172 protein-coding genes, 1 other RNA gene and 3 pseudogenes are annotated in these 170,706 nt (G+C 68.9%); 68 read left to right on the forward strand and 108 right to left on the reverse strand.

From position 1 onward, the window contains the following. Positions 1-126: 126 nt before the first annotated feature. From ACFWXQ_RS34410 to ACFWXQ_RS34425, 4 genes are all read right to left on the reverse strand, one after another. Positions 127-759 carry a response regulator gene (locus ACFWXQ_RS34410; protein ID WP_383952011.1) on the reverse strand — a complete coding sequence of 211 codons (633 nt, stop codon included), beginning with the start codon at positions 757-759 and terminating at the stop codon, positions 127-129. Positions 760-991: 232 nt separating this feature from the next. After that, entirely contained in the window at positions 992-2,287 is a 1,296-nt protein-coding gene (locus ACFWXQ_RS34415; protein ID WP_383951985.1) for a sensor histidine kinase, read from the reverse strand. 15 nt (positions 2,288-2,302) lie between these two features. Continuing rightward, positions 2,303-3,022 carry an ABC transporter permease gene (locus ACFWXQ_RS34420; protein WP_383951987.1) on the reverse strand — a complete coding sequence of 240 codons (720 nt, stop codon included), beginning with the start codon at positions 3,020-3,022 and terminating at the stop codon, positions 2,303-2,305. Next, on the reverse strand, positions 3,022-4,026 hold the full coding sequence (locus ACFWXQ_RS34425; protein ID WP_383951989.1) for an ABC transporter ATP-binding protein: 1,005 nt from the start codon (positions 4,024-4,026) through the stop codon (positions 3,022-3,024). The genes ACFWXQ_RS34420 and ACFWXQ_RS34425 overlap by 1 nt, the downstream gene beginning before the upstream one ends. A gap of 267 nt (positions 4,027-4,293) precedes the next feature. On the opposite strand from ACFWXQ_RS34425, the gene ACFWXQ_RS34430 reads away from it, so the two are divergent. The 3 genes from ACFWXQ_RS34430 (at position 4,294) to ACFWXQ_RS34440 (ending at position 7,320) form a co-directional block, all read left to right on the forward strand. Next, a complete protein-coding gene (locus ACFWXQ_RS34430) occupies positions 4,294-5,169 on the forward strand; it encodes a MaoC/PaaZ C-terminal domain-containing protein (protein ID WP_383951991.1) in 876 nt (291 codons plus the stop codon). Between the two features lie 48 nt (positions 5,170-5,217). Beyond that, positions 5,218-6,294, forward strand: a complete 1,077-nt coding sequence (locus tag ACFWXQ_RS34435; protein WP_383951993.1) for a Zn-dependent alcohol dehydrogenase — start codon at positions 5,218-5,220, stop codon at positions 6,292-6,294. A gap of 72 nt (positions 6,295-6,366) precedes the next feature. Next, positions 6,367-7,320 carry a 3-oxoacyl-ACP reductase gene (locus ACFWXQ_RS34440; protein WP_383951995.1) on the forward strand — a complete coding sequence of 318 codons (954 nt, stop codon included), beginning with the start codon at positions 6,367-6,369 and terminating at the stop codon, positions 7,318-7,320. A gap of 87 nt (positions 7,321-7,407) precedes the next feature. Here the strand turns inward: ACFWXQ_RS34440 and ACFWXQ_RS34445 are convergent, their stop codons facing one another. After that, complete coding sequence (locus ACFWXQ_RS34445; RefSeq protein WP_383951997.1) at positions 7,408-7,584, reverse strand: hypothetical protein; 177 nt, start codon at positions 7,582-7,584, stop codon at positions 7,408-7,410. A 732-nt stretch (positions 7,585-8,316) separates the two neighbouring features. Then, positions 8,317-9,522: pseudogene (locus ACFWXQ_RS34450) on the reverse strand (hypothetical protein); the annotation flags it as partial. 310 nt (positions 9,523-9,832) lie between these two features. On the opposite strand from ACFWXQ_RS34450, the gene ACFWXQ_RS34455 reads away from it, so the two are divergent. The 4 genes from ACFWXQ_RS34455 to ACFWXQ_RS34470 all read left to right on the forward strand — a co-directional run bounded on the left by ACFWXQ_RS34455 (position 9,833) and on the right by ACFWXQ_RS34470 (position 14,011). Beyond that, on the forward strand, positions 9,833-10,885 hold the full coding sequence (locus tag ACFWXQ_RS34455; protein ID WP_383951999.1) for an ABC transporter substrate-binding protein: 1,053 nt from the start codon (positions 9,833-9,835) through the stop codon (positions 10,883-10,885). 148 nt (positions 10,886-11,033) lie between these two features. Then, a complete protein-coding gene (locus ACFWXQ_RS34460; RefSeq protein WP_383952001.1) occupies positions 11,034-11,882 on the forward strand; it encodes a Nif3-like dinuclear metal center hexameric protein in 849 nt (282 codons plus the stop codon). Then, positions 11,879-12,622 (forward strand): zinc ribbon domain-containing protein, encoded by a 744-nt coding sequence (locus ACFWXQ_RS34465; protein WP_383952013.1) that lies wholly within the window; start codon positions 11,879-11,881, stop codon positions 12,620-12,622. The genes ACFWXQ_RS34460 and ACFWXQ_RS34465 overlap by 4 nt, the downstream gene beginning before the upstream one ends. Before the next feature lie 51 nt (positions 12,623-12,673). Continuing rightward, positions 12,674-14,011 carry a bifunctional RNase H/acid phosphatase gene (locus ACFWXQ_RS34470; protein ID WP_383952003.1) on the forward strand — a complete coding sequence of 446 codons (1,338 nt, stop codon included), beginning with the start codon at positions 12,674-12,676 and terminating at the stop codon, positions 14,009-14,011. A 93-nt stretch (positions 14,012-14,104) separates the two neighbouring features. On the opposite strand, the gene eda is transcribed toward ACFWXQ_RS34470, so the two are convergent. Then, positions 14,105-14,791 carry a bifunctional 4-hydroxy-2-oxoglutarate aldolase/2-dehydro-3-deoxy-phosphogluconate aldolase gene (gene eda / locus ACFWXQ_RS34475; RefSeq protein ID WP_383952005.1) on the reverse strand — a complete coding sequence of 229 codons (687 nt, stop codon included), beginning with the start codon at positions 14,789-14,791 and terminating at the stop codon, positions 14,105-14,107. A gap of 114 nt (positions 14,792-14,905) precedes the next feature. Next, positions 14,906-15,688, reverse strand: a complete 783-nt coding sequence (gene yaaA / locus ACFWXQ_RS34480) for a peroxide stress protein YaaA (protein WP_383952007.1) — start codon at positions 15,686-15,688, stop codon at positions 14,906-14,908. 90 nt (positions 15,689-15,778) lie between these two features. Between yaaA and ACFWXQ_RS34485 the strand changes: the two genes are divergently transcribed. Then, positions 15,779-17,224 carry an RNB domain-containing ribonuclease gene (locus ACFWXQ_RS34485; RefSeq protein ID WP_383952009.1) on the forward strand — a complete coding sequence of 482 codons (1,446 nt, stop codon included), beginning with the start codon at positions 15,779-15,781 and terminating at the stop codon, positions 17,222-17,224. Here ACFWXQ_RS34485 and ACFWXQ_RS34490 read toward each other — a convergent pair. Then, complete coding sequence (locus ACFWXQ_RS34490) at positions 17,175-17,828, reverse strand: hypothetical protein (RefSeq protein ID WP_386270001.1); 654 nt, start codon at positions 17,826-17,828, stop codon at positions 17,175-17,177. The two genes, ACFWXQ_RS34485 and ACFWXQ_RS34490, sit on opposite strands and share 50 nt — an antisense overlap. Positions 17,829-17,896: 68 nt before the next feature. Next, positions 17,897-18,685: a MerR family transcriptional regulator gene (locus ACFWXQ_RS34495; RefSeq protein ID WP_383950652.1), complete on the reverse strand. Its 789-nt coding sequence runs from the start codon at positions 18,683-18,685 to the stop codon at positions 17,897-17,899. Positions 18,686-18,861: 176 nt separating this feature from the next. Here ACFWXQ_RS34495 and ACFWXQ_RS34500 point away from each other — a divergent pair, with 176 nt between their 5' ends. From ACFWXQ_RS34500 to rnpB, 5 genes and pseudogenes are all read left to right on the forward strand, one after another. Continuing rightward, the gene (locus ACFWXQ_RS34500; protein ID WP_383950655.1) at positions 18,862-19,338 is read left to right on the forward strand and encodes a DUF4260 family protein; all 477 of its coding nucleotides are present in this window, start codon (positions 18,862-18,864) and stop codon (positions 19,336-19,338) included. Positions 19,339-19,438: 100 nt separating this feature from the next. Continuing rightward, on the forward strand, positions 19,439-19,948 hold the full coding sequence (locus tag ACFWXQ_RS34505; protein WP_383950698.1) for a TetR/AcrR family transcriptional regulator: 510 nt from the start codon (positions 19,439-19,441) through the stop codon (positions 19,946-19,948). 413 nt (positions 19,949-20,361) lie between these two features. Further along, positions 20,362-21,189 carry an AraC family transcriptional regulator gene (locus ACFWXQ_RS34510; RefSeq protein ID WP_383950701.1) on the forward strand — a complete coding sequence of 276 codons (828 nt, stop codon included), beginning with the start codon at positions 20,362-20,364 and terminating at the stop codon, positions 21,187-21,189. A gap of 19 nt (positions 21,190-21,208) precedes the next feature. Then, positions 21,209-21,991 (forward strand): annotated as a pseudogene (locus ACFWXQ_RS34515) (DMT family transporter); the annotation flags it as partial. Positions 21,992-22,133: 142 nt separating this feature from the next. Beyond that, an RNA gene (gene rnpB / locus ACFWXQ_RS34520) (RNase P RNA component class A) lies at positions 22,134-22,540 on the forward strand. 298 nt (positions 22,541-22,838) lie between these two features. On the opposite strand, the gene ACFWXQ_RS34525 is transcribed toward rnpB, so the two are convergent. Further along, positions 22,839-23,894: a tyrosine-type recombinase/integrase gene (locus ACFWXQ_RS34525; protein WP_383950658.1), complete on the reverse strand. Its 1,056-nt coding sequence runs from the start codon at positions 23,892-23,894 to the stop codon at positions 22,839-22,841. Between the two features lie 351 nt (positions 23,895-24,245). Next, positions 24,246-24,377 carry a hypothetical protein gene (locus ACFWXQ_RS34530; RefSeq protein ID WP_359841369.1) on the reverse strand — a complete coding sequence of 44 codons (132 nt, stop codon included), beginning with the start codon at positions 24,375-24,377 and terminating at the stop codon, positions 24,246-24,248. A 651-nt stretch (positions 24,378-25,028) separates the two neighbouring features. Here ACFWXQ_RS34530 and ACFWXQ_RS34535 point away from each other — a divergent pair. Genes ACFWXQ_RS34535 through ACFWXQ_RS34545 form a run of 3 tightly spaced genes read left to right on the forward strand, consistent with a single transcriptional unit; the run spans position 25,029 to position 27,727 of the window. Beyond that, positions 25,029-25,697 carry an RNA polymerase sigma factor gene (locus ACFWXQ_RS34535; protein ID WP_383950661.1) on the forward strand — a complete coding sequence of 223 codons (669 nt, stop codon included), beginning with the start codon at positions 25,029-25,031 and terminating at the stop codon, positions 25,695-25,697. Beyond that, positions 25,681-26,067: a hypothetical protein gene (locus tag ACFWXQ_RS34540; protein ID WP_383950664.1), complete on the forward strand. Its 387-nt coding sequence runs from the start codon at positions 25,681-25,683 to the stop codon at positions 26,065-26,067. Before ACFWXQ_RS34535 ends, ACFWXQ_RS34540 begins: the two co-directional genes overlap by 17 nt. Before the next feature lie 40 nt (positions 26,068-26,107). Next, positions 26,108-27,727: a hypothetical protein gene (locus tag ACFWXQ_RS34545; RefSeq protein WP_383950667.1), complete on the forward strand. Its 1,620-nt coding sequence runs from the start codon at positions 26,108-26,110 to the stop codon at positions 27,725-27,727. 140 nt (positions 27,728-27,867) lie between these two features. On the opposite strand, the pseudogene ACFWXQ_RS34550 reads toward ACFWXQ_RS34545, so the two are convergent. The 4 genes and pseudogenes from ACFWXQ_RS34550 to ACFWXQ_RS34565 all read right to left on the reverse strand — a co-directional run. Then, positions 27,868-28,233 (reverse strand): annotated as a pseudogene (locus ACFWXQ_RS34550) (single-stranded DNA-binding protein); the annotation flags it as partial. 57 nt (positions 28,234-28,290) lie between these two features. Beyond that, the gene (locus ACFWXQ_RS34555; RefSeq protein WP_383950670.1) at positions 28,291-29,346 is read right to left on the reverse strand and encodes a peptidoglycan-binding protein; all 1,056 of its coding nucleotides are present in this window, start codon (positions 29,344-29,346) and stop codon (positions 28,291-28,293) included. Between the two features lie 157 nt (positions 29,347-29,503). Then, entirely contained in the window at positions 29,504-30,148 is a 645-nt protein-coding gene (locus tag ACFWXQ_RS34560) for a hypothetical protein (protein ID WP_383950673.1), read from the reverse strand. A 21-nt stretch (positions 30,149-30,169) separates the two neighbouring features. After that, complete coding sequence (locus ACFWXQ_RS34565) at positions 30,170-30,805, reverse strand: ParB N-terminal domain-containing protein (RefSeq protein WP_383950676.1); 636 nt, start codon at positions 30,803-30,805, stop codon at positions 30,170-30,172. Positions 30,806-31,234: 429 nt separating this feature from the next. On the opposite strand from ACFWXQ_RS34565, the gene ACFWXQ_RS34570 reads away from it, so the two are divergent. The 7 genes from ACFWXQ_RS34570 to ACFWXQ_RS34600 all read left to right on the forward strand — a co-directional run bounded on the left by ACFWXQ_RS34570 (position 31,235) and on the right by ACFWXQ_RS34600 (position 37,743). After that, on the forward strand, positions 31,235-31,837 hold the full coding sequence (locus ACFWXQ_RS34570) for a hypothetical protein (protein ID WP_383950679.1): 603 nt from the start codon (positions 31,235-31,237) through the stop codon (positions 31,835-31,837). A gap of 59 nt (positions 31,838-31,896) precedes the next feature. Next, entirely contained in the window at positions 31,897-32,163 is a 267-nt protein-coding gene (locus tag ACFWXQ_RS34575; RefSeq protein WP_383950682.1) for a hypothetical protein, read from the forward strand. Further along, positions 32,160-33,197, forward strand: a complete 1,038-nt coding sequence (locus ACFWXQ_RS34580) for a hypothetical protein (RefSeq protein WP_383950685.1) — start codon at positions 32,160-32,162, stop codon at positions 33,195-33,197. Before ACFWXQ_RS34575 ends, ACFWXQ_RS34580 begins: the two co-directional genes overlap by 4 nt. Before the next feature lie 11 nt (positions 33,198-33,208). Continuing rightward, on the forward strand, positions 33,209-34,027 hold the full coding sequence (locus ACFWXQ_RS34585) for a hypothetical protein (protein ID WP_383950687.1): 819 nt from the start codon (positions 33,209-33,211) through the stop codon (positions 34,025-34,027). Positions 34,028-34,182: 155 nt separating this feature from the next. Next, entirely contained in the window at positions 34,183-35,400 is a 1,218-nt protein-coding gene (locus ACFWXQ_RS34590; RefSeq protein WP_383950690.1) for a DUF2637 domain-containing protein, read from the forward strand. An 81-nt stretch (positions 35,401-35,481) separates the two neighbouring features. Further along, complete coding sequence (locus tag ACFWXQ_RS34595; protein ID WP_383950693.1) at positions 35,482-35,895, forward strand: hypothetical protein; 414 nt, start codon at positions 35,482-35,484, stop codon at positions 35,893-35,895. 120 nt (positions 35,896-36,015) lie between these two features. Continuing rightward, positions 36,016-37,743, forward strand: coding sequence for a hypothetical protein (locus tag ACFWXQ_RS34600; protein WP_383950695.1), 1,728 nt, complete (start codon positions 36,016-36,018; stop codon positions 37,741-37,743). Positions 37,744-38,282: 539 nt separating this feature from the next. On the opposite strand, the gene ACFWXQ_RS34605 is transcribed toward ACFWXQ_RS34600, so the two are convergent. The 13 genes from ACFWXQ_RS34605 to ACFWXQ_RS34665 all read right to left on the reverse strand — a co-directional run bounded on the left by ACFWXQ_RS34605 (position 38,283) and on the right by ACFWXQ_RS34665 (position 53,472). Continuing rightward, on the reverse strand, positions 38,283-39,092 hold the full coding sequence (locus tag ACFWXQ_RS34605; protein WP_383943421.1) for a hypothetical protein: 810 nt from the start codon (positions 39,090-39,092) through the stop codon (positions 38,283-38,285). Between the two features lie 352 nt (positions 39,093-39,444). Beyond that, positions 39,445-39,768 carry a hypothetical protein gene (locus ACFWXQ_RS34610; RefSeq protein ID WP_359843182.1) on the reverse strand — a complete coding sequence of 108 codons (324 nt, stop codon included), beginning with the start codon at positions 39,766-39,768 and terminating at the stop codon, positions 39,445-39,447. 72 nt (positions 39,769-39,840) lie between these two features. Then, on the reverse strand, positions 39,841-40,251 hold the full coding sequence (locus ACFWXQ_RS34615; protein ID WP_383943418.1) for a hypothetical protein: 411 nt from the start codon (positions 40,249-40,251) through the stop codon (positions 39,841-39,843). 117 nt (positions 40,252-40,368) lie between these two features. Beyond that, positions 40,369-40,554 (reverse strand): hypothetical protein, encoded by a 186-nt coding sequence (locus tag ACFWXQ_RS34620; RefSeq protein WP_383943415.1) that lies wholly within the window; start codon positions 40,552-40,554, stop codon positions 40,369-40,371. 1 nt (position 40,555) lies between these two features. Then, on the reverse strand, positions 40,556-43,480 hold the full coding sequence (locus tag ACFWXQ_RS34625; protein ID WP_383943412.1) for a hypothetical protein: 2,925 nt from the start codon (positions 43,478-43,480) through the stop codon (positions 40,556-40,558). 86 nt (positions 43,481-43,566) lie between these two features. Further along, the gene (locus ACFWXQ_RS34630) at positions 43,567-44,766 is read right to left on the reverse strand and encodes a hypothetical protein (RefSeq protein WP_383943410.1); all 1,200 of its coding nucleotides are present in this window, start codon (positions 44,764-44,766) and stop codon (positions 43,567-43,569) included. After that, positions 44,766-45,734, reverse strand: a complete 969-nt coding sequence (locus tag ACFWXQ_RS34635) for a hypothetical protein (RefSeq protein ID WP_383943407.1) — start codon at positions 45,732-45,734, stop codon at positions 44,766-44,768. Before ACFWXQ_RS34635 ends, ACFWXQ_RS34630 begins: the two co-directional genes overlap by 1 nt. A gap of 64 nt (positions 45,735-45,798) precedes the next feature. Continuing rightward, positions 45,799-46,845: a hypothetical protein gene (locus ACFWXQ_RS34640; protein ID WP_383943404.1), complete on the reverse strand. Its 1,047-nt coding sequence runs from the start codon at positions 46,843-46,845 to the stop codon at positions 45,799-45,801. After that, a complete protein-coding gene (locus ACFWXQ_RS34645; RefSeq protein WP_383943401.1) occupies positions 46,842-50,855 on the reverse strand; it encodes a hypothetical protein in 4,014 nt (1,337 codons plus the stop codon). Before ACFWXQ_RS34645 ends, ACFWXQ_RS34640 begins: the two co-directional genes overlap by 4 nt. Before the next feature lie 339 nt (positions 50,856-51,194). Continuing rightward, entirely contained in the window at positions 51,195-51,722 is a 528-nt protein-coding gene (locus tag ACFWXQ_RS34650) for a hypothetical protein (RefSeq protein WP_383943398.1), read from the reverse strand. A 136-nt stretch (positions 51,723-51,858) separates the two neighbouring features. Continuing rightward, positions 51,859-52,692: an IPT/TIG domain-containing protein gene (locus ACFWXQ_RS34655; protein WP_383943395.1), complete on the reverse strand. Its 834-nt coding sequence runs from the start codon at positions 52,690-52,692 to the stop codon at positions 51,859-51,861. 73 nt (positions 52,693-52,765) lie between these two features. Next, positions 52,766-53,191, reverse strand: a complete 426-nt coding sequence (locus tag ACFWXQ_RS34660) for a hypothetical protein (RefSeq protein WP_383943393.1) — start codon at positions 53,189-53,191, stop codon at positions 52,766-52,768. After that, entirely contained in the window at positions 53,191-53,472 is a 282-nt protein-coding gene (locus ACFWXQ_RS34665; RefSeq protein ID WP_383943390.1) for a hypothetical protein, read from the reverse strand. The genes ACFWXQ_RS34660 and ACFWXQ_RS34665 overlap by 1 nt, the downstream gene beginning before the upstream one ends. Positions 53,473-53,538: 66 nt before the next feature. Between ACFWXQ_RS34665 and ACFWXQ_RS34670 the strand changes: the two genes are divergently transcribed. Then, positions 53,539-54,387, forward strand: a complete 849-nt coding sequence (locus ACFWXQ_RS34670; RefSeq protein WP_383943387.1) for a hypothetical protein — start codon at positions 53,539-53,541, stop codon at positions 54,385-54,387. On the opposite strand, the gene ACFWXQ_RS34675 is transcribed toward ACFWXQ_RS34670, so the two are convergent. The 18 genes from ACFWXQ_RS34675 to ACFWXQ_RS34760 form a co-directional block, all read right to left on the reverse strand. After that, on the reverse strand, positions 54,384-54,920 hold the full coding sequence (locus ACFWXQ_RS34675; protein ID WP_383943384.1) for a hypothetical protein: 537 nt from the start codon (positions 54,918-54,920) through the stop codon (positions 54,384-54,386). The two genes, ACFWXQ_RS34670 and ACFWXQ_RS34675, sit on opposite strands and share 4 nt — an antisense overlap. Further along, complete coding sequence (locus ACFWXQ_RS34680) at positions 54,920-55,252, reverse strand: hypothetical protein (RefSeq protein ID WP_383943381.1); 333 nt, start codon at positions 55,250-55,252, stop codon at positions 54,920-54,922. Before ACFWXQ_RS34680 ends, ACFWXQ_RS34675 begins: the two co-directional genes overlap by 1 nt. A gap of 17 nt (positions 55,253-55,269) precedes the next feature. Beyond that, positions 55,270-56,127, reverse strand: coding sequence for a hypothetical protein (locus ACFWXQ_RS34685; protein WP_383943378.1), 858 nt, complete (start codon positions 56,125-56,127; stop codon positions 55,270-55,272). An 8-nt stretch (positions 56,128-56,135) separates the two neighbouring features. Beyond that, positions 56,136-56,717, reverse strand: a complete 582-nt coding sequence (locus ACFWXQ_RS34690) for a hypothetical protein (protein ID WP_383943374.1) — start codon at positions 56,715-56,717, stop codon at positions 56,136-56,138. Positions 56,718-56,855: 138 nt separating this feature from the next. Beyond that, positions 56,856-57,317: an IPT/TIG domain-containing protein gene (locus ACFWXQ_RS34695; RefSeq protein WP_383943372.1), complete on the reverse strand. Its 462-nt coding sequence runs from the start codon at positions 57,315-57,317 to the stop codon at positions 56,856-56,858. Positions 57,318-57,449: 132 nt separating this feature from the next. After that, entirely contained in the window at positions 57,450-58,190 is a 741-nt protein-coding gene (locus ACFWXQ_RS34700) for a hypothetical protein (protein WP_383943369.1), read from the reverse strand. A gap of 39 nt (positions 58,191-58,229) precedes the next feature. Then, the gene (locus ACFWXQ_RS34705; RefSeq protein WP_383943366.1) at positions 58,230-59,483 is read right to left on the reverse strand and encodes a hypothetical protein; all 1,254 of its coding nucleotides are present in this window, start codon (positions 59,481-59,483) and stop codon (positions 58,230-58,232) included. Continuing rightward, on the reverse strand, positions 59,480-59,755 hold the full coding sequence (locus tag ACFWXQ_RS34710; RefSeq protein WP_383943363.1) for a hypothetical protein: 276 nt from the start codon (positions 59,753-59,755) through the stop codon (positions 59,480-59,482). Before ACFWXQ_RS34710 ends, ACFWXQ_RS34705 begins: the two co-directional genes overlap by 4 nt. A gap of 80 nt (positions 59,756-59,835) precedes the next feature. Then, positions 59,836-61,131 (reverse strand): phage major capsid protein, encoded by a 1,296-nt coding sequence (locus ACFWXQ_RS34715; RefSeq protein WP_383943360.1) that lies wholly within the window; start codon positions 61,129-61,131, stop codon positions 59,836-59,838. 229 nt (positions 61,132-61,360) lie between these two features. After that, positions 61,361-63,346, reverse strand: a complete 1,986-nt coding sequence (locus ACFWXQ_RS34720) for an NUDIX domain-containing protein (protein WP_383943357.1) — start codon at positions 63,344-63,346, stop codon at positions 61,361-61,363. A 59-nt stretch (positions 63,347-63,405) separates the two neighbouring features. Beyond that, on the reverse strand, positions 63,406-63,615 hold the full coding sequence (locus tag ACFWXQ_RS34725; protein ID WP_359843143.1) for a hypothetical protein: 210 nt from the start codon (positions 63,613-63,615) through the stop codon (positions 63,406-63,408). Positions 63,616-63,629: 14 nt separating this feature from the next. Further along, positions 63,630-64,292 carry a hypothetical protein gene (locus ACFWXQ_RS34730; protein WP_383943354.1) on the reverse strand — a complete coding sequence of 221 codons (663 nt, stop codon included), beginning with the start codon at positions 64,290-64,292 and terminating at the stop codon, positions 63,630-63,632. A gap of 96 nt (positions 64,293-64,388) precedes the next feature. Beyond that, positions 64,389-64,658 (reverse strand): hypothetical protein, encoded by a 270-nt coding sequence (locus ACFWXQ_RS34735; protein ID WP_383943351.1) that lies wholly within the window; start codon positions 64,656-64,658, stop codon positions 64,389-64,391. 8 nt (positions 64,659-64,666) lie between these two features. Beyond that, on the reverse strand, positions 64,667-76,864 hold the full coding sequence (locus tag ACFWXQ_RS34740; RefSeq protein WP_386269959.1) for a hypothetical protein: 12,198 nt from the start codon (positions 76,862-76,864) through the stop codon (positions 64,667-64,669). Between the two features lie 116 nt (positions 76,865-76,980). Continuing rightward, a complete protein-coding gene (locus ACFWXQ_RS34745; protein WP_383944914.1) occupies positions 76,981-77,226 on the reverse strand; it encodes a hypothetical protein in 246 nt (81 codons plus the stop codon). Between the two features lie 41 nt (positions 77,227-77,267). Beyond that, positions 77,268-79,727, reverse strand: a complete 2,460-nt coding sequence (locus tag ACFWXQ_RS34750; RefSeq protein WP_383944916.1) for a phage portal protein — start codon at positions 79,725-79,727, stop codon at positions 77,268-77,270. Further along, positions 79,727-80,077 (reverse strand): hypothetical protein, encoded by a 351-nt coding sequence (locus ACFWXQ_RS34755; RefSeq protein WP_383944919.1) that lies wholly within the window; start codon positions 80,075-80,077, stop codon positions 79,727-79,729. The genes ACFWXQ_RS34750 and ACFWXQ_RS34755 overlap by 1 nt, the downstream gene beginning before the upstream one ends. 41 nt (positions 80,078-80,118) lie before the next feature. Continuing rightward, a complete protein-coding gene (locus ACFWXQ_RS34760) occupies positions 80,119-80,523 on the reverse strand; it encodes a hypothetical protein (RefSeq protein WP_383944922.1) in 405 nt (134 codons plus the stop codon). A gap of 371 nt (positions 80,524-80,894) precedes the next feature. Between ACFWXQ_RS34760 and ACFWXQ_RS34765 the strand changes: the two genes are divergently transcribed. Then, positions 80,895-81,410, forward strand: a complete 516-nt coding sequence (locus tag ACFWXQ_RS34765; RefSeq protein ID WP_383944925.1) for an NUDIX domain-containing protein — start codon at positions 80,895-80,897, stop codon at positions 81,408-81,410. Here the strand turns inward: ACFWXQ_RS34765 and ACFWXQ_RS34770 are convergent. From ACFWXQ_RS34770 to ACFWXQ_RS34835, 14 genes are all read right to left on the reverse strand, one after another. Then, entirely contained in the window at positions 81,407-82,576 is a 1,170-nt protein-coding gene (locus ACFWXQ_RS34770; RefSeq protein ID WP_383944928.1) for a glycosyltransferase, read from the reverse strand. The two genes, ACFWXQ_RS34765 and ACFWXQ_RS34770, sit on opposite strands and share 4 nt — an antisense overlap. Positions 82,577-82,644: 68 nt before the next feature. Then, positions 82,645-83,367, reverse strand: a complete 723-nt coding sequence (locus ACFWXQ_RS34775) for an NTP transferase domain-containing protein (RefSeq protein WP_383944931.1) — start codon at positions 83,365-83,367, stop codon at positions 82,645-82,647. Next, positions 83,364-84,488, reverse strand: coding sequence for a DegT/DnrJ/EryC1/StrS family aminotransferase (locus ACFWXQ_RS34780; RefSeq protein ID WP_383944934.1), 1,125 nt, complete (start codon positions 84,486-84,488; stop codon positions 83,364-83,366). The genes ACFWXQ_RS34775 and ACFWXQ_RS34780 overlap by 4 nt, the downstream gene beginning before the upstream one ends. Then, entirely contained in the window at positions 84,485-85,195 is a 711-nt protein-coding gene (locus ACFWXQ_RS34785; protein WP_383944936.1) for a WbqC family protein, read from the reverse strand. Before ACFWXQ_RS34785 ends, ACFWXQ_RS34780 begins: the two co-directional genes overlap by 4 nt. 31 nt (positions 85,196-85,226) lie before the next feature. Then, on the reverse strand, positions 85,227-86,375 hold the full coding sequence (locus tag ACFWXQ_RS34790; protein ID WP_383944939.1) for a UDP-galactopyranose mutase: 1,149 nt from the start codon (positions 86,373-86,375) through the stop codon (positions 85,227-85,229). After that, positions 86,363-87,544 (reverse strand): SPASM domain-containing protein, encoded by a 1,182-nt coding sequence (locus ACFWXQ_RS34795; protein WP_383944942.1) that lies wholly within the window; start codon positions 87,542-87,544, stop codon positions 86,363-86,365. The genes ACFWXQ_RS34790 and ACFWXQ_RS34795 overlap by 13 nt, the downstream gene beginning before the upstream one ends. 28 nt (positions 87,545-87,572) lie before the next feature. Then, on the reverse strand, positions 87,573-88,748 hold the full coding sequence (locus ACFWXQ_RS34800) for a radical SAM protein (RefSeq protein ID WP_383944945.1): 1,176 nt from the start codon (positions 88,746-88,748) through the stop codon (positions 87,573-87,575). A gap of 343 nt (positions 88,749-89,091) precedes the next feature. Next, complete coding sequence (locus ACFWXQ_RS34805; protein WP_383944948.1) at positions 89,092-90,204, reverse strand: CPBP family intramembrane glutamic endopeptidase; 1,113 nt, start codon at positions 90,202-90,204, stop codon at positions 89,092-89,094. Then, positions 90,197-90,901, reverse strand: a complete 705-nt coding sequence (locus tag ACFWXQ_RS34810) for a GntR family transcriptional regulator (RefSeq protein WP_383944950.1) — start codon at positions 90,899-90,901, stop codon at positions 90,197-90,199. The genes ACFWXQ_RS34805 and ACFWXQ_RS34810 overlap by 8 nt, the downstream gene beginning before the upstream one ends. 22 nt (positions 90,902-90,923) lie before the next feature. Beyond that, positions 90,924-92,318: a glutamine synthetase family protein gene (locus ACFWXQ_RS34815; RefSeq protein ID WP_383944953.1), complete on the reverse strand. Its 1,395-nt coding sequence runs from the start codon at positions 92,316-92,318 to the stop codon at positions 90,924-90,926. Next, positions 92,318-93,802 carry an amino acid permease gene (locus tag ACFWXQ_RS34820; RefSeq protein WP_383944955.1) on the reverse strand — a complete coding sequence of 495 codons (1,485 nt, stop codon included), beginning with the start codon at positions 93,800-93,802 and terminating at the stop codon, positions 92,318-92,320. Before ACFWXQ_RS34820 ends, ACFWXQ_RS34815 begins: the two co-directional genes overlap by 1 nt. Positions 93,803-94,094: 292 nt before the next feature. Continuing rightward, positions 94,095-95,102 (reverse strand): hypothetical protein, encoded by a 1,008-nt coding sequence (locus ACFWXQ_RS34825; protein ID WP_383944958.1) that lies wholly within the window; start codon positions 95,100-95,102, stop codon positions 94,095-94,097. Between the two features lie 169 nt (positions 95,103-95,271). Further along, positions 95,272-95,760, reverse strand: a complete 489-nt coding sequence (locus ACFWXQ_RS34830; RefSeq protein ID WP_384094670.1) for an ATP-binding protein — start codon at positions 95,758-95,760, stop codon at positions 95,272-95,274. Then, complete coding sequence (locus ACFWXQ_RS34835; RefSeq protein WP_383944963.1) at positions 95,757-96,233, reverse strand: ATP-binding protein; 477 nt, start codon at positions 96,231-96,233, stop codon at positions 95,757-95,759. Before ACFWXQ_RS34835 ends, ACFWXQ_RS34830 begins: the two co-directional genes overlap by 4 nt. 391 nt (positions 96,234-96,624) lie before the next feature. On the opposite strand from ACFWXQ_RS34835, the gene ACFWXQ_RS34840 reads away from it, so the two are divergent. The 7 genes from ACFWXQ_RS34840 (at position 96,625) to ACFWXQ_RS34870 (ending at position 101,409) form a co-directional block, all read left to right on the forward strand. After that, complete coding sequence (locus ACFWXQ_RS34840) at positions 96,625-98,013, forward strand: Tat pathway signal protein (RefSeq protein ID WP_383944966.1); 1,389 nt, start codon at positions 96,625-96,627, stop codon at positions 98,011-98,013. A 31-nt stretch (positions 98,014-98,044) separates the two neighbouring features. Beyond that, positions 98,045-98,518, forward strand: coding sequence for an SAM-dependent methyltransferase (locus ACFWXQ_RS34845; RefSeq protein WP_383944968.1), 474 nt, complete (start codon positions 98,045-98,047; stop codon positions 98,516-98,518). A gap of 970 nt (positions 98,519-99,488) precedes the next feature. Continuing rightward, positions 99,489-99,746: a hypothetical protein gene (locus ACFWXQ_RS34850; protein WP_383944971.1), complete on the forward strand. Its 258-nt coding sequence runs from the start codon at positions 99,489-99,491 to the stop codon at positions 99,744-99,746. Next, complete coding sequence (locus ACFWXQ_RS34855) at positions 99,743-100,324, forward strand: hypothetical protein (protein ID WP_383944974.1); 582 nt, start codon at positions 99,743-99,745, stop codon at positions 100,322-100,324. Before ACFWXQ_RS34850 ends, ACFWXQ_RS34855 begins: the two co-directional genes overlap by 4 nt. A gap of 76 nt (positions 100,325-100,400) precedes the next feature. Continuing rightward, positions 100,401-100,676: a hypothetical protein gene (locus tag ACFWXQ_RS34860; protein ID WP_383944978.1), complete on the forward strand. Its 276-nt coding sequence runs from the start codon at positions 100,401-100,403 to the stop codon at positions 100,674-100,676. Then, a complete protein-coding gene (locus ACFWXQ_RS34865) occupies positions 100,673-101,128 on the forward strand; it encodes a hypothetical protein (protein ID WP_383944981.1) in 456 nt (151 codons plus the stop codon). The genes ACFWXQ_RS34860 and ACFWXQ_RS34865 overlap by 4 nt, the downstream gene beginning before the upstream one ends. Then, entirely contained in the window at positions 101,125-101,409 is a 285-nt protein-coding gene (locus ACFWXQ_RS34870; RefSeq protein ID WP_383944983.1) for a hypothetical protein, read from the forward strand. The genes ACFWXQ_RS34865 and ACFWXQ_RS34870 overlap by 4 nt, the downstream gene beginning before the upstream one ends. 59 nt (positions 101,410-101,468) lie before the next feature. Here ACFWXQ_RS34870 and ACFWXQ_RS34875 read toward each other — a convergent pair whose 3' ends face one another. Further along, entirely contained in the window at positions 101,469-101,726 is a 258-nt protein-coding gene (locus tag ACFWXQ_RS34875; protein ID WP_383944986.1) for a hypothetical protein, read from the reverse strand. Positions 101,727-102,224: 498 nt separating this feature from the next. Between ACFWXQ_RS34875 and ACFWXQ_RS34880 the strand changes: the two genes are divergently transcribed. The 3 genes from ACFWXQ_RS34880 (at position 102,225) to ACFWXQ_RS34890 (ending at position 105,299) form a co-directional block, all read left to right on the forward strand. Beyond that, the gene (locus ACFWXQ_RS34880; RefSeq protein ID WP_383944989.1) at positions 102,225-102,689 is read left to right on the forward strand and encodes a hypothetical protein; all 465 of its coding nucleotides are present in this window, start codon (positions 102,225-102,227) and stop codon (positions 102,687-102,689) included. 201 nt (positions 102,690-102,890) lie between these two features. Then, positions 102,891-103,310, forward strand: a complete 420-nt coding sequence (locus tag ACFWXQ_RS34885; RefSeq protein ID WP_383944992.1) for a hypothetical protein — start codon at positions 102,891-102,893, stop codon at positions 103,308-103,310. A gap of 420 nt (positions 103,311-103,730) precedes the next feature. Continuing rightward, on the forward strand, positions 103,731-105,299 hold the full coding sequence (locus ACFWXQ_RS34890) for a PIN domain-containing protein (RefSeq protein WP_383944995.1): 1,569 nt from the start codon (positions 103,731-103,733) through the stop codon (positions 105,297-105,299). Between the two features lie 370 nt (positions 105,300-105,669). On the opposite strand, the gene ACFWXQ_RS34895 is transcribed toward ACFWXQ_RS34890, so the two are convergent. From ACFWXQ_RS34895 to ACFWXQ_RS34955, 13 genes are all read right to left on the reverse strand, one after another. Continuing rightward, positions 105,670-107,463 (reverse strand): hypothetical protein, encoded by a 1,794-nt coding sequence (locus tag ACFWXQ_RS34895; protein WP_383944998.1) that lies wholly within the window; start codon positions 107,461-107,463, stop codon positions 105,670-105,672. Positions 107,464-107,754: 291 nt separating this feature from the next. Continuing rightward, a complete protein-coding gene (locus ACFWXQ_RS34900; RefSeq protein WP_383945001.1) occupies positions 107,755-108,408 on the reverse strand; it encodes a hypothetical protein in 654 nt (217 codons plus the stop codon). A gap of 166 nt (positions 108,409-108,574) precedes the next feature. After that, entirely contained in the window at positions 108,575-109,255 is a 681-nt protein-coding gene (locus tag ACFWXQ_RS34905) for a hypothetical protein (protein WP_383945004.1), read from the reverse strand. A gap of 450 nt (positions 109,256-109,705) precedes the next feature. Then, positions 109,706-110,326, reverse strand: coding sequence for a hypothetical protein (locus tag ACFWXQ_RS34910; protein WP_383953044.1), 621 nt, complete (start codon positions 110,324-110,326; stop codon positions 109,706-109,708). Between the two features lie 109 nt (positions 110,327-110,435). Then, positions 110,436-110,693, reverse strand: coding sequence for a hypothetical protein (locus tag ACFWXQ_RS34915; RefSeq protein WP_383953042.1), 258 nt, complete (start codon positions 110,691-110,693; stop codon positions 110,436-110,438). Continuing rightward, entirely contained in the window at positions 110,690-111,115 is a 426-nt protein-coding gene (locus tag ACFWXQ_RS34920; RefSeq protein WP_383953040.1) for a hypothetical protein, read from the reverse strand. The genes ACFWXQ_RS34915 and ACFWXQ_RS34920 overlap by 4 nt, the downstream gene beginning before the upstream one ends. Positions 111,116-111,267: 152 nt before the next feature. After that, entirely contained in the window at positions 111,268-111,624 is a 357-nt protein-coding gene (locus ACFWXQ_RS34925; protein WP_383953038.1) for an HNH endonuclease, read from the reverse strand. 128 nt (positions 111,625-111,752) lie between these two features. Then, positions 111,753-112,355, reverse strand: coding sequence for a hypothetical protein (locus tag ACFWXQ_RS34930; protein ID WP_383953035.1), 603 nt, complete (start codon positions 112,353-112,355; stop codon positions 111,753-111,755). 134 nt (positions 112,356-112,489) lie between these two features. Continuing rightward, entirely contained in the window at positions 112,490-112,864 is a 375-nt protein-coding gene (locus ACFWXQ_RS34935; RefSeq protein WP_383953033.1) for a hypothetical protein, read from the reverse strand. Between the two features lie 155 nt (positions 112,865-113,019). Further along, a complete protein-coding gene (locus tag ACFWXQ_RS34940; protein WP_383953031.1) occupies positions 113,020-113,493 on the reverse strand; it encodes a hypothetical protein in 474 nt (157 codons plus the stop codon). A gap of 204 nt (positions 113,494-113,697) precedes the next feature. Beyond that, positions 113,698-114,015 carry a hypothetical protein gene (locus ACFWXQ_RS34945; RefSeq protein ID WP_383953030.1) on the reverse strand — a complete coding sequence of 106 codons (318 nt, stop codon included), beginning with the start codon at positions 114,013-114,015 and terminating at the stop codon, positions 113,698-113,700. 146 nt (positions 114,016-114,161) lie between these two features. Then, positions 114,162-114,515 carry a hypothetical protein gene (locus ACFWXQ_RS34950; protein WP_383953028.1) on the reverse strand — a complete coding sequence of 118 codons (354 nt, stop codon included), beginning with the start codon at positions 114,513-114,515 and terminating at the stop codon, positions 114,162-114,164. A gap of 230 nt (positions 114,516-114,745) precedes the next feature. Continuing rightward, positions 114,746-116,341: an ISL3 family transposase gene (locus ACFWXQ_RS34955; protein ID WP_383953026.1), complete on the reverse strand. Its 1,596-nt coding sequence runs from the start codon at positions 116,339-116,341 to the stop codon at positions 114,746-114,748. Positions 116,342-116,720: 379 nt separating this feature from the next. On the opposite strand from ACFWXQ_RS34955, the gene ACFWXQ_RS34960 reads away from it, so the two are divergent. Further along, complete coding sequence (locus ACFWXQ_RS34960) at positions 116,721-117,662, forward strand: PIN domain-containing protein (RefSeq protein WP_383953024.1); 942 nt, start codon at positions 116,721-116,723, stop codon at positions 117,660-117,662. A 624-nt stretch (positions 117,663-118,286) separates the two neighbouring features. Here the strand turns inward: ACFWXQ_RS34960 and ACFWXQ_RS34965 are convergent. Together ACFWXQ_RS34965 and ACFWXQ_RS34970 are read right to left on the reverse strand one after the other, a co-directional pair. Continuing rightward, positions 118,287-118,514, reverse strand: a complete 228-nt coding sequence (locus ACFWXQ_RS34965) for a hypothetical protein (RefSeq protein WP_384084087.1) — start codon at positions 118,512-118,514, stop codon at positions 118,287-118,289. Between the two features lie 875 nt (positions 118,515-119,389). Beyond that, positions 119,390-120,229 (reverse strand): hypothetical protein, encoded by an 840-nt coding sequence (locus ACFWXQ_RS34970; protein WP_383953022.1) that lies wholly within the window; start codon positions 120,227-120,229, stop codon positions 119,390-119,392. A 187-nt stretch (positions 120,230-120,416) separates the two neighbouring features. Here ACFWXQ_RS34970 and ACFWXQ_RS34975 point away from each other — a divergent pair, with 187 nt between their 5' ends. Then, positions 120,417-120,539, forward strand: coding sequence for a hypothetical protein (locus tag ACFWXQ_RS34975; RefSeq protein WP_383953019.1), 123 nt, complete (start codon positions 120,417-120,419; stop codon positions 120,537-120,539). A 105-nt stretch (positions 120,540-120,644) separates the two neighbouring features. On the opposite strand, the gene ACFWXQ_RS34980 is transcribed toward ACFWXQ_RS34975, so the two are convergent. Together ACFWXQ_RS34980 and ACFWXQ_RS34985 are read right to left on the reverse strand one after the other, a co-directional pair. Then, positions 120,645-120,995: a DUF6233 domain-containing protein gene (locus ACFWXQ_RS34980; protein WP_383953018.1), complete on the reverse strand. Its 351-nt coding sequence runs from the start codon at positions 120,993-120,995 to the stop codon at positions 120,645-120,647. 10 nt (positions 120,996-121,005) lie between these two features. Further along, positions 121,006-121,587: a hypothetical protein gene (locus tag ACFWXQ_RS34985; protein WP_383953016.1), complete on the reverse strand. Its 582-nt coding sequence runs from the start codon at positions 121,585-121,587 to the stop codon at positions 121,006-121,008. Between the two features lie 762 nt (positions 121,588-122,349). Here ACFWXQ_RS34985 and ACFWXQ_RS34990 point away from each other — a divergent pair. After that, on the forward strand, positions 122,350-122,559 hold the full coding sequence (locus ACFWXQ_RS34990) for a hypothetical protein (RefSeq protein WP_383953014.1): 210 nt from the start codon (positions 122,350-122,352) through the stop codon (positions 122,557-122,559). A gap of 54 nt (positions 122,560-122,613) precedes the next feature. On the opposite strand, the gene ACFWXQ_RS34995 is transcribed toward ACFWXQ_RS34990, so the two are convergent. The 4 genes from ACFWXQ_RS34995 to ACFWXQ_RS35010 all read right to left on the reverse strand — a co-directional run bounded on the left by ACFWXQ_RS34995 (position 122,614) and on the right by ACFWXQ_RS35010 (position 123,833). Next, a complete protein-coding gene (locus ACFWXQ_RS34995) occupies positions 122,614-123,045 on the reverse strand; it encodes a hypothetical protein (RefSeq protein WP_383953012.1) in 432 nt (143 codons plus the stop codon). After that, complete coding sequence (locus ACFWXQ_RS35000; RefSeq protein WP_383953010.1) at positions 123,042-123,404, reverse strand: hypothetical protein; 363 nt, start codon at positions 123,402-123,404, stop codon at positions 123,042-123,044. The genes ACFWXQ_RS34995 and ACFWXQ_RS35000 overlap by 4 nt, the downstream gene beginning before the upstream one ends. Beyond that, a complete protein-coding gene (locus ACFWXQ_RS35005; RefSeq protein ID WP_383953008.1) occupies positions 123,401-123,589 on the reverse strand; it encodes a hypothetical protein in 189 nt (62 codons plus the stop codon). Before ACFWXQ_RS35005 ends, ACFWXQ_RS35000 begins: the two co-directional genes overlap by 4 nt. Positions 123,590-123,683: 94 nt before the next feature. After that, positions 123,684-123,833 carry a hypothetical protein gene (locus tag ACFWXQ_RS35010; RefSeq protein ID WP_383953006.1) on the reverse strand — a complete coding sequence of 50 codons (150 nt, stop codon included), beginning with the start codon at positions 123,831-123,833 and terminating at the stop codon, positions 123,684-123,686. Between the two features lie 45 nt (positions 123,834-123,878). Here ACFWXQ_RS35010 and ACFWXQ_RS35015 point away from each other — a divergent pair, with 45 nt between their 5' ends. Beyond that, the gene (locus ACFWXQ_RS35015) at positions 123,879-124,109 is read left to right on the forward strand and encodes a hypothetical protein (RefSeq protein WP_384084090.1); all 231 of its coding nucleotides are present in this window, start codon (positions 123,879-123,881) and stop codon (positions 124,107-124,109) included. 73 nt (positions 124,110-124,182) lie between these two features. Here ACFWXQ_RS35015 and ACFWXQ_RS35020 read toward each other — a convergent pair whose 3' ends face one another. The 16 genes from ACFWXQ_RS35020 to ACFWXQ_RS35095 all read right to left on the reverse strand — a co-directional run bounded on the left by ACFWXQ_RS35020 (position 124,183) and on the right by ACFWXQ_RS35095 (position 133,746). Further along, complete coding sequence (locus ACFWXQ_RS35020) at positions 124,183-125,511, reverse strand: DNA cytosine methyltransferase (protein ID WP_383956447.1); 1,329 nt, start codon at positions 125,509-125,511, stop codon at positions 124,183-124,185. Between the two features lie 140 nt (positions 125,512-125,651). Next, the gene (locus ACFWXQ_RS35025) at positions 125,652-126,035 is read right to left on the reverse strand and encodes a hypothetical protein (protein WP_383956444.1); all 384 of its coding nucleotides are present in this window, start codon (positions 126,033-126,035) and stop codon (positions 125,652-125,654) included. Position 126,036: 1 nt separating this feature from the next. Further along, positions 126,037-126,573: a hypothetical protein gene (locus ACFWXQ_RS35030; protein ID WP_383956441.1), complete on the reverse strand. Its 537-nt coding sequence runs from the start codon at positions 126,571-126,573 to the stop codon at positions 126,037-126,039. Positions 126,574-126,632: 59 nt separating this feature from the next. Beyond that, entirely contained in the window at positions 126,633-127,466 is an 834-nt protein-coding gene (locus ACFWXQ_RS35035; RefSeq protein ID WP_383956439.1) for a hypothetical protein, read from the reverse strand. A 67-nt stretch (positions 127,467-127,533) separates the two neighbouring features. Then, on the reverse strand, positions 127,534-128,364 hold the full coding sequence (locus ACFWXQ_RS35040; protein ID WP_383956436.1) for a hypothetical protein: 831 nt from the start codon (positions 128,362-128,364) through the stop codon (positions 127,534-127,536). A 121-nt stretch (positions 128,365-128,485) separates the two neighbouring features. Next, a complete protein-coding gene (locus tag ACFWXQ_RS35045) occupies positions 128,486-128,743 on the reverse strand; it encodes a hypothetical protein (protein WP_383956433.1) in 258 nt (85 codons plus the stop codon). Continuing rightward, complete coding sequence (locus ACFWXQ_RS35050) at positions 128,743-129,129, reverse strand: hypothetical protein (RefSeq protein ID WP_384084093.1); 387 nt, start codon at positions 129,127-129,129, stop codon at positions 128,743-128,745. The genes ACFWXQ_RS35045 and ACFWXQ_RS35050 overlap by 1 nt, the downstream gene beginning before the upstream one ends. A 116-nt stretch (positions 129,130-129,245) precedes the next feature. After that, positions 129,246-129,752 carry a hypothetical protein gene (locus tag ACFWXQ_RS35055; RefSeq protein WP_383937927.1) on the reverse strand — a complete coding sequence of 169 codons (507 nt, stop codon included), beginning with the start codon at positions 129,750-129,752 and terminating at the stop codon, positions 129,246-129,248. Positions 129,753-129,849: 97 nt separating this feature from the next. Next, positions 129,850-130,383: a hypothetical protein gene (locus ACFWXQ_RS35060; protein ID WP_383937924.1), complete on the reverse strand. Its 534-nt coding sequence runs from the start codon at positions 130,381-130,383 to the stop codon at positions 129,850-129,852. An 85-nt stretch (positions 130,384-130,468) separates the two neighbouring features. Next, entirely contained in the window at positions 130,469-130,852 is a 384-nt protein-coding gene (locus ACFWXQ_RS35065; protein ID WP_383937921.1) for a hypothetical protein, read from the reverse strand. 184 nt (positions 130,853-131,036) lie between these two features. Further along, positions 131,037-131,255, reverse strand: coding sequence for a hypothetical protein (locus tag ACFWXQ_RS35070; protein ID WP_383937920.1), 219 nt, complete (start codon positions 131,253-131,255; stop codon positions 131,037-131,039). Further along, the gene (locus ACFWXQ_RS35075; RefSeq protein ID WP_383937917.1) at positions 131,255-131,824 is read right to left on the reverse strand and encodes a hypothetical protein; all 570 of its coding nucleotides are present in this window, start codon (positions 131,822-131,824) and stop codon (positions 131,255-131,257) included. The genes ACFWXQ_RS35070 and ACFWXQ_RS35075 overlap by 1 nt, the downstream gene beginning before the upstream one ends. A gap of 65 nt (positions 131,825-131,889) precedes the next feature. After that, the gene (locus tag ACFWXQ_RS35080) at positions 131,890-132,333 is read right to left on the reverse strand and encodes a hypothetical protein (RefSeq protein WP_383937914.1); all 444 of its coding nucleotides are present in this window, start codon (positions 132,331-132,333) and stop codon (positions 131,890-131,892) included. Positions 132,334-132,405: 72 nt separating this feature from the next. Further along, positions 132,406-132,729, reverse strand: a complete 324-nt coding sequence (locus ACFWXQ_RS35085; protein WP_383937911.1) for a hypothetical protein — start codon at positions 132,727-132,729, stop codon at positions 132,406-132,408. Between the two features lie 74 nt (positions 132,730-132,803). Further along, entirely contained in the window at positions 132,804-133,313 is a 510-nt protein-coding gene (locus ACFWXQ_RS35090; RefSeq protein WP_383937908.1) for a hypothetical protein, read from the reverse strand. Positions 133,314-133,458: 145 nt separating this feature from the next. Next, complete coding sequence (locus ACFWXQ_RS35095; protein ID WP_383937905.1) at positions 133,459-133,746, reverse strand: hypothetical protein; 288 nt, start codon at positions 133,744-133,746, stop codon at positions 133,459-133,461. 264 nt (positions 133,747-134,010) lie between these two features. On the opposite strand from ACFWXQ_RS35095, the gene ACFWXQ_RS35100 reads away from it, so the two are divergent. The 12 genes from ACFWXQ_RS35100 to ACFWXQ_RS35155 all read left to right on the forward strand — a co-directional run bounded on the left by ACFWXQ_RS35100 (position 134,011) and on the right by ACFWXQ_RS35155 (position 144,654). Beyond that, a complete protein-coding gene (locus ACFWXQ_RS35100) occupies positions 134,011-134,817 on the forward strand; it encodes a hypothetical protein (protein WP_383937902.1) in 807 nt (268 codons plus the stop codon). A gap of 193 nt (positions 134,818-135,010) precedes the next feature. Then, positions 135,011-136,537, forward strand: coding sequence for a hypothetical protein (locus ACFWXQ_RS35105; RefSeq protein WP_383937900.1), 1,527 nt, complete (start codon positions 135,011-135,013; stop codon positions 136,535-136,537). A 140-nt stretch (positions 136,538-136,677) separates the two neighbouring features. Next, positions 136,678-137,037: a hypothetical protein gene (locus ACFWXQ_RS35110; protein WP_383937898.1), complete on the forward strand. Its 360-nt coding sequence runs from the start codon at positions 136,678-136,680 to the stop codon at positions 137,035-137,037. A 90-nt stretch (positions 137,038-137,127) separates the two neighbouring features. Next, positions 137,128-138,150, forward strand: a complete 1,023-nt coding sequence (locus ACFWXQ_RS35115) for a hypothetical protein (protein ID WP_383937896.1) — start codon at positions 137,128-137,130, stop codon at positions 138,148-138,150. 176 nt (positions 138,151-138,326) lie between these two features. Then, positions 138,327-138,758: a hypothetical protein gene (locus ACFWXQ_RS35120; protein ID WP_383937894.1), complete on the forward strand. Its 432-nt coding sequence runs from the start codon at positions 138,327-138,329 to the stop codon at positions 138,756-138,758. A 94-nt stretch (positions 138,759-138,852) separates the two neighbouring features. Continuing rightward, on the forward strand, positions 138,853-140,079 hold the full coding sequence (locus ACFWXQ_RS35125; protein WP_383937892.1) for a hypothetical protein: 1,227 nt from the start codon (positions 138,853-138,855) through the stop codon (positions 140,077-140,079). Between the two features lie 85 nt (positions 140,080-140,164). Continuing rightward, positions 140,165-141,256, forward strand: a complete 1,092-nt coding sequence (locus tag ACFWXQ_RS35130; RefSeq protein WP_383937891.1) for a phosphoadenosine phosphosulfate reductase family protein — start codon at positions 140,165-140,167, stop codon at positions 141,254-141,256. A gap of 75 nt (positions 141,257-141,331) precedes the next feature. Then, the gene (locus ACFWXQ_RS35135; protein WP_383937889.1) at positions 141,332-141,904 is read left to right on the forward strand and encodes a hypothetical protein; all 573 of its coding nucleotides are present in this window, start codon (positions 141,332-141,334) and stop codon (positions 141,902-141,904) included. 143 nt (positions 141,905-142,047) lie between these two features. Then, a complete protein-coding gene (locus ACFWXQ_RS35140; protein ID WP_383937887.1) occupies positions 142,048-142,941 on the forward strand; it encodes a hypothetical protein in 894 nt (297 codons plus the stop codon). Between the two features lie 65 nt (positions 142,942-143,006). Beyond that, positions 143,007-143,525, forward strand: a complete 519-nt coding sequence (locus ACFWXQ_RS35145) for a hypothetical protein (protein ID WP_383937885.1) — start codon at positions 143,007-143,009, stop codon at positions 143,523-143,525. Between the two features lie 180 nt (positions 143,526-143,705). After that, positions 143,706-144,005, forward strand: coding sequence for a hypothetical protein (locus ACFWXQ_RS35150; protein WP_383937883.1), 300 nt, complete (start codon positions 143,706-143,708; stop codon positions 144,003-144,005). Between the two features lie 523 nt (positions 144,006-144,528). Then, positions 144,529-144,654 (forward strand): hypothetical protein, encoded by a 126-nt coding sequence (locus ACFWXQ_RS35155; RefSeq protein WP_359847568.1) that lies wholly within the window; start codon positions 144,529-144,531, stop codon positions 144,652-144,654. Positions 144,655-145,208: 554 nt separating this feature from the next. On the opposite strand, the gene uppS is transcribed toward ACFWXQ_RS35155, so the two are convergent. From uppS to ACFWXQ_RS35180, 5 genes are all read right to left on the reverse strand, one after another. Continuing rightward, the gene (gene uppS / locus ACFWXQ_RS35160) at positions 145,209-145,916 is read right to left on the reverse strand and encodes a polyprenyl diphosphate synthase (protein WP_383937880.1); all 708 of its coding nucleotides are present in this window, start codon (positions 145,914-145,916) and stop codon (positions 145,209-145,211) included. Between the two features lie 34 nt (positions 145,917-145,950). Continuing rightward, positions 145,951-146,553, reverse strand: a complete 603-nt coding sequence (locus ACFWXQ_RS35165; RefSeq protein ID WP_383937879.1) for a hypothetical protein — start codon at positions 146,551-146,553, stop codon at positions 145,951-145,953. Further along, the gene (locus tag ACFWXQ_RS35170; protein ID WP_383937877.1) at positions 146,550-147,809 is read right to left on the reverse strand and encodes an MAB_1171c family putative transporter; all 1,260 of its coding nucleotides are present in this window, start codon (positions 147,807-147,809) and stop codon (positions 146,550-146,552) included. The genes ACFWXQ_RS35165 and ACFWXQ_RS35170 overlap by 4 nt, the downstream gene beginning before the upstream one ends. Before the next feature lie 34 nt (positions 147,810-147,843). Continuing rightward, the gene (locus ACFWXQ_RS35175; RefSeq protein WP_383937875.1) at positions 147,844-148,170 is read right to left on the reverse strand and encodes a hypothetical protein; all 327 of its coding nucleotides are present in this window, start codon (positions 148,168-148,170) and stop codon (positions 147,844-147,846) included. Positions 148,171-148,403: 233 nt separating this feature from the next. Next, positions 148,404-148,934, reverse strand: coding sequence for a hypothetical protein (locus tag ACFWXQ_RS35180; RefSeq protein WP_383937874.1), 531 nt, complete (start codon positions 148,932-148,934; stop codon positions 148,404-148,406). A gap of 343 nt (positions 148,935-149,277) precedes the next feature. Here ACFWXQ_RS35180 and ACFWXQ_RS35185 point away from each other — a divergent pair, with 343 nt between their 5' ends. From ACFWXQ_RS35185 to ACFWXQ_RS35220, 8 genes are all read left to right on the forward strand, one after another. Further along, the gene (locus tag ACFWXQ_RS35185) at positions 149,278-149,805 is read left to right on the forward strand and encodes a hypothetical protein (RefSeq protein ID WP_383937872.1); all 528 of its coding nucleotides are present in this window, start codon (positions 149,278-149,280) and stop codon (positions 149,803-149,805) included. A 223-nt stretch (positions 149,806-150,028) separates the two neighbouring features. Beyond that, entirely contained in the window at positions 150,029-151,255 is a 1,227-nt protein-coding gene (locus tag ACFWXQ_RS35190; RefSeq protein ID WP_383937870.1) for a hypothetical protein, read from the forward strand. 773 nt (positions 151,256-152,028) lie between these two features. After that, positions 152,029-153,291, forward strand: a complete 1,263-nt coding sequence (locus ACFWXQ_RS35195) for a PIN domain-containing protein (RefSeq protein WP_383937868.1) — start codon at positions 152,029-152,031, stop codon at positions 153,289-153,291. A gap of 805 nt (positions 153,292-154,096) precedes the next feature. Beyond that, the gene (locus tag ACFWXQ_RS35200) at positions 154,097-155,089 is read left to right on the forward strand and encodes a GTPase family protein (RefSeq protein WP_383937850.1); all 993 of its coding nucleotides are present in this window, start codon (positions 154,097-154,099) and stop codon (positions 155,087-155,089) included. Further along, positions 155,089-155,391 carry a hypothetical protein gene (locus ACFWXQ_RS35205; protein WP_383937848.1) on the forward strand — a complete coding sequence of 101 codons (303 nt, stop codon included), beginning with the start codon at positions 155,089-155,091 and terminating at the stop codon, positions 155,389-155,391. The genes ACFWXQ_RS35200 and ACFWXQ_RS35205 overlap by 1 nt, the downstream gene beginning before the upstream one ends. Before the next feature lie 882 nt (positions 155,392-156,273). Beyond that, positions 156,274-156,957 carry an NPCBM/NEW2 domain-containing protein gene (locus tag ACFWXQ_RS35210; RefSeq protein WP_383937847.1) on the forward strand — a complete coding sequence of 228 codons (684 nt, stop codon included), beginning with the start codon at positions 156,274-156,276 and terminating at the stop codon, positions 156,955-156,957. Continuing rightward, positions 156,941-157,528, forward strand: a complete 588-nt coding sequence (locus ACFWXQ_RS35215; RefSeq protein WP_383937845.1) for a hypothetical protein — start codon at positions 156,941-156,943, stop codon at positions 157,526-157,528. The genes ACFWXQ_RS35210 and ACFWXQ_RS35215 overlap by 17 nt, the downstream gene beginning before the upstream one ends. Before the next feature lie 14 nt (positions 157,529-157,542). Further along, complete coding sequence (locus ACFWXQ_RS35220) at positions 157,543-159,216, forward strand: hypothetical protein (protein WP_383937843.1); 1,674 nt, start codon at positions 157,543-157,545, stop codon at positions 159,214-159,216. A gap of 127 nt (positions 159,217-159,343) precedes the next feature. Here ACFWXQ_RS35220 and ACFWXQ_RS35225 read toward each other — a convergent pair whose 3' ends face one another. Then, positions 159,344-160,438, reverse strand: coding sequence for a hypothetical protein (locus tag ACFWXQ_RS35225; RefSeq protein WP_383937841.1), 1,095 nt, complete (start codon positions 160,436-160,438; stop codon positions 159,344-159,346). Positions 160,439-160,872: 434 nt separating this feature from the next. Here ACFWXQ_RS35225 and ACFWXQ_RS35230 point away from each other — a divergent pair, with 434 nt between their 5' ends. Both ACFWXQ_RS35230 and ACFWXQ_RS35235 read left to right on the forward strand, forming a co-directional pair. After that, positions 160,873-161,355, forward strand: a complete 483-nt coding sequence (locus ACFWXQ_RS35230; protein WP_383937839.1) for a hemerythrin domain-containing protein — start codon at positions 160,873-160,875, stop codon at positions 161,353-161,355. 51 nt (positions 161,356-161,406) lie between these two features. Further along, positions 161,407-161,895, forward strand: a complete 489-nt coding sequence (locus ACFWXQ_RS35235; protein ID WP_383937837.1) for a MarR family winged helix-turn-helix transcriptional regulator — start codon at positions 161,407-161,409, stop codon at positions 161,893-161,895. 3 nt (positions 161,896-161,898) lie between these two features. Here the strand turns inward: ACFWXQ_RS35235 and cofC are convergent, their stop codons facing one another. Both cofC and ACFWXQ_RS35245 read right to left on the reverse strand, forming a co-directional pair. Continuing rightward, positions 161,899-162,609: a 2-phospho-L-lactate guanylyltransferase gene (cofC, locus tag ACFWXQ_RS35240; RefSeq protein ID WP_383937835.1), complete on the reverse strand. Its 711-nt coding sequence runs from the start codon at positions 162,607-162,609 to the stop codon at positions 161,899-161,901. Positions 162,610-162,622: 13 nt separating this feature from the next. After that, positions 162,623-163,120, reverse strand: a complete 498-nt coding sequence (locus ACFWXQ_RS35245; RefSeq protein ID WP_383937833.1) for a nuclear transport factor 2 family protein — start codon at positions 163,118-163,120, stop codon at positions 162,623-162,625. Between the two features lie 121 nt (positions 163,121-163,241). Here ACFWXQ_RS35245 and ACFWXQ_RS35250 point away from each other — a divergent pair, with 121 nt between their 5' ends. After that, on the forward strand, positions 163,242-163,496 hold the full coding sequence (locus ACFWXQ_RS35250) for an acyl carrier protein (RefSeq protein WP_383937832.1): 255 nt from the start codon (positions 163,242-163,244) through the stop codon (positions 163,494-163,496). Here the strand turns inward: ACFWXQ_RS35250 and ACFWXQ_RS35255 are convergent. Further along, positions 163,478-164,644: an acyltransferase domain-containing protein gene (locus ACFWXQ_RS35255; protein ID WP_383937830.1), complete on the reverse strand. Its 1,167-nt coding sequence runs from the start codon at positions 164,642-164,644 to the stop codon at positions 163,478-163,480. The two genes, ACFWXQ_RS35250 and ACFWXQ_RS35255, sit on opposite strands and share 19 nt — an antisense overlap. A 176-nt stretch (positions 164,645-164,820) precedes the next feature. On the opposite strand from ACFWXQ_RS35255, the gene ACFWXQ_RS35260 reads away from it, so the two are divergent. The 6 genes from ACFWXQ_RS35260 to ACFWXQ_RS35285 all read left to right on the forward strand — a co-directional run bounded on the left by ACFWXQ_RS35260 (position 164,821) and on the right by ACFWXQ_RS35285 (position 170,509). Next, positions 164,821-166,086 carry a beta-ketoacyl-[acyl-carrier-protein] synthase family protein gene (locus tag ACFWXQ_RS35260; protein WP_383385666.1) on the forward strand — a complete coding sequence of 422 codons (1,266 nt, stop codon included), beginning with the start codon at positions 164,821-164,823 and terminating at the stop codon, positions 166,084-166,086. Beyond that, the gene (locus tag ACFWXQ_RS35265; RefSeq protein WP_383937828.1) at positions 166,083-167,372 is read left to right on the forward strand and encodes a ketosynthase chain-length factor; all 1,290 of its coding nucleotides are present in this window, start codon (positions 166,083-166,085) and stop codon (positions 167,370-167,372) included. Before ACFWXQ_RS35260 ends, ACFWXQ_RS35265 begins: the two co-directional genes overlap by 4 nt. Before the next feature lie 80 nt (positions 167,373-167,452). Next, a complete protein-coding gene (locus ACFWXQ_RS35270; RefSeq protein ID WP_200398626.1) occupies positions 167,453-167,707 on the forward strand; it encodes a phosphopantetheine-binding protein in 255 nt (84 codons plus the stop codon). An 18-nt stretch (positions 167,708-167,725) separates the two neighbouring features. Beyond that, positions 167,726-168,517 carry an SDR family NAD(P)-dependent oxidoreductase gene (locus ACFWXQ_RS35275; protein WP_362075070.1) on the forward strand — a complete coding sequence of 264 codons (792 nt, stop codon included), beginning with the start codon at positions 167,726-167,728 and terminating at the stop codon, positions 168,515-168,517. A gap of 40 nt (positions 168,518-168,557) precedes the next feature. Further along, complete coding sequence (locus ACFWXQ_RS35280; RefSeq protein WP_383937825.1) at positions 168,558-169,562, forward strand: aromatase/cyclase; 1,005 nt, start codon at positions 168,558-168,560, stop codon at positions 169,560-169,562. After that, on the forward strand, positions 169,559-170,509 hold the full coding sequence (locus ACFWXQ_RS35285; protein WP_383937823.1) for an MBL fold metallo-hydrolase: 951 nt from the start codon (positions 169,559-169,561) through the stop codon (positions 170,507-170,509). Before ACFWXQ_RS35280 ends, ACFWXQ_RS35285 begins: the two co-directional genes overlap by 4 nt. The last annotated feature ends 197 nt before the right edge of the window (positions 170,510-170,706 follow it).

A 170,706-nucleotide genomic window follows, 5' to 3' on the forward strand; every position in this document is an offset into this window, starting at 1 on the left:
CGGTGGGGGCTGGTCGCGCAGTTCCCCGCGCCCCTAAAAGCGGGGCTGCGCCCCTCGCTTTTGTCTTTTAAGGGGCGCGGGGAACTGCGCGACCAGCCCCCACCGGCCCGCAGACAATGAACCCGCCTACAGCCACCCCTGCTGACGAGCCTCCCGCATGGCCTCCATGCGATTCCGCGTCGCCGTCTTGCCGATCGCCGACGAAAGGTAGTTACGAACGGTCGACTCGGAGAGATGAAGCTTCGACGCGATGTCGGCGACCGTCGCACCGTCCACCGAAGCCTTCAGCACATCGCACTCACGCGCGGTGAGCGGATTCGGCCCGGCACCCAGCGCGGCCGCCGCGAGCGCCGGGTCGATGACCGTCTCACCCGTCAGCACCCGGCGGATCGCCTGGGCCAGCTCCTCCACGGGCCCGTCCTTGACGAGGAAACCCGCGGCGCCCGCCTCCATGGCCCGCCGCAGATAGCCCGGCCGGCCGAAGGTGGTGAGGATCAGCACCCGGCAGTCGGGCACCTCGTCCCGGAGCAGCGCGGCGGCGTCCAGGCCGCTGATGCCGGGCAGTTCGATGTCCAGGAGTGCCACGTCCGGCCGCGACTCCAGGGCCGCGCCCACGATCGCGTCTCCCGTTCCGACCTGTGCCACCACCTGGATGTCCGCCTCCAGGCCGAGGAGGAGGGCGAGGGCGCCCCGCATCATCCCCTGGTCCTCGGCGAGCAGAACGCGGATGGATTTGGCGGGCCGGTAGTCCCGGGGCATCTCGTTCACGCGCTCAGAGTAGGCCGGGGAAGTGCTCCGCCGGGGGTGCGTTGATGGGTGCGGGCCCGGTGGGGGCTGGTCGCGCAGTTCCCCGCGCCCCTTAAAGGCAAGGGCTACCGCCCCCAAAGACGAAAGTGCGGGGGCGCAGCCCCTGCCTTTTGTCTTTAGGGGCGCGGGGAACTGCGCGAGCAACCCCCACCCACCCGCAGCCGAACATCACACCTCAGCGGAGCTATCGGCTGGGCACGCGCTCAGTCGACAGCTCCGGCACACCCATCCGCTCCGCCGGATCCACCGGCAGCTCCGCCACCACCGAAAACCCACCCCGCACACCCGGCCCCGCCTCCAACAAACCCCCCGCCGCCGCAAGCCGCTCGGTCAGCCCCTTGAGCCCGGTGCCGCCGATGCCGGGCACGGGCGACCCCAGCGACCCTGGCCCGCCCGGCGGCGCCACCCCGCGACCGTCGTCCGTGAGGCGGAGCCGGACCCGCTCCGCAGAACCATCCACCGTGATCTCACAACGCCCCGCACCACTGTGGCGCACCACGTTGGTGACCGCCTCGCGGACGACCCAGCCGAGCAGGACCTCGGTCTGGGCGGCGAGCGGCGGCCCGGACTGGCGGACGACCGGTTCGATGCCGGCGGCCCGCAGGGCCGACCCCGCCCGTTCGAGATCCGCGGCGAGGCTGCCCTCGCGGTAGCCGGTGACCGCCTCGCGGATCTCGGTCAGCGCCTGGCGGCCGACGGACTCGATGTCGGAGACCTGGACCAGCGCCGCGTCCATGTCGCGGGGCGCGAGCCGACGGGCCGCCTCCGACTTCACGACGATGACGGAGAGCGTGTGGCCGAGGAGGTCGTGCAGGTCGCGGGAGAAGCGCAGCCGTTCCTTCTCGACGGCCTGGCGGGCCAACTCCTCGCGGGCCGCGCGCAGTTCACGTACGGCGTCCGACAGGGACAGGATCGCCGCGGTCACCATGGTGGACAGGAACGTGCCGTACGCGACGTTCACCGCGCCCCAGCCGTCCCGCAGCCCGGCCACGACACCCGCGAGCGCGCTCAGTCCGATGCCGGTCTTGCCGAGCCACCGCCCGCGGACGATCGCGCCCGCGGCCAGGCCGAGCAGCGGGAAGAAGAGCAGCCAGCTGCCGCCGTACAGGCCGCCGAGGAGACAGGTCACTACGCCGAGGGCCAGCAGCGCGCCCCGGGTGGAGCGGGCCTCGCGGGCCTCCTTGGTGAAGGCCCGGAACACCACATGGATGTAGAGGGAGTTGAAGACGAGGAGGCCGATGCCGCCGATCCACGGGTTAGGGGTCTTGCCCTGGAAGAGGTTGGAGAAGGCGCCCATGCCCATCAGCAGCCAGGGGAGGAGCGCGAAACCGCTGGGCGGCGGGCCCAGGTGCTCCGGGAGCTTCCCGGTCTTCCGTACGGCCTTCTGGTCGGCGGCGAACGCGTCGCGGTCGGCCTTCCAGTCCGTCCGCTTCTCCTGCCACGCGGACATCTGGCAGATGGTCCTTCGCATCCAGGACATGGCTCCAGCCCCCGTTCAGACGGTCCGCGCGGTCCTGCGGTACGAGACCACAGCGTACGAGCCGAAGGCCAGCAGCCAACCGGTCAGTACCAGCACCGCCCCGAGGGCGGGCGCGTGTCCGTCGGCGACCGACGTGCCGAGCTGCGCGAACCGGTTCGTGGGTGTGTAGGAGGACAGCGCCTGGAGCCACCCGGGGAAGAGGCTCAGCGGGAACCACAGGCCGCCGACCACCGCGAGCGTCAGGTTGCACACCATGTTCATCACGCCGGTGGCCTGCGCGGTCAGCCGGTAGCCGTTGCCGAGGCCGAGCAGGGTGAAGGGGATCGAGCCGAGCCACAGCAGCAGCGCGATCACCGCCCACTTCCAGGCGTCGAGCCGTACGCCGTTGACCAGGCCGCCCGCCACGAGGACCGCGACCATCGCGGGCAGTACCGTCACCGCACCCGTGAGAGCCCGGCCCATCACGACCTGGCGAGGGCTCATCGGCGTGATCCGCAGCTGTCGCAGCCAGCCGATGCTCCGGTCCTCGGCGACCCCGCCCCCGGTGTTGAGGGCCGAGCCCATCGCTCCGTACGCGGCCATGCCGATCATGGAGGCGGTCTTCCAGCTGCTGTCCTCGCCGTCGCCGAGGTTCGTGAACAGCAGGTACATCACCACCGGCATCACGACACCGCCGATCACGAAGCCGGCGTCGCGCAGCGTCCGGCGCACTTCGAGCCGCAGATAGTCGAGCATCACACCGTCTCCAGGAAGGTACGGGCAGTACGGGCAGGGGTGTCGGAGGAGGTCAGGGCGAGGAACGCGTCGTCCAGCGAGGCCGGTGCGACCTCCAGGCCGCGTATCGCGCCGCGCTCGGCGAGGGCGATCACCGTCGCGTCCGAGTCGTCGGTGCGCAGCCGCGCCCGGTCCCCGCGCACCTCCACGGAGACCACACCGGGCAGGGCCGCCAGCCCGTCCGGGCCGGCGCCGGCCAGGTCGAAGGCGACGAGGCTGCCGCCCGCCGCCCGCTTGAGCTGCTCGCCGGTGCCGTCGGCGACGATCCGCCCGTGGTCGATGACGACGATCCGGTCGGCGTTGGCGTCCGCCTCTTCCAGATAGTGGGTGGAGAAGAGGACCGTGTGACCGCGCCGCGTGAACGCCCGCATCGAGTCCCAGAAGGCGTACCGCGCCTCCACGTCCAGCGCCGCGGTCGGCTCGTCGAGCACGAGCAGCGCGGGGTTCCCGACCAGCGCGACCGCGAACCGCACCCGCTGCGTCTGGCCCCCGGAGAGCCGGTCCACCCGCCGCCCGGCCAGCTCGGCGATGCCCGCCAGCTCCAGCGCCTCGGCGACGGGCATCGGCGCGGGATACGTACCCGCCACGAACCCGACCAGTTCGCCCACCGTCACCCGCGGCACCGGCCGGCTGTCCTGGAGCATCGCGCCCACGCGCCCCGCCCGTACGGCCTCCTCCGGGGCGGTGCCGAAGAGGCGTACGACGCCCTCGTCCGGCTCGTTCAGGCCCAGCAGGAGCGAGATCGTGCTGGACTTGCCGGCGCCGTTGCGGCCCAGCAGCGCGACCGTCTCGCCGCGCGCGATCTCCAGATCGACCCCGTCGACGGCCCGCACCGCACCGAACGCCTTCACCGCCCCCGCGAAGGAAACGGCCTGGTCCGCGGCCCCGCCCGCCCCGATCTCCGTCGCCGTCCCCGCCGCCGAGTCCCTCGTGTCCGCCATCGTCCCCGTCCCCGTCCTCGTCATGGGTACGACGCTACGAATCCGGGGACCGGCGGGGCAGATGCGCAATGTACGGACTCGGGCAGGACAAATGTCACTGCCGGGCCCGTGCCACCCATCTGACATGCCGTCAGGAGTCTTCACATGTGCCGGGCCCTGAGCTATACAGGTGGTCGCCGGACTGGAACGCGTTCTAGAACAGGCGGGTTCCTCGGCTCAGTGTCGACCTCGGTGCGGCCGACGGTGCGGACGGCCGTACCGGGGTCTTCCCCGCCAGCAGTCAGGAGCCCCATGCCCATCGACGTTGCCCAGGCCCTCGCGGCCGAGCCCCGGTCCGCCGGGATCGCCTGGGGTCACAAGGACGTCCAGCTCTACCACCTCGGCCTCGGCGCCGGCGCGAACCCCGACAAGGACAGCCCCGCGACGGACCCGGACGAGCTGCGCTACACCCTGGAGTCGCGGCTGCACGTGCTGCCGAGCTTCGCCACCGTCGCGGGCGCCGGCTCGCCGGGCGTGATCAACAGCCTCTCCATGCCGGGCATCGACGTGAACCTCGCGCACGTCCTGCACGGCGGCCAGACCGTCACACTGCACCGCCCGATCCCCGTCGAGGGCCGGGCGACCGCCACCGGACGGATCGCGGCCGTCTACGACAAGGGCAAGGCCGCCATCCTCGTCATGCGCACCGAAGTAGCCGACGACGAGGGCCCGTTGTGGACCAACGACGCCCAGATCTTCGTACGCGGCGAAGGCGGCTTCGGCGGCGACCGCGGCCCCTCGGGCCGTCCGGAACCGCCGACAGGCGATCCGGACCGGACAGTCGAGCGCGCGATCCGCGAGGACCAGGCGCTCCTGTACCGGCTCTCCGGCGACTGGAACCCGCTGCACGCCGACCCCGAGTTCGCCAAGCTCGCCGGCTTCGACCGGCCGATCCTGCACGGGCTGTGCACGTACGGGATCACGCTGAAGGCCGTCGTGGACACGGCACTCGGCGGTGACGTCGGCCGGGTCCGCTCCTACGCCACGCGCTTCGCCGGGGTCGTGTACCCGGGCGAGACCCTGCGCATCCGTATGTGGCAGGGGGACGGCACGGTCCGCGTGACGGTGGGCGCCGCCGACCGGGACGACGCACCGGTCCTCGCCGACACCGTCGTCGAGCACAGCTGAGGGATCAGGGACCAGGGACTTACGCACGTTTCCGAGGGGAGCCGCACCATGCGCGCAGCCGTACTGCACGAGATAGGCCAGGACAAGCTGGAGATACTCGACGACGTCGAGGCGACGGGCTTCGGACCCGGCCGGGTGAGGATCCGGGTGCGGGCCACCGGCCTGTGCCACTCGGACCTCTCCGCGATGGCCGGGGTGCTGCCCCAGCCCGCGCCGTTCGTCCCCGGGCACGAAGGGGCGGGCGAGATCCTGGAGGTCGGCGAGGGCGTCACCAACATCAAGCCCGGCGACCGGGTCGTCGTCTGCTGGCTGCCCGCCTGCGGCGCCTGTCCCGCCTGCAAGCGCGGCCAGACCCAGCTCTGCCTCGCCGGGTTCATGAACGCGGGCACGCCCAACTTCAAGCGCCCCGGCGGCGATGTCTTCGGCTTCGCGGGCACCGGGACGTTCACCGAGGAGGTCGTCGTCGACGCGGGCTGCGCCGTGCCGATCCCGGACGACGTGCCCTTCGACATCGCCGCCCTCATCGGCTGCGGCGTCACCACAGGACTCGGCGCCGCCCTCAACACCGCCGACGTGGAAGCCGGTTCGTCGGTCGCCGTCATCGGCTGCGGAGGCGTCGGCATCTCCGCGATCCAGGGCGCCCGGCTCAAGGGCGCCGCCGAGATCGTCGCCGTCGACCCGGTCGCCTCCCGCCGCGAGGCCGCGCTGAAGTTCGGCGCCACCAGGGCCGTGTCACCCGACGAACTCCCCGACGCCAAGCAGACGGTGACCGCGGGCGAGGGCTTCGACTACGTCTTCGAGGTCGTCGGCCGCTCCGCCACCGCCCGCACGGCGTACGACAACACCCGCCGCGGCGGCACGCTGGTCGTCGTCGGCGCGGGCGCCATGGACGACCACCTCCAGCTCAACATGTTCGAGCTGTTCTTCGACGAGAAGCGGATCCTGCCGTCCATGTACGGCGGCGGTGACGTCCTGCGGTCCTACGAGCGGACGGTCGCCCTCTGGCGGGCCGGGCGCATCGACCTGGAGGGGCTGATCACCCACCGGGTGCCGCTGAGCGACATCAACGAGGCGCTCGACCAGATGCGTACGGGCGTGGCGCTGCGTACGTGCATCGAGATCTGACCTCCCGATCCGACCTCGCCATCCTCTGGCCACCGAGCAATCCTCTGGCTACCGACGGCTGAAGGGACCTTGATGTCACTGCCACTTGAGGGCCGGTCCGCGATCGTCACGGGCGCGGGCCGCGGCCTGGGCCGGGCGGAGGCGCTGGAGCTCGCCCGGCTCGGCGCCGCCGTCGTCGTCAACGACTTCGGACAGCCCGGCCGGGACGGCTCCGGCGCCGCGTCCGCCACGCCCGCCGAGGAGGTCGCCGCCGGGATCCGGGCGGCGGGCGGTCGCGCCGTCGCGCACACCGGTGACGTGGCCGACCACCAACAGGCCCGGGAACTCGTCGAGTTGGCGGTCGCCGAGTTCGGACAGCTGGACATCCTCGTCAACAACGCGGGCATCCTGCGCGACCGGATGGTCTTCTCGATGTCCGAGGACGAGTGGGACTCGGTGATCCGGGTCCATCTGAAGGGCCACTTCAACACCACCCACTTCGCGGCCGCGCACTGGCGGGCCCGGTCCAAGGCGGCGGACGCGCCGGTGTACGGGCGGATCGTGAACACCTCCTCGGAGGCGTTCCTCGCGGGCTCCGCGGGACAGCCCAACTACGCCGCCGCGAAAGGCGGAATCGTCGGGCTCACCACCTCGACGGCACTGGCGCTCGCCAAGTACGGCGTCACGGCCAACGTCATCTGCCCGCGCGCCCGGACCCGGATGACGGCGGACGTCTTCGCGGGCTTCCAGGAGCCGACGGGTGACGGGTCGGGGGACCGGCTCGACCCGCTCGCTCCCGAGCATGTCGCCCCGCTCGTCGGCTACTTGGCCTCGCCCGCGGCCGCACACGTCAACGGTCAACTGCTCGTCGTGCACGGCGGGATGGTCGCGGTCGTCGAACGGCCGCGCGTGGCCGCCAAGTTCGACACCAAGCAGGACGCCTTCACGTACGACGAACTCGACGCGCTGCTCACACCGCACTACGCGGACCGGCCGGCGGGGGAGACGTTCGCGGCGGCGGAGGTGCTGGGACTCAAGCACGAGTGACAGGTTGTGCTGTGCTGCCGCCCGCACGGAAAGGCCCCGCCCGACAAGTGTCGGGCGGGGCCGTGTGACGCTCCGGACCTGAGGTCGTCAGGCCGCCGTGTCGCCGTGCTCGGCGGGCTTACGGTGCCGGCCGCGAGGGGTCGCCTCGCCCTCCTGCGCGGAGACGGGCCCCCGGTGCCGGCCGTGGCCACCGTCGTCTGCTGCCTGGGCCACCGTCGCCCGCGGGTCGGTGACCGTCGTCTCCATGGTGTTCGTGTCGCTCATGTGGAAATTCACCCCGTGTCAACAAGATCCTTCGGTACAGCGCGGGCGAGTCTAACGGGCGGGTGTGACAGTGCTGAGGGGTGGTTGGGGCTACTCGGTGGTCACTTTGAGGGGCGCGGGAGGGGACGCCGTTTCGGCACTCACCCGGAGCGCGCGGAGGGCCGGCGGGCACTCGGTACTCACCTGCTCGATGAGGAGTGGGTTCACCGCCTGGACCGGCGGCTGGACCGTCGGCTGGACCATGGCCTGGACTGCTGGGCGAATGCTTTCAGCGGGAGCCCAGCCGGTCCCCTCGGCGGCCAGGGGACCGGGGCTCTCCGGGTCGATCGGAGCCAGGAGAAGAGTGCTCTCCGTGTCCGCCGGGACCATGCAGAGGGGGCTTCCGGCAACTGCGTCACCGACGCCTTCGACGGGCGCACGGTCCGCGTGCTCGGCGGCCGAGTAGCCTGCGCCGGCCGCACCCACCTGCCCCGTGCCTTCGACGGCGGTCCAGCCCGCACCGACCTGCCCCGTGTCCTCGATGGCAGTCCAGCCTGTGCCCTCTCTGCGGGCCGGCTCCGGGCGCTCCGGGGAGGCGGCGGCCCAGTCCGTGCTGCCCGCCGTGCCCGTGCCCGTGCCCGTGTTCGTGTTCGTGTTCGTGCCAACCGGCCCCGTACCAGGGCCAGTTGGCCGTCCCGCCGCCGGTCCCGCCCCCTGTGCCAGCCGGCGGCCCGCGAACGCGTTGGCCATCGGGCGTCCCGTGAGCGGGGCCTGTTGGAGCGGTACGGGACGGGCCGCCGTGGGCTCCGGGGGACCCGTGACCGACGGCCCCCTGGGCGCGTCCCCCCGCGCCTCAGCCGTACGGTCCGGATCCCCCGGGCCCCCGTCCCCCGACCCCGTGGGTGCTCCGACCCGTGACACGCCGCACGGCACCGCCCCCGTCGCGTACGGCAGATGGAGCACCCCGTCCCTGGTCCATTGGCCCGAGCCCGCCAACCAGCCGTCGGGCGCGGGCAGTTGGTGGACGTGCCGCTCGGCGGGACGCCACACGCCGAGCCAGCTGCCCAAGGGGCCGCCGATCCGCAGGGCCACCGCGCAGCTCTCCGGGGTGAGCACCTGACCCGGCTGGATCGCGAACGGGGCGACCGCGCGGCCGGGCAGTTGCAGGTACTCCGGGAAGCGCACCGGCAGCGTGCTCCCCAACACGCCCCAGCCGAGCCGCTCCTGGCCGGGAGACGGCGCGTCCGAGCGGATCAGGAGCAGCCCGCTGTCGGCGTCCGCGAGCAGCAGCCGGTCGTTGCTCCGCTCGGAGATCTGCAGCAGCGGCGACACCTCGCCCCCGCGCTCCAGATCGACCACGACCGTCTTGGTCCGGCCGTCCAACTCCCGGTCCAGCGCCAGCAGTCGGTCCCCGCCGCCCAGCCACACCCCGCCCGAGCAGCGGCCCGGTACCTCCGCGAGATGCTCGGGCCCGAAGGCGCCGCCCGCGACCAGCCACACGGCCGTCGAACTCCGGCCCACGGCAAGGGCGTACGCACGCGTGCCGGCCGGAGCGGGCGGCAGCAGCCGCAACTCCGTGCCCACGTCCGGGCATTCGACCGCGCCGAGCAGTACCTCACCCGTCCCCGGGCCCGTCGGATACAGCAGCGAGAACGTGTGCCGTCCGTCGACGAGACGGTGGATGAGCACCCGCCCGTCCGCCATCGGCAGCACCTCCGTGCCGGGCTCCTCCGGCTGGTTGCCGGGCAGTGGCACGGCGTACGGCTCGGGGCCGTCCAGTGTCCAGCGCTCCGGGAACCAGGAGTCGCCGCTCCGGGCCAGGCGGGCCGCGTACGACCCGTCGACGGTGATCACGCACCTTGCTCCCGCGGCCCATTCGTTCTCGTTCACCGCCGCGGACGATGGGGTTCCCCCCTGCTCGAGCGAAGTCGAGACCTCGGGGGAGGCACAGGCCGTCATCGTTCGGTCACCTCCGGCCACGAAACCTAGTTTTCGCACGCACAGGCGTGGGACCCGCAGGTGACCGCTTCACACATAAGAGTGGCCAGTTTCTGATTCACCTGAGGGAACGGGGGCGTGTGTGCTGAGCGGGAGTGGGGCGGTTTATGGTTAGGGCTGCCTAAGTGGCGCTTGAGCGTTGCCTGTGGGGTTCCTGGGATTCCTGAGTTCCCCGCCGGGTTCTCGCGCGCTACCGAGGTGCGGGTCCGGGTCCGTCTCGGCCCCGATCCTGGACCTCAACCCGAACATGAACCACCGGAGTGTGTGCCTGATGTCCCTACGACGCCGCGGTTCCGCCGCCGTCGCCCTCGCCGTGGCGGCCGCTCTCTCGCTCGCCGCCTGCGGGTCGGGCGACGACTCGGACTCGGGTTCCGGCTCCGGCTCCGGAAAGTCCGACAACGGCGCCGGCAGCAAGTCCGTCGCCACCGGAGGCGAGGACTTCGCGAAGGCGGCCGTGGAGACGGCCAGGATGGGGACCACGGCCAGGGCCGGCGAGTTTCCGCGCACGATCGAGCACGCGATGGGCGAGACCGAGCTGAAGGCCCGGCCCAAGCGCGTGGTCGTCCTCGACGTCGGCGAGCTCGACAACGTGGTCTCCCTCGGCGTGCAGCCGGTCGGCTGGGCGCCCACCGAGGGCTCGGCAGGCATTCCCTCGTACCTGAAGAAGGATGCGGGCAGCCCCAAGGACATCGGCACGATCAACGCCCTCAACCTGGAGGCGATCGCGGGCCTGAAGCCCGACCTGATCCTCGGCAGCGAGCTGCGCGCCGCCAAGCTCTACCCGCAGCTCTCCAAGATCGCCCCCACCGTGTTCTCCATCCGTCCGGGCTTCACCTGGAAGGAGAACTACCTGCTCAACGCGGCCGCGCTGGACAGGACGGCCGAGGCGAAGACGCAGCTCGCCGCGTACGAGAAGAAGGCCAGGGCCCTCGGCGACGAGATCGGCCCCGACAAGCCGACCGTCACCATGCTCCGCTACCTGCCGGGCATGATCCGCCTCTACGCGAAGGCGTCCTTCATCGGCACGATCCTTGAGGACGTCGGCATCCCGCGCCCCAAGAACCAGCAGATCAACGACCTCGCGGCGGAGATCAGCCCGGAGCGGATCGATGACGCCGACGCCGACTGGATCTTCACCGGCGTCTACGGCGACGCGAAGAAGACCGACCGCGCCACCGCCGAGGACAACCCGCTCTGGAAGAAGCTCGGCGCGGTGAAGGACGGCCAGGCCAAGGACGTACCCGACGAGACCTGGTACCTCGGCCTCGGCGTCACCGCGGCCGACAAGGTCCTCGACGACCTCAAGGGCTTCCTCGCCAAGTAGTCGGGACGGAACGAGGCGGGACAGGGGGGGGCGGGACGGGGCGGGCCATCGGTCGATCGAACCGCCCGAAGTGGGGTCGCCCGGTCACAGCTGGTCAAGTAGCCCGCGACCGGTGGGGCACGGACACAAGGCAGGTAGCCTTTTGTTCGTGCCCCGTCTGTCTGAAGTCATCGCCGCGCTCGACGCTCTCTGGCCCCCCGCGAGCGCGGAGGACTGGGACGCGGTCGGGACGGTCTGCGGAGACCCCGACCAGGAGGTCTCCCGCGTACTCTTCGCCGTCGACCCGGTCCAGGAGATCGTGGACGAGGCGGTGAAGCTGGACGCCGACCTGCTGGTCACCCACCACCCGCTCTATCTGCGCGGTACGAGGACGGTCGCGGCCTCGACCTTCAAGGGCCGCGTCGTGCACACCCTCATCAAGAACGACATCGCGCTGCACGTCGCCCACACGAACGCCGACCGCGCCGACCCGGGCGTGAGCGACGCCCTCGCCGGAGCCCTGGACCTCCGCGTCGTACGCCCCCTCGTGCCGGACCCCGCCGACGCCGACGGCCGCCGGGGCCTCGGCCGGGTCTGCGAGCTGGACCATCCGCTGACCGTCCGCGAGTTCGCCGCCCGCGCCGCCGAACGGCTGCCCGCCACCGCGCAGGGCATCCGCGTCGCGGGCGACCCCGAGGCGCTGGTGCGGACCGTCGCGGTCAGCGGCGGCTCCGGCGACAGCCTCTTCGCCGACGTACGCGCGGCCGGCGTGGACGCCTTCCTCACCGCGGACCTGCGCCACCACCCGGCGGCAGAGTTCATTGCGGATCACACCCACAGTCCCCTCGCGCTGCTCGACGCGGCGCACTGGGCCACCGAGTGGCCCTGGTGCGAGCTGGCCGCCGCCCAGCTCGACGAGATTTCCGACCGTCACGGCTGGGACCTGCGGGTCCATGTCTCGAAGACGGTCACCGACCCGTGGAACTCCCACTCCCCTTCACCTGGAGCCCCCAACTGAACGCCGCGCCCGCCGACCAGATCCGACTTCTCGACGTCCAGTCCCTCGACGCCCGCCTGCAGCAGCTCGCGCACAAGCGGAGGTCGCTGCCCGAGCACGCCGAGATCGAGTCGCTGACCAAGGACCTCACGCAGCTGCGGGACCTGCTCGTCGCCTCGCAGACCGAGGAGAGCGACTGCTCCCGCGAGCAGACCAAGGCGGAGCAGGACGTCGACCAGGTGCGCCAGCGTGCCTCCCGCGACCAGCAGCGCCTCGACTCGGGTGCCGTGACGTCCCCCAAGGACCTGGAGAACCTCCAGCGGGAGATCGCGTCCCTCGCCAAGCGCCAGGGTGACCTGGAGGACGTCGTCCTGGAGATCATGGAGCGCCGCGAGTCCGCGCAGGAGCGGATCGCCGAACTGACCGAGCGGGTCTCGTCCGTCCAGTCGAAGATCGACGACGCGACGGCCCGCCGGGACGCCGCGCAGGAGTCCCTCGACGGCGAGGCCGCCAGCGCGACGAAGGAGCGCGAGGTCATCGCGGGCTCCGTCCCCGCCGACCTCCTCAAGCTCTACGAGAAGCTCCGCGAGCAGCAGGGCGGCGTCGGCGCGGCCCGCCTCTACCAGCGCCGCTGCGAGGGCTGCCGCCTGGAGCTCAACATCACCGAGGTGAACGACGTCAAGGCGGCGGCCCCGGACACGGTCCTGCGCTGCGAGAACTGCCGCCGAATCCTGATCCGCACGTCGGAGTCGGGCCTGTAGGCGTTTGTACGGGCCTTTCGAGACCTGTTCCGGTCTGTAAGGAGCTTCGGCTTGCGCGAGTTGATCGTCGAGGCGGACGGGGGTTCCCGGGGAAACCCGGGGCCCGCGGGCTACGGAGCCGTGGTCATCGACGCGGCGACGGGGGAGACGCTGGCCGAGACGGCGGAGTACCTCGGCGTCACCACGAACAACGTCGCCGAGTACAGCGGCCTGGTGGCGGGCCTCCGCGCGGCCCGCGACCTCGACCCCACGGCCACCGTGCGGGTCCGCATGGACTCCAAGCTCGTAGTCGAGCAGATGTCCGGCCGCTGGCAGATCAAACACCCCGCGATGCGCCCCCTGGCAGCCGAGGCCCACGCCATCCTCCCGGCCGACCAGGTCACATACGAGTGGATTCCCCGAGCGCAAAACAAGCACGCGGACCGCCTGGCCAACGAGGCGATGGACGCGGGGAAGAGGGGCGAGCAGTGGTCGCCGTCGACAGCGGACGCGAGGTCAGCGCCCCGTAAGGGGCGCGGGGAACTGCGCGATCAGCCCCCACCGGCCGGCAGCCGGACGACTTCCGCCGGCACAACCGACGTACGCTCCACTCCGGAAGCGCCGGGCCCGGTGGCGCCCCTTAAGGGGCGCGGGGAACTGCGCGATCAGCCACATCCGACCCGCAGCCGAACAACTCCCGCCACCCCCCACACCAACGACATCCGAGCCGCACGCAACGTGGCCTCCGAGGCACCGACCGCCGCCGGAGCCGCACCACCAGACCTCGGCACCCCCACCACCTTCGTACTGCTCCGCCACGGCGAAACCCCCCTGACCCCCCAGAAGCGGTTCTCCGGAAGCGGCGGCAGCAACCCCGCCCTGTCGGAAACGGGCCGCCACCAGGCCGACCGCGTCGCAACAGCGCTGGCCGCCCGCGGGACCGTACAGGACATCATCTCGTCCCCCCTCGCCCGCTGCCGCGAAACCGCAGAGATCGTCGCCGCCCGGCTCCGACTGGACGTACGGATCGAGGACGGGCTCCGCGAGACGGACTTCGGGGCCTGGGAGGGACTGACGTTCGCCGAGGTCCGCGAGCGGTACCCGGACGACATGACCGCCTGGCTGAGCTCCCCGGACGCCGAACCCACCGGCGGCGGCGAGAGTTTCGAGGCGGTGGCCCACCGGGTGGGCGCGGCCCGCGACAAGCTGCTCGCGGCGCACACCGGCCGCACGGTACTGCTCGTCTCCCACGTCACGCCCATCAAGACCCTCGTACGGCTGGCCCTGGGTGCCCCGCCGGAGGCCCTGTTCCGCATGGAACTGTCGGCGGCGTCCCTGTCGGTGGTTGCGTACTACGGGGACGGCAATGCGAGCGTGCGTCTCCTCAATGAGACGTCAGCGTTGCGCTAGAGCGGGGGTTGGGCTCGGGTGGTGGGTCGGCTGCGGGCCGGTGGGGGCTGGTCGCGCAGTTCCCCGCGCCCCCAAAAACAAAGACGGCGCGCCTCAGCTCGGGGCGTGTCCCAAGCTCGCGGCCTCCCTCGCCAGAGTCTCCACCCGCGCCCAGTCCCCACCCGCTATCGCGTCAGCGGGCAGCATCCAACTCCCGCCCACGCAAAGGACGTTGGACAGGGCCAAGTACTCCGGTGCGACGGCCGGCCCGATGCCCCCCGTCGGGCAGAAGCGGGCCTGGGGGAGCGGCCCCGCCAGGGACTTGAGGTACGCCGTACCGCCGGCGGCCTGGGCCGGGAAGAACTTCATGTCGCTCACGCCCCGCTCCAGCAGCGCCACGACCTCCGACGTCGTGGAGACCCCCGGCAAGAACGGCACCCCGGACGCTTTCATGGCATCAAGCAGTACGTCCGTCCAGCCCGGGCTCACCAGGAAGCGCGCCCCGGCGGCCACCGACTGGGCCACCTGTTCCGGCGAGATGACCGTGCCGGCCCCGACCACCGCATCCGGAACCCCGTCGGCGATCGCCCGGATCGCGTCGAGTGCCACCGGCGTCCGCAGCGTCACCTCGATCGCGGGCAGCCCGCCAGCGACGAGCGCGCGGGCCAGCGGCACGGCGTCCGCGACGTCGTCGACGACGACCACGGGCACGACGGGCGCCAGTTCGAGCACGGACGAGGACAGCGGTGAGGAGGACCGCGGTGAGGAGGACAGCGGTGAGGAGGGCAGGGGCGAGACCATGCGCTCATCCTGCCCGCGCCCCGCAGCATGCGCAAAGCCCGTTGCGTATGCTGCAATAGGCGACTCGCGAGCCCAGCGAACCCTTCGTGCTCAGCAAGGGGTAGCCCCGCCCGCTCAGTGAATCTCGTCCACCAACACGTCCAGCATCCACGCCCGCCCAGCCCCCGCAGGAGCCCCCGTCTCCACCACGTACCCGAGATCCCGCAGCGCCTCCACCAGCTCCGCGGGCCCCGAAGGCACGGCACCGGACTGCATGAGGCTGCGGACGATGCGGCCCTTGGTCGCCTTGTTGAAGTGGCTGACGACCTTCCGGGTCGGCGCGTGCAGCACCCGTACGCTCGCCGTGCGCCCCGCGACCTCCCCCTTCGGCTTCCACGCGGCCGCGTACGCCGAGGACCGCAGGTCGAGCACGAGGCCGCTCCCCGCCGCCTCGGGCAGCACGGCGGCCATCGGCGCCCGCCAGTGCGCACCCAGCGCGCCGAGCCCCGGCAGCTTCACGCCCATCGAGCAGCGGTACGAGGGAATCCGGTCCGTCACCCGCACCGCACCCCACAGCCCCGAGAAGACGAGCAGCGAGCGCGTCGCCCGCCGCTTGGCGGCCGTGTCGAGCGAGGCCAGGTCGAGGGCGTCGTACAACACCCCCGTGTAGATCTCCCCGGCAGGCCGCGCCCCCGCGGTCCGCAGCTCTGTGTTCTTGGCGACCTCGCCGCGCAGGCCCTCGCTCAGTCCGAGCACCTCGCGGGCCTTCTCCTCGTCGCCCGCGCAGAGTTCGACGAGCTCCTCGAACACCGCCTGCCGCGCCTCGGCGAGCCCCGGCAACGACAACGACTCCGGCTTCAACGGCGCGCCCCGCCCGGAGGGAGCCTTTCCTTCGGACGGCGGCAGCAGCACAAGCACGGCGGTTCTCCCTGGGGCGTTCGGTACGTGAGAGGGGTACGCGCAAGCCTACGGGGTGCCGCTCGCCCCACCCCGCCATACGCTCGCCCTATGCCCCGCCGCCAGATACGTGTGACCGGCGCAGCCGAGGCGCCCCTGCGGGCCGCGCTGCGCGCACTGCGCACCGAACTCGACGTACCCGAGGCCTTCGGGCCGCAGGTGCTCGCCGAGGCGGAGCGGGCCGCCCGTGAACCCACGCTTCCGGCGTACGACGCGACGGACATCGCCCTCTTCACCATCGACCCGCCGACGTCCACCGACCTCGACCAGGCGATGCACCTGTCCCGCCGCCCGGACGGCTACCGCGTGCGGTACGCCATCGCCGACGTCGCGGCTTTCGTCGTACCAGGCGGTCTCCTGGACGCGGAGGCACACCGCAGGGTCACGACCCTCTACTTCCCGGACGAGAAGATCCCCCTCCACCCGCCGGTGCTGAGCGAGGGTGCCGCGAGCCTGCTGCCCGGCCAGACCTGCCCGGCCGTCCTGTGGACCATCGACCTGGACGCCGACGGCAGTCCCACGGCCACCGACGTCCGCCGCGCCCTCGTCCGCAGCCGCGCCAAGCTCGACTACGCGTCCGTGCAGAAGCAACTCGACGCAGGCACCGCCGAGGAACCGCTCGCCCTCCTCAAGGACATCGGAATCCTGCGCGAACAACGGGAAGTGGCCCGCGGCGGCATCTCCCTCAACGTCCCCGAGCAGGAGATCACCGAGCGCGACAGTGCGTACGAACTCGCCTACCGCGCCCCGCTGCCCGCCGACGGGTGGAACGCGCAGATCTCCCTCCTCACGGGGATGGCCGCGGCCGAGCTGATGCTCGCGTACGGCACGGGCGTGCTGCGGACGCTCCCGGCTGCGCCCGACGGCGCGGTCGGCCGGCTGCGGCGTACCGCGCGGGCGCTGCGCATCGACTGGCCGCACCACGTCTCGTACGCCGAGCTGATCCGTACCCTCGACCCGCACCTGCCCCACCACGCGGCCTTCCTCCAGGAGTGCACGACGCTGCTGCGCGGCGCGGGCTACACGGTCTTCCGGAGCGGCGTCACCCCGGACCTCACCACCCACGCCGCCGTGGCCGCGCCCTACACGCACTGCACGGCCCCGATCCGGCGCCTGGTCGACCGTTACGCGTCGGAACTGTGTCTGGCCGCGGCAGCCGGGGACGAACCGCCGGAGTGGGTGCTCGCCGCCCTCGACGACCTGCCGAAGCGGATGGCCGAGGGCACCCGCCGCGCGGGCACGGTCGAGCGCGAGTGCGTCGACATCGTCGAGGCGGCGCTGCTCAAGGACCGCGTCGGCGAACTCTTCGACGGCACCGTCGTGGACGTACAGGAACGCGAACCCACCGTGGGAACAGTCCAGTTGGAGTCCCCCGCCGTCGTCGCCCGCATCAAGGGCGAGGCGGGGGCCGCGAGGCTGCCGCTGGGGGAGCGGCTGCGGGTACGGCTCACCCAGGCGGACCCGGGCTCGGCGAAGGTGCTGTTCGCTCCCGCGTGAGCTCTTGAACTGGCTCCAGCGCTGTGCGTATCTCCCGTACCAGCGCCTCGGGTTCGTCCGCGTGGAAGCGGATCGTGGTTACGTCCTTGGGGCGCCCGAGGAAGGTGAAGTGCCGTACGGGGGAGGAGAGTTCGAGTGTGATCGTGGTCTGCGCGCCGATGGCCAGGTCGAGCCGGCCGTCGAGCTTCTCGTGCGTGGTGACCAACTCGCGGCGTACGGAGGCGATCGAGGCGAGCGGCACGCGAACGTCGACGTGCGCGGCGCGGCGGATACGCAGGGCGGCTTTCTCTCCCGTGTCGTTGAGCACGTGCGGACGGGTCACGGACGCCGCGTGCATGCCGACGATCAGGAGCAGCGTGTAGACGTCGAGCGTGAACACGACCCGGTGGACGGCGGGATGGTTCCGCAGGAGCACCGCCATACAGGCGCTTTCGAGGACGGACACGAACCCGAAGCCGAACATCATCGCGCCCTGGCCGCGACCGTACGAGAAGGCCCGTCCGCGCCCGATGCCGTGCGGCCGCCGGGCCACCCACCGGGCGATGCTCGCCAGCAGCCGCACTTCGTGGGCGACGAGCCGCCGGATGATCCGTACGGTCCGCATGGCGCCGGTCGTCGGCGTGCCGCCGGCCGGCACACCGCCCGCCGTCGTCACCGTGTCCGCCGCCGCGCTCATCGCGCACGCTCCACGAGCAGTTCGATCGTCCGGCGGACCGCCGCGGCCTGCGCGGGGGCGAAGTCGTCGAGAAAGGCGCGGAAGAAGCTGCCGGTACCGGTCATGTCTGTTCCTTCCAGTCCTGCCAGGTCGAGTTGAGCGAGTCCCATGCCCTCCAGGGCCTCGTCGGGGAGGCAGTCGGCAAGGGCACGGGCGGCCTCCTCGACGCGAGGGTCGGCCGGGTCGACGTCGACGAGCGCGTCGAGTCGGGCGTACGCCTCGTGCGTCCGCTCCAGGGTGCCGGGCACGTCCGCGGTGGCGCGCATCGCGGACAGCAGGCGCTCGCGGTCCTCCGGGGCCGCGACCGTTTCCAGGAACGCGATCATTTCGCGGTCCTTGGCGGCCATCGCCGGTTCCGGGTCCCGGGTCAACTCGCCGAAGATCGCGGCCAGTTCGGGAGACACGGGTCCTTCGGCGGGCACTCCGCCCCCGTCCAGCAGGGCGCGCAGCCGCAGCCGCCGCTCCCGGATCGCCGCCTCCTGGCGCGCCAGATCGTCGTCGAGCTCGGCGAGCACCTCGGCGAGATCGCGGCCCGCGTCGTCCGCGAGGGCGTCCCGCACCTCGGCGAGACCGAGCCCCAGCTCGGTCAGCCGTTTGATCCGGGCGAGCACGACCGCGTGCCGCAGGCCGTAGTCGCGGTAGCCGTTGGAGCGCCGCTCGGGTTCGGGCAGCAGCCCGAGGTGGTGGTAGTGCCGGACGGTCCGCGTCGTGACGCCGACGGTCGCGGCGAGTTCTCCGATCCGCATGCCCTCAGTAGAAACGTTGACGTTGCGGCAAGGTCAAGTGGCGGCTTTCCCGGCGGGTCGCGGAGTATCCATTGACGGCTAACGATGTTAGCCGTACGGTCGTGGCTAACGACGTTAGCCAACTGTCCGAGGCCGACCCGCCACACGGCCCGACCGCCCAGCCTCAGGAGGCAGCAATGAGCACGATGAGCAGGATCGCCGCGCATGGCCCCGCTGACACGGTCGACACTGCGGACGCCGCCGCCGCGGACGCCGCACCCCGAGGCCGCCACGCCCTCCCGGTCGCACGCCGGACCGCCTGGCTGCTGAACGCACTCTTCTGGTCGGCCTTCGCCGTACTCGAAGCCGTGAACCACGGCTGGCTCGCGGGACTCCTGGCCGTCGTGTTCTTCATAGCGCCAGACCTGACGTTCCTGGTCGGCATCGGCGAAGCGCGGGGGATGGCGAAGGGCCGCCTCCAGCCCCGCGCGGTCCCGTACTACAACGCGGCCCACCGCGCGCTCGTCCCGCTCGCCCTGATGACCCTCTACACCGTCGGCCCGCTCACCTGGGCCCCGGCCTTCGCGGCCCTGTGCGGCTGGCTCGCCCACATCTCGTACGATCGCGCCTTCGGCTTTGGCCTGCGGACGAAGGAGGGCTTCCAACGTGACTGACGGGCAGGGCAACCAAGGTGCCGGCGGGCAGGGCACCCGAGTCGCTGACAGGCAGGGCGCTCAGAGCGATCAGGGCGCTCAAGGCAGTGGGCTCGGTGGGCTGTCGCCGCGGGCCCGTTCGATCGTCGCGGCGGCCCGGGCCCTTCTGGAGGAGGCGGGCCCAGCCGCGCTGACGATGCGGGCCCTCGCCGACCACCTGGGCATCAAGGCCCCGTCCCTCTACAAGCACTTCCCCGACAAGTCGGCCGTAGAGGTCGAGCTGATCGCGCAGATGCTCGCGGAGTCCGCGGCGGCCCTGGAGGCTGCCGAGACCCGGGCCCCGGGCTCGATCCCGGCTCTGGCCGAGGCGTATCGCGCGTACGCCCTCGAACACCCCCACCTCTACTGCCTGGCCACCGAGCGCCCGCTGCCCCGCGCCTGCCTCCCGCCGGGCCTTGAGGACCGAGCCGCCGCGCCCCTCGTCCGGGCCTGCGGCGGCGACATGGACCTGGCCAGGGCGACCTGGGCGTTCGCCCACGGGATGGTGATCCTGGAGATCCACGGCCGATTTCCGGACGACGCCGACCTGGCAGGGGCATGGAAGAGGGGCACGCAGGCGTTGCACCCCTGAGGAGGTACGACGCCATGGGGGCACGGGGTGATGGTGAGCGGGCGGGTGGGCTTCGCCAGCCGGGCGGGCTCGGGCAGAGGTCTGGGCTCGGGCAGAGGTCCGGGTCGGGACGGGCAGGTGTGCCAGGGCGGGCGGGTGAGTCAGAGCAGACGGATGTGCCTGGACTGCCACTGCCACTGCCACTGCCACTGCCATTGCCAGGCGGGCCCGGCCGGACGTCTGGGTCCCACGGGACGTCTGGGCCCCACGGGACACCTGGGCTTGGCCGGACGGCCGGGCGCGGAGCGATGGGTGGCCGTGAGCAGACGTCTGGCCGCGAGGTGGTGGCTGGGGGTGAGCCGGTGACTGGGAGCGAGCCGGTGAGTGGCCGTGATCCGGTGAGCGGGCGTGATCCGGTGAGCGGGCGTGGGCGGATGGCGCCCGGCCGCGAGCAGGCCGTCTGGACCCGGGCGACGCTCGGCTGCGGTGGCCGCCCCCTCGACCTCCTCACCGCCCACTTCGACCGTCACCGCTACGCGCCGCACGCCCACGAGGAGTTCACCATCGGCGTCTGCGTCGGCGGCTCCGAGATCATCGACTACCGAGGCGGCCGGATCGAGCCGAGCCCCGGCTCGATAGTCGTTCTCGCGCCCGGCGAGACGCACACCGGCGGCCCGGCGGCATCCGACGGCTACGCCTACCGCGCCCTGTACGCCGAGATCCCCCTGCTCACAGAGGGCACGTACGACATCCCGCACTTCCGCGACCCCCTCCTCGACGACCCCGAACTGGCCGCCGCCCTACGCCTCGCACACACCGAACTGAGCGTCTGCCCGGACCCGTTGGAGGCAGAGTCCCGCATCCCGTGGCTGCTCACGGCCCTGGCCCGCCGCCACTCCTCGGCCCGCCCGGTGTGCGACACGATCCCGGGCGCGAACCGCATAGCAGAGACGGTCCGAGCCCGCCTGGCAGACGAACTCCTCGCCCCACCCTCCCTCTCCGCCCTGGCCGCGGACCTGGACCTGTCCCGCTACCAACTGCTCCGAGCCTTCCGTACGAGCATGGGGATGCCGCCGTACGCCTGGCTGGCCCAGCACCGCGTGAACCGAGCGCGCTGCCTGCTGGAAAAGGGCCACCGCCCCGCAGATGTGGCCGCATTGGTCGGCTTCGCGGACCAGGCGCACCTGACGCGCTGGTTCCGCCGGGTACTGGGCGTGACCCCGGCGGCGTACCGCAACAGCGTTCAAGACACCCGCCGCTGACCAGGCCGAGACTGCGCCCATGACTGCACGCGGCTGGTTTCTGTTCTCCCTGATGGGAGTGCTCTGGGGCATCCCCTACCTGATGATCAAAGTGGCGGTGGACGGTGGCATGTCCGCGTCCATGGTGGTGTTCACACGATGCGCGCTAGGCGCGGCTCTACTCCTCCCCTTCGCAATCCGCCAGGGAAACCTGGTGGGAGTCGTACGGGAACACTGGCGCCCCATGCTGGCTTTCGCCTGCATAGAGATCATCGGCCCTTGGTGGACCCTGACCGATGCCGAACGCCACCTCTCCAGTTCGACGGCGGGGTTGCTTATCGCGGGCGTACCCATCGTCGGCATACTCCTGGCCCGCTACTTCGGAGACACGGAACGCCTGGGCGCCCGCCGCATGGTCGGCCTGGGGCTGGGCCTGGCCGGGGTGGCGGTCCTGACGGCCCCGCACCTGACAGGCGGAAACGCCCGGGCCCTGACGGAGATGCTGGTGACGGTGGTGGGCTACGCGACGGCCCCGCTGATCATGGCCCGCTACCTGAAGCCGGTCCCGACCCTGCAACTGATAGCCCCGTGCCTGCTCCTGGCGGCGCTGGTATACGCCCCGGCGGCGGCCCTGACGCGACCGTCATCGCTCCCATCCCCGTCGGTGCTGGCGTCCCTCTCCGGCCTGGGAGTGATCTGCACGGCGCTGGCCTTCGTGGTCTTCCTGGAACTGATCAGGGAGGCGGGGCCGACGAGGGCGGTGGTCTTCACGTACGTCAACCCGGCGGTGGCGGTGACGGCGGGCGTGCTGTTCCTGGACGAGGAGCTGACGGCGGGAGTGGTGGCGGCGTTCACGCTGATCCTGCTGGGCTCGTTCCTGGCGACGGCGGGGCAGAGGAAGCCGGACGAGCCGCCCGCTGGAGCGGAGCCGGCCGCGGGCCCGGTAGCATGGTCGACACGGCAGACGAGCCGGGCGGACGGCCGCGTGGAGTCTCCTTCGGGGGCGCTTCCCGAGGAACGTCCGGGCTCCACAGGGCAGGGTGGTGGCTAACGGCCACCCGGGGTGACCCGCGGGACAGTGCCACAGAAAACAAACCGCCCAGCGCTTCGGCGCTGGGTAAGGGTGAAACGGTGGTGTAAGAGACCACCAGCGCCTGAGGCGACTCAGGCGGCTAGGTAAACCCCACCCGGAGCAAGGTCAAGAGGAGCGCGGTAACACGCGCTCTGCGCGGACGTTCGAGGGCGGCTCGCCCGAGTCCGCGGGTAGACCGCACGAGGCCGGCGGCAACGCCGACCCTAGATGGATGGCCGTCTCCCCGGCCGCCGCGAGGCAGCCGGGCGACAGAACCCGGCGTACAGCCCGACTCGTCTGCCGCTTGGGGCCCATGACCAGCGTAATTGCAGGTCAGGGCCCCTTCTTCATGAATCGGCGGGCCTAGTCCGACCCCGGTCCGTACCGGTTGAAACCGGACCTCACGGCTACGAACGTAGCCACCAAGGTAGCCACGAAGGTAGCCACCCACGCGGCCACTGTGGGCACTCGTCCTGATCACTGGCCTGCAGTGATTCTCCGTGCATTACAGCCCGGCTTGCCTGAAGGTAAGACGCCCTCCACCAGCGGCGGGCTGGTGGAGGGCGTCAGGGGTTTGATGCGGGAAGCCTCGGAGGCGTCACGCGGCGATGAGGGTGGCGGCCGGATTGGGCCGTGCTGTCAGGCCAGCGGCAATGGCCCCGTGCGTCTCGCCGTGGTCCTTGAGGAGGTGGCTGTACGTACGCCGGATCTCCTCGACGGTGTCACCCACCCATGCGGCGACGGTGTGCTCCGGGATCCCGTTCTGGAGGCAGGTTGAGATGAACGTGTGCCGGAGGTCGTGGAAGGTCGGGAGGTTCCCTTCCTTGTCCTTGATGCCCAGTCTCCGCAGGGCGGGTTTCCATAGGTCATCGTTGAAGGTGTTGCGGTTAATCAGGTTGTTGCGCGGCGTCCAGAAGTAGGCGTGTGCTGGACCGCGCTGGCACTCGTTGATCTTGCTCTTGTGCTCCCACAGCACGGTCTCCGTGAGTCGAGCCGGGAAGCATGCTTGGTGCTCCGCCAGAGCCTCCAGGAGGTACGGGGGTGCCGGTACGACCTTCGAGTCAAGGCGCGGGCTCGTTTTGAGTCGGTCTACGAGAAGGCACTTGTAGTCCGTTTCCTTGATTCTCAGCACCTGGCGATGCACGGTCAGTAGGCAGTGGTCCCAGTCGATCACGTCCTCGCATACGGCGAATGCCTCCGCCTGCCGGGCGCCGCACGCGAAACCGAACATGGGGATGAGGCGGTAGCGCTTGGGGAACTCGTCGTAGATCGACCAGCACTCTTCCGGGGTGAAGACGTATGACGTTGATCGACCCACGTACGGGCCGTCGACCTCGTACGTCGGGTTGGAGCCGATCTTCCCGTTCTGGAGCGCATCCTTCATGATCATCTGGAAGACCTTCCAGTGACCGTCCGCAGTGGAGTTGGCGATGTTCTTGTTCGCCTCAAGTTCCTGGACCCAGGCCTCGACCTGGCGCTTCTCGATGGTTCTGAGTCGTTGGTTCCCCCACCGTGGATTGAGGTGCACGCGGACGGCTATCTCGTACTTCTCGATGCTGGCCTCCTTCGCGCGGCGCCTGCTGAGCCAGTCGGCCGCCCACTTCTCGAAGGTGAGGTTCGCTTTGACGGGCTCCGGTGCGACACCGGTAGCCATGCCGTCCAGGATCCCCTGAGCTTGAGCCTGGGTCAGGCCAGGTGAATCGGGAATCGTGGCGCGTGTGCGTTTGCCCTTGCTGTTCGTGACGTTGTGGTACCAGGAGTGGTTACAGCCAGCCTTCTTGGGTCTGTTTTGGTCAGGGCAATCGCACCGCTTGTAGACGGCGGGCTTGTGAGCCACAGGGTGCCTCGCGTGATTGATGTCGGATCTTCGGGGTTGCCCTGGCCAGGGGGAGTTGGGACTCTACGTAGGCGCAGCCCTGGCTGGTCAAGCCGTCGAGCAGGGGGTGGGGCGGACGGTGATGCGCCCGCTATTCGCGGCTATAAGTCCCGTACCGGTGTGCAGAATTCACTCCGTACGCGCGTCGAGCCATGCCTCAAAATCGCGCTCGCGTACGCGAAGGATGCGATCGCTGATGCGCACGATGGGGATGTCCCAGCTCTTGTAGTTGTCAAGCAGAGTGCGCTTTGGGAGTTCCATCCGCTCGGCAATCGTCTCGAAACTCAGCAAGGTATTTGAACCACCGCGAGGCATAGTCGTCCTTGTTGATCCGTAGGTGCCCTCCGGCGACCTGATCCGGCCGGATGGAGCCGGTTGCGTCCAGCCCGGCACCGACAAGTACGTCGATCAGCGAAATCTGTTACACCCGCGAGAAGCCCAACGCGTCTGCCGCACGATGAAGTTGCTCCGGTTTGGTGGCGGCAGCGTTCGGTGGCGTCGTTCGGGCCGGCGGCTGAAACTGTGGATGCTGGCGACCTCGTCAGCGGTCTTGGTCGCGCTGCGGCGCGAGGTCTCTCGACGGAATCACCAGCGAGCAACGGTTCGTGTGCGCGGAACTCGCGGCGTGCTGGTTACAAGCGCTGGGGTTCTGGGAACGACGGATCGTGCGGCGTGGGCCGGGAACGCGCTTAGCCTGCTGGGCCGTTCCCTCGCGGTGAACGAGCAGGGCACCGCGGCGACGTTCGACACAAATATGCTGCTGGCAAGCCGATGCATTCCGTAAAGGATTGGTTATGCTGCCTCAGCGCCGCATCGGAACGTGATCGTCCATTGGTGGGGAGACCGTGACGGTACGCCCGAGTGAGGCGCTGTAGCTGACAACCGCAGCACCGGCTTGGGGGATAGCACGCCGTGACCGACATTCTGGAGGCTCTGGTTGGACGCGCCGCAGCAGGCGGGGACGACGGAGCCGACGCCATCGCGGCGTTATACGACAGGCTCAACGGCACCGTGTACAACTGGGTGCGGTTCTACATCCGCGACGGACACGTCGCTGAGGACCTGAGCCAGGAAGTATGGCTGAAGGTCGCCCAGAACATCAGCAAGTACCGACCAGGCACGAACCTGTTGGGCTGGCTGCGCGCGATCACAAAGAACACTGCGCTCGACTACCTGCGCTCTGTACAGCGGCGCCCATCGGAAGCGCTGTACGCCGATCACCTCGAACTCGACCAGCCGCGCGTCGACCAGGGCCCGGAGGAGTACGCCGAAAGGCGTGTACTGGCCCAAGCTGTTGCAGCCCAGTTGAAGAAGCTGCGGCCCCAGCAACGGCAGGTCCTGATCCTGCGGTTCTTCGACGGTCTAAGTCCCGCGCAGGCTGCGGAGATCATGGGGAAGTCGGACGGCGCTGTCCGTACATTGACGGTACGGTCACTGCGCAAGCTCGCCGAGGTCATGCCGGCTGGGGAGTCGTCCTCCCAGTTGGTCGAAGAACTGCTGACGGCGGCAGTGGGTAGAAATAGAGTCGTTGCACCACGGGCAGAGACACGAGAAGCGAGGGCGCATGTCGCGACGCGCTGACCAGAGCGAGAGCGTGGAGCGGGCGCTGGACGGCGGGCCCATACCTCACGATGAGGACACCCGCCAGATGTTGGCTGCCGCGGGAGCGCTGCAGCCCGGCTACCGACGCACCCCTGCGGCGGTGAGTGCGACCAGGGAAGCGATGCTCCGCGCCTACAGGCACGCCCAGAATCCGCCGGAAACCCGCGCGGACGCCGGTTCAGAGGACGGCCTGGACGAGCTGGAGATGCACCGCGAGGAGATCGAACTGCCCGACGGTGCTCACGTCGTCCTCAGTGACATCGAAGACATCACGCCCGAGCGTGCCGAGAAGATGGCTGCTCACATTGCCCGCGCCCTGGAGAGCAAGGAAAGGGACCGGCAGAGTTGAGCAGCGCTTTAGCTGGCGGCCGCGGCATTGAGGAGTGGCCGTGACCGAGCCGCAGCCCCGCGTCCAGATCCGCATCCTGACCCCCAAGGACGAGGACTACGCGGACCTCACCGACGTGGGCCTAGTCAACATCGGAGGCGAGCGCCACCTGTTCCTGAAGCTCCAGAGCTTCGACTCGGCCGTTCGGCAGGTGCGTTCTGCACTGCCGGATCTTTCCCTGGAGCAGGTTGAGCGCCTTTTGCGCGAGCACTCGGAGTTCAAGGACTTCGAGGAGCTGCTGGGCACGGTTGAGCCGGCTGCGCCGGTGGTCATCGCCCCCATGCCTGACGAACCTCCCCAGCCCGTGCGTCCGCGCAGGCGTGCGAAGAGGTGGGTAGTGGCCGCTGCACTGGTCCCCGCGCTCGTGGGGAGTTGGGCGCTGGGCTACGTCACCGCCGGCAGCCCCTTGGGAACTTCAGCGAGTGCACCGGACCCGAGCCCCACCGACGCTGGGGGTGCGAAGCCTGCGGCGAAGCCTTTCGTCGAACCGGAGTTCCGCGGCTTCTCCAAGGCCGGGCGGATCGATTGCAAGCCGATCGCAGACCTGGTGGCGGAGTGCACTGACGCGGACGGCATGGTGATGTCGAGTAAGGCGGCCACGGGGCCGGACAGCACGATCTTTGTGTTCTCGTACGGTTCCGAGCGCATCGGATTGAGGATCTTCGGTGACGCGGACTATGCCGAGACATGGGCGCGGCAGGACGGCACGATCGAGTTGTACCCCAACCTCTCCCGCTCCGGGCGGTACGTGCTGTGGGGCACGGACGAACAGCGGTTGTCGGAGTACACGGACGTGCTTCGTGCAGAGGAGACCCGCCGGTCGTCGAACCCGAGGATGAGGGGTGCGTCGACGCCGCTTCCGCCTCGTCTGGCCGCGCTCACGCTGGGCACGTTGGGGCTGAACGAGCAGGACGTCGAGGCCTTCCTGTACTCGCGGCACGGCCTGCAGATCGACGAGCCTGTCCTCCTGGCTGCACAGGCAGTTCTCGGCGTCGGGACCAGCGACGCGCCGTCTACGGGCGGCGACGACATCGTGGCGATCGCCGTCGGTCTCGATCGGCCGCCTGTGGTCCCCCCGTTCGAGCCCACGATGGATATGGACCTCCCTGTGGTGCCCATCGTGGACCGGGGCACTCCTTCCACGCCGCCCGCAGGCCCCGAAGCGACGCAGCCGCCGACGACATCGCCGACTCGTGCGCCTGAGCCGGTCGCGGAAGCCCCCCAGGCCGAGCAGCCGACGTCGGCACCTGCTCCGGTCGAGCCAACAGCACCGGAACAGTCCACGCCTCCAGTGATTTCGCCCCCCGAGCCGTCGACGCTCCCGGCTTCCGATCCAGTCGAGGAGACGCCCGCTACCCCGGAGACACCTGCTTCGGGCGAGTCTGCTCCCGACGACGGCTCCGACCCGGTTGAAGGAACTCCGCCCGCCCCGGAGAGCCCGGCGGCGTTCCGTGAGGGTTCCGCCCCAGTGGAGGAGACCCCGGCCCCTGTGGATCTGGCGACAGACACCGCGGCTCCCACCGAAGAGTCGACCCTGGTGGACGCGGCGGACCCAGGCTTGGAGCAGAGCGGGGACGACCTGCTGATCCTGGACTCGGCCTGGACGGTCGCGACCGCCTGAGCAACCAGAAGGGGGCCCGGACATCGGTCCGGGCCCCCTTCTGCGTGAACGGGTCAGAACGGCGGCCCGTCCCCGTGCGTTGCGGACCACGGGTCGTCGGATGCGGGACGGTCCTGTGCCGCGGCATGGCGCGGCGCGCTGCCCCCTATCTTGGTGACCTTCGCGGTGGCGTTGCGGAGGCTGGCACCGACCTCCTCGACGTCCAGCTCGTAGACCGTGCGCTTGACGCCCTCACGGTCCTCGTAGGAGCGCTGCTTGAGGCGCCCCTGGACGATGACACGCATGCCCCGTGTCAGGGACTCGGCAACATTTTCGGCCGCCTGCCGCCACACGGCGCAGGTCAGGAACAGGCTCTCGCCGTCCCGCCATTCGTTGGTCTGTCGGTCAAAGGTGCGGGGCGTGGAGGCGACGCGGAACTTGGCCACCGCGGCGCCGGACGGTGTGAAGCGGAGTTCGGGATCGTCGACCAGGTTGCCGACGACGGTGATGACGGTCTCGCCTGCCACGGACAGGGCCCTTCAGGGTCGGGGCCAGCCCGCGGGTGCGGGCCGGCCTGAGAGGGGTCAGCTGAACAGGCGCTTCCAGGTCTCGGGACCTGGAAGACCGTCGGCGCTGGAGCCGGTCCAGCCCTGGGCGCGCTGGAAGGACTGGACGTTCTTGCGGTCCGCCTCAGACCACTTCGGGCCCGGACCCTGGGTGTAGAACGTGCCGAAGCCCTTCCGAACGAGCTGCTGCCCGAGCATGGTGATGCTGGAGTTGTTCTTGCCGGGGCCGAACTTGTCCGTGCCTGGGAACGGGGGCGCCGGCTTGGCCGTGACCTTGGACGGCAGGGTGCCCAGCAGCTTCCTGAGGGACGACTCGCCGGGGACACCGTCGGCCGCGTTGCCGCTGTAGCCGAGGGACTTCTGAAAGTCGGCGTAGTTCTTGGTGTCGGCGTCCGTCCACACGGGGCCGGGGCCGCTCGTGTAGTTCTCGCCGAACCCCTTCTCCACCAGTGCCTTGCCTACCTTGGTGATGTGGTCGCCCTGGGCGCCGTAGCCGTAGACGAGGCCGTTGATCGTGACCTGGTATCGGGCCGCCCCGGCGCCGGAGCCGCCGCCTGGGAGAGAGCCGCCAGGGTTCGGGGCTGGCTCGTAGTCGCCCGCGGGCATGCCCGCCTTCACCCAGGCGTACAGCTTCGTGCCGGGGCAGGCCGTCGCGATCCCGTCCCGGTGGCCGCGCTTGGACAGGGTGCGGCCGGACTTGTGGCACGCCTGCTCGTACAGCCAGCGGCACGCGGCCAGGGCCTTGTCACTGGGCGTCTGGTCGCCGCCGATAGCGATCTGGACGCCGATTCCGCTGACGTTGTGGTTGGGGCAGTGGGCGCCCTGCAGGCCCCAGCCGCGGCCCTCGTAGATGGTGCCCCGCTGGTCGATTACGAAGTGGTAGCCGACACCGCTCCAGCCCTGGCTCAGGTGCTGGGCCTCGATCGCGCGCATGATCGCGTAGCCGGTTCGGGTGATCGCGGTGCCGCCGTCGTAGTGGACGAAGAACTCGGTACGCGCGCTGAACGGGACGGTGGCCGGGGTGCCGTCCCAGGCCCGAGCGCCCCAAGTGGCGCGGGAGATGATCGTGGTCATGAGTGCTGTGCCCTCCGCTTCGGTGATCAGGGAGGGCACGGTGCAGGGTGCGGACGGTTAACGTCGCGAGCAGGATCACCGAGGCCCGATTGCGAGGTGCGCGGCCACGGCCCCCCCGCTTTCGGTCGCATGAGGGGTATGGCTGTAGGCCAGCCGGTCACGGGTCGACGACCTCTGCGTCGACGACCTCGGCGTCCTCCAGCTCGGGCGGGTACTCAACCGCGAAAAGGGTCCGGTCCAGGCGCTCGGCGAGCGCGCCCAGGTCGACGGGGCCGTCATCCTGGCCGGCCGGGACGTTGCCCAGGCTGTTGATCTCGATCGCGACGTTCGCGTCCTTGCCGTAGTGCTCGCGATGCTGGCGTTCCAGGTACCAGGCATCGGCACGCCAGTCGGGCGGCGTGCGGTCCTCCACGGTCTCCTCGACGATGTCGCCGGTCACGGGGTCTCGGAACTTCCGGGTGGTGACCTTGGTGACGATGCCGCCGTCGGCGACCCGGCGGATATTCATCATGGCGCGGGTGGCCGCCGTGGCGCGGGCGGTGCGGACCTTCTCGTACAGGGCCGCGTACTCCTCCTCGTCCGGGTCCGGTTTGCCGCCTGCCTCGCGGGCCTCGGTCTCGGTGCGGCCGCGGGCCATCCACGCCAGGAAGGTCGAGCGGGAGACCCCTGCCATCTCGGCGGCCAGCTCAACAGCCACCCCGGTACGCGACGCGCCGACGAGGCGCGCCTCGACCTCGTCGGAGAGCAGGCGTGGGCGACCGCTACGACTCTGCGGCCGGCGTGCCTTGCGTCGGGTGGGCATGGTGTTCCTCGAAAGGGCGGGTCAGCGTCCGGACGTGAAGTGGTGCCCGCAGGCCGGGCAGGTCGTTTGCGGTGCGCGGCCCTCGTCGTCGGGGCTGAGTTCGCTGCTGCGCTCGCGGTCTTCGGGAAGGTGCAGCAGGGGCGTCTCGTCCTCGCGGCCGCCGCTGGGCAGGGTCTCGGGGTCGACCTGGCCGAGCATCTTGTCGATCTCGTCGTGGGGGATGGCCAGAGAGTCGAACAGCTCCGCCTCGTTCGTCGCCAGGTCCTCAAGGACCTCGGCGAGCTCGCGCGGGTCCCACCCGCCCTCACCTGGCAGGCGGTTCAGCTTGATGGCCAGAGCCTCGGCGTCGGCGTCGTTCTTCGACGGCCAGCCGCGGAGGATGGGGACGAGCCAGCCGCCGTCCTCGTCGATGACGATGCCGCTGGGTACGCGCATGCCGCGGGTCTGCATCTCGATTAGGGCCTCCCGGCGGCCGTGGCCGTGGAGAGTCTGCTGGGTGCGTTCGTCGACGACCGGGATCTCGACCAGGCCGTGCATGTCGATGGACGCGATGATGAGTTCGAGCTCGTGGCGCTTCGGGTTACGGGGCGCCGGCTTCAGGTCGGTGAGCGGCACGTAGGCGATGAAGCGCGGCGGCCTGGCGATCGTCTCGGTCACGGCTGGTGCGGTCCTCTCCCATGCGTCGGTGTCCCGACGGCGGGAGAGAGCTGCGAGCCCGCGGACTTCAACCGCGGCGCCCTGCCTCGCAAGCAGGGCGATGCCGTCATGGCCGGCCCTCACCTACCGTCGGGCCGGGGACGCCCTCGTTCCGGTTGGGGCGGACCCGGGGCCCCGCGGCTTTCGGTGACGTCACCGAAAGATGCCGAGCCGCGAGGAAGGTAGATCGGGGCGCCGTTTGTGTCGCGCGCCCCACAAGGTGTTTCCCTGGGTGTATTATTCGGAGTGGCTGGGAGAGCAACTCAGCTACCTGGGTCTAGGTGTAACAAATTTCGGCCGGTGACGTACCTCCGTGCGACGCCCCGAAGACACCCAGCCCGGGACAACCAGAATCCTGGGCCATGGCGTCCGGGGAAGAGAGGGACACAGATGTCGAACGACGTCGCCGACGGCACCCAGGCCGAGGAGTCGACCACGCTCCCCCTGTACTCCCTCGGGCTCATCGGTGCGCTCGCACGCGCCATGCAGGAGCACCAGAACGACGTCATCAAGCCGCGTAAGGACGCCCCGAAGGAACCCCTCATCGAGGACTTCCTCAAGGACAACCGGTCGGACTACGTCATCAAGGTGCGCGGTGAGGAGGTAGGCCACTACAAGGTAGCCACCACCAACGACCGGTTCGAGGTCGAGGACGAGGCCGCGTTCGATACGTTCGCCGAGGAGAAGGACGAATACGAAATCGTCTTCGTGCGCAGGAAGTCGTTTGAGGACACAGTCCTCAAGCACGCGCATCGTGACCCGGAAACGGGCACCATCGTGGACTCGCGCAACGGCGAGATCATCCCCGGGATCCGGTTCGTGCCGGGCGGCAAGCCCACCGGCACCGTCACCTTCACCTGGAAGAAGTTCAAAGGCAAGGCGATCGGCAAGGGCGTACTGCTCGCCGCGTATCGGAGCGGTGAACTCGACGAGTTGCTGCGGGAGACGCCGGAGCTGCTGCCCAAGGCGCAGCCCGGCGCGAGCGCTGAGTGACACCGACCGCTTGGGCCCGGCACCCTGCGGCCGGGCCTCTCTCCCTGGGGACCAGCACTATGACCGCCACCCGGAAGCTCTCCGACCGCGCGCACCGCATCGTTTTCAAACTCGCCCTGCATGACGGCGAGTGGGTCGCCGTCGAAGCCATCTACACCTACCTCGGGCTGAACTCGCACCAGGTGCGCAGTTCCCTGAACGAGCTGATCTCTGCGGGCATGGCCGAGAGGACGCGGCGCCCCGCCCGCTCTGACACCGGTTGCGGCCGCACGCACCGAACCTGTTTCCGTCTGACCGACGAAGCCCCGAGCGAGGCCTCCGTATGAGCCGCCTGTCCGACTCCACGGGCGCCCGCATCGACCGGCCCCACTTCGTCATCGTGGGGTCGCCCACCGTCCGCAACCCCCGTCTGAGCTACCGGGCGCTCGGCTTGCTGACCTACCTCCTGGACCAGAAAGAGGGGTGGGTGGTCCGCTCCGAACAGCTCTGCCAGGGCGAAGGACGCGAGGGACGCGCAGCCGTTCGTACAGCTCTTCGCGAGCTGGCTGCGGAAGGGCACTACCGTCTTGAACGACGCCACTTGCTCAACGGGAAGATGGTCATGGGGACGGCCATCAGTGAGGCCTCCAAAGCACAGTGGGTCAAGGACCGCGAACTGTTCAGCAGTACGAACGACCCCGCGGTCCCCGTCGTCCAGCAGCAGGACGGCACGTTCCTTGTGCAGTACCCCGATGGCACGTTCGGCCCCGACGGATTTGAGCTGGCCTCCGACGAGGAGGCACCCCTCGCAGACCCTGAGCCGGAACGGGATGAGGTGCAGGAAGCGGAGCCTGAGGACGAGGAAGTGCCGTCGGCCGAGCCGCCGAAGCCCTCTGCTGGCACTCGACGCCCCCGCCGGACCTCCGCGCAGAAGGCTGCCGACGACGCGGAAAAGGAGGCTGCGGCCGCGAAGAAGGCGAAGAAGAAGGCGGCCCTGGATGCCGCCGCTGAGAAGGTGGCGAAGTGGTGGTGGGAAGACGCTGAGAAGTACCTCGGCATGTACGTCGGTAGGAACAACGGCTACGTGGCCATGCGCAACATGGTGAAGAAGGCCCTTGAGGCGGGTTACACCCAACGGCAGTGCGCGGACGCCCTCCGGACGGCGCGTAAGCACCTGCCCAGCGCGCAGCAGTGGCAGACGGCCCTCGGTGTCGCGACGAACCACATCATCCCGAGCCAGTCCAACGGGCGCGTGCCGTACAGCGACAAGGCCACATGGGGCGATCACAGTGAAGCGCCGCCGTCCACGCCCGAGGGCACCCCCAGCGCGTCCGCCGACGACTCAGACGACGCCACGTTCGGCGTCATCGCACGACCGTAAGGAGCGCCCTGATGTCGGTCACCACGGACAGCGCTCATGCCGCCCCCGCGCGCGGGATGAACCCCCTCGGCGACCTGAGCGAGCACATCGTCAGGGTGCTGGAGAAGAACGGGGCGGACATATCGAAGCTCGGCGTGCCGCCCCAGCCCGAACCGACGGACGGGCTCTGGGAGGACGTGTCGGTGCCGCAGGCCCGCGCACGGTTGAACATGTGGAAGAACAGCATCGAGGACGCAGCGCAGAACGAGTACCTGGCGTTCCGGTTCAGCCATCTCGACGACAACCAGAAGCCGAACACCCTGCGGGGATGGCTCGACTCCCTGGTCGAGGCGAAGAAGCTGGGCGCCCGCCCGACGGTCCTGAACATGCTCATGCCGGGACCTATCGGCAGCGGGAAGAGTGCCGCGTTGAGCGCGCTCGGCAACGAGGCCGCGGAGCGCGGACTGTGGACCCTGTACGTGAAACACACGGCGTACCTGACGTGGCGTCGCCCCGACTCCGCGCCGCACAACATGAAGGCCTGGGAGGTCCGCAAACGGTTCGTCGAGTGCGATCTGCTGACCCTCGACGAGCTGTGCGGCGAGATGGACGTCACGGCCACCGAGTTCGCGCGGCGGGAGACCATCGACCTGATCGACGCCCGCATCTCGGCCGGGCGGCCTACCGCGTACACCACGAACCTGCGCAGCCGTCGACAGGCGGGAAGCCAGGCGATGGGCGTAGTCGACATCCTGGGGGAGCGACTGCTGTCCCGGCTTGAGTCCTCGGCGCACCTGGCGAAGATCGTGGGCCCGGACCGGCGGAAGCCTGCGCAGCCCCTCGACTGGTGATCCCGAGGCGCCGAATCACCCTGTACGCCCGCGTTGCTGACGGGGAGTGGACATCGATAAAGGCACAGGAGATGGAAGACGCTATATCGTTTGGTCGACCCGGAAGGCCATGAGCATAAACCGACCGGGGAGACCCGAACGAGAGGAAAGGCGTCTTGAAGCTGTACCCCCGTACCCGCAAGCGCGGCGAACCGCAGACTCCCGTCGACCCCGAGCCGAAGAACTCCACCGACTCCGGCGTCCCCCCGCTCAGCACCTGGGAGCGCCGCGGCGTCGAGCTGACCGCACTGGGCGGTGTCGGCGTCGGAGGCCTCGGCTTCTACGCATCGTTCGACGCCGTGTCCGCCAAGGCCTTGGAGTGGGGCTTTGACGAGCCGTGGGTTCTTCCCACCGCCATCGACTCCGCTATCCCCGTGTTCACGGGTGCGTACCTGTTCCTCATCCGTATGGACATGGGCCTCTGGTGGGCGCGCCTCGTCCCCTGGGTGCTGAGCCTGATCACCTGCGCCCTGAACGTCGCCGCCGGCAACTCCCTGTGGTCGAAGGTCGCGCACGGCGCCATGTCTCTTCTGTGGGTGGGTGTCTCCGAGATCGCCGCGCACACCTACGCGGTCCGGATCGGCGCGGCCACAGGCCGTCGCCGTCGCCGGATGGACAAAGTCCGGTGGTCCCGGTGGATGCTCTCCCCGCTCCCCACCTTCCTGTTGTGGCGGCGCATGAAGCTGTGGGAGCTGGTCTCGTACGACGAGGTCCTCAAGCTCGAAGAGGAGCGGCTCATCTACCAGGCTCAGCTCCGGGCTCGGTTCGGGAGGGCCTGGCGCAGGAAGGCGCCCGTCCAGGCGCTGCTCCCGCTCCAGCTCGCCCGTACCGGCATCCCCCTCCAGGAGACGGCCGCTGCCGGTCTCCTTGCCGCTGGCATCGAGGACTTCGGCATCTTTGCCCTCCCGGCGGCCGCACCGGTCGAGGAGCAGAAGCTTCCTGCTCCCGGCAGGGCGGCGCCCCGCCTTCCGGCCCCGACCCCGGTGCCGGCGGTGCCCGCGACGGTCAGCAAGCCGCGCCCGATCACGGCAACCGTGCCCCCGCAGTCACCGGCGCAGTGGATCATCCCGGGGTGGAACACCGAAGATGAGCTGTACGAGATCATCAAGGATGTTCTCGACAGCGGCCGTCGGGAGGTGTTCGAGCCGGGTGGCCCGTTGACTGGCGTCGAGATCGCGAGAGTGATGGGGCAGAGCGAAGGCAACGGGCGCAAGGTACGTGGGCGCCTGATCAAGACGTACGCGGCCGAGCGTGGCGTCGCCCTCCCTCCGCGAACGACCATTGGCCAGGTCTTCGTCGCGTTCGCCCACCCGATGGCGGCAGTCAGTCCGTAAGGCATCCTGCCCCCTACCCGTACCGAAGCGGCGGGCCCCCGGAACCTGGGGTGCCCGCCGCCTGCACGATCGGACCCACTCATGACACCGGAGATCCTGGCCCGGATCGCCACCGCTCGCGCCGCCCGCGATCTGTCCGACCTCGCCCGGCAGTTCTTCGCGACCACCGCACGGCCCAGCAGCCCCACCGAGCGCATCCGCAGTGCCCGCGAGCTGCGCGAGTTGGTCAACCAGCTCGTCGACCTGACCGTGCTTGCCGAAGCATTCGGCGGTGCGACGTGGGAAGAGATCAGCACTGCACTCAGCCGGCAGGACCCGGGCACCGTGGCACGCGAGTTCGCTGCCGACATCGCCGAGTGGGGCGGGCAGTCCGAAGAGGATTTGCAGCTCGGGGCCGCCGGATACGAAGCCCTCGACGAGTGGTGGGCCCGGCACCGGGAGGACCTCGATCCCGAGGTCTCAACTCCAGTCGCTGATCTGCTCAACCGGCATTGAGCTACCCCGTCGAGTGGGTAGAATAGTAAGCCGATGGCAACGGTGAGAGGTTAAGGCCTCCGCCGTTGCATCCTCCGCGGGCGAGCAACCCGGGGAACCAATGAAGTAGAGGAACACCAGATGCCTGGTATCACCGCGCCTCAGCGTGCGCGTACGTCCCGGAGGCCGACCGGTCTGCCGAACCCTCCGATGATCCTGCTGTGCGGACCGGAGAAGTGCGGCAAGAGCTATGAGGCCGTCCTCGGGACCGCCACCGACCTGGTCGGCATGACGTACTGGATTGAGATCGGCGGGTCCGAAGGCACCGCGGACTACTACGGGCGTATCCCGGGCGCCCGCTACGAGATTGTCGAGCACAACGGCGCCTATCAGGACATCCTCGACGCGGTGCGGTGGGCTATTGCTCAGCCTCAAATCGACGGCAAGCCCAACATGATCGTGGTGGACAACGGTACGAACTTCTGGGACATGATCAGCGATGAGCAGGCGCTGTTCGCGCGACGGCGGGCCGTCCGCAAGGCACAGGAGAACAGACGTCGCACGCCTACCCTGGACGAACCGGTCGTCATCGATCACGACCTGTGGAACCGTGCCAAGGACCGGTGGGGAGAGTTCCTGTGGTTGCTCAGGCGGCACTCTGGCCCCGTGATCATCATCGCCCGCCAGGAAGTCGTCACCGCATTCGAGAACGACAAGCCGACCCGGGACAAGACGCGAAAGGTCAAGGCCGAGAGGAACCTCCCGGCTGCGGTCGACGCCATCGTCGAACTACACACCCTCGGCGAGGCGTACCTCACCGGTGTGCGCACCCTGCACTGGGAAGTGAAGCCGGGCGAGACCATCCGGTTCGACGATTTCAGCATCGACACCCTCTTGCGCCGTCTCGGTTTCCACGAGGCAGCCCCTACTCGACAGGTCACCGAGACGCGGCCGGAGGCATACCTGGACGAGCAGCAGATGCCGGAGCAGCACCCCCAGCAACAGCAGCAGCGGCCGAATCAAGCACCGCGACAGCAACAAGGACAGGGGGAGGGACAGGCGCCTGCTCAGCAGGGAAGCCAGCGGCCGAAGCTGAACGGTGACCAGGCCGTCGAGCTGATCCGAAGGGCGCTCGTCGATGTGAACGATCCGGAGGCCGCGCTGCAGAACATTCGGGAGGAGTGGGGCGCCGTCACCCTGCAGCAGATCCAGACGCGCACGGACCAGTGGGGCGCGATGAGCGCGGACGACCTGATCACCCGCTCCCTCGCATACGCCAAGGGCCGCGCTGAGTGGAAGAAGCGGCAGCAGGACACCGGGCAGCAGAAGGCGGGGCAGCAGGACACCGGGCAGGAACAGTCCACACCCCCGAGCACTCCTCCGGACCAGGGCCAGCCGGACGGCGCCCGCGAGAACCAGGCGCACGAGAATCTTGAGCCGCCGGGCGATAGCGACGCGCCCCCGCCACCGGACCCCCACGTCGAAGAGCCCCCGACGGGCGAGCGCCCGGAAGATGTCAGCGAGGCCGAGGAGCCCCAGGACGTCCCCGTCGCCACGGCCCCGCGGGCGACCCGCCGGAGCCGGAACGAGGCCCTCGCACTCAAGGCACTGAACACCGAGGCGGAGGTCCAGGCCCGGATCAAGATGATGACCGTGGGTGAACACCTTGGGGCGATCTCTGAGGCAGGCGACCCGCCCATGACTGTGCTCCGGGACTACCTCCAGCAGCACCGGCCCGCGATCATCACTCAGCTCGAACAGGAGGGGCACAAGGAGCTCGCCACCTACTACCGGGACGCGGCGACTGTCGACCCCCAGATCCGGCAGAAGTTCGCCTCGTACTTCGAGGGCGCGCCCGCAGCGAAGTGACGTGAGGTGATGCGCGCCCGGTCCCTCGGGCGCGCTCCTCGACCGCGCCGCGCCCCTTCCTCATCCCCTCAGCACGGCACGCCGGTGCACCTCAGACCCCCTGCGCGCGCCCGGGTGATGGCGCGGCTACTCCGACCGCGCCGATCCGCGCCCGCGCCCTTCCTCGGGCGCGCCTGAGCGCGCCGCGCGCCGTCCAGCACCAGCGCGCTCAGGCGCTCCGATCGGCAGGCGCGCGGCGTGACCGCGCCGCGCCAGCGCCCGGATCGGTGGACCCGCGCCCGCGCCGAGGCATTCGCGCGCAGGCGGCGCGCCATGTGCGCGCCTTTGACCTGCCTATTTGCAGGGCGCGCCGTGTACCCGACACCTGCGCGCCACGGTGGGCGCGGCCTCCTGGTCGTCTACCAGGCGCGCGCTGGCCTGGTGGCGCGCACCCGATGGCGCGGTGGTCCGCGGGCCGGCGGGTACCGCGCCCTGGGCATGACGAAGGGCGCGCCATCGGGCGCGCCCTGGAGGGGGAGAACGATCAACCGGTGGCGCGCCTACTGCGCGCTCTGCCTGGCCGCGCGCCTGAGCGCGCGCCGCTCCCGGCGTGCCTCCGCCGCCTGCTCAAGGGCCCCTCCGCGCTCCTGCCGCAGCAGCTCCGTCAGCTCCTCGGGATGTCGCTCGCCAAGGACCTTGAGCGCCTGCAGCCGAACGTTCGGCTCGCTCGGCATCCGCCCTTGGCGCGCCTCCCCGTGCTGGACGGCGTATCGCAGGAACGCAGCCTCGGACTCCACCCGCCGACGGAACTGCTCGACGCGCTGGTCCCGCGCGTTGCCGCTCTCACCCACAGGCGGCTCGGGCATGAAGCGGGCCGGCTCCTCAATCATGAGGCGGCACAGGCCCGCCGCCCTCCTGGCTACTCTCGGTGAGCGCAACGCGAGGGCCTCCACGTGGGGGGACGTCGGAGCAGGGACCGGTTTGCCGAGGATGAAGTCCGTCCACCGGGCGGCGAACGAGTCGTCGTCCAGAGCAGCCAGTTCCTTCGCGTGCTCGTGGGCCAGGTCGTCGACGACGTCCTCCAGCGGCGGCATCGCGGCCTTGATCGTCTCTAGCCACGGTGCCGTACGGACCCGCTGCTGCTTCCTGGTCTCCCCCTCCCGGAGCGGGTTGTAGGACTTCGCCCGCTGAATGGCGGTCCTGAGGGCCTGAAGCGTGCGGGGGGCGAGGCGAGGATCGCGGAGGGCGGCGCCCTGGAGTTCCCGCGGCGTGCTGCTCGTGGCGTACTCAACGACGCTGTTCATGAAGGCGTCGGACCCCATCGCGGACAGGTGCTGGATCTCGGCCGCAACCTTCTGTGCATCGGCCATCTGCGTGTTCCTCCGCTTCGGGTGTGACCCGTGCTCTCGGGCCTTATGCCGTGCTGTGCCTGATGAGACAGGACGAGGTGGCCGTACTGGGCGCGTACGCGGAGATGCGTGTGCCGGATCATCGTAGGAGCAGCCACTCCCCGGCCCCGAGTGCTCTACACGCACCCGGTTACTCGATCCCATTTGGCCAGGTAACCAACGGGTGAGAGGAACACCTCAGCTCTTACGAGCGGGGTGGTCTTGTACCCATGAACCCTGGACCGGAATCTCGAACGCATTTTGCGCGGCAGCGGTACGGCCACCTCGTTGCGAATGGTACCCGCCGACTCAGGCCAGCCGTGCCCTGTGGGCCCTATTCAGCCTGCTGGGGTGGCTTATTGGTGGTGATTGCCTCGATCATCGGGGCGAGCTTGCTGGGCTTCCACAGCAGGTCATATGACGTCTGTGAGGCGCCAAGAACGCCCAGGAGCGTCGCGGCCGTGGGGATGCCGTGCTGGAACTGAGGCAGGCCGCCGTTGGCCGCCACGGTGGCGACGCCCGCGAGTACCGCGGCGACGACTGCCACGACCTTCTTGTGCTTGGCCGACCAGGCGGGCCGCTGTACGACCGCGGTGAGCAGCGGAAGCACAGAGCCCACCTGGACGCCGGTGGTGAGGGAGTCGAGCGTTGCAGACATGAGTCCGCCCTTCCTGCAGAGGTTGTGTCGGGCAGACCATGGGTGCTGCCGGGGCCTTACGTCGCGTCCTGCTCAACCACTGGGGCCGTCCGTGAGGTCCTCGGCGATCTCTCGTGGCGGGGCGGGAGTGGGACGCGCAGAGGCTTTGGCGAGCAGGGCGCGTAGTTGGCGGATGTACTCCACCGCGGCGACCTTCCAGCGCCGCCACTGCCGTTGCTCCTCCTCAAGGCGTTCCACCCGAGTCTCCAACGTGGTCATGCGCTCCACGGTCTGCGCGTTCGTCGCGCGCTGCTGTTCCAGGAGTTGGGTGAAGCCGTTGGTCACGGTCTGGACGGACGTCACGAACGTGGTGGCTTCCGTCGCCGTCGCGTCCGTGTCATTTCTGCGCTTGCTCGTGCGGTACAGCAGCCAGGCGCTCACCAGTACGCCCACCATGCCGAACAGCGGGCTGAGGACAGGCGCCAGAGAGATGAGCCAGTCCATGGCGCGCCTCCTCGGTCGTCAGCGAAAAAGGGATGCGCGGAGCGGAGTCCTGGAAGGCTCTCGGCTCCCCGCAGTCCGGCACGCTGGCCTATCGCGCACGTTTGTGTCCCGCACTGCCTACACCGGCACCAGGTCGGTGATGGGCCGGTCGCACTCGCCGCACCATCCTCGGTAGGTAGGCGGCTCGGCGTTGGCGAAGTAGGTCCCGGTGATCGACTCCCCATTCATCCGGCATGCCTCGGTGCGGCATGTGGCCTTGAGCTTGGTGGACGGGGGAACGTCCTCGTCGACTTGGGCGGTCATGTCAGTCCTCTCCCACGATCATGTAGTCGATCGTGGTGGTGGTGTTGTTGGTGCGGGTGACCCAGATCGTCAGGCCCTGGTCGGACACGCCCGTGAAACCGACTCCCTGGACCGTGGTCCCGGGAACGGCGGTGTTCGCGCTGACGAAGGCCTTGTAGGTGGTGCCTGCGACGCCAAGTCCGCTGACTGTGACGGACGTTGGGACGTTCGGTGTCGGGGTGATCGCCACCGTGCCGGTGCGGATGTTGCCGGCCCGCAGGACCCTCGCCACTCGCACTATGTCGAAGCCGACGAAGTACGCCTCGTCCCTTGTGAGCTGCAGACGGTTGCGGACGTTGGACCCGAGCAGGACGTCGACGTACTCGGTGGCCCACTCGCCATTGCCCATGGATGTACGCCAACGCCGTGTCCGGTTGTCGTCGACGTCGGGAGTTCCCGCGCCGCCGTTGAGACGCAGCACTGCGGTGCTTCCGGTGCCGGTGGCCTGAATGAACGCCTCGTTGGTTCCGTCCTGCGAGGTGAACACCAGGGAAGGCACGGGGTTCCTGATTGCAAGGAAGCTGTTGGAGTAGTCCGGATCGAGGAAAACCGACTGGTTGACGCCGTCGAGCGCGGTGAGCCGCTGCCCGGACAGGACGACGCGGCGGCCGGAGGCGGCGGTCTGGATCGTGGCGCCCGTGATGATCTTGCCGTTGATCGCTTCGGCATCCAGCTTCTCCGCCGTGATCGCACCGACCTTGATGTGCGTGGCTTCGATGGAGCCTGCGGCGATCTTCGTTGCGGTCACAGAGTTCACTGCGAGTTTGTCCGCGGTGACCGCGAGAGCGTTGAGCTTGTCGGTGGTGACTGCCAGAGAGGCGATCTTCTCCGCGGTGACGGCCAGGGCGAGGATCTTGTCCGCGGTGACGGCCCCCGTGACGATCTTCGGGGCTGTGATCGAGCCGTCCGCGATCTGCACGCCCGGCACGACCGGGCGCACGGCCGCGTTGTCGAACCAGGCATCGCCTGCGGTGACCTGCGCGACCTGGAGGCGGATGCTGGCCTGGGTCGTGTTGGCCGGCGCTGTAGTGGTGCTGGCCAGGCGTGCCCAGCCCTCGCGTATGGGGGTGCTGGTCCCGATGACGCCGTAGCCGAGGATGGTTCCGGCGGCGTCCTCCCAGCGCGCCATGATGTTGAGGGAGGCGCCGGCCCAGTCTGCGGAGAGGTAGTAGTCGACGGCCAGGTGGAGCTGGTCCCCGGCCAGGACGGGCAGCAGGGTGAGCGGCACGTCCCGGTAGGTGGCGACCGTCGAACGGCTGTCGACTTTGATGGATGCGGTGGAGCCGTTGCCCTTGGTTTTGTCCTGCGTCGCGTACGTGAGGCCCAGGAGCAGCGCCGCGGTGACCGAGCCCTCAAAGCTGGGGTCAGGTAGGACATTGGAGCCGCCGACGATCGTCAGTTTCTCCGCCGTGATTGATCCGGCCGCGATCTCCTGTGACGTCACGGAGTTCGCCGCGATCTCGCGGCCGGTGATGGCGTCCGCGGCCACCTTGCCCGCGATCACGGAGTCCGCGGCGAGCGCCGCGGCCGTGACCGAGCCCGTGACGAGGTTCGTCGAGTTGACGACGCCCGTGCGCAGGGACTCGATGGTGAAGCAGTCGACCTCCATTATGGAGGTGGCTGCCTTGCCGAAGTTCAGCCAGGCCGTCGGGCGCAGGTAGCGGACGTCCGCGTGCGTGGTGCCCGGTACGCGGGGGTCGTTCTGTGGGCCGGCCGGGGCGGTTGCGCCCGTGGCGGCCCGTCCTTGGATGTAGCCGACGTAGACCCGCCACCCGTCGGCCGTGGCAAGCGTGCCGCCGTTGGCGGCGGCGTAGTAGTGCATGCTCGTCGACGCAGCGCCAGCCCGGTTGACGAGCGTCACCCCGTCGTCGGCGATACCGACCGCCCCGAGGTAGACCGCGGCCGGACCCGTCGCGTCCTGCGCGGTCGCCCGCACGCGGATCATGACCCGGTACAGGGTGTCCGTGTCGTGGACGATGAGGGCTTTGCCTGCGAGCTGGGCGTCACCGGCCGCGGTGAGGAGTCCTCCGCCGGAGGGCGTACCGGTGGTGTCGGGGTTGATCGTCCAGGTGCCGGTGCCTGAGAGGCGTTCCCAGGCGGTGGCGTCGCGGAAGGTGTCGACGTAGCGCTGGGAAGAGCTGTCGGCGAGGGGGCCGGTGAGGGCATTGAGGCTGACCGAGCCGGCGGCGAGCGCGGTCTGGGTGACGGAGTTCTTGGCGAGCTTTTCGGCGAGAACCGCGCCGTCAGCCAGGGCAGCCGCCCCGACTGCGCCGAGCGCGATCTTCGCCTGGGTGACCGCGCTCTCGGCGAGCTTGACGTCCGTGATGATGCCGTCGATGAGGTCCTGCGGGACGGCTTGCCGGGCCTGTCCCTGCACAGCGGCCGACGGGTCGCCGTCGAGCGCCGCGGTGTTCTGCGCGACCAGGCGCACCCACATGACGTCGTACGTCGGAATGTGGACGGTCACCGACCCGCCGAGCGGTGCGGTGATGGTCGCGACCTGTGTGCTCAGGTCGGGGGTGTAGTCGGCCGCTGCGCCTACGTGGACCTGGACCTGGGCGAAGTCGCTGGGGGCCTCTTCAGCGTCATCCCACCGGCCATCCCAGGCGATCGACAGACCGGCCAGCTCCGAGGCGACGGTGGGGGCGGTCGGTGTCGGCGGCGGGATGGTGTTGACGGGGGCCAGGGCGACGCCGCCGTCGGGCTGGAGGCCGAAAGAGCCCCGATAGAGGCCCTCCTCGTCGTAGATGTCGAGGGACCCGCCCTCGATGGACGCGTTGTTGAGCTGGTTGCCGCGCTCAAGGGCTGCGAGCCGGTCCTCGATCTCCTTGAAGTAGCGGGCGAAGTCCTTCGATTTTTCCCGCGCGTTCAGGTTGAAGGACGTCACCCTCCCTCCCTCCACTGCCTGCGGCCGCCGGGTTGTCCGGGGCAGCGGGAGAGTGGAGGAGGGGGAGGGTTAGTGTCGCGCCCTGATCAGCCGTAGAAGTCGTCTCGGGTCAGGGACAGGACGGCAGTGCCGGCGGCCGGGTCGATCTCCTCGGAGACGATGCGATGCCAGAGGGCGAGTTCACCCATCCACGGGATCTCGACCTGGACGAGGATGCGATCCCCCAGAGCCCAGGAGCCGAGCGGCGCGTTGACGTGCTGCCTGATCGCGATGGAGGGGATCGTCAGCTCTTGTGCGTGCTTGGCGCGTTCCTTCTTGCCGTACTCGGTGAGCGTCTTGACGTTTGCCGTCGACTTGCGGGTGATGATCTTCGCGCGGCGCAGTCGGTTGTCGTTGGCGACGACCCGCACCCGCGGTGTCTTCGTACCGGTGCCCTTGCCCAGCACGTACACGTTGTTCGCGTAGTAATCGCCCTGGTAGGCCGGCGTGGCGATCTCAATAACGTTCTCGCCCTGTGCGAACCGTAGTTCGCTGCGGGCCTTGCCGAGCCGTTTGGTGCCCAGGTCGATATGGTGAAGGATCTTCTCCTTCGTGCCGTCCCAGTAGTGACGTTCGAGGTAGTCGGCTTTCGCGAGGTTCATGACCTCGGTGATGGTGCTGCCACAGTCGGGACTGTCCCACCACTGCAGTTGCCACGGATCTTTCCCGGAGGCCGCGCCGAGCTTGTACCCGGAATCGTGCTTGTCGAGGGTGAGACCGAGCTTGCCCATCTTGTAGTTCTGCAGGTGGGTCCAGATGTGCCGGACGATGTCATACGCGTCCCAGCGGGAACTGATGGTGTCGGCCGGACGCTTCGGCATCTTCTTCTTCGGGCTGGAGCCGTCGACGTAGCCGTCGTGATTCTTATCTTTTCCGTCGTATGCCCACTTCTTGGCGATTGTGGCGCCGGAGCGGATCGTCGCCCCCAGGTAGGGCATGCCGTTGGGGTAGGCGCTGTAGCCGACACACGAGACCTTCATCGCCTGTCCCTCGAATGACAGGTTGGAGACGAGGCCGCCCCACCGGATGTGCCCGTTGAACTCGGCGAACAGGGCGGTGGCCCACTCCGCCATCACCGGCAGTCCGTCAGGCTTCGCCATCAGCCGCAGGTACTCCGGATTGATCGTTCCTTGCATCGCGCCCGGACCCGACAGCTCCCGCTTTGGAGGGGACGTGGCCACGAACGGCACGTCCCAGTCAAGGAAGTCGTTCGTCAGGGCCCGCATGGCGATGTACCGCCAGGTCATCAGCCGCTCACCGGTTCCTGCGAGTAGGCCACATCGAGCGAGAGCACCGTGTACGCGTCCGCGCGCAGCACTCCGTTGACGCCGACAGCGCCGATGCCCTCGATGTCGATGTCGCGCATCTGGCCGCGATCTTCGGGGGCCAGGAGGAACTTGTGCCCGGCCTGTACGGAGACCCGGCCGGCCTGGGTCACCCCGTACGGCATGCCCATCCCGTGCTGATCGTTGAACGACACCCTCAGCTGCCCGCGGGCCTCGACCGCATCCGGGTGCAGAAGGCCCGTGAGGTGGACGTGGACAGATACGTGCGTCGCCCACTCCGGGACCTTCTCCGTCCAGGTCGCCCCGAGCGGGAATGCCTCCCACTCGTCTTTGATCGCGCCGACGTCGTCGGGGGATGTCCACGCTCCGGCGAGGTAGCGGCGGCCGCTCTGTGTGCGCGGCCGCGCGATCTGCCGCAGGTCCTTGACCATCCCGGAGGTGATGGCGCTTGTGCCCGCGGGCAGGTCGATGCGGGCCAGGGTGACCGCGGTGGAGTCAGGGTCGACGTCGAGGATGCTCGTCGTGCCCGCGGGGACGTCGGGGATCACCCGCGTGAAGACGTACGGGCCGATCTCCGGATCTTCCGGCGACGGCCAGGTCTCCCCGCCGTACGGGTCTTCCACCCGGGCGATGACCAGGTCCGAGCGGCCGCCGTCCGCACTGGTCGGCTCGATGCCCACCTGCTCGCCTGTCGGCATGCGCGCCGCGTACGCCTGGTTCCCGCCGCCCGCGGTCGAGTGCCGTTTCGCGACCATCGCGCCGGGGCCCACCTGCACCCCGTCCGCCGGGGCTTCGAGTGCGCTGACGACCAGGTCGGCCGGACCGACGATGCCCTCACCGCCGCTCGCCGCCACCTCGGCGATCAGCCGCAGCGTCTCCTCGGACGCCGCGGTGTTCTCCACGAACCAGGGAATGCCGTCCCACCCCATGAACCTCTCCAATCTCCGTACGTGAGGCAGAGGGTGGGCGGCTGCGGCGCCTAGTGTCGCCCGATCACCACCAGGCGAAGGCGTTGCGCCACTTGATCTCGACGCGCGGCCCGTCGAACCGGCCGGTGGAGGCGCTGGTGTACGCCAGGGCCGCCGTCCAGTACCCGGGCGGGAGGTACATCTCGGCCAGCCGTGGACTTGCCCGCGTGAGCTTGTCCGCGACGCTCTTGGACGACGAGCCTGCGGTGTGCAGGACGGTCCGCATCCACGGCCGCGGATCGATCGTCACGTACTCGTCCTGCGCGATCGGCATGGACAACTGGACCGCCCACAGGCCCGGCGTCAGCGTGACCTTCGGGTTCTTGCACGGCCCGTGGATCGTGATGACCGGGAAGGTGGGGACCTTGCCCCGCTGCTGGAACCTCACCGTCTTCTTCGACGGGGCGGACCCCCAGCCGGGCAGCGTCGGCCGACCAGGGCGCCCAGGCCGATTGCCCGGGGCGTAATCCCACATCTCCGCTGTCTGCTCCACGTCGTCGTAGAACCGGTCGTCGACCGCGAGGAAGTCGGCGACGACCGGGGTGTACCCCTGCTGCGACAACTGCGAGTCAGACACGGCGAACTTCCGTGGCCGTCCGTACAACCGACGTGTGCGGCCGCCGGTCGCGTGCAGCAGCCACGCCACCCGACTCGCCTTCTTCCGCAGCGCGTCGGCCCTCCACACCTGCCGCATCAGGTCCACGCCGTCAGCCGTCCGCAGCTCCGGACTCTCATCCCGCTTCGCGACGATCGCACGGAATGCCTCGATGTCGTCCCACTCGCCGACCCGCGCCCCCTGCCCCCAGGGACGCATGGGGTAATGCCGGTCGATAGCCCGGTCCACACCGTCAACACCGATCTCGAACGTGACCGTCGCGGTGCGCTGGTAGTCGCGGCCCAGACGGATGCCGTCTTCGCCCGGCATAGGCGCATCGCCCACGTCGGCCTCGCCGAACGTCGTGTCGGGCTTCTTCAGGCAGTACATGCCCGAGGCCTCCCGCCCGAACGTCAGCGCAGCGCCCGGCAGGTTGTCATAGGCGTAGTACCCGAGGTACCACTCGCCGTTCTTCACGGGGTGCCTCCCAGGCGGATACGACGCAGCTCAAACATGGCGTCCTCCAGTGCGGTGCCGGTGGACGCGACTGCGCCGATGTTCAGGTTGAGATCGCCGCCGACGAGCGCGGCGGCTGCGGCTGCGCCCGGGGACAGGGACGACTTCGTGCCGCTCTTGCGGACACTGCGGCTGAGGGAGACCGTGCCGTCGGCGAACTGCTGCATGGCGCGCCCGGGGTAGACGACCGTGCCGCCGAAGAAGTTGGCGACCCAGTCGAGAATGTCCTCGGACCGCTTGCGCTTGGAGGGTGCAAGGGGGATGTACGCCTCGCCCGGCGCGGTCTCCGGCTCCGCCCACAGCCGCATCTCCCCAGCTTTCGCGACCTGCGCGATGTGGTTCTCGGCGCCGTTGGCGAAGGCCTTCACACGGCCCGCGAGGCCCGCGCCGAAGCGGTTGATGCCGCCGTCGGCGAACTTCTTGATCCCGCCGTCCATGTTGTTCGAGACCACCGACGGCTTGCCGACGGTGTTGTACTTGACGGTGACGGTGACAGTCCGCCCGGTCAGGCCGTTGATCTTGCCCTGGATCGCCTGGACCTGGGCAATCGGCGTCTTGTTGGGCGCGGTGATCTTGACGGTCTTGCCGCCCTTGCCGACGTTCTCGATCTTGAAACCGAGATCGCGGAGCGCGCCCTGAGCGACCTTCGTGGGCGCCTTCACCTCGATGGACTTGCCCTTGGGAAGGGCAACTACCTTGGCCTGCACGTTCTTCAGGTCGCCGGCCGCCTGCTTGATGATCGCCTCGACCGTGACCTTCTTCTTGTTCGGGGCATTGGCGATGTCCGCGGCCAGAGCGCCGATGTCCACGCGGGCGGCGGAGGTCGGCGCCGTCACCGACACTTTCTTGCTGCCGGGGATCCGCTGCACGGTGAAGCCCAGCGCTTCGAGCTGTCCGCGGGCCTCAAGCGTGGGCGCCGTGATCTGAATGGACTTGCCCGGCTTGAGCGCTTCCAGCTTCCCCTTCAAGGCGAGGATCTGGGCCGTCGCCTCCGGGATGCCCTTCGCGGTGACGAGCGTGTTGATGGTGTCCGGGACGAAACCCATCTGATCGGCGAGTGCCGTCGCCTCCGCCTTGGGGATGCCCATGTCGGTGGCGAGCTGGATGGCCTTCGCGCGGGCCCGCTCCATCGCCTGCTGGCTCAAGTCCATCGCCTTGGACAGCGGCATGCCCTGCTCGGCGGCCTGCTGCGAGCTGGTGACCACGCCGAGCATCCCGTCGCGCAGCTCCTGGAGCTGCGAGTTCAGGCTCTGCCCATTCTTCGTCGTGGTGCGGACCAGCCCGTCAGCGCCAACGAGCGCCTTGCCCCACCCGTCAGCCTTCGCAATGTTCGACGCCATGGTGTCGTCGATCCGCAGCATCACCGCGTTGAGCTGAGCCTGCGCGTCGTGGAGCGACTGCGTGTTGCCGCTGAGAGCATCCAGCGCGCGCTTGAGGGCGTTGACCCGCTCGTCCGCAGACGCCGTCTTGTCGCCGAACGTCGTCACCGCGGCCTGCAGCTTCCCGTACGCCGACGTGCCGGTGGTGCCAGCGTTGTTGATGGCGTCCCCGAGTTCCTTGTGCTTCTTCTGGCTGTCCTCCAGCTCGCCCGTGACGGTGCCGATCGCGTCTTTCGCGCGGATCGCGGCCAGGCCCTCGTCGTCCCACGACTGCGAGGCGCCCTGAGCGGTCGTGATCCACATTTCGTGATCGTCCGCGGTCTGCTGGAGCTGCTTCTGCAGCGCCTCCAGCGACGTGCCCTGTCCGAGGTAGGCGTCCGTGAGCTCCCCGAGGCTGACGCCCGCCTTGCGGGCCGTGTCAACGAGCTTCCCCTTGCCGTCGGAGAGCTCCGTGTCCTGCAAAACAGCCGCGGCCTGCGCGCGGACGTTCGCGTCGATCGCCCCGCCGGACGCGACGAGCGCATCGGTCAGGGACTTCACGCGCTGCTGGTGCGCCTGGGTGGCGCGCGCCGCCGCTTCCTGTCGGGAGGCCAGGAGGCCGAGCCCGACGGTCACACCGATGAGGGCGATACCGAGCGGCCCGCCCAGGGCGGAGGTCATGCCGCCGATCGCACGGGAGGCAACCGAGTTGGCCGCGCGGACGCCCCGCAGTGCGCCGGTCAGGCGGTTGCCCTGGGTGGCCGCGGCTCCGTAGGCGAGGCCCATGCGCTGCCACATGCTGATCTGCGGGCCCATGACGCCGGGGCTCATGGTGCCGCGCATCGTGGTGCCGAGGGTGCGTACAGAGGTGCCCGCAACCATCACGGAGGTGCCGAAGCCTCGCATCATGCCCACGACGGCGGTGATCACCTTGAGGGCGAGCATCAGGCCCAGGAACGTCGCCAGAGCGGTGTTCGCCCCGGGGATGACGGCCCTGACACTGTTGAAGATCTGCAGCAGCCCGTTGAAGGTCATCAGAAGGACACCGAGGCCGGTCCCGGCCGCCGACAACTCACCGATCGCGGTGGCGATGTTGGAGATCACAGAGATGATCGCGGGCCCGACGGTCTCTCCGAGCATGCTGAAGAAAGTGCCGAGGGCTGGCATCAGTTCGACACGGATCTGCCGCACCAGGTCGGTGACGCCGCCGTCGCGCATCGACCGGCCGAGCCCCCGCATGAGGTCCCCGAACAACATGTTGACCTCGCGGAACGCGGGCGCAGCATCGGAAAAGAACTGCTCCATGGCCCGCTGGCCGGCGCCCGAGTTGGCCCATCGCTCGAACCTCAGCATGCTGCCCTCAAGCCCGTTGAGCAGCGCGTTGCCGGTGTCCATGGACGCCCGGCCGACGCCACCAATGCCCTTGATCAGGCTGCCGGTTGCCCGGCCGAGCTGCGCGGCCTTGTCGCCTGCGTGATCCAGGAACGTTGCGAGGCTGCCGGTCTCCCGGCCGGCCTGGACGGAGGCACGCATCCAGCGGGTGAGCCGCTCCCCGGCCGCACCGACCCGTTCGGTGAACGGACCGGACGCGACGAGGAAATCGACCGTGGTCCGGCCCATGTTCGCGAGGCTGTCGGTCAGATTGCCGACGACCCGGCTGTTGGTGCCCGCGATGGTCTTGAAATCCTTGCGGAACACGCCGCTCTGCATGAACTTCGCGCCGCGCTCCGTAAGGGAACCCATCTGCTCGGCGGAGTCACCGAGCGCGTCCTTCAGGAGCGGCAGGGTCGCATCCGCCAAAGGCTTGATGTTGTCAGCGACCTTGGAAAAGAACCGCTCGCTGATGGACACGCGGACCTTGGACCACGCGCCCTGAAGCTGAGAGACCGAGGTGACGGCCGTCTTCGCTGACTTCGACAGCTTCCCGAGCGCCTGGTCGAGCTTCTTCTGCTGGGCCTCGGTGACCTTGCCGTCGTCGCGGAGCATCTGCTGCGCCGCGAGGGACTGCTTCAGCGCCTCGCCGAATCCGGAGAACGCCAGCTTCGTGCCGATCGCCGCGGAGCCTGCCGCGGAGATCACTCCGGGGATCGCCCCCAGGACACCCACGGCCGGCGCGGCGGCCGACACCAGGGCGGTCAGCCCTGCGCCGTACTGCCCGATGAGGGCGACGGCGGGCTCCAGCACGGAGACGAGAGCGCCGATGCCGAGCATGCGGAGCTGACGGCGGCCGCCGCCCGGCATCCGCATGTGCACGGGCACGTTGACGGGGTTCCGGTCGGCCTCTCCCTGCGCGCCGGCGATGAGATTGCGCAGTCTGTTGAGGAGTCCACCAGCTCGGTTGCTGGCGCCGTCCCCTTCCGGCCGTACGGGCAGGTTCAGGTCGGTGTCGTCGATGCGCCGACGGATGCCGTCGAGCGTCGCCCGGAACCGGTCCTCGTCGATCTCGACGCGGACCTTCGCGGTGACGCCCTTGGATGCGTCCTTGACGACTTGCTTGAGGCGCCGCCGCAGCCCCTTGCCGTCGATCTCTGTCTTGATCTTGGCGGCCAGTCCTTCGGCGGCCGACTCGACTTCGATGCGGAGCTTGGCGGCGAAGCCTGCAAGGTCAGCCACGACCGGCACATCGAGGCGACCGGCCTGCAGACCGTCACCCACTTCGGATCATTCCTCTCTGCATGGCGGCCATGAGCATTTGCCGGTGGCCGGTCGTGCGGGGCGCCTGTTGCTCCGCGACGGCCTGCGGCGGCCCCGGGGGCATGCCGGGAGCGGTGCGCGACGTGGCGCCGGAGCGGGACGGGCGGACGACGGTGGTTGGCTCTTCACGCCGCTTGTCCGCGGCGAGGAGTCCGATTTCCTCCACGACGAGCGCCAGGAGTTCGAGGACCTTCGTCCAGCCGCCGAGCGGTGCTGAACGGACCCGGGAGTCGTCTGGCAGTCCGTCGATGTAGGAGGTCAGCCGACGGACTCCGAGGAACCCGGGCTGTCCGGGACGAAGCCAGACGCGTCGGGCGTCGATTCCGTGGAATCTGCTGAGGTCGGACTCGACGTCTGCGAATCGGTCTCTGAGGAGTCGACCGACTGAAAGAGTTTTCCCAGCTCAACCCCGTAGACCCGGGCCAGAGCGATCGTCAGGCGGACGTAGTCGGGCACGGACGGCTTTCGCGCGAGGAAGTCCTCGTTCTGGCCTTCGAGGAGGACCGCGTACGTCTTGCGGATTGCCTCAAGGAACTTCCGTGGCAGGGCGGGGCGGCGGAAGAGCGCATTGACGACTTCCTTGATCCCCGCGTCGCCGTCGGAGGAGTTGATGACGTCGCCTAGGAGACCGACCAAGTCGAGTTCGTCGGAGAGGATCGGGTCGAGAGCCGCGGCGGGCAGCTCTGCGGGGAAGATGAACTGTTCACCGTGGAACTTCACCGGGATGCCGTCGGGGTGCTGAATCTCGCGGCGCTCGGCGTCCAGATCGATGACGTACGAAGACATGGCCTGACCTCTTCAAGGGGTGTAGCTGGGTGCCGGATGTGGCAGCGCGCGGACAGTGGCAGCGCCGTTCGGCTTGCGTCGCGCCGTGCGGCCGCCCCGCCTGATCGAGGCGAGATAAGGCGCGGCCGCACGGGGGTCACGCGTAGGTGAAGCCGCCGGTCTTGGTGACGTCGCCGCCTGCGGAAACGACGACGACGTCTTTCGCGCCGGAGGTCCCGACCGGAGAGATCACGGACAGTTCGGTGTCGTTCTTGAGGATCAGACCGGCGCCGGTCGCGGTGCCGAACTTGACCGCGGTTACGCTGCCGAGGTCCGTGCCGGTGATCGTGACGGCGGTGCCGCCCGCGATCGGTCCCGTCGCCGGCGTGATGGTGGCGATCGTCGGTGCCGGGGGCTGGAACGCCGGGTCGTCAGTCAGCACGTACCAGGCATCCGTGTCGTCGCCGCCCTGGACGGCGAGGCGCAGCGGCAGGACGCTCTCCTTGGTCTTGGCGAGCTCCTTGGAAACGCCTTCCATCTGCATGGTGCGGGGGATGATGTATCTGTAGTGCTTGCCGCCGTCGATGACCTCGATGCATCCGGCGATCTCGGTGCGGCCGCCGATCCGGGGCGGGGCGAATCGGAAGTGCTTCCCGCCTCCCGCGGCCGGGGAGATGGCTGTGATGCTGCCCCCGCCGTACACCGCCTTGAAGTTGCGGACGGACCACTGCTGGAGGTCCACCTCGACGGTCGCGGCGTCGGTCGTCTGGAACGTGCGGGTGGGATAGGAGGACTGCGCACTGCGGACCTGCTCGAAGTTCGGTTCAGAGTTGAACTTCAGGCTGTCCTCGGTGAACAGGCCGACCGTGTACCAGCCCTCGGGCATGGCCACGGTGGCGTCGGCCGGGGCGACGGTCCCGACAGGAGCCAGCCACATGCGGCTGAGCTGAGGAATGAGAATCTCGCTGTTGTTCGTGGTCTCGCCAGCCATGGCAGGCTTCTCCTTGGTGTCCGGTGGTGGGGCTCGGACACCGTGGAGAGCCGGGATGGTTAACGTCGCGTCGTCACGGATGCACGGTGACGGACAGGTTCATGACCCACCTGGATTGACCGGAGACGAGCGGCGACCACACGAGCAGCCCGGACGGTTTGATCCCGCTGAGGACCGGCTGGCCGGCGACGTGGGGCGCCTCTCCGAGGTCCTGGGCGGCCCGGGCACAGCGCAGCAGGATCCGCCGCAGTTCGGCCTTGCCCGGCCAGCCGCCCGGGTCGCCATACGCTTCGAGCGTCACCTCCGGCGAGATGGCCCAGCTCATGTCCCGCAGGTCTCCGCCGGGGCCGTGGTCGAGACGCAGATGCGGCCAGGGCGCCTCTTCGATTCCGGACACACGGCCGGGGCCGCCGAGCGCGTCGGCGACCTCCGGGTGTGTCTGCAGCCAGGCGAGGAGCGCGGAGACGGGATCCGCGTCCGCCAGGGTGAGCTCGCTCATCAGACCTGGGTGGCGTAGCCCTGGCCGCGCAGCCGCTGGGCGTACTCCGGGGAGACGAGGAGCTTGGCGCCCGGCGGGTAGTCGGTGCCGTCGATGGTGTGGTGGTGCACCAGCGTGACCGTGACCGGCTCAACGTTGAGCGGCAAGGGCGGGCCGACGACGTCCGGGTCGGGGACCGCCTTGCGGGCGGGGCGGACCGGGGCGGTCTCGGGGAGGGCCTCGACGGATTCCTCCGCTGCGGCATCCGCAGCGGGCTTCTTGGGAGTGGAGTTCGTAGCCATGGCCCGTACTGTGGCTAAACACCGCGATAGTGTCGCCTGCTGCGTGATCGAGGGGAGACAGCGCGCATGGCTGGGAGATTCAGTGCGTGGTGGGCGGACACGCCGAAGCCGGTGAGATGGACGGTCTACACCGCCGTTCCGACAGGGGTCGGGGCACTCATCTTGGGCCTGGTGGGCGATTGGTACGGCTGGTGGAAGGACCGCGAGTTCCTGACAAACTTGCTGTCCAGCTTCACAGGCCTTCTGCTGGGCGTTCCGTTCGCCTTGGTCGTTCTCTCCCATCTGGGGGCCATTCAAGCCGACGCGGCCAACCGGCGAGCGGCTATCCATCGTGGTCGCGAGGCGGCACTCCAGTTCGTGGCGACCGTTCGTCAGGGTTTCGTCAACCCTGCTTCCTTGCAGCGGGAAGCCGACCTGATTCGTCTCCGGACGGAGAATTACAAGCTCAAGAAGCTTCTTCCATCTCACCTTGAGATCGCAGACGTGTTGGAAAAGGCGAGTGAGATCCGACGGCAATTCGATCTTCGCGAGCGGGCGATCGAGAGCACTTTTCGGCTGCGGAGTGGGTTGCGCGAGGGGTGGATCGCCCAGATTGCGCAGGACTGGGAACGGCTGGATCGCGATGTACGGCCCCGACTTGAGGAAGTAGGCGGACGTTGGATGAGCGCGGACGCTTACGCGGATCTGAGGAAAGCCGGAAAGCAGTTGGACAGTCTGAGCGCAACGCCGATGCGAGGTCTACGCCGAACTATGCAGGCCATCGACCAGGTCTCGTCACTCCCAAGACCTAGCGAGGCCAGCATCATGCGAACTGTGGAGACGCTACGCCAGGACACGGAGGTGACGCACGATGCAGTGCTGGCCCTCCTCGACGTCGTGCGCAACGTCGACCACGTCGACCGCATTGGAAGCTAACGGCGGGCCGCCACGATGGCGGCGGCACGCGACATGAAGTGAATGCCGTCGGCCCGCAGGTTGCCCGGGTAGACGGTTCCCACCTCGGCCTCAACAACCATGGGGGCTTGGGCCGACACAGTGACCGTGACCCGCTTCCCGGCGACGACCGGCTGGCCGGTGTTGATGTGCCGGGCGATGCCCTCGGGGTCCTTGTGCGCGCGGCAGCGGCAGTTCTTGAGGTTGGCGACGGCCCGGGAGCTCTCGTCGAGCGGTTCGAGCATGTACGTCGTGGGGCCGACGCCGCGGTGCACCATGTCCCAGCGCATGGAGTCGATCGCGAAGCGCAGGTTCCCGGGGACGCCCTGCCCGTTGGCGGAGACGTGGGTGGGGCGCACCTTGTCGTCGCCCATGGTCACCCATCGCTTGGTGGGCGGCGCCAAGCGCTTCGCCTCGATCTCGACCTGGTGGGCGATGCGCTGCACCGCGGGGGCGAGCATGCGGGCGAGCCGGGCCTCCAAGCCCTGCGCGGGTGTGAACTTCGGGCCAGCCATCACGCGGTTTCGGGCGGGTTGAGGGTGGCCGACGCCTGGACGTAGTCGACATCCGGGCAGCCAGGCACAGCGTGGTTACGTGTGCTCGACAGCGTCCAGGACCGGCCGGTCTCGTCGGAGACGGTGTCGCCCTCCTTGACCGGCCAGGCCTTGGGGTCGAGACGTACGGACCAGGATCCGTCTTCCTGCTCGATGACCGACCCGGGCCAGGCGCCGCGGGGGACAGGCTTCTGGCCCGGGTTCGGCGGCACGGGCACGCCGTTGGCGTCGCGTGCCCAGGGGTGGGCGAGGACATACACCGTGAGCCTGGCGTTCGGCAGCACAACGGCCATGGTCAGCAGCTTCCTTGTCAGCGGCCGCGGATCGAGGAGTACGGGAACGGTGCGCGAACGGGCCGGTTGAGGGGCTGGAACAGGCGCCGCTTCCACCGGGAGAGGCTGCTGAGCTCGGGCAGTGCGCCAGCCTGGCCGGTGGTCGGTGCGGACTCGTAGGAGATCGACTGTCCCTCCGCGCTGACGGAGGACACACGGCGTCCCTGGGAGCCGACACCGCCGGGGCGGAGCCGCTCGGACTCCGCGGCGTGTGTGGTCACGTACCGGACGACGGGGTCAACGGCGGCGCCGTCGAAACCGACGCGGAAGTCGACGTCGTAGGTGCCATTTCCGCGGTCGCGGTAGGCGGAGACCTGGACCAGGTCGTCGCCCTCGAACGGCCACGAGGCGGCGTCCTCAAGCCGGTCGTCCCGGCCCCAGTGAGGTGTCAGTGCGGTGCGGGTGACGAGTTGGGGGATGACGGGCTGACCCAGGTACCCGACGACGTCGGACTGCGCCTTGCGGATGGCGGTGAGCAGGTCGTCGCGCTGCTCGGCGGTGAGTGGGAGCGGCACTCCGAGTTCCTTGGCGACGGCTTCGGGGGAGGTGACGAGGCCCACCCCGAGGGGCAAGTCCAGACGTACGGACTCGTCTGTTACGGGCTGGGTTCCCGCACTCGGAGTGAAGGCGACGGTGGCCCAGTAGCGGCCGGGCTGCACATCAGGCAGAGCGAACCGGTACGCCCCGGGCCGCAGCCGGGCGCCTGGTCCGGCCCCGGCCACGAAGGTGCTGCGATCGGGACCGTCGTAGAGGGAGAGGCTGGTGACCTCACCACCGGCCAGCTCCGGATCGTAGTGGGCCCCGCCGTACATGGGCTCGTAGTCGAACGTCGACACCCCGGGCCCTACTTCTCGGTCGCGTCGGCTTGCGCGGCGGTGCGTTCGGCCTGTGCGTCCAGCCGTTCCCGGATCCGTGCGGCCACGTGCTCGGAGACCTGAGCGCCGGCGGGCTGCAGGAGTCGGTGGACGGGGTTGCTGTGCGGGCCCATGAACGTCCTCTCGACCAGGCGCACGGTGCACAGGAGGGTGGAGCCGTACGGGGTGACGGGGACGAACACCGCGTCGACGTCGGCCGGGGCCTCCTTGGTCGCGTCATCGATGATGACTTCGGCCAGGTTCTGCTCGTCGGGGATGACCTCGGTCGGGGATGCGTAGACGGGCATGGCAGGCGCGGCCGGGGGCTCGATGACGGGCGGCGGCTCAAGGGGGGCCGCGTCGGGGGTCTTCAGGGTGTTGTCGGTGGCGAGGACAGTTGTGTCGACCACCGCGGCGGCGATGTCTCCCTCCGCTGGAGCGACGGTCTCGGCCGCGGTGCCGGTGCCCGCCCCGACGGGTGCCTCCCTGGTCGCTTCGATGGTTGTCTGCGTGGCAGTCTCGGCGTCCGCGGACTTTGAGGCGGCGGTCTTACGGGCTCGGGTGGTGGCCATGAGTGACTCTCCCTCTCAGGGGTGTTGTCCGGACGGCGCGCACCTTGCACGGCCACCGTCGTTTGTGTCGCGCCGTGTTGATCCGGGACGGCAGGAGGCTCCGGGCCCTTCACGCTGGAGGCTTCCTGCCGTCACGGGTCAGGCGTAGACGAACCCTGCGGTCTTCGTGACGTTGCCGGTGTCGGCCGCGATGACGACGTTGACCGTGCTGGCTGCGACCGCGGGTGTCTTGACCCTCAGCTCGGTGGCCGAGACGACCTTGAGTTCGGTGCCGGCCGCAGCGCCGAAGTTGACGGCGGTGACACCGTCGAGACCGGTGCCCTTGATGGTGACGACGGCGCCGCCCACGACCGGACCGGTGGCCGGAGAGACGGAGGTGATGGTCGCCACGGTGTAAAGACGGTCGATTTCCGACTGGGGGACGATGGAGCCGACCTGGTAGAGCAGGTGATGACGGGACCCTTCCGGCCGGCCGTCACCGGGCCCGTAGGCCTTGGTCTCGTAGACGTCTTCCGTGACGCGCATCAGCGGGTCACTGACCGCGACGGCGGGGAACGCCGCCTTCTTGATGCGGGTGTTGTTCTTCTTGTAGAGGCCCATGGGGTGGGTGTCCTTCCTGGCTTGTGAGTCGCGGAAGGATGGGCCTGCGGGACAGCTAGTGTCGCGCCGCCCTCAGGCCAAGATCGTTCTTGCCCAATTGGGCAAGAACGATCTTGAAGGCGTCCGGGAGGGCTACGGCCGTCCACTGCCGTACTGCTTGCCGGGGCGGCGGCGCCGCTCGTCCTGTGCGCGCTGCAAATCGCTCCACCGGTGGGGGCCTTGCTTCTTCTGCAGGTGCTTGATGTTGTTCGCTGCGATGCCGACCTTCTGTGGCCCCAGCACCGAGACCAGGCAGCCCTCTTCACCGCGGGACGCGTATCCGGCCTCGGCGAGGGACTCCTCGTCGGGAAAGATGTCGACGTGCCGCTCGATGGTCACGTCGACGAGGTGGTCCTCACGGCCGCCGAGGGAGTACACCCACTTGAAGTTCGTGGGCGGGTCCGGTTCGACAACCTCGCGGAACAGAGAAACGCTCTTGGTGTACGCGTAGAAGCGGACGCCCGGCGCGGCCCGCATGACGCGCATCCAGGCGCGGATGTACTCCGCACTGAAGAAGTCACCGGCGTCGTGACAGCGGACCCAGCGGTCTTGATAGCGCTGGTGCTGGAGTTCGGTGGTCATCTGGGCTTCCCAGCCGGGCAGGTCGTCGAGCACCATCATCAGGTTCGCCTCGTGCCGGGCTTTCACCCCAGGGAAGCGGTAGGCGCCCTGACGCGCATAACAAAGCTGCGCGCAGACCCCGGCCGAGGGACACGTGTTGTAGTTGCGGCCGTCGGGCAGGGTCCCGGCCCACGCCGGGATCGACCAGTTGTAGATCCCTTGCCGCCGCATGTCTGTGTTCTGGGTGAGTAGCCACCGTGGTTTGTCAGTCATGGGCCGGACCGTGGATTTACGGAGAGGCTTGCGTCGCGTTCAGAGGATCCGCAGGTCGTCCCAGCCGTCGGGACCGACGCTGAACGTGAGCAGACCCGAGGTCGACACCTCACCGGAGCGCACCGCGTACCAGTCCGACCCGTTGTCGAGTGTGGGCGCCTGAATCCACAGCCGACCGTTGCCCATCTGTTGGGCGCGGAAGTGGTGGTAGTGCCCCGTGATCAGGATGTCGGCGTCCGCCACGGGCTGGCGGCCGAACGTCTGCCCCCTCCACCAGTCGGCCGCCTTGTCCGGCCGCGGGTACTGGTGCCCGTGTGACAGGCCCACGATGTGCCCGGCGACGTCCAGCGACACTGAGTCCCTCCACCGCTCCGGCATCACGAACGAGACGTGCCCGTACGCGTCCTGATTGCGGGCGTAGGCGTCGGCGATCTGTGACATGACCTCGATGCCCCAGTCGTCGACCGGCGGTCCTACAGCGTCCTTCCCGCGGCGCACGCGCGCGTGGTTGCTGCCGCAGGTCGCTGCGACGACACGGCCGAACTTCGCGGCGAGCCGGTCCAGGCCCTCGAACGTCACACGACGGTGCACACGCACCATCTCCGTCAGGGTCAGATCGTTCGTGAACGCCTGCTGCGCCGTGTTCTCGAATCCCTCGACACAGTCCCCGGCGTCGGCCCAGTAGGCGACGGACGGGCCGCGGCCGATCGCCTTGAGGTCGCGGATGTGGTCGTCGAGCCGGTCGAACCGCTCGGCGATCCGGGCGATGAGTTCCGGGGTGCCTCCATCGCGGCCGACCTTTCCTGCCTGAGCGTCCGCGTAGACGACGACCAGGGCGCGCTCGACGGTGTCGAAGGCCGGGCGGGGCTTGCGGCGGCGCCGCATCGCATCCCGTACGAGGGCGTCGACGTCGCTGACGGACAGCCATGCGGCTTCGGCCGGTTCGATGACGAACCGGCAGCGCCACACCCCGCGGGTGACGGCGTCGTCCCCCTGGCTGTCGCGGTGCCATGCGGCCGGGTCGTGCTTTGCCTCGACCAGGCGGACCCGGAATCCGTCGGGGACGGCCAGGCCCATCTCCTCGACGCGCTCACGCCAGTCCTTCTCTCCCTCTCCGGTGGGCGACTTGCCGACGGGCGGCGCAGTGACAACCATCGTCCCGCCGGGCTCGAAGCGCACGCCGCTCTCCCAGCCGCGGGGAGTTGCCGGGTAGGCGCGCTGTGCCTGGGCGGGCTCGCTCTGTGGGTTAGAGGCCGGCTCAAGAAGCGCCTGCAGATCGCTGTTCAGCGTCATCGGGAGCACCGGCATCCGTTGGGCTGTCCGCGCCGCCGGTGACGGGCAACGGTGTAGGACGTGATCGGATCGCCGTGGAGGCTGAGGGTTTCCGCGATCAGAACCGCAGACACGGTCGTCATGTCGAGTACCGCGTGCAGCGTTGCGGCCACGTCGGCATCCGCGTTGTCCAGAAGGGTGCCGACACTGCAGCGGGGCCCCCTGTGAGCGGCGGGCGTGCTGGTGAGCGCGTCCAAAGCTGCCGCGAGTCCAATGAGTTGCTTCTCGATCACGAGGGGCCTCCGTCGTCGTGATGGTGCTACGTGGGAGGGGGTGCACCCAGCGCGGGTACACCCCCTCACTGCGGCGGGGATCAGGGAGTCGGGTCGGTCCACGAACCGATGACGAACGACTCAGGACGCGGGATTTCCAGCGCGAGCCTTTCGTCCGCTCTGAAAGTGATCAAGCCCTTCTCATAGTTGTCGGCGTTCTCGGACGAGACGGTGACGGAGACCGACTCGCGGTCGTGCAGCTGCGCGCCCAAGCCGAACGCGCCGATCAGGAAGTCGCCGTCAGACATCGCGGTCGTCTCGACGACGTTCAACCTCCAGACCTTTTTTTCGGCGCCGATGGCGACAGCGATGGCGACGCGGAAGGCGCCGTTCCGGTCCTCCTCGACCTCGACGTGCTCCCACATCGTGGGCGAAAGGACGATGCCGGTCGGGGAGTACTCGGCCAGGAGTGCCTTCGTGATGGCGCGCCGGATCTGCACGGAGTACTGGTCGGTGGCGAGCCCGTCGTACTGCTGGACGCCCGGGGTGTTGTAGATGCCGGTGAGGGACTGCCCGTCGCCGACACTGTGGAGGAGATCCCAGTCCTCGGAGTACTTGACGCCTTCGACCATCCTCGTGTTGATGAACGTCTTGAGGCGCGGCTCGTCGGCCAGGATGTTCTTGTGGGAATCGAGCAGGTGGGCTACCTCTGCGACCGGGTACATCACCGGCGTAAGGGTCAGCTTCGACCGCGGGGCCCGGCCCCAGGTGTCGGTGTCCGCGCCGGTCGCCGGGCTCGTGCCGTCGGCCGCGTACCGCTCCTTGACCTGCCTGGCGTTGTTCGTCCAGCCGGTCTCACGGGCGCCGTAGAGGACGGCCTGCTTGGTCGAGGATTTCGGGAAGAGATCCCTGATGTGGAACTTGCGGAACGGCCGCTCGGCGATGCCCAAGTTCTGCGCGCTGCCGAGGACCTGGTGAGTGACCTGACCCGCGGACAGGGAGAAGATGCTCTTCCCCTCTATGTCGGCGCGGATGTACGGCTTGTCGCGGAAGCCCGCGCCGGTCGCGGCCTGGAAGCCACTGGACTCAACGAACAGGTCACCGAGGGACTTCTCCTCGATGCCCGGACGCTGCCCGTAGTGGGAGGCCGCGGCCGGCGTCCCCTCGGGGGCTTCGAGGTACTGCTTCACCTCGAAGAGGCCCTGCTCGGCGTCGATGAGTGACTTGATCTCCTGCGCCTCGGTGGAGACCTTGCGGAAGGCCTTCGCCTGGTCGCTGGAGACGACGAACTGGCCGCCGGACTCGACGGTGAACGTGGCGCCGATGCGTTCGGCCTCGGATGACTTCTCCTGAAGGAGGCCCTGGAGTTCCTTGATACGTGTGGTGGTGGCGGGCATTGCTGCTGCTCTCCCTGATGCTGGGTGCGGTGGACGTGGTGCGTCGCTCCGCCCGGCCAGCACCGGGACGCCTCAACGCTGAGGCGGGATGAAAGAGGGAGAGAGTGGCTAACGTCGCGCGCTGCCCGCTCCAGACATCAAGAGCGGGCAGCGCATAGGGTTTGACCTGCTGTTTTGTTATCGATGGCGCGGAGGGTCCGCGCGCGGCGCAGGGTCTGGGTGCCGCAACTCAGACCCGTATGGATGCGAGAGTCGACTCCACTTCGTCCGGGTCCAGGCGCACGGTGTCCTCCGGCTCAGGGGCCGTTTCCGGAGCTTCCTCGTCGTCGGTGTCGTCCTCGTTCGCAACGCCGGTGAGGTCCTCGTCCTCGAACGTGTCCTCGTCCCACAGGTCCATGCCGAGTGGGCCCTCTGCCGCATCAGGCTGGCCTCCGGGGACGGGTTCGTCCTTGCCGATGTCGAGTCCCTTCTCCGACAGTGCGGCGATCAGCTCCTCAACCTTGGTGCGGACGTCCTTGAGCTGGCCGGGGTCGGCGGTGGTGCTGCTGAATCGAGCGGTGGCGTCGGCCAGCGCTCCGACGACGGGCTGCACGACGCGGGCGTCGATGTCTTCGTCCGCGGTGGCGGCCCGGTGGGCGATGGCACCGTCGGGCACGACGATGGTGGCCAGTTCGACGGGCTGCGGCTTGTCGAGCGTGATGTCGCCCGTCGGCGTGACGGTGTACGGGATCGCGTAGTGGCTGCTGCGGCCCGGCTCCTCGCTGTTCACGGAGACGATGACGCGGTCCGGGTAGGTGCCTTCGATGCTCGTCCACGAATCGCCTCCCTGGTCGAGCAGTTCACGGACCGCGTCGCCAAGTCGGGTACGGAACTGTTCCTGCGACTCGGGCAGGGGCTGGGGGGACATCGCGAGGGCCTCCAGGCGGGCGGTGTGCTTGCTCTTGGCCTCAAGGACCGTGGCATGGGCTGACTTGTGCGCGACGCGCGGGAGCGTGCGGGCCGGGATCGACTTGTGCTCGATGGGCGGCAGTGCGCGGGCTGATCTCACCGCGGCGTGCGCGGACTTCTTCTCGGCGCCGCCGAGGGCCGCAAGCTGGTTCAAGACTCCGTCGGTGAACTCTTTGGACAAGGCGCTGACCGGCCTCTCGGGCGGGGCCTGTGGGAGGGCGGCGCCGGCCAGGAGCGCCCATGGAGCTTCACGGCACTCCAGGCGCAGGAGCGGCATGTCCGGAAGAGAGGTGATCGGCCACCAGGCGGTGACTTCCAGCGCGTCGCCCTTGGGGTCGTCGGGGTTAGCCACGCCGCGCTCGTCGTGCGGCCTGTTGATCGGCAGGGACTTCTCGGTGGGTACTACTGCGACGTAGCCGCGGTAGATGCCGGTCGGGGCTGTCCAGTGGCCAACGATGGAGGCGGTGCCGGGAAGCGTCGAGCCGGTCTCCTCCTGCCACTCGCGCAGCGCGGCCGCCAGGGAGTCCTCCCCCTCTTCCAGATGTCCGCCGGGGAACTCCCACGTCCCGGAGGCTGGATCGTCGTCGTCGAGGGCCCGTTGGATCATCAGGATGCGGGCGGTGTCGGCGGCTTTCACGACCAGGCCCGCGACCTTGACGGCGTCCTCGCTCTGCGCGGATGCGGCGATGTCGATTTCGACGTGAGAGGGCGTGGCCTTGTACTCAAGAGCGTCGTGGTCGGCTTGGCCGATGCCTGACTTCACTTCGAGGGAGCGGGTCAGGGGGTGGGCGCCGTGCAGGACGGGCGAGACCTCGAAGAGGTCCAGGTGGTGGATGACGCGTACGCCGTCGCTGCGCAGACTCGCGGCGGACTCTGCGACGCGGAAGCCGATGGAGAACGCGGCCTGCTTGTGCTGATGCCACTGTTTGACCTGCTCGTAGGCGTCGCGGCCCGCGCGCGTGCGCATGTTGTAGGCGACGGTGGCGACCAGGGCGCCGGCTTCGGCGGGCCAGTCGGGGATGCTCGCGAATCGCGGATCGCCGGGCAGCCACTCCTCGCATTCGAGAACGACTCCGACGGGGTCCTTCCACCCGTGGTGCCACACGGTTTTGACGGGCCGTGCGGCCAGGGTGCGGGCGAAGGCGCCGGGGACGATGAGGTCGTTGACCTCATCGACGACACCGGTGACGGCGTAGATTGCCCGGCTGGTGCCTCGCTGGAAGGTGCTGGGTACTGCGGATCTGGACGGTGGAGCGGCGGTCGGCACGGCGGGGATCCTCCGGCGGTGGACAGTGGGCCGCCGGGCACCGTGCCGTTCGCGTCTGCCTAGTGTCCTGTGCTGGCCGCCTGCTGCGCGGCTACGGACTCAGCCGCCGCGCGGGCCCTTCCCCACCCCATGGCCCAGTAGCGGTATCCGAACTGGGCCTCGGCGTCGCCGTTCCTGTCGTACGGGCACGCATCGTAGGGGTCGCCGTTGGCGAACGAAGCCTTCCCCTCATCGAGGAGTGCCTGGAAGGCTTGACGGTCGAGCTCCACTGTCTTCGCTCCTCTTACTGGCCTGCGAACATCTGGTCTTGGACACCGCGGTTGTCGGGCTGCTGCGGGCTGGCGGGCTCCTGCGAGGTGTCCGTGCCCTCTTCTTCGGGGCCGTGCGTGCGGGTCATCTGCGCGCCTTCGACGTCGGCCGCCCAGGCGTCGGCGTCGGTGTAGCGCCACACCTGGCTGGTGGAATCACGCAGCCATCCGGTCAGTGTGGCGTCCGGGGCCCGGTCGAGCCAAGCCTGTTCGCCGTCGACGCCCGTGTAGGCGGCGAACGCGGCCTCTGGGTCACTCTCGTCGCCCTCGCTGTACATGTCGCCGGCCCAGGGCCTGGCGTCGCCGTCCGGGGGCGGCGGGGCGTCTGGCTGCAGTTCGTCTCCGCCCTCCCCTTCGGGGGGTGCATCCGTGGCCGCCGGGTCGCTTCTGGTCTCTGCGCCGGGCGGTGAACTTGCAGCGGCTGCATCGGCCAGCTTGTCGGGCTCATCGTCCGCAGTCGGGTCCACGGGCGGGTTGCCGGCAGGGGCTGCGGGCAGCTCCCCGCCGGGGTTGCCCGATTCGAGGTTGCCCGGGGAGGTCCTCTCGGCGCCCGCGGTCTCTTCGTTCTCGTCGTCCCCGAACGGCTTACCGCCCTTGGGGTTGGGAAGGGCCTTGATGGCGAATCCGTATCTGGTCACGGGCGGAGAATGGGCATGCGGGACAGCTAGTGTCGCCACCACCATCAGAGCAAGATCAGCCTTGTCCAATTGGGCAAGAATGATCTTGGAACCCGTTCAGATGCCCGGCACCCGCGCCTGACTCGGTGCACTTCCGCTCTCCTCGATGACGTTGGTGTATTCGCGGAGCACCGCGAGAACGGAAGCCTCGTTGTCTCCCGCAACGGCCACCATGGGGCCGGTCGGTGACAGTGCAACTGTCGCCCCCTCGTGGAGCTTCACGAGCTCCGCGGCCCGGTACGACCCGACCACCGGGCGGGCGGCCCTCCCGGTGATCTGCACTGTGTAGGTCGCTGCATCGTCGAAAGCACCGGTGACGGTGAACACTGCTCTCCTTACCTGGTGGCCATCAGGCCCATGAGGAACGCACGCAAGTCGTCGTCCTGGTACCAGTCGCCGCTGAACATCGCCTGTATGGATCTTGCGAGACTGTCACCGGTCTCCGGTTGCGTCTGCTGGCGGCGCAGCAGGCGTTCCAGGGCACTCAGCTGCATCCGTCGGGCGCCCGGCCTGCCGGTGTGCGTCCTGGTGAAGAAGAACGCGCGCTGTGCGGCATCCAGATCACCGAAGTGCCGGGCGAGGTGCTGCGCCAGGGCGTACCCGGCAGTGCCCATGCCCGCGTCGGCCAGGTCGGCAACGGTGATCCGCTGCCCCTGTGGCTCGTAGCCGCCCTGGGCGCCGTTCACGGCCGTCACACGGCGCGCCACGGCCGTGTTGAGCCATGCGCGCGGGATGAGGCGCTGCACGCCCCGCACAGCCCGCTCCGCGTCCGGATCTGTGTCCGGGCCGAACACGAGAGCGGAGCTGCCCTCGGGGCCCATGTCCCGGATATCGGCCAGGGCCGCGGCCACGGCGTCGGGCACCGCGGCGGCATAACGGGTTCGCAGGTCCGCGTACTGCCGGCGAGCGGTCGACAACTCCGTACGGGCCGCGTCGATCTCGACCTCCAGATCCGGGTCGTCCGGAATGGTCGCGCCGCTGCGGGCCGCCTGCAGACCGACCAGGCGCCGCTCGCTGGTGGCCACGTAGTCGTCCGCGTCCTGCAGCGTGGCGTGCGGATCGTCGCCGAAGTCGTCGCCGAGTGCGGCGGACAGACGACTGGTCACGTCCTGGTCGACGTCACGGCCGGCTGCCCGCAGAGCCGCCATGTGGCGAAGCGCGGTCAGGCCGGGGCCGCCGTCGGCCGCCCGGTCCGGCGTCCACTGGACACGGTCGGACCGGTCCGGGAGATGACCGGCTGCGAGCTGCCCCCACGTGGTCGGGCGCCAGAGGGTGACGCGCCGCTGCGCCTGACCGAAGCGGCCCGGCTCCGGCATCAGGCCAGCCCAGTGAGAGATCCGGGCGGCCAGCGTCTGGCCGTCAGCGTCCGGCAGGTTCACTGCGCGGTGCAGGCGGGCAAGGCGTCGAGCTTCCGGCCACTGCCGGACACGGCGGACCATGCGGCCGAGGAACGCCCGCAGGCGGGCCAGCCGCTCCCGTGCACCTTGGTACTTCTCTGCGATCTTCTGGGCGCTCGCCTTCACCAGTTCCGAGAGCCGCTTGGCCATGCGGATGAGGAGAGCCACGATCCGGGCGAGGAGGCCCGGCTGCCGTCCTGCGTCCGGGGACGCTGCGGCAACCCGGGCCGCGATCCGACGCGCGGTCGACTGCCGGGACCCTGCCATCTGCTGGGTGAGGATGCGGGTGATCCGTTCGGCGTCGCCAGGGTCCACTCCTGCGGCCCGGAGCTGCCGCAGAAGCGCCTTCACTGCGTCGCCGGCGTGGCCGGTGACCGTCCGGTTGACGGCCGGGTCGGCGCCGGGGGGCGCTGCCGGGGGCCTCGTGGCGACCTGGTTGGGGATGAGGCGCAGCAAGTCCCGTGCGCGGGCCGCCAGTTCCTCGTTGCTCTCGCCTGGGAGCGGTTCGAGGTCGTTGATGGTGCGCAGGGCTGCCCGCACGGTCTCCGCGTGGACCCGCTCGCGGGTTTCCCGCAGGCGGCGCCGGGCGGCGCCCCGGTCTCGGCCGGTGATGCCTGCGGCGTCCAGCGCGGCGAGCCCGTCGTTGCGAGTTGTCTGGCGGGCACTATTCAGGGCGTCGTCCGTGAGGTGCTCGGCGATCTGCTCGCGCAGGGCGTGGATATCGGCGGGCGGCTCCGTTCCTGCGACGGCTTCGTCGATGATGCGGGCGGCGAGGGTGCGGGCGTGGTCGCTGACCATCCGGTCGATGTCGGGCTGCGACGTCTGATTCGGGTCGCGGGGCGTTCCGACCGGCGGGAGGGCCGGGGTGGGCCGGTTGCGGTCGTAGACGTTCACGGCGCGGCCGTTGTGCAGGCCGAAGTCGTGAACGTTGCCGTCCTCGTCGATGCCGGTGAGCTGCATCCACCATCCGCTGTGCTGCGGTTCGCTGATGAGTGTCAGCCGGTGGTGGCCGTTGAGCTGGTAGCCGGTCCGGCTCACGGGTGCGTCGATGACGTCACCGATACGCAGGCCTCCCGGGCGAATCCGGGCAACGGGGGCCGTGGGCTCATCCGGAGCGCTGGGAGCACTCGGGGCGGAAGTGTCCGGGGTGGTGTCGTCGGCGTCGGGTGGGGTGACGGGGTCCGGCTCGGCCTCGGGAAGCTGCCATACGGGCATCGCTCCGTGGACGAGTCGGCGCCGCCACTGCTGGTTTTCGTCCTCCAGGAGGAAGCTGCGCACGCCCCCGGGGCCGTCTTCGGCATCGATGACACGGAAGGTGCGCAGTTGGTCACTTTGGCGCTCGTCGGGCATCGCGATCAGGTCGCCGTCGCTGACCTGAGCGGCGTTCGACGGACGGGGCCGGTCGAGGCCCGCGGGCGGGTTCCGGCCCGCCGCGCGGTCGAGGTGGTCCGCAGCTCGCAGAGCGGCACGTCCCTCGGACGTGGAGGGGTCTGCCGTGGCCCGCAGTTGCGAGGCGAGCGCGATGGCCTGCTCCGGGGTGACGGGAAGGTCCGAGGTGATCCGGACTGCTGCCTGGTGGGCATCCGGGTTGTCGTCCGGCCCGTCGGCCTGGTCGTCGATGACGGTCCGGTCTCCCATGGTCAGGCCGGGGTCGATGGTCGGCCCGGTCACTGGATCCACGACATGCGGCGCCGGGTGCACGACCAAGTCGTCGTCCGGCTCGGGGGCGTCGTCCGCACCGAGGTTCGGGGCGCCCCCGTCTGCACCCTGAGCGCGCGGGAGGATCGCGCGGGCGTCGACGTTGATTTCTCCGATCTCGCCCGTGGTGGTATCGGCGTACTGCAGCGTGACGCGGTCTCCGTCCCGGTCGGGTGGACTGGTGATGGCGACGGTGGCGAGTTTGCCGTCGAGGTCCAGGAGCACGACGTCGCCGTCCTTGAGATCCGAGGCCGCCGGCTCGTCGAGAGCGGCAACCGGGGCCACCGCGGGGACGTCGTCGCGGACTTCCCCGGTGATGCGGAGATCTCCGGCGCTGCGCGTGATGGAACCGTCGGCGGTGATGACGGTGACGTTGTCGCCTTCGACGGTGTCGACGGGGCCCAGGAGCGCGCCGTCGGTGTCGCTGACGATGTGCTGCGTGGTCACGCGCTGCCCGGAGGGGGTCCAGCCGTCGGGGCGCTGGCTGTCGGTGACGGTGAGCGTGGTCGGCGACAGCGACGGCGTGTCGTCGCCGTTCGACCAGCGCACCGCCGCGGTGGTGTCGGTGGCGCCGGTGACAGTGCCCTCACGGTCGTTGGGGCCGGTGACGGTGCTGCCGGGGAACAGGCCGCGGCCGTGGCGGTCTGCCGGAATCTGGTTCGGCAGGTCACCGGAGCGGAGCGAGGCCTGGGCGCCACTGACCGGCGACCCAGGCGCGAGGTTGTCTGGTGCTTCAGCGCGGGCCGCGGTGGCCTTGGCGGACGTGTAGACGTTCGCGGCCGCGCCGGTTCCGTCGGAGTTCTCGGTGACCCAGGTTCGCCATTCGTACTGAGTGCGGCCGCGGCGGGTCACTTCCACGCGTACGGGCGGGGTGTAGACGTACCCCGCGCGCTGGATCGGCCTGCCCTTCTTGGTGGTGCCGTCCATGCGGACCATGTCGCCGGGCACCAAGTCCTCGACCCGGGCCCAGTGCGCGGGCCGGCCGCCGATCGGTTCCGGCTCCGGCTCCGGGGCGGGCTCGGCCGGGGGTCGCGGGGTGTCCTCCGGGGTGTTCACGGGCTCGTCCGGCGCTGGGGGCTCGGGGGACGGCGGGATGTTGGTGGTCTGCTCCTCGTCGTCACCACGGGGCCGCTCGACGTCGTTGTCCGGATCGCCGAGAGCGTCGAGGATGCGGTCCGCCCAGAAGGAGCGCCTGCCCAGTTCGGACATCTCGTCGCGCTGCTTCTGGTTCCGCTTGGAACCGTCCAGAGCCTGGCGCAGCCATGTGAAGTCATCGCGCGCCTGCACCAGGTCCTGACGGAGGTCCCCGCTCGGGGAACGCCGGTCACGGAACGCGTCGACCGTGTCCTTGAGCCGCTCGTAGCGGGCGCTGGTCTCCGGGGCGTTCCGTAGAGCCTGCGGGAGCTCCGGAAGATCATTCTGGATACTTGCCAGGTTCGCCCTGACGGTGTCCCATACGTCGTCGCTCGGGTTCGCCGGGTCCGCGGTGCCGTCCTGCAGCGCGCGGACAACGAGGTTGGCGACGGCCGTGTCACGGCTCCGCGAACGGCTGTGCCGGTCCACACCCAGGCCGAAGAAGGGACGCGCGTCCCATACCGGCGACTCATCGGATCTGGGTTGGCGCAGGCTGGAGATTGAGCCGATCTGCTGGCCGTTGAACCACACGGACTCGGAGTCGCCCATCCCGCTGGGACGGATCTCGGCCCGGTCGGCAAACGCTTGCATCTGGTCGCGGCCGCCGAAGCGGAACCCGGCGTCCTCCTCGCTCTCGACGCGCAGGGCGTTAAACGGCGGGGCGGGGGTGACGTCGGCGGCCGTGACGGTGCCATCGTCGACCGGCTCACCGGTCTCGGCGGCACGCCGCTGCTCCTCCTGGTGCTCCTGCAGATCGATGCGCGCGGCGTCGCGGCGCTTCTGCTTGTACTGGTTGAACGTCAGGCGGCCGCCGTTGGCGTCAAACCACTCCTGCAGTTCCTCGCTGGCGTACTCCTTCCACCGGTCGCGCGATGACAGGCTGCCGCCGGAGAACAGGGTCCGCTCGTCGACGGTGTCGTCGTACTTGTACCTGCGATCGACGAAGTATCCATTCGTTGCTTCGATCGCGGCCAGGTAGCGGGCCTCGTCGATGTCAGCGAACTCGGCCTGCAGCACACGGTCGGCTTCGCGCTGCCGGTACGACGCGTACGTCATCCGGCCGTTGCTGTTCCACCACTCGCGCAGTTCGTCCGACGCCAGTTCCTCGGACCGCTTGTTGGTGAACTTGCGGTGGGAGAACAAGTCGCGTGGGTCGACGCCTTCGGCTTCGGCCTCGGGGCTGAGCATGCGCCCACCGGTGACTTGCAGCGCGGCCTGGTAGCGCTCCTCGTCGAGGGCGTCGAACTCGCGGCGCAGGTTTCCCGGGGTGGCTGGGGTGGGCTGCGTGACCGTCGCACCGCCCTGGTTCAGCGCTTCGTCCATGGCGCGGCTGCGACTCTCCGTCTCCTCGGCATTCGCGGGCGGAGTCTCCGGCGCGGCCGCACGGACCCGCGCGTCGACGAAGTTGTCGCGGCGGTCCATCTCCGCCATCACGCGCTGCTGGTCCTCCGGGCCGAGTCCCTGGCTGAATGCGGCGTCCAGTTCCTCGCTGCTCAAGGTGGTGAGGTCCTCGGGCAGTGTGAACCCGCCGACCCGCTCACGCTCGTAGTCGTCGCGTACCGCGTTCAGTGCGCCGGGAAGGTTGCGGCCCTCTCCGTCACGCCACTGCGTGATGCTGCTGGGGCCCCACGGCCGGTTCCAGTCGAAGGGGTCGCCGTTGGCATCGGTGATTTCCTCGAACCGGGCGGCGAGTGCCCGGACTTCCTCGGGATCGCTGGCGGACAGGGTGATGCCGGGCAGGTTCGTGCCGTTGCGGGCCTGGGCGAAGCGCCACAGGGGGGTGCCGTCGACCTGCGGCTCCGGCCACATGACGAGCCCGCCCTCGGGTGACAGAGTGAGACCTTCCCGGTCCGCGGCCTCGGCAAGGAGAGCGCGCCGTTCGGGGGTGTCCTCGGCCGGGGTGAGTCCCTCGCCGGTCTTCCAGGCGTTGCGCAGGGATTCGATATCGGCGTGCCGACGAGACGACCGGCCCCGGCCGCTGTCGCCCACTCCACCGTTTCCACCAGTGCCGTTGTCGCCACTCCCGCCGGTCGTGTCCGGCGCGTCGAGTTCCGGAACCCGAAGGTGCGGCAGGCCAGGGCCTCCGGGGCGGCCCCCGTCGGGGCCGCCGTTGCCGCCACCGCGGTTACTGCGACGCCGACGCTCCCGCTGGTCCTCATCGTCTTCCTCGTCCGGGTCCGGACGGTCCTGTTCGTCGTCGGATCGGTTGCCGGGGCCGTCGTCGTTGCCACCCGGGCCACTGCCATCTCCGGGAGCTTCGGGCGTGCCCGCACCCCCGCCATCAGGCCCGCCTACCGGGTCGGGCGCCCCGCCGTCGCCGTCCTCGCCCTCTGGGGTGCTGGTGGTGTCGTCCTGGTTGTCGTCGGACTCGCCGTCGGGGCTGTTGCTGTCGTCGGTCTGGTCCTCGTCGTCACCGCGGCGTTCACCGCGGTCGTCCTGCTCGCCGCGGGCAACGCGCGCAGCGCGACGGAACCGGTCGGCAGCGAGTTCACCCTGCGGTCCGGCGAGTTCGTACTGCTCGGCGAGCGCGTCCATGCGGTCCGCGATGTCGCGGAGCTCGGCGTCCCGGTCCTCGGCGGAGTCGACGCGGTCGAGACGGTCGTTGAGTTCCTGCATCTCCGGCAGTGAGTCGCCGCCCACGGCGTTCATGCCCTCGCCGAACAGGTCCTGCGCCCGGCTGCTTCGGACGTCGCGCTCCGGTTCAGGGGCGACAGTGGACGGCCCCTCGATGCTCCCCTGCTGGAAGTCCGAATACCGAAGGTCCCGCTCGGCCTTCATACGGGCTGCGGTGGCCCACGACCTGGTCCTGCGCGTCTCGTACGGCAGCTCAAGGTCCGGGTCGTCGAACTGACCCTCAATCCATGCGGCCTCGTCGCGGATCTGGCGGAGGTCGCTCTGTAGATCGTCCGTCTCGGCCCTGCTGACGCGCTGGATGACGTCCTGCAGACGCTGGATGCGCTCCGGGTCCTGTAGGCCGTCCCTGTTCTGCAGCGTGGAGATGTCGTCGCCGATGTCGGCCATGCGGGCACGGAGTTCGTGGTGCCATGCTGGGGTCGGCTCCGGCCGTGTGCGGTCGCTGGCCCACGCGAACGTGTCGTCGGGGCCGTCCAGGAAGAGGGGCGAGCCCCACGCGTGCGAGCCGTCGAAGTTGGAGAACCTCACGATCGCCGTGCCGTCGTCCCTGCGCTCCACCCTATGGACACGAACCGGCTCGCCCCAGCCCTCGGGGTACGGCCTGCCATTCTGGTCGGTGCGCATACGCGGCACGCGGATGATGTCGTTCTCGGCGACGTCGGCGCGGTCACCAAGAACCCACCCGTTGGGGGTCTCGCTGCGGGCCTGTTCCTGCCGGTCGCTTCGGTCAGCGTTCTGCTGGCTGACGTCGACATTGCGGACGAGCGCGGCCACCGCGTCGGCGCGGCTGGGGTGGAAGTCGGGAGACCTGTGCCCTTCGGCGTTGGTGTACTCCCACTTGCGGGCGAGTTGGCTGACGGTGCCAGCGTCCTCGCCGTCGACGGTCACCGGATACGAGCCGTCGGCGTTGCGCTTGCCGATCTCGGCCCGCGCTAGTGCTTCCGCCCTCTCCTGCTTCTCCTTTTCCCGCTTCTCCCGATCCTTGCGGGCGCTCTCGCGCTTACGGCGCTCCTCCCACAGGTGCCCCCGGCGGTTGCCGACGGGCGAGAGCGCGAGCATGAGGTTGCCTTGTGTCCGCGGGCCTTCCCCGGTGCTCGCGACGTGCCGGTCCTGCCACGCCTGCAGTTCCTCAAGCTCGGCGCTGATGTCGTCGTCGGTCATGTCCGCCGGTGACGTGTCCCGGATTGGCGCGTCGGGCGCCGTGGCATCGTCGGAAGCGTCCGTGTCGTCGGTCTGCCCGTTGGCGATCAGGTCCGGGGTGCCGAACTCGTCTGTGGGCCGCGGAGTGTCCGAGTCGGCGGCCGGGGCGGGGGTCTCGTCCTGGCCGAAGTCCTCGGGGCGCATCTGCTGCCAGGGCATGCCGCCGCCGGCGTCGCTGCGTTCACGGTCGGGCACCGTGCCGGGCTTGGACGTGCCGTACGAGGCGTGGGCGCGACCGATTTCGAGCGTGACGTCTTCGTCGCCGCGGCGGCCGGAGAGCAGGACCTGGCCCAGGTCTCCCCGGCTGATCTCGGATACCTCAAGTGGCTCCGACCAGCCGGTGACGATGCTGCGGCCGGTGCTCTCCATGCGGCCCAGCTCGGGCACGCGGATGGTGTCTCCCGCCCGGACGTCGTCCCACGCGGAGTGCTTCCACCCCTCTCCGGCACGGTCGTTGCGGATATTGGTGATCCTGTGGAGGGCGGTTATGGCGACCGCGCGCGTCGGATACGTCTCAGTGGAGGGCAGGCGGCCGTCGCGGTCGACGATGCGCCACTTCCCCTTTTTCTCCGGATAGACGATGCCCAGGGGGGTACCGTCGCGGCCTTGGACCTGCTCCGCCTTCCTCTCAGCGAGCCGCTCCGGTTGCCGCACGAGGAGGGACTGGCTACGGCGCTCACTCTCGTTGCGGCGGCGCTCCCATTCGAGCTCGGCCTGCCGGTCGGTGAGGGCCTGAATACGACCGCTGACCTGTCGGCGTACGGCCCGTGCTGACGGGTCGTTGCCCTCGGGCAGAGCGGCGCCGCGAAGCTGGGCCAGCTCCTCCGCGATCCGCTCGTCGTGCATCTGCTTCGGGTCGGTGGTTCCCGGGCGGGGCGTGCCGTCGTCTTCCGGGGCGTCGAACATGGTTCGGATCTGGTCGCCGCGGCGCCGAGCAAGGACACGGTTGTACGCCATGGAACCGCGGGACTGTAGGCGCAGGTTTTTCGGGCCGAGCGAGTCGACTGTGTCCCACTGACGACCGATCCATACCTCGTCGCCGGGCTGGAAGTCGGTGACCGCCCAGGTGCCCGCGGGGGCAAAGTGCTGATCCTTGATCTGTTCGAGCTGCTCCTCGGTGAGCTCCGGCTTCGCGGCGTTTGACTCTGTCGGTTCCTGGTAGGCGAGGTTCTGCTCGTCCAGCCATTTCTTGAGCTGGCGGACCTTCTCCGTGCGGCGGGACAGCGTCGTGTTGCTCTGCAGGTAGAAGAACCGCGGTTGCGTCCTGTTCCTGCTGGGCTTGAAGCCCATCCGTTGCAGCGCCTCGAACTCGGTGTCGCTGACCATGCCGTTCGGCGTGGGGAAGCGGACGGTGGTCCCGGTGCCGCTGTGGTCGATGACAATCTGGTCCGAGGCCGCGGCGGGCTCGTCACCCGTCGGAGTGTCGGTGTTGCGCGAGGCATCTGCAGCGTCCGGTGCGGGGGTCTCCTCCGGTGCGGCGGTCTCCTCGTCGGCGGCCGACGTCGTCTCGCCTTCCGGCACGTTAGGGGACGGGTCGTCGCCCTCCGGCGTGTCCGTGCTTGTGGTGTTGCCGCCGGGGCCGTTTGTTTTGGGTACCTCGGGGGCGGTCTCGTCCGGGTACAGCACCCGCATCTCGGTGTCCGGGGCAAGGAAGTGCTGCTGTCCGTCCTCCGTCACGACCAGGACCCGGCCACGGCCCGTACGTACCGGCTTCTGCGCCACGGTGTGCGTGCGCCGGTCGGCGTCGACGAACCGATCCCCTTGCTGCAGGTCGATGGGTGCGCGGATCTGCGGCGGCCGCAGGTTGCTGGTGTCTCGGCCCTCGGCGGCCGCGAACATGTCGGGCGTGCCGGTCGCGTCGGCCGGCTGGTCGTCCGGGTTGTTGAAGTCGGCGGCCTGTCGCTGCTCCTCCTCCTGGCCTCCGACATCGAACATGCCGTCGGGCTCAGCTACGGGCTTCGCCTTCGGCTTCGGGTCCTCCTTCGGCTTGCGGCCCGCACGGCGGGCCTCCTCCGCCTCCAGGACCCGCAGCCGGGTGCGGTCGACGCCTGACAGTTCCCCGCCGTTGGCCATCTCCGCCTCCAATAGGGAGACGATCTCGTCGCGGATCTCCGGATCGTTCATCGCGGATGGGGCCTTGGCGGCGCGCGCGGCGGCCGCGGGCGCGTTGACCTCATCAGGGCTCAACCTGACTTCAGGGTCATCCGGGCTCGGGGTGCCGTCGTCAGCCGCAGCTGGCGCGGCATCCAGCCGCCAGGGACGGAACCCGTCCATACTCCGCAGATCGTCCGCCGGGAACGTCTCGGACCGTCCCAGCGGCGCGTCGCTGTTCAACGGTTCCTTACGCCCGTTGACCGTGCCGTCGTCGTTCCCGCTGACAACGATGAACGTCTCGCCCTGCGGGCTACGTACCGGCTCGCCGACACCGAAACGTCCACCGACGTCACGGCTGACACCCTGCGGCGTCCGGTAGTACGTGATGCTGCCGTTCTCGTCGGTCTCCTCACGTAAACGCGGGTCGTACGACTCGGTCCCGCCCGACGGGGCTGAACCGGAAGACTGTTCTCCGGCGTCGCCGGGGTTGTTGGCCTCGGCTTCTCGCCTCTTCTTGTTCTCCGTAATCGCCCGGGAGTCGGCCTCGAACCGGTCGGCGTTTTCGTCCAGGCGCTCCTCAAGGCGGTGCAGCGCCTGGAGCATGCCGCGGTCCAGGCCGTCGGTGTCCAACTCGTCGATGGCGGCGAGTGCCCCACGCATGGCCTGGCTGTTCCGGCGGTATCCCTCAGCGCCCTTGGGCTCGTCCGTGACGTTCTGCAAGTGCTGTACCAGGGCGCGGAATGCCTCGGGCGCGCCGTCCGGCCACTGCTTATCGGTGAGTTCGTTGGCTGCGGCCCAGTCCTTGAGGACGGCCGCAGCCGCGCCCTTGGCGTCAGCGCTGTTGGCGTGCTGCTCCATTCGGTTCGTGCTGCGCTGTACGTCCTCCGGGCGGCGGCGGGCCCTCGGGATGATGTTCATCATGTCGCCGGTGTCCGCGCCGAATTGGTGGACCTCACGGCGACCACCGAGATGGCGGGTGGTGAAGGTCCGCCCCTCGGGGTACCGGTTGACGTCCGTGATGACGTGGCCGAACTCGCCGCCCGCGACGACGTCGCCGACACGGACGCGGTCAGCACGGACCGGCTCAGGGACGTAGTCGTCGGCGTGGCCCGACACCGCCACCTGGCCTGGAAGGCTCCGAAGACGCACGCTGTCGCCCGACGTCATGATTGTGCCGTCCGGGGTGGTCAGGGTGGCGTCCAGCAGGGGCGCCCACCTGCTCTCGTCGTAGGTGGAGGCGAGCGTGCCCTCGACGGTGACCGTCTTCGGCTTGTCCTGATCCCGGGTGCTGGACGGCCATTCGACGTTGCTGCTGGCCACGGTGACCTTGATGTGGTCACCGGGCTTGAGGTCCCCGCGGCTGACGGTCGCCACGGTGTTGCTGTCGGTGGGCGGGGCCGCGGGGGCGGGCCGGGCGGCGTCGAACTCTTGGCGGGTCCGCTTGATGGCGGCCGGGATGTTTTCGCCCTTGCTGGACTTCCAGGATCCGGCGGTCTTGTCAGCGTCAGGGTCGGAGAAGTCGAACGGTGCGCCGTTCGGGCCATCGGTACGAGTGGTGGCCTCAAGGTGGTCGGCGAACTGGGCGGCTTCTTGCGGGCTGTCGAAGTCTCCGGCGAGGCCCATGCGCTGTCCGGTGCCGGCCGATGACAAGTACCAGCGGTGCGTCTCGTCGTCGCGGAGGACGACCAGGCGGCCGCTGTTGCTGGTCTGCAGGTCGTCGTCGTTCGCGACGGACCGCAGGAATTTTGACATGTCCGGGTTCTGGCCGGGCCGGTCGGCGAGCTGCGTGAAGTGCTGGCGGACCGCCGCAGTGTCGGTGAATCGGGCGCCGGCCGCGTGCTGCCGGTTGGGCAGAGCAGCGGTGTTGACGGGGTGGCGGCCGTCGGCGGGCTCGTCCTGGTCGTCATCGTCGTCGGGGCCGTCGCCGTCTTCGTCGTTGCCGATGGGGCGGCCCTGGTCGTCGCTGTCGTGCGGGTCGTTGGGGGTGCTCGGGTCGCCGTCGTCGTCTCGGGCCACGCCGTTGCCGCGGCGTGGGTCCTGGAGGCGCTTCTCGTCCTCCGCGACGACCTTGTCCTCGTTCTCAGTGGGCGCGGAGCCGTCGGGGCGGGCGACCATGGACACCCACTTGGCGCTAGTGGTGTGCCTGCGTCCCGTGAATTCGCCGGGTGTGGTCTGGTCCTGGACGAGGATGCGGTCGTTGGGAAGTGCGCGGACTACGCGCGCGAGCTTGCCGCCCCACAGGCGGACCGTGCCGCCTGTCTCGATGAACCGGCCCTTTGAGTCGCGCGGGTGCAGCGCGGGGTTCCACTTGCGGCGGGCGGCTTTGACCTCTAGACCGTCACTCAGGTCCTGCGACTCAGCGGGGCGATTCAGCATGCCGCGGACCATGCACACCGCGGGTGCTTAGCGTCGCGCGCTACCCACTACGGGCTGTCTCCGGCCGCACCCTTGGCCTCCGAGCTCGCATCTGGCTATCGGGGCCCGTGGGCCGATCACATCGTCTCGGTGAGGATGTGGAGCAGGAACCACACCGCGCCTCCCGCGATGGCCACCGTGAACACTGCCCGCCCGGCTTTCGACTTGCGGATACGAAAGAGACCTCGCGTGTTCTCGCTCAGGGTGTCGCCATCCTTCCTGTTGAGTAGGGCGATGGACTCGTAGACGACGAAGAACAGGGCCCAGCCGCCCCACAGGACTGCGCTGGTGTTTCTGCGTATGAATCTGATCAGGCGGTTCATGGGACTCCTTGGCGGTGAGAGCGGGGCGAGGGGGTGCTGGCTTAGTCGTCGGTGTCGTAGTGCAGGCGGCAACGGCAGTTGATGGTGAGGGCGATCGGGGCGAAGGGGTCGCCGGGGTAGCGGAGCTGGAATCCGTCGGCGGTGTACGGCGTGCCGACTGACAGCGTTGTGCCGTGCAGCGCCTTGTGCGCGGGCCGTACACGGTCGTCCTGGCGTGTGATCCACGTCCGGACGATGTCCGGGCCTGCGGACTCCGCCGCAGCGTCCGCAGCCCCGTTGATGGTGGACACCGCGCACGTCTCGGCGACCCGGGCAACCAGGGCGGGCACGGCCGAGTTGTAGAAGCCGCCGACGGTGTGCACGAGGGACTCAAGGTCGAGGTCCGGCGCGTTCTGGGTGTCGCGCAGGACGTCGGCCAGTTCGCTGAGGAAGGTGGTCACGGCGTCGCCGGCGTACGCCGCGATGATCAGGGCCGCCGCGATGGCGGCCGCGGGCACCGTGTCGGTGCCGGTGAGGGTCTGGCCCAGCTTGCGGGCGGTACGGGTGGCTGCCCGCTGCAGGAGAGGGGCGAGAGCGTTGGTGGTCTCCTCCGCCCAGCGTGCGGCGGAAACGATGCGATCCTCGTCGAGGTTCGCATCACCGCCGCGGGTGTCGTTGTCGTATTCGGGCTCCCAGAAACGGGTGTGCTTGCGGACTTTCGGGGCGCGGATCCGCGCGGCTATGACGCCCTCCTGCTTGGCCAGGAGGGCGATGAGGGCCTCCTCCACGGCTTCGGCCAGGTCGTCATAGTCGTCGTCGGTGACCTCGAAACCCTGCCCGGTGAGGGCCTTCGTCTCGGGCTGGCGGGCAGTCTCGACGTCTTCGTGCGCCGGGCCGGTCTGCTGCTCAATGGCGGGGCTGATGCGGGCGCTTGCGACGTCGGCCGCTGCATCCCCGGAGGGTGCTTCGGCGATCGTTGAGCGGGCAGCCGCGACAGCGTCCGCCGCGGTGGCGCCCTGCCCGGCGGGCAGTTCGAGGGGCGCCTGGCCGCGGGCGGCAGTGACGTCGTCCGTAGCGCTCGGGCCCGGTTCCAGTGCTCGGGCTGCTTCGACCGACGTGGCGGCGGACTCGTCCCCGCCGATCGCGGGCGGAGCCAACCCGGGTCCCAGGCCCGTTCCTTCGCCTGCACCGGGCGGTGGCTCGGCGAGCCCAAGCTCGATAGCGTCCTGCTTCGTGGCCGGGATGGGTGCCTTCTGCGGGTTGATCCACAAGGCGCGGGTCTGCGGCACGTTGAACGGGCGGCGGCCGGCGATTTCCCGGTACTCGTCGACGGTGATCAGGCCCGCAGAGAACTCTTCGCGGGCCTCCTCACGGGCCTGACGGCGCGGGAATTCCAGGGCCTGCACGCCGCTGGTGTCGAACCGGATCTCCCAGTCGTCGGGCAGGTCGGGGTCGAACGCCGACGCGATGAGCTTGAGGTGGGGCAGCTCGGTGTGCGCCCAGAAATTCCACTCTTCGCGGTCGGCGTTGTTGAACGTCCGCTCGGAGGCGTTGCCGATGATGCTCTCGTACACACCGAACGCAGAGAGGATCTCGTTTTTCGCGACGCTGGAGAGCGTCTCGTACGCCATCTCGCGGGGCCGCGCGGAGGTGTCGACGTAGGACACGCCTCCGGGGCCGGTCCCGACGAGGGTGAGCTGACCGGCGTTGTGGGCGCCCGGGGCGAGGCGCTTCTGGAGCCGGTCGACCTCGCCCGAGTCGACGCCATCGAGGTCGATGCCGATGACGCCGCCGGGGCGGCCATCGTTGTCGATGAAACTGATGTTGTAGGTGCGGGCCTTGATGTCCAGGTCGACCGACAGGCCTGCGGCCTCCAGCGGGGTGACGCCACAGAAGGGGTCGGTCGGGTGTGGATCCCGTAGCCAGATGACGTTCTTCGACTTGAGCTCCCGGATGTGCCCGGCGTAGTCCGTGAACTCGAAGTGCTTGACGTAGCTTGCGTTCTCGTCGTCCGGAATGATCTGGACGCGGTCTGGTGGCAGCAGGTCGAGCCGGGTCAGCACGCCCCCGCGGCTGAACGTCTTCTCGATGAACACGCCCTTCTTCGACAGAAGGAGCTGCGCAGACAGGCGCTTTTTGAAGACGTCACCGGTCTCCAAGGGGTTGGCTTTCTTGTTCAGCAGACGCAGGATCGGATGGTCCTCTAGGACTTCTGCGAACTCCCGCTCGTCACCGCCGCGGCCGATCTGGATCGGAAGGGTGGAGGTGTGCTTGCTGATCGCCTCAACTGATTTGAAGGTCCAGATTGAGCGCTCATAGCCCTCGGCGATGACGCGTTCCATGTCCCAGCCGTCAGCGCGGCCTGGAGTGCCCCAGACGTTGGTGACACCGGCGTACGACATCGACGTGTAGACGCCGCCACCGGCCAGTAGGTCTTTGGTCTCTATTGGCGCAGGGGCTGCGGGCGCGGTTGTCCTTGGGACGAGCAGACCGCGCAGTGCGGGGAAGAGTCGGCGGGGCATCAAGCCCCCTCAGCTGCGGGCTCACGGCTGGAAAGCCACAGGCCGACAAGAACCGCCGTGAGAGCAACGCAGAGGAAACCGAGGGGGAGGTACAGGGCGAAGGCGCAGCCGGCCAGTCCTGCGAAGGCGACACCGCAGGTTGCGTAACGCAGCCTGGGAGCCCACCGGGGCGCGTCCGGCTCCGGCTTGGTCAAGGTCCCCGCAACGAGTAGACCGGCCATGGTTGCGGATAGGCCGAGGAGCAGGTGGATCATGCCCAGCGCGATGAGGACGCCGAGCGTGCCGAACGCGGTGAGGATCAGGCCGGCTGCTTCGCGGGCGAGCGCCCAGGAGGTTCGCTGAGTAGTCACGCCGCGCACCTTGGACAGTGGGCGGCGTTAGTGTCGCGTGCTCAGCGCTTGGGGCGGGACACCCCTGAGACGTAGGCGGTGATGCCGCGCCGGTTGATGGTGCCGCCGGGGATGATCCGGGCGTTGGGCGGGGGAGTGGGGATCTTCCGCTTCGCGCGCTTGGTCTGGTCTCCGCCGATCAAGTGCGTGTTGTCGATCTTGGCGGTGCAGTCCTGGCCCCGGACCTCGTCGTACGGACGGCGACAGCCTTTGCAGTAGACCTCAAGCGCGTCGATGCGCATGCCCTCGGGTGCCTTGAAGCTGCCGCGGTAGTCGGCGATGCTCGCGATCTTTGAAGTGACCTCGACCTCGGCCGCGGCGACCCAGACGTGGGAGAGGTCGGGCGTCTCGCGCTTGGCAGCCGGAGGCTCCGGCGGGGGAGCGGTCTTCTGCTCAGGTTCGGGCACCGGGCTTGGGGTCGCCTCGGGAGTGAGCCAAGAGAACAGGTTCTCTTGCAGGTGGGAGCGGCCAGTCTTGGGCGAAAGGGGGGTTGTCGCGGTCGTCACCGTTCCTCCGGATCACTGCGGGGGTTGACGTATTGCGCAACCCCCTTCGCTGCCGGAACGTCTGCCGCCGCGTTCTGTTACACCAATCGCTCTGTCTACCGTCCTGTCGGGGCTGCGACGCTGTTCCGGATGCCGCTGAGGCCGGGGGCCCTGCCCAGGAAGGCTGGCATTGGGCTTCGTCGGCAAAGAGACGGGGAGTCGTCTGCGAGGTCAGTTGAAACTCGGCATGATTACTGCTTCCGATGCCGACTACCGATGCTAGGAACCACTGCATGACGAACGCCGAGGTGTCCGCCGGGTATGTACGCGACGTATGGCCGATGGCCTCCGGCGTACTAGTCACTGACGTGCGAGAACGGGTGCTGCTGGTCCATCCGACTTATCACCGGGATCGCTGGCTGTTCCCAGGTGGCGGGATGGAACGCCGGGCGAAGGACACACCGCAGAAGGCCGCCGCACGTGAACTCGTCGAGGAGTTGGGTGTTGCGCTGCCGGTGGGCCGGATGCTCGTCACCGACTTCGTACTGGAGGACGGGAAGTTCTTCGAAGAGGTGGTGTACGTCTTCGACGGCGGCGTGGTGAACGAGGAGACTCAGACCAAGTTCCGTACCCCGGAGGATGAGTTGAGGGGCTGGGCGTTCCTTGACCCGGGTGAGGCGATCGCGCGCTTGGCGCCTCCGGACGGGCGAAGGCTGTCGGAGGCGCTGGCGGCGCGGAAGTCCGGTGTCCCTGTCTATCTGGAGCACGGGTACCCGGCATTCGAGCAGGTGGTCGGGGTCCTCCCCTAGTGGCGCCGTCCCGTCCGGTGACGGGCGTGGTTGAGGACGAGGTCGGCGAGAGCGTCAGCTGCGCCCGGGCGTCCGAGCTTGCGTGAATTCTGGGCCATCTCTCCCCTCAGTTGCTCGTCAGCCACAAGTCGCGTCAGGTGCTCCGCGAGCCTGTCCGAGGTGACGTCTGGCCGGGTGATGGCGACGGCGGCACCGCGTTCGGCGAGGTATTCGGCATTGCGTCGCTGCTCGTTGGCGGCGGTGGGCTCCAGTGGGATGAGGATGGCGGGTTTGCCGATGGCGGTGAGTTCGGCGAGGGTGCCGGCGCCTGCGCGGGAAATGACGATGTCGGCTGCCGCGTAGACGTCTTCGAGTCCACCGTCGATGTAGGGCACGGGCCGGTAGCGGTGGCGCATCCAGGGCTCAAGGGCGCGGGCCTTGTCGAGCATCAGATTGTGGTTGTCGGGGCCGCACTGGTGGAGGACCTGGCACGTGGGCAGAAGCCCCGGGAGGATGTCGGTGATCAGCTGGTTGATCTGGGCACTTCCCTGGGCACCGCCTGTGACGTAGACCAGCGGCATTCCGGATTCGAGATCGTAGGCGGCGCGTGCCTTGTCGGCTTCGCCGTGGAGCAGGGCGTACCGCACGGGGTTTCCGGTGGTCTGGGCGCGCTCGCGAGCGCGGTGGGGCAGAGCGTCGCGGGAGGAGTCGTGGCTGAGGGCGACGGCCGTCGCGACCCGGGCCAGGACGCGGTTGGCTAGGCCCACGGCGGTGATCTGCTCGTGCATGACCAGGGGACGGCGGGCGATGGCAGCGCCGAGGCCGACGGGGACGGCGACGTATCCGCCGGTGGACAGGACCACGTCGGGGCGGTGGCGGGCGAGCGATCCGGCGGCCTGGAGGACGCCGTACGGGACGCGGGCCATGTCGATGAGGGTGCGCAGGACGGCGGCCGGTTTGAGGGAGCGGCGGACCTTGCCGGTCGCGATCGGGCGGAAGGTGATGTCGTGCTTCTGGCAGATGCGGGCTTCGAGGCCCTGGGCGTCGCCGTACCAGGTGACGTTCAGTGCGGTGCCCTGTTGGGCGAGGCGGTCGCGGAGGGTCGTGACAGTGGTGAGGGCGGGGTAGGTGTGGCCGCCGGTGCCACCGCCTGTGACAGCCAGGTGCAGGGTGCGGTGTGAGGTCATAGTTGAAGAGCTCTCGGGATCGTGGCGGTGCTGGCCTTGGCTGCCTGGCACCTTCGTGAAGGATCGGGTCACGCTGCTGCGGTGGGGTCCTGGGGGTGGAAGCGTTCGTGGGCGCGGGCGAGGCTGGTCTCGTCCTTGACTGCCTCCCAGTCGCTGACGGTGTGTGCCGTGCCGTGGCTGCCGTTGGCGAGCGCCTGGTTGATGGCCTCTTCATAGTCCCCGAGCTGCCGTGTCGCCTGGGCGATTTGAGATATGAAGGCGCTTCCCGCGAGGTGGTGTATCCAGATGTTGACGAGGCGGCCGGGCGGGCAGCCGCCGGGCGGGCGTTCGACGATGCGTAGCAGGTCGAGGGTGCCCGGATGGAAGTCGAGCATCCCGCCGACAAAGGGGTGCTCCAGTACGAACGCGGCGACGGTCAGCCCCGGGTTGACCGGGGTGTCGGCCATCGTGGAGTAGGTGTCGTCGGGGACCAGGTCGGTGATGCCGCAGATGAACGCCGCCTCGCGTTCCGTGATGCGTTCGAGGCCGGTGGCAGCCGCCGCATGGGCGTCGGGGCCTTCTTGGAGCACGACCTCGATCTGCTCCGGATCGGGTACGGCTGCGGTGATCTCGCGGACGCGGTCTTCGTTGTGTCGTCCGGCGACAACGACGAACTCGGTGACGCTGGCGCGACGGGCCTGCCGGATGTGCCGGGCGAGCAGCGTCTCGCCGCCGAAGAGGAGGCTCGGCTTGTCGCGGCCGAGGCGGGTGCCGTGTCCAGCGGCCAGGAGTACGGCGGTCTTGGTGCTCATTGGGGTCCTCCTTGGTTGAGGGCGTCGGTGACGAACTCGGCGACACGGTGGACATCAGGGATCTGGAGCGTGGGGTGGTAGGGAATGCAGACCGTCCGCTGAAGGAGCTGGAGCAGATCGTTCCCGTACGACTGGGAACCGGACAGGGCGGGATAACCGCTCCACGGCAGGTCGAACATCACGCTCGTTGCGATGCTGTTCTTCGCCATGCGTTCGCGGGCCTGGCGGGCGATGGCGGGCGTGGCCAGGTCCACCGTGAAGCGACCCCAGGTGTCCTGAGGCGTGCGCCCGGCGGGCAGCACTCGACCGTCACTGGCGGTGAAACTGCTGGTGTAGGCGCTGGCCAGGCGGTTGAGCGTGCTGCGGGTGTCGGCCCGGTGGTGCCACTGCCAGTAGGCGACTGCGGCAGCAAACTCGGTGATGGCCCGTCCCCGGTGGAAGCGGTCACCGCCAAGCCATCGCTGTTCCTGGCCGCTGTGGGAGCGCCGCGCGCTAACCTGCCCGGCGTCCGCGGCGTTACGCAGCAGCGCGACGGCTCCGCCGTTGCCGCTGAGCGGCTTGGTCGGCGCGTACGAGAACAGGGCCATGTCCCCCCAGGTACCGGGGCCGTCGGCGGGATGGTCACCGGGAAGCAGATAGGCGCAGTCTTCGATCACGGTATGGCCCGTCTCCCGGAGCGTGTTGATCGTGTGGCGGGCGTACGGGGCGACCATGCCGACGTGGTGGACCCATACGACGATGGGCCGTAGGGCGTCGGCAGCGAGTTCCGGGACATGCTCGGTCATTGCCAGGTGTACCGAGTCGACGGGCACGGGCCTGGGGCGGGCGCCGAGTTGCTCGGCGAGGGCCGGGATGGAGGGGAAGCAGTTCGCCGGGATCAGGACGTCCCGGCCGCGGGCTTCGGCTGCTTCGAGGAGGAGTTCGAGGGCGTCCATGCCGGAGGCGACCGCGACCGCGTGGCGGTCGAACGCCGACCCGACTGCCTGTTCCAGGCGTTCGGTCAGCGGTCCGTCCACCATGCGCCCCGACTTGAGGAGGCCCGCGACCTCAAGGTGGGTCTGGCGCCGTACCGGGCGGGGCAGGTAGGTGTGCCACATCGGAATGTCGTGCGAGGTGGTCACGGGGTGGCTCCGGCGAAGAGACGAGGGCTGCGCAGCACGGCACGGGCGTCGGGCCCGGTGTTGAGCAGCAGGTCGAGGGCGGAGAGGTGGCTGAGGAAACCGTGCTGGTGGTGGAGCTGGTGCCAGCGCGGGTGGGTGAAGCCCTGCCACAGCACTTCGATCCCGGCCTTGTCGAAGGGCTGTTGGTCGAGGTAGACGCGGCAGCCGTCGCCTGCGAGGTAGGCATCCGCGCCCACGGCACGGCACAGGTCGGCCAGTCGCTGGCTGCTGCTGCCGGGCACGTTGAGGCTGCTCGCCAGCACCGTGGGGGTCTCGATGCGGAAGTGCCGGCCGAAGGTGAGGGTGCATCCGATGGCCAGCTCGCTGAGCGTCGTCCACTTCCGACAGTAGATCTCCGTGGTGATGGTGGAGAGGAGATGGCGGTACGTGGCTCGTGTGTAGGCGTGCTCCAGGGTGCGGATGTGGGCGTGGTCCCAGCGCCGGGTGTAGTCGATCTCTGTCTCGCTCAGCGGGCGGAACCCGTCGTGCCGTACGGGTGCGGTCAGCAGGTGGCGGCCCCGCGACGTCTTGATGTAGTTGCGGTTCTGCCAGCCTCCGCGGGTGAACTGGGCGTCGTCCAGCAGGATGAACAGGTCGGCTTGGTCCCACTTGTCGAGGTAGCCGGTGTACGGCAGGTAGTGCGGCTGGTGGATCGCCACGATGGACACGCGGGCGCCTCCTTCGGTCAGCGGACAGGAGTTACAGCAGGGTGGGAACCAGCCGGTCGGCGAGGGTGAGGGCCCGCTCTACGGTGCGGCCCATGTCGTCGTAGAAGGTCGTGCCGCGGCCGGCCAGGAGCACGTCCGGGGCGTCGGTCAACTGCCGGTATTTCCCGGCGAGTTCGACGTTGTGCGGGCTGCGCAGCACGAAGTCGATCTGGTTCGGGCCGGAGCCTGCGGCTTCGAATCCGACGAGCATGGCGGCGGACGGGCCGTGGGCGCAGTTCCACGGCAGCAGGGCGGGAGCGTGCGAGCGGTAGTGCGGGCTCATGCCATTCGGGTAAGTGACCACCGGTGTGGACTGGGCGTCTCCGGCGTCGAGGACCCGCCAGTGCAGGTGGAGGCTGCGGCGTTGCAGGGGGCCGAGTTGATGGTGGAAGTGGGCGTCGATCGGCGAAGTGACGACCATGAGCTGCCTGTATCGGGGGCGGGGCGGATGCTGGTAGTCGCGGCCGAGATGCACTTCGATGCGCGGGTGGTCCGCCAGCGGTTCGATCAGCGTGCCGTAGCCGCTGCATGGCAGGCCCTGCCATCGGGCTTCGGGGTGGTAGCCGCGGCTGGGCCGGTAGGAGATGCCGAACCGCTCGGCGAAGACCTCCGGTGCGAGATCGGCGGGATCGGCACCCCACTGTGCGGTGACGTACCCGCGGACGAACATCTCGTACAGCCTCGGTCCGACCTGCGCCAGAGCCAGGGCCCGCACGCTGTCCGCCGGAGCATCGCGGAAGGGCGCGGCATCCCGCTCGACGGTGTCCCGGGCCTGTTCGGGTGTCAACGTGCGTTCGTAGGCGGCTTCGATGGCCTCCAGGCCGAGCGGCAGCGGTATGAGCAGGCCAGCCACGGCCGCGTGCACGGTGTGCCTGTAGGCCACCATCCGCACCCGGCTGGTGATCCACTCCCAGACTCGTGGGTCGGAGGTGGCCACGACGTGGGTGCCGTACGGGTTGTACTCCACGCCGGTGTGCGAATCGCGTCGGGACCAGCACAGGCCGCCCAGGTGGTGTTCGCGTTCGATGACCACCACGCTCGCCGGGCTGCGGGTGGCGAGCTGTTCGGCCAGGACCAGCCCGAACAGGCCGCCGCCCACGATCACGACATCGTGTGTCCTGGCCCTGGTCACAGGAACCACGCGTGCCGCTGCTCGAACTCCTCCTGCGGGGGCACCACAGCCGCCCCGGCCATCCACTGGTCCACGGTCATGGACTGCTTGATGTGGCGGCAGCCCAGCTCGTAGCAGCGCGACAGGCCCATGTTCGCGATCAGCCGGCGGGCGACCTGCTGATGCTGCTCGCTGCCCCAGATGTCCTCCAGGTTGCCGTGGTTGAGGTCCCCGATGAGGTACTGCGTGCTGCCCCACTGGGGGCCACAGATGTAGACCTCTCCGTTGGCCAGCACCCAGCAGTTCACGCCAGTGGCCACCGTCCAGCAGTGGGAGTGGGTGCCGGTGACGCCCTTGTTGTCGTCGCCGAGGATCAGGCCGATCTTGTCCGCCCACTCCGTCAGACCCCGTTCGGCGGCGAAGGCCTCCAGATCGGTCCGGAAGTGGGCGCGCTGGGCTTCGTCGAGGACGAAACCGCCGCCGCGGTGTTCGTAGTCGTCGGCGAGGCGCATGTGGATCGAGTCGAAACCGGTCGCCTCGGCCCAGCCGTAGATCTGCCTCAGCCAGCGGTAGTTGGTGGAGTTGATGATGACCTTCGCGTTGACGGCAGGGCTGGCCAATCCCGCTTCCTGGCGGGCCGCGAGGACGGCCCGGACCGCCTTTTCCATCCGGCTCTGCCCGTTTTTGACCTTGGCGACGGCCTCGTAGGTGGCGTCGTCGTAGGCGAAGACCGCGACTTCGACGAAGACCATCTTGTCCAGGACCTCGGGGCGGGCGAGTACCTTCCCCATGGTCATGTTTGATGCCATGCCCGCCCGGGTCCTCTCGCGCGGCAGGGCGGCGATGAAGTCGGCGATCTGCCCGCCGCGCCACAGCAGCGGTTCGCCGCCGCCGCAGTACTGGACGCCGCGCACGTCCATGGCCGCGATCGAGGCGTGGAGACGCTCCATCATCTCCAGCGGCATGCTGCCCTGCCCGTAGGCGTGGTTGCGCTCGTCGGCGTTGCAGTGGTCGCAGGCGACGTTGCAGTCCATCGTGCCGTAGACCTCCAGCGTCCACGGTGCGGGCCGGATCTGGATCTCCCCGCGGACCGGCAGAACTGAGGTGTCGGCGGCGGCGTACAAAGCCTTGTGCGCGGACCAGTACGGGCGGGGCTGTGCGGTGGCGGTGATCAGGTCGGTCTCAGTGGGACGCGTCATCAGATGCCTCCGGCAAGGGGGTGCGAGGTCAGAAGAACTTGCCGTGCGGGGCGTCGAATCCGGTCAGGAATTCGAGCATCCGGTTCTGCTGGTGGTGCACGCAGAACGGGCAGGACTTCAGCACCAGTTGCTCAAGGACCTGCCGGCGCTGCTCGCCGTGCCAGATCTCGGCGAACGTGGAGTCGTTGATGTTGCCGATCACCCCGGCGATGCCGTCTCCGGCGTCGGTGCGGGTGCGTTTCTGGGCGCACAGGAACACGTTGCCGTCGGCCCCGATGGCGGGCTTGAACTGCTGCCAGTGGCAGCGGCTGTACCCGCGGACCTGGTGGGTGTTGTTGTCGAAGATCCGGTCCACGATCTGAACGTCGAACCGCTCGTCGTCCAGGTCGAGCGCCCGATCCAGTCCGGCCAGCATCCGCTCGTGCAGCTCGGGCCCGACGGCGACACCTGAGTACGACTTGTACTGGATGTAGTCGGCCCCGCAGTCCTTGACCAGCTCGCCGCAGGCCACCAGGTCGTGAACGTTGTCGTCGTTGATGAAGAACCCGGTGCCCACCGTGCACGGCCCGTCAGCCGCCGCGAGCGCCCGCAGGTTCGCGATGATCCGGTGATGGTCGTTGTTGCCGTGCAGCTTCGCGTGTAGCGCGGGGTCGGCCGCATCAAGGCTGAACCGTACGTACGTGGCCGCCTTCTTGAGCCGGGCGCCCAGCTCGGGGACGACCCGCGAGCCATTGGTGACCAGCCCCACTGACATGCCATGCCCGGCCGCCAACTCGATCGCGTCGACCGTCCTGGGATGCGTCATGGGCTCACCCCCGCCGACGAACAACAGTGAGGTCACCCCCAGCTGAGCCAGCTCCACGACCAGCGACAACAGCCGCTCGGGGGCCATCCGCTCGCTACGTTCCTTGGAGTGCAGACTGCTGTAGATGCAGAAGGTGCAGTGGTGGTTGCAGGAGTTGGCCGGATCGATCTCGACGCTCGTCGGGAACGGATCCTCCCCCGCCGCGTACGCCCGGATCGTGTCCCGCTGCTCCAGCAGCCGCAGCGGATCGAACAGGAACCGGTAGCGATGGCCACGCTCGATCTCCGCGTAGCGGTAGCCCAGGGCCTCGGCCGCAGTCCGGGCGCCGGACGTCAGTACGGCGACATCCTCATTGACGGCCTTCGGGGCAGTTACGAGGAGGGGCAGTTCAGCTTGCATGTTGTGCCTCCTTCATTCGATTCGAGTACGACCTCATGTGCAAGCGCCCTGCTTTCCCGACACGAGCGCCCGGCGTGGAGGGTTGCCATGCCGTCCGAGCGGAGCCGGAGGCCGCCTGGCCCTCCACACCGGGAGCAGGAGCTGCCTGGTGCCGACAGCCTCTTATGCGGCGGCTATCGGGCGGGAACCACAATCAGGTCAGCTACGGGTACCGGCGCCGACGGTTAGAACCGCTGGCGCCATTCAGCAGGGTTCTCGGCGTGGCCCTCGGTGGGGAGGAACGCCCAGTCCGTCCAGACCTGATTCACAACTTGTGTGCCGTGGGTCTCCACGGCGTGTGCGATCAGGGCAGCTTGCTTCTCGTGCGCTTCGCGACCGGCGTCGTGCGGGTCTCCAGCCAGGACCAGCCGACCCCGGCGAGCATGATCACGAACACTCCTAGGAGCGGCGGCATCCCGAACAGGATGTTGACGACGTTGTAGGTGGCGTGGGCCAGGATGAGCGGGATCACCCGGCGGTAGCGGTGATACAGCCACCCGGCCGTGATGCCCAGCGGCAGTACGGCCAGGGCTGGCCATAGCCCCAGGTAGAGGTGCGGGAGGGCACGCATCAATGCTGTGACGAGCAGGACCTCCCACAAGGGGCGGCGTGCGGCCGTGAGCACGGCCACGACCACCGCCGTCGCCAGTACCTCCTCCACGGTCGCGGACCACAGTGCGTGGGCCAGGTGCGGTCCGAGGTCGGGGACCCCGGCCGCGGTCGCCTGATCGCCCTTGAGGACAGGGCCCGGCAGCCGGGCCAGTACCCCCATGAGGAACATGGCCGCGCAGATCGCTGCGGCGTGGGCGTAGAAGACCAGCTCCCCCTGCGCCTTCTGCGCACGCTCGGCCTTGGTGCGCTTGCGGAACAGCCGCACCGGGCGAGCAAGATTCAGCCGTTGGAGGGTGATTCCGCAGCGGGCGGTCACCTCGACACACAGCCAGACCCAGACCACCAGCTCGGCGAGATGCCCGGCGATCTGCGTGGAGGTACGGTCAGCGGTGAACTCGCCGGCCTCGTCCGCCACGATCACGGCGAGCACGTAGGCGAGTTCCATCACCTGCCCCCATGGCCGCCCCGTGCCCTGCGGGCGAGTCCGTGTGAGGATCAGCCCCAGCAGCCAGATCCCGGCTCCTGCGAGGCCGACCAGCCGGCCGATCTCCTCAACGCGGAGGACCTCGACGGGGACCTCTGCGCCGGACTGCTGCACGACAGCCGCGACGGCGCCGACCAGATGAGGACCGCCCGCGAGAGCGAACAGCGTGAGTACCAGTACGTACGCACGTGCCGCGCTCCAAGACACGGGCAGTCGGCCGGGAACCGAGGTCTGACTGGCGCCGGTGGAGCTCGAATCCTGCTCTTCGCGGGGCAGATCGTCCAGGCCAGGCCGCCGGACCGGTGTTGCGTTGTCAGGCATGGAACGACCCCCGCTCGCGGTCAGGGCCAGAGGGCTCGGAAGCCGGCCGGGCTGCGAAGAACCTGCGGTGCTGTCCCCTGTAGACGAGCCCTTCGCTCCTGAGCAGGTTGAGGGCCCGCGCGACGGTGTTGGGGCCCGCGTTGAATCCGGCTGCCAGCTCAGGGATGGTGGGCAGCGGGCTGCCGGGCGGATAGGTGCCGTCGCGCAGCCGTTCCCGGATGACCTGCCTGACGTGCGACGGCGTGCCCGGCGGCGCTGTGCACGGTTTCCGCGGATCGAGGACGTACGTTCCCAGCGGGGTGAGGGTCTCGACGAGCTTCTCCCGCTTCAGAGACGTCATGGCCACATGGACCGTGCTGGCGCTCACGCCGAACTCGACGGCAAGGACCGTCTGCGGCGGCAGCCACGTCCCCACCGCATACGTGCCGGCCTGCAGCCGCTCCCGGACGATCTGGCTGACCTCCCGCGCTCCGCGGGCAACCGGTGACGTGGTCGGGTCACGGACGAGGGTTCCCCGGCCGATTACGGGGTGCAGAGCCCCCGAGTCCGTGAACGGTTGGAGCGCCCTGCGGACAGTCCACACAGACACGCCGAATTCGACGGCCAGACTCCGTGCCGCGGGCACTACAGTCCCCGGAGCGTAGGTACCGTCGGCCAGCCGTTTCCCGATGACTTGTGCGATCCGTTCGGCTGTCATCGGGCGGCCTTGAGAGAGGGGCTCAGGCACGGTCGAAGCCCCGTTCCCGTTCGGTATCCGTGACGCGATGGCGGTGCCAGCGGATCTCGTGCCGGGCCGCGTTGGCGTAGTGCCGCACTACGGTCGGCCCGAACGCGTCCTGCGCGATCTTGCTTGAGCGGAAGTCGGCCAGGGCTTCCCCGAGGTCGACCGGTACGTGGAGGCCACCGGCCACCTGGTACGCATCACCCCTGGTCTGGGGCGGGAGCTCGGGCCGCTCTGTGAGGCCGTGGTGGATGGCGGCGAGGGTCGCGGCGAGCGCGCTGTAGGGGTTGGCGTCGGCGCCCGGGAGACGGTTCTCCAGGTGTGCCCCGTCGCCGTGGCCGGTGACGCGGATCGCGCAACCGCGGTTGTCGCGGCCCCAGGTGAAATGGGTGGGCGCGAACGAGCGCGGCCTGAACCGTTTGTAGGAGTTGACGTTGGGTGCCCAGAGCGGGCCGAGGTGCGGCAGGACGGAGAGCAATCCGGCAATGGCCTCCTGCATCGTCTCGGGCAGCTCCCCCTCCTGCGAGATGGCGAAGGCGTTGCGGCCGTCGCGCCACAGGGACAGGTGCAGGTGCAGGCCGCTGCCCAAGTCGGTCCGGGGGCTGGCCATGAACGTGGGTGTCATGGTGTGCCGCCCGCCGAGGTGTTTCACGGCGTGCTTGTAGACGGTGTACGCGTCGCAGGCTGCCAGCGCCTGGCCGTAGGGGAAGGTGACCTCGATCTGGCCTGCAGCGCCCTCGGTCTTGACCGCCTCGACCGGGGTGCCGGCGCCGCGCAGGACGTTCTCCAGGTCGTCGAAGAAGTCCGTCAGCTCCACGGGATGGTCGAGGGCGTAGTCGAGGTTGTGCGGTGCCACCGGTTCCAGAGCGCGGTATCCGGCCGCGTGTGCCTGCTGTGCGGTGCCCTGGTAGAGCATGAACTCGCTCTCCAGACCGACCTTGACGTCCCAGCCGAGTTTCGTGAGGCGGTCGATCTGGGTGCGCAGCATGGTGCGGGGCGCGGCGTCGATCGCAAGACCGCTGTGGTGGAGGGCGTCGGCGTGGAGGAGAACGGTGCCCGGCATGTAGGGCAGGCGGCGGATGGTGGCCAGGTCGGGGACGACGCCGAAGTCCCCGAACCCCGTCTCCCAGCCGGCCAGTTCGAAGCCCTCCAGAGGCTCCATGTCGACGTCGGTGGCCAGGACGTAGGCGCACATCTCCGCCCCGGCCTTCGCCCCGTCCTGCGTCTGCTTCGTGATCGTCTGCAGGAATCCTCGGGCGTCGAGGCGCTTGCCCTTCAGCTGGCCCAGCATGTTGGGGACGGCAAGGAGCACCGTGGTGACGTCGCCGCTGTCCACCGCGGTCTTGAGGTCGTTGAGGGACAGGAATCCGGCGTGCTGGTTGTCCTCGCTCATCACACGACCCCCTCGGCCAAGGCGGCGTGCTCCGCCGAGTTCCCGAGCGGGGGGATCTTGTAGGAGCGCCGCCCCTTGGTGATCCACATGATCCACGCGAGGAGCAGCACGACGAGCAGGGTGACGCCCGCGTAGTTGAACGACTCGACGGTGACCGGAGAGACCTGCGGCAGAACGAACACTCCCGTCAGGACGATCACGTAGACGACGGAGATCCAGCCCAGCGGCTTGCTCCACTTCCCGAGGGTCCAGGGGCCGGGTTCGAAGCGTTCGGGGAAGCGCCGGCGGAGGAACACGGGGATCACGTAGGCGGGCGTGATGCCGATGACGTTGATCGCGGTGACTGCGGCGTACGCGGTCGGCGAGTACAGACTCGGCAGCGCCAGCACGAGCGCGACGCCCACGGACAGCCACACCGCGGCGATCGGGGTGCGGGTACGGGAGCTCACCCGCCGCCAGGTCGCGGAGAACGGCAGAGCCCCGTCGCGCGAGAACGCATACACCATGCGGCTGGACGCGGCCGTCTCTGCATTACCGCAGAACAACTGCGCCACGATCACGACCAGCAGCAGGCCCTTGGCGACGCCGGTGCCGAGCACATCGATGAAGATCTGCGCGGGCGGCACGCCGGTGCTGGTGCCAAGAGTGCCCGCGTAGTCCTCGATGGCGAATAGCAGCCCGGCCAGGAGGACGAACCCGGCGGCCCAGGACCAGGCGATGGCGCGGATGATGCCCTTGGGCGCCGCCATCTGCGCCTGCTTGGTCTCCTCCGACAGGTGCGAGGAGGCGTCGTAGCCGCAGAACGTGTACGCCGCCAGGAGGCATCCGAGCGCGGCCACGTAGACGGGGCTGTCGAAGCCCGTGCCGTTGTTGAAGTGCGTGAACACGAACTCGGGACTCTGGCGCTCGCCCGGGGCGAGGGTGAGCATCCCCACGATCAGCACGACACCGCCGAGCTGCCACCACACCGAGATGGAATTGAGGACGTTGACCAGGCGTACCCCGAACGTATTGAGGGTGCCGTGCAGCAGCAGGATGCCCGCGAATATCAGCATGATCGTCTCGGGTGTGGGCTCCAGACCCCACTGCAGGCTGGCGAACGCGCCGATGAACAGGGCACATCCGTAGTCGATGCCGGCGATGGCGCCGAGCAGGCCCAGGAGGTTGAGCCAGCCCGTCGCCCACGCCCAGCGGGGGCCGCCGAGCCGGTGGGCCATGTAGTACAGGCCGCCGGAGGTCGGGTAGGCGGAGGTCACCTCGGCCAGGCACATGCCGAGGATCAGCGTCATGAAGCCGATGCCGGCCCAGCCCCACAGCATGACGGCCGGTCCGCCGGTGTTCAGGCCGTAGCCGAACAGGGTCATGCCGCCGGCCAGGATGCAGATCACGCTGAAGCTGATCGCGAAGTTCCCGAAGCCGCCCATCCTGCGGGCCAGTTCGGGCTGATAGCCGTGCGCGCGCAGCGCGGCGTCATCGTCCAGCATGGCGTTAGCGGGTCGTGAGTGGGACACCGGGCACCTCTGCGGCATAGGGAGGGGAACAGAGCGTGTAAGAACGGGAGGCAGCGGTGAGGGCGAGGCCCTGGCCGAGCAGCGTCAGACCGCTGACCATGCTGAAAGCCACCGCGATACGGAGCCCGCGGTTGCGGAGCCTGCCCGGCCGGTGCCGGACGTGTCGTAAGAACAACGGAGAAAGATCCTCTGAACGGGTCGAAAGGGATGAGACGGCGAGGCGCACGGCCCGTGGCGGCCGTCCGTGGGGGCGCTCGGATGGGTTTCATCGGCGGCTTCCGACACTGAGCGCCTGGCGACGGGCCTTGCGGAAGTCGTCTTGCCACCACTCGGCTTTGGGCGTGACGTGGATCCAGGGAGCGGCGGTCGCGTACGGTCCGATCGCCTCGAAGACGCCAGCCGCATTGCCCTCACCGGTGGCAGTCAGCGTGTAGGCCAGATAGTTGAGATCCACCAGAGAGCGCGCGGGAAGCTGCTCGGGGGGTGTGGGCCGGAACTCGAACCATTCGTGCAGAGCCCGGCGGGCGTAGTGGGCCTTGTCCACCGTGGCCCAGTACCCGATCACGCTGACGGTCCGCCCACCTTCCAGTTGCCTGCGGTAGGCCTCCGTGAAGGCGTACAGCGGCAGCAGGACCAGCGGCGATCCTTCAGGGGCGAACGCGGCCACCGTCTGAGCGAAGTCCAGCACCCCTGTCTGGCGGGCCTGAAAGACGTTCAGCATCCGGTGATATGCCTCCCTGTTGTACTGATCCCGCTGATCCGCCCAGGCCAGCACCCGCCAGGGCCCGGGCGGCAGCATGTCGTTGTCGTTGCGGTGCTCCTCCCAGTGCACCGGGCTGTGGGGAAACTGCCGGTCGGTGTCGGTCTGCGCGAGAGCCAGGTAGCACACATACGGCACGGGATCGTCGGGCCACCGCTCCGCTGCCGCCTTGCACGCAAGGCGCGCGGCAGCGGCGGCACGCATCAGGTCCCGCCCGGACCCGCCGGCGCGGTGTGTGTTGAGGACGCGTTCGGTCAGCACACGGGCGCGCATCATCAGCGCATCCCAGTCGTCGGGCTCCTCCGCACACCACGCGTCGATCGCCCTGTAGTTGGCGGCAACCCGCGCCAAGACCTGACTGCGCGATGTGCGCAGCGTCCAGTCGCTGCCCGTGTCTCGAAGCAGTCGTTTTGCTTCCAGCCACCGGTCCAGCTGGAGATCCTCGCAGGCGAGACGCAGATTCTCGTCCGGGCCCGCCGGGTGATCGATCAGGTCCATGTCATGAGGTGACATCGGCGCCTCCCCGCAGGAAGCGAGAGACCTGCACCAGCGAAACGGACTCGCCAGGCGTGCGTAAGAGGAACATGGGGGTGGAGTCCTCACAGCAGGTGGGGTGAAGACCGCCGGGCCGCGGGGGGCGATCCCGGGGAGGCTCGGCTGACAGCCGCGGTCCGGCAGTCGGTCAGTGGGAGTCGGCAGCCGGGGAGGGATGCCTGATCAGGACCTGGACGGTCTTCGTGTCTCCGTCGTCGGACGGTCGCCAGGTGGTCTCGCCGCCAAGCTCACGGATGGCCGCCAGTCCGGTGCTCTTCTGCGCGGTGATGGCCGTGAGGAAGTCGGGGAACGTGGGGCTCGGGTCCGTCACGGCGATCAGCAGTGTCTCGTCTTCGGCGACAATCAGATTCAGGACGAGCTGATCTTCAGGGTGCTGCGGTCTGACGTGCTCTATCGCGTTTTTCATCAGCTCCACCACGATCTGGGTGGCCTGCTCCTGGTCTCCCGGCCAGCCCGCAATCGCGAGCCGCGTACGGGCGTGCAGGCGAGCGAGACGCACCGCCTCCGACCGGACGGAGAAGGTGCGGTTCCACTTCTGTGGACGCTCAGGCCGGAGCAGGGAGAGACCAGTGGAGTCATTGTCTGAGACCGGGGCTGGCGCCGCGGCGGGCTTCATGTCGTTGTTCCTTCTCGAAGAGTGAGGGTGCACCAGGTCGTTGTGCCGTCGGGGCTGGTGCCCCAGTCGTCGGCGATGGATCGGACGATGAAGAGGCCGCGGCCGTCCTCGTCGGAAGAAGTGGCGGTGCGCAGCACGGGAGTTTCGCGCGCGCCGTCCCGTACCTCGATCCGAATGCGGTCCGCAGAGAGGTACAGGCGCACGCCAATATCGCCTCGGCCGTGCCTGAGCGCGTTGGTGACCAGCTCGGTGACGAGGAGTTCGGCGTCCTCTATGAGTTCCGGCCGTTCCCAGCGGCTCAGCCCGGCCCGGACGATGCGCCGCATGCGCTTCGGCCAGACCCCGTCTACTGCCGCGATGGCGCCGTCCACGGTCCCGCTGGAACGGGCAAACGCCACGTCAACGCCAAGGCGCGGAATGAGCCGGAAGGAGGCTCTGGGGGCCGTCCGCAGGATGGTCGCAGTCGGTGTCATGCCGAATCCTCCGTGCATGCTGGGCTACAGCGAGGCGACGGGATGTTCACGCCGTTCTCGGGGGCGAAGAGTTCCGCGGCAAGGCACGCGCCTACGAAGATGCGCTGTTCGGCCATCGGCTCCCCTTACACATGCCGCTTGGTGAGTACGTAGAGCGAACCGTGGCTGACCCGTTGTGCGTAACCCGTAGAAGGGCACTGGGCTGCCAAACGTGACACAAGATCGTTTTCACGGCCGAGCTCTCGGGAAGCCTCCTAGAGGGTCACTTTTAGTCAGTAGCCAAAACGTGCACCCTCGTTGGGCAATAGGTTGGTACAGCCGACTCGGGGTGGACACACGAGTGCAGGTTGCCAAACGTGACTCAAGATCATTAGCAGTGCGGGGGCGCATCATGGCGCGCGAGCGGAACGAGCGGTTCGAGGCTCTCCTCGACGAGGCAGGCTGGTCGCGGGCCCAAGCAGCGGCCGCCTTCGTGCGGATCGCCAGCGAGAGCAACCTGACCGACTACACCCACATCGTGCGGCAGCACGTGCAGCACTGGGTGGACGGGAGCGAGCCGTCTGGGCAGGCCCCCATAATCATGTGTGAGGCACTGTCCCGTCGTCTGAGGCGAGTCGTCACGGCAAGCGAAGCCGGGTTCACAGCGTCCAACTCGCCAGCGCAGGGGGCGCTGGACTGGCGCGTCGATCCATTGATCGCGCTGAACGACTTGGGGAGCACCGACTTGGACCCGGACCGACGGAGCCTGCTGCGCGGCGGCGTGTACTCAGCCGCTGCCCTAGCCCTACCAGCAGAATCCTGGTGGGTCGAGATGGCGAAGGAGCCGCCGAGCGCAGAACGGAAGGGCACGCAACGCGTCGGCCGTGGCGACGTGGAAAGCGTGCGCGAGATGACGTTGGCCTTCTCCCGAATGGACCAGCGACGAGGAGGCGGCCACGGCCGTTCCGCTCTCGTTGAGTACCTCCGGTCCGATGTCGCCCGCTACCTGGTGGGGAAGTTTCCGGATGACCGGGTACGCCGTGACATGTACTCTGCCGCCGCCGAGGGCGCCTACCTCTCTGGGTGGATGGCCTTCGACAACGGCGAACACGACGTCGCCGAGCCGTACTTCGCCCTCGGGCTGAAGCTGGCTGCTCGCTCGGGAGACGCTCCTCTCTCAGGTCACATTCTCCGTGCTATGGCCCACCAGGCTCTCGACCTCGGATTGTTCAGCAAGGCACTGGAGTTGTCTGCGGCCTCAATCGCCGGCCAGCGCTACGAGTCTGCGACCCCGCGGGAGCGGGCGCTGCTCGGCGTCGTTCATGCCCGCTGTCTTGCCGCGAGCGGGCAAAAAAAGGACGCGGCCAGGACGCTGCTCCGCGCCGAAGGGGACTTGCGAAGTGCGCACGACGGCATCGAAGAGCCTGCCCGCACTTTCTTCTTCGGCCAGGCCTCGCTGGCTCACGAAACGGCCTGCACACTGCGCATCCTCGACGACCAGAAGGGCGCAATCGGTCAGTTCGGACGCAGCGTGCGGACACGCGGAGCGGCGTTCAAGCGAACGCACGCGGTGACACTCGGATACCTGGGTGCCACACAGTTGTCAGTCGGCAGTGTGGAAGAGGCGTGCGCAACGTGGTCAAGGACCCTCGATGCCATGGAGGAGGGCATCTACTCCGGGCGGGCCCGCCAACGCGTAGTGGAGATGCGTCAGCTCCTGTCCCCGTACCGGCGTCGCGGCATCCCGGCCGCTCTCGAACTGGAAACCAGGGCCGCCGACTACCTGCGCACCGTAGATTGATCACGTCAGGTTGAGGGATGAGGGGAGCGCCATGACGCTGGAGATCGAACCCATCGGCACCGTGGTTGGTGGCCGCACAGAGGTCGCAGACGACTACTGGGGTGGCGTCGAGTCCATCATTCGCCTCGATTCAAGGTTCCCAACCGACACCGTGAAGGGGCTCGACGAGTTTTCCCATCTGGTGGTGACCTGGCACTTCAGCCAGGCTTCGCCGGAGGACGTTGCCCTGCACGCACGTAGCCCGCGAGGCGACTCCCGTTGGGAGCCCTCAGGCACGTTCGCACACAGGAATCACCGGCGTCCGAACCAGCTCGCGACCAGTTTCCCGCGGCTGTTGAAGGTGGACGGTCTGGACCTGTACGTCGCCGACCTCGACGCTGTTGACGGAACCCCGATCTACGACCTTGCGCCCTTTTTCGAGGAGATGGGACCGCGCGGCGAAGTTCGCGAGCCCGACTGGCCCGGCCAGATGCTTCAGGACTACTGGGCTGAAGCTACCGATTGAGAGCATCGAGCGAGCGTACGTAGCCCAGTCGCAGACCGGCCGGGCTACGTGTCGGTTCCCAGATCACGGAGTCGCTCGGCGATGCCGTAAGAGTCGAGATGCAAGCCGCTGATGTCGTTGATCAGCTCGCGTCAGACCTCGAACTCCGTGTTCACCTGCTCTCCGTACATCCCCAGGTGCGCGTGGGAGCGTGCGGGCAGGCACAAACGTCAGGTGCGGGCGCCCTCCTCAGCCGCGTGTACCTCTGCTGACTCCCTGACGCTCCAGCCGGGCTCCGCGCAGGTTTCCACGCGCCACGACCCGGATGGCAGGTTCCTCGTGTCGGGCTAGATCGGCTTCGACCTCAAGGAATGTACGGGTGCTCGGAAACTGGGCCCCGACCGCCAAGGCGTACATCGACGGCCTGGTGACTCCCGACCCGAAGCAGCCCAGCCTCCGGCATTTGCTGCCGGAAGACGACCACACGCATCTCGTCGGGGCCGTACCCCGTCATGGGCGAGCCCGTGGAGTCCGGATTCGCCCGGATAGCGTTGGGCATCGTTGAATTTGCCGACCCTGTGACCAGCGGAAACGCCGAAACCGTAACAGGGACAGGCAGTTCGACGTACATGAGGTGAGGGCTGGCCCGCCTTCCCATACCTCGCTAGGAGATGCCCCTCCGTGAGCACCATGCAGAGTCATGCCGCCGACGGCACTCACATCGTTCTCCCCACCACCGACCAGGCCGGCGTGTGACAACCCTGCTCTCCGCCGTCATTCCGTCCCCGGTCGCGGACGCCGCGCACGACGCCGCGCACGAGACTGCGGCCCGGTTCCGGCACGGCGCCTACTCGGTGCCGTGCCCAACGTGCCACGTCCCGGCCGGCGTTCTCTGCCTCGCCCGCCGCAGCATCCACGCCGCCCGCCGGTCCCTATACCGGCAAGACCCGAAGCCCGCCGGCCTGGTACCGCTCCTCGTAGGGCGTGCTCGATGAGCTTCACGGCGGCCGAAGCCGCAGAGAAGGCTCTGAACTGGGCAGAGGCTGCCGAGGTCGCCTTGGGGCAGGTTGAGGAGTTCCGGATGATGGCGAGGCGTAGCGAGGGCGCACGAGCCAGCGCAGCGGCCCTCCAAGAGCGCGTAATGGCCGATGACTTCGAGCTGCACCGTGAGCGGGCTGTCGGCATGGCGAACATGTGGGCCCGTGTCGCGAGCGCGCTCCAGGCCACCGAGTCGGGAGGCCTCGCGTGAGTGCTCTTGCTGTCGAGACCTCGGCCGCGCCTGAGTGGTCCGACCGCCTGGTCGTCCGTGCCGCAGGCCGTCCCCTGCTGCACGTCGCGGGGGAGGGCGTCACGGTCCCCGCGATGCCCGTCTTCACCGTCCCTCTGGAGTGTGTCGCGGACCTTGAGCGGGCTCCGGGCGTACGTCCGTGGGATGGGCCGGTCGCGGAGTCGAGTATCTGCCCGGCCTGCCTGCGTTCCCTGCGCGGGGAGCCGGAGCCGGAGAAGCCCCGCATCATTCCCGCCAGCGTGGTCGAAGAGCTGCCGGTACCGGCGCCCGCTCCGGATCGTTCCGGCCGCCATCTGCAGGCCGTCCCGGACCCGGTGAAGTACGCCGAGGCGCTCCTGCCCGCCGAGCACGCGGGCCGCCCGATCGCTTGGTCCAGGTGGACCACGGCCCCCGCCATCACCCACCACGGCCCGTCGTGCGAATGGTGCGGCGACGCAGGCGCTGGCGAGAGGCCGGCGGCCGTCAGGGACACCCGGCGTCCACGACCGCCGCCTTCCGCCGGTTCATCGCCTACCGGTGCACAGCCTGCCAGGAGATGACCGCATACGAGCAGGTCGGGACGGACCTGCAGACCATCGCACACCACACGTCACGTGCCCCGAAGGACAGCAACCGATGACTGCGACCGTCACCGAAGCCCTCAGCCTCCCCGAACTGGAGCAGCGCCTGTCCTTGGTCGCCTGCGGTGAGAACACCCGGCTCGGGAAGACCCGGGCCTGCGACTCCTGCCGCGCAAGGGGCTACACCCTGCTCCGCATCACCTCCACCGGGGCCGCCGACGCCCTCGCGGCGACGATATGCGGCACCGGTGACTGTCGCGCCAAGACCTGCGATCCGTGCAAGCAGAAGGCCGTACGGATGATCCGCATCTACAACGAGGAGACCGAGTGAACACCGCCGTAGCCCCGTCGCGCACCGCGGTCGCGTTCGACCTTGAGGGTGGCCTCATCGACGTCTCGCGCATTCACCACCTGGCCGGCGACGCCTCCCGATTCCACGCCGCGATGCTCGGATGCCCGCGCAACGACGATGTTGTGGCCGCCGCCCGGAGCGCGCACAAGTGCGGGAAGACCGTCCTGGTCATGACTGGCGCCGACCGGCGTCTGCAGCAGCTCGTGGGCATATGGCTGGGACGCAACGGCGTGCGCGCGACCCTGGTCCTGATGCGGTCCCGCGCCGACTACCGGCCCAGTGCTGTGGCGAAGCGGGAGCAACTGTGCGCCGTCCAACGCCAGTTCGGCAGCCTCACCGTGTGGAGCGCCGACCCGAGCGTGGCCCGCCTGTCGGAGCAGGAGGGCATCGACGTCATGCCGCTTCCCGGCTACTGGGGAGAGACCCAGTGACCAGGCCCGGGAACGAGGAGCTCGCCCCGCCAGCCGTCCTGGCCAAGCTGCGCGGGGGCGAGCTGCCCGTGCTGCCTCTCGGGGGATGGGACACGCTGACGCTGCACTGCCAGGTCGACGCGATCGGTCCGTCAGACCGGCACCCGGACCTGGTGAAGATCGAGGTGTCGTTCCCTCCGAGCAAGGTGCCTGCCCCGCCGCGCACGCGGTGCCGCGGAAGCAAGATCGTCCCCGACGTCCGCCAGTGGAATTCGCACTACGGCGAGCCGAAGCCCGTGTAGTTGGAACCGACACCCGAAGGGGCCCCAGCAGGTCCTGGAGCCCCTTCGCGCTCGCGATGTCAGCGGTTGCGCCTGATGCACTTCTTCACGAGGAAGACCACCACGCCCAGCGCTATCGCGCCGCCACTGACCGGCCCGGCGACCGGCCCGTCGGCGAACCCCGACAAGTCGGCGGCCAGGCCGAGGGCGACCACCGAGATGGCCGCGGTCTCCGCGGACGGTGCCTCGATGGTGAGGCTCGGCCGCGGCTTCTTGGCGGCTGCGGTGTCGGCCGGACGTTGCTCCGGCCCCTGGAACGGCGCGGGGGCCGAAGTCATCGGAGTATTCGACGGGCGAGGCTGTCCGCCCGTATTGTTTGTGGAGTTCACGACTTCTCTTTCCAGTTCTGTGAATGGAAGCCGCTGAACCGCCTGAAAAGAAAGCGGCCTCCCGTGTGGTGCGGGAGGCCGCATCCAAGCTGCCTCCCTGGCGCGTCTCGCAGCCTTCATACGATCCGCGCCGTGACAGCAACCTGGTGGTGACAGGGCTCTGTTGGACTTGACTGGATGCCGAGTCCGTGAGCGTCTCGCCGTCACCGAGAGATTAAGCAGAGCCGGGCCGAAAGTCCTAAGACTGATCTCAAGAGATGAGATCGATCATGAAATTATTGCCCCTAATGCGCACTGCGTAAAATGGCAGTCACAATGAGTAGTGGGTTTCGTGAGTCCGGCGGTTCTTCGAAGCCTGGCCCTCGGTGTGCTCCCCGTGGCCAAATGCGGCCGCATGAGAGGGACTTGTCGTGGCCGTGTCGGTACAGCGTGCGAAGATCCCCGGTCATGGGAAGACGCATCTGGGGGAAGACGGCCGGCGCGCTGGTCCTGGCCGTGGCTGTGACCGCCGTGAGTGGCTGCAGTAGTTCGAGCGACGCGGACACCGCGAAGCCGGCCGCGAATACGAAGGCGGTGGACCTGGGAGAGGCCACCACCACGTTCCAAACCGCGGTGACGAGGTTCGATGAGGACGGCGGCTGTCTTGAGGAGACGCCCGGGACGTGCTGGGAACAGATGCAGGCGCTCATGGAGCCCGCGCGCACCCTGCGGAAGGCGATGAACTCGGAGAGGTCCGTCGGGGCAGACTTCTGGACAGACGCGTACGCGCTGATCAACAAGATGGAGGACGGGATCGCTGTGGGGGAGGACCAGGGCTGGAAGGATCAGGGCGTCGTCGGCACGAACCGGTCCGACGTCCTCGGTTCAGCCCACGACCTGTCGGACTGGCTCGACGAGAACCCGATCCAGTAACCAAGCGGCTTGTCGCTCCTTGAGAGCAGCGAGACCTGCACAGCCGGTACCTCAACGGCCAGATAATGCACCGGGGTTCCCGGAATCGCAGGTCAAGGCGACCACTGCATAAGCACGAGACGCTAACGGCCCAGGTCGCGCACTCTTCGGCGGCTGTCCCAACTGGGGCAGCGTTTCCCAGCACGAAGGAAGTGCGCACGCATGGCTGCAAGCCCTTGGACCCCGAAGCTCACCAACGTTTCCGGCGTCGACGGCGCGTCCGGCACCGGCAAGTTCGTTTCGGTGAACGGCGTCTGCACCTTCACCGCTCAGATCACGGCGAAGAAGGAGATGCAGGCAGCATCGAACGCGGGGTTCGGTCTCACCCTGCCGGTACCGGCCGCGTCTGGTATCCGGTACGTCTTCCCGGCCAGCCTGGACGGCCGGGACGCCGACAACGGTGTCTGGACGGGTGAGGCGCAGATTTACGCGGGATCGGACGGCTCAAAGATCGACCGCATCCGCGTCACCACGGCGGCGAACGGTGCGGCCATGGCGAACATCGGGCACCTCTACGGCGATGCAGAGGGGGCCGCGGAGGCGGAGATCATCACCGTCACCGGCTCGTACCCCACCGCCTGACGGTCACGGGCCAGGGCCCGCCTAAGCCGCTCGGGGCAGGCCAGAGATGGCCGCCCCGGGTGGCTTTTGCCGCCCCAGATTGTCTGATGCTGCTCCGTCAGGCCGTGGGTGCGGGTTTCGTGGCGTTCCGTTCGGCGGTGTTGTGTGGCAGTCCGGCGACCCCTCCGGCAGGTCGGGTCAGGACGTTCCTCGCGATATTTCACAGTAGCCGCAGACGGTGGCGTCGAGCAGACGGAGCTTCCCGCGGTCGAGGTGTGGACAGTCCCAGCTGCCGCCTTCGACTTCGAACTGCATGAGTCTGCAGTGGCCGCACTGGACATCGCTGTTGGGGTCGATCACTGTTCGGTTGGCCCCACTCCGGCTCAGCTTCGAAGGTGTCAGGTTCTGCGAGATGATGGGTTTCTCGGTACGGAGGCTCGGTTGATCATCTTTGATACGAACGCAGTGGACCTGCTGCCCCCCGAAGGGCCGCGGGCTGACATCATCCGGAAACTACGGCAGTCGAGACACCACAGGGTGGCTGTGCCTTGGATGGTCCTGGAGGAAATGGCCGCTCATCAAGCAAAGTTCTACCCAGACAGGTACCAGACGGTCGTAAACACTATTGCGAAGCTACGCGACATCCTTCCGTGGGACCTGGAGAGCTCGCTGGAGACGCTTGACCTGGAACGCTTCCTGGATCACTGGCGAACCATCTATAGCGAGATTTTCGAGGTGATCGAGACCAGCGGGGAGGTCGCCCGCAAGGCCCTCGCCCGGGAGGCTATGGCCATCCCGCCAGCCAAGCGCGCAAAAGATCACTCCGAAGGCGCCCGCGACGTGGCGATCTGGTTCTCCATCCTGGAGTTCCTTGAGCAAAACCCGGATGAGGAAGTCTGTTTCGTCACGGCCAACACCTCCGACTTCGGTGACGGGACCACCTACCCATATCCAATGAACGAGGACGTGCGTGGTCTGGAGAAGCGACTCACCCGTCTCACGGACTTCAACGAGGTCGTCTCCCGGTTCACCAAGGAGGTGTCGGGCAAGGACGCAGAGGATGCTGCACGGCAACTGCTGAAGTCAAAGGCTGTGCGCGAGCGGGTTGCCCAGACTGCTGTGGAGGCTCTCAGTTCGCCCGCCGGCTTCGCCGGCTTGGGCGCCGCTGACGAAGCGGTGGAATGGCGTGAATGGCTTGCCTCACCCGAGGCGGAGCTCGTCAGCGTCACGGACGTCACGGGGCACGAGATTGAGAGTGATGTCTGGTACACCGCCAACGCCCAATGGTTGCTGTATGGCCTAGCCCTCAACGGGGACGAAGCCGACGCTCATTACATCGCCTGTAGGTGGCAGATGAAGGTGCTCTTCTCGGCAACCGACGGGGATGAGACACCAACCGTTCTTGCGTCGGAGGATCCCTCGCCACCGGATACCGGTGACGAGCCGTGTATGAAGATTCTGCAAGACCTCAAGAAACGTGTCGCTGGCGTTGCTGTGGGCGCGAAACGGAATCTAGCCGCTGCACAGTCCTCAGGGGACCGTTTCATCGCCGAACAGCTGTCGCCCTCGTTGCATGCGCTCGACTTGACCACCAACCAGATCGCTCGGAAGCTGGCGGCTGACCAAGCCGCAATGCAGGCACTCGTGAACGGCCCGGCGCAGCAACTCGCTCGGAAGGTGGCTGCCGACCGAGCCGCAATGCAGGCACTCGTGAACGGCCCGGCGCAGCAACTCGCTCGGAAGCTGGCTGCCGACCGAGCGGCGATGGAAGCGCTGATTAACAACCCGCTCCAAAGACTTACTCGACAGATCGCTGATGCCATGCCGAAGCTCGACTTCGCCGTGCCCAAGCTCAACGTTGCCGTGCCTAACCTCAACATCGCGGTGCCGCGGCTGAACCTTGATGAAGACGTATCTACCGACGACATCGAGCAGTTGGAATCCTCAGGTGCCGTCGAGGAAGAGCCTGAAGATGAGGCAGATATCGATGGAGGCACTCAAGGGAGCTAGAAGGCCCTGACCTCGGTCGTTCATGAGTCCCCGTCAGGTTGCTGACGGGGACTTCGTGTATGCGTGGGGGGCGTTTCGAGACTCGGACAGGCTGAGGGCCCGGCTGTCGCGTCGGGGCGCCAACTTCCGCTTCGGCCCGCCGCCTGACGGGCCAGCCGCGAAGCCATCCCGACTGTGTTTGAGGCGACATGCCTACTCCAGCCAAGGCAACCGTGCCCATCCGCGCCGCCGGGTATCAAGGCGACCATCGCTCAGCCCGATCACCAGCGGGCCCACCGGAAACGGAGGGGTCAGGCGGGCGGATGTCCACTTGCCTTCGACCACAGCAGCGCGGTGGAACGGTGCGTCAGCAGAGTCATCGGAAAGCGCCCTAGTTGAGCAGTCCGCGGCGGCGCGGCGCGTTGATCGGGTCCGGCTCGTACACGGTAAGCAGGGCCGCGTCGGCACGGTCCGGGCTCTTCATGCCGCGTTGCTTCATCGCCTTCTTCGACTCGACGACGCTGTACCCGGCGCTGTTGGAGCCCAGGCGCGGGGTGGAAAGCTGGATGCCGGTCTGCCGGTCGACACGGAGGCGGAGTCGGCCGAGGCCGGTCGACGGGTCGGGCTGGAGCAGGCCGCGCGTGGCCAGCCACATCTCGTCACGCTTGCGGTACGGGCGCATCTGGGCGCCCGGGTCGTCCTGCTCGGGCGATTCAGACACCATGACGCCGACGATCTGCGCTTGGTGGCGGCCGGTGCCGGCCCAGCGCTTCAGCATGGACACCACGCCGTGGCCGATGCCGTTCTGGTCGACCTTGACGCGCACGGCGTGCGGGGAGCCGAGGGCGTCGGCGAGGAGCTGCGCCGCGGCGATCTCTTCGAGGACCTTTTCGGCGAGGAGGACCTGGTCGTCGTTGACGGGGCCGGACGAGGTGTGTCGGGTCTCGATGGCGTCGCCGACGATCCGGGAGATGACGAACTCGTCGCCTCCGTCTGCGGCAACGTCGACGCCGAGACGAACCCAGGAACCTGCCTTCACCGTGTGGGTGGCGGTCTCGTTCTCGATGCCGAGGTCGCACAGGCGGCGCCAGCCGGGCCCGTGCGGGTCGTCCCTGGTCTGGGCGGCCTCTACCCATGTGACGGGGAGGGTGAGCCCGCCCCCGCCCTTGGGGAACTTCGCGTGGACCTTCGCGATGACGTACGGGTGATCGGGCCCGTACTCGCGGATGGTGCGGTCCACCCATTCCTGGTCGGGCAGGTGGATCGCGAGAGAGTGCGCGGGCACGCCGTCCGGGCAGTCGTTGCAGAAGGGGACCCGCTCGCGTGTGATCGCCGGGGAGTCGAACGTCGCAATGGTGATGGTGATGGTCGTCGGCTCCTCGGGGTCGTCGCCTTCCTCGCAGAGGCCTTCGAACCAGCTCCTCGGGTCATCCATCGCGGGGTTGCCGATCGCCAACATCCTTGCGTCGCCCGTCAGGAGGTTGTTGGTCCCGTTGCCGATCATGCGGGCGATACCGCCGGCCTCGTCGACGACGATCAGCAATTTCGGGGTGCCGTGGATGCCCTGCATCGCGGCCTCGTCGTTGTCCGGCGCGGTGAAGCCATACGCCACCAGGACGTCATTGCCCCACTGATCAGGCATTTTCCATTGCGTTGTGTCGCAGTACCCGGGCAGGCCCGCGCGGGCGATCGTCTTTCGGATGTGCGGCCACAGCTGATTTCGGACCTGCCGGAAGCGGGTCGCGGTGGTGACGATGACCATCGTGCCGGGCGCGTTGACCGCTCCGGCCCAGGCGACGGCCCTTGCCGCCACCCACGTTTTCCCGACGCCGAATCCGGCGGGGACGGCGATGCGCTTGTGGAACGGGATGGCGTCGACGATCTCCCGCTGTTTGCCCCAGATCGATTCCCCGAGAACGTCCTCAATGAAGCCGCTGGGGGTGTCGTGCCACAGCCCGTATAGGGAGCCGGTGACCCGCTCGACTTCCCGCATGACGTACGGCCGCTCGCGGGCGCTGATGTCCTGCTTGAAGGCGCGGCGGCGGGCAGGGACGGGGGCGCGCAGCAGGATGTCGGCGACGTTGGAGGCGTCACGGGAGATGATTCCGGGCCGGCGTGCCCTCTGTAGCTCCTCGCGTGCGGGGGCGACGCGGGGGCTGGAGGTCGGGGACTGCGTGCGGCGCATGGGTGGAAGGTGCAGCCCGGGGGGATCTAGTGTCGCGGCCTGGCCGGAAGGTCCATGCCCAGACCGTCGGCCAGGCCGCGTGTTCCGGCATTGACCAGACGGTGCTCACCCGAGGAACACGGGGCTGAAGGGTCTGGGCCGGAAGTCATGCCGGGGTGATGCCTGGACCGGGGAGGTGGAACAGGGCCATCACCCCGGCCGGGGGAGGGCGTTGGCTGAGTGCAGTCCCCTGTGGGATCTCGGGGCCAGAGAGCCAGCCGCACCCTGTAGTACGTCGGGGGCCAGGTTCTGTTACAGGACGTCGCGAAGGAAGGACATCGGGGCGGGCGGCCTGACGAAGGCCGCGGGACTGGGCAGGTACGGCTCGCGGATGAGCCGCTTCATCAGACGGTCCAGGTGGTCGCGCGTGAGGACGGGCGGCGGGAACGCGAACACGTACGCGTCTTTGGCGGACCCGGATTCCATGAGCGGCCGGACTGACGTTCCTGCAGCCCGCCAGCGGTCGACAGCTTCCCGCGCCCGCTTCTCCAGGTCGGCGAACTCCTCGGCGGTGCAGGCGCCGGGCCCGAAGGCGTACACGGTGACGCCGTCGCCGTTGCTGCCCACGTCCCAGCCGAAACCGGACGCCCTCTGCGCGTTCTGCCTGGCCCGCGCGAAGAACTGGGCCAGCGCACGGACGTTGGAGCAGCCGTGACAGCCGCAGGGAGCAGCTGCGGCAGCCGCCGGCTGCTCGGTGGCCGGGGCGTTGAAGTTCGCGACGAGGTCCTGCTCCTCCTCGGCCCGGCAGATGGCCCGCCGGAGCAGTTCGACGTCGAGTTCCGTGGCCCGCTTCTGCTCGTCGGTGAGCTGGTACCAGTACGGGAGTTCCTTGCCCTCCCCCTCGGCGATGAGACGCTTCACCTCGTAGTAGTTGCGGGTGAGGTTCGGCGGGAGCATGGTGCGCATGGGCCTGGCTGACGTCGTCATGTTCGGGGGAACGCCGGACGGCCGGATTCTGTGACACCCCTGCCGCTGCTGTTGCTGCGTCTTGTCGGCGACGAGCTCTAGCTGTGATGTCTCACTAGGTTGGTGCCGCCGTGCCCAGCGAGGGTAACGAACCCGCACATCCTGTTCACACAGCCGTCGTCGCGAGCGCGGCGGCTGCCGCACGGGCGATATCGGGGTCGGCCCGAATCGCCTCGGCGACCTCGTCAGCGGTCAGACCAGCGCCCTGGGTGGGCACGGTGGGGCACACCCGGTCCTCCAACTCGCTCAGGAACTCCAGGACTGCGGCGTACTCGGCGACCTCCTCCACGTCTTGGTAGATGGCGAGGTCGGCGCACACCGACTGCAGGGCCGCCCGCAGGCTGATCAGTGCCGTCCCCAGTTGCCGAGGGCAGCGTGCCGTGGCCAGACCAGGGTGCTTCCGAGTTGGGGCGTATGCCTTGCCCAAAGTGTGGGCGACTGTCTGGAGGAGGACCGCAGCTTCGTGGAGAGTCTGGAGGGGGTGCCCCAGACTGCTCAGCGGGCGGTAGTCGCAGCCGTCCGCATCCTTGGAGAACTGCTGGTGGATACCCAGGGTCTTCAGCCCGTGGACCGTGGCCAGCATGTTCACGATGTGGCCCAAGGTGAAACCGGCCTGAGAGACGCTTTCAGCCATACGGTTTACGGTGCCGCGGCGCTCCTTCGCAGTGGTCTTCGCGGCCTCGGAGGTCAGGGCCTTGTGCTCGGCCCCGAGCTGCTCGAAGACGGTTACGAGCTGAGCCACCGCGTAGGGCAGACGGTCGTGGTCGGTTGCGGGGGTCTCGGTCATCGGCGCTCTCTCATCCGATGGCGCGGCGGGAGGTCGCGGCGCCGTATGCGACAACGCGCCAGTCGGTCGCGCCGTCGCATACAACGGGAATCTGTCCGCTTGGACACGGGCTTCCGGACTCAGCCCAACACCGTTGGCGCGGCACCAACCTCACGAGATGGCACATCTAGCAAGCCCAGGGACGCGCCGATGCCTGAGCGAAGCGAAGGCATCGGAACCTACTTAATGGTGGTACTTGATCTTGTTACTAAAGGGGCCCAGTCCTCCGGCAACCGGTTTTACGGCGACCCGGAAAACGGCGACCGGAAAACGGTCCCCGGTCTCTGGCCCCCGGCCACCGGGGGCCAGAGACCGGGGACCGAAAAATGGTCTCCGGCGTGACCAGCGCAAATGCAATAAGATGACCGGCCCCGATGGTGCTGGGGCCGGTCATGTTGGAACGGACGGTGGCTACAGGCCGTGCCGCCGACGGGCCGCAGCCCGCTGCTTGTAGATCAGGCCCCGTCCGACGCCGGCGTGCTTGGCGATCTCCTCGGGCGTCCAGTCGTAAGGCGCCTTCGACAGGGCGAACACTGCCTCCTGCATGATCCGCACGGCAATTTCCCGGCGGGCCCACGCGGCGTAGACGATCGGGGCGGTTTTGAGGAGCTGCTCCTCGGCGTTCTCGATCCGCTTGATGCCCGCGGCCTCGGCGGCCTGGGCGAGCTCCTCGCCCGAACCGGTCGGCAGTTCATGAACGTGCTTCTTGGAGCCGTACATCACTGTGGCGAGCGCCTGCCGAAAGCCCATGTTCCCCAGGCCAGCGGTCTTCGCGAGGCCGAGACGCTGCTCGTAGAACCAGAGGTGCGCAAGCGCGTGGTCCCGCTCGTCGAGGTGCAGTGCGACCTCGGCGTCGGCCTGCCCTACGATGGCGGCAGCCTTCACGACCAGGTCCTCGGGGCGGGCGTGGACTGAGTCCTCGGGACGTTCGAGGCTCAGGCCCTCAAGGACTCGCCGTTCAGAGGTCTCGCGGATCTGGGCGTAGTCCGGGGCCGGAATGCGGGGGCCATAGATCCTACCGGCCTTGGGCATTGTGGCTGTTCTCCGTCCAACTGTTGCGCGACTTGTGCGCCGTAGCGGCGGCTGGGGGAACCTCATGCCGCCGCATTGCGAGAACAGTACACCAAGGGAAATGTCCTTGTCAGGGATGCCTCGACGGCACTGGCACTGACCTGCAGCGGAGTACGGCGAACCCGATGCCGCCGAGAACGAGAACGCAGCCGTTTCCGTCATGCATGACCTTCTGCCCGGGAGCTGGGTTCCGGGGAGTGTCGGTCGTTGCGATCCGGCCGAAGCCGAGGTTCGGCCCCTGCGGGATCCAGGCGGTCCACGGCCGGAACGGGACCAGGCCCAGGTACCGCGGTTCGCGGAAACGGCGCTGCACCGTGATGCGGGTCATGAGCGGCGCTCCTTCTGCCAGGCGTCGAACGCAGCCTGCGAGCGCTTGTACGCGGGCCACTCGCTCCGCGGCACGAGGGAGAACGCCCCGACGACCACAGGGCCGAGGATGATTTCGATCCCGGCTCTCTTCGCGTTCTGCCCCTCGCCGTGCAGCGCGAAAGCGACGCCGAAGATCACGGATGGCGCCGCGGGAGTCACCGGCCACACCCCGGCGGTGAACCGGCCGAGGTCGACGAAGTGCGCCCGGCGGACGGACAGCAGCACATCCAGGGCGAGGAACACGGCGGCCGTCACCCACGAGTCGCCCCACCACAGCAGGGCCGCGAGCAGGCCGAGCGCGGTCCACTCACCCAGGAACCGGGCGGTCTTCCCAATCCGGACCCGGTCAGGGCGGTGGAACCACACGGTGCCGGGGAACACCGCGATAGCGTTCAGGTCGTCTTCGGACCAAGACCAATGCTCGTCGTACGTCGAGATCGGGGAAGCCCCATGCGGGCCGTCGTGCCGGGTAAGGCGCTGGCACTGGACGCCAACGGCCGAGCCGGACCAGGTGGTGCACTGTCGCCGCCGTCTCATCGGGTGGCCGCCACGGTCAGAGAGCGGACACCCTCCGGGGTGAGCCGGTACTCACGACCATCCGCGTACCTCACCAGGACCTCGCCCGGGAGCTCCGGCCGGCGAACCTTCCATCCGGCCGTGTAGGACTCCCGCGGGTTGTCCTCAAACCAGCCGTTGCAGACCGTGCACACGAGGAGCAGGTTGTGGGATTGGTTGATCCACTCCTCCCGGGCCCCGCCCATGCCGCGGTTCACGCGGTGATGGATTGTCAAGCCGTCCCGCGTCCCGCAGCGCGCACACGCGCCGCCGTCGCGGTCGTAGACGATCGCCTTCACCACGTCAGTGGGCCCGGTTCGCCGCCGTGCCTTCACAGCACTGGTCTCCTCGCCTGCCCCGGGCGCCGGACCGGTCGTTCACGGTCCTGGTGGGCGCGCCCGGGGCGAGGCCGGGAGAGTGGACGGCCGGCGCGGTTAACGTCGCGTGCCTTGTCGCCCCGGGCCTACCGTCGCGCGGCGTGCCCCAGGTGGTGGAGGACCTGGCCGACCGGTGCGTGTAGGAACTCGGAGAGGTGCCCGGCCTTTTCCCGGCTGATGACGGCCACGGGCAGTTCGGCGGGCAGAGCCTCCGGGGCGGCGCCGACGGGGAGTTCGGGCAGTCCGGTGGCGAAGAACCCGACGCCCGCATGCTCCATGCCCCTCACGCGGCTGATGAGCAACTCGGGCGCAGCTCCATCCCACGCGCCGATGGTGTGCATCGGCGACAGCGCGCGGTACGAGAAATGCATGCGGCTGGACAGGCTGTCGAGGTCGGTCCGCGCGACCAGGGGCCGGGTGTCGCGGATGCGGCCCGGTGACAGCGGCGCGGCAGGGCCGTCGGTGGCGTGGTCCACGAAGTCGGTCACGAAATCCCGCAGCGGGGACATGTCGCTGATGCTGCCGCCGTACAGCGGGGCGGCGACACCGCTGGGCCGTCGAGGGCGCTCGTCGACGCGGCGGACCAGACTCCGCACCCAGACGCGGATTCCGCTGTCGAGGGCGTGCGCGAAGACGAACTCACCGCCCTCGTCGACGGGGACTACGAGGACGTGCTGTTGGTTGGGCATCGAGGGGATCTCCTCATCGGCCGCGGGATGAGCGCGGCCGGGACCCGGGCGCGCGGTCAGCCCGGTCGGAACGGGCTGCATCCCCGCGTCGCGGGGCCCAGAGGGGGAGTCCGACGAGGTCTCCGCCAGCGAGCCTACCGAAGGCCGCGGGCGGCGCGCAGGTGCTGCGGCCCGAAGAACTGGAGCTCCCGGCCGGCCGCCGCAGTGTCGAGGCCACGGAGGACGTCGTAGGCGAACCCGCCGGGGGTGTCGGTCCACAGGGCGTACGTCGTCCCGGTGCGCAGGTACGACAGGACCATCAGGTCACAGACGGCGTCGTCGTCGAGGCGGGCGAGGAGCGCTCGACGCGTGGGGGCGGGGATCGCGGCCAGGTGCACGAGGTGGTCCAGGCGGACGAGCCAGTCGGGAACGGACGACGTCCGCGTGCACAAGCCGGAGTCGACGATGTTCCGGGCGCGAACAGCGAGCGATGCAATCCGGGTACGGGGCGGCGCGGCGGTCGTGACCATGGCCGCGGACCGTAGATACAGGCCCTGCTTACGTCGCGCGCTGCGCCTTCGGCGAAGTCATCGGCGCGGCCCTCCCCCTATGGACGCCATTCTGCCGGGCAGGTGAGGTGACGCGATACGGATCCGGGGCCCACGTCACCTCTCCTCCTGTCGGGTCAGGCCGCGCGGTGCTCTGCGAGCGCCTGCTCCAGGGCGTCGAGGATCGTCACGATGTCCTCGATCGTCACGTAGGAGATCGCGAACGATGTACGGCCGTCGGCGAGGACGTCGATGTAGTACTCGGCATACGTCGTCTCGTCCTCATAGCTGTACTGGCCGGGCTCGGCCTCAGCGAATCCGCCGGGGCCCTCATCGAACCAGTCGGCGCCCCACACTTCGAGCATCGCCTTGCCGACGACTTCCTTCGAGACGCCGTCGACCTCGATCGTGGCGCGCCCGTGGTCGTCGAGGCAGGCCTTGCCGGAGCCCTCGCCGGACTTCTCCCAGCGCAGGGTGGGGCCGAAGCACTGGCATCTGTCGGCGGGGGTCAGGGCGGGGAACGCAGCGGTGAACGCCTCCTGCGCGGCGAGCTGCTGGTTGTCCCAGGTCATGCGCCAGTTATCGAGTGCCTGCATCACGTGCGGTCGCACGCTGCTCCCTTCAGCCCGCACCGCGCGGCCACCAGGTGGCGACCGAGGGACACGGCGCGAGCAAAGGGCGCACCCTGCATGCCGCGGAAGCCTTGCGTCCGCTGCAGAGTGACCGGCCGGACCGGCTGCGATCCGGGCCCGCTCGGAAAACGGCTGCGCCCCGGCCGGGAAGTCGTCCGGCCGGGGCGCAGCGCACGGGATGGGTCAGGCGTCAGTGTCGCCGGTGTCGATCGAGCACTCGGGATCGAAGATGTTGCACGCCGTACCGGCCGGGCCCGGGGGCATGGTCGAGGTCGGCGTCGAGTCCGTCGGCGGGCTGGGCGACGGGTCGGCGGGCTCCGTGGCCGTGGGCGACGAGGCGGGCTTCGGGTCCGTCGAGGAGTCACGGCTCTCCGCGATGGCAACTCCCAGCGTCACGGCGGCCAGGACCACGAGGCAGACCAAGGAGGCGAGCATCATGCGGAGCAGGCGCAGGCACTTGGGGCACGGCGTCGCCTTGGAGCAAGGGGCGGGGTGAGACACGGGTGATCCTTCGGTACGGGTACTGGGCCCGCCGACCGTGTCCGAGTCGAGGACCTTGCGTCGCGTGCTCCGTAGGTCCCAGCCGGAGGGGTATACGTCGCAGCGGGAGCAGACGCTGCCGTCGCTCCACCCGCACGTGTGCTCCCTCACTTCGTGATCCGGACGGGCGGCGCGGCGGGGGCCTTCGGCGCGGGCGCGGCTGGAACCTTCGGGCCCGCAGGGACCTTGGCGGCCGGGGCCTTCGGCTTCTGCGCGACGCTCCCGGAGGTGTTGGTACCGGGTGCCGCCGCAGCGCCGGATCCGTACGGCAGGCACGTCACGGGATCTACGGTGGCCACGACCCCGGGGCAGCGGCGGGAACTGCTGCCGCTGTCCTCGGCAACATCGGCGGCCAGGAGCGCGAACACCACCACCAGGCCGAACACGAGGATGCCCGCCGTGAGGGCGATGATCAGGCGGGAGGTGCGGTCGTTCGGCAGAGACGGGAACTCGGTCTTCACGGCGGGGCCTTCCAGACGTATGGATGAGGCCGCGGATCGTGGAGGCCGGAGACGTCTTGCGTCGCGCGCTGCCTACGGGCGGGGGATGAGCGTGATCGAGGAGCCGCAGCCGGCCCGCCCGTGGCGTCCCGAGGACGGGCCGCCCCCGGAGGTGCGGACCTGGCCGAACGGCGACCGCCCGGCGCTGATGAGACTCGTTGATTTTGGCTCTGTCCGCAGTTCCGTGAAGTTTATGGCTGGGTGAGGATCCGGATGCGGAGGAGTTCGAATGAGGCTCGGCCGTACATAGCTCGCTTGAGTGTTTTCACCCTGTTTACGTGGCCTTCGACGACGCCAGAGCTCCAGGGCAGGGTCAGGCCTGCGGTCACCGCGTCGAGGTCCTGGCGAAGGAAGCCGGCGAAGCCCTTCATGGGCTTCGGGGCGTCCTGCTCGGCCTGTCGGATCCACTCCAGCAGCAGGTATCCACGCTGGTGGCGGACCATGTCGGCGAAGGCCCGAGCGAGATCACACGCCCGGGTGATGTCGGGGCAGGCGAGCCGGACTTGAAGGAGTCGCTCGTCCTGGCTTTCGGTGAGCGTTTCCCGGGGCCGCATGATCCACGAGGTGATCTTGCGGGGGCTGGGAATGTCGGCCCGGACCGGTTCGGCGGTGCCCGCGCGGAGGGCAGCGAGGTGTTTGCGGACGACTTGGCGGCTGCCGCGGTAGCCGCGGGCCTGGATCTCCAGGAACAGGCGTGTGCCACTGACCTGGCCCTGTGCTTCGGTGAAGCGGGTGTTGAGGTATGTCTTGAACGGCTCCAGGACTCCGTTGGGGCGGCGCTCGCGGGCTGAGGCCAGCAGCTCGTTGAGATCGGTGTCGCGGAAGCGGCGCACGGTCTTGCGGTCGAGGCCGAGGCGGCGGGCGATGGCGCTGATCGTCCAGCGTTTTTCCAGCAGGCGGTGGATGTCCTCGTAGCGGTGTCGGGTGCGTTCGATGATCTGGGTGCGGGGCAGTTCCGCGGGCGGTAACAGCATCGGGGGCAGCTCCGGCACCTCGGTCACCGTCTCCTCCTCGGCATGTTTGCGCAGGCAGTCGCGGTGCTGGTGGCAGGTCTTCTCCACCGCGGCGGACAGGTTCTGCAACAGGTGCCACCGATCGGCGACTTCCAGGGCGTGAGGGGCGGCCTCCCTGACTGCCTTGGTGTAGGCGGTGGCCCGGTCCCGGCAGATGATCTCCGCTCCGGGATGCCCGGTGAGCCAGTCCGCGAACTTCTCCGAGGTGCGGTCGGGCAGTACGTCCACGACCCGGCCGGCCTCGACATCGACCAGCACGGTGCCGTAGGTGCAGCCCTTGCGGAAGGCGAACTCGTCGACGCCCAGCACCCGCGGCGCACGGTCGGGCACTATCGGAGCCGTCAACAGCCTGAGCAGTCGGGTCCGGCCCGCGACCAGCCGCAGGCGGCGGCACAACCGCGCGGCCGGACGTCCGCCCAGTTCCACCGCGATCGACCGCAGCCAGCCTGTCAGTCCGGTGCTGGAGCGGCGGTGCCGCTCAGACAGGCCCGGTACCTGCTCGACGAACGTCTTGCGGGAACAATTCTTCCGATCACAGAAGTACCGGCGCACCCGCAGCCGGACCACGACCCGGCGAGGCCCCAACGGCCTTTCATTCAGGGCGCGTTGGTACGTGCTGTGTATGCGCCTCGCCTGTTTCCGGCAGTCCGGGCACCGTCCCGGGCGAGCGGTGGATACCGCCTCCACGACGAGGACGTCGGAGGAGTCGCTGACGCGCTCCACTCGCACATCGATCCCGGGAAACAGCACAGCCTCGACCGTCTTGCTTGCCATGCCGGGACATACTCTGCCGAAACGATCCGTCGCTCACTCCGCTGACCTGGGGATTCACGGAACTGCGGACAGAGCCTTGATTTTCCCCACCCGGTGCTCACGGGTTCCCCAGACTTGCTCTCCTTGTTTCCTCACCTGTGGGGCGCCAGCTTGCGGACCTATGCCGCACGGTTCTCACAACCGGGGTACCGCTAACGACCGTGTCATGAGCCCTCGCCCCGGGAATCGACTATGGAGGATGGTCTCTGCTGGTTCAACGAGCGTCAGGGTGCTGCAGACTCGCGGATCTCGGTGGTCACCTGCCGGGATCGACTGCCACGATGTGGCTGGCGAAGCCGCCCGCAATGGTGCGGCAGCCCGAGAGGCAAGGGAGTCGTCCATGCTGTTGCGGCCCGGAGTCACCTGCGAGACGGCGATCAGTTTCCTCGACGATCTGGTCCAGGGCGGGCTCAACGACGTCCGCAACTCCGTCCCGAAATTCGCCGAGCCGATGCTGGCGGGTGTGGAACCCTCGAAGCTGGGCGGGCCCGACCTGGTGGTGACGCTGCGGCAGTACACCCAGTGGACCGCGACGACCGCCCGGCAACTGGCGGATGTCTTCGCCGACCCAGCGGTGCCGGCGCGGCTGCGCGGCGAGCACTACAGCCACATCGTGCACAGCCCACTGACGCCCTACCGAACCGCGCTGCTGCTGTACTGGGAGTTGGACGAGCTGGCGACGTACTTCATGGAACTGCAGAACCAGATGCGGCAGACCGTGGAGGACTACCGCAGTTACCGGCAGCGTGTGCTGGTCGTGGACGCGAACACCCTGCTGCACTGTCAGCGCTTCGACAAGATCCCGTGGTCTCGGGTGTGCGGGAAGGGCACGGCAACGCTGGTGATCCCGCACGTGGTGGTGGAGGAGATCGATACCAAGTCCTACTCCGAGGGCAGCGAGAAGATCAAGAAGCGGGCACGCGGGGTCTACGAGCTGCTGGGCGACGTCCTCAAGGGCCAGTCCACCGACGGCTGCTTCGAACTGCACGACGGCACCGAGGTCCAGGTCCTACGCGACGAGCTTGGGCACCGCCGCCTGCCGAACAACGACGACGAAGCCGTGGCCCGCGCGGCCCACCTGCAGCAGGCCATCGCACCGCGCCAGGTCACCGTTATCACGCGCGACAACGGGATGCGCGGTAAGGCCATGACCTGGTGCCTGCCCTGGGACTTCCCACCGGACAAGTACCTGATCCCCGAGGACGGCTTCGGTGCGAAGCACCGCGAGGCGAACCTTGCGAGCATCAGCGTCGACGTCCCCGAGGACGGTGACGACACCTAGCCGCGGGCCACGTCGCGCCGCTCCGTCCCGGTCGGCGTGACTACAGAGTGCCACTTGCCGCATCTCCGCAGCCTCGGGAGTACCGGGCCGTCCAGGGTGGGGGAGCCCAGCGCGGAGCGCATCCGCAGGCGCCCGTGATCGCTCGGGACGGCCCGCGCACTGCACGGTCGGGCGGCCCCTGGCGATCGTTACCGGCAGCAATCGAGTGAACGAAGAGCAGCACTGGCCGATTGCACAGATCCTCACCAGCGGAGGGACGGCAAGCAGCTGTCAGCCGAGTCTCGCTGCAGACTGACCTCGCGAACGCTCTCGCCCGCAACACGCGCCTTGCGACCCGTGTCCGGACGCTTGAGCGGCGTCTGTCCGAAGCGCTGGGGCAGCAGGTCTGGGAGGAGTCCGGACTAGGAGCCGTTACCGACATCGACCAGCTCCAGCAACGCATCACCATGCTGGAACAGGAACTTCTTGACAGGAACCGCAAGCTCGAAGAACGAACTGAGGAGCTCGCCGCGTCCCGGGCAGCCAACAGGGATCTCACCAGGGCACTGAACTTGACCTCCGGCACGTCGAGTTGAGGCCACGCGAAGGGGGCCCGCATTCTGCGGGCCCCCTTCGGACACAGGGTCAGTCGTCCAGGAGGTGGCTCTTCAGTTCGGCGCCCTTCTCCCAGATCCACTTCCCGAATTTGGTCCCGAGGCCGAGCATCGTTCCCTTGGCCGCCCCGGAGAGAGCTTCCTTCGGAAGGCTCTCAGCCTTCGGCATGACGGTCGGCGGCCGAGAGACCGTCGGCGTCTGTCCGTCACGGTTCGGCGGCTCGTGCTCGCCATACTGCACAGGGTTCTGCTGGGACATGATGGTTGGATCTCTCTCGTCTGAAGTGAGCAGAAGAGGAGAACCCGCAGTTACAGCTCGTTGATGAGCGCAGCGTCCCGCATGCGCACGGGTTCCTCCAGACGCCCTGACGGGCTCGGGAAGGAACTTTTAGTTCTGCGAAACCAGAGCAGAGCAAAACAGCACCGCCGCTACATGCGAACCGGTGCTCTGAGCGCGCCTCATCATCAGCTGCCAGCCCCCAAGGCCGGAAACCAGAAGTCCCCCAGAAGACGGCGCAGCCGCTCCAGAAGCGCTCAGATTGCCCTGCAGCAGCGAGAGAAGAACGCGACACATGAGGGCGGGGCTTACGCCCGCCCACGATTGCCGCCTGGTCTGCTTCCTCTGCATGAACCCATCTTGACACGCTTCCTCGCTGCACGGCAGCTACTTCACACCTGCGAGCGATTCCGCAACACCTGTGGCAGTGGCTACAGTTCGGGCCACTATCGCTGACCTGCATCTCTTGAGACTTGTCACCTTGGAAACAGGGCGCATCCCCAGAGGAACCGCGAGAACTTCAACGACGACGTCAGTGTGTACGGCCGAGTACGCATCTCCAGTGGCGGTGCGGGCCTGCCGCGCCGAATCGGCAACCGGCACCAGGTGCACGGAGACCTGCCGGCCACCGGAGCCGTCAACGCCTGGGACATGGCGACGCGGCCATCGGGGAGACGCACGGCAAGTGCACGAGGCCGGGCCGCAGTACCCGTGAAACCGGCGACCTCGGCATCAGTGGTCTCACCGTGTCTCAGCTTCTTCCAGATCCGACCTGCCCGGTACACGGACCCGCTCCGCTTCACGTTCCCTGTGAAGTCCTGCTTGTTGAGATCTGGCGGTGCAGGCGATCGGCAGGGTCAATCCGTGTTCGGAGGCTCCGCCCTCGCCAGAAGGTCGAGGAGCTGCTTGGCAGCTGCTTTGATCTGGTCGTCGGGGAAGTCCTCAGCGGTCCGCTCCAAGGCATCAAAGAAGATGTCTGTTTGGACCGAGCGGGCCTCCTCCGACGAGCCGAAGACCGAGCGCTGAAGGATTTCGCCGATCACGGTCGAAACTTCGGATGGGCCACGAGTGCCGGTCAGCGCCTCTCGGAATACCTTCTCGACGATCTGCTCCTCGACCAAACGAGTCGCTTCGATCTGATCGTGCCCCTCGAACCGGCCAGCAACGGGTGAGATCGGATAGTCGGGCAGGTAGCCCAGTTCCCGAGCACGTGCGAGCCAGCGGCTGGCCGTGATCTCACTGACGTTCCACTGGTCCTTGATGACCTGCCGCGGTGCCCGATCGGTCAGTTCGGCATCGATGCAGAACCAGGCGACTTGCAGGAAGTGCTCGGCCGGCCAGGAGCGCCCCCCCTTGACCGACTGGATGCGGGCCTGGAGGTGGAGGTCGGCAACCTTGTCGCCCCACTTCTCTCTCAGCGCGCTCTTGACCCTCCCGAGGATGGTCCCTGTCGGTGCGCGTCGAACCGTGTCCCGGGTGATCGCCTCAGGGGTGTCGGCGTCCCGCGGCGCGATCGTCAGGCTGGTGATGGCGGGCCTCCCGTGCACCATCCGCCCCTGGACGTGGTAGATCCAGGGGCCAGGGACGTCGGAGTAGGTGACTTCGACGAGTTCCTCGCCGCTGGCGAAGCCGTATACCCATCCAGAGGTCCCGTGCCCGACGAACGACAGGGCCGCGGTGGGCTCCTCCTCAGCCAAAGTGATAACCCCCCCTCCATGTTGTCGGCTCCGAAGCCTAGTGTTCGGCGGTCCGAGGCGGAAGGCTGAGACAGCAAGGACGCCTCCCGGGTCAGTGCCGGGAGGTGTCGAGGTCGCCTTGAGAGAGGGCAACAACGTGAGCGTAGGCGAGGGCGGGCCGGGGGAGGAGGGCTTGTCACTACGTTGGGTGGTCATCCTGCTGGTGAGCGGGATCGCCGGCGTGGTGGTGGGCGGGAAGGAAGGTCTGGGCACCGGTGTGACGGTGGCGATTGCGCTGGCCGGTCTCCTGCATATCGTCGTCCGCCGGTAGCTCGTCCCTGGCTCGGGCCGGTGGGTGTTCAGATGTGCGTCGGGCGGGCTCTCCTTCGGGTGGGCCAGTCCGGTCGCCCGCCTCTATCGGATCAGCTTCAACACGCTACTCCAGGACGCCGAGCGCCGTGTCGGGATTGCAGTGAGCGCAGGCTGCAACGTCCTCGTGCAGCGCGCGCCGGGCCTGCTCTTCCGTGATCGCCTGTACCCGTACGCCCTTCGCTGCCCAGCAGTCGCCGCGGTGTACGCACGCGGCTGGCCGGCCGGTCCCGATGCCCCGCTGAAGCAGCCACTCCGGCGGGGGCGGCCTGCGCTCTTCACGCCGACGTCGTTCCGCGTTCCGGTGCTCCTCGTCCGCGATCCAGCGGTCGAGCTGGGCGAGGCTCGCGCGAGTCTGCTGCAGGAGGACGCGGCGCGCGAACTGCAGCAGCTCCAGACGGGACGGATGTTCGGTCACGTGTTCGAGTCTATGACGGTTCCGGCAGGTCAGTGCCGCGGGGTCGAATCGCGGCAGGGTCCCACCGGTACAGTCGCTCGAACCCCACCTCCGCCTCCCATTCGGGCTCCCAGAACGACACGTCGACCCGCACGACGGCCTGCCCCTGAGGTCCGGGGAATCGAGCCCGCATCCGGCCCACGTGCCACCGACCCCCGGCGTGCACCTCGACGTCGCGGTGCGGATGGAAGACCTCGGGCTCGCCGCTGAAGCAGTCGGTCATCTCGCCGACCGCGATCGCATACGCGTCACCCTCGCAAGGCTCCGCCTCTGCCGCCGCGCGCACGCTGCGTCCCGTGTACGCCAGGCCCATCCGGCGTGGATTCCACAGGACCCACACCATGCGGATGGTCGGCATGGGCCAGTCGACGATCACGAGAATCGCGCGACCGCCGTCCGGTAGGTCTCGATGCTCCAAGACCTGGGTCACCTGTCGGCGGTCGTTCCATTGGAGCGTGAGCCGCAGGCCCGTCCGGTCGAACTCGATCCCCTGCCCCCGTGGAACCCTTGTCGGGATCGGCAGCGGGGCCGCTTCAGCATTCTTCTCGCTCACTTGTTCGAAAATAGCGGTTCCTGGCGGCGATGGCGACTGTGACTCGCCGATCTCCTCCCCCGTTCAAGGTGGCCGTGGCCGTCCAAGTGGAGGGGTGACGCCGCGGATCGTGAGGGCGGGACCGTGCTGCGTCACGTCCGGCGGAACCGGCGCGGCCGTACAGGCGGGCCCCGGGCGGCCACCCTTTGATCGCGCGCGGCGCAGTGCGCCAACGAAGTGAGGCCGGGGCAGGCCCGCGAGCGCCACGGCCAGGTGCCGGTCGCAACGCGGCGGGGTCCGCAGCATGGTTGGCGCGGTGCTCACGTTGGCGTAGCTCCATCGAAAGTCGAGGGGTGGCTCCGCGTAGCGATATGTCGACTGCGAACTCGGCGGATTCGGCTACGCGGTACGTGATGTGCATCACAATTGGCCATGCCGGCGGGCAACTTACCCGCAGGAGGTGTTTCCGCAGGTCAAGCACGGAAATCGTCGAATCTTGATAATGGAAAATTCATCCCTCTGGAGAGGTCGCTCAGGAGACCCGTTCCCGCAGTTCAGCCACGAGACTTGTCGTCGCCTGATCGACGGCAGACGACGTCACGGCAAACGCGGCCAGCGCGTGCACCTCGCTGGCACGCAACCGCCATGACCTGCTGTTCACTAGCTTCACGACGGGAAGTGACCGTCGGCATTGAGAGGGGCCGCCCCCCTGCCAGGGGGCGGCCCCGAGTGACTCCGTGCATCGCCCGAGCCTTCGAACAACCACATGGAGGTAAACCAATAGTGACAGCACCACTGGAGATCACCGGGCCAGAGGATCGGGACCTGTTCCGCTTCCGTAAGCCCTCGAAGACCGCGCTCGCCCTCTTTGGACTCGCTGCCGTCGAGTCGGCGCACCTGGCCGGAGTCGCCCCCGAAGGCCCCGTCACGGGTGCCGTGGTCCTCGCGGCTGCGGGCGTCCTTCTCCTGAAGGGATGTGTCTACCGCCGATGACGCAAGGAGGGGACACCCACCCGGGCGGGTGTCCCCTCCTGAACGCCACGGTGGTCAGGCGGTCTCCTCGACATCCTCGCGGGACAGAGGGACGGCGCCGTCGGCATGCTTGAGGGCCTGGCGGGCGGCGACCAGGGCCGCGCCCTTGACTCCGCGGCGCTCGCAGGTCGTCCACCACTCGTGCATGTTGACGGCGGCCGCCGCGGCGAGCAGGTCCTGGTGCAGCTTGTCGTACGCCGCGGTGTCGGCCGGATCCCATCCGGGCGAGGACTCCCGGCCGGCCCGCTCCCGGCCCCGCTCCTCCACGGCGGGCCACCCAGGGTCAGGCTCACGGGACCAGGGGAGACGCTTCTGCATGGCGTGGATCTCGGCGTACAACTCGGCGGCCCGGCGCTGCGCGGTGAGCAGATTCTCGGGGAAGGCGTGCGGGTCGAACGACTGCTCCTCGGCGGGGACCTGCTCGGCGGACGGGGTGGGTGCGCTCATTCCGCGGAGCTTAGTTCGATCGGCGGGCAGGGTTCCGGCTCCGACTCGTTGCGCATCGCGGCGTCGGCGCGCGCCAGGGCGACGGGCACGGCCTCGCTCACCGGGGCCGGGTCGTGCACGGTGACGGCCGGGGCAAGGCGGTCCACCAGGGCGTCGGCGAGACGGTGGCGCAGCCGTCGTTCGTACTCGGCGCGCATGGGCGGCGCGGCGGCGATGTGCTCCCAGACGGCGCGGTCGATCGGCTGCTGAACCGTGATGTCCTCGCCGCCTATGGTGACCGTCGCGCTCAGGACGACGAACGGCCCGAACGCGTGGAACAGTCCGCCGTTCGCGAAGGGGGGGCATGCCGGGGTGCTCATGCGCGGGGGAACGTCGAGGGGCGGCGGGCTGTGACGGGCGCCCGGTGGCGGCGGGGCGCTTGGGCCACCCAGTACGGCGGGCGCTGGCTCTCCTGGAGCAGCGCGGCGTAGCGGCGGAAGGCGTCGGCGGCCTCCGCGATCCTCCGGCCTGTGTCGGCGATCAGGAGGAGTGTCTGGCTGTTCATGCCGGGTGGAACGGCGGGCGGGAGCGGCTGTTACAGGGCCCGGGAACGACGGCGGCCCCCGCGGGATCGTCGAGGGCCGGAAGGGCGGCGGGACTCAGTCCTCGTCGATCCCGACGTACGCCTGTCCGCCCGCGCCAGCAACCACGTCACCAACAGGCTTCTTCTCGATCTGCACTCCGCCCTCAGGCGTCCAGGTGGCGATATGGCGCTGGCAGCCGGGGGCGCTCCCGCGGATCAGGTGCACGAAACCCCGGGTGCAGGTACCACCGCCGCGGTCACACTGATCGGCATGGGGTTACGCACTGCATACCTGATGGTCCGGATGTACCTGGCGAGCCTGGAGAGCAGTACGCCGGTAAGCGTCTCCGGCGTGCACGTCCGTGATCGGGCAGTCCTTCAGGAGGCCTTCCGTGTCGTGCTGAACGACAGCCCAGAATTCCTCACCTCGCGGGGCTGGCGATGGGACGAACTGAGCCCCGTCGGATCGCAGGACGAACTCACCGCACCGCCGACCCTGTGAAGGGGACGTGGCGCCGCGGCCCCCGCCCGATGCTGTGGGCGAATCCGTGGGCGGGGGCTGCGGGCCCGGGGGCCTAGGTGGCTAGGCCGTAGTCGTCTTGGGTGAGCAGATCGTCCATCTCGTAGAGCTGGGCGAGGTAGTCGCGCACCAGGGCATCGCCGAAGCAGCCCAGAAGGCCGCTGAGGACGATCGCGGCCATGATCGGGGACACGACGTCGGCGGCCTGCTGGAAGGCGCTCGTACGGCTTCCCTGCCATGGGTAGGAGCGGCGGAACCCGACGAGGAGACCGGCCTCCGCCTCCGTGAGCCGCAGGCCGTCGCTCTCGCGCTTCCAGGTGCGGGACTTGCCGGTGAGGCACCAGGACGGGCCGTCGCTGGAGAAGGCGTTGCCGCCCTTGGCCCGGCCTGTCTTCGGGTCGACGGGGCGGTTGCCGCGAGTGTTGACGTGCTCGCCGGGCGCCCAGCCGAGGGCCTGCGCCATAGACGTCGCGGGCAACGGGCGGATACAGCGGGTGGTGGTGGGCGAGTAGTGGCGGGAGGCGATCATGTAGACGCGCTTGCGGCGGGACGGCAGGCCGTAGTCGGCGGCCTCCATGATGTTGTGGCTGGTGTAGGACCACTCGGCGCACTGGAACTCAATGGTCAGGTCGCTGATGATTTCCTCGGGCAGGTTGCTGGACTGCTCCATGGCCATCCAGCGGATCGGCGCCCCGGCGGCCTGTAGGGCGATCGGCCAGATGGCGACTTCCAGCATGAGCGCGATACGCGGGTCGCTGACGTCGGCGGCCATCTCGCGGACCTGGTCCCAGGTGGCTCCGGAGCGCGGGGCGAACCCGTCGCCGTGGCATCCCTTGCCGTCAGGGTCGTCCGGGTCGCACTCGCACTCGTCGCCGTAGTCGGAGTGGTGCCACTCCATGGGAATGAACCCGGCGGTCTCGCCGACGTAGGCGATGGCGTCGCCGAGGATCTGGATGTTGCCCTCCTCCAGGCCGGAGAGCTTGCCCCCGGGCGAGAAGGTGGGGCACGGCGGGCTGATGATGACGGCAACGGTGTGGCGCAGCGCGATGTGCTCGGGGTCCAGAGTGGTGATGTCGGCGCAGATCCGGCGGTGCCGTGCGGCGCGGGCGGTGGCGCAGGCGTCCGGGGAGATGTCGACGCCGCAGGAGTCGACGGCCACACCGAGCACGGCGGCGATGCCCTCGGACCAGCCGCCGGGGCCCGCGAACAGCTCCACCACGCGGATCGGGTCGCCGGGGAGCGGGGCGAGCAGCCACTCGGCAGGCCACGGGGCGGCGGCGGCCTCCAGGGCGGCGTACACCTTCGGCGGGATCGGGCGACCGGCTTTACGGGCGAGGGTGGCGACGTGGACGGCGGTTGCGACCGCTGGGGGCAGGATCCTCATCTGGTGTCCTCTTCTTCGCTGGTTCCGTCGGCGGTGCTCTCCACCAACACGTCGAATAGTACACCCAGGGAAATCGCGAGGGGTTCGAACTGGGGAAATGCGCAGCACATTTCCCTGTGCTGCGCATTCCGTCGAGACTGTCAGCCGAACGCGGCGGCACGCGCCTCGCCCTCAATCAGCGCGACCGCGGCCGTCACATCGGCCCCCAGATCGATCCCGGCACGCCGGAGGTCACGGAGCAGTTCCCCCGTGGTCGGGTCCAGACCCTGGTCGGCGGCAGCGACATGCCCGGCGACCTTCGCGCGCAGCGTCACAAGATCCGACTCGGCAGTCAGGAGGCGCTGCAGGATCGACGGCAGGGCGGTCGCGCTGTACCGGCCGAACTGCTCGGCGGTGTACTTCTTGGCCCGGTGGGCGGCGTGGATCTGTGCGGCGTCCAGCACCAGATCCGGGGATGCCGGGTGTCCGGTGCCCAACTCGTCGGCCAGGGCGGCGAGCTGCTCGGGAGCGGAGGGTCTCAGCACATCAGATCACCTCGCCGAGCGCAGGAGACGGCTCGACGTGACCCTGTGCCGGGCACTGGGCGCCGTGCAGCACACAGACAGACGCGGCGAGCGGGATACCGAGCGGCGGACGTCCGCCGTCGCTCTCCGCCTCGATCTCGTCGGCCGACCACAGTTCCTCGGGCAGAAAGTCGACGAACGCGTACGGCGCCACCTCGTCGATGCGTTGAATCAGGCTGAGAACTTGGCTCGGGCTGCGGGGGTCGAGGGAGCCCCACAGGGCGGTGATCTCCTCCGGCACGGCCGGGAGCGGCTCGGGGGTGGTCCGCGCCCACTCGTCGAACTCGTGCAGGATCCCGCCCGCGCTGTCGCGGATGGAGTCCAGGAACACGGACTCGTCGTCGGAGTCGACCGGCCGGGCCAGGACCAGGTACGCCCCGGCGGGGAACTGGACGTGCAGCGTGTGGCCGACCAGCGGCAGCATCGCTTTCGCGGCGGCGTGCGCCTTGGCGACTGCGTCGTCCAGCGCGCAGACCGGAGTCAGGTCGGGAGTGCTCACGAGAGGGGTGGTCCTTCCAGGGGCAGGGCGCGCCCCGGGCCGGCCGGGGGCGCGGCGGGTCAGCGGGTGAGGAGCGGGGCGAGGGATACGAGGAAGTCGACGCCGACCCCGTGGATGTCGACGGACACCGCAGTCGTGTCGTGCGCGCGGGCGATCGGGTCGAACGCGGGCGCCACATGCCCGTACGGTCCGGGACCGGCACCGAACGCCAACCCCTTCCCGTCGTGCTGCTCAACGTCCGTATGCCGGGCGAGCACCTGCGCCATGCGGCGCTCGACGCGCCCCTGGATCCCGGACGGCGGACGCCCCTCAGCGGCATCCGGCAGGAAGCGGGCGACGGCCCGTCCAACGGCCCGCATCGGGCCCTGTATCTGGACGCTGCACACCGGGTTCGTGCCCTGCAGGGTGGCCAAGTAGCGCAGCCCGCTCGACGACCAGGCCACGCCGGACGTGTTCACCAGCAGACCCGCCCGCTCGTACGTGGCCACGCCCTGGGCGCGCATCGCGGTCCCGATCTCGTAAAGCAGCTCCCGGCGCACACGGGCCCCGTCTTCGACCGTGCGGGCCTCCTCGTCGTCGACAACGGGCAGCACCAGGCGCAGCACCTGGTCCGCGATGACGTCCGGGGCCATGCGCGCGATCCGCAGATCGGGGCGGGTCGGCACGCGGCCGGGAAGCTGCCACCCGATCTCGGTGTCCCAGGCGCGGGCGACGACGACCAGAGCGCGCGCGCCGTGCACGATCCGGGCGGCGGGGGCGGCCGACCACCACGCCCGGTGCGGTTCGGCCGTCCACGCCGTACCGGCCCGGGGCGGCAGGAGGGCGGCGACGTGCTCGGCGAGGGTCAGGGACGGGGAAGCGGCGGGCGCCAGGGTGGCGGTGGGCGAAACCATGATTCGAGGCCTTTCGAGGGGGCCGCGCCCCGGGCAGAGTCACGGGGCGCGGCCGGGCGAGGGTGGGTCAGATCAGGTGCGCGGCGGCGGCGAGCAGCAGATCGGCGCCGAGTCCGCCGATCTGCGCGGCGACGCGCGTCGTGTCGTCGACCTGGTCGGCGGGGTCGTCCTCGGACGGCAGCAACACGAACCCGTGCGGACCGCTCTGGGGCCGGAACTCGACCTCGTTGCCCTTGACGGCGAGGAGCTGCGGGAACCGCTCCGTCAGATGCCACGTAAAGGCGCTGGAGACGTCAGGGAGGGACGGGCCGTCGTACGGGGGCAGAACGTGCGCCAGGAGCCCGTACAGGCCACTGACGCGGCCCTCGTAGGTCACGGTGAATGTCCCCGACGGGCCGAGCGACAGCACCTCCCACTCGCGGCCGTTGACCGCCCACGCAAGGTGCGGGCCGTCCAGCCGGGTCCCGACGCTGGGGTACACACCGTGCGACAGCAGGGCGTACCCGATCTCGGCGAGGTCTGCGCCCTTGCGTGTCAGTGCCTGCAACGCCCCGTGCTGGTGGGCGGTACGCGCGGCCGTCTCGTCGTCGAGGGCGGGCAGCACGGTGCGCAGCACGGCGGCGGCGAGCGCGGCAACGGCGTCGGGGCTCCCGGCGTCGGCGACAGCGTCCGGGCTGAGCCCGATCGGGAAGTCGTCGTGTCGGTCGACGAAGACCTCGACGCGACCGGCCTGCTCCACCACGGTCAGGGAGCGGTGGCCGTCGGTGATGCGAGACGTCGCGGCGTAGGGGCGGATGAGGTACAGGGCGGGGCAGACTCGCCACGCTGCGCCCTGACGGGCGGGGAGGGCGGCGGCGAGCGGGGGAGCGGACTCGGCGTGCGTGATGGCACTGCTCACGGGGTGTTCCTCGCTTCGTGGTTGGTCCGGCGCGGTGCTCTCCGGCCGGGGTATTGGGTGGTGCAGGTGGTGCTCGCGTCGCCTGCCGGGGCCGCGCGGGCGGGCGCGGCCCCGGCGCGGGTCAACCGGTGACGGGCTCGTAGTGCTCGACCTCGTCGATCAGCCGGGTCCCGTGTTCGTCGGCGACGTACTCGTCGTGCGCGCGCTGCACGGCGTCGCGGTGCCGGTCGACCGGAAACTCGACGGCCCACAGGTTGCCGATGTCGCCGCCCTGAATGAGTTCGCGGATGGCGTCCGTGTCGCCGTCCTCGATCTGGTGGGATCCGGTGACCTCAAGGTGGCCGGCCCAGGTCCAGCGGCCGATGAGGAGCGTCGACATCAGGAGGGTTCCTCTCCGGCGACGGCCGACTGCTGCTCCGCGTACTTGGCGCGGAGTTCCTTTACTGCGTTGGCGACGCGGTAGGCGAAGGTGTCGAGTAGGTCGGACTCGTCCAAGTCGGGGAAGAGCACGGTGCCCTTGCCGTCTTCGAAGAGGTCGTGTCGGACGAACAGTTCGTTGTCCTCGTCGACCCGGAGGGTGATGAGGGTCTGGCCCTGGAAGTCGAGGAAGGCGCCGTGGCCCCAAGACGCGGCCTCGGCCGTCCAGCCGTGGCCGAGGAGTCGGACGGCGGCGCGCCCGATGTCGGAGATGTGGAAGGCGTACTCGGTGCCTGGGGCCGGGTAGTAGCGGCCGTGCTCGTCGTACGGCAGATCGATCGCGTCCACGGGGTGCTCCTCGCTTTGCGGTTGGTCCGGCGTTGCTCTCGCCGGTAGGGGGCGGTGGGGGGGCTTGCGTCGCGCCCCGGGGCGGCTCGTACGTCCGGCCCCGGGGCGCGACCGCTCTACAGGCGGAGCGAGAGCACGAACAGGGCGAGGGCGTCGCCCCACTCGCGCATCTCCTCCGGGGTGCTGGGGGCGCCCTCGGGGAGGGGGAAGGTGGGCACAAGGTGCTCGTCGCCGGTCTTGCGGTCCTGGATCATCAGGTCGCCCACGGAGCCGTCACCGTCGACGTACAGGCGCAGGGACACGCGGTCGTCGGTGGTGAAGATCAGGCCCCATGCGCCGAGGAAGCTCGACTCTGCGTCCCACCCCTTCCCGAGGGATCGGGCGGTGGCGCGCGCATAGTCGGAGAGGGGATAGCTGTACTCGCTGCCGGGCGCCAGCACGGTGTTCTCGTCGGCCGGGCGGGGCACGCAGTCGTAGCCGTCGCAGCCGCACGTCATGGCCTCGCTCAGTGACATGCCGTGCTTGCAGTTCGAACAGTTGGCCCACTCGCGGACGGCGGGCTGTACGCCGGTGCTGCCGCATCGAGTACAGGTGAGGGCGTGCACGACAGTGGTGGTGCTCATCGGGGTTTCCTCTGCTTCGTGGTTGGCCCGGCGTGCTCTCGCCGGGTAGTACGCCGGGCGGGGGGATCCTGTGACACCCCCCGCCCGGTCGTGCAGGTCAGGACTGGTGGCGGGGGCGGGTGTTGTCGACGTAGACCATGGGTGCGAGGCGCATGTGCTTCTTCCAGACTTCGAGGACGTCGCGCATCCAGCCGTCGATGTCCTTGTCGGCCCGCGCCGTGTCGTCGTGGAGCTGCTCCAGGACGGCCCGGATCTCCGCCTCCTCCGTGGCGTAGCGGGTGGTGATCGGGTTGAGCGGGTCGGGGAACGGCAGGCTGCGGCCGGTGATCGGCGCCGTGACGTACTCCGTGACGTCGGCGGGGATCCGGGTGGCGGGGGTGCCGAACGCGAGTTCCTCGACGACCCACAGTTCCCCGGCGGCGTCGGTCGGCATGTCGCGGCCAGCGCGTCCGGGGATGGTGAGCGGCTCGTAGGCGTCGAACGCGTCGGCGGCGGCGGTGAGGTGCCGGGCGATGTCGCCGAGGGTGCGCACGGTCTCGGGCGTGGGGCCGAAGCTGTCGCGGGCGACGTCGGCGATGGCGCGGGCGCGGGCGGCGGCGGTGCGGTACGGGGCGGTCGGGTTGGCGTCCATGGGTGTCTCCGGTCTCTGTGCGCGGCGAAGGGCGGGGGCCGGGGCGCAGCGGGGGTGGGCCGCGCCCCGGCTGTCAGGGGGCGACTCAGGCGGCGAGGAGCGCGGCGCGGACGACCTTGTACTCGTCCTTGCGCGGGGCGTACTTCGCGGCGATCTGTGCGACCTGCTCGCGGGTGTAGCGGAAGACGGTTTTGATCTGCTTCCGCACGTTCTCGAAGGAGCGGCGGATGCGGGCGCGGCGGCCCTTGACGCCTGCCTTCTTCGCGGCCGTGCGCAGGGCCTTGACGATGCCCTTGACGGTCTCGCGGTTCGCGCCGGTGGCGAGTACGTGCGTGGCCAGGGAGCGGGCGCCGGTGGCGACACGGCGGGCGGCTCGGGTGGCGGTGAGTGCTTCGGCGCGGGCGGTGCGGTGGTCGCGGACGAGGTCGCGGATCTTTGCGGCGTTGCGGCGGGCCTGGGCAGATGCCATTGGAGTGTTCCTCTTCTTCGTGGTGTGTCGGCGGTTGCTCTCCGCCAACAAGAGAAATAGTACACCATGGGGAATATGTAAGGGAGTCCCTGGTCGGCCAAACCATCGTTTCCGCAGATGGAAACGCATGCGATCCCTTGCGTGGGGGCCGGATGTCTTATCTTGGGCTTACTGTTCTTGCTGCTCAGAACAGGGCGTCGTCCTGGAGGGTGGGCCCGGCGGCCGGCCGTCTGGTGCGGGTGGCGCGGGGGCGAGTCGGCTCGTCCCCGAACAGGGCGTCAGTGCCGTTCGCGTGCGGCGCGGCCTCCACACGGCGGGTAACAGCGCGGGCGTCCACCAGGGCAAGCGGCTCCGCCTGGTCGAAGTCGGCCGACCGCATACCCGTCCAGTCCTGGCCAGCCATCACAGCCGCCCTTCCGGCGCCGCACCGAGGGCGAGCGCAGTGTCCGTGACGCCGTCCTCGTGGCCGATGAACACGACGTCGGGGTGACCGGCAAGCACCTGCTCGCAGGGGTCGCCCACGGTCCCGTCACGGCGCACCACGACGGTCAGCGTCGCGTACTTGACCTCTGGCGTCTCCTCCTGGCGGAGCGCGACGACGGCGGCCGGGATCACGGCAACCGGCGCGTTCCGCCGCTCCAGGGCGCAGGGTTCCCCGTCCTCTGACGGGTGCAGGCAGACGAGCCGCGCCACCGCGTCGACGAGTTGCTCAGCGTCCTCGCACTCCTCGCAGCCGGTGCACGGGTTGCCCGGCAGGGTGTGCGGGTCGGCAGGGTACGGGCCGGGTATGGGCGCGCCGGGCCGGTCGCTTCTGGAGAACACGGCAACGACCAGGTCACCGGGCTTCACGTCCACGGCGTGGACGGCAACGGCCAGGTCGAGGGAGAGGCCACTGGGCAACGGCTCGTAGTCCTCGGTGGTCGGCCGTTCGTCGAGGGTGAGGGACAGTCCGTCGAGGGAGAGCACACGCATCGGAGGTTCCTTCCGGTGGCGGGGCCGGGGCGCGGTGCTGCGCCCCGACGTGGGTGGGGGAGCTGTCAGGTGCGGGGGCGGGTGTCGCGGAGCTTGCCGACGGCGGCGGCCAGGCCGAGGCGGAACCACTCAGCGCGCTCGGTCCCCCACTCGGCGCGGACGAACTCCGGCAGCTCAAAGCCGAGGTGAGTACGAGGCGCGGCCGGGTGCGGGTCGACCGGCTCAGGCTCCGGCTCCTCCACGGCCACGGTGATCGCCTCCACGCACTCCGAGGTGAAGCGGCCCGGCCCCCAGTCGTAGTCAGGCCCCTCGCCCGTCAGCTTCCACAGAGCCTCACCGCTGTGCGCGAGGGTGTACCGCAGCTCCCAGGTGCGGCCGAGGTGCGTCACCTCGTACGACAGGCGGGTGCCGGGCTTGAGCGTGGGGGTGAAGTCCACACCGGCGGCCGTGAGCGCTGCGCGGAGCTGCTCGGTGAACTTGGCGGGGATGGCGCGGGGCAGGACGGACACAGGGGGCCTCTCCGGGCAGTACAGGGGGCGCCGGGGCGCGGCGGGCGCCCCGACGGAGGGTGGTCGGGCGTGTCAGGCGGTGCGGGGGGCCTCAGCGGCCTCCCCGGCGGCGCGGCTGGCCGCCTTGGCAGCAAGGCGGGCGTCGGCCCACGCGTGGATGAGCGCAGTACCCGCCTCCCCGGCGGCCTCGCCGGGCGTCGCGCCCTTGTCGATCGCAGCGAGGTAGAGCAGTCCGGTCGCCTCAACGGCGGTGGGGCGCATGAACGTCTCGACGAGCCGTTCGAGGTCCAGGTGCGGGAACTCCTCGTGCAGCGCGCGGGCGGCGTAGGCGGCGATCCGGCCGACGGCGTCACCGAGCTGCTCGACCTGGGCGAGGGTAAGGGCGGCGTTGGTCATGGTGCGCGGTGCCTTCCTGGGCGGAGAAGGGGCCGGGGCGCGGTGCTGCGCCCCGGCAGGGCCAGGCGGCCGGCTCAGGGCTGGTTGTGCTCGAACCACTGCGCGTCGAGGGCGAACAGGGCGGCGGCGAACCCCTCGGTGCCCGGGACGGCGTCGATGCGGGACAGCAGCTTTCGACCGGCGGCGACGGTGTGCGGGGTGCCGTCGTCGTCCGTCCAGGCGTACGCGGGGCGCTCGGCTACGGTCGCGCACAGGTCGGCGAACTCGCCCTCTCCCTGGCACTGCGGCGGGACGCCGGGGCCGCACTCACGGTTGCCCATCGTGGCGCAGTCCCACCCGGACTCGTCCTCGTCCACGCGGCCGTTGCGGTTGTCGTCGCCCATCAGGTCGGCGCGCCCGGCGGCCCAACCGTCGTTGTACGCGGTGACGGTGTCCGTGTGCGGAGCGATGTCGGCGGGGGTGGCGTCGGACGCGGTGAGGGCGCCCAGCCCGGCCAGGACGATCACGGCGGCACCGGCGGCGAGCAGGGACTCCGGGCGGGGGCGGCGGGCCAGGATGCGGCCGAGACGCGGGAAGCGCTGCATGGGGGTGTTCCTTCGTTCGTTGGTTGGCCCCGGTTGCTCTCCGGGGTCGTGGGCGGTGCGCCCTGCGCCCGGTCCGGCCAGACGGCCGGCACAGGGGCGGGGCGCACCGCCCGCCGAGGGTGTGGCGGCGGGCGGTGCTGGGAGGTCAGGCCGTGAGGGCGCCGGTCGGCTCCATGAAGAAGGGATTGACCAGCGCGTCGGGGCTGTCTCCCTTGAGTGCTTCGCGGTATCCGGCGGAGCGGTCCTCGGCGACGACGAGGCACACGGCGGAGCCGGGGACGGTGCGCTTCACGTCCCATGCGCGGTTCACGTGGTCGTCGTAGTAAAAGGCATCGGTGAGGCCGAGGTGGTGCACGGTGGCCTGCTCGGTGTCCGCGTCGGTGACGACGGCGATGAAGAGGTGGAGTCGGGGGGTCTTGCCCAGGGAAACCATGGGGCGTTCCTCGCTTCGTCGGTTGGCCCCGGTGCTCTCCGGGACGACAAGGAGAACAGTACACCCAGGGAAATGCTGCGCAACATTTCGAGCGTCAGATTTCACAAGACTCGCAGTTCGCGCGCCGTAAATTCACTCGACACTCCCATGGTAGATTTCCCTAGGTTGACTATTCCTGGGGGTGGGGGGTACGTTCAGCGGACGCCACTAAGGCGGGGTCGGGGCGAGCATCCCCGGCCGAACCAACGAACCGAGGAGCACCCCATGGCCTCTAAGCCCGAGAAGACCGGCATCAAGAACGCGGACGACCTGGCCGCCCTTGCGCACTCCTTCGAGCTGAACATCACCGTCAGCACCAAGAGGACTTGGGACGCCACGACTCACACGATCCGCATCACGCTGCCCGTACCGCCCCTCTACACCGGGACCGACCAGGGCCGCGCCATCGCCGCGAACGTCCTCACCATGACCTGGTCCAAGCGCACCACCGAGCGCGCCCGGGGCGTCTTCGTCAGCGCCACCCTGGAAAGCCCGAACGCCTCCCGCAAGGTGCGCACCCTGGCCGCCCTGGACGCCGCCGCCCGCGACCTCGGCCACGAAGCCGCCCGCCTCGCCAGCGAGACCGCCGCCCAGGTCGAAGACGTCGTAGACACCCCCCACACCCTCTACATCGGCGACGAGCCGCGCCGCGCAGACATCCCCGCCGCCCAGGTCCGCCGCGTCGTCGCCACGCGCCGCCTCTCACGCCGCGCCGTCAACCAGCACCCCGAGACCGGCGCCATCTACATCGGGAACCACAGCTACGTACCCGCCGAGCACGCCGCCCCCGTCGTCCCCCGCTTCCACATGCGCAGCGTCAACGGCGGCACCCCCGAGCGCATCCCCAGCACCGAAGCCGTGGCAGAGATGAGCTACGCACAGATGAAGGGCAGGCGCCACGTCCGCGAGATGTCCGCTGGCCAGTCACGCGCCCGCATCGTCTACAAGGACCCCGCGCGCGGCACGGTCCTGCTGCGCCCGGCCACCCCCGAGGAGTCCGCCCCGGCGACCACCACTCCCACGACCGCCTAGCCGTCCCGCGCCGCCCGGCCGGCATAGGTCGGGCGGCACCATCAGGGCCCCTCGCGCGCACGCACGCGTGTGAACGGTCCAGAAAGTCCAGAACTCCGCGTCCGCCTCTCTCCTGGGGCGACGTAAGCCGCGTCCGCGCGGCCCCTTGTCCGGCGAGAGCACGCCGGGCCAACCACGAAGCGAGGAACCCCAAATGTTGACTGCCACCGACCGTGCGAACGCCATGGCCCTTCAGGTCCTGATCTCCGCCCGGCTGCACAACGACCGTGTCGTGACGCACGATCTGGTGGACGCCGTGATGAGCCGGGACGCCGACACGGAGCAGGGCAAGGCGAATAAGGAGACCGTGCGCCGCATCATCCGGGCGCGGGCAGCATCGGAGTTCGTCCGCGTCATCTTCACGGAGGTTGAGCGGTACTGGGCGATCCGGGAGCAGCTCCACCACATGGACGGCGACGCGGTCCACGCGCTCCGCGACAGCATCTCCGACGGCGGCGACGCCGACCCGCGCGGTGACGACCGTGCGCTGATCGACTCCATCTCCGTACGTCTGTCCAACCGACTCGCCCCGGCCCGTCTGGACGGCTGCACGCCGGTGTCCGTCCGCCTGTGGCGTGAGCCGCGCCCCAAGGAGCAGCAGCACGACCGTGCGGCGGACGACACCGAACGCAGTGCAGCCGAGTTGCTCGGCGACGGGGAGCGCTGGGTGAAGCACTTCCGCGTGTTCGGCGAGCAGCCCCAGGTTGAATCGGTCGACCGCGCGTCGGCGCTCGGCACGATCGTGTCGGCGTGGGGAGAGGACTGGCAGTGCTACCGCGCTGAGGCGGGCGGCGTGAACCTGGAGTCGACGACAGGTGAGTCGTCCTACTGGCTGGAGCCGGATACCGAGGAGCGTTCGGCCGACACCGTTAAGGCCCGTCGCCGCGCGGAGGGGTTCGCCGCGAAGTGGTGGGCGGAGCAGCACACCGGGGAGCCCACTGACGCCGCCCTGGCCGCCGTGTTCGCCCACACGGTGAAGCCGCCGAAGTGTGAGGCGTACCCGCTCATCCGTGAGGCCATCACCGCACTCACGCCCCCGGCCGCCGCCGCGCCCCTGTTCGCCGCGCTTGCCGCCCGTGAGGCTGCCGACGAGGCCGCCGACCTGGCGCCGGCCAGCCTCCACCGGCTCGTCAACCACCTGGAGGCCCTGCCGCTCGCCGCGCCCCCCGGGCTGCACGAGAGGCTGCGCGCGGCCCACGACACCGCCGAGGGCGCGTGGGAGTCCCTGCGGGTCGCTCGCAGCCTGCCCGCGAAGAACGCCGCCCGCAGTGCCGCGAAGGACGCCATCGTGCGGGCCCGCGCCGCCATCCTGGCCGTCCAGCCGCACGCCGGCCGGATGCACGGCACCGACATGCCGCACACCACCGACAGCATCCGCGCCGCCGCGCTCGCCTACATGCACGTCGGGGCCACCCCCGACGAGATCGACGCCATCAAGAGCGGCACCGCCGAGGTACGCGTCGACTGCCGCCCCGACACGGGAACCGGGTGGATGGTCACCGCCCGCGTCACCGCCGGAATCCGGGATGTCGGCTGGTTCCTCCCCGCGCACCCGCCCATCGTCGTCAAGTTCCGCAGGGTCGACGGCCGCACAAGCCCCGCCGACAACGCGCGCAAGGTGATCGGCTCCATGCTCCGCGTGGACGTCCCCGTCAAGTACAAGGACGCCGCCCGCCGCTGACCCGCCCCGGCGCCGCCCGGCACGGGTCGGGCGGCGCCCTCGTAAGCCCCACAGTCCCGCTCTCTCGCCCCGTCGTTGCTGTCCTGGCCCTCACGGGCGCCGGGGCGCTGCGGGGCGCTCTCAGGAAGGCTCAGCCCGTCATGCTCCTGCCCGACTGGCTCCGTATCCGACTCCCCGGCGATTCGGCCGCCCCGTTCGTCGCGTTCACCGACGCGGTCGCCGAGCGGCTGGAGCTGCCGCCCGCGCCCCCGGCCGAGGTGTACGAGCGCCGGTACGACACAGACCGCGTCTGGATGGTGTGGCGCTTCACGAACGGTGGCGCGTCACTGTTCCTGGAACGACCGTTCGCCGAGTTCCAGGAGGGCGTGACCGTGAACGTCCAGTGGCACCAGTCGCCGGACCCGGAGGTGGTGGCCGCGATGATCCGGGCGTACGTGCGTCAGGGACGTCGCGAGGCACGTAGGACGTGCTGGCTCGTCCGCGTGCTGCGCGGTCGCTGAACCCACCCTTTGATCCCCGGTCCGCCCACTTGTGGCGGACCGGCCATAAGCGGCGGAGAGCAGCCGTCGCAACCAACGAAGGAGCAGCGCGTGAGCGCGTACGTAGAGATCCCTCGCCCGTACGAGTCGGCCCCCGGCCGGTTCACTGTCGACCTGGCGTTCCCCGCGGCGTCGAAGCGTCGGGCGACGCAACACCACGATGTGGCGTGGACCCTGGCCGGCGTCCACGGTGTGGAGGCGTCAACTCCCTTCAAGGTCAACCCCCGGTGGAGCCTCTACAAGGAGATCAGCGGGACGGACGAGAAGTACGGCGGGCTCGACGATCGGCGGCTGACGGTGCAGGGCGGGGCGCGGGAGCTGTCGCGGTACCTGGTCGCCCTCGTGCGGGTCGTGGACGAGGTGGAGGCCCTGGCGACCCGGGCGGTCCGTGTGTTCGGCGCGTGGAAGCGCTCCGTGGCTGCTGAGCCGTTCCTGGAGTACGAGGACGCGTCGACCATGCGCGTGCGGTCCCGGGAGTTCCGGGCGGACGTCCTGCGGGCCCTGGTGCAGGGTCTCGGCGCCCGTACGCGGCCTGTGGGGGAGCGGGACAGCTCCCGGGCGTTGTGGGAGCAGCCGGGGGCCGTCGCCGAGGAGGTGCGGGCCGGCACGGGCGGTGTCGACGTCGAGCAGGCCAGCGAGGAGGACATGAGCGTCCAGGAGGCGCGCATGGTCCCGGCGGCCGTCGCCGAGGCGGAGCGCCTGGTCGTCGCCGAGGTGGCCCGGGTCGAGGAGGAACACCTGATGGAGGAGCGGATGGAGCTGTTCCAGCAGGCCGACGCGAGGTGCGCGCGGGACGCCGACAAGGCGGACGCCGAGCGGTACGCGCTGGACGGGCAGGAGGGACTGTTCCCCGTGTCCGCCGCCCGGCCGTCGCTGGTGGTGCCCCCGGCCATGCCGGTGAAGCCGCGGCGCGCTCCCAGGCGTCGCGGTCGTCTCCGGCCGGAGACGCGGGCCGCGTTCAACGGGGCCGTGCGGGTCATCCCCAGGGAGGCCGTGGAACGCCTGTGGCCGGACCCGGGCCCCCTTGGGGTGCCGGTGCGTGCCGACCGTCGACGGTACGGGCCGGCCGCCTGACGGCTTCCCCGGGTCACCGAGCCCTCTAGGTCCCCTCGAATGGTAAGCCGTGGGTAATCTAGAGTGCTCGATCGCTGGTTCTACTGGGAAAACCCTTCCCAGTATTTGCCTGGGTGTACTATTATTTGTGTTGGCGGGAGAGCAACCCGCCAAACCAACGAAGGAGGAACACCCCCATGAGCCTTGCCCTCGCAATGAAGTCCCTTGACGAACTGTCCGCGGACCACGGTCCGATGCGCACCGTCATCCACCACGCCATGAACGAAACGGCCGTCCCCCGCGGGCAGTACGCGGTGTACGCCAACAACGTCTTTGCGGGTAAGTCGCTGCGCGAGTCGGTCGTCAAGGCCGACAACGGGACCCCGATCCTGACCATCCGGCTTGCCGAGTACATCGAGCCGGTCACCGGCAAGACCCGGTACGCGGTCGATTACTGGTCCCTCGGCGGTTTCTGGACCATCGACCACGAGGTGCGTGCCGTGGCGGAAACGGCGTACGAGGAAGCCGTGCGCGCCGAGTTCGCCCGGCCGACGCGGTGGCTGCGCCTTTCCCCCGTGCGGTTCCTGGGCGGTCTCGCGCTCTTCTACGACGAGACCGACGTCCTCTGACCGATCCGGTCCTCTTGCCGGGGCGCGACCGTACGCGCCGCGCCCCGGCACCCTCCCCGAACTCGCCACCACTCCACCGAGGAGACACCTCACCATGCACAAGAACACCAGCGCCCGCCCGACCGCCGAGGACATCCGTCGCGCTGCCGAGGCGTATGGCCCCAAACTGGGCGACCTGGTCGACTACGACGGCCGGACGGTGCAGTTCCCTGACGGGCCGCAGACCGTACCGGGCGGGCGGGGCTGGATCCGGGACGTGTTCGCCGGTGACGGGGAGATCGTGGCCCGCGTTGAGCACGAGGACGGCAGCGCGGACACGCCCCCGCTGGAGGGGCTGCGCCCGGTCGTCGACCTGACCGTGCTCACCGAACTGTCCGTCCCTGCAGAGGAGTTGCACGGACTGCCCCGCATCTCTCCGGCTGTGGCCCCGCCCGCCCAGGTCGACCGCTGGAGCGTCCAGGACCGCGAGGGCAACGAGGTCGCCGAGGTGGAGGCGACCGGGTACGACCACGCCGTTCAGGTGGCCGCCCAGGACCCGAAGGTGCGTGCCGCGGAGCCCGGTTCGGGCGGGCTGGTCTACATGCGTCGGGGAACCGTCCAGAAGTCCGCTCCGGCCGCCGTCGAGGGCCACTCCGCGTCGACGTACGGCGCTCTCAAGGCCACCTTGAAGGTCCCGCAGGTCTACGCCGCGATCCGCGTGCTGAAGGCGGGACGGCAAGTGTTGGGCGGGTTCGCCGACACCGGGCACTGCGTGAGCGCGGGCGCCTACCTTGACGCACGCCAGGACACCGGGGAGGTCATCCTCTCCTGCGAGCCCACGCACGTACGCCCCGCCGGCAGCGTCCTGCGGGAGCTGCTCGATGAGCGCGAACGAGCCGTCGTCGGGTACGCCGACCTGTTCCGTACGGCGGGCTGGTACGTCCAGGAGATCCGGGAGAACGGCCAGGACGGCAGGCGCCGCCTCGCGCGGCTCATCATGGAACTCCCGACCACCCTGCCGTGGAGAAGCCGCGTACGACGCACTTCTGACGGTCGCTTCGGCACCATCACCGACTTCAGCGGCGACGACCGCATGGTCATCAAGTGGGACCGGGCCGTCTTCCCCGACCCGTTCCACCGCACCACCGCCGAACTGATGGGGCCCGCCTACCAGGTCTTCCCCGCCGTCGACCACTGCTCGGGCTGCGGCGAAATCGTCAGGGACGACGACGTCGAGGACAGCTACACGACGTGCTGCAACGAGGGCGCGTGCAGCGGATGCGCCGCAGTGAACGGTGTCTACACCTGCGGCACCGAGGCGCCCACCGGCACCGACGAGTAGGCGGCAGCACGCCCGGGGCGCGCCACGGTGTGCCCCGGGCCCGTCCCGCCCCTCTCCGCCCGCTCCACGCCCCGAGGAACTCGCCATGCTGACCTTGTTCGACCTCCCCAGCATCCAGACGGAAGCCCCCACGGTCGCCGTGCCGACACAGCCGAAGCCCAAGGCCAAGCGGAAGGCGCGGACCGTCCACGCGTCGGTGCCGCTCACGCCCTGGACGACTGTCCCGGACGAGCTGATCCGGGATGCGGACTGGATAGTCGTGTCCAGCTCCGGCGGTAAGGATTCGCAGGCGATGCTCTCGTACGTCGTCCGGCGCGCGAAGGCCCTGGGGATGCTCGACAAGGTCGTCGTTGTTCACGCGGACCTGGGTCGGGCCGAGTGGGACGGCACCCGCGAGCTCGCCGAGCTTCAGGCGCGCCTTGCAGGGGTCCGCCGGTTCGAGGTGGTCCGCGCGTCCGGCGCCGATCTCCTGGACCGCGTCGAGATCCGTTACGGCAAGCTCAAGGCGAAGGCGGAGAAGGAGGCCCGGGACGCGGGCGAGGACCCGACCGCGGTGAAGGTCGCGCCGGCTTGGCCGTCGAGTTCAGCACGCTGGTGCACCAGTGACGTAAAGCGAGGCCCGATCTGGACCCTCTACACCCGGCTCACGGCCGAACTCGCGCATCTGGGGCGCCCCGTGCGGATCCTGGCGTGCATCGGGCAGCGCGCCGCGGAGAGCGACCAGCGGGCGAAGCTCGCAGAGGTGGAGATTGACCGCTCGGCGAGCAACGGTAAGCGGCACGTGACCACCTGGCGGCCCATCCACGCCTGGAGCGACCGGAAGGTGTGGCGCGAGATCGCACGGTCCCGCTTGCCGTACCACCCGGCATACGACTGGGGGAACCGGCGTCTGAGCTGCGTCTTCTGTGTCCTCGGGTGCAACAACGATCTCGTGAACGGCGCGCGGCGCGTTCCGGAGCTTGCCGCGGCGTACGCCCGGACCGAAATCGTGGTCGGCGCCGACTTCAAAAAGGGTCTGTCGATGCGGGAGATCATCCGTCGCGCACAGGCCTTGGAGGAGGCCGAGGGACCCGCCGCACGCCCGCCGGCCGGTACCGCGATGGCCGTGCACCTCGGACGGGCGGAGACCACCAAGTACCGCACCCGTTCGGTCACGCTGTACGGCCTGGCCGCCTGATCTGCACAAGCCCGCGCCGGGCCCGGTCCGGCGCGGGCAGACTGACCCCGCCCCCCTTCCGATGGAGAGACGACGATGCCCGAACAGCCCGAGGACCTCGCCGAGCAGCCGGAAGCGGTGCGCGCCTTGGTGGGCCGGACCATCACGGTGACGGAGGCCCTGTCGGGAATCCCGGACGCCCGCCCGTACCAGCTCCGGATCACCGAGGCCGAGATGGCGTCCGACTCGGCGTCCCACACGGTGCACGTGACGGGGGCCCGGCTGCGCATGGACGGCCGGCCCGCTATCCGCAAGCGCGGTCCCGTCGAGAAGACCACCGTGTGGTTGCTCGACGGCTGGACGGAGGTCCTGGGCCTGCCCGCCCTGCCGCCAAGGGAGTGGGCGCTGGAGGCCGTGGGCACGCCGGCGTACTCGGGGAATCAGCGCCCCGGTGTCGCGGCCCAGATCGTCGACCCGGGCGCGGCCTACCGAGTCACGGTCGGAAACGCCGTCGAGGACCAGGCCGTGCCCGGGGGCCAGGTGGCGCGCCAGGTGGCCGAGGCGCTCGCCGAGGACGGGATGCGACTGGACCGGCATGCGGACGGGCGGACGCTGCGGCTGCGCTATGCCGACGGGCGGCCCCAGGTGCTTCTGACCCCGGAGGGCTGAGCCAGCCCACACCGCGGGGGTCGTCCTGGTGGGCGGCCCCCGCTTCTTTCTGCCGTCCCCTACCCCTCTAAATTTCCCTTGGTGTACTATTCCTGATGTTGGTGGAGAGCAACCACCGGCGAACCAGCGAAGCGAGGAACACCATGTCAAATGCCGTTCTCTTCGACCTTCCCGCCTCGGCGGCGAATGACAAGCCCAAGGAAAAGCGTCCTGCTCCGGTGTACGCCGAGCGTCGGTGGTTCGCCGACCTTGACCGGGTGACCTACCTGGGCACGCACCAGCCGATTTGGCTTGAGCGCGAAGAGTTCGGCCAGGACTGCATCCCCCTGTGCGTGGCCCAGCACCGTTTGAGCGGCCGGTCGACCCTGCCGCGCGCCATCACCCCGTGGATGCTCGACTCCGGCGGCTACAAGCACCTGGAGAAGCACGGGGCGTGGACCCTGTCGCCGTACACGTACGCGGCCGACACGCGCCGGTACTACGACGAGATTTCGATGATGGACGTCTGCGCCATCCAGGACTGGATGTGTGAGGACGAGATCCTCGCAGCGACCGGCCTCACAGTCGCCGATCACCAGCTCAAGACCGTCGCGTCATACCTGAACCTGATGACACTGGACGCCGAACTCCCGTGGATGCCGATCATCCAGGGCCGCACCCTCGACGACTACCTGCGGTGCATCGACCTGTACGACCGGGTGGGCGTGGATCTCACGCTGGAACCTGTCGTCGGCATCGGCTCCGTATGCCGCCTTCAGAAGACCGACGAAGCCGCGCGGATCATCGAAACGATCTGGGGGATGGGCGTCCGACTGCATGGCTTCGGCTTCAAGTCGACGGGTCTGCGGCGCGTCGCCCACCAGCTCTACAGCAGCGACTCCATGGCCTGGTCGTACAACGCCACCAACCGCGCCCCGATGCCCGGCTGCGTGGGCAAACACGTGCACTGCGGCAACTGCCCGAAGTACGCGCGGGCCTGGCGTAACCAGCTCCTCAACTCGCTGCCGGATGACCCGCAGCTCCTGCTCGCTGCCTGACCCCCGAAATCTTCCGGGGCGTCCGCCGTGGGCGCCCCGGCCCTCACTCATACAAGGAGACTCCTGTGTCCGCCGTTTCCAGCAAACTCGCCGAGCGGTTCGACAAGATCCGTGAACAGGTGGACGTCGCCGAGATGTACGCCGCGGACGGCGCCCCCATGTCTGCGATGCAGAACCTGGTGGACGCCATCGCGACCATTCACGGCATCATCGAGCCCTCCCCGGACCAGAACCGGCAGCCCATGCCCCTGGAGAGGCTCGTGGAGACCGTGGAGGGCGCGCTGCACCGGCGGAAGTCCGAGGAGATCGCCGCCGTGCCGTGGGTCGCCGAGGCGATTGGCTTGCACGAGCCCGCCATCCGCGCCCTGGGCGAGGTGGCGGCCCTGGCCGAGCAGCAGTACCGGGCCGCACTGGTCGAGTGGATCGGCCGTGACTGGACGTGCTTGTGCGTCGTGAGCTGTGCCGAGGACCCTGCGACCGCCTGCAGCCTGTCCGGCCGGCGGCACGTCCACCCGGGGATCCCTGGGCAGCCGGGCGTGTACGGGCCGTGCCCCGTGCACCTGGACGCTCCTGGCGACTTGTAACAGGCCTTTCAATACCCCTTCGGGCCGGAGAGCACCGGCCCCACCACGAAGCGAGGAACACCCCGGCCTGTTCTGACACAGCTTGCCCGGTCGTGACGTTCCCCCAGGCGTCACGGCCGCCCGGCCCCGCACGCCACCCGTCCCGGCAGGAGTTGTGAGATGACGCCGTACGAACGCCTCATGGCTGAGCAGTGGCCCACCGGCAGGTTCGGCCATGCCGAGTCCGTCGAGCGTCGTCCGCTCCGTCCTCTGTCCGAGAGCCCGCCGGAGCGCCGCCCGATCAGCCGGTGGAGCCCGGAGGAGCAGGCCCGGCACCGTGCCGCGCTCCTGGAGGGACTCGGGCGCTGGCAGGACAAGAGCGAGGCCGCGGAGAAAAAACGGCGGTACAACGTCCAGCACACCAGCCAGACCACCGCCCTGCGCCGCAGCCTCCGCCTCGTCCAGGGTCAGGGCAGCGAGGTGGACGCCGAAGCCGCGTAACCACTCACCCCAGCAACGGAGGCATCGTCATGCAGTCGCGCATGACGCCCCGCCGGAAGTCGAGCCGCCGCCGATGGGCCGCCGACCTGACCGAGTGCGTTCACCGTCGGCCATGGCGGCTGGAGATACCTAGTCTGCCCGTCCCGCGTTCCACCTGACCGCCCGCCTACCGCTGCAGGCAAGGCGACGGATCGGGGCTCAGTAATGACGTCTCGGACTGATCTCGGTTGGGTGGGGTTGACCGAGCCGCCCTTCAGTCTCGCCGGGCACTCCGGCTCACTTCACGGGGAGTCGAACTGCCCATCGACTTTGACGATTTCACCCTCGCGACACCTCTTCGTCCGATCTAATCAGACACGACGCTGATCGGACTTCCTTCGTCCCGTGGGCAGTTGAGCCGTACCCACGTCGGCCACCGTTCGTGGTCGGGAGTGTGCTCACGGAATGAGGGAAGTACGGCATGCGTCACATCCCGCGCCGCTTTGCGGTGCAAGGGACGCTACTTGCTGATCGAGTCAGGGCCTTGCTTGCACGCGCACGCGCCAAGAAGCACTACGGCCGTGCGAAGCGTGTAGGCCTGTACGTCGTAGGGCTGGTGGTTGCTGCCATCAGCGATGACGTACTGAACTGGCTCCTGCACGGCCTGTAGCTCCCGTCCTGGGGGGCTGAGGCTTGAGCGGGCTAAAGCCCCCCAGCTTCCTTGTCATGAGCTTCCTTGCGACGGATCGCCCCAGCGCGAGCGGTGACGAACCCCAACCCAGCGCACTATCCAGTGCGTTGGCGATGTGACATTAGGCTAGCGCGCCAGATTAGTAATCGGGGTTGCTTTGACAAATCCAATTTGGCAATTAATTCGGACCGTAATTGAGTGAACAGTCGTACACTGAAATGGCGCAGGGGCTTTGCCGGATGGGCCCGGGTTCGACCTCTCTCGGGCGCTCGGGGTCGCGTAGGTGTTAGTTCACGATCCTGGCCGGCTTCCCGTAGCGGACGTTCGGCCTTCCCGCTGTGGACGTTGAGGCTATACAGCACCGACGCAGCCGCGTGGCCTTCCGCGGGGAGCCGGGAGGCGGCGGGTCCTGCCGTCGACGGGACGGCAGGACCCCTGCGGCAGGGCTTCCACCTGGGGGTTTGGTGGGGCCCGGACAAACACCATGCACCACAAACCGGCCAACGGGATAGATCCCGGCTGAAAGTCCCCACTCACCGGCCGAACGTGCGGCGCTGCTGCATGTGGACGGCCAAAGCGTCGGTGAGCACGGTCTGGTCGTAGTCGGGCCACCATCGGTTGTCGAAGTGGAGGGTGGCGTCGCAGGCCTGCCAGAGCAGGAAGCCGGACAGGCGGCGCTCTCCGCTGGTGCGGATGAGTAGGTCCGGATCGGGTAGGCCGGCCGTGGTCAGGTAACGCTCGATCGGTAGTTTGACCGTCGGGTCGTACTCCGGGCGGGTCACTGCTTGTTGGGCGGCTCGCCGGATCTCGTCGTGCCCGTTGTACCCGACGCCAAGGCAGACGGCCATGCCGTCCCGCTGGGCCGTGATGGCTTCGGCGTACTCGACCGCCTCCAGGAGCTGCTGGGCGCCGTGGCCGCGGAGGGCGCCGTTGTGCAGGACGCGGACGGGCCCAGTGGACTCGTCCGCGACCTCGTGCAGCAGCTCGGCGACGACGTCGACCAGGACGGCGACCTCTGCAGTGTTGCGGTGGAAGTTCCGATTCGACATGAGGAACACGGAGGCAGCTTCGAGACCAAGTTCGCGGCAGTGGCCGAGGGCCTGACGGACGGCCAGGGCGCCGTGTCGGAAGCCGCTGGCCGTGCTCACGCCCCGGGCTTCGGCCCATCGGCGGTTGCCGTCGGCGATGAACGCGATGTGGCGGGTCGGTGCGCCAGGGGTGGAGCGCGTGGAGATCGTCATGGCCGAGTGGTGTACGTAGCCGGATCGGCTTACGTCACGAGCTAAGGGCGGTGAAGACCAGACCGGCCGTCACGGTGCCTGCGACAGCTCCCGCAAAGGTCTGCGCGAGGGTGTGGTCGCGAAGTGAGATTCGGGACCAGGCGATGACGGCAATGATCGGGTAGGCGATCCAGATGAGCGGGCTCCAGGCGTGGGCAAGCATCGCCAGGGCGCCGCCGGCGACGGCGGTGTGCACCGAGATCTTCCAGAAGGCAGTGACCGGGAGCAGCACAGCGAGGGTGGCGAGCATCGCGACGACGAGCGCGATCATTGCCTTCGGGGCATCGAGCCAGACCATGAGGCCGATGCCGGTTGCGACTGACGCCATGATTACGGGTATGAGCAGTAACCGGCGTTGCCGCTGTCCTATGTGGCGGTCGGCCCACATGCCCCGTCTCATCCCGTACTTGATGTAGGCCATGGGCAATGCTGCGGCGAACACGATCGCCTCCAGCGCCCAGGCGAGACCGGTGAGCGGATTGTCCTGGGCGGCGCCGACGCCGAGACTGACAAGGACGATGACGTTGCGAGGCTCCATCCCGTCGGTGATCCGGCGGGCGAGGGCGTTTTCAGTGCGCGGGAGGGCGGTGGCGGTCATGCCGGTACTTCCTGACGGGAGTTCTGGTTGGCGAGGGCACGGGCGATGTCAACGATGTCGGCCGACGCGTGGTGGTCGGCGACGCGGGTCAGCCACGCAGCGCTGCTCTCAAGGTCATTACGCATCGACAAGGTGAAGGCCAAAGCAGGGGCGCGCTCGTAGGGCTCGCCCTCGACGGCCTTCGTTCGGGCGACGTGCAGGCAGAGGGCTTCGCGGGCAGCGCGTGCCTCGGCGCCGTGCAGGCCGGTGGCGCGGGCAGCTGCGAGAGCGCGGGTCGGGAGGGTCTTCTCTATCCACGGGCGGAGCGTGACTGAGGCGTCGACGATCTCCACGACGCGTTCGTCGAGGCGTCCGTACAGGTCACGGAATCGGCGACGGTCTTCGATGGGGGACGTACCCGTCTGGAGGTGCCGCAGGATGGTGTCCGGCGGGAGGACCGAGGCGAGTTCCACCCACAGAGGACGCAAGGCGATCAGACTGCGGCGCTGGCGGACGGCTCGGATGACCACGTCGGCCCCGCGGACGGAGCTTCCGGCAATGACCATCAGGATCGTCATGAACTGGATGATGCTGCCGCCGCGGTGGAACTGCAGTTCAGTGAGTGGGTAGTTCCAGCCGGTCAGCCCACAGAGGAGGAAGCTGAACCGGTAGACCGGGTACAGCGTGCCCACTGCGGCCCCCGAGCCCATCAGCCCCATGCACAACCGAAACAGGCGCGCCTGTGTGCGCCTGGCCGCCGTGAGACAGAGAGCGGCCGATATGGCCAGCGACAGACCCATGGGCAGCAGGTACACGGTCGAGTGGAAGGTTCCGGCGAGGTCGCCGTACTGGGGGGTGGCGAAGTCGGTAGAACCGTCAGGTGCGGTGACCGAGTGTGCAGCGAAGGGAAACGACAGGGTGGCGGCGAACCCGGTGACTGCGAACACAACCATGCGAGGTCGCAACTGCGTCCACCGGCGCCAGGCCGGCTCCGGGCTGCGGAGCGGGATGACCGAATCAACCCAGCCGAGCAGAAGCATGCAAGACAGCATCACCACTAGGTGCTTGGGCAGGACCGCCAGGTCGTCGATGCCGGTGCTGTCGGCTAAAGCATGCTCGATGACCGTCAGTCGCAAGGTCGCACCGACGGCGAGCGTCGCGAAGGTCCACAAGATGGCCCACTGGCCGCTGCTTGTCGGTCGGGCGTAGAGGCGGAAAGCCACCACTGCCCAGAGGGGGACGGTCGTTAGGAGGTCTAAGACGTCATCGGCGGGCACGGTGAACTGAGTCTCCTGGCAGGAAGTGGAAGGGCTATAACGCGCGGTGGAGGCGGTGCAGCAGCGGGTCCGACTGGTAGCGGGTATCGCGTGCGCGCTGGTCGGCCCGCTTGCGTAGGAGGAAGGCGAACGCTTCGGCCTGGTTTTCGATTTCCACGTACTCCGGGTCGTGAGGCCCTTCCTGGGAGCGGGTACGACCGAGGAGGCAGCCGTCGAGGAAGTCGGCGGAGATGAACTCGTACGGCTCCGGCGGCGGGGTAGCCGGAAGCTCGATGGGCCGGTGACCCAGGAAGAAGTGGCCGGCCTCGTGGGCGAGAACGTGCACAGCGGCTGCCCCATTGAGGCCCGGGTCAACCCACATGGCGTCCGACTCCCGGTCGGGGCGGGTGAGCCAAAGGCCGCTGGCTGGCAACCCGGGGAGGGGCGACTCTTCTCGCAGTAGCTCCAAAGGGCGCGGGTAGCGCTCCTCGATGGCGGCGAACAAGGTCTCAATGGTCAGAGGAACAGGTAACTGGAAGCCGACTAGGGCCTGTTGGACGTGTATGTCCGGGCGGTGGATCACCGGGTAACGCACCTTGGGGAGGGTGGGAGAGGTCAGTGGTCGTCTGGCGGCGGGAGGTCTGTACGGAGTTCGCCTTCCATCTGCTCGACCTGCGCCAGGTTCTGGACGTACGCGGCTGCGCGCCTCAACCCCTGCGGAGAGAGGAGGCTGGCGGAACGGGCGAGCACCTGGACGCTCTCGTTGGGTTCCGGGCCCTCATGTTGAGGACTCTTCTTCGCCGCGGCTCGTTGCACTTCTGCCCACGTCTTCTTGGCGTTCTCGCTCGGCTCGCGGGGCTCGTCGTCGATGACGGCGGCGAACACGTCGAGCGGCACGTCGAAGAACCACACCAGGTACGACGCCATGGTGACGCTCGGGTTCTTGATGTCGCCACGGCGGAGCTTGCGGATGTACTCGTCGGTGATGGTGCCGGCGCCGAACTTCTGGTTGATCTCGTGGGCCACCTGGGTGGGGGTGTATTCGGTGAACGTGCCGGATTCGTCGGGGTTCTTCACAGCACTGGCCGTGAACAGGAGGTTCAGGCGGTCCTTGAAGGGCCCCGCCGGGGCATGGCGTGGCGTCACGTTGGGTCGTTCTCTCTTGGGCGGATGGTGAAGAGACCACCATAGCGGGAACCCAACAATCGGGGGGTCTGCCCTTTTGGGCACCCGAATAGTTTGACGTGTGCGGTGTTGACGCTCTTTGATTGACCTTGAGCGCCACCGGTGTAGACCATCACCGACTGCTCTGCCCGACCATGCCCGCGTGCGGGGCAGCATGAGAGGCGCAACATGGCTCAGCACACTCAGTCGACAAGCACTCACTTGCACCTGCCCAGCACCCCCGGCCGGCTGACGCACACCCACGCCGCTCGCCACGCATCGAACTAACATTCTCCTTCGTGTCAACCGACGAGACGGAAAGCAAGTGACGATCTCCGACGCCATGTCTCCGCTCTGGGTCTCCAGCCTGCAAACCGCCGCAGCCAGGCAAACCACTGCCGCGCCGCGAAGGCTGCCGGACCTTGAGAACTCCATCGAGTTCCGTCTTGGCCCCGAACGCACCCCCATCCAGAGCATGCGCCGCGCCCGCGGTTTCGCCGCGAAGGTCCTGCCGACACTGCTCGCCGGCGCGCCCAATGCCAACGTCGTCGAGGAGACGACGCTCGCTGTGCTGACCGAACTGATCGACGTCACCGCCCGGCACCGCGCCAGTATCGACTTGAGCGGCCGGATTTCATACGACGGGGAGCATGTCCTGATCACGGCCGGAGAGATGGATCAGCCACTACCTGACTCGGAGGAGGAGCCGGGTCTGTTCCTTGTGTGCCGCCTCACGGATGAGATCGGGCAGTACCGCGGTGACGAAGCCGGGTACGTGACCTGGGCGTCCGTGCCGGTTCGGGCGAAGGCTCAGACCCTTAAGGGCGTGCAGATCTTCAACTCGTCTTTTTGACCTTGGTTTCGGTAGAGGTGTTGATGTGGTGGCCGTGCGCTTCCAGGAGTGGGCGGACTTCCTGTGTGGTGACGTCCAGCGATACATAGCCCTGCGCAGCGATACGTGGCCGGCAGCTTCCGCCGTCGATGGTCCTCCCAACTAGCTGCCCCCATGTCGGTGTCTTCGGCATCATCACCGGATAGGTAGTGATGGGCGCTAAATCCGAGGGGGACGCCACCAGTTGAACACCGAGCGATTCGCAGACCTGGCCGCGCAGATGATGCGATCAGCCCTCGACTCCTGGCGTGGCGGGAACCGTCTTTTTGCCGTCCTCCACGCTGGCATGGGCTCAGAGTTCTGCCTGAAGGCGGTCCTGTGCCACCATGACCCGCTGTTGATCTCTGCTCAAGGGGACCGGGCGTTACGTTTCCACACCCTTGGCTTCGGCGGAGAGAAGGGTGTTAGGCCTCTGGAGCAAGCTCGGACGATCGGCATGGCCGAGGCGTTCAAGGACGCAGAAATCGTGATGCAGGGTCGTATGCCCGTCACCGTCGACGCGTTCACGCCCGTGATGGAAGCCCGCAACGGCATCGCTCACCTGGCACACCATAACCCGGCCACCGCCGAGCAAGTAGTGTCCACGGCCCTCCGGGTAGCTGAGGCTGTTCGTAAGGAACTCGGTACGCCACCCGCGGACTTCTGGAAGGGCTACGCCCGTACCTTCCAAAATCTCAGCAGGGTCGCAGCCATGCCCGCCATCCCGAAGATCGGCCTGGAGCAAGCTGCCGAAGACCTAGCTGAAGCCGAAGCCGTGGAGGCTACATGCGCCGCCGTGGACGCTGCCAAGAGCACTGCCGCCACAGCTGCCGAAGCGATCACCATGATTCCCCTGTGGGATGACGCACTTGGCAACGACAAGGCTGCACGCCATGCACTGAACATCGCGCGCCGCGCCGTCGTGTCAGCAACCTTGAACACCGCCGCCATGCGGGCCCAGCGTGCGGCAGCAGACCTGCTCAAGTCGTACGGCTACCTGCCCCTGGACCTGAACAACAGCCAGGTGGCGACCAGCGATGCGGTAGCGGTGAAGAGCCTGGTGGCCCGTAACGTTGAAGGCGCTTTCCGGGCCGATCTCCCGTCTGTGCTGGAGTTTGCTCTGTCGGAGCCGTTGAGCGATGTGGTCTGGCGTCCAAGGCCGTACGAGTCTGCCGGATATGGCACCTACCTGTGGCGCTGGGAACCCTGCCCGGCCTGCCCAGCCTGGGGAGACTTGTACGGATATCTGGAAGCCGATGTCTGCATCGTCGAGGAATGCAACGCTGGCGTCTGCTGCGGCGAACACGATGAGGGACCGCCGACCATCGCGCACGCGCAGGTATTCACGTGCCCCATGTGCTGTCTGGTACTGGATAGCGAGGAGGAGCTAGAGGCGGCGTACATGGAGCTGGCAACCAATTATGAAGGGTGACCAGCGAGCTCGTGCACGGTAATCGGTGAGACGTCGGGCCCTTGATGGTTGATCATGGTCGAGTGGTGGGGAACGCGACTCGTGCAGTGATCATCAGCAATCGGCGGATCACGGGCTGATGGAGAGGCAGTACTGGGAGGTGCGCTGTTCCGCCTCTGGATCCTGTTCGAAAGCGTGCGGGAACCCAAGATGTGGCCTTGCCGTGTGGGGACATGCGGAGGGGGCCGAAGGTGCGTTCGGCGTGAGAGCGCTCCAGGTCCCACCGGGCTATTGCCCGATCCGGCAAATACTGCGTCGCATCACGAGAAGCACTAGGACCACAAAGCACCAGCCAGCAACCGCAGGGCAGGTCGATGGGGCTCTCATGCCTAACCGCGATCTCTCTTGACGGTCCGCCGACTCCGACGGGGGGCCGTCAAGAAAGGTCGAGGCCTAGGGAGCGGATTTGAAATGCACGTGCGTTTGGCAAGCGTGAGTCGATATCGTGCGGTAGCTCGCTCGAAGCGAATTGTTACCTGGTACAGCTTGTGGTTGTGAATTCGGAAGACCCCTCGACTGGAAATCTAACGTGCGGCACCGATTGGTATAGGCGTGTGATGCAGGTCACGGATGGTGTCCACATGTTGGACGTTCTCAAGTCGAGCCGCAGCGCTTACATGACGGCGCCGTTGCCCCCTTCTCTGGGAGGCCGACGGACTCGTGCCCTTCGGTGCGGCTGGCCGTCGATACCTGAGATCCTGTGATCTATTCCCAGATCCCACAGAGGTCAGACCGTGATCTATCTCGATTCGTGCATTGTCAGGTCCCTCGACTTGAAGGACAGCATCGCTGATCTCCTCCGTGCTCTGAGGGCAGTCGGCGAACGCGTCGGCATCTCCTGGATGGTGGCGGAGGAACTCGTCGCGCAACGGGTCATCAGTCACCAGGAGGCGCACGACTCGGCCACCGCGGCGTTGCGTGAGGTCGACCGTCACACCCCGTGGGCGGTGCGCTCCCAGGTTGAGGATCCCGATGTCGAGCGCGTCCGGAAGCACTGGCTGGCGATGGTCGGGACACTGGCGGAGATCCTTGAACCGAGCCCGGCGGCCATGCGCGAAGCCTTGTTCCGTGAAGCGAACAGGCTCCCGCCCTGCAAGAAGGACGGCAAGAACAAGACGGGTTCGAGGGACGCCGTTATCTGGCTCTCGGCGATTGAGTACGCGCGTGAACACCCTGACGAGACTGTCTACTTCGTCAGCGAAAACTACCGCGACTTCACGCGTGGCCGCGGGTATCCCCCTCTCATGGGTAGGGATGTCGCAGGTCTCGGCGAACGGTTCGTCCACCTGATGACGCTCGACGAAGTAGTCCAGCGCTTTACGGAGCCCGCCAAGGCGGACAAGGCGCTCTCCATCGAGATCCTTGACTCATCGGCATCGCGCTTCAGGATCGACGAGATCGCGAAGAGTCGACTCAGGCTCGGCACGGAACCCTTCTCCTGCACGACGGCCGTAGGGGCGGTTGCGCAGGAGGTGACCATCTCAGCCGCTCGCTCTTTCATGCCTCTCAGAGTAAAACTCCACAGGGTGGACAACGTCCAAGCGTTCCGCATCGGCGAACACGAGTGGTACACAGCCGTCGCTGTATGGCACATGGCCGGCGTGGCCACTCACGACACGGCGGAACCGGACTTCAGCGCAGCGGGCGTTACCTGGACCACCTCGCTCCTCTTCAAACTTGATGCGGCCGACCCCGGTCTGACGGTTCTCCGGTACGACGCACCGCGCCCGCTGCCCGCGAAGGAGTACAAGGCCTTCGACCCGGACGCCCTCCTGACAGCGTCGCTGTCCACGGCGCTCCGCCCGGTTCTCGGGTTCCTGGGAGACCTCGCCGCACAGATTTCACGGAGGGGCCTCCCTCGGGCCTACGAGGGAACGCTGGAACAGCGGGCTCGCGTGAGTGCCATCGAGCGGCGGTTGGCGAATTCTCTTGCGCAATCCGCGCAGGAGCGGGAGGCGGCGTCGGGGGATTCGGGCCCTGTTACTCCCACGCCTTAACTTCGGCCTCTCTCTGCTTCCCGCGGGCGGGTGTAGCGGTGCGCCCCGTGGCCCAGCTTCGCCCGGGGCCTCGCCGTGCCCGGAGCTGCTACTGCACAGGTGTGGGAGGTGAAAGTAGCCATCAAGGTAGCCATGGAGGGGGTGATTCTGCACGTTTGTGCAGGTCATAGCGTTGCGGTGATTCTCCCCGGCGTACAGCCCGACTCGTCTGCCTGGCCCGTCCCGGACCAGGCCCCTTGGAGGGCACCTCGGGATTGGAACTGACGCTTCCAAAACCTTGCGGAACGGTTCCTTCATGGGCTGAAGGCGGTGTTAGGCCTTGTCCGCGTCGCCGGTGCGGAGGAGAGCGAGTCGTGTTGATCTCATTGCGGTCGTACCCCGCCAGGGTCACCGCACTGATGAATTTGGCGCAGTAGCAGTACGAGTCCCGCTGCAGTTCGAGCAGTCCGGACGGTGACAGGCAGTTGATGCCGCGCACGGCCTCCCTCGGGAATCCGTCGCAGTCCTGTGTGTCCCCTTTACGACGATCACGGCCGAACGTGTCCGTACAGCAGCCGATGCACTGCCTTCCGTAGGAAGGGGCGACCTACGCCGGCCACCGCTGACGGCCTGCAGGAAATAATTGGTATGAGGGCTCACAGCTATCGAAAAATTCGACTATCCACGCCATCCAGTTCGAATAGATGGAATATGGATTCGATTAGTCACAAAATATTCAAGATTGTTTGGCGTGATCCGTTCCGAGCCACCTTCCGGTATGCCACGATGTGCACGGCTCAATTCTGGGGGGATTCAAGTGGCTGGCTTGAAGAATGACATCATCGGTAAGCTGCGCGCTTCTGTCGCACGTTCGGGCCTCTCGAAGGAGGTGGGGGCGCAGCTGGTGGCCGAGACCGAAGAGGCGATTCGTCGAGAACCGCCCCCCGTCATCGCGCTGATCGGTGAAAGTGGCGTCGGTAAGTCGGAAACCATCAATGCGTTGTTCAACGCGGGGCAACCCGTCGGGCACACCAGGGCGACGACGGATCGGGCGTACAGAATTCCGATCGTGCATCACGAAGTAGAAGGTGGAAAAGGTCAGGGCGTGCTCAACGTCATCGATATGCCGGGCATCGGTGACGATGCGCGTAATCACGAAGCGTATCGCGCGCTGTATCTGAAAGTCCTCCCACAAGCTGATGTGGTCCTATGGGTTCATGCGGCGGAGGACCGGACCGTGCAGCTGACCCAGGAAATGGTCCGGGACATCTACGTAACAGGCTATCCGGAACTGGCCAACAGGCTGGTCTTCGGGTTGAACAAGGCTGATCAGATCAGCCCCAGGGACTGGAATCCTCAGTTCAATGTGCCGTCTGCGGAGCAGTTGCGGAACCTCGAAGAGCGGGAACTGGACTTCGTGCAGCGAATGTCCTACGTGCTGCCGAACTGGTCCAGTAAGGTCGTCTGCTATTCGGCCACGAAGCGATACAACCTGACAGCTCTGTTCAAGGCCATGATGTACGCGGTCCACAAGGAGCGTCGATGGGTCCTCGAGAGCCGCATGGACATCGCAGACATCACTGAGTTGGTCGATCGCCGGAGTCTGGCCGCCGCGACCGCCCAGGACCACGTCAAGGAATGGTCGATGGAGGTTCCTTCGGGCGCAAGGGAACAGCAGCCGGCCAACGTGCGCAGCGGACGGGACGCCACGGTTTCCGAGGCGATCGCGGCATTGCCCGCCGATGTGCGGCTGGCACTTCTCCAGGATGAGCAACGTCTCATGGAGTTCATCAGGGACATCGAGGGAGGCGGCGCCTGATGGAAGCTGTCCCTGCGGACAAGGCGAACGTTGACGCGGTCGCAGAACGCCTCCGGCAGATTCTCCGCGAGAGCAATGAAGACATGTCGGCCATCCTTCGAATGTCGGAGGTCTCCTTCAGGGAGTGGCTGTCCGGGGTAACGACGCGAATCGCCAACCGTCTTGGCTTGGCCGCCGCGGCCGTGGACGCGGTCATCGCGGACGCCTGCGCCATCGCCCTCAACGCCAAGGACGCGTTTCTTAGCTCGTACGAGCGTGAGCGTGACAAGAGGAGACGGGTTCAACGTCGGCCGCGGGGATGATAGGGATCCATATGGCATGGATAGATTTCCCTTTCCCGTCCTGTCCCGGTTGTGCTCGGTCCTGGGAGGCCAGTCGCCACCGGGAGTGTTCCATCTCTGGCGCGCTTGCGGTGGACCCGGATACGAAGAGGGTGCGCTGCGTCGGCTGTTCGAGAACATGGGGGGTGGCTGACAGTAAGTTCTTCTGCCCCTGTGGACGCCAGTTTTCGGCAGGCGAAGTCCAGCAGGCTCTGGACGAGCTGATCAGAGCTGCTGTTTGTCTGAACCGGATTATCGAACAGAATGCGGCAGAGTTGGTAAGGATCCAGGAACTTGGTCGAAGTTCCGTATCGTCCTGGTTGGAGGAATGCGCCGACAGGTTTGGCGGTGCACTCGGTAAGGCCATGGGCTACATTATCGGATCGGTCCTTCGGGGTTGGGACGGGCTATGACGCATCCCCGTGCGCAGGAACCGTCCCTCGGGCTTAGACCGTCGATTTCGAAGTCCGCTGACGGGACACAGCCGTGTTGCAGGAGGGCCCCGGCGTGATCCGTCGTGGACCCGGGCTGTCTGTACTGCCCGGGCCGGGTGATGGAGATCATCCCTTCCTCATGAGCCGGCCAGGAGAAGATACGTCCGGATCCCGTCTGTATGTGAAGTGTCATCACACTGCGCAGTCTTTACTGTGGTCGCGGTCGGCAAGTGCAGGCGTCGGCGAGTGAACGGACCTGACCCGGGGGGAAACAGGAGGGCTGGGGAGGCCGGAAATTCCGCTGCGCCGTCAGCACGGTCGTCTCCATAGCCACCGTTTCCGTGTCGCACGCCCCATGGGGTGTCCGGCGGAATTGACGGTGACGTGTGTCCCGGCCCTGGCCGGAAAGACCGAAAAATGAGGGGCGGGAATGGATCTCACCAAACAGGAGCGCCGTGCTCGACGTCGATGGGGCGTCATTCCGAAATGGTTCGAACTGCTGGCCATCTGTGCGGCGACCATCGCGGCGGGATTCTTCGGTGGACGGGAAACGGTCGTCAGAGCCGACGATCCGAAGCCGGCCGTGACCGTCACCGCGACAGCGACGGTCACGGCGACGCCCGGGCCCAGCACGAACGCGGACGACGAGCCGCGCGCCGAGATCGATCCGTCGGATTCCGGTGGGCCGGAGTCGCCCGAGCCCGGTTCCGTCGTCTACCTGGCGGATCGGGACGTGGTCGACGGTGGCGGCGATGTGAGCGCCCAGCCGGTGACCATCCGCGGTGAGCATTATGCGAAGAGCGTCCGGCTCATGTGCGACAGTGAAGGCCAGAGTGTCGTCTACACCACCAGCGGATACACGCAGCTGGAGGCGAAGGTGGGCATTCTGGCCGACTCGCCCAACGCGATCGGTTCGGTGGGCTCGATTCAGGTCGCCAACGCGGCGGGGAATCCGATCGGCGAAGAAGTGTCCATCCAGTCCAGCAGAATCGAGGACCTCTCCGTCGACATCTCCGGGCAGGACCAGATCAAAATCACCTGCGTGATGACCAAGTCCGGTGACGAGTCCTCTTCCTACTTCTACAGCGGTCTGGGCAATGCCTCACTTTCCTGATGCTCCGTTTCCCAACGAGGGTGTCACCGAAGGTGAGTTGTTGTTGATCGAGTACACGCAGGTGAAGGACGAACAGAAGGCGCGCATCGGCTTCCGGGACAACCTGCTCTACGCCACGTTCGCGGCCATGGCCGCGGTGATCGCCGCGACCTTGCAAGGCCCGGTGCGCGTCGGTCTCCTGCTGCTACTGCCTCCGGTGTGCCTCGTACTCGGCTGGACCTACCTGGTCAACGACGAGAAGATCTCGGCGATCGGCCGCTATGTGAGCACGGAACTGACCCCTCGGCTCGCGGCCGTGACGCCGCTCCGGCAGGAGGCTTTCGGTTGGGAGGCGGCGCACCGCAGCGACCGCCGCCGTCGGTCCCGCAAGTGGCTTCAACTCTTCGTCGACCTGCTGACGTTCTGCGGTACGTCGATGGCGGCGCTCACGGTCTTCTGGGCGACGGGCCCGATGTCCGCGGCTCTGCTGACCGTCTCGCTCGCCGAGTGTGTCGTGATCGTCGTACTGGCCGTCCAGATATCGGTTTACGCGGACCTGACCTCCGGTGAACACACTCACCGGACGGAATGAAGGTGAGAGGGCCCATGCATCCCACGGCCGATGTCATCGTCTTCACCGCCCTCGGCAAGGAGTACGAGGCAGTGAGGGAGCACTTGGAGGAGCCGGTCACCGAGTACAACGTCCGTGGCGCCTTGTTCGAGTTCGGCACCTTCGCCGGCAAGCACGCCAATTGGAAGGTGGCGTGCCATGAGACGGGGCTGGGGAACGCCGCTACGGCGGCCCTGGTCGAACGGGCGGTGGCGGTGTTCCAGCCGCGGCACATCTTCTTCGTCGGTATCGCGGGCGGCCTCAAGGACACCGCGCTCGGAGACGTGGTCGCCGCGCGGTACATCTACGACTACGAGAGCGGAAAGGATCGGGAAGAGGGCTTCGAACCGCGCATCACCACGCACCTGTCGACCTTCGCCCTCGTCCAGCGGGCCCAGGCTGTCGCCCGGGAGAAGGTCTGGCGCGACCGCATCAAGCAGCCGTTCACCGGCACCGCCCCAGACGCACACGTGAAACCTCTGGCCGCCGGATCCAAGGTGGTCGCGCACAACCGCTCGGCCACGGCTCAGCTGCTGCGACGGCATTGCGGCGATGCCGTCGCCGTCGAGATGGAAGGTTACGGCTTCCTGCAGAGCGCCTACCTCAACGCCGGGATCGGCGCTCTCGTGGTGCGAGGGATCTCCGACCTGCTCTCCGACAAGGGTGCTGACAACGACCGTGTCTGGCAGCCCGTGGCCTCCCGCAACGCGGCCGCCTTCACCTTCGAGGTGCTTCACCAACTCACTGTCTCCCCGTCATCCCAAGGGGGGTTGGGTGATCGCGTACAGGAGATGCGCAGGACGCGTCGGACCACCGGGCAGTCGACGATCGGCTTCGGCCCCGACCACACGGCCGTCGTGGTCTCCGGAGACGGATCCGTCGAGCGGTGGGACCTGAACTCGGGCGAGGCACTGCCAGGAGTCCCCGGCGGAGCCGAACTCCGCCTGGGCCACCAGGCCATCGTGTCCCCGACCCGGCACAGTGTCGCGGTCGCCCGCCCGAGGAGTCTGGACCTCGTGCACTTCGCGGGCAGGACGGGTGAACACCACATCCACTCGGTCCCGCTGCTGGGCGACGAGTTCCTGGTGACCAGCGGGGGAGAGGTTCTCGCCACCCACGGCAGACGCCGACTGGCCGTACGCAGCTTCGAGGACGGCCGGATTCTCCGCGAGGTGCCGTGCCCGGCGGGACTCGCGACGACTTCCATCAGCGCGAACGGCTCGGTGGTGGCCATGGCCACCACGAACCGCGTCCTCATCCATCGCGAGAACGCGCGGCCGGTCGAGAAGCGGATCCGCAACCGGCTGGAGATCTTGAAACCGGGCTGCTGGCTCGCCGTTTCGCCGTCGGGCAGATACGTCGCGTGCGCGAGCTTCCGTGAGCTGGTCGTCTGGCGTACGGCGACTGAGGCTGTCGTCATGCGACGCGAGTTCAGCAGGCAGGAGAGCTTCGACGGATTGGGGGCCACGGGCATGCGCCTGGTGTGCGCCGACGAGGGCCGTGTGTTGTGGCTGCGACGCGGCCGTCTGTCGGAGGTGACCGACAGCCCGGAGATCCGGCACCTGGAACAGGCAGGCCGCTACGACGACTTCGCCGTCCACCCGGACGGGGATCTGCTGGCCGCCGCGGGCTGCACCGAACTCGTACGTGTGTGGCACTGGAACGGATAGCGTCGTGCCGACCGAGCCGGGGGTGCATACGGGGTCGGGAGTGCATACGCGATAAGGGGTGCGCGAGTCGGCGGACGTTCGGGGCCGCCTGCGCCGCGCTCCTGCTGACCTGTTCCATGCGTTCGGCTCAACACCAGCGGGAGCGGCAGCCGCCCCAACCGCCTCCGCCGGACGAACCACTCGACGATCCGCCCGATCCCCCCGAGCTGCCGGACAGGCCGTCCGGGAAAGTGCTGTTGCGGTTCCGGTCGCCGGGGAACGGGTCGTGGTAGTCCGGATCCCCGTCGTTGTCGCGGTCGGGCAGTTCGGCCGATCCGTCCTCCCTGCCTGCCCCGGCAGGGCAGTCGTTGTCCGGCGCGGACAGCCACAGCGTCACCCAAGTGGTGTCGGTGACCGGCTGCCTTCGGGCGGGATCGTGCGTACACACCTGCCACTTGTCGTACTCGCCCTCGTCGGGGAGCCGGTCGTTCGCATAGGCCGTGTCCGCGTATGTGCGATCAGGTCGGACGCCGAGAGCGACGAGCTTCTTCTGGGCCGCCTTCCACGTCGCGCCGACCAGATCCGGCATCGGCGGCCAGGGGATCGCTTCGCCGTCACGCTCGGGGCACGGAGCGGCGGTCGGCACTGCTCCGAAGTCGATCGTCCTTGCGCTGCTCGACGATGTGCCGGCCCGCTGGAAGCAGACGGTCCAGTTGGAGCGCATCCAGATGGCGTCGTCCTGGTCGGACGCGTTGTGGTCGCCGACGGTGAACCCGTCGGCCTGTGCCTTCTTCCGCGCTTCGTCCAGCCGCAAGCCCCGGTAGTCCGGGACCTTGGGAGCGACCTTCGGTTTCGTCCCTGGTTTCCGTCCGTCCGCCGCCGCGCTCCCCGGCGCCGGGGAGGAGGAGCCGCCCGGTCCTCCGGCGTCGCGCGCCTTCGCGTCCGCTTCCGCCACGGTGTCCGACGTCCCATCCCGGGGCACGGGCGGCAGGATCGCCCCGAACAGGATCACCGCCGCGACCGTTGCCGTCGCCTTCCACCGCTTCCGCCAGACATTGCCCCACCACAGGAGCACGAGCGCGAAGACCAGCATGAGGAAGCCGAGGAACGCGTTGAGGACGCCGAGTACCGGTACGGCCAGGACGAAGCCGACGCGTGCCCATCCCGTTCGCCACCAGGGGGTGCGGGGTGTGCCGGCGGGCGGCGGTGGCGGAGAGCCCGGGGCGGGGGCAGGACTGGGCATGGCAAGGGCCTTTCGGGGAGCGGCAGTTGGTCCGTCCGTACGACCGACGGACCCCGTGCGGGACGGCGGATCGCAGTGAGCCGCGGGATCCGTTCCGCACCCGCGGAGGACATGCGGAAGGATGCCCAGCTCGTCACCAGAGAACGGACAGCCGCGGCCCGGTCGGCCTCTCGGTCTTTCTCGTCCCTGGTGCCATCACCCGACCAGACGGAACCCCGTTTGTGCGCGCCCAGCGCGCGCGTCACTCGATCGGATTACGGGGCGATACGGGACGGCTACCGGCGGACTGTCGCCCGCAGCCCGCAGCCCGCAGCCCGCTCGTGGCCCGCTAGGGGCCGGACGCGCCAGGCAGTTGAGTGATTGACGTAAGTCCGGGCGCCTCTGTAATCTCAAGGTGAGTTTGCTTTGAAAACAAACTGTTTTGGAGGGTCTCCATGCCAGTTCCTCAGCACATCGACAGCCAGGCCGCCGGGCGGCAGTTGCTCGTCGGGCATCGGGAACTGCGGGCGCAGCTCGCGGCGTTGCGGGCTGCGCTCGATGAGGAGGGCGGGCTCACCGCGGCCGTGGGTGGGAACGGCGACGGTGTCTCCCTCGTACAGCAGTTGCGGGCCCGCTGCCTGGAGTACTGCCTCGGGCTGCATCACCACCACACCATGGAGGACGGCGCCTTCCCCGTCTTCGAGCAGCGTTATCCCGAGATCGCCCCCGTCATCGAGCGGTTGAGGGAAGAGCATCGGCAGGTGGCCGCGGGGCTCGACCGGCTCACCAAGCTTGTGGAGAGCGACGACGGGCAGGACCTGACCTGGCTGCGGGCGGAGTTGGAGCGGACCGTGGCCGGCATCGAGGAGCATTTCGTCTACGAGGAGACGTACCTGCTTCCCGCCCTGGGAGTGACCCCGCCCGGCCCCACCTCCTAGGACGGCGCCGCCCCACCGTCCGGTACCGTGGCGGACTTGGAGGTCGAAGCGATGTCAGAGGAGCCGGAGTCGGCGCCGGATGCGGGCAGCCGTCTCAGCGCCGAAGAGGCGGTTCGGGCGATGCTGGTCACCCTGCCTCGGCTGGTCTCCCGCGCCAAGCGCACCCCCGTGCCCGAGCAGTTGCGTTCGTTGCGGCTGGCGCCCAGGCATCTATCCCTGCTGTCCTGTCTCATCTTCGACGGGCCCACGTCCGTCAAGGACCTCGCCGCCCGGCTGGAGGTCGCGCCCACCACGGTCAGCCTGATGGTCAGCGACCTGCAGCGCGAGGGCGTCGTGGAGCGGCGCTCCGATCCCGACGACCGCCGACGCAGCATCGTCTCGCTCACCGAGGACCCCACCACCCGCGCCGCCATCGACGCCTGGCTGGCCAGCGGTGCCAGGGCCTGGCGCAAGGTCTTCGACGACCTCAGTCCGCAGGAGCGTGCGACATTCGTGCATGCCATCCAGCGTTACGAGGAAGCGGTCGCCGAAGCACCCTGAACGCTACGAGGAAGCGGCCACCGAAGAATCCCGAATGTCTTGAGCGCCCTGAGCGCCCTGAACGTTCTGGACGTCCTGGACCTGGTCGGCCACCGGGTACCTCGCCTTGCGCAGGCGGAACAGTGCCGCCGTGTACGGGCCCACCCCTCGCAGTGCCACCCTCGCCAGGTCCTCCGGCGTGTCCACGTCCCGTCGGATGCCGCAGTCGCTCGGCATGTCGATGGGGAACGCCCCGAGCGCGGCGTGCCGGTGCGCGGAGGCGGTGCCGAAGGCGGGAGCCAGGCCGGCGGTGGTGAGGGCGGTCAGGACGGTGGTTCCCTCGCCGGTGTGGTCGGCGACGAAAGCCCGATCATGATTCCGTGCCGCGCGCAGGACGTGCTCCAGTTCGCGCGGACGCAGGCCCGGCAGGTCTGCGGTGAGCGCCGCCACCGGCCCCTCTGGGCCAACCGAGCGGCACTTGGCCGCCCCCAGGCGGACGGCGTCGTTCAGATCGGGATCGGGTGCGTCCGGGCAGACCAGCGCGCCCAGGGTGCGGGCCTGCGAGGCGGCCAGTGGATCGGCCGTCACCACCACGACCGTACGGACGCCTTCGGTGTTCCGTACCGCCCACAGTGTGTCCAGGAAGAAAGCGTGGGCCAGTTCCTGGCGCCACGGGCCCAGCCCCGCCGCCAGCCGGCTCTTGGCCCTGCTGAACGACTTGACCGGGAGCACCACCGACCACACGAGCTCAGCCCTGCGTCCGGGCGCGCACCACGAGGTCGTCCCGCTCGATGACCCGGGACCGGCTGCGCAGCACACCGGACACCCGGACCAGGGTGTCCCGGACGAAGCAGGTCGGCTCCACCAGGACGGCGCCCTGCGCGGAAGTGACCGTCACCGTCGCGTAGTAGCTGGTGGACACCGTGCCGTCGTCGGCCTCCTCGACCGTCATCATGTCGAACCAGTGCCGGGGCTGCGCGCCGTCGAACCTGCCCGCCGCCGCCCGCGCGCCCGCCTCGATCGCCTCGGGGCCGGTCAGTACGGTGCCGCCCGCGAGCCGGAACTCCGCGTCCGCGACGAACGTGGCGGCGAAACCGCCGAAGTCGTCCCCGTCCATCCGGTGCATCTGCCGGGCGTAGAACTGTGTCACCTCCACGTACAGCTCGGGGGAGGGGAGCTTGGGAGCGTTCGTCGTCTCGGCAGTTGTCTCGGCAGTCGTTTTGGCAGTCGTGTCGTCAGTCGTCATGGTGGCGATGCTGTGGGCGTCTACTGGAGGCAGGATCGAGCGGCGGCGGAGCCGACAGCCTCCCGCTGCCGTCGAGCCGGTCTCCAGTAGCCGTCGAGTGCGACCGCACAGGGTGTGGCGCATGGCTGAATTCACCATCACCGAGTTCCAGAGCGTCGTGAACGACTGCTTCGACGGAGCCACCAGTGAGGAGATCAAGGATTCCACGCTGCACACCGAGTTCACCGATCTCGGTTTCGACTCGCTCACCGTGTACGAGATAGTGACCCGCATCCAGGACGACTTCAAGGTCAGCGTGCCCGACGAACAGCTCGACGAGCTCACCACCCCCGCCGCCCTCATCCAGTACGTCCAAGGTCAGCTCACCGCTGCGTGATCCCGCTGTTCCCCCAGCCGGTGCAACGCCTCGGCGAAGACCCTCGCGTCGGCCGGGCCACCGGCGTCCCGGCCGACGGCCAGCAGGGGGACCACCTCGCTGGCGCCGTCCCGCACCGCGGGGTGGTGCCGGGCGGGGGCGCTCAGGCTCCGGTCCGCGGAGCCGTCGAGCAGCAGCAGCCCCGGCCGCCTCCCCAGGGTGTCCAGCAGTTCCCGCAGGGCCGGCCAGTACCGCACCGGGGCCGCCAACTGCCCGCCCCAGAAGTGCGGATCCCGTGCCTGCTCCGCGGTCACCGCGACCCCGGTGCGGCTGGACACCACCGTGCCGGCGGCCGCCCGTGGAGCACGCGGCCCGAAACCCGCCAGTGCCTCGGCGAAGCGCAGCGCGGCCCCTTCCATGGCGGGGCTGTGGAAGGCGTGCCCCGAACGCAGCGCGCGTACCAGGATCCCGCGGTCCCGCAGGTGTTGCTCCACGGCGGCCAGCGCCTCCCGGGGGCCCGCCAGTACCGTCTGACGCGGTCCGTTGAGCGCCGCGACGGCCACCCCGGCGAAGCCCGTCCCGTCGGCCGCCCCCGCGGCAGCCGTCCTGTCGGCCGCCCCCGCGGCAGCCACCCCGTCGGCCATCCCCGACACGGTCACCCCGTCGGCTCCGGCGGCCGTCCCCTCGGCCGAACCGCCGAGTTCCACCCCGTCGCCCAAACCGCCCAGTTCCTCGGCCAGTTGCCCCTCCGGTGCCGCCACCGCGAGCATCCCGCCCCGCCCCGTACCCTCCAGCGCCCGGGAGCGGGCGGCGGCCAGGGCGCCGATGTCCGCCGGGTCGAAGACGCCCACGAGGCAGGCCGCCGCCAGCTCGCCCACGCTGTGCCCGAGCAGCAGCCCGGGGGGTTCCGCCGCCGTGCCCACCGCGCGTCCCAGCGCGTGGCCCACGGCGAGCAGCAGCGGCTGGGCCACCGCCGACTCGTCCAGCTCCGGGTTGGGCGCGGGGCGCAGCCACGCCGACCGCAGCCGTTCCCCCGTCGTGCCGAGCCGGCCGAAGAACTCGTCCATGGGCGCGGTGAACTCCTCCCGCGCGCCGTACAGTCCGGCGGCCATGCGTTCCCGCTGCGCACCCTGTCCGGGCAGCAGCAGCACACTTCGACGGCGCTCCACGGGACCTCCCTCACCTCGGCCCCCGGCACCTCCGGCGGGCGGGCCGAGCCTGGCCGACCCGTCTCGACCTGGAGTGGACCACCGCTGGACCGGCGAGACGGGGCCGCCAGTCGAATTCGAGCCGTGGTCAAGGGGCTGCGCCGACAGTCGAAGGCAGCCGAACGAGGGGCAGGACAGTGAACCGAAGTGTCGCAATCACCGGGATAGGCGTTGTCGCGCCGGGTGGGGTGGGCAAGAAGGCGTTCTGGGATCTCCTGGTCTCGGGCCGCACCGCCACCCGCACCATCTCCTTCTTCGACCCCTCCCGCTTCCGCTCCCAGGTCGCCGCCGAAGTCGACTTCGATCCGCAGCGGTCCGGGCTCAGCCCGCGGGAGGCGAGGCGGCTGGACCGGGCCGCACAGTTCGCCGTCGTCAGCGCCAGGGAGTGCATGGCGGACAGCGGCCTGGAATTCGTGGAACTCGATCCGCACCGCACCGGGGTGAGCGTCGGCAGCGCCGTCGGCGGCACCACGGGACTGGAACGCGAATACCTCGTCCTCAGCGACAGCGGCCGGCTGTGGGAGGTGGACAGCGACTATGTCTCGCCCCACCTCTTCGACGCCTTCGTGCCCAGTTCTCTGGCGGCCGAGGTGGCTTGGACCGTGGGTGCCGAAGGCCCCGCCACGGTCGTCTCCACCGGCTGCACCTCCGGTCTCGACTCCGTGGGCTACGCGCGTGACCTCATCGCCGAGGGCACCGTCGACGTCATGATCGCCGGGGCGGCCGACACCCCGATCTCGCCGATCGCCGTCTCCTGCTTCGACGCGATCAAGGCCACCACGCCCCGCAACGACGACCCCGAGCACGCCTCCCGGCCCTTCGACCGCACCCGCAACGGCTTCGTACTCGCCGAGGGCGCCGCGATGTTTGTCCTGGAGGAGCTGGAGCACGCACGGGCCCGGGGCGCGCATGTCTACGGGGTGATCGGCGGCTACGCCACCCGCTGCAACGCGTACCACATGACGGGTCTGCGGCCGGACGGCCACGAGATGGCCGAGGCCATCCGCCACTCGCTGGACCAGGCGCGGCTCAACCCCGATCTCGTCGACTACGTCAACGCGCACGGCTCGGGCACCAAGCAGAACGACCGGCACGAGACGGCCGCCTTCAAGGAGACCCTCGGGCAGCACGCCTACGAGGTGCCGATCAGCTCCATCAAATCCATGGTCGGGCACTCGCTGGGTGCCATCGGCTCCATCGAGATCGCCGCCTGCGCGCTGGCCATGGAGAACGGTGTCGTTCCCCCCACGGCCAACCTTCACGAGCCCGATCCCGAATGCGACCTGGACTACGTGCCGAACGAGGCCCGGGAGCACGGCGTGGACGCCGTCCTCAGCGTGGGCAGCGGCTTCGGCGGTTTCCAGTCCGCCATGGTCATCACCCGAGAGGAAACCACGCGATGACACTGGCCACTCCCGAAGCCCAGGAGACCCCTGAGCGCACCGGGCGGCCGACCGCCGTCATCACCGGCATCGGCGTCGCCGCCCCCAACGGCCTGGGCACCGAGCAGTGGTGGCAGTCCACGCTGGCCGGCACGAGCGGTATCGGGCCGGTCGTCGACTACGACGCCTCCCGCTACCCGTCCCGGCTGGTCGGACGGATCGCGGGGTTCGAGGCGGCCGAGCACATTCCGGGCCGGCTGCTGCCGCAGACCGACCGGGTGACCCGGCTGGCCCTGGTCGCGGGCGCCGAGGCCCTGGCGGACGCCGACGCGAACCCCGCCGAACTGGCGGAACAGGACGGATACGGCGAGTACGGCTGCGGCGTGGTCACCTCGAACGCCACCGGTGGATTCGAGTTCACCCACCGGGAGATCCGCAAGCTGTGGACCCAGGGCCCGCAGCAGGTCAGCGTGTACGAGTCCTTCGCCTGGTTCTACGCGGTCAACACCGGCCAGCTCTCCATCCGCCACAAGCTGCGCGGACCCAGTGGCGTCCTCGTCTCCGAGCAGGCGGGCGGCCTCGACGCCATCGGCCAGTCCCGCCGTACGCTGCGGCAGGGCGTCAAGCTCTCGCTGACCGGCGGCATGGACTCCTCGCTCGACCCCTGGGGGCTGGTCTCCCACCTCGCGAGCGGCCGGCTCTCCCGCTCCGACGACCCCGCCACCGCCTACCTGCCCTTCGACACCCGCGCCGCCGGTCAAGTACCGGGCGAGGGGGGCGCGATGCTCGTACTCGAAGAGGAGACGGCGGCCCGTGCGCGCGGCGCCCGGGTGTACGGCGAGATCGCCGGGTACGCGGCCACCTTCTCGCCCCGGCCGGGTTCGGGACGTCCGCCCGGTCTCGAACGCGCCGCGCGGCTCGCCCTCGCCGACGGCGGGCTGGGCGTCGAGGACGTGGACGTGGTCTTCGCCGATGCCGCGGGACTGCCCACGGCCGACGACGAAGAGGCCGCGGCACTGCGCGCGCTCTTCGGCCCCTACGGTGTGCCGGTCACCGCCCCCAAGACCCTCACGGGCCGGCTGTTCGGCGGTGGGGCCCCGCTCGACGTGGCCGCGGCCCTGCTCGCCCTGCGCGACGGCGTCATCCCGCCCACCACGGGCATCGACCGCCCCGTTCCCGAGCACCGGCTCGACCTGGTGCGCGGCACACCCCGCCAGGCGCCGCTGCGTACTGCCCTTGTGCTGGCGCGGGGTCACGGCGGCTTCAACGCCGCGGTCGTAGTCCGTTCGCCCGAGGCCACCGCCTGACCTCCGACCCCACAGTCATCCCCGTCTCACCTGCATCCCCACCCCACCCCATCCGATTCCGTACGCGAGGAGTTCACCTCATGACCATCACCCTCGACGACCTGGTCCTCGTGCTCACCGAGTGCGCCGGTGCCGACGACGACGTCACGCTCAACGGCCAGAACCTGGACCTGCCCTTCACCGACCTCGGCTACGACTCGCTGGCGCTGCTGGAGACGGCGGCCCTGATGAAGCACCGGTTCGGGGTCGAGCTCACCGACGAGGAGGTCACCGGGATAGAGACGCCCCGGGAGTTCCTCGACCGGGTCAACCACGCCGCGGCCCAGGCCGCCTGAGAGAACGGGCCCGACACCATGGAGCAGGTACAGGCCCCCCGGGGCACTGCCGTCGTCACCGGAGCGACCCGGGGCATCGGACGGTCCGTCGCGGCCTCCCTGGGCGCGCTCGGCCATCCCGTCTACCTCTGCGCCCGGGACGAGGAAGCCCTCACCCAGACCGTCAAGGAGCTCCAGGAGAGCGGTGTGACGGCCGACGGGACCGTGTGCGACGTGACCTCGGCCGAGAGCGTGCAGCGGTTCGTCCAGGCCGCCGTCGACCGGTTCGGTCCGGTGGAGGTCCTGGTGAACAACGCCGGGCGCAGCGGCGGCGGCGTCACCGCGGAGATCCCCGACGAGCTCTGGTTCGACGTCATCAACACCAACCTCAACAGCGTCTTCCTGGTCACCAAGCAGGTGCTGACCACCGGCCGGATGCGCGAGCTGAAGCGCGCCAGGATCGTCAGCATCGCCTCCACGGGCGGCAAGCAGGGCGTCGTGTTCGGGGCGCCCTACTCGGCCTCCAAGCACGGTGTGGTCGGGTTCACCAAGGCCCTCGGCCTCGAACTGGCCAAGAGCGGGATCACCGTCAACGCGGTCTGCCCCGGCTATGTGGAGACGCCCATGGCGGGCAATGTGCGCCAGCACTACGCCCGTATCTGGAACACCACCGAGGACGAGGTCCTGGAGCGCTTCAACGCCAAGATCCCCCTCGGCCGCTACACCGACCCCGACGAGGTCGCCGCCATGGTGGCGTATCTGGTCTCGGACGCGGCGGCGGCCGTCACCGCGCAGGCGATCAACGTCTGCGGCGGTCTCGGAAACTACTGAGCCGCCCCCGCACGCCACTGAGATTGAGGAGAACGACCGCGTGGACACGGAGACGCACGAGCGGCCCGCGAACAGCACCGTCAGCCCCACCCGCAGCGCCGAGCACGTGACCGAGCTGGCCGCGTCGGCCCGCCGCGCCTACGCGCTCATCGAGGACGTCGGCCGCTGGCCGCTGCTCTTCGCGCCCTGCATCTGGTCCCAGGAACTGGAACTCACCGGCGACATCCAGCGCATCAGGCTCTGGGCGGTGGTCGGCAACGGGGTGCGCAGCTGGACCTCGCGACGGGTGCTCGACCCGGCGGGCAACCGGATCGACTTCGCGCAGGAGACCCCGGTCGCGCCGCTCACGGAGATGTCGGGTCACTGGCTGTTCCAGGACGCCTCGCCGGGCAGCCCCGGGCGGCTGGAACTGGGGCACCGGTGGACCACCGACGGCGATCCGGGCGCGGCCGACCGCATCGCCGCCGCGCTGGACTCCAACAGCACCGTCGAGATCGGGGCGCTCCGGTCCTGGGCCGAACGCCCCGAGGAGCCGGACGAGTTGATCCTGACCTTCAGCGACGACGAGCTGATAGCCGCGCCGGCCGCGGAGGTCTACGACTTCCTGTACCGCGCCGATCTGTGGCCGGAGCGGCTGCCGCACGTGGCCGGGCTCGACCTGGAGACCGTCCCGGCGGAGGCCGCCACCGCGGGCGCGGAGGTGCAGACCATGGACATGGAGACCTCCGCCGCGGACGGCAGCAAGCACACCACCCAGTCGGTGCGGCTGTGCTTCGAGGGCGAGCGGATCGTCTACAAGCAGACCACCCCGCCACGCGGACTGCTGGCCCACTCCGGCGAGTGGCTCTTCAGCAGCGGTCCTGAGGGCACCCGGGTCACCGCCTGGCACACGATCGCCCTCGATCCCGCCGAGGTGGAGAGCGTCTTCGGACCGGGCACCACCCTCGCCCAGGCCCTCGTCAAGGCCCGGGACATCATAGGCGCCAACAGCCGGGGCACCCTTCGGACGGCCCGGAGCCATCTCGGTCAGGGGGCCGCCGAGTGAGCGGTCGTACGGTGACCGGGGCTCGGACCGCCACTCCGGGCAGGCTGGAAGAGCTGGCGGACGGCGTGTTCGCGTACATCCAGCCCGACGGCGGCTGGTGCGTCAGCAACGCGGGCATCCTGCTGGAACCGGGGCGGGGCGGCGGACCCGTGCTGGTGGACACGGCCGCCACCCAGGAGCGGGCCCGCGCCATGCGGGCCGCTCTCGCCGGGCTCACGCCCGAGTCCCCGCGGCTGATCGTCAACACCCACTTCCACGGCGACCACACCTTCGGCAACGCCGTACTGGCGGGCCCGGGCACCGTCGTCGTCGCGCACGAGCGCACCCGCAGCGAGATGGCGGCCGCCGGACTCGGTCTGACCACGCTGTGGCCCGACGTCGAGTGGGGCGGCATCGAACTGATGCTGCCCGACCTGACGTACCGCCAGGGGCTCACCCTCCACCAGGGGGAGCGCCGGATCGAGCTGATCCATCCGGGCCCCGCGCACACCACCAACGACACGCTGGTGTGGCTGCCCGAGGAGCGCGTGCTGTTCGCCGGCGACGTCGTGCTTCCCGGCTGTACGCCGTTCGTGCTGATGGGCTCGGTCGCCGGGTCCCTCGCCACCCTGGAACTCCTGCGGAAGCTGGACCCGAGGACCGTCGTCGGCGGCCACGGACCCGTCAGCGGCCCCGAGGCGCTGACACAGACCGAGGAGTACTTCCACTGGCTGACGGAGCGGGCCGCCGAGGGCAGGGCGGCCGGGCTCACCCCCCTCCAGCTCGCCCGCGAGACGGGGCCCGGCCCGTACGGCGACCTGCGCGATCCCGAGCGGTACGTGGCCAACCTGCACCGGGCCTACGCGGAACTGGCCGGCGAAGAGCTCGGCAGCGCCCTCGACGTCGTGTCGGTCTTCGGCGAGATGGTCGAGTACAACGGGGGTGTACTTCCCGTCTCCCACGCCTGAGAGACGTCCTGGCAGCACAACTCGGCGCGGCGGTGGTGAAAAGTTCACCACCCCCCCCCCGCCGCCCCCCCCGGCCCCCCGCCCAAAACACCGCCCCCAACCACGCGCGCGGCGCCCCCGCCGCGGCGGCCCACGCCAAGGTGGCCGACGCCGGGCCGATCCGCCGTTGGACCGCGGTGTGCGAGGCGGTGCGCGAG

The sequence above is a fragment of the Streptomyces sp. NPDC058697 genome, from assembly GCF_042715345.1.
Classification (GTDB): domain Bacteria; phylum Actinomycetota; class Actinomycetes; order Streptomycetales; family Streptomycetaceae; genus Streptomyces; species Streptomyces liliifuscus.

What these genes read in the sequence shown, in the direction of transcription:
- ACFWXQ_RS34930 (WP_383953035.1), bottom strand. Translation starts at nt 112,355, where the DNA reads ATGCCCAACCAACAGCACGTCCTCGTAGTCCCCGTCGACGAGGGCGGT.
- ACFWXQ_RS34695 (WP_383943372.1), bottom strand. Translation starts at nt 57,317, where the DNA reads ATGGGCCTCTACAAGAAGAACAACACCCGCATCAAGAAGGCGGCGTTC.
- ACFWXQ_RS34615 (WP_383943418.1), bottom strand. Translation starts at nt 40,251, where the DNA reads ATGGACTGGCTCATCTCTCTGGCGCCTGTCCTCAGCCCGCTGTTCGGC.
- ACFWXQ_RS34660 (WP_383943393.1), bottom strand. Translation starts at nt 53,191, where the DNA reads ATGAGCGAGCTCACCCTGGCGGACGCGGATCCCGTCTCCGCGCTCCTC.
- ACFWXQ_RS34715 (WP_383943360.1), bottom strand. Translation starts at nt 61,131, where the DNA reads ATGCCCGCCACCACCACACGTATCAAGGAACTCCAGGGCCTCCTTCAG.
- ACFWXQ_RS34585 (WP_383950687.1), top strand. Translation starts at nt 33,209, where the DNA reads ATGTCGGTCACCACGGACAGCGCTCATGCCGCCCCCGCGCGCGGGATG.
- ACFWXQ_RS34540 (WP_383950664.1), top strand. Translation starts at nt 25,681, where the DNA reads ATGTCGCGACGCGCTGACCAGAGCGAGAGCGTGGAGCGGGCGCTGGAC.
- uppS (WP_383937880.1), bottom strand. Translation starts at nt 145,916, where the DNA reads ATGACGATCTCCACGCGCTCCACCCCTGGCGCACCGACCCGCCACATC.
- ACFWXQ_RS35175 (WP_383937875.1), bottom strand. Translation starts at nt 148,170, where the DNA reads ATGTGGGTTGACCCGGGCCTCAATGGGGCAGCCGCTGTGCACGTTCTC.
- ACFWXQ_RS34875 (WP_383944986.1), bottom strand. Translation starts at nt 101,726, where the DNA reads ATGACTTCGGCCCCCGCGCCGTTCCAGGGGCCGGAGCAACGTCCGGCC.
- ACFWXQ_RS34805 (WP_383944948.1), bottom strand. Translation starts at nt 90,204, where the DNA reads ATGCCTGACAACGCAACACCGGTCCGGCGGCCTGGCCTGGACGATCTG.
- ACFWXQ_RS34415 (WP_383951985.1), bottom strand. Translation starts at nt 2,287, where the DNA reads ATGTCCTGGATGCGAAGGACCATCTGCCAGATGTCCGCGTGGCAGGAG.
- ACFWXQ_RS35215 (WP_383937845.1), top strand. Translation starts at nt 156,941, where the DNA reads ATGCCTCACTTTCCTGATGCTCCGTTTCCCAACGAGGGTGTCACCGAA.
- ACFWXQ_RS35135 (WP_383937889.1), top strand. Translation starts at nt 141,332, where the DNA reads ATGCCCGAACAGCCCGAGGACCTCGCCGAGCAGCCGGAAGCGGTGCGC.
- ACFWXQ_RS34795 (WP_383944942.1), bottom strand. Translation starts at nt 87,544, where the DNA reads ATGACGCGTCCCACTGAGACCGACCTGATCACCGCCACCGCACAGCCC.
- eda (WP_383952005.1), bottom strand. Translation starts at nt 14,791, where the DNA reads ATGGTCTCGCCCCTGCCCTCCTCACCGCTGTCCTCCTCACCGCGGTCC.
- ACFWXQ_RS34750 (WP_383944916.1), bottom strand. Translation starts at nt 79,727, where the DNA reads ATGCCCCGCCGACTCTTCCCCGCACTGCGCGGTCTGCTCGTCCCAAGG.
- ACFWXQ_RS35090 (WP_383937908.1), bottom strand. Translation starts at nt 133,313, where the DNA reads ATGCAGCGCTTCCCGCGTCTCGGCCGCATCCTGGCCCGCCGCCCCCGC.
- ACFWXQ_RS35275 (WP_362075070.1), top strand. Translation starts at nt 167,726, where the DNA reads ATGGAGCAGGTACAGGCCCCCCGGGGCACTGCCGTCGTCACCGGAGCG.
- ACFWXQ_RS35120 (WP_383937894.1), top strand. Translation starts at nt 138,327, where the DNA reads ATGAGCCTTGCCCTCGCAATGAAGTCCCTTGACGAACTGTCCGCGGAC.
- ACFWXQ_RS34960 (WP_383953024.1), top strand. Translation starts at nt 116,721, where the DNA reads ATGCTGTTGCGGCCCGGAGTCACCTGCGAGACGGCGATCAGTTTCCTC.
- ACFWXQ_RS34905 (WP_383945004.1), bottom strand. Translation starts at nt 109,255, where the DNA reads ATGACCGAGACCCCCGCAACCGACCACGACCGTCTGCCCTACGCGGTG.
- ACFWXQ_RS34880 (WP_383944989.1), top strand. Translation starts at nt 102,225, where the DNA reads ATGGGAAGACGCATCTGGGGGAAGACGGCCGGCGCGCTGGTCCTGGCC.
- ACFWXQ_RS34915 (WP_383953042.1), bottom strand. Translation starts at nt 110,693, where the DNA reads ATGACCCGCATCACGGTGCAGCGCCGTTTCCGCGAACCGCGGTACCTG.
- ACFWXQ_RS34410 (WP_383952011.1), bottom strand. Translation starts at nt 759, where the DNA reads ATGCCCCGGGACTACCGGCCCGCCAAATCCATCCGCGTTCTGCTCGCC.
- ACFWXQ_RS35130 (WP_383937891.1), top strand. Translation starts at nt 140,165, where the DNA reads ATGCTGACCTTGTTCGACCTCCCCAGCATCCAGACGGAAGCCCCCACG.
- ACFWXQ_RS34555 (WP_383950670.1), bottom strand. Translation starts at nt 29,346, where the DNA reads ATGACCACGATCATCTCCCGCGCCACTTGGGGCGCTCGGGCCTGGGAC.
- ACFWXQ_RS35235 (WP_383937837.1), top strand. Translation starts at nt 161,407, where the DNA reads ATGTCAGAGGAGCCGGAGTCGGCGCCGGATGCGGGCAGCCGTCTCAGC.
- ACFWXQ_RS35110 (WP_383937898.1), top strand. Translation starts at nt 136,678, where the DNA reads ATGCTCCTGCCCGACTGGCTCCGTATCCGACTCCCCGGCGATTCGGCC.
- ACFWXQ_RS34655 (WP_383943395.1), bottom strand. Translation starts at nt 52,692, where the DNA reads ATGGCTGGCGAGACCACGAACAACAGCGAGATTCTCATTCCTCAGCTC.
- ACFWXQ_RS34995 (WP_383953012.1), bottom strand. Translation starts at nt 123,045, where the DNA reads ATGAGCGCACCCACCCCGTCCGCCGAGCAGGTCCCCGCCGAGGAGCAG.
- ACFWXQ_RS35125 (WP_383937892.1), top strand. Translation starts at nt 138,853, where the DNA reads ATGCACAAGAACACCAGCGCCCGCCCGACCGCCGAGGACATCCGTCGC.
- ACFWXQ_RS35070 (WP_383937920.1), bottom strand. Translation starts at nt 131,255, where the DNA reads ATGGCTGGCCAGGACTGGACGGGTATGCGGTCGGCCGACTTCGACCAG.
- ACFWXQ_RS34700 (WP_383943369.1), bottom strand. Translation starts at nt 58,190, where the DNA reads ATGACTGACAAACCACGGTGGCTACTCACCCAGAACACAGACATGCGG.
- ACFWXQ_RS35245 (WP_383937833.1), bottom strand. Translation starts at nt 163,120, where the DNA reads ATGACGACTGACGACACGACTGCCAAAACGACTGCCGAGACAACTGCC.
- ACFWXQ_RS34895 (WP_383944998.1), bottom strand. Translation starts at nt 107,463, where the DNA reads ATGCGCCGCACGCAGTCCCCGACCTCCAGCCCCCGCGTCGCCCCCGCA.
- ACFWXQ_RS35045 (WP_383956433.1), bottom strand. Translation starts at nt 128,743, where the DNA reads ATGTCGACGCTCCTCATCGGCCGCTGGACCTGGGCCGGCCACCTTGAG.
- ACFWXQ_RS34965 (WP_384084087.1), bottom strand. Translation starts at nt 118,514, where the DNA reads ATGTCCCAGCAGAACCCTGTGCAGTATGGCGAGCACGAGCCGCCGAAC.
- ACFWXQ_RS35055 (WP_383937927.1), bottom strand. Translation starts at nt 129,752, where the DNA reads ATGAGCACCACCACTGTCGTGCACGCCCTCACCTGTACTCGATGCGGC.
- ACFWXQ_RS34705 (WP_383943366.1), bottom strand. Translation starts at nt 59,483, where the DNA reads ATGACGCTGAACAGCGATCTGCAGGCGCTTCTTGAGCCGGCCTCTAAC.
- ACFWXQ_RS34420 (WP_383951987.1), bottom strand. Translation starts at nt 3,022, where the DNA reads ATGCTCGACTATCTGCGGCTCGAAGTGCGCCGGACGCTGCGCGACGCC.
- ACFWXQ_RS35225 (WP_383937841.1), bottom strand. Translation starts at nt 160,438, where the DNA reads ATGCCCAGTCCTGCCCCCGCCCCGGGCTCTCCGCCACCGCCGCCCGCC.
- ACFWXQ_RS35220 (WP_383937843.1), top strand. Translation starts at nt 157,543, where the DNA reads ATGCATCCCACGGCCGATGTCATCGTCTTCACCGCCCTCGGCAAGGAG.
- ACFWXQ_RS34770 (WP_383944928.1), bottom strand. Translation starts at nt 82,576, where the DNA reads ATGACCTCACACCGCACCCTGCACCTGGCTGTCACAGGCGGTGGCACC.
- ACFWXQ_RS34430 (WP_383951991.1), top strand. Translation starts at nt 4,294, where the DNA reads ATGCCCATCGACGTTGCCCAGGCCCTCGCGGCCGAGCCCCGGTCCGCC.
- ACFWXQ_RS34690 (WP_383943374.1), bottom strand. Translation starts at nt 56,717, where the DNA reads ATGGCCACCACCCGAGCCCGTAAGACCGCCGCCTCAAAGTCCGCGGAC.
- ACFWXQ_RS34580 (WP_383950685.1), top strand. Translation starts at nt 32,160, where the DNA reads ATGAGCCGCCTGTCCGACTCCACGGGCGCCCGCATCGACCGGCCCCAC.
- ACFWXQ_RS34500 (WP_383950655.1), top strand. Translation starts at nt 18,862, where the DNA reads ATGAGCACGATGAGCAGGATCGCCGCGCATGGCCCCGCTGACACGGTC.
- ACFWXQ_RS34850 (WP_383944971.1), top strand. Translation starts at nt 99,489, where the DNA reads ATGAGCTTCACGGCGGCCGAAGCCGCAGAGAAGGCTCTGAACTGGGCA.
- ACFWXQ_RS34620 (WP_383943415.1), bottom strand. Translation starts at nt 40,554, where the DNA reads ATGACCGCCCAAGTCGACGAGGACGTTCCCCCGTCCACCAAGCTCAAG.
- ACFWXQ_RS34820 (WP_383944955.1), bottom strand. Translation starts at nt 93,802, where the DNA reads ATGCTGGACGATGACGCCGCGCTGCGCGCGCACGGCTATCAGCCCGAA.
- ACFWXQ_RS34680 (WP_383943381.1), bottom strand. Translation starts at nt 55,252, where the DNA reads ATGGCCGTTGTGCTGCCGAACGCCAGGCTCACGGTGTATGTCCTCGCC.
- ACFWXQ_RS34815 (WP_383944953.1), bottom strand. Translation starts at nt 92,318, where the DNA reads ATGAGCGAGGACAACCAGCACGCCGGATTCCTGTCCCTCAACGACCTC.
- ACFWXQ_RS35265 (WP_383937828.1), top strand. Translation starts at nt 166,083, where the DNA reads ATGACACTGGCCACTCCCGAAGCCCAGGAGACCCCTGAGCGCACCGGG.
- ACFWXQ_RS34860 (WP_383944978.1), top strand. Translation starts at nt 100,401, where the DNA reads ATGACTGCGACCGTCACCGAAGCCCTCAGCCTCCCCGAACTGGAGCAG.
- ACFWXQ_RS35100 (WP_383937902.1), top strand. Translation starts at nt 134,011, where the DNA reads ATGGCCTCTAAGCCCGAGAAGACCGGCATCAAGAACGCGGACGACCTG.
- ACFWXQ_RS34530 (WP_359841369.1), bottom strand. Translation starts at nt 24,377, where the DNA reads ATGGAACTCCCAAAGCGCACTCTGCTTGACAACTACAAGAGCTGGGAC.
- ACFWXQ_RS35270 (WP_200398626.1), top strand. Translation starts at nt 167,453, where the DNA reads ATGACCATCACCCTCGACGACCTGGTCCTCGTGCTCACCGAGTGCGCC.
- ACFWXQ_RS35005 (WP_383953008.1), bottom strand. Translation starts at nt 123,589, where the DNA reads ATGAACAGCCAGACACTCCTCCTGATCGCCGACACAGGCCGGAGGATC.
- ACFWXQ_RS34665 (WP_383943390.1), bottom strand. Translation starts at nt 53,472, where the DNA reads ATGGCTACGAACTCCACTCCCAAGAAGCCCGCTGCGGATGCCGCAGCG.
- ACFWXQ_RS35035 (WP_383956439.1), bottom strand. Translation starts at nt 127,466, where the DNA reads ATGGTTTCGCCCACCGCCACCCTGGCGCCCGCCGCTTCCCCGTCCCTG.
- ACFWXQ_RS34605 (WP_383943421.1), bottom strand. Translation starts at nt 39,092, where the DNA reads ATGGCCGATGCACAGAAGGTTGCGGCCGAGATCCAGCACCTGTCCGCG.
- ACFWXQ_RS35020 (WP_383956447.1), bottom strand. Translation starts at nt 125,511, where the DNA reads ATGAGGATCCTGCCCCCAGCGGTCGCAACCGCCGTCCACGTCGCCACC.
- ACFWXQ_RS34575 (WP_383950682.1), top strand. Translation starts at nt 31,897, where the DNA reads ATGACCGCCACCCGGAAGCTCTCCGACCGCGCGCACCGCATCGTTTTC.
- ACFWXQ_RS34800 (WP_383944945.1), bottom strand. Translation starts at nt 88,748, where the DNA reads ATGCAAGCTGAACTGCCCCTCCTCGTAACTGCCCCGAAGGCCGTCAAT.
- ACFWXQ_RS34425 (WP_383951989.1), bottom strand. Translation starts at nt 4,026, where the DNA reads ATGACGAGGACGGGGACGGGGACGATGGCGGACACGAGGGACTCGGCG.
- ACFWXQ_RS34510 (WP_383950701.1), top strand. Translation starts at nt 20,362, where the DNA reads ATGGCGCCCGGCCGCGAGCAGGCCGTCTGGACCCGGGCGACGCTCGGC.
- ACFWXQ_RS34935 (WP_383953033.1), bottom strand. Translation starts at nt 112,864, where the DNA reads ATGGTCACGACCGCCGCGCCGCCCCGTACCCGGATTGCATCGCTCGCT.
- ACFWXQ_RS34495 (WP_383950652.1), bottom strand. Translation starts at nt 18,685, where the DNA reads ATGCGGATCGGAGAACTCGCCGCGACCGTCGGCGTCACGACGCGGACC.
- ACFWXQ_RS34670 (WP_383943387.1), top strand. Translation starts at nt 53,539, where the DNA reads ATGGCTGGGAGATTCAGTGCGTGGTGGGCGGACACGCCGAAGCCGGTG.
- ACFWXQ_RS35000 (WP_383953010.1), bottom strand. Translation starts at nt 123,404, where the DNA reads ATGAGCACCCCGGCATGCCCCCCCTTCGCGAACGGCGGACTGTTCCAC.
- ACFWXQ_RS35230 (WP_383937839.1), top strand. Translation starts at nt 160,873, where the DNA reads ATGCCAGTTCCTCAGCACATCGACAGCCAGGCCGCCGGGCGGCAGTTG.
- ACFWXQ_RS34610 (WP_359843182.1), bottom strand. Translation starts at nt 39,768, where the DNA reads ATGTCTGCAACGCTCGACTCCCTCACCACCGGCGTCCAGGTGGGCTCT.
- ACFWXQ_RS35140 (WP_383937887.1), top strand. Translation starts at nt 142,048, where the DNA reads ATGTCAAATGCCGTTCTCTTCGACCTTCCCGCCTCGGCGGCGAATGAC.
- ACFWXQ_RS34900 (WP_383945001.1), bottom strand. Translation starts at nt 108,408, where the DNA reads ATGCGCACCATGCTCCCGCCGAACCTCACCCGCAACTACTACGAGGTG.
- ACFWXQ_RS34455 (WP_383951999.1), top strand. Translation starts at nt 9,833, where the DNA reads ATGTCCCTACGACGCCGCGGTTCCGCCGCCGTCGCCCTCGCCGTGGCG.
- ACFWXQ_RS34910 (WP_383953044.1), bottom strand. Translation starts at nt 110,326, where the DNA reads ATGCCCAAGGCCGGTAGGATCTATGGCCCCCGCATTCCGGCCCCGGAC.
- ACFWXQ_RS35210 (WP_383937847.1), top strand. Translation starts at nt 156,274, where the DNA reads ATGGATCTCACCAAACAGGAGCGCCGTGCTCGACGTCGATGGGGCGTC.
- ACFWXQ_RS34435 (WP_383951993.1), top strand. Translation starts at nt 5,218, where the DNA reads ATGCGCGCAGCCGTACTGCACGAGATAGGCCAGGACAAGCTGGAGATA.
- ACFWXQ_RS35065 (WP_383937921.1), bottom strand. Translation starts at nt 130,852, where the DNA reads ATGGCATCTGCCCAGGCCCGCCGCAACGCCGCAAAGATCCGCGACCTC.
- ACFWXQ_RS34745 (WP_383944914.1), bottom strand. Translation starts at nt 77,226, where the DNA reads ATGAACCGCCTGATCAGATTCATACGCAGAAACACCAGCGCAGTCCTG.
- ACFWXQ_RS34440 (WP_383951995.1), top strand. Translation starts at nt 6,367, where the DNA reads ATGTCACTGCCACTTGAGGGCCGGTCCGCGATCGTCACGGGCGCGGGC.
- ACFWXQ_RS34445 (WP_383951997.1), bottom strand. Translation starts at nt 7,584, where the DNA reads ATGAGCGACACGAACACCATGGAGACGACGGTCACCGACCCGCGGGCG.
- ACFWXQ_RS35205 (WP_383937848.1), top strand. Translation starts at nt 155,089, where the DNA reads ATGGAAGCTGTCCCTGCGGACAAGGCGAACGTTGACGCGGTCGCAGAA.
- ACFWXQ_RS35150 (WP_383937883.1), top strand. Translation starts at nt 143,706, where the DNA reads ATGGCTGAGCAGTGGCCCACCGGCAGGTTCGGCCATGCCGAGTCCGTC.
- ACFWXQ_RS34595 (WP_383950693.1), top strand. Translation starts at nt 35,482, where the DNA reads ATGACACCGGAGATCCTGGCCCGGATCGCCACCGCTCGCGCCGCCCGC.
- ACFWXQ_RS34650 (WP_383943398.1), bottom strand. Translation starts at nt 51,722, where the DNA reads ATGTCTTCGTACGTCATCGATCTGGACGCCGAGCGCCGCGAGATTCAG.
- ACFWXQ_RS35250 (WP_383937832.1), top strand. Translation starts at nt 163,242, where the DNA reads ATGGCTGAATTCACCATCACCGAGTTCCAGAGCGTCGTGAACGACTGC.
- ACFWXQ_RS34810 (WP_383944950.1), bottom strand. Translation starts at nt 90,901, where the DNA reads ATGACAGCCGAACGGATCGCACAAGTCATCGGGAAACGGCTGGCCGAC.
- ACFWXQ_RS34560 (WP_383950673.1), bottom strand. Translation starts at nt 30,148, where the DNA reads ATGCCCACCCGACGCAAGGCACGCCGGCCGCAGAGTCGTAGCGGTCGC.
- ACFWXQ_RS34570 (WP_383950679.1), top strand. Translation starts at nt 31,235, where the DNA reads ATGTCGAACGACGTCGCCGACGGCACCCAGGCCGAGGAGTCGACCACG.
- ACFWXQ_RS34600 (WP_383950695.1), top strand. Translation starts at nt 36,016, where the DNA reads ATGCCTGGTATCACCGCGCCTCAGCGTGCGCGTACGTCCCGGAGGCCG.
- ACFWXQ_RS34885 (WP_383944992.1), top strand. Translation starts at nt 102,891, where the DNA reads ATGGCTGCAAGCCCTTGGACCCCGAAGCTCACCAACGTTTCCGGCGTC.
- ACFWXQ_RS34955 (WP_383953026.1), bottom strand. Translation starts at nt 116,341, where the DNA reads ATGGCAAGCAAGACGGTCGAGGCTGTGCTGTTTCCCGGGATCGATGTG.
- ACFWXQ_RS34830 (WP_384094670.1), bottom strand. Translation starts at nt 95,760, where the DNA reads ATGAAGCCCGCCGCGGCGCCAGCCCCGGTCTCAGACAATGACTCCACT.
- ACFWXQ_RS34675 (WP_383943384.1), bottom strand. Translation starts at nt 54,920, where the DNA reads ATGGCTGGCCCGAAGTTCACACCCGCGCAGGGCTTGGAGGCCCGGCTC.
- ACFWXQ_RS35105 (WP_383937900.1), top strand. Translation starts at nt 135,011, where the DNA reads ATGTTGACTGCCACCGACCGTGCGAACGCCATGGCCCTTCAGGTCCTG.
- ACFWXQ_RS34775 (WP_383944931.1), bottom strand. Translation starts at nt 83,367, where the DNA reads ATGAGCACCAAGACCGCCGTACTCCTGGCCGCTGGACACGGCACCCGC.
- ACFWXQ_RS34525 (WP_383950658.1), bottom strand. Translation starts at nt 23,894, where the DNA reads ATGGCTACCGGTGTCGCACCGGAGCCCGTCAAAGCGAACCTCACCTTC.
- ACFWXQ_RS34630 (WP_383943410.1), bottom strand. Translation starts at nt 44,766, where the DNA reads ATGACCTGGCGGTACATCGCCATGCGGGCCCTGACGAACGACTTCCTT.
- ACFWXQ_RS34635 (WP_383943407.1), bottom strand. Translation starts at nt 45,734, where the DNA reads ATGGGGTGGGACGGCATTCCCTGGTTCGTGGAGAACACCGCGGCGTCC.
- ACFWXQ_RS35075 (WP_383937917.1), bottom strand. Translation starts at nt 131,824, where the DNA reads ATGCGTGTGCTCTCCCTCGACGGACTGTCCCTCACCCTCGACGAACGG.
- ACFWXQ_RS35095 (WP_383937905.1), bottom strand. Translation starts at nt 133,746, where the DNA reads ATGGTTTCCCTGGGCAAGACCCCCCGACTCCACCTCTTCATCGCCGTC.
- ACFWXQ_RS35015 (WP_384084090.1), top strand. Translation starts at nt 123,879, where the DNA reads ATGGGGTTACGCACTGCATACCTGATGGTCCGGATGTACCTGGCGAGC.
- ACFWXQ_RS34485 (WP_383952009.1), top strand. Translation starts at nt 15,779, where the DNA reads ATGCCCCGCCGCCAGATACGTGTGACCGGCGCAGCCGAGGCGCCCCTG.
- ACFWXQ_RS35060 (WP_383937924.1), bottom strand. Translation starts at nt 130,383, where the DNA reads ATGGACGCCAACCCGACCGCCCCGTACCGCACCGCCGCCGCCCGCGCC.
- ACFWXQ_RS34845 (WP_383944968.1), top strand. Translation starts at nt 98,045, where the DNA reads ATGACGCTGGAGATCGAACCCATCGGCACCGTGGTTGGTGGCCGCACA.
- ACFWXQ_RS34765 (WP_383944925.1), top strand. Translation starts at nt 80,895, where the DNA reads ATGACGAACGCCGAGGTGTCCGCCGGGTATGTACGCGACGTATGGCCG.
- ACFWXQ_RS34835 (WP_383944963.1), bottom strand. Translation starts at nt 96,233, where the DNA reads ATGACACCGACTGCGACCATCCTGCGGACGGCCCCCAGAGCCTCCTTC.
- ACFWXQ_RS35085 (WP_383937911.1), bottom strand. Translation starts at nt 132,729, where the DNA reads ATGACCAACGCCGCCCTTACCCTCGCCCAGGTCGAGCAGCTCGGTGAC.
- ACFWXQ_RS34840 (WP_383944966.1), top strand. Translation starts at nt 96,625, where the DNA reads ATGGCGCGCGAGCGGAACGAGCGGTTCGAGGCTCTCCTCGACGAGGCA.
- ACFWXQ_RS34825 (WP_383944958.1), bottom strand. Translation starts at nt 95,102, where the DNA reads ATGTCACCTCATGACATGGACCTGATCGATCACCCGGCGGGCCCGGAC.
- ACFWXQ_RS35165 (WP_383937879.1), bottom strand. Translation starts at nt 146,553, where the DNA reads ATGACCGCCACCGCCCTCCCGCGCACTGAAAACGCCCTCGCCCGCCGG.
- ACFWXQ_RS34740 (WP_386269959.1), bottom strand. Translation starts at nt 76,864, where the DNA reads ATGCTGAATCGCCCCGCTGAGTCGCAGGACCTGAGTGACGGTCTAGAG.
- ACFWXQ_RS34490 (WP_386270001.1), bottom strand. Translation starts at nt 17,828, where the DNA reads ATGCGGACCGTACGGATCATCCGGCGGCTCGTCGCCCACGAAGTGCGG.